162 protein-coding genes, 4 tRNA genes and 1 other RNA gene are annotated in these 193,100 nt (G+C 48.9%); 101 read left to right on the plus strand and 66 right to left on the minus strand.

Features of this window, described 5'->3' with window-relative positions; translation table 11 throughout:
- The first annotated feature begins 132 nt into the window (after window positions 1–132).
- Window positions 133–209 (plus strand) — tRNA-Arg (locus tag N3Z11_RS11335).
- An 850-nt stretch (window positions 210–1,059) separates the two neighbouring features.
- Entirely contained in the window at window positions 1,060–3,021 is a 1,962-nt protein-coding gene (locus tag N3Z11_RS11340; protein WP_260657293.1) for a methyl-accepting chemotaxis protein, read from the plus strand.
- A gap of 122 nt (window positions 3,022–3,143) precedes the next feature.
- On the opposite strand, the gene N3Z11_RS11345 is transcribed toward N3Z11_RS11340, so the two are convergent.
- A complete protein-coding gene (locus tag N3Z11_RS11345) occupies window positions 3,144–3,905 on the minus strand; it encodes a substrate-binding periplasmic protein (protein ID WP_260657294.1) in 762 nt (253 codons plus the stop codon).
- Window positions 3,906–4,155: 250 nt separating this feature from the next.
- Here N3Z11_RS11345 and N3Z11_RS11350 point away from each other — a divergent pair, with 250 nt between their 5' ends.
- The 3 genes from N3Z11_RS11350 to N3Z11_RS11360 are packed head-to-tail and all read left to right on the plus strand — an operon-like array spanning window position 4,156 to window position 7,966.
- A complete protein-coding gene (locus N3Z11_RS11350) occupies window positions 4,156–5,325 on the plus strand; it encodes a hypothetical protein (protein ID WP_260657295.1) in 1,170 nt (389 codons plus the stop codon).
- Window positions 5,319–5,849, plus strand: coding sequence for a polysaccharide biosynthesis/export family protein (locus N3Z11_RS11355; RefSeq protein ID WP_260657296.1), 531 nt, complete (start codon window positions 5,319–5,321; stop codon window positions 5,847–5,849). Before N3Z11_RS11350 ends, N3Z11_RS11355 begins: the two co-directional genes overlap by 7 nt.
- On the plus strand, window positions 5,849–7,966 hold the full coding sequence (locus N3Z11_RS11360; protein ID WP_260657297.1) for a GumC family protein: 2,118 nt from the start codon (window positions 5,849–5,851) through the stop codon (window positions 7,964–7,966). Before N3Z11_RS11355 ends, N3Z11_RS11360 begins: the two co-directional genes overlap by 1 nt.
- 117 nt (window positions 7,967–8,083) lie before the next feature.
- On the opposite strand, the gene luxS is transcribed toward N3Z11_RS11360, so the two are convergent.
- Window positions 8,084–8,596 (minus strand): S-ribosylhomocysteine lyase, encoded by a 513-nt coding sequence (luxS, locus tag N3Z11_RS11365; protein WP_260657298.1) that lies wholly within the window; start codon window positions 8,594–8,596, stop codon window positions 8,084–8,086.
- 245 nt (window positions 8,597–8,841) lie between these two features.
- On the opposite strand from luxS, the gene dnaK reads away from it, so the two are divergent.
- The 3 genes from dnaK to N3Z11_RS11380 all read left to right on the plus strand — a co-directional run bounded on the left by dnaK (window position 8,842) and on the right by N3Z11_RS11380 (window position 13,192).
- Window positions 8,842–10,743, plus strand: a complete 1,902-nt coding sequence (gene dnaK, locus N3Z11_RS11370; protein ID WP_260657299.1) for a molecular chaperone DnaK — start codon at window positions 8,842–8,844, stop codon at window positions 10,741–10,743.
- A gap of 238 nt (window positions 10,744–10,981) precedes the next feature.
- Complete coding sequence (dnaJ, locus tag N3Z11_RS11375; protein WP_260657300.1) at window positions 10,982–12,112, plus strand: molecular chaperone DnaJ; 1,131 nt, start codon at window positions 10,982–10,984, stop codon at window positions 12,110–12,112.
- A gap of 258 nt (window positions 12,113–12,370) precedes the next feature.
- Window positions 12,371–13,192 carry a M48 family metallopeptidase gene (locus tag N3Z11_RS11380; RefSeq protein ID WP_260657301.1) on the plus strand — a complete coding sequence of 274 codons (822 nt, stop codon included), beginning with the start codon at window positions 12,371–12,373 and terminating at the stop codon, window positions 13,190–13,192.
- A 75-nt stretch (window positions 13,193–13,267) separates the two neighbouring features.
- On the opposite strand, the gene N3Z11_RS11385 is transcribed toward N3Z11_RS11380, so the two are convergent.
- Window positions 13,268–14,599 carry a Na+/H+ antiporter NhaC family protein gene (locus N3Z11_RS11385; protein WP_260657302.1) on the minus strand — a complete coding sequence of 444 codons (1,332 nt, stop codon included), beginning with the start codon at window positions 14,597–14,599 and terminating at the stop codon, window positions 13,268–13,270.
- Window positions 14,600–14,889: 290 nt separating this feature from the next.
- On the opposite strand from N3Z11_RS11385, the gene N3Z11_RS11390 reads away from it, so the two are divergent.
- From N3Z11_RS11390 to N3Z11_RS11425, 8 genes are all read left to right on the plus strand, one after another.
- Entirely contained in the window at window positions 14,890–16,044 is a 1,155-nt protein-coding gene (locus N3Z11_RS11390; RefSeq protein WP_260657303.1) for an iron-containing alcohol dehydrogenase, read from the plus strand.
- 209 nt (window positions 16,045–16,253) lie between these two features.
- Window positions 16,254–17,162 carry an NDP-sugar synthase gene (locus N3Z11_RS11395; RefSeq protein WP_260657304.1) on the plus strand — a complete coding sequence of 303 codons (909 nt, stop codon included), beginning with the start codon at window positions 16,254–16,256 and terminating at the stop codon, window positions 17,160–17,162.
- Between the two features lie 24 nt (window positions 17,163–17,186).
- Window positions 17,187–18,320: a phosphotransferase enzyme family protein gene (locus N3Z11_RS11400; RefSeq protein ID WP_260657305.1), complete on the plus strand. Its 1,134-nt coding sequence runs from the start codon at window positions 17,187–17,189 to the stop codon at window positions 18,318–18,320.
- A gap of 62 nt (window positions 18,321–18,382) precedes the next feature.
- Window positions 18,383–19,192, plus strand: a complete 810-nt coding sequence (dapB, locus tag N3Z11_RS11405; RefSeq protein ID WP_260657306.1) for a 4-hydroxy-tetrahydrodipicolinate reductase — start codon at window positions 18,383–18,385, stop codon at window positions 19,190–19,192.
- 262 nt (window positions 19,193–19,454) lie between these two features.
- A complete protein-coding gene (gene carA, locus N3Z11_RS11410; RefSeq protein ID WP_260657307.1) occupies window positions 19,455–20,585 on the plus strand; it encodes a glutamine-hydrolyzing carbamoyl-phosphate synthase small subunit in 1,131 nt (376 codons plus the stop codon).
- A gap of 20 nt (window positions 20,586–20,605) precedes the next feature.
- Entirely contained in the window at window positions 20,606–23,827 is a 3,222-nt protein-coding gene (gene carB, locus N3Z11_RS11415; protein WP_260657308.1) for a carbamoyl-phosphate synthase large subunit, read from the plus strand.
- A complete protein-coding gene (gene greA, locus N3Z11_RS11420; RefSeq protein ID WP_260657309.1) occupies window positions 23,824–24,300 on the plus strand; it encodes a transcription elongation factor GreA in 477 nt (158 codons plus the stop codon). Before carB ends, greA begins: the two co-directional genes overlap by 4 nt.
- A gap of 286 nt (window positions 24,301–24,586) precedes the next feature.
- A complete protein-coding gene (locus tag N3Z11_RS11425; protein ID WP_260657310.1) occupies window positions 24,587–24,991 on the plus strand; it encodes a hypothetical protein in 405 nt (134 codons plus the stop codon).
- Here N3Z11_RS11425 and yhbY read toward each other — a convergent pair.
- Window positions 24,988–25,284, minus strand: coding sequence for a ribosome assembly RNA-binding protein YhbY (yhbY, locus tag N3Z11_RS11430; protein ID WP_260657311.1), 297 nt, complete (start codon window positions 25,282–25,284; stop codon window positions 24,988–24,990). The two genes, N3Z11_RS11425 and yhbY, sit on opposite strands and share 4 nt — an antisense overlap.
- Window positions 25,285–25,367: 83 nt before the next feature.
- Here yhbY and rlmE point away from each other — a divergent pair, with 83 nt between their 5' ends.
- The 17 genes from rlmE (at window position 25,368) to N3Z11_RS11515 (ending at window position 43,384) form a co-directional block, all read left to right on the plus strand.
- The gene (gene rlmE / locus N3Z11_RS11435) at window positions 25,368–25,997 is read left to right on the plus strand and encodes a 23S rRNA (uridine(2552)-2'-O)-methyltransferase RlmE (protein ID WP_260657312.1); all 630 of its coding nucleotides are present in this window, start codon (window positions 25,368–25,370) and stop codon (window positions 25,995–25,997) included.
- Between the two features lie 54 nt (window positions 25,998–26,051).
- Complete coding sequence (gene ftsH, locus N3Z11_RS11440; RefSeq protein WP_260657313.1) at window positions 26,052–27,971, plus strand: ATP-dependent zinc metalloprotease FtsH; 1,920 nt, start codon at window positions 26,052–26,054, stop codon at window positions 27,969–27,971.
- Between the two features lie 298 nt (window positions 27,972–28,269).
- Window positions 28,270–29,109: a dihydropteroate synthase gene (folP, locus tag N3Z11_RS11445; protein WP_260657314.1), complete on the plus strand. Its 840-nt coding sequence runs from the start codon at window positions 28,270–28,272 to the stop codon at window positions 29,107–29,109.
- A complete protein-coding gene (glmM, locus tag N3Z11_RS11450) occupies window positions 29,106–30,440 on the plus strand; it encodes a phosphoglucosamine mutase (protein ID WP_260657315.1) in 1,335 nt (444 codons plus the stop codon). Before folP ends, glmM begins: the two co-directional genes overlap by 4 nt.
- A 161-nt stretch (window positions 30,441–30,601) precedes the next feature.
- Entirely contained in the window at window positions 30,602–31,345 is a 744-nt protein-coding gene (tpiA, locus tag N3Z11_RS11455) for a triose-phosphate isomerase (RefSeq protein WP_260657316.1), read from the plus strand.
- Between the two features lie 2 nt (window positions 31,346–31,347).
- Window positions 31,348–31,686 carry a preprotein translocase subunit SecG gene (gene secG / locus N3Z11_RS11460; protein ID WP_260657317.1) on the plus strand — a complete coding sequence of 113 codons (339 nt, stop codon included), beginning with the start codon at window positions 31,348–31,350 and terminating at the stop codon, window positions 31,684–31,686.
- Between the two features lie 33 nt (window positions 31,687–31,719).
- Window positions 31,720–31,803, plus strand: a tRNA-Leu gene (locus N3Z11_RS11465).
- 138 nt (window positions 31,804–31,941) lie between these two features.
- Window positions 31,942–32,018: transfer RNA gene (locus N3Z11_RS11470), tRNA-Met, on the plus strand.
- 273 nt (window positions 32,019–32,291) lie between these two features.
- Window positions 32,292–32,747: a ribosome maturation factor RimP gene (gene rimP, locus N3Z11_RS11475; protein ID WP_260657318.1), complete on the plus strand. Its 456-nt coding sequence runs from the start codon at window positions 32,292–32,294 to the stop codon at window positions 32,745–32,747.
- A gap of 29 nt (window positions 32,748–32,776) precedes the next feature.
- Window positions 32,777–34,273, plus strand: coding sequence for a transcription termination factor NusA (nusA, locus tag N3Z11_RS11480; protein WP_260657319.1), 1,497 nt, complete (start codon window positions 32,777–32,779; stop codon window positions 34,271–34,273).
- A gap of 24 nt (window positions 34,274–34,297) precedes the next feature.
- Complete coding sequence (gene infB / locus N3Z11_RS11485; protein ID WP_260657320.1) at window positions 34,298–36,970, plus strand: translation initiation factor IF-2; 2,673 nt, start codon at window positions 34,298–34,300, stop codon at window positions 36,968–36,970.
- Window positions 36,971–37,051: 81 nt separating this feature from the next.
- Window positions 37,052–37,480 carry a 30S ribosome-binding factor RbfA gene (gene rbfA / locus N3Z11_RS11490; protein WP_260657321.1) on the plus strand — a complete coding sequence of 143 codons (429 nt, stop codon included), beginning with the start codon at window positions 37,052–37,054 and terminating at the stop codon, window positions 37,478–37,480.
- A 4-nt stretch (window positions 37,481–37,484) separates the two neighbouring features.
- Window positions 37,485–38,423: a tRNA pseudouridine(55) synthase TruB gene (truB, locus tag N3Z11_RS11495; protein ID WP_260657322.1), complete on the plus strand. Its 939-nt coding sequence runs from the start codon at window positions 37,485–37,487 to the stop codon at window positions 38,421–38,423.
- 108 nt (window positions 38,424–38,531) lie between these two features.
- On the plus strand, window positions 38,532–38,801 hold the full coding sequence (gene rpsO, locus N3Z11_RS11500; RefSeq protein ID WP_260657323.1) for a 30S ribosomal protein S15: 270 nt from the start codon (window positions 38,532–38,534) through the stop codon (window positions 38,799–38,801).
- Between the two features lie 306 nt (window positions 38,802–39,107).
- Window positions 39,108–41,237, plus strand: coding sequence for a polyribonucleotide nucleotidyltransferase (pnp, locus tag N3Z11_RS11505; protein ID WP_260657324.1), 2,130 nt, complete (start codon window positions 39,108–39,110; stop codon window positions 41,235–41,237).
- Window positions 41,218–42,192 (plus strand): lipoprotein NlpI, encoded by a 975-nt coding sequence (nlpI, locus tag N3Z11_RS11510; protein ID WP_260657325.1) that lies wholly within the window; start codon window positions 41,218–41,220, stop codon window positions 42,190–42,192. Before pnp ends, nlpI begins: the two co-directional genes overlap by 20 nt.
- 118 nt (window positions 42,193–42,310) lie before the next feature.
- Window positions 42,311–43,384, plus strand: coding sequence for a hypothetical protein (locus tag N3Z11_RS11515; RefSeq protein WP_260657326.1), 1,074 nt, complete (start codon window positions 42,311–42,313; stop codon window positions 43,382–43,384).
- Between the two features lie 167 nt (window positions 43,385–43,551).
- Here N3Z11_RS11515 and N3Z11_RS11520 read toward each other — a convergent pair whose 3' ends face one another.
- From N3Z11_RS11520 to leuS, 14 genes are all read right to left on the minus strand, one after another.
- Window positions 43,552–43,905: a PilZ domain-containing protein gene (locus N3Z11_RS11520; RefSeq protein WP_260657327.1), complete on the minus strand. Its 354-nt coding sequence runs from the start codon at window positions 43,903–43,905 to the stop codon at window positions 43,552–43,554.
- Window positions 43,906–43,986: 81 nt separating this feature from the next.
- Complete coding sequence (lipA, locus tag N3Z11_RS11525) at window positions 43,987–44,952, minus strand: lipoyl synthase (protein ID WP_260657451.1); 966 nt, start codon at window positions 44,950–44,952, stop codon at window positions 43,987–43,989.
- A gap of 1 nt (window position 44,953) precedes the next feature.
- Window positions 44,954–45,607, minus strand: coding sequence for a lipoyl(octanoyl) transferase LipB (gene lipB, locus N3Z11_RS11530; RefSeq protein ID WP_409566866.1), 654 nt, complete (start codon window positions 45,605–45,607; stop codon window positions 44,954–44,956).
- Window positions 45,608–45,679: 72 nt separating this feature from the next.
- A complete protein-coding gene (gene ybeD / locus N3Z11_RS11535) occupies window positions 45,680–45,961 on the minus strand; it encodes a DUF493 family protein YbeD (RefSeq protein ID WP_260657328.1) in 282 nt (93 codons plus the stop codon).
- Between the two features lie 130 nt (window positions 45,962–46,091).
- Complete coding sequence (locus tag N3Z11_RS11540) at window positions 46,092–47,273, minus strand: D-alanyl-D-alanine carboxypeptidase family protein (RefSeq protein WP_260657329.1); 1,182 nt, start codon at window positions 47,271–47,273, stop codon at window positions 46,092–46,094.
- 53 nt (window positions 47,274–47,326) lie between these two features.
- Window positions 47,327–48,373 carry a septal ring lytic transglycosylase RlpA family protein gene (locus tag N3Z11_RS18060; RefSeq protein WP_313771355.1) on the minus strand — a complete coding sequence of 349 codons (1,047 nt, stop codon included), beginning with the start codon at window positions 48,371–48,373 and terminating at the stop codon, window positions 47,327–47,329.
- Window positions 48,373–49,479: a rod shape-determining protein RodA gene (rodA, locus tag N3Z11_RS11555; RefSeq protein WP_260657330.1), complete on the minus strand. Its 1,107-nt coding sequence runs from the start codon at window positions 49,477–49,479 to the stop codon at window positions 48,373–48,375. The genes N3Z11_RS18060 and rodA overlap by 1 nt, the downstream gene beginning before the upstream one ends.
- Complete coding sequence (gene mrdA, locus N3Z11_RS11560; RefSeq protein ID WP_260657331.1) at window positions 49,472–51,715, minus strand: penicillin-binding protein 2; 2,244 nt, start codon at window positions 51,713–51,715, stop codon at window positions 49,472–49,474. The genes rodA and mrdA overlap by 8 nt, the downstream gene beginning before the upstream one ends.
- Before the next feature lie 2 nt (window positions 51,716–51,717).
- Window positions 51,718–52,188, minus strand: a complete 471-nt coding sequence (gene rlmH, locus N3Z11_RS11565; protein ID WP_260657332.1) for a 23S rRNA (pseudouridine(1915)-N(3))-methyltransferase RlmH — start codon at window positions 52,186–52,188, stop codon at window positions 51,718–51,720.
- A 4-nt stretch (window positions 52,189–52,192) separates the two neighbouring features.
- Window positions 52,193–52,513 carry a ribosome silencing factor gene (rsfS, locus tag N3Z11_RS11570; protein ID WP_260657333.1) on the minus strand — a complete coding sequence of 107 codons (321 nt, stop codon included), beginning with the start codon at window positions 52,511–52,513 and terminating at the stop codon, window positions 52,193–52,195.
- 60 nt (window positions 52,514–52,573) lie between these two features.
- On the minus strand, window positions 52,574–53,215 hold the full coding sequence (gene nadD / locus N3Z11_RS11575) for a nicotinate-nucleotide adenylyltransferase (protein WP_260657334.1): 642 nt from the start codon (window positions 53,213–53,215) through the stop codon (window positions 52,574–52,576).
- A 1-nt stretch (window position 53,216) separates the two neighbouring features.
- On the minus strand, window positions 53,217–54,263 hold the full coding sequence (gene holA / locus N3Z11_RS11580; RefSeq protein ID WP_260657335.1) for a DNA polymerase III subunit delta: 1,047 nt from the start codon (window positions 54,261–54,263) through the stop codon (window positions 53,217–53,219).
- A 3-nt stretch (window positions 54,264–54,266) separates the two neighbouring features.
- On the minus strand, window positions 54,267–54,749 hold the full coding sequence (gene lptE / locus N3Z11_RS11585) for an LPS assembly lipoprotein LptE (RefSeq protein ID WP_260657336.1): 483 nt from the start codon (window positions 54,747–54,749) through the stop codon (window positions 54,267–54,269).
- The gene (leuS, locus tag N3Z11_RS11590; RefSeq protein ID WP_260657337.1) at window positions 54,749–57,358 is read right to left on the minus strand and encodes a leucine--tRNA ligase; all 2,610 of its coding nucleotides are present in this window, start codon (window positions 57,356–57,358) and stop codon (window positions 54,749–54,751) included. The genes lptE and leuS overlap by 1 nt, the downstream gene beginning before the upstream one ends.
- Window positions 57,359–57,552: 194 nt before the next feature.
- Between leuS and N3Z11_RS11595 the strand changes: the two genes are divergently transcribed.
- The 5 genes from N3Z11_RS11595 to N3Z11_RS11615 all read left to right on the plus strand — a co-directional run bounded on the left by N3Z11_RS11595 (window position 57,553) and on the right by N3Z11_RS11615 (window position 62,409).
- Entirely contained in the window at window positions 57,553–58,005 is a 453-nt protein-coding gene (locus N3Z11_RS11595; protein ID WP_260657338.1) for a zinc ribbon-containing protein, read from the plus strand.
- 111 nt (window positions 58,006–58,116) lie between these two features.
- Window positions 58,117–60,537 (plus strand): Lon protease family protein, encoded by a 2,421-nt coding sequence (locus tag N3Z11_RS11600; RefSeq protein WP_260657339.1) that lies wholly within the window; start codon window positions 58,117–58,119, stop codon window positions 60,535–60,537.
- Between the two features lie 9 nt (window positions 60,538–60,546).
- A complete protein-coding gene (locus tag N3Z11_RS11605; RefSeq protein ID WP_260657340.1) occupies window positions 60,547–61,206 on the plus strand; it encodes a DUF2959 domain-containing protein in 660 nt (219 codons plus the stop codon).
- A 159-nt stretch (window positions 61,207–61,365) separates the two neighbouring features.
- Entirely contained in the window at window positions 61,366–61,692 is a 327-nt protein-coding gene (locus N3Z11_RS11610) for a hypothetical protein (RefSeq protein ID WP_260657341.1), read from the plus strand.
- Between the two features lie 174 nt (window positions 61,693–61,866).
- Complete coding sequence (locus tag N3Z11_RS11615) at window positions 61,867–62,409, plus strand: cytochrome b (protein WP_260657342.1); 543 nt, start codon at window positions 61,867–61,869, stop codon at window positions 62,407–62,409.
- Window positions 62,410–62,559: 150 nt separating this feature from the next.
- On the opposite strand, the gene N3Z11_RS11620 is transcribed toward N3Z11_RS11615, so the two are convergent.
- Window positions 62,560–63,111, minus strand: coding sequence for a glycine zipper 2TM domain-containing protein (locus N3Z11_RS11620; RefSeq protein ID WP_260657343.1), 552 nt, complete (start codon window positions 63,109–63,111; stop codon window positions 62,560–62,562).
- Between the two features lie 268 nt (window positions 63,112–63,379).
- Here N3Z11_RS11620 and N3Z11_RS11625 point away from each other — a divergent pair, with 268 nt between their 5' ends.
- Window positions 63,380–64,345 (plus strand): chemotaxis protein CheV, encoded by a 966-nt coding sequence (locus tag N3Z11_RS11625; protein ID WP_260657344.1) that lies wholly within the window; start codon window positions 63,380–63,382, stop codon window positions 64,343–64,345.
- A 126-nt stretch (window positions 64,346–64,471) separates the two neighbouring features.
- Here N3Z11_RS11625 and lnt read toward each other — a convergent pair whose 3' ends face one another.
- The 5 genes from lnt to miaB form a co-directional block, all read right to left on the minus strand.
- Window positions 64,472–66,052 (minus strand): apolipoprotein N-acyltransferase, encoded by a 1,581-nt coding sequence (lnt, locus tag N3Z11_RS11630; RefSeq protein ID WP_260657345.1) that lies wholly within the window; start codon window positions 66,050–66,052, stop codon window positions 64,472–64,474.
- Between the two features lie 128 nt (window positions 66,053–66,180).
- Window positions 66,181–67,047, minus strand: coding sequence for an HlyC/CorC family transporter (locus N3Z11_RS11635; RefSeq protein ID WP_260657346.1), 867 nt, complete (start codon window positions 67,045–67,047; stop codon window positions 66,181–66,183).
- Window positions 67,048–67,083: 36 nt separating this feature from the next.
- On the minus strand, window positions 67,084–67,542 hold the full coding sequence (ybeY, locus tag N3Z11_RS11640) for an rRNA maturation RNase YbeY (protein ID WP_260657347.1): 459 nt from the start codon (window positions 67,540–67,542) through the stop codon (window positions 67,084–67,086).
- On the minus strand, window positions 67,539–68,690 hold the full coding sequence (locus N3Z11_RS11645) for a PhoH family protein (protein WP_260657348.1): 1,152 nt from the start codon (window positions 68,688–68,690) through the stop codon (window positions 67,539–67,541). Before N3Z11_RS11645 ends, ybeY begins: the two co-directional genes overlap by 4 nt.
- Window positions 68,691–68,761: 71 nt before the next feature.
- The gene (gene miaB, locus N3Z11_RS11650) at window positions 68,762–70,186 is read right to left on the minus strand and encodes a tRNA (N6-isopentenyl adenosine(37)-C2)-methylthiotransferase MiaB (RefSeq protein WP_260657349.1); all 1,425 of its coding nucleotides are present in this window, start codon (window positions 70,184–70,186) and stop codon (window positions 68,762–68,764) included.
- Between miaB and N3Z11_RS11655 the strand changes: the two genes are divergently transcribed.
- From N3Z11_RS11655 to N3Z11_RS11675, 5 genes are read left to right on the plus strand one after another with little or no spacing between them, the layout of a single operon-like run.
- Window positions 70,169–70,666: a hypothetical protein gene (locus N3Z11_RS11655; RefSeq protein WP_260657350.1), complete on the plus strand. Its 498-nt coding sequence runs from the start codon at window positions 70,169–70,171 to the stop codon at window positions 70,664–70,666. The genes miaB and N3Z11_RS11655 overlap by 18 nt on opposite strands.
- Complete coding sequence (locus N3Z11_RS11660; protein WP_260657351.1) at window positions 70,653–71,930, plus strand: efflux RND transporter periplasmic adaptor subunit; 1,278 nt, start codon at window positions 70,653–70,655, stop codon at window positions 71,928–71,930. The genes N3Z11_RS11655 and N3Z11_RS11660 overlap by 14 nt, the downstream gene beginning before the upstream one ends.
- A gap of 28 nt (window positions 71,931–71,958) precedes the next feature.
- Complete coding sequence (locus tag N3Z11_RS11665; protein ID WP_260657352.1) at window positions 71,959–72,717, plus strand: ABC transporter ATP-binding protein; 759 nt, start codon at window positions 71,959–71,961, stop codon at window positions 72,715–72,717.
- 2 nt (window positions 72,718–72,719) lie between these two features.
- Window positions 72,720–74,030, plus strand: coding sequence for an ABC transporter permease (locus N3Z11_RS11670; protein WP_260657353.1), 1,311 nt, complete (start codon window positions 72,720–72,722; stop codon window positions 74,028–74,030).
- Between the two features lie 10 nt (window positions 74,031–74,040).
- Entirely contained in the window at window positions 74,041–75,255 is a 1,215-nt protein-coding gene (locus tag N3Z11_RS11675; RefSeq protein WP_260657354.1) for an ABC transporter permease, read from the plus strand.
- Window positions 75,256–75,332: 77 nt separating this feature from the next.
- Here the strand turns inward: N3Z11_RS11675 and N3Z11_RS11680 are convergent, their stop codons facing one another.
- From N3Z11_RS11680 to N3Z11_RS11715, 8 genes are all read right to left on the minus strand, one after another.
- Window positions 75,333–76,187 carry a DMT family transporter gene (locus tag N3Z11_RS11680; protein ID WP_260657355.1) on the minus strand — a complete coding sequence of 285 codons (855 nt, stop codon included), beginning with the start codon at window positions 76,185–76,187 and terminating at the stop codon, window positions 75,333–75,335.
- 201 nt (window positions 76,188–76,388) lie between these two features.
- The gene (locus N3Z11_RS11685) at window positions 76,389–80,882 is read right to left on the minus strand and encodes an EAL domain-containing protein (protein ID WP_260657356.1); all 4,494 of its coding nucleotides are present in this window, start codon (window positions 80,880–80,882) and stop codon (window positions 76,389–76,391) included.
- Between the two features lie 138 nt (window positions 80,883–81,020).
- The gene (locus N3Z11_RS11690; protein ID WP_260657357.1) at window positions 81,021–82,013 is read right to left on the minus strand and encodes a cobalamin biosynthesis protein; all 993 of its coding nucleotides are present in this window, start codon (window positions 82,011–82,013) and stop codon (window positions 81,021–81,023) included.
- A gap of 7 nt (window positions 82,014–82,020) precedes the next feature.
- Window positions 82,021–82,731, minus strand: a complete 711-nt coding sequence (gene mtnN, locus N3Z11_RS11695) for a 5'-methylthioadenosine/S-adenosylhomocysteine nucleosidase (RefSeq protein WP_260657358.1) — start codon at window positions 82,729–82,731, stop codon at window positions 82,021–82,023.
- A 62-nt stretch (window positions 82,732–82,793) separates the two neighbouring features.
- The gene (locus N3Z11_RS11700) at window positions 82,794–83,690 is read right to left on the minus strand and encodes a pirin family protein (RefSeq protein ID WP_260657359.1); all 897 of its coding nucleotides are present in this window, start codon (window positions 83,688–83,690) and stop codon (window positions 82,794–82,796) included.
- Window positions 83,691–83,795: 105 nt separating this feature from the next.
- Window positions 83,796–84,392, minus strand: coding sequence for a methylated-DNA--[protein]-cysteine S-methyltransferase (locus N3Z11_RS11705; protein ID WP_313771356.1), 597 nt, complete (start codon window positions 84,390–84,392; stop codon window positions 83,796–83,798).
- 36 nt (window positions 84,393–84,428) lie between these two features.
- A complete protein-coding gene (locus N3Z11_RS11710) occupies window positions 84,429–85,853 on the minus strand; it encodes an AlkA N-terminal domain-containing protein (RefSeq protein WP_260657360.1) in 1,425 nt (474 codons plus the stop codon).
- 87 nt (window positions 85,854–85,940) lie between these two features.
- Window positions 85,941–86,939: a hypothetical protein gene (locus tag N3Z11_RS11715; protein WP_260657362.1), complete on the minus strand. Its 999-nt coding sequence runs from the start codon at window positions 86,937–86,939 to the stop codon at window positions 85,941–85,943.
- Window positions 86,940–87,014: 75 nt separating this feature from the next.
- Here N3Z11_RS11715 and N3Z11_RS11720 point away from each other — a divergent pair, with 75 nt between their 5' ends.
- The gene (locus N3Z11_RS11720; RefSeq protein WP_260657363.1) at window positions 87,015–87,365 is read left to right on the plus strand and encodes a HopJ type III effector protein; all 351 of its coding nucleotides are present in this window, start codon (window positions 87,015–87,017) and stop codon (window positions 87,363–87,365) included.
- A gap of 21 nt (window positions 87,366–87,386) precedes the next feature.
- Here N3Z11_RS11720 and N3Z11_RS11725 read toward each other — a convergent pair whose 3' ends face one another.
- On the minus strand, window positions 87,387–87,776 hold the full coding sequence (locus tag N3Z11_RS11725) for a response regulator (protein ID WP_260657364.1): 390 nt from the start codon (window positions 87,774–87,776) through the stop codon (window positions 87,387–87,389).
- A 373-nt stretch (window positions 87,777–88,149) separates the two neighbouring features.
- Between N3Z11_RS11725 and N3Z11_RS11730 the strand changes: the two genes are divergently transcribed.
- The 7 genes from N3Z11_RS11730 to N3Z11_RS11760 all read left to right on the plus strand — a co-directional run bounded on the left by N3Z11_RS11730 (window position 88,150) and on the right by N3Z11_RS11760 (window position 94,287).
- Window positions 88,150–88,226 (plus strand) — tRNA-Trp (locus N3Z11_RS11730).
- A 12-nt stretch (window positions 88,227–88,238) separates the two neighbouring features.
- Complete coding sequence (locus tag N3Z11_RS11735) at window positions 88,239–88,691, plus strand: hypothetical protein (protein ID WP_260657365.1); 453 nt, start codon at window positions 88,239–88,241, stop codon at window positions 88,689–88,691.
- Window positions 88,684–89,139, plus strand: coding sequence for a ribosomal protein S18-alanine N-acetyltransferase (gene rimI, locus N3Z11_RS11740; protein WP_260657366.1), 456 nt, complete (start codon window positions 88,684–88,686; stop codon window positions 89,137–89,139). Before N3Z11_RS11735 ends, rimI begins: the two co-directional genes overlap by 8 nt.
- A 231-nt stretch (window positions 89,140–89,370) precedes the next feature.
- Complete coding sequence (gene prfC / locus N3Z11_RS11745) at window positions 89,371–90,978, plus strand: peptide chain release factor 3 (protein WP_260657367.1); 1,608 nt, start codon at window positions 89,371–89,373, stop codon at window positions 90,976–90,978.
- A gap of 3 nt (window positions 90,979–90,981) precedes the next feature.
- Window positions 90,982–92,721: an arginine--tRNA ligase gene (gene argS, locus N3Z11_RS11750; RefSeq protein WP_260657368.1), complete on the plus strand. Its 1,740-nt coding sequence runs from the start codon at window positions 90,982–90,984 to the stop codon at window positions 92,719–92,721.
- A gap of 104 nt (window positions 92,722–92,825) precedes the next feature.
- Window positions 92,826–93,464 carry a pyridoxamine 5'-phosphate oxidase gene (gene pdxH, locus N3Z11_RS11755; RefSeq protein WP_260657369.1) on the plus strand — a complete coding sequence of 213 codons (639 nt, stop codon included), beginning with the start codon at window positions 92,826–92,828 and terminating at the stop codon, window positions 93,462–93,464.
- A gap of 28 nt (window positions 93,465–93,492) precedes the next feature.
- Complete coding sequence (locus N3Z11_RS11760; RefSeq protein WP_260657370.1) at window positions 93,493–94,287, plus strand: TatD family hydrolase; 795 nt, start codon at window positions 93,493–93,495, stop codon at window positions 94,285–94,287.
- Between the two features lie 88 nt (window positions 94,288–94,375).
- On the opposite strand, the gene N3Z11_RS11765 is transcribed toward N3Z11_RS11760, so the two are convergent.
- Window positions 94,376–95,005, minus strand: coding sequence for a YtjB family periplasmic protein (locus N3Z11_RS11765; RefSeq protein WP_260657371.1), 630 nt, complete (start codon window positions 95,003–95,005; stop codon window positions 94,376–94,378).
- 80 nt (window positions 95,006–95,085) lie between these two features.
- On the opposite strand from N3Z11_RS11765, the gene serB reads away from it, so the two are divergent.
- Both serB and N3Z11_RS11775 read left to right on the plus strand, forming a co-directional pair.
- Window positions 95,086–96,126, plus strand: coding sequence for a phosphoserine phosphatase SerB (gene serB / locus N3Z11_RS11770; RefSeq protein WP_260657372.1), 1,041 nt, complete (start codon window positions 95,086–95,088; stop codon window positions 96,124–96,126).
- Window positions 96,123–97,019, plus strand: a complete 897-nt coding sequence (locus N3Z11_RS11775; RefSeq protein ID WP_260657373.1) for a lysophospholipase — start codon at window positions 96,123–96,125, stop codon at window positions 97,017–97,019. The genes serB and N3Z11_RS11775 overlap by 4 nt, the downstream gene beginning before the upstream one ends.
- A gap of 99 nt (window positions 97,020–97,118) precedes the next feature.
- Here the strand turns inward: N3Z11_RS11775 and N3Z11_RS11780 are convergent, their stop codons facing one another.
- Window positions 97,119–99,647, minus strand: coding sequence for a PilZ domain-containing protein (locus N3Z11_RS11780; protein ID WP_260657374.1), 2,529 nt, complete (start codon window positions 99,645–99,647; stop codon window positions 97,119–97,121).
- Window positions 99,648–99,742: 95 nt separating this feature from the next.
- Between N3Z11_RS11780 and radA the strand changes: the two genes are divergently transcribed.
- Window positions 99,743–101,110, plus strand: a complete 1,368-nt coding sequence (gene radA, locus N3Z11_RS11785; protein WP_260657375.1) for a DNA repair protein RadA — start codon at window positions 99,743–99,745, stop codon at window positions 101,108–101,110.
- Between the two features lie 176 nt (window positions 101,111–101,286).
- Here radA and N3Z11_RS11790 read toward each other — a convergent pair whose 3' ends face one another.
- On the minus strand, window positions 101,287–102,054 hold the full coding sequence (locus N3Z11_RS11790; protein ID WP_260657376.1) for an outer membrane protein assembly factor BamD: 768 nt from the start codon (window positions 102,052–102,054) through the stop codon (window positions 101,287–101,289).
- 125 nt (window positions 102,055–102,179) lie between these two features.
- Between N3Z11_RS11790 and rluD the strand changes: the two genes are divergently transcribed.
- From rluD to clpB, 3 genes are all read left to right on the plus strand, one after another.
- On the plus strand, window positions 102,180–103,154 hold the full coding sequence (rluD, locus tag N3Z11_RS11795; protein ID WP_260657377.1) for a 23S rRNA pseudouridine(1911/1915/1917) synthase RluD: 975 nt from the start codon (window positions 102,180–102,182) through the stop codon (window positions 103,152–103,154).
- Entirely contained in the window at window positions 103,154–103,897 is a 744-nt protein-coding gene (gene yfiH / locus N3Z11_RS11800; RefSeq protein ID WP_260657378.1) for a purine nucleoside phosphorylase YfiH, read from the plus strand. The genes rluD and yfiH overlap by 1 nt, the downstream gene beginning before the upstream one ends.
- Window positions 103,898–104,007: 110 nt before the next feature.
- Window positions 104,008–106,593, plus strand: a complete 2,586-nt coding sequence (gene clpB / locus N3Z11_RS11805) for an ATP-dependent chaperone ClpB (RefSeq protein ID WP_260657379.1) — start codon at window positions 104,008–104,010, stop codon at window positions 106,591–106,593.
- Between the two features lie 117 nt (window positions 106,594–106,710).
- On the opposite strand, the gene N3Z11_RS11810 is transcribed toward clpB, so the two are convergent.
- Both N3Z11_RS11810 and N3Z11_RS11815 read right to left on the minus strand, forming a co-directional pair.
- Window positions 106,711–107,106 (minus strand): DUF4124 domain-containing protein, encoded by a 396-nt coding sequence (locus N3Z11_RS11810; protein WP_260657380.1) that lies wholly within the window; start codon window positions 107,104–107,106, stop codon window positions 106,711–106,713.
- Window positions 107,107–107,218: 112 nt separating this feature from the next.
- Window positions 107,219–108,763, minus strand: a complete 1,545-nt coding sequence (locus N3Z11_RS11815; protein WP_260657381.1) for a methyl-accepting chemotaxis protein — start codon at window positions 108,761–108,763, stop codon at window positions 107,219–107,221.
- Between the two features lie 87 nt (window positions 108,764–108,850).
- Between N3Z11_RS11815 and N3Z11_RS11820 the strand changes: the two genes are divergently transcribed.
- Both N3Z11_RS11820 and gshA read left to right on the plus strand, forming a co-directional pair.
- Window positions 108,851–109,294, plus strand: a complete 444-nt coding sequence (locus N3Z11_RS11820) for a CBS domain-containing protein (RefSeq protein ID WP_260657382.1) — start codon at window positions 108,851–108,853, stop codon at window positions 109,292–109,294.
- An 82-nt stretch (window positions 109,295–109,376) separates the two neighbouring features.
- The gene (gene gshA / locus N3Z11_RS11825) at window positions 109,377–110,984 is read left to right on the plus strand and encodes a glutamate--cysteine ligase (RefSeq protein WP_260657383.1); all 1,608 of its coding nucleotides are present in this window, start codon (window positions 109,377–109,379) and stop codon (window positions 110,982–110,984) included.
- Window positions 110,985–111,402: 418 nt separating this feature from the next.
- On the opposite strand, the gene N3Z11_RS11830 is transcribed toward gshA, so the two are convergent.
- On the minus strand, window positions 111,403–112,674 hold the full coding sequence (locus N3Z11_RS11830; RefSeq protein WP_260657384.1) for an HlyC/CorC family transporter: 1,272 nt from the start codon (window positions 112,672–112,674) through the stop codon (window positions 111,403–111,405).
- A gap of 64 nt (window positions 112,675–112,738) precedes the next feature.
- The gene (locus N3Z11_RS11835; protein ID WP_260657385.1) at window positions 112,739–113,545 is read right to left on the minus strand and encodes an inner membrane protein YpjD; all 807 of its coding nucleotides are present in this window, start codon (window positions 113,543–113,545) and stop codon (window positions 112,739–112,741) included.
- A gap of 132 nt (window positions 113,546–113,677) precedes the next feature.
- Here N3Z11_RS11835 and ffh point away from each other — a divergent pair, with 132 nt between their 5' ends.
- The 10 genes from ffh to N3Z11_RS11885 all read left to right on the plus strand — a co-directional run bounded on the left by ffh (window position 113,678) and on the right by N3Z11_RS11885 (window position 123,012).
- Entirely contained in the window at window positions 113,678–115,045 is a 1,368-nt protein-coding gene (ffh, locus tag N3Z11_RS11840; protein ID WP_260657386.1) for a signal recognition particle protein, read from the plus strand.
- A 164-nt stretch (window positions 115,046–115,209) separates the two neighbouring features.
- Window positions 115,210–116,160: a GAF domain-containing protein gene (locus tag N3Z11_RS11845; protein WP_260657387.1), complete on the plus strand. Its 951-nt coding sequence runs from the start codon at window positions 115,210–115,212 to the stop codon at window positions 116,158–116,160.
- A gap of 280 nt (window positions 116,161–116,440) precedes the next feature.
- Window positions 116,441–118,009 (plus strand): hypothetical protein, encoded by a 1,569-nt coding sequence (locus tag N3Z11_RS11850; protein ID WP_260657388.1) that lies wholly within the window; start codon window positions 116,441–116,443, stop codon window positions 118,007–118,009.
- A gap of 72 nt (window positions 118,010–118,081) precedes the next feature.
- A complete protein-coding gene (locus tag N3Z11_RS11855) occupies window positions 118,082–118,804 on the plus strand; it encodes a hypothetical protein (RefSeq protein WP_260657389.1) in 723 nt (240 codons plus the stop codon).
- A gap of 131 nt (window positions 118,805–118,935) precedes the next feature.
- Window positions 118,936–119,430: an ACT domain-containing protein gene (locus tag N3Z11_RS11860; protein ID WP_260657390.1), complete on the plus strand. Its 495-nt coding sequence runs from the start codon at window positions 118,936–118,938 to the stop codon at window positions 119,428–119,430.
- A 144-nt stretch (window positions 119,431–119,574) separates the two neighbouring features.
- Window positions 119,575–119,826: a 30S ribosomal protein S16 gene (rpsP, locus tag N3Z11_RS11865; RefSeq protein WP_260657391.1), complete on the plus strand. Its 252-nt coding sequence runs from the start codon at window positions 119,575–119,577 to the stop codon at window positions 119,824–119,826.
- 26 nt (window positions 119,827–119,852) lie between these two features.
- Window positions 119,853–120,380 carry a ribosome maturation factor RimM gene (gene rimM, locus N3Z11_RS11870; RefSeq protein WP_260657392.1) on the plus strand — a complete coding sequence of 176 codons (528 nt, stop codon included), beginning with the start codon at window positions 119,853–119,855 and terminating at the stop codon, window positions 120,378–120,380.
- Window positions 120,381–120,397: 17 nt separating this feature from the next.
- A complete protein-coding gene (gene trmD / locus N3Z11_RS11875; protein ID WP_260657455.1) occupies window positions 120,398–121,150 on the plus strand; it encodes a tRNA (guanosine(37)-N1)-methyltransferase TrmD in 753 nt (250 codons plus the stop codon).
- A gap of 25 nt (window positions 121,151–121,175) precedes the next feature.
- Window positions 121,176–121,535, plus strand: coding sequence for a 50S ribosomal protein L19 (gene rplS, locus N3Z11_RS11880; protein WP_260657393.1), 360 nt, complete (start codon window positions 121,176–121,178; stop codon window positions 121,533–121,535).
- Window positions 121,536–121,785: 250 nt separating this feature from the next.
- Window positions 121,786–123,012, plus strand: coding sequence for a threonine/serine exporter ThrE family protein (locus tag N3Z11_RS11885; protein ID WP_260657394.1), 1,227 nt, complete (start codon window positions 121,786–121,788; stop codon window positions 123,010–123,012).
- 81 nt (window positions 123,013–123,093) lie between these two features.
- Here the strand turns inward: N3Z11_RS11885 and N3Z11_RS11890 are convergent, their stop codons facing one another.
- The gene (locus tag N3Z11_RS11890; RefSeq protein WP_260657395.1) at window positions 123,094–123,798 is read right to left on the minus strand and encodes a substrate-binding periplasmic protein; all 705 of its coding nucleotides are present in this window, start codon (window positions 123,796–123,798) and stop codon (window positions 123,094–123,096) included.
- Between the two features lie 432 nt (window positions 123,799–124,230).
- Between N3Z11_RS11890 and N3Z11_RS11895 the strand changes: the two genes are divergently transcribed.
- The 6 genes from N3Z11_RS11895 (at window position 124,231) to N3Z11_RS11920 (ending at window position 131,185) form a co-directional block, all read left to right on the plus strand.
- Window positions 124,231–125,289, plus strand: coding sequence for a 3-deoxy-7-phosphoheptulonate synthase (locus tag N3Z11_RS11895; RefSeq protein ID WP_260657396.1), 1,059 nt, complete (start codon window positions 124,231–124,233; stop codon window positions 125,287–125,289).
- 9 nt (window positions 125,290–125,298) lie between these two features.
- Window positions 125,299–126,444: a bifunctional chorismate mutase/prephenate dehydrogenase gene (gene tyrA, locus N3Z11_RS11900; protein ID WP_260657397.1), complete on the plus strand. Its 1,146-nt coding sequence runs from the start codon at window positions 125,299–125,301 to the stop codon at window positions 126,442–126,444.
- Window positions 126,445–126,608: 164 nt separating this feature from the next.
- A complete protein-coding gene (locus N3Z11_RS11905) occupies window positions 126,609–128,021 on the plus strand; it encodes an alpha-amylase family glycosyl hydrolase (protein ID WP_260657398.1) in 1,413 nt (470 codons plus the stop codon).
- Between the two features lie 144 nt (window positions 128,022–128,165).
- Window positions 128,166–128,870, plus strand: a complete 705-nt coding sequence (gene mtgA, locus N3Z11_RS11910) for a monofunctional biosynthetic peptidoglycan transglycosylase (RefSeq protein WP_260657399.1) — start codon at window positions 128,166–128,168, stop codon at window positions 128,868–128,870.
- A 214-nt stretch (window positions 128,871–129,084) separates the two neighbouring features.
- Entirely contained in the window at window positions 129,085–130,593 is a 1,509-nt protein-coding gene (locus N3Z11_RS11915) for an alanine/glycine:cation symporter family protein (RefSeq protein WP_409566867.1), read from the plus strand.
- Between the two features lie 82 nt (window positions 130,594–130,675).
- Window positions 130,676–131,185 carry a GNAT family N-acetyltransferase gene (locus tag N3Z11_RS11920; RefSeq protein WP_260657401.1) on the plus strand — a complete coding sequence of 170 codons (510 nt, stop codon included), beginning with the start codon at window positions 130,676–130,678 and terminating at the stop codon, window positions 131,183–131,185.
- Here the strand turns inward: N3Z11_RS11920 and N3Z11_RS11925 are convergent.
- On the minus strand, window positions 131,182–131,448 hold the full coding sequence (locus N3Z11_RS11925) for a hypothetical protein (protein ID WP_260657402.1): 267 nt from the start codon (window positions 131,446–131,448) through the stop codon (window positions 131,182–131,184). The two genes, N3Z11_RS11920 and N3Z11_RS11925, sit on opposite strands and share 4 nt — an antisense overlap.
- 176 nt (window positions 131,449–131,624) lie before the next feature.
- Here N3Z11_RS11925 and N3Z11_RS11930 point away from each other — a divergent pair, with 176 nt between their 5' ends.
- Both N3Z11_RS11930 and N3Z11_RS11935 read left to right on the plus strand, forming a co-directional pair.
- Window positions 131,625–132,620 carry a M14 family zinc carboxypeptidase gene (locus tag N3Z11_RS11930; RefSeq protein WP_260657403.1) on the plus strand — a complete coding sequence of 332 codons (996 nt, stop codon included), beginning with the start codon at window positions 131,625–131,627 and terminating at the stop codon, window positions 132,618–132,620.
- Window positions 132,602–133,459, plus strand: a complete 858-nt coding sequence (locus tag N3Z11_RS11935) for an alpha/beta fold hydrolase (protein WP_260657404.1) — start codon at window positions 132,602–132,604, stop codon at window positions 133,457–133,459. The genes N3Z11_RS11930 and N3Z11_RS11935 overlap by 19 nt, the downstream gene beginning before the upstream one ends.
- Here the strand turns inward: N3Z11_RS11935 and N3Z11_RS11940 are convergent, their stop codons facing one another.
- A complete protein-coding gene (locus N3Z11_RS11940; protein ID WP_260657405.1) occupies window positions 133,460–134,149 on the minus strand; it encodes a tRNA-uridine aminocarboxypropyltransferase in 690 nt (229 codons plus the stop codon). It abuts the gene before it with no gap.
- 94 nt (window positions 134,150–134,243) lie between these two features.
- On the opposite strand from N3Z11_RS11940, the gene N3Z11_RS11945 reads away from it, so the two are divergent.
- Window positions 134,244–135,035 carry an START domain-containing protein gene (locus tag N3Z11_RS11945; protein ID WP_260657406.1) on the plus strand — a complete coding sequence of 264 codons (792 nt, stop codon included), beginning with the start codon at window positions 134,244–134,246 and terminating at the stop codon, window positions 135,033–135,035.
- Window positions 135,036–135,082: 47 nt separating this feature from the next.
- On the opposite strand, the gene aceK is transcribed toward N3Z11_RS11945, so the two are convergent.
- Window positions 135,083–136,834, minus strand: a complete 1,752-nt coding sequence (gene aceK, locus N3Z11_RS11950) for a bifunctional isocitrate dehydrogenase kinase/phosphatase (RefSeq protein WP_260657407.1) — start codon at window positions 136,832–136,834, stop codon at window positions 135,083–135,085.
- A gap of 165 nt (window positions 136,835–136,999) precedes the next feature.
- Between aceK and N3Z11_RS11955 the strand changes: the two genes are divergently transcribed.
- Window positions 137,000–137,941 carry a glutaminase gene (locus N3Z11_RS11955; RefSeq protein WP_260657408.1) on the plus strand — a complete coding sequence of 314 codons (942 nt, stop codon included), beginning with the start codon at window positions 137,000–137,002 and terminating at the stop codon, window positions 137,939–137,941.
- Between the two features lie 75 nt (window positions 137,942–138,016).
- The gene (locus tag N3Z11_RS11960; protein ID WP_260657409.1) at window positions 138,017–138,322 is read left to right on the plus strand and encodes a DUF1840 domain-containing protein; all 306 of its coding nucleotides are present in this window, start codon (window positions 138,017–138,019) and stop codon (window positions 138,320–138,322) included.
- Between the two features lie 83 nt (window positions 138,323–138,405).
- Here the strand turns inward: N3Z11_RS11960 and N3Z11_RS11965 are convergent, their stop codons facing one another.
- The 5 genes from N3Z11_RS11965 to N3Z11_RS11985 form a co-directional block, all read right to left on the minus strand.
- Window positions 138,406–139,572 carry an alpha/beta hydrolase family protein gene (locus N3Z11_RS11965; RefSeq protein WP_260657410.1) on the minus strand — a complete coding sequence of 389 codons (1,167 nt, stop codon included), beginning with the start codon at window positions 139,570–139,572 and terminating at the stop codon, window positions 138,406–138,408.
- A 190-nt stretch (window positions 139,573–139,762) separates the two neighbouring features.
- Window positions 139,763–140,707, minus strand: coding sequence for an SMP-30/gluconolactonase/LRE family protein (locus N3Z11_RS11970; protein ID WP_260657411.1), 945 nt, complete (start codon window positions 140,705–140,707; stop codon window positions 139,763–139,765).
- A 92-nt stretch (window positions 140,708–140,799) separates the two neighbouring features.
- Window positions 140,800–142,314, minus strand: coding sequence for an FAD-binding oxidoreductase (locus N3Z11_RS11975; RefSeq protein ID WP_260657412.1), 1,515 nt, complete (start codon window positions 142,312–142,314; stop codon window positions 140,800–140,802).
- A gap of 80 nt (window positions 142,315–142,394) precedes the next feature.
- Window positions 142,395–143,999: a methyl-accepting chemotaxis protein gene (locus N3Z11_RS11980; RefSeq protein WP_260657413.1), complete on the minus strand. Its 1,605-nt coding sequence runs from the start codon at window positions 143,997–143,999 to the stop codon at window positions 142,395–142,397.
- Between the two features lie 355 nt (window positions 144,000–144,354).
- Window positions 144,355–145,881 carry an amidase family protein gene (locus N3Z11_RS11985; RefSeq protein ID WP_260657414.1) on the minus strand — a complete coding sequence of 509 codons (1,527 nt, stop codon included), beginning with the start codon at window positions 145,879–145,881 and terminating at the stop codon, window positions 144,355–144,357.
- 398 nt (window positions 145,882–146,279) lie between these two features.
- Between N3Z11_RS11985 and N3Z11_RS11990 the strand changes: the two genes are divergently transcribed.
- Window positions 146,280–147,362, plus strand: a complete 1,083-nt coding sequence (locus N3Z11_RS11990) for an alpha/beta hydrolase family protein (RefSeq protein WP_260657415.1) — start codon at window positions 146,280–146,282, stop codon at window positions 147,360–147,362.
- Between the two features lie 125 nt (window positions 147,363–147,487).
- Here the strand turns inward: N3Z11_RS11990 and N3Z11_RS11995 are convergent, their stop codons facing one another.
- The 7 genes from N3Z11_RS11995 to yfcC form a co-directional block, all read right to left on the minus strand.
- Window positions 147,488–147,934, minus strand: coding sequence for a glutaredoxin family protein (locus tag N3Z11_RS11995; RefSeq protein ID WP_260657416.1), 447 nt, complete (start codon window positions 147,932–147,934; stop codon window positions 147,488–147,490).
- 12 nt (window positions 147,935–147,946) lie between these two features.
- Window positions 147,947–148,159 (minus strand): hypothetical protein, encoded by a 213-nt coding sequence (locus N3Z11_RS12000; RefSeq protein ID WP_260657417.1) that lies wholly within the window; start codon window positions 148,157–148,159, stop codon window positions 147,947–147,949.
- Window positions 148,160–148,521: 362 nt separating this feature from the next.
- Window positions 148,522–149,934, minus strand: a complete 1,413-nt coding sequence (locus tag N3Z11_RS12005; RefSeq protein ID WP_260657418.1) for an FAD-dependent oxidoreductase — start codon at window positions 149,932–149,934, stop codon at window positions 148,522–148,524.
- A 16-nt stretch (window positions 149,935–149,950) separates the two neighbouring features.
- Window positions 149,951–154,417 (minus strand): glutamate synthase large subunit, encoded by a 4,467-nt coding sequence (gene gltB, locus N3Z11_RS12010; RefSeq protein ID WP_260657419.1) that lies wholly within the window; start codon window positions 154,415–154,417, stop codon window positions 149,951–149,953.
- 773 nt (window positions 154,418–155,190) lie between these two features.
- Window positions 155,191–156,117 (minus strand): GTP cyclohydrolase FolE2, encoded by a 927-nt coding sequence (gene folE2, locus N3Z11_RS12015; RefSeq protein ID WP_260657420.1) that lies wholly within the window; start codon window positions 156,115–156,117, stop codon window positions 155,191–155,193.
- Window positions 156,118–156,367: 250 nt separating this feature from the next.
- A complete protein-coding gene (gene iadA / locus N3Z11_RS12020) occupies window positions 156,368–157,558 on the minus strand; it encodes a beta-aspartyl-peptidase (RefSeq protein ID WP_260657421.1) in 1,191 nt (396 codons plus the stop codon).
- Between the two features lie 10 nt (window positions 157,559–157,568).
- On the minus strand, window positions 157,569–159,053 hold the full coding sequence (gene yfcC / locus N3Z11_RS12025) for a putative basic amino acid antiporter YfcC (RefSeq protein ID WP_260657422.1): 1,485 nt from the start codon (window positions 159,051–159,053) through the stop codon (window positions 157,569–157,571).
- Between the two features lie 430 nt (window positions 159,054–159,483).
- Here yfcC and N3Z11_RS12030 point away from each other — a divergent pair, with 430 nt between their 5' ends.
- Together N3Z11_RS12030 and N3Z11_RS12035 are read left to right on the plus strand one after the other, a co-directional pair.
- Window positions 159,484–161,322, plus strand: a complete 1,839-nt coding sequence (locus N3Z11_RS12030) for a cyanophycinase (RefSeq protein WP_260657423.1) — start codon at window positions 159,484–159,486, stop codon at window positions 161,320–161,322.
- Between the two features lie 27 nt (window positions 161,323–161,349).
- Window positions 161,350–163,650, plus strand: coding sequence for an ATP-binding protein (locus N3Z11_RS12035; protein WP_260657424.1), 2,301 nt, complete (start codon window positions 161,350–161,352; stop codon window positions 163,648–163,650).
- Window positions 163,651–163,839: 189 nt separating this feature from the next.
- Here N3Z11_RS12035 and arcA read toward each other — a convergent pair whose 3' ends face one another.
- Together arcA and N3Z11_RS12045 are read right to left on the minus strand one after the other, a co-directional pair.
- Window positions 163,840–164,547 (minus strand): two-component system response regulator ArcA, encoded by a 708-nt coding sequence (arcA, locus tag N3Z11_RS12040; RefSeq protein ID WP_260657425.1) that lies wholly within the window; start codon window positions 164,545–164,547, stop codon window positions 163,840–163,842.
- Window positions 164,548–164,726: 179 nt separating this feature from the next.
- On the minus strand, window positions 164,727–166,364 hold the full coding sequence (locus N3Z11_RS12045) for a sensor histidine kinase (RefSeq protein WP_260657426.1): 1,638 nt from the start codon (window positions 166,362–166,364) through the stop codon (window positions 164,727–164,729).
- A 205-nt stretch (window positions 166,365–166,569) separates the two neighbouring features.
- On the opposite strand from N3Z11_RS12045, the gene N3Z11_RS12050 reads away from it, so the two are divergent.
- Window positions 166,570–166,980, plus strand: a complete 411-nt coding sequence (locus N3Z11_RS12050) for a DUF3293 domain-containing protein (protein ID WP_260657427.1) — start codon at window positions 166,570–166,572, stop codon at window positions 166,978–166,980.
- A gap of 121 nt (window positions 166,981–167,101) precedes the next feature.
- Here N3Z11_RS12050 and N3Z11_RS12055 read toward each other — a convergent pair whose 3' ends face one another.
- Window positions 167,102–168,136 (minus strand): class I SAM-dependent methyltransferase, encoded by a 1,035-nt coding sequence (locus N3Z11_RS12055; RefSeq protein WP_260657428.1) that lies wholly within the window; start codon window positions 168,134–168,136, stop codon window positions 167,102–167,104.
- Complete coding sequence (gene trmB, locus N3Z11_RS12060) at window positions 168,136–168,876, minus strand: tRNA (guanosine(46)-N7)-methyltransferase TrmB (RefSeq protein ID WP_260657429.1); 741 nt, start codon at window positions 168,874–168,876, stop codon at window positions 168,136–168,138. Before trmB ends, N3Z11_RS12055 begins: the two co-directional genes overlap by 1 nt.
- Window positions 168,877–169,009: 133 nt before the next feature.
- Between trmB and mutY the strand changes: the two genes are divergently transcribed.
- The 6 genes from mutY (at window position 169,010) to rlmM (ending at window position 173,514) form a co-directional block, all read left to right on the plus strand.
- The gene (mutY, locus tag N3Z11_RS12065; RefSeq protein ID WP_260657430.1) at window positions 169,010–170,038 is read left to right on the plus strand and encodes an A/G-specific adenine glycosylase; all 1,029 of its coding nucleotides are present in this window, start codon (window positions 169,010–169,012) and stop codon (window positions 170,036–170,038) included.
- An 86-nt stretch (window positions 170,039–170,124) separates the two neighbouring features.
- Complete coding sequence (locus N3Z11_RS12070; RefSeq protein WP_260657431.1) at window positions 170,125–170,400, plus strand: oxidative damage protection protein; 276 nt, start codon at window positions 170,125–170,127, stop codon at window positions 170,398–170,400.
- A gap of 38 nt (window positions 170,401–170,438) precedes the next feature.
- Window positions 170,439–171,374, plus strand: coding sequence for a transcriptional regulator GcvA (locus tag N3Z11_RS12075; protein WP_260657432.1), 936 nt, complete (start codon window positions 170,439–170,441; stop codon window positions 171,372–171,374).
- Window positions 171,371–172,045 carry an alpha/beta family hydrolase gene (locus tag N3Z11_RS12080; protein WP_260657433.1) on the plus strand — a complete coding sequence of 225 codons (675 nt, stop codon included), beginning with the start codon at window positions 171,371–171,373 and terminating at the stop codon, window positions 172,043–172,045. The genes N3Z11_RS12075 and N3Z11_RS12080 overlap by 4 nt, the downstream gene beginning before the upstream one ends.
- The gene (locus N3Z11_RS12085) at window positions 172,023–172,442 is read left to right on the plus strand and encodes a hypothetical protein (RefSeq protein WP_260657434.1); all 420 of its coding nucleotides are present in this window, start codon (window positions 172,023–172,025) and stop codon (window positions 172,440–172,442) included. Before N3Z11_RS12080 ends, N3Z11_RS12085 begins: the two co-directional genes overlap by 23 nt.
- A gap of 1 nt (window position 172,443) precedes the next feature.
- Entirely contained in the window at window positions 172,444–173,514 is a 1,071-nt protein-coding gene (gene rlmM / locus N3Z11_RS12090; RefSeq protein ID WP_260657435.1) for a 23S rRNA (cytidine(2498)-2'-O)-methyltransferase RlmM, read from the plus strand.
- 129 nt (window positions 173,515–173,643) lie between these two features.
- Here rlmM and N3Z11_RS12095 read toward each other — a convergent pair whose 3' ends face one another.
- The 5 genes from N3Z11_RS12095 to N3Z11_RS12115 form a co-directional block, all read right to left on the minus strand.
- Window positions 173,644–175,350, minus strand: a complete 1,707-nt coding sequence (locus N3Z11_RS12095) for a M28 family metallopeptidase (RefSeq protein WP_260657436.1) — start codon at window positions 175,348–175,350, stop codon at window positions 173,644–173,646.
- Window positions 175,351–175,533: 183 nt separating this feature from the next.
- Entirely contained in the window at window positions 175,534–176,862 is a 1,329-nt protein-coding gene (locus N3Z11_RS12100) for a hemolysin family protein (RefSeq protein WP_260657437.1), read from the minus strand.
- A gap of 87 nt (window positions 176,863–176,949) precedes the next feature.
- Window positions 176,950–177,591: a 5-formyltetrahydrofolate cyclo-ligase gene (locus N3Z11_RS12105; RefSeq protein WP_260657438.1), complete on the minus strand. Its 642-nt coding sequence runs from the start codon at window positions 177,589–177,591 to the stop codon at window positions 176,950–176,952.
- A gap of 94 nt (window positions 177,592–177,685) precedes the next feature.
- A non-coding RNA gene (gene ssrS / locus N3Z11_RS12110) (6S RNA) lies at window positions 177,686–177,869 on the minus strand.
- Window positions 177,870–177,905: 36 nt separating this feature from the next.
- Complete coding sequence (locus tag N3Z11_RS12115; RefSeq protein ID WP_260657439.1) at window positions 177,906–178,169, minus strand: cell division protein ZapA; 264 nt, start codon at window positions 178,167–178,169, stop codon at window positions 177,906–177,908.
- Between the two features lie 121 nt (window positions 178,170–178,290).
- Between N3Z11_RS12115 and N3Z11_RS12120 the strand changes: the two genes are divergently transcribed.
- From N3Z11_RS12120 to gcvP, 7 genes are all read left to right on the plus strand, one after another.
- A complete protein-coding gene (locus N3Z11_RS12120) occupies window positions 178,291–178,872 on the plus strand; it encodes a UPF0149 family protein (protein WP_260657440.1) in 582 nt (193 codons plus the stop codon).
- 43 nt (window positions 178,873–178,915) lie between these two features.
- Entirely contained in the window at window positions 178,916–180,253 is a 1,338-nt protein-coding gene (gene pepP / locus N3Z11_RS12125; protein ID WP_260657441.1) for a Xaa-Pro aminopeptidase, read from the plus strand.
- 47 nt (window positions 180,254–180,300) lie between these two features.
- Window positions 180,301–181,692: a 2-octaprenyl-6-methoxyphenyl hydroxylase gene (gene ubiH / locus N3Z11_RS12130; RefSeq protein WP_260657442.1), complete on the plus strand. Its 1,392-nt coding sequence runs from the start codon at window positions 180,301–180,303 to the stop codon at window positions 181,690–181,692.
- Window positions 181,679–182,902, plus strand: coding sequence for an FAD-dependent monooxygenase (locus tag N3Z11_RS12135; RefSeq protein ID WP_260657443.1), 1,224 nt, complete (start codon window positions 181,679–181,681; stop codon window positions 182,900–182,902). The genes ubiH and N3Z11_RS12135 overlap by 14 nt, the downstream gene beginning before the upstream one ends.
- A gap of 268 nt (window positions 182,903–183,170) precedes the next feature.
- A complete protein-coding gene (gcvT, locus tag N3Z11_RS12140; protein ID WP_260657444.1) occupies window positions 183,171–184,250 on the plus strand; it encodes a glycine cleavage system aminomethyltransferase GcvT in 1,080 nt (359 codons plus the stop codon).
- A 90-nt stretch (window positions 184,251–184,340) separates the two neighbouring features.
- Complete coding sequence (gene gcvH, locus N3Z11_RS12145; RefSeq protein ID WP_260657445.1) at window positions 184,341–184,727, plus strand: glycine cleavage system protein GcvH; 387 nt, start codon at window positions 184,341–184,343, stop codon at window positions 184,725–184,727.
- A gap of 307 nt (window positions 184,728–185,034) precedes the next feature.
- Window positions 185,035–187,923: an aminomethyl-transferring glycine dehydrogenase gene (gene gcvP, locus N3Z11_RS12150; RefSeq protein ID WP_260657446.1), complete on the plus strand. Its 2,889-nt coding sequence runs from the start codon at window positions 185,035–185,037 to the stop codon at window positions 187,921–187,923.
- Window positions 187,924–188,115: 192 nt separating this feature from the next.
- Here the strand turns inward: gcvP and N3Z11_RS12155 are convergent, their stop codons facing one another.
- Complete coding sequence (locus N3Z11_RS12155; protein ID WP_260657447.1) at window positions 188,116–188,607, minus strand: hypothetical protein; 492 nt, start codon at window positions 188,605–188,607, stop codon at window positions 188,116–188,118.
- A gap of 705 nt (window positions 188,608–189,312) precedes the next feature.
- Here N3Z11_RS12155 and N3Z11_RS12160 point away from each other — a divergent pair.
- The 3 genes from N3Z11_RS12160 to N3Z11_RS12170 are packed head-to-tail and all read left to right on the plus strand — an operon-like array spanning window position 189,313 to window position 192,778.
- The gene (locus tag N3Z11_RS12160) at window positions 189,313–190,482 is read left to right on the plus strand and encodes a DUF4297 domain-containing protein (RefSeq protein WP_260657448.1); all 1,170 of its coding nucleotides are present in this window, start codon (window positions 189,313–189,315) and stop codon (window positions 190,480–190,482) included.
- Entirely contained in the window at window positions 190,479–190,997 is a 519-nt protein-coding gene (locus tag N3Z11_RS12165) for a hypothetical protein (RefSeq protein WP_260657449.1), read from the plus strand. The genes N3Z11_RS12160 and N3Z11_RS12165 overlap by 4 nt, the downstream gene beginning before the upstream one ends.
- Window positions 190,994–192,778 carry an AAA family ATPase gene (locus tag N3Z11_RS12170; RefSeq protein WP_260657450.1) on the plus strand — a complete coding sequence of 595 codons (1,785 nt, stop codon included), beginning with the start codon at window positions 190,994–190,996 and terminating at the stop codon, window positions 192,776–192,778. Before N3Z11_RS12165 ends, N3Z11_RS12170 begins: the two co-directional genes overlap by 4 nt.
- Window positions 192,779–193,100 lie beyond the last annotated feature (322 nt).

Consider the following 193,100-nt stretch of genomic DNA (forward strand, 5'->3'; position numbering starts at 1 on the left):
GACGCATAGCTCAGCTGGATAGAGTACTCGGCTACGAACCGAGCGGTCGGAGGTTCGAATCCTCCTGCGTCCGCCATCTAAATCAACATAAGAAGTTACATTGCTGGGTGAAGTAAGAAAAAGTTGTACTACGGACGCATAGCTCAGCTGGATAGAGTACTCGGCTACGAACCGAGCGGTCGGAGGTTCGAATCCTCCTGCGTCCGCCATTAAACCTGCCTCGAGCAGGTTTTTTTGCTTTCTGCGTCCCCCGGCCTTTTGCAGAGCAAAAGGCGTGAAAACGGCGCAAGCCAAATTGTTGGCTTGCTTAGATCCGTTTTCACCCATTAAACCTGCCTCGAGCAGGTTTTTTGTTTTTCACATCCATGTGAAAAATCCCTGCGGGACCAGCTTCGCTGTCCAACAAGGTTCCAGACCTTGTTGTGTTTTCTGCATCCCTGTAGAAAATCCTTTGTGGACCAGCTTCGCTGTCCACAAAACGGCAGGATAGCCGTTTTGCACAACGAAGTTGCCGAAGGCGAGCTACATGGATGTGGCGAGTGTAAAACGCTCCGGGCGTTTTTGTGTTTCTGCGTCCCCCGGCTTCTCGCAGAGCTCGTCGTGTTCATTCTGCAAGACGCAAAACTGTTTGCCTCTTGAGAGCCCGAATTCTCCCCTGTAGAAAATTCTTTCAGAACCAGCTTCACAGTCCGCAAAAAGGCAGAATAGCCGTTTTGCATATGCCGGTTACCCTGCGACCTATCTTAAAAACTATGGCCATGGCTCAGTGCCGGACACCGCCGCTATTGGTCTGACCTTTTTGTGACTTTGTCGCCATTTTAGCGGAGGGCCGTTTAAAGTTTTATACGGCTGTTGTGACAGGAGGGCGGCAGGGCGCGCTCCAAATCAAAACTGCTTATTTTTTCTCCAGCGACTACAACCTTTGCCTATCTGGATTTCTTCAGAGCCTTGTGTTCTGATGAGGCGCTACTTTTTGGGGGTTGTATGTTGTACACAAAAATAAAATCAATAAAACAAAAGATCTTACTGACAGTTGGCGGCTCAACCGCTGTGCTTTTTGTGCTGACTGCTATTTTTGTGGTCAGCCACCTGGCCAGTCTGACCCGGCAGCAGGTGGAGTCGGATGTCGATGCGCTGATGCAAAAAGAGGCGGTGTCGGTCGGTAAATTTTTTGCAGGTTATGCCCAGGTGGCACGCACTTTTTTGCATGCACCACAGTTTCAGCAGTGGTTTGTCAGTTATCCGGGCCGTGGCACCGAACTGAATGGTTTGGCTGGTTATGAACAGATTAACCAGACCTTTAAAACGGTTAGCGGCAGTGATGAAGCCATTTTGTCGGCATTTTTTGCGTTAACCCGCTCTGATGAATATTTCCGTGAAGATTCGCGCACCGGTGTAGATAAAGAAGGCCCCAATGCCGGTGATGTCACTAAAGGTTATTTTGCCAGTCAGCGTCCCTGGTATCAGGAAACGATGAAACACAACGCCTTTTTTTTAGGCTCGCCTTCGGCCGACTTTACCACCGGCATAGTGTCGGCTGTGGTGGAAGGGCCGGTTTATCTGCCTGATGGTACGCTGCTCGGTGTTGGTGGTGTGGATCTTCACATTAATAAAGTCGGCGAGCAGGTTGATACCATTCGTTACCATGGCCAGGGTTTACCATTTTTACTGGATGACAAAGGCCAGATAGTGCATTTCCCGACCCAGCAGGGTATCGAGATTAAAACCAATGATGCCATTGCTGGTTTTGATCAGAAAATCACTGAAACCTCAGGTTTTACCGCAATTGCCGATGCCGCCAAAGCCGGTAAAGCCGGTTTTTTCCCGGTACGTTTTCAGGGAGAGCAATATTATGTCGCGCTGCAGCCGGTCAAACTCGATTTCCCGAAAATGGCCTGGTTAGTGGGCATGTTAGTGCCGGCAGAGCTGATTGATGGGCCTATTCAGAGGTCCATCAGCTGGGCTTTATTCGCCACGCTGCTGATGCTTGGCATTATTACCCTGATGATTTTATTAAGTACCGGTCTGATTACCAAACCTCTGACTGATTTAACTGCCGCGATGCGCGACATTGCCAGTGGTGATGGCGACCTCACCCGCACTATCAATATTGCCCAGCAGGATGAAGTAGGGGCTTTAGCAACACACTTTAATACCTTTGTTGGCAAGTTACGTCAGTCGCTGCAAATGACCCGGCAGCAGGCTCATCAGGTACAAAGCTCCAGCCAGCATTTAAATCAGGTAGCCGGTTTAACCAATCAGGAAATTCAGCAAAGCAAACAGCAGATTGATTCAGTATCGGCTGCTGTCACTGAAATGGCCGCCACTGTGCAGGAGATCAGTTTAAATGCTCAGTCCACCAGCGATGCTGCAGCCTATGCCCAGCAGCAAGGGCAGGACGGTTTTAAACTGTCTGAACTGGCAGTGCAGGATATGAACGAGCTTGACAGCAGCATGCTCGAAGCGGTGCAGGTGGTGATGGGGCTTGCAAAAGAATCTGAAAATATCGGTACTGTGGTGGATGTAATTAAAGGTATTGCCGAACAAACCAACTTACTGGCTCTGAACGCCGCTATTGAAGCTGCCCGTGCCGGCGAGCAGGGCCGGGGTTTTGCTGTGGTAGCCGATGAAGTACGGTCCCTGGCAGGGCGCACCCGTGACAGCACAGACGATATCCGCCGTATGGTGGAAAAACTGCAGCAAATAGCCAAGCAGGCCGAAACTGTGATGCAGCGTGGGCGCAGCCAGACCGAAGTCAGCACAGAGCGGGCGCAGGCTATGCAGCAGGCGTTGTCGGCTATCAGTCAGGCTATTGTGGTGGTGCAGCAGCAAAGTACCCAAATTGCCGTTGCCACTGAACAACAAACCATAGTGGCGGATGATATTAACCGTAATCTGCATTCTATCACTGCTTTGGTGGATAACACTGCAGGCCATGCTACTGAACTGACCGCAGAAGCGGCGGCTCTGAATGGCTCGTCCAGTGAACTGCGTCAGGTAGTGGCACAATTTAAAATCTAACTTGATGCGCTGAGCTCAGGGGCCAGCTATTGCTGTGTGCCCTGAGGTTCAGCGCAAAATCTGCAGCACGTTCTTATCCGATGGCCAGCCTTTGGCGCGGCTATGGATTATGGTAAAACCGCTTAGCGCTGTTGAATATAAAACATCAGTTTTTTATTGATGTTGTTTTGCTGGTGCTGGCGCGCCAGATATTGATTAAAACCACTGAGATAAGGCTGCCAGCTGGGGTGAAACGCTACCCGCAGTGCCACTTCGCCAAAATGTTCAGGTGACTGATATAGTGCTGTATCGGCAAACTGGTGTTGTTGCAGCCAGCGCGCCACGTGCTCATTAATATAAGCGTAATCACAACGACCACTTTGTAACATTTTCATTTGCGCCAGTTCGCTGGAGGCATCCACCCTGGTGGTGTTGTGCTGAGAGAAAAAGGGTTCAAGTGCCTCATAAACGTAATATTGCCGGGTGCAGACGGTTTTTCCTGCCAGCCAGTCTTTGATGCTGCTGCCATTGGCAAAAGGTTTTAACGCAAATAAATAATCGCGGTGTTGTAACACGAGATCGGAAAAAATCAGCTGCTGTGGTTTTTTAGTCCATTCAGGCGCAAGCAGCATGGCATCCACATCACCACTGTATAACCTGTGCTCTGCGCCGCGTCTGTTATCAAGAACAAATTCCAGTTTTACTTTTTGCCCGGCAAAATGCTCTTCCAATAATTCAGGAACCAGACCAACCACTTTGTTGGTCTGCTGATCCACATACATATATGGTGGCACCTGCGGGTAATACAGCACAAAACGCAATTTGTCGGCTGCCAAAGTGCAGAAACTGATATGAAAACTCAGGCAACAGAGCACAGCTGTAGCTTGCCGGTGAAATCTGACCATAGCGCTACTCCCTGTCACAGTGAACTGCGGCCCCTTCATTCTGCTTGATTATTCGCCGTTGTTGGCATAACAACAAGTCTATTTTTTTGCTGATATTTTCAGCGTTTTTTGCTCTGGCCGCCGCTGAATAAAAGTTAAAAAAATGAAAAATGTTAAAGTCTTTAATTTTTCACAGTTCTCCGTTACTATCGTAGTAATGGAAAAATAAAAACAAAATAAGGATGTTTTACTTTTTTCAAGAGTCATTCCAATGTTTAGGCAGTATCTTTTTGTATTTTCGACGCTTTTTTTAAGTGTGAACACCAGGGCCGCAACCAGTGACTGGGAGCAGGCTAAAAATGAACTGCGCACTGCGCTGCAATTTGTTCACAACTCTAATCTTTATTTTCAGCAATCCCCTGTTGTCAGCGACCAAAAAGTGGCGGCTTCTGTGCAATACCATTGGCTTGGCTTGTTTGAAGGATATGCCTTAGCCCTGCCTGCCAGCATCACCTCCGGCCGTTATGCTGAGGAGTCGGCACTCAACAGCACTGATCACCAGATTGCGCCTGCGCTCAAGCTGTTTTTATCTGAAGCCGCCGATTTTACGGTGCAAACCAGCTGGCAACGTGAGTTGTTACGTGCAGGTTTTGGCAAAGCAGAGTTTCTGCAACCGGGGGCCCAAAGCCTGACTGATGATCACAAGTTATTGCAGTTTGCATTACAGCTCGGGCGCTCGCCGGACAAACAACAGCTGACGCTGAGCGCCGGTCGTGACTTACGCCAGCAAACAATTCAGCAACAGCAAAATTCGCCGTTGTTATTCACTGAACAGGACACCGAGCTATTTACCAGGCAGCAGGCTAACTTTGTCAGTGCCAATTACGGTCACAAGCTGAGTGAAAATACCAGTCTGTTGCTGCAGAGCGAAATGCGCCATGAACAGCAAGGGACTATCCCGTCAAAGTTGTATCAGTTGGGCGCCGGCTGGTCGAGCCATTATGCCGGTAGTCAGCAGTTTCAGCTCGTCGCAGGTCAGTTCAGACGTGACACTGCAGGTCAACAAAGTAGCGGCAGTTATTGGCAGGCCAACAATCTGTGGCAGATCTCCAGACAATGGCAGCTGGTGCTGTCCAGCAGCCGCAATTCAGTATTGTCTTATGCCACCGGCAGTGTCAGTCAGCTCGAAACCCGTTCTGCGCTGACTTTGGGCTATCAGTGGAACGACGCTCATGTTACATCACTAACGGCATCTCACGGCAAAGCGCGGCTGGACGAGCAGCAGATTCAAAAAACCAGACAAGAGCTGGCGTTGAACTGGCAATGGCAGCCAGGCAGCAACTGGCAACAGCAACTGCAGTTGCAACAGGCACGCATAGATCAGAGCGGGCAGGATAAAACAGCCACCGAATTGTTCTGGCAAGTGAGCTGGTTATGGTAAAGCTGCTGGCTCTGCTGCTGTTATTTGTAATCTATAGCCCGGTACTGCTGGCAGAGGCTGCGTTATCTTTGCAGGGGTATCAGTTTGGGCCTGGTGATACCATTAAAATTAGTGTGTATCAGGAACCGGACTTATCGGTCTCAGCCCAAATCAGCCAGCAGGGTTTTATTGATATGCCGCTGCTCGGCAGCGTAAAAATGACCGGACTGACCCAGCAACAGGCCAAAGAAAAGCTTGAAGCACTGCTGCGGGACGGTTATCTGGTGTCGCCCAGTGTGTCTATTACCGTCGACAGTTACCGGCCATTTTTTATTTACGGTGAAGTGCGAAACCCTGGTTCTTATCCCTATCAGCCGGACATCACGCTGGAGCAGGCTATTGCTTTGTCCGGTGGCTTACAGGACAGAGCCTCCCGTAAAGCCTGGCATATTCAGCGTGGTGTTGACAAAACCACCTTTGTTGCCAGCTCAGACACCATCATTCTGCCGGGTGATGTGATCAAAATAGACAAGAGTTTCTTTTAATGGGCCAACAGCAGCCACAACGACAAGGTCAAAATAATGACGTGATTGAACTCAGCGTCATTCTGGCTATTTTGTCGGCGCGGCGCTGGTTGATCATACTCATCACAGTATTGGTATTTGGTGTTGTGACGACGCTGGTGGCGCAGTTGCCTTCGATGTTCCGGGCCTCCACCACATTAATGGTCAAAGGTGTACTGGCGTCCAATCCACTGCAATCGTTATTACCTGGAGTGGGCAGCGACAATGATGGCCTGGACACCCAGATCAAACTTTTGACTTCAGCCCAGTTTGCCCGGGATGTGGTCAGTCAGTTGCCTGATGATTTGCAGCTGGGTTTGCCTGATGATTTACGCCGTGATGATGCTCAGGCGCTGTTGGCTGGTTTAACGGTAATTTCAGTGCCTAAAACCACCTTGCTGGAAATTTCCTTTGTGCATTACAACCCTTATATTGCCAGCGAAGTGGTGAACCTGGTGGCCAGCCGTTTTATGGCGTATCAGACAGGGTTGATGCAACAACACAGCCATCAGGCCAGCGATTTACTGCGCCAGCAACTGGAGCAGGCCAAAATACAGCTGGCTCAGTCCGAAGAGCGGCTGGCCAAGTTCCGGCAGCAACATCATATTATTGATATTAATAGTGATGTGGAGCTGGCCAGACAGGAAATCGTGCAGCTGGCATTGGAAAAACGTGAACTGAACCGTCAGTTGCGTGAGCTTGATGTACTGTTACAAAAAGTCAGTCAGGCGCAGGATTATCTGCAGCTGAGCAGTGTGCCGGAGCTGCGTTCTGTGCCTTCAATTGCCGGATTACAACAGCAGTTATCGATGTTACAGGCCGAGTTTGCCCAGCTTAAACTCAGTTATCTGGCCAAACATCCAAGATATATTGCCGCCGAGAAAAAAATTGAAGTGGCCACAGGCCAGTTAACAGCAGAAGTGGACAAACTGACCGGTAACTTCAGCACCCGTCATAGTGAATTGCAACAGTTACTTCAACAAACCGAACAGCGCGCTATTGTTGCCAACCAGAAACTCGAATCTCTGGTGGATGTGGCACAACATCATAAAAAGCATGAAGCCGATATTCAGGCCAGTCTGGCGCTGTTAACTACCCTGAGTGATAAACTCAAAGAAAGTCAGTTACTTAAAGATATTAATAAAAGCTCCAGCATTATTGTGGTGGATCCGGCCAACGTACCTAGTCAGCCGATAGGCCCAAAGCGGCTGTTGTTGTCGGTGGCGGCATTTTTAATCGGATTTATCGGCGCGGTTTTTCTGGTGTTATGTTTGCACTTTTTTGCCGATGTCACCGCCAAATACCGCCAGATTGCCGCCCGTTTTGGTTTTAAGCTGATTGGCGTTGTGCCGCAAATCCGGGTGAAGGGTATTGATAAAAACCTGCCGGTGGTGCAGCAGTCGGGCAAACAATACACGTTGTATCAGGAATATATCCGCTCTATCCGCACCAATATTTTGCTGGATAAAAAGTTGTGTCAGCAAAAGCTGCTGGCTTTTACGTCAATTGCACCCAATGAAGGAAAATCCAGCATCTGTCTGCAGCTGGCCAAATCTTTTTCTGAGCTGGAGCGGGTGATAGTGATTGATGCCGATTTACGTTTTCCGGCGCTGGCTGAGGCGCTTGGCGAAAACCCTCACAGGCCCGGGCTTACCAACTTACTGGCAAAAACTCATAGTTTTGAGCAATGTGTGTTTTACAGCAAAGAACTCAATGCCGACGTATTACCCTCTGGCATCAGACCAATGAATCCGTTGTTGTTTTTATCGATGCCAAGATTTGACGCCATTCTCAAAGTGCTGGCAAAAAAATACGATAGGGTCATTATTGAATGCCCGCCAATTTTATCGGTCAGCGACGCTATGGTGGTGGCTAAGAGTGTCGGACAGCTGGAGCTGGTGGTGGATGTGAAAAAAACACCGCTGGTGGATTTTGCCCGTAAGCTGGAGCTACTGGAGCAATCCGGTGTGGCGCTGGGCGGTATTATTTTAAACAGGGTCAAAAACGACACGTCCAATTATTATGCGACGGCCGCTACCCGCGCCAAACAACCCTCGGCGCTGCAACTGATGCTGCAAAATAATCTAAAAAGAGCATAACAGGCGCATCATCAGCCTTTTTAGTAATGCCGAAGCAAAACCAATAAAAAAGCCCATCTGTTGATGGGCTTTTGCCAGAACACTTAATCTTGTGTGCCGGTGAATTCTAAACCTGCATTAATGACCTTGTTTTAATAAATCAGCTGACAAAGTTAACTCTTCGTTTTTATTGACGCCAACACCACGGTCAATCACGTTTTTAGCAATTTGTTTCGCCTCATCCAGCGAATGCATTTGATAAGTACCACACTGGTACACGTTTAATTCCGGAATTTCAGATTGTTGCTGTACTTTTAATACATCAGCCATCGCCGCTTTCCAGCTGTCTGCTACCCGCTGTTCGTCCGGCGTGCCAATCAGGCTCATGTAAAAACCGGTGCGACAACCCATAGGGGAAATATCGATAATTTCCACACCATTGCCGTTTAAGTGATCACGCATAAAACCGGCAAATAAATGCTCCAGGGTATGAATGCCTTTTTCTGACAGAATTTCCTGATTTGGCACACAAAAGCGCAAATCAAAAACAGTGATGGCGTCGCCTTTTGGCGTGGTCATGGTTTTGGCAACCCGCACGGCAGGCGCTTTCATAATGGTATGGTCAACGGTAAAACTATCGAGTAATGGCATCTTGGTCGTCCGGAAAAAATAAAAAAACAGATAACAGGATTATACCCAGCTACGTGATGGCAAGCGAACTGGATTTATTGATTTTCTGTTGGCGCAGGTTTTTGTGACCGGGTAACGCTGAAAAAATCCGCTTTTATGTCAATTTCTGAAAAAATTTAGCTGAATAACCTTGAATCGATCAGGGATTAACCCCATTAACCGGTCAACACAATTTTAATTGTTCGAATTTAAGAGCGGAGTACATCATGGGTAGAATTATTGGTATTGACTTAGGTACAACAAACAGCTGTGTTGCCATTTTAGATGGTGACCAACCTCGCGTCATTGAAAACGCTGAGGGTACCAGAACTACACCTTCTATCATTGCTTATGCTGAAGACGGTGAAGTGTTAGTGGGCCAGCCTGCTAAACGTCAGGCGGTGACCAACCCAAAAAATACTTTATTTGCTATCAAACGTTTAATCGGTCGTCGTTTTGAAGACGCTGAAGTACAACGTGACATCAAAATCATGCCATACCAGATTGTCAAAGCAGACAATGGGGACGCCTGGGTTGAAGTCAAAGGCAAAAAATTAGCTGCACCACAAATTTCAGCTGAAGTGCTGAAAAAAATGAAAAAAACCGCTGAAGATTATCTGGGTGAACCAGTGACTGAAGCAGTTATCACAGTACCGGCTTACTTTAACGATGCACAGCGTCAGGCCACTAAAGACGCCGGCCGTATTGCTGGTTTAGAAGTAAAACGTATTATCAACGAGCCAACAGCTGCAGCATTAGCCTACGGCATGGACAAGAAAAAAGGCGACACCAAAGTTGCGGTTTATGACTTGGGTGGTGGTACTTTTGATATCTCGATCATCGAAATTGACGACGTTGACGGCGAACAAACTTTTGAAGTGTTATCGACCAACGGTGACACTCACTTAGGTGGTGAAGACTTCGACTCACGTGTCATTAATTATTTAGTTGACGAGTTCAAAAAAGAGCAGGGCATTGACCTGCGTAACGACCCACTGGCGATGCAACGTTTAAAAGAAGCCGGAGAAAAAGCCAAAATTGAACTGTCATCAGCGTCACAAACTGAAGTAAACCTGCCATACATCACAGCTGATGCGACAGGTCCAAAACACTTAAACATCAAAGTGACCCGCGCCAAGCTGGAATCTCTGGTGGAAGATTTAATTCAGCGCACTATTGAACCGCTGAAACAAGCGTTAAAAGACGCTGGTTTATCGGTAAGCGACATCAACGACATCATCCTGGTGGGCGGTCAGACGCGGATGCCAAAAGTACAGGAAGCAGTAACAGCTTTCTTTGGCAAAGAGCCACGTAAAGACGTGAACCCGGACGAAGCTGTAGCTGTTGGTGCTGCTATTCAGGGTGCTGTACTGTCAGGTGACGTCAAAGACGTTCTGCTGCTGGACGTAACGCCATTGTCTTTAGGTATCGAGACTATGGGTAGCGTGATGACAGCACTGATTGAGAAAAACACCACTATTCCGACTAAAAAGTCGCAAACTTTCTCAACAGCAGATGACAACCAGTCAGCGGTAACTATTCACGTACTGCAGGGTGAGCGTAAACAGGCTTCTGCCAACAAGTCACTGGGTCAGTTTAACTTAGAAGGTATTCGCCCGGCCCGCCGTGGTGAACCACAAATTGAAGTGACTTTTGACTTAGACGCCGACGGTATTTTGCATGTGTCTGCCAAAGACAAAGACACCGGCAAAGAGCAAAAAATCACCATCAAAGCTTCTTCAGGCTTAACGGATGAAGAAGTGGAACGTATGGTACGTGATGCTGAACTGAACGCTGAAGAAGACAAAAAGTTCGAAGAATTGGTGCAAACCCGCAACCAGGCTGACGCTTTAGTGCATGCAACCCGCAAGCAGATTGAAGAAGCCGGTGCCAACTTAGCCACCAATGACAAACAGGAAATTGAAGCCGCCATCAGCGCGCTGGAAGGCGTGATCAAAGGCAGCGACAAAGCTGAAATTGAAGCCAAAACTCAGGCGTTACTGCAGGCAGCACAAAAACTGCAAGCCGCAGCAGGGCAAGGTCAGGCCAATGCGGGTTCGGCAGACAATGCCAAAAACGCCGGCGACGACGTGGTCGACGCTGAGTTTGAAGAAGTTAAAGACAAATAATATTTGTCTGGTGAAGACCGCTGCTTTAAGCTGCGGTTTCTACTGGTTTGACACTAGAGCGACCGCCCAGGCGGTCGTTTGTCTATCCCCTAAATCATTGAAGTTGTAGCGCGGCGACAATATGAGCGAGTCCCCGGGAGCATAGTGAGCTACGTGACCGGGGCGAGTGAATGCAGTCAACAAAGCTACAATTTCAAGGATAACGGGATATCCGCTCACACAACCTTGAAGCAGCATTATGTCAAAGCGTGATTATTATGAAGTCCTGGGCGTTGCCAAAGGCGCCGACGACAAAGAAATCAAAAAGGCTTATAAGCGCCTCGCGATGAAATATCACCCTGATCGCACTCAGGGTGATAAAGCGATGGAAGAGAAGTTTAAAGAAGTACAGGAAGCCTACGAAGTTCTGTCGGATGAGCAGAAAAAGGCGGCCTACGACCAGTATGGTCATGCCGGTGTGGATCCAAACCGCGGTGGTTTTGGCGGTGGCGGAGCTGATTTTGGCGACATTTTTGGCGACGTCTTTGGAGACATTTTTGGTGGTGGCCGTCGTGGTGGTCAGTCACGCGCTCAGCGTGGCTCCGACTTACGCTACAACCTGGAAATGAGCCTGGAAGACGCGGTACGCGGCAAATCGGTTGATATTAAAGTTCCGACCTGGGTGAGCTGTGACAGTTGTGAAGGTTCAGGTGCGAAAAAAGGCACTCAGGCAAAGTCTTGTCCAACCTGTCATGGCGCAGGTCAGGTGACGATGCGTCAGGGCTTTTTTGCCGTGCAGCAAACCTGTCCAACCTGTAGCGGTCGCGGCAAAATTATCCCGGATCCATGTACTAAGTGTCATGGTGAAGGCCGGGTGGAAAAAACCAAAACTCTGGCCGTTAAAATTCCGGCCGGCGTGGACACAGGCGACCGCATCCGCTTAAGCGGTGAAGGGGAGGCCGGTATGCACGGCGCGCCTTCAGGCGATTTGTATGTACAGGTGCACGTCAAAGATCACCCGATTTTTGTCCGTGATGGCAATAACCTGTCCTGTGAAGTGCCAATCAGTTTTAGCATTGCCGCTTTAGGTGGTGAAATTGATGTGCCAACACTGGATGGTCGTGTGAAGCTGAAAATCCCTGCTGAAACCCAAACTGATAAAATGTTCCGTTTGCGTGGCAAAGGGGTGCAGTCGGTGCGCGGTGGTGGTGTTGGCGATTTAGTCTGTAAAGTGGTGGTGGAAACGCCGGTGAACTTATCAGACAAACAAAAAGACTTGCTGCGTCAGCTGGATGAAAGCTGGGCCGGTGAGAGTGAAGCGCGACACAGGCCTAAATCCAAAGGCTTTTTTGATGGTGTGAAAAAGTTTTTTGATGATTTAACAGGGTAAGTTATGTATCACCGCCAGCTTCTGCTGGCGGTGTTGTTTTAAACTATTGTTTATAAATGTTGTTTTCGGAATTTGCTAACAACAGTTTCAGTTGCCGTTCATCGGGCAAGAGTTAAAAACAGCCTTGAATCCGGCGCAGTTGGCATGACACTGAACTCGGCAGCATCGCAGCAGTTTTTTCCTGCTTTATATTCAATACTCTGATCATCACCGGATCTATATTTTTAACCCGAATCATAGAACACAGAAGGGAGGCCCATGTTCACATTGCCCAAATTAAGCTTAAAACAACTGTCTGTCAGCGCTCTGGCGGTGATGCTGCTGGGCTCTTGTGCCGAGTCGCCAACAGGCCGGCCGCAGCTGATGTTGTTTGACAACAGCCAGGTCAGCAAACTTGGTATTCAGACTTTTGAAGAGTTAAAAACCAAAACTGCGATTAATAAAGATAAAAAAACCAATCAGTATGTGCAGTGTGTGGCGCAGGCGGTGCTCAAAGTGACCCCACAAAAATACCAGGCCAACCCCTGGGAAATTGTGGTGTTCGAAAGTGATCAGGTCAACGCCTTTGCCCTGCCTGGCGGCAAAATTGGTGTCTACACAGGTTTATTGCTGGTGGCAGAAAACCAGCATCAGCTGGCTGCGGTGATAGGCCACGAAATCGCCCACGTGATGGCCGGCCATTCGAATGAGCGGTTGTCCAGCAATCAGGCGGTACAAGCTACTTTAGGTGTGGCCGACGTAGCGCTCAGTGCCATGAACACCCGTTATAAAGCTGAGCTGTCCAGTGCCTTTGGTTTAGGCGCTCAGGTGGGCATAGTGCTGCCATTTAGCCGGGTCCATGAAACTGAAGCCGATGTCATCGGCCTGGATTTGATGGCCAAAGCCGGTTTCCAACCGGAAGAGTCAGTGAAGCTGTGGCAAAATATGGCCAAACAGGGCAGTGGTGGCACACCACAAATTTTATCCAGCCACCCGGTGCCGGAAAACCGCATTAAAAAATTGCAGAAGGACATGCCAGCTGCGTTAAGCGCTTATCAAAGCAGGCAGGCGCAGGGCAACCTGCCACGTTGTAATAAATAACAACAGCCACATCTGTTTGGCGTCACCATAAAAAAACCGGCAATGCCGGTTTTTTTATGGGTTCGATAGCGTGTTCTAGCTGGTGGCTGTGACCGCTTTGGCCTGATGTTTACTGAAGGCAATTGCAATCAGGGCGGTAGCGGCCAGGATCAAACAATAATAACTCTGAGTGACCACTTCCCAGGGCGACAGCGAAAAGCTGGCGCCTAATAACAAAGCCTGGGCACCATAAGGCACCAAACCCTGACTGATGCAGGAGAATATATCCAGCAAGCTGGCGCTGCGTTTTGGGCTGATATTATTGTGTTCGGCCAGGTCTTTACTGACATCGGCTGCAATAACAATGGCCACAGTGTTATTGGCAATACACAAGTTGCTGATAAACACCAAAGCGGCAATCGCCAGCTGCTGTGCTTTATTGCCGGCCAGCGCCAGCTTACCGGCCAGATAGGCGATATGGCCTGCTATCCAGGAAAGGCCACCTTGCTGCTTCACAAATTCTCCCAGCGCGCCGACAAACATCGATAACAGGAAAATCTCCTGCATATTGGCAAAACCTTTAAAAATATCTTTGCCAAGGTTAGCCAGCTGATAATCGGCAAAAAACGCGCCCTGTAAGGCTGCTAACACAATGCCCAGCAGCAGTACCACAAATACATTCACGCCGGCAATGGCAAGTACCAGAATGGCGGCATAAGGCAAAACGCCAGTCCAGTTAAATTCTTTCACTGTCACAGCGCTTTCAGAGCTTGTCAGGCCTGCAAACAGCAGCAGTGTTATTAGTGCTGCCGGCATGGCAATTTTAAAGTTTTCGCGGAATTTATCTTTCATTTCAGCACCCTGAGTGCGGGTTGCTGCAATGGTGGTGTCGGAAATAATTGACAGATTGTCACCAAACATAGCGCCGCTTAATAAAGCGCCGGCCACCAACGCCGGTTCTAATCCGGCTTGTTGTGATAAACCCAGGGCAATAGGGGCTAATGCACCGATAGTGCCCATTGAAGTGCCCATGGCAGTAGCCACAATAGCCGAAATCACAAATAAACCGGGTAACAATAAAGTGGCAGGAACAAGGCTTAAACCTGCATTTACTACTGCGTCTACACCGCCACTGGCCTGAGCCACAGCAGCAAAAGCACCGGCCAGCAGGTAGATAATACACATGGTAATAATGTTGTTATTGCCGGCACCTTTAACCAGCACATCAATGCCCTGGGCTATCGGCGCGCGGTTTAGCCATACGGCCAGCACCAAAGCCGGAATAATAGCAACAGGCCCGGGTAACTGATAAAACGCATAAGCAACACCCTGACTCTGCAGGTACAGGCCTGTGCCTAAAAATAAAAATACAAACAACAGCAAAGGCAATAACGACAATTTTGCCTGCTGTCGGCTGGCTGCATTCATGAGGGTCTCCATCAAAATCTGGCATACGTCTTGTAATCGCTAAAACAGCGATTATCCGAATTGCATATAACGCTGCGGAATATAAAGACGTCCAGAAGGCCTGTCAAATAACTTTATGTTATGACTTAAAGTATCTTTAATTTAGTTATTTCTGAATAAAGGCAATAAACAGGTTGAATTTACCCAATAAGCCGCCATATCCAGAATCCAGCTGCTACTTTTCTGCGTATACAAAGCAGTTTTTCATAAGCCTGAAGGCTTTTACCTGTTGCTTAGCACACGGAGTTTTTATGTTTAATTTTTCTTATCAAAACCCAACCCGGATAGTGTTTGGCGAAGGCCAAATTAGTCAGCTTGCTACTTTAGTGCCCAAAGGCAGCAAAATCTTGCTGACGTACGGTGGGGGTTCAATTAAACACAATGGCGTGTATCAGCAAGTGATGCAAGCATTAGATGGTTTTGAAGTTGTTGAATTTTCAGGCATTGAACCTAATCCGTCTTTTGAAACTTTATTAAAGGCTGTGGATATCGTTAAAACCCAGGGCATCAATTATTTATTGCCTGTGGGTGGCGGCAGTGTTATCGACGGCACCAAGTTTATTGCCGCTGCAGCGCTGTTCCAGGGAGACCCATGGGATATCCTTGCCAAGCGGGCGCCAATCAGTGCAGCTTTGCCACTTGGCTGTGTGCTTACTTTGCCGGCAACAGGTACAGAGAGTAACGGCAACTCTGTGGTCACCCGTTACAGCACCCAGCAAAAGTTGTCTTTTGCCAGTCCGCTGGTGTATCCGAAGTTTGCGGTGCTGGACCCAACAGTTACTTACAGTTTGCCGCCAAAACAAGTGGCAAATGGTGTGGTGGATGCTTTTGTGCATGTGATGGAACAATACATGACCTATCCGGTCAATGCCGCTGTGCAGGACAGATTTGCCGAAGGTTTATTATTGACCTTATTGGAGCAGGGGCCTTTGGCACTAAAAGACCCGCACAATTACGACGTGCGCGCCAATGTAATGTGGGCAGCCACTATGGCACTCAATGGACTGATAGGTCAGGGCGTGCCACAAGACTGGGCCACCCATATGATTGGCCATGAGTTGACCGCTTTATATGGGCTGGATCACGCTCAGACATTGGCGATTGTGTTGCCAGCGTTGTTACAGCAGCAGCGCAGCCAAAAACGCGAAAAACTAATTCAGTACGGTAAGCGGGTATTTAATCTGCAACACACAGACGAAGAACGTCTGATTGATGAAACCATAGCGCACACCAGGGCCTTTTTTGAACAAATGGGTGTGCCAACCCGGCTGGCGGACTATGGTGTGACTGCCGACGCTGTGGACGCTGTGATTGCCAAACTGGAGCATCATAAAATGCTGAAGCTGGGTGAACATGGCGATATTACTCTTGAGGTGTCCCGCAAAATCTTAACTGCGGCTTTGTAAGTACAGCCTGCTGCGGTTTTGAGATAAACAACGCAGTGAATAGCAAACCAGACAAAGGGCAGCGCAGCTGCCCTTTGTTTTTTCTCTGTTTTTTGACTGTGGCCACCATAGGCACAACAGATTCAGCGCATTTTGCTTTTTGGCTGGTCAGGCGGGGAGTTCAGACGTTATGATAACGCCCTTGTTTCAGAAGGCCGGACATCCTGTTAATGACTTTAGCTGCAGTGCCCTGTTTAGTTGTGCTTGCCGCCGGTATGGGCAGCCGTTTTGGTGGTGATAAACAACTGGCGCAACTTGGCAGCACAGGCCGCACTTTATTGCATTTTAGTGTGATGGACGCTTACAACGCCGGAGTGCGGCATGTGATACTGGTGATCCGCGCTGAGCTGACTTCAGCCCTAGAGCATCAGGTGTTACCGCATTTTCCCGCTGATTTAACAGTGCAGCTGGTACTGCAGCAAGGCGATGATCTGCCCGCTGCAGTGCTGGTGCCACCACGGGACAAACCCTGGGGCACAGCCCATGCGCTTTGGTGTGCCCGCGATGCAGTGCAAAATTCGCCGATGATAGTGATCAATGCCGATGATTATTATGGCAGTGATGCCATGCAGCTGTTGGTACAACATTTTAGCGCAGAAAAACATACATCTGCCGGCTCATCTGATGCTGAACTCAATGGCGAATGGGCGATGGTGGCCTTTGAACTCTCGCACACTTTGTCAGCGCATGGTGGTGTGAACAGAGGTCTTTGTGTGGTTCAGCAGCACTATCTGCAGTCGGTCACTGAATGTTGTGATATCAGGCAACAAGGTGCACAGCTTTGTGGCCAGGATGCTGCCGGCCAGTTGTTGCCACTGGATGCGGCTCAGGCGGTATCAATGAATATCTGGGGCTTCAGTGCCGCTATCATGCCCAAACTGGAGCAGGCGCTGACTGAGTTTTTTCAGCAGATGCCACAGCCAAAAGCAGAATGTTATTTGCCCGCCGTAGTGAATAATGCCTTGCAACAAGGGCAAAAATTAAAAGTGTATCTGTCGCATCAGCGTTGGTTTGGTGTTACTTATCCTGCTGATTTGGCAGAAATTGTAGATTATTTTCAGACAAAAAATACGGCGTAATGCCGCTGCTGTGGAACTTATTGCATGACATCCAGTGTTGTATCGCAAACAAAAGCCGCCGGGGCACAGCCCGCTGTAAAGTCACATCCGCTGGTCACAGCTGAGGTGCTGGCTGCTTATCAGCTGTCGGCAACAACTGACATTGTGCCTTTTGGCAATGGCCATATTAATCAGACTTTTTTATTAAAAGATGGCGATAAGAAACTGATATTACAAAAAATTAATACCGCTATTTTTCCGTCAGCCCGGGATCTGGTGCAAAACGCGCTGAAAATTGAACAACATTTGCTGGCAAAAAAACAACAAGGTTTGTATCAGCTTGAAGTGCTGCGCCAGCAGGCAAGGGCTGATGGCAGTTATCTGGCAGGCGCAGCACAGGATTTACGTGCTTTGCAGTTTATTGACAATGGCAGCAGCATCGAAGTGGTGGACAATCCGGCTCAGGCATATGCCGCAGCCCTGACATTTGGCCAGTTTGCTGCTGCGCTGGCCGATTTTGATGCGTCGCAGTTGGTCACAGTGATCCCGGATTTTCATAACCTTGGTATGCGCTTTTTGCAGCTCAAAGATGCCATTGATAACAACAAAGCCGGCCGGTTAAGCCAGTGCCAGGCGCTGGTGGATTATTGCCTGTCGCAACAAGCGTTGGTGACTGAACTTACCCAGGTCTGTGCAGCTTTACCGCTGCGGGTTTGTCATAACGACACCAAAATCAATAACATGCTGTATTCAGCCCAATTGCAGCGTGGCATTGCCGCGATAGATTTGGATACCTGCATGCCGGGTTATTGGTTATTTGATTTTGGCGATATGGTGCGCACCTGCTGCTCGCCTGAGCCGGAAGATTCATTAAATACCGAAGCGGTCAGAGTGCGGCCGGAGATTTTTAAGGCTTTGGCCGAAGGTTATTTAACTGGCCTTGCCGGTGTGATCAGCGAAGCAGAAAAACAAAGTTTATTACTGGGCGCCAAAGTGATGTGTTTGATGATTGGCATCCGCTTTTTGGCCGATCACCTCAATGGTGACAGTTATTTTGCCATTAAAAGGCCAAATCATAATTTACAAAGGGCGCAGAACCAAATCCGTTTATATCAGGATTTATTGCAGCAACAACCAACACTGGCCGCCTGTTTTAGCGAACAGCAACCGGTTTTTTAATGATCCAGCGGTGATGCCAGCTGAAAAATCAATGACAGTCAGCACAATAGATAGGTAAGTTCATGACAACAATAGGTATTTTTGGTGCCAATGGCCGGATGGGGCGAGCTCTGGTGTCAGTGGCTGCTGAGCAAAAACTCAAGCTGACTCAGGCGACAGTGCGTCAGGGGTCAGCTCTGGTTGGCGTAGACGCAGGCGAGTTGGCCGGTTGTGGCAAACTAGGCTTGATGCTGAGCGAAACCTGTTTGAATTCAGTGCAACAAGCCGATGTTTGGGTCGATTTCACTATGCCAGAAGCCATGCTGGCGCAACTTGAATTGGCAGTGCAGGCCAAAAAAGCCATGGTGATTGGGGTGACGGGGTTGTCCGATGAACAATACGCCAAAGTAAAAGCCGCCAGTGAGCTGATTCCTGTGGTGTGGGCGCCCAATATGAGTGTGGGTGTGAATTTGCTGCTGCATCTGGTACAAACTGCCGCCAAAGTGATGGGGCAAAGTGCCGATATTGAAATTATTGAAGCCCATCATCGCTTTAAAAAAGACGCGCCCAGCGGTACGGCGTTAGCTATTGGTAATAGCATTGCCAAGGCCTTAGGTCGTGATTTAAGCCAGTGTGCTGTGTATGGCCGTGAAGGTATTACCGGTGAGCGCGACCAGCAAACCATAGGTTTTGCTACAGTGCGGGGGGGCGACATTATTGGCGACCATACTGCACTTTTTGCCGACCTGGGCGAAAGGTTAGAAATTACCCATAAAGCATCCAGTCGCAGCACTTTTGCCCAAGGTGCGCTGCGTGCCGCGCTTTGGTTGCAAAATAAACAGCCCGGACTTTATTCTATGCAGCAAGTGCTGGGTTTGGCCGACTTAGCTTAGGTTTTTGAGCTATTCTTCGCAAAATTGCTACAAAACCGTTATTTTTATAATTTTTCAAAAAAGGATTAGACCAAATCCAGCAAATAGCCTAAAATACTGCGGTTTGCCTGAAGGGTCTGTTAGCCGCTGTTGATTGGTGAATACATTCATCAATAAGCAGAATACAACAGCCAAAGCGCAATAAAGAGTACACAATTTTGGGTCAGAACGGGTTGTAAAACATTGTCAGTTTTCGCCCGTTTTTTGCTGTTTGGAGGTTACCTTGACTAAGTCCGCCCTGCTCGTACTGGAAGACGGCACCGTATTTCGCGGTACAGCCATTGGCGCTGAAGGTGTTTCTGTTGGTGAAGTAGTGTTTAACACTTCGATGACAGGATATCAGGAAATTTTGACCGATCCTTCGTATGCTGAGCAAATGGTCACGCTGACCTATCCCCACATTGGTAATACCGGCACCAATGATGAAGATGAAGAATCCGGTAAAGTTTGGGCCAAGGGCCTGATTATTCGTGACCTTCCTCTTCTTGCCAGCAATTTCCGCAATCAACGTTCTCTTAGTCAATATCTTCAAGACCACAACATTCTCGGCATCGCCGACATCGACACCCGTAAGTTAACCCGCATCCTGCGTGAAAAAGGCGCTCAAAACGGCTGTTTAATGGCGGGCGACATCGACGAAGCCAAAGCTTTAGAGCTGGCTCGCAGCTTCCCTGGCCTGTCGGGTATGGATTTAGCCAAAGAAGTCACAGTAAAAGAAGCTTACCAGTGGACTGAAGGCAGCTGGAAATTAGGCCTTGGTCATCAAAAAGCACCTGAGTCTAAGTTTCACGTCGTTGCGTATGATTTTGGGGTGAAACGCAATATTTTACGTATGTTGGTAGACCGCGGTTGTAAATTAACTGTAGTTCCGGCCAAAACCACAGCGGCCGAAGTGCTGGCGATGAACCCGGATGGCATCTTTTTATCGAACGGCCCTGGCGACCCGGCACCTTGTGATTACGCTATCAAGGCTATCGAAGAATTCCTGAAAACTGACATTCCGGTATTTGGTATTTGTTTAGGCCACCAGTTATTAGCGCTGGCGAGCGGTGCCAAAACCTTAAAAATGAAATTTGGCCACCATGGTGGTAACCACCCGGTGCAGAATCTGGATAGCAAAAAGGTGCTTATCACAGCGCAAAACCACGGTTTTGCTGTAGATGAAGCCACTTTGCCAGCCAATCTGCGTGCCACCCATAAATCTTTGTTTGACGGTTCGCTGCAGGGCATTCACCGCACTGACAAACCGGCGTTCAGCTTCCAGGGCCACCCTGAAGCCAGCCCGGGGCCGCATGAAGCCTCTGAACTGTTTGACCACTTTATTGATTTAATGACCCAAGCCAAAGCCAAATAAGCCAGGAAAAGAGACGAGACATGCCAAAACGTACCGACCTTAAAAGTATTCTGATCCTCGGCGCTGGTCCTATTGTTATCGGCCAGGCCTGTGAATTTGACTATTCAGGCGCTCAGGCCTGTAAAGCCCTTCGTGAAGAAGGCTACCGCGTGATTCTGGTGAACTCGAACCCGGCCACCATTATGACCGACCCTGAGATGGCGGATGCCACCTATATCGAGCCAATTCACTGGCAGGTGGTGGAGAAAATTATTGAAAAAGAGCGTCCATGTGCAGTGTTGCCAACCATGGGCGGTCAGACAGCATTAAACTGTGCGCTGGATTTAGAGCGCCACGGTGTGCTGGCGAAATACAATGTGGAAATGATTGGTGCCACAGCTGACGCCATCGACAAAGCTGAAGATCGCAGCCGTTTTGACAAAGCCATGCGCTCTATTGGTCTGGCTTGTCCACGCGCAGGTCTGGCTCATTCGATGGAAGAAGCATACGAAGTGCTGGAAAAAATCGGTTTCCCATGCATTATCCGTCCTTCTTTTACCATGGGCGGTTCAGGCGGTGGTATTGCTTATAACCGCGAAGAATTTGAAGAAATTTGTACCCGTGGCCTGGATTTATCGCCCACCAAAGAGCTGTTAATCGATGAATCGCTGATTGGCTGGAAAGAGTACGAGATGGAAGTGGTGCGGGATAAAAACGACAACTGCATCATCGTTTGTTCTATCGAAAACTTCGACCCTATGGGCGTGCACACCGGTGACTCTATTACAGTAGCGCCGGCGCAAACCCTGACCGACAAAGAATACCAAATTATGCGCAACGCCTCTTTGGCTGTTTTGCGTGAAATTGGTGTGGAAACCGGCGGTTCAAACGTGCAGTTTGGTATCAACCCTGTGGATGGCCGTATGGTAATCATTGAGATGAACCCGCGGGTATCGCGCTCATCGGCCTTAGCATCTAAAGCAACGGGTTTCCCTATTGCCAAAGTGGCAGCCAAACTGGCGGTCGGTTATACCCTGGACGAACTGGCCAATGACATCACCGGTGGCCGCACGCCGGCTTCTTTTGAGCCGAGCATCGACTATGTAGTCACCAAGGTGCCACGTTTTAACTTCGAAAAATTTGTTGGTGCTAATGATCGTTTAACCACCCAGATGAAATCTGTCGGTGAAGTGATGGCGATTGGCCGTAATCAGCAGGAATCTTTGCAAAAAGCGCTGCGTGGTCTTGAAATTGGTGTTTGTGGTCTGGATCCGATCATTGACATTCATGCCCCTGAAGCCAAAGAAAAAATCACCCGCGAACTGCGTGAGCCAGGCTCTCACCGTATTTGGTACATCGCCGATGCCTTCCGTTTTGGCATGAGCATGGACGAAATCTTTAAGCTGACCAATATTGATCCCTGGTTCCTGGTGCAGATTGAAGATCTGATCAAAGAAGAAGCTGCGGTTAAAGCCGGCGGTTTTGCCGGTTTGGACCAGGCGCGTTTAACCGTATTAAAACGCAAAGGTTTTGCTGACAAACGTATTGCCGACATCTTAGGTGTGGCTGAAGCTGAAGTACGCAAAAAACGTCATGGTTTTGGCTTGCACCCGGTTTACAAGCGGGTGGATACCTGTGCTGCTGAATTTGCATCAGACACAGCTTATATGTACAGCACTTACGATGAAGAGTGTGAAGCCACACCAAGCAACCGCGATAAAATTATGATTATCGGTGGTGGCCCGAACCGTATCGGTCAGGGTATCGAGTTTGACTACTGCTGTGTACATGCCGCTTTAGCGCTGCGTGAAGACGGTTATGAAACCATTATGGTGAACTGTAACCCTGAAACAGTTTCAACCGACTACGACACCTCAGATCGTTTGTACTTTGAACCTATTACGCTGGAAGACGTGCTGGAAATTGTGCGCAAAGAACAGCCTAAAGGGGTGATAGTGCAATATGGTGGTCAGACCCCACTGAAATTAGCCCGTGCTTTAGAAGCGAATGGAGTGCCAATTATCGGCACTTCACCGGACGCTATTGACCGTGCGGAAGACCGGGAGCGTTTCCAGCAAGCCGTAGAGCGTTTAGGCCTGAAACAGCCAAAAAATGCCACTGTCACAAGCCTTGAAGAAGCCATTAACAAAGCGCCGGAGATCGGTTATCCGATGGTGGTCCGTCCTTCTTATGTACTGGGCGGCCGCGCCATGGAAATTGTGTACGACGACAATGACCTGCGCCGTTATATGACTGAAGCCGTGAGCGTTTCGAATGACTCACCGGTGTTGTTAGACCGTTTCCTTGATGATGCAATTGAAGTGGACATCGACGCCATTTGTGATGGCTCCGATGTGATTATCGGCGGCATCATGGAACACATTGAACAAGCCGGTGTGCACTCTGGCGACTCAGCCTGTTCCTTGCCACCACACAGCCTGAGCCAGGATATTCAGGATGTAATGCGCGAGCAGGTGAAAAAGCTGGCGTTGGAGCTGGGTGTGGTTGGTTTAATGAACACTCAGTTTGCGGTGAAAGACAACGAAGTGTACCTGATTGAAGTGAACCCGCGTGCTGCCCGTACTGTGCCTTTTGTCTCTAAAGCAACTGGTGTTGCAGTTGCTAAAGTAGGCGCCCGTTGTATGGCTGGCCGTTCGCTGAAAGAGCAGGGCGTCACCAAAGAAATTATCCCACCTTATTTCTCAGTGAAAGAAGTGGTGATCCCATTTAACAAATTCCCTGGTGTTGACCCGCTGTTAGGCCCTGAAATGCGCTCAACAGGTGAAGTCATGGGCGTAGGTGAAACCTTTGCCGAAGCTTTTGCCAAAGGCGAGTTAGGTGCAGGTACGCTGATCCCAACAGGGGGCCGTGCTTTACTTTCGGTGCGTGATAGCGATAAAGTGCGCGTGGTCGAGCTGGCAAGAACCATGGTTGCGCTTGGTTTTGAACTGGATGCAACTGGTGGTACCCATGCAGCCCTGGCTGCAGCCGGTATTCCATGCCGCGCCGTAAACAAAGTGTTTGAAGGCCGCCCGCACATTCTGGATCGGATCAAAAACGGTGAGTACAGTTACATCGTCAACACCACCGAAGGCCGTCAGGCCATTGAAGACTCCAAAGTGTTACGCCGTGGCGCGCTGCAGCACAAAGCAAATTACACCACGACACTGAACGCAGCTTTTGCAACCTGTAAAGCAAATGCAGCCAATGCTTTTGCCACGGTCAATTCAGTGCAGGAGTTACACAAGAGAGTAAACGGATGAGTCAAATCCCGATGACAGTGGAAGGCGCGCAGGCTCTGCGCGACGAACTGCATGAGTTAAAAAGTGTGAAGCGCCCGGCTATTATCGAAGCGATAGCCGAAGCGCGTGAGCACGGCGATCTGAAAGAAAACGCTGAGTATCACGCTGCGCGTGAAGCCCAGGGTTTTTGTGAAGGCCGTATCCAGGACATTGAGGCCAAGTTGTCCAATGCCCAGATCATCGATGTCACTAAACTGCCAAACACCGGCAAGGTTATTTTTGGTACCACAGTCACTATTCTGAATCTGGAAACCGACGAAGAAGTGACCTACCGCATTGTCGGTGACGACGAAGCGGATATCAAAAACAACCGTATTTCAGTCAATTCACCGATAGCGCGTGGCCTGATTGGCAAAGAGCTGGATGATGTGGTCAATATCAACACCCCAAATGGTATGGTTGAGTTTGAAATCACTAATGTTGAATATCGTTGATATTTCAATAAATTAAAAAAGCGGCTTCGGCCGCTTTTTTGTTATCTATCCAAATCACTTTTTTCGCTTCTGGCCTTACAGCATTTTTAATTGATGTAGCCATTTGCAATCAGATTGCGGTGTAATGCGGTTTTTTTGCTCTGATTGCGACCAAGGTTGCATTGACAATCACTTGAATGGCTGGTGTAACATGATGGTGCCAAACATTTTTAACAAAACGCCAGACTGTCGATAGCACGGGCTGACAAAGCAAAGGCTCGTATTGTGGGTGAGGCGGTTGGATTTAATGAAACAAACAAAAGCTTATCAGTTACAGGTGCAACAACGAACCTTGTGGGTGCGCGCCAATGGCGTATCCACTTTGTTGGTGGCAGCTGATTATCAAAAAGACTTTAAAGCCGCCGCAAAAGCTTTATTAGGCGATGATTGGGCTGTAGTGGTTGATATGAGGTTGTGGCAAGTGAGCCCGCAGCAAGTATTTGATTTATTTAAAGCTGTGGTGAGCTGGAGTTATGCCAACGGCTTAAAGCAAGTGGAAGTGATTAAACCTGCCGATCCTTTATTGCTGTGGCAATATTTAAAAGCGACTGATGTACAGCAGCCTGGGGATGTGGTGCGGAATTTTGTCGATGATGAAGTAACTGCCCGCCTGCATTTACAGGCGGCCGGTTATCTGACAGAAAAAACTTAACCGCGTGGCAGTACTAATTTTTTCTCTTTGGCTGCGCGGTATAAAACCAGAATGTGACCAATCACCTGCACTTTTTCAGCTTTGGATTCGCGGACAATAGCGTCCATCACTGCAACTTTTTCGTCACGGTCAATACTTGGCACTTTGACTTTGATCAGCTCGTGGTGTTCAAGCGCCAGATCAATTTCAGCCATCACACCTTCGGTCAGACCGTTGCCGCCAAGCAGAATAATTGGCTTTAATTCGTGCGCTTTGGCTTTTAAAAACTGTTTTTGTTTGTTTGATAAACTCATAAGTAGACTTTTTCCATTGGGAAAGCTTGAAATTACGCTATTGTACCGCCATCTTGCAGGGAAGACCAATTAAGAGTAGTTCCATGACCAAGAAAAAGCGTTCTGCCAGCTCATCCAGATGGCTGCAGGAACATGTATCAGACCCTTTTGTGCATAAAGCGCAAAAATTAGGCTTACGTTCACGGGCTTCATTTAAGCTCGAAGAGATTCAGCAAAAAGACAAACTGATTAAACCCGGCAACACTGTGGTGGATCTGGGTTCAGCCCCAGGCAGCTGGTCGCAATTAGCGGCTGAGCTGGTAGGGCCTTCAGGCTGTGTCATTGCCTGTGACATTTTGCCGATGGATCCATTGGCCGGAGTTGCTTTTTTGCAGGGCGATTTTCGTGAAGATGCAGTGCTCAATGCGCTGCTTGACCGTATTGGTGGCCGTAATGTTGATGTAGTGTTGTCCGATATGGCACCCAATATGAGCGGTAATGCCACAGTTGATCAGAGCCGCAGTATGTATCTGGTAGAACTGGCGCTGGATATGTGCAGTAAAGTACTGAAACAGAACGGCAGTTTTGTGGTCAAAGTATTTCATGGTGATGGTTTTGAACAATATGTGCAGAACATCCGTAATGTATTTGGCACTGTACGGATCCGAAAGCCCGATTCGTCGCGTTCACGTTCGAGCGAGACTTATATCGTGGCGACAGGCTTCAAACTCTAGTAAAGTAGCAACAGAAGCATTTTCTGGTAACAAGAGGTTATAACCTTGAGCGATATGGCAAAGAATTTAATGGTATGGCTGGTGATCGCCGTCATTTTAATGACGATGTTCAACAGTTTCAGTCCAACCGACCGTAGCGAGCGGCAAACCAGTTACACCCAGTTTATTAACGACGTGAAACAAGGCCAGGTCCGTGAAGTGAAAGTGGACCGCACTGGTGTAGTCACAGGTGTGAAGCGGGATGGTCAGCGTTTTGAAACCGTGATCCCTGGCGGTTATGACGATGGTTTGCTCAAAGACCTGATTGAAAACGGTGTAGATGGTACTGGTGTGCAGCCGGAAGAAGGCAGTCTGCTCGGTCAGATTTTCATTTCCTGGTTCCCAATGTTACTGCTGATTGGCGTCTGGATTTTCTTTATGCGCCAGATGCAGGGCGGAGGTGGTAAAGGTGCCATGTCTTTTGGTAAAAGCCGTGCCCGTTTAATGGGCGAAGACCAAATCAAAACTACTTTTGCTGATGTTGCAGGTTGTGACGAAGCCAAAGAAGAAGTATCTGAGCTGGTGGATTACTTAAAAGACCCATCACGTTTCCAGAAACTGGGTGGTCGTATTCCAAAAGGCGTTTTAATGGTTGGCCCACCAGGCACAGGTAAAACGTTATTGGCTAAAGCTATTGCCGGCGAAGCCAAAGTACCGTTTTTTACCATTTCAGGCTCTGACTTTGTTGAAATGTTTGTTGGTGTGGGCGCGTCCCGTGTACGCGACATGTTCGAACAAGCGAAAAAAGCCGCACCTTGCATTATTTTTATCGATGAAATTGATGCTGTCGGTCGTCAGCGTGGTGCCGGTTTAGGTGGTGGTCATGACGAACGTGAACAAACCTTAAACCAGATGCTGGTTGAGATGGATGGTTTTGATGGTAATGAAGGTATTATCGTGATTGCTGCCACCAACAGACCAGATGTATTAGACCCTGCATTATTACGTCCGGGCCGTTTTGACCGTCAGGTTACTGTTGGTTTACCTGATGTACGTGGCCGTGAACAAATTCTGAAAGTGCATATGCGTAAAGTACCATTAGGCGATGGTGTGGATGCATCATTAATTGCCCGTGGTACTCCAGGTTTTTCAGGTGCTGATTTAGCAAACTTAGTGAATGAAGCCGCACTTTTTGCAGCCCGTAATAACCGTCGTGTGGTGTCGATGGATGAGTTTGAAAAAGCCAAAGACAAAATCCTGATGGGTACTGAGCGTCGTTCTATGGTGATGACGGAAAAAGAAAAAGAAATGACGGCTTATCACGAAGCAGGGCATGCTATTGTCGGTCGTCTGGTGCCTGAACATGATCCGGTTTACAAAGTCAGTATTATTCCTCGTGGCCGGGCCCTGGGTGTGACTATGTATTTACCTGAGCGCGACAGAGTCAGTCATTCCAAACGTTATCTGGAAAGTATGATCAGCTCGTTGTTTGGTGGCCGTATTGCCGAGCAAATCATTTATGGTGATGAAGCTGTCAGCACTGGTGCATCCAATGACATTGAACGCGCCACCAACCTGGCACGCAAAATGGTTACTCAATGGGGCTTCTCCGAAAAATTAGGCCCATTGTTGTATGCAGAAGAAGAGGGTGAAGTGTTTTTAGGCCGTACTGTGACTAAAAACAAGAGTATGTCTGAAGACACAGTGAAGCTGATTGATGCAGAGATCCGCGACTTTATCGACCGTAACTATGCGCGCTCGAAAAAGCTGATTGAAGAAAATATGGATATTCTGCACGCGATGAAAGATTGTCTGATGCAATACGAAACCATCGATGCAAAACAAATTGATGATTTGATGGCGCGTCGTGAAGTGCGTCCACCAGAGCACTGGGAGCCAAAAGACAAAAAGCCTGATCAAACATCAGGTGGTGACAGTGCTGCTGTAGCAGACGTCAAAGTTGACGACAAACCAGCAGAGAACCCATTGCACTAAAAGGGTTCACCAAGAGCAAAGCTAAAGCTTAGACCGAGCCGGTGCTGTCGTACGTTAAAGTAATTGAAAACCCCGACTTGTTCGGGGTTTGTATTTTTCAGCTGGATAAAAAGTGGTGGGCTTGGGCGGTAACTGCAATTCGCAAACACAAGCCCTAACCAGACTGCTTTCACTTGCGAAGTTACTCCAAAGCCAGTGGTTTGCCGGGCGCATTTTAGTAAAGGCGCAGCAAACTTCTTATTACGCCTGTAAGGCCGAACTTATGTTTTGCCGTGAAATTGTATCAACGAGGTGTTTGATGTTGTTGAGGTTACCCCGTAATCGACAATTGTTGTTAGATAAATGCAAACTGATGGCCATTTTAAATGTCACGCCGGATTCATTTTCAGATGGTGGCAAATTTGTCGGCCATGATGCTGCGTTGCGTCAGGTTGAACAAATGCTTAAAGACGGCGCTGACATTATAGATATTGGCGGTGAGTCCACCCGTCCTGGTGCCGCAGAAGTGTCTATCAGTGAAGAGCTGGATAGAGTTATTCCTGTGATCGAACTTGTCCGTCGTGAATTTGATACTGTCATTTCTATTGATACCTATAAAACTGCAGTGATGAAAGCGGCGATAGCTGCCGGTGCTGACATTATTAATGACGTGCGGGCGTTACAGGACGAAGGTGCGGTAGAAGTTGCTGTTCAGACTCAGGTGCCGGTTTGTCTGATGCATATGCGTGGTATGCCGGGTTCTATGCAACAACTGACAGACTATCAGCAGGTTACTGACGAAGTGCTGACTTTTTTAACAGAAAGAGCAAGTTTTTGTATAAAAGCCGGTATAGCACCGGGTCAAATCATTCTGGATCCCGGTTTTGGATTTGCCAAAACGCTGGCGCAAAATTACCAGCTGCTGTCTGGGCTGAGTAAGTTTCAGCAGTCTGGTTTTGCCGTTCTGGCTGGTATGTCGCGTAAATCGATGATAGGCCAATTACTGAACAGGCCGGTATCAGAACGTTTGGCAGGCAGTATTGCCTGTGCCACAATAGCCGTCATGCATGGCGCGCGCATTATCCGCACGCATGACGTCAGAGAAACAGCCGATGCAATAGCCGTGGCTGAAGCGACAATGTCTGGAGAATTAGAATGAGCAGGAAGTATTTTGGTACCGATGGGGTGCGTGGCCGGGTGGGTGAGTTTCCTATTACCCCTGAATTTGCCATGAAATTAGGCTGGGCCGCTGGCCGTGTGTTATCACAACGTGGTACCCGTAAGGTGTTGATTGGTAAAGATACCCGTATTTCCGGTTATTTACTGGAAACCGCGTTGGAAGCAGGCCTCATTGCTGCCGGTATCGATGTTCGGTTATTAGGCCCTATGCCAACGCCTGCAGTGTCTTATCTGACTCATACTTTCCGTGCCGAAGCAGGTATTGTCATTAGTGCTTCACACAATCCTTATTATGATAACGGCATTAAATTTTTCTCGGCCGATGGCTCGAAGTTAGACGATGACATTGAGCTGGCAATCGAAGCTGAACTCGAGCAGCCGATGGTGTGTGAGCCATCAGAAAAACTCGGTAAAGCGCAACGTATTGACGATGCTTCAGGTCGTTATATCGAATTTTGCAAAAGCCACTTGCCTAAACATATGTCGTTAAGTGGCTTTACCATAGTGCTGGATTGTGCCAATGGAGCTACTTATCACATTGCTCCTAATGTGTTTAAAGAGCTTGGCGCAGAAGTGCATACCATCGCCTGCAGCCCCAATGGTTTAAATATCAACGAAAAATGTGGTGCAACTCATACCGAAGCGCTGCAACAGGCTGTGGTTGACTTAAAGGCTGATCTGGGTATTGCCTATGACGGTGATGGTGACCGCGTGATGATGGTGGATCACACAGGCCGCCAGATTGATGGTGACGAAATTATTTATATGATTGCCCGTTCTGCCAAAGAGCGTGGTCGGTTACAGGGTGGTGTGGTTGGCACTTTAATGAGCAACATGGGCCTGGAGTTGGCACTTGCTGAGCTGGACATTCCCTTTGCCCGCAGCAAGGTAGGCGACCGTTATGTGATGGAGCTGCTGCAGGAAAAAGGCTGGCGTATTGGCGGCGAAAACTCAGGCCATGTGCTGAACCTTGATCACACAGGCACCGGTGACGGTATTATTGCATCGTTGCAGGTATTGGCTTCAATGATCGATACCAAATTATCACTGGCAGAACTCAGCCAGGGCATGACCAAGTTGCCTCAGGTGCTGGTGAATGTGAAGTTTGAAAAAGGTACTGCGCCTTTAGAGAATTTACATGTCAAAGAAGTGATTGCGCAAGTAGAGCAAGAGTTATCCGGTCAGGGGCGTGTACTTATTCGTAAATCGGGTACAGAGCCGCTGATCCGTGTAATGGTTGAAGGAAGAGAACAACAGCAGGTACGGGAATATGCCGAAAAAATTGCTGCTGCTGTGAAAATCGCGAGTTAGATAAAGACTTTTGCTAAGCTGATACTGCGGCTGATTTTGCAGTTTCAGTCTGACAACACAGCAGATAAAAAAAGCGCCAATGGCGCTTTTTTTATAAAGCATAGCTTGTGCCTCAGTGCCATGTTCGTTAATATCTCGCGCGCTAAAACACCGGAGCTCTCATGACACAACGCAGACCATTAATTGCCGCTAATTGGAAGATGAATGGCAGTGTTGAACTGGTGGAACAAGCCAGTGCAAGCCTTAATAGTTTGGCGGTTTCAGCCGCTGAAATTCTGATCTGTCCGCCTGTAATATTTCTAAGTCAATTTCCGAAAAGCGACAAATATAAGCTGGGTGGTCAAAATGTCAGCAGTGAGCGCAGTGGAGCCTTCACAGGGGAGATCAGTGCTGATATGCTTCGCGCCGCTGGTGCTGAGTATGTGATTATTGGTCACTCTGAACGCCGTGCGCTTTTTGCAGAAACTGACGCTGTAGTTTTAGCAAAAACCAAGCAGGCAATTTCGGCGAAATTAACGCCAATTGTTTGTTTTGGCGAAACTTTAATCGAAAGACAGCAAGAAAAAACTATGCAGGTTCTTGCACAGCATTTGGATGCAGTGTATGCTGCGCACCCTGAATTGCTGAGGCATTCAGTCATCGCTTATGAGCCGGTTTGGGCCATAGGAACAGGTGAGACGGCGACGCCGGAACAGGCTCAGCAAGTGCATGCTTTTATCCGGTCTCACTTGAGCCAGTATGATAAAGAAGCGGCACTACAAGTAAGAATTATTTACGGTGGTAGCGTCAACGCAGAAAATTGCGCTGCCCTGTTCGCACAGCCTGATATAGACGGTGGTCTGGTCGGTGGTGCAAGTTTAAAACCTGCAGAATTTGCTGCAATTTGCCTAAGTGCACAGGATTAACCATGTACGAAATTGTAATTGTATTATACGTAATAGTTTCGCTGGCAATTATCGGTCTGGTGTTGATCCAGCACGGTAAAGGTGCAGATATGGGCGCTTCTTTTGGTGCCGGTGCGTCTGCAACTATTTTCGGTTCTTCAGGCACAGGTAACTTTTTGACAAAATCAACGTCAATTCTTGCGGTAGTGTTTTTTGCGTTGAGTCTGGTATTAGGTAATTACAATACCAGCCATATCGAGAAAAATTCTGAATTTGAAAATCTTACAGCTCCTGTTGTTGAAAAAGCACCGACTGCCGAAGAAAAGAAAGACACAACTAAAGATATTCCGGTTGGTAACTAAGTTAGCAACCACTGCAACGCAGCAACGTTTTTAGCCGAGATGGTGAAATTGGTATACACGCTACCTTGAGGTGGTAGTGCCCTAGGCATGCGGGTTCGAGTCCCGCTCTCGGCACCATTCTTTCAACTGTTCCTTTGTATTTAGTCATTCGCAGCGAGTTAAAACACCGCTGCAAAAAGCAAACTAAGTCAGTGACAGTTAAAACAAATCTTGCGATACAGTGCTCAGCACTATATAATGCACGCCAGTTACGGACGCGGGATGGAGCAGCCTGGTAGCTCGTCGGGCTCATAACCCGAAGGTCGTCGGTTCAAATCCGGCTCCCGCAACCAACTTTTGAAAATCCTGTTTTGATGTGCTTAAGGCACAAGATAATTACAAAACAGCTTTGCGGCACTCAACTAAGAGTTAGTGCAAGATGTTTATCACATGACCGCAATCAATGGCGGAACTTCGATAAACAGACCAGATTTATAAACAAGATTGGCGATATCTTGTTTTTTCAGATTTAACTTCGCCCCGTTCTTCGGGGCGTTTTTATATCTGAAGTATTGATGTACTAAAATTCTGGGCTATATGCCCTTTTTTTATTTCTGGAGGTCTCTTTGACTAAACAAGAACAGCGCTTAACCGAGCTGTTAGGTCCAACAGTAGAAGCTGCGGGCTTTGAGTTGTTGGGCTGCGAGTTCGTGCCTGCTGGGCGTCATTCCACTCTGCGGCTTTTTATTGATCATCCGGACGGAGTGACAGTTGATCACTGTGCGCTGGTCAGTCGTGAAGTGGGCGCCATCCTTGATGTTGAAGACCCAATCCCTAACGAATACAACCTCGAAGTTTCTTCTCCTGGTCTGGACCGTCCGTTATTTACACCTGCTCATTTTGCCAAAGTTGTTGGTCAGAAAGTGGAAGTAAAGCTGGCGATCCCACAGGACGGCCGCCGTCGTTTTAAAGGGCAGCTGCTGGAAATTGTCGATGACATGCTGGTAATTGAAGTGGATGGCAAACCTTATCGTTTGCTTATGGATAACGTAGATAAAGCAAACGTAGTTCCGGTTTTTTAAGTTAACCGGCTCTTAGTGAGGCAGAAAACATGGCAAAAGAAATTTTATTAGTAGTTGATGCGGTCTCGAACGAAAAGTCAGTGCCGCGTGAAAAGATTTTCCAGGCATTAGAATATGCACTGGCCGCCGCTACCAAAAAGAAAAATGAAAGCGACATCGAAGTTCGTGTTTCTATCGACCGTAAAACCGGTGCTTATGAGACTTTCCGGCGCTGGCTGGTGGTTGCTGATGACCATGTGATGGAGCATCCAACCCGCGAAATGACTTTGTCAGCAGCACAATATGACGAGCCAGGTCTGCAAATCGGCGATTATGTTGAAGAGCAAATTGAATCTGTAGTATTTGACCGTATTACCACTCAGATGGCCAAGCAGGTCATTGTGCAAAAAGTTCGTGAAGCTGAACGTTCACAAGTGGTTGAAGCTTATATCGATCAGGTTGGTGAGCTGGTAACAGGTGTGGTGAAAAAAGTAAACCGTGACAGCGTTATTGTGGATCTAGGCAACAATGCTGAAGCCATGCTGGCCCGTGAAGAGATGATCCCACGCGAAACTTTCCGTCCGGGTGACCGTATCCGCGCTTTATTATATGCAGTCAATCCGGAAGCACGTGGTGCTCAACTGTTTTTAAGCCGCACCCGTCCTGAGATGCTGATTGAGTTGTTCCGCATTGAAGTGCCGGAAATCGGCGAAGAAATGATTGAAATTCGTGGTGCTGCCCGCGACCCGGGTTCACGTGCCAAAATTGCCGTGAAGACCAACGACCGTCGTATCGACCCGGTTGGTGCCTGTGTGGGTATGCGTGGTTCAAGGGTACAGGCCGTTTCCGGTGAATTAGGTGGCGAGCGTGTAGATATTGTGCTGTACGACGACAATCCGGCTCAGTTTGTGATTAATGCGATGGCTCCGGCTGAAGTGGCTTCTATCATCGTAGATGAAGAACGTCATGCGATGGATATCGCCGTTGAAGATGCCAACTTGCCAATGGCGATTGGCCGTGCCGGTCAGAACGTGCGTTTAGCCAGCCAGTTAACGGCGTGGGAGCTGAACGTGATGTCAGTGTCTGATATGAAGAAAAAACACCAGGAAGAAAATTCCAAAGTGCTTGAGCTCTTTATGTCGTCACTGGAAATCGATGAAGATTTTGCCGGTATTCTGGTTGATGAAGGTTTCTCGTCGCTGGAAGAAATCGCTTATGTACCTGTCAGTGAATTACTGGCAATTGACGGTCTGGACGAAGACACAGTTGAAGAGCTGCGTAAACGTGCCAAGGCTGTATTGACCACTCGTGCGCTGGCCAGTGAAGAATCACTGGAAGGTGCAACACCGAGTGAAGCGCTGTTGAACCTGCCTGGTTTAGAAACGCACACCGCCTACGTGCTGGCAAGCAAAGGTGTGGTGACGCTCGACGATCTGGCTGAATTAGGTGTCGATGATTTGCTCGAAATTGAAAAAATGAACGAAGAAAAAGCTGCCGCGCTGATTATGGCTGCACGCAATATTGTTTGGTTTAGCGAAGAAAACTGATAGGTCAACGGAGGTAACATTGACATGGCAGAAGTAACGATTGAAAAACTAGCCAGTGATGTGGGAACGACTGTTGATCGGTTAGTCCAACAATTTGCTGATGCAGGCATCTCGAAAAAAGCCGGTCAGGTGGTTTCAGAAGAAGAGAAAAAGTCTTTACTGGAACATCTGAGTAAACAACATGGTGGTGCCAGCACTGAACCATCGCGTTTAACTTTAAAACGCAAAGAAACTACAACCCTGAGTGTCAGCGGTGGCGCAGGCCGTAACCGTGAAATTCAGGTGCAGGTATTAAAGCAAAAAACTTACGTTAAACGTCCTCTGGTGGATGACGCTGCGGCGCAGGCAGCTGAAGAAGCCCGCTTAGCTGAAGAAGCTAAAAAAGCGGAAGAAGCACGTCAGGCTGCGGAAAAAGCGGCTGCAGAACGTAAAGCCAAAGAAGAAGCCGATAAAAAGGCTGAAGCTGAACGTAAAGCATTAGAAGCGAAAAAACAGGCGGAAGCCCGTGCTCAATTGCTCAAAGATGATCCGGAAGAAGCGGCCCGTCGCCAGGCTAAAGAAGATGCCAAACGTGAGGCGGACCGCATTATTGCTCAGCAAGATGCTGAACGTCTGCGTAAGCTGGAATTAGAAGCACAACGTCAGGCAGAAGAAGCCCGTAAACTGGCTGAAGAAAACGCTGAACGTTGGGCGAAAGAAGAAAAATCACCGGTTGAAATTGGTGATTACCACCTGACGTCTAACGTTTATGCCAAACAGGCAGAAGACGAAGTTGACGCGCGCGATGAGCGTGGCGGCCGCCGTCATGGCAAAAAAGCCCCTGTTGGCAAAGCCAAGAAAAAAGATGATGACGATAAAGACGCATTTAACCGCGCCAATCGCCATAAGAAAAAGAAAACGCCAACCAGCATGCAGCACGGTTTTAATAAACCAGCCCAGCCTGTTGAACGTGAAGTAAAAATTGGTGAAACCATCACTGTGGCTGAACTCGCCGCTAAAATGGCAGTAAAAGCATCAGAAGTGATTAAAGTGATGATGAAGATGGGCGCTATGGCGACTATCAACCAGGTGATTGATCAGGAAACTGCGGCCATTGTCTGTGAAGAAATGGGCCACAAATTTACCCTGACCAAAGAAAACGAGCTGGAAGAAGCAGTGATGTCTGACCGTGAAGGTCAGGGTGAACTGGAGCCGCGTGCACCAGTTGTGACTGTGATGGGCCACGTTGACCATGGTAAAACTTCAACACTGGATTATATCCGTAAAGCCAAAGTTGCGGCCGGCGAAGCCGGTGGTATTACCCAGCATATCGGTGCTTACCACGTTGAAACTGAACGCGGTATGGTTACTTTCCTCGACACCCCAGGTCACGCCGCCTTTACCTCAATGCGTGCCCGTGGTGCTAAGGCCACAGATATCGTTGTGCTGGTGGTTGCTGCTGACGATGGTGTGATGCCACAAACCAAAGAAGCCATTCAGCACGCAAAAGCGGCTGGTGTACCTTTAGTGGTTGCAGTGAACAAAATGGATAAACCGGATGCAGATCCGGATCGTGTTCGTAACGAATTATCCCAGTACGATGTTATTTCGGAAGAATGGGGTGGTGACACTCAATTTGTGCCAATTTCTGCCAAAACCGGTATGGGTATCGACGATTTACTCGAAGCCATTCTGAACCAGGCTGAACTGCTTGAATTAAAAGCAGTGAAAAAAGGTCTGGCTCGTGGTGTTGTAATCGAATCCCGTCTGGACAAAGGCCGTGGTCCTGTTGCTTCTATCCTGGTGCAGGAAGGTACTCTGCAACAAGGCGAAATTGTGCTTTGTGGTTTTGAATACGGCCGTGTTCGTGCAATGCGCGATGAAAACGGTAAAGAAGTAAAATCAGCCGGTCCTTCTATTCCGGTAGAGATTTTAGGTTTATCTGGTGTGCCACAAGCTGGTGATGAAGTCACAGTGGTGAAAGACGAGCGTAAAGCCCGTGAAGTTGCCCTGTATCGTCAAGGCAAGTTCCGTGATGTGAAACTGGCCCGTCAGCAAAAAGCCAACCTGGAAAACATGTTTGCCAACATGACAGACGGTGATGTGTCTGAACTGAACATCGTCCTGAAAGCTGACGTACAGGGTTCAGTGGAAGCCATCAGCGAGTCACTGCAGAAACTGTCGACCGACGAAGTGAAAGTGAAGATTGTAGGCAGTGGTGTTGGTGGTATTACCGAAACCGACGTGACACTGGCAGCAGCTTCATCCGCTATCGTCATCGGCTTTAACGTTCGTGCCGATGCTTCTGCCCGCAAACTGGTGGAAGAAGAAGGTCTGGACTTACGTTATTACAGCATCATTTATGAGCTGATTGACGAAGTAAAAGCGGCGATGACAGGTATGCTGGCACCAGAGTTTAAACAGCAGATCATCGGTCTGGCTCAGGTTCGTGATGTGTTCCGCTCACCGAAGTTCGGCGCTGTTGCCGGCTGTATGGTTACCGAAGGTGTGGTTAAACGTAATGCGCCAATCCGCGTACTGCGTGACAACGTGGTGATCTACGAAGGTGAACTGGAATCACTGCGTCGCTTCAAAGACGACGTATCTGAAGTCCGTAACGGTTTCGAGTGTGGTATCGGTGTGAAGAACTACAACGACGTCCGTGAAGGCGACCAGATTGAAGTGTTTGAAGTGATTCAGGTTGTGCGTACACTGTAACGCAAGTGCCTGATTAAACACTGTAAATATTAAAGCAGGGGCCGGGTGCCCCTGTTTGTTTCTATTGAAGCAGGACATTTTATGGCTAAAGAGTTCAGCCGGGTTGACCGGTTATCCCAACAGATGCAGCAGGAAATTGCCGTGATACTGCAGCGCGAAATTAAAGACCCGCGCCTGCACAGCATGATCACAGTGTCAGCGGTGGACGTATCGCGCGATTTATCTCACTGCAAAATTCATGTGACTTTTTTAGGCCTGGCGCCGGAAAAAGTTCAGGAAAACCTGAATATTTTAAATGACGCTTCGGGTTTTATCCGCAGTTTAATCGCCAAGCGTATTCAGGCGCGTATTGTGCCGACCATCCGTTTTTATTTTGATAAGTCGCTGGATGAAGGCATCCGCATGGCAAATCTGGTAGAAACTGTGCGCAAGTCGGACGAGAAAAAACGTCTTGATGCAGGTCAGGAATTAGACACGCCAGCGGCCAAACACGCAGACGAAGAAGAATAAGCCAATGGCACGTCGTCCCGTGAATGGCATTTTGTTACTGGATAAGCCATTAGAAGTGTCCAGTAACGGTATTTTGCAGCGCATCCGCTGGTTGTATCAGGCGGAAAAAGCCGGCCACACCGGCGCGCTGGATCCGTTAGCTTCAGGTTTATTGCCGATTTGTTTTGGTGAGGCCACCAAGTTTTGTCAGTTTTTATTGGATACCGACAAAACCTACGAAGTAACAGCCAGATTTGGCGTTCGTACCGACACCAGCGATGCGGCCGGCGAAGTGATCAGCCAAAAGCCAATTGCTTTTAGCCAGAGCGAACTTGAGGCGGCTGTAGTGCGGGCGCGCGGGCCACAACTTCAGGTGCCCACCATGTATTCGGCGCTGAAGTATCAGGGCCAGCCGCTGTATAAATACGCCCGTCAGGGTATTACTGTGCCGCGTGAAGCCAGACCAATAGAGATTTTTAAATTTGATTTATTGTCTTTTGATGGTCAGGACGCCCGTTTTGTCGTGCATTGCAGTAAAGGCACTTATATCCGCACTCTGATCGACGATTTAGGTGAAACTTTAGGTTGTGGTGCTTATGTCACGGCGCTGCGCCGTATTCACGTCGGGCCTTTTAACGCCAGCCAGATGCGTACTGAAGCTGATTTAGTGCCGCTGAATGAGCGTCAGGACTGGGCTGGTCTTGACGCTTTGTTATTGCCGATGGACCAGGCCCTGCTTGGCCTGCCAGAGCTTATCATCACGCCCATACAGCATCAGCGACTGGTTCATGGCCAGACAGTTGTGCTGAGCGATACTGAATTTGATAGCCTGCAAGCTGCGGCTACCCTTGATGCGGTAAAACTTTACACCCAAACCGGTCAGTTTATTGGTATTGGCGCTGTGGCAGAGCAGGTGTTATCTGTGCGCAGGCTGCTGAACACCAGTCAGTTTCAGCTCAGCTGAAATATAGGTTGTAATCAATGGCGGGCATGCTAGAATGCGCGCTGTTTTTTGGCTGTATGCTGGATTAGTGCCTGGCTGCAGCAACATTCAATAATCCTGGAGGATTTTATGTCACTAACTACTGCTGAAAAAGCAAAAATTCTGGCCGATTTCGGCGTTGTTGCTAACGACACTGGCTCACCAGAAGTACAGGTAGCTCTGTTAACTGCTTCTATCAACAAACTGCAACCACACTTCGCTGATCACAAGCATGACTTCCACTCACGTCGTGGTCTGCTGCGTATGGTTTCTCAGCGTCGTAAGCTGCTGGACTATTTAAAGCGTAAAGACCAGGCTCGTTACGCTACTCTGATCGAGCGTTTAGGTCTGCGTCGTTAATCGACCGCTAAACCCGGTAAGAACAATAAAGGAGCTTCGGCTCCTTTTTTGTTGACCAAAATTCAGCATTGCAGCACAAAAGACCGTTGATTTTTGTCCGGATTTCTCTTTAAAAGTCTTGTCTGGTAATCATTGGCAAATAGCCTATCGCAAAGTGCTGATTTTTCTTAAGTGCCATGCTTTGGTGGCTATCTTTTGTCGGTGCTTACAAGCTATACTGTCGGGCGAAAAATCGACCCCAAATATAGCGCGTTTAAGGCTCAGCAGAGCCCCGGTCCACGCGCACATCAGAAAGGAAATTACCACGTGAATCCCATTGTAAAATCATTCCAGTTTGGTCAACACACTGTTACTTTAGAAACCGGCGTTATTGCCCGTCAGGCAGACGGTGCCGTGTTGGCCAGCATGGGCGACACTTCAGTTTTAGTGACAGTTGTTGGTAAAAGAGCACCAAAACCGGGCCAGGACTTTTTCCCGTTAACAGTGAACTATCAGGAAAAAATGTATGCTGCCGGCCGTATCCCAGGTGGTTTTTTTAAACGTGAAGGTCGCCCTTCAGAAGGCGAAACATTAATCTCCCGTCTGATCGACCGTCCAATCCGCCCTTTATTCCCTGAAGGTTTCACCAACGAAGTTCAGGTGATTGCCACTGTCGTTTCAGTACAACCTGAAATTCAGCCTGATATCGTAGCAATTCTGGGTACTTCTGCCGCTTTAGCTATTTCAGGAATCCCGTTCAGCGGTCCATTAGGTGCAGCCCGTGTGGGTTATATTGACGGTCAGTACGTATTAAACCCATCAGAAACCGAATTAAAAACCAGTAAGTTAGATTTAGTGGTTGCCGGTACTGCTAACGCGGTATTGATGGTTGAATCAGAAGCTGGCGTATTGTCAGAAGAAGTGATGTTAGGTGCTGTGGTATATGGCCACGACCAGATGCAAACGGCCATTAAAGCCATTGCTGAATTTGCCGCTGAAGGTGGCAAACCTGCCTGGGAATGGGTTGCTCCTGCCAAGAACGAGCCACTGATCGCAAAAATTGAAGCCTTATCTACCGCAGCCTTAGGCGAAGCTTACCGTATCACAGAAAAAGCCAAACGTTACGAGCGTATCGGTGCCATCAAAGCTGAAGTATTTGCCCAAATTAAAGCTGAATTGGCTGAAGGCGAAAGCTTTAACGAAACTGAAGCCGGTGAAATTTTCCATAACCTGGAATCAAAAATTGTTCGTAGCCGTATCATCAAAGGCGAACCGCGTATTGATGGCCGTGACAACGAAATGATCCGCGCTCTGTCAGTGATGACCGGCCTGCTGCCACGTACCCACGGTTCTGCTTTATTCACCCGAGGTGAAACTCAGGCGCTGGTGACCTGTACTTTAGGTACAGCCCGTGATGCACAAACTGTGGATGATCTGCTGTCAGACAAAACTGACCATTTCCTGTTCCACTACAACTTCCCTCCGTTCTCAGTAGGCGAGACCGGCATGGTAGGTTCACCAAAACGCCGCGAAATCGGCCATGGTCGTTTAGCTAAACGTGGTGTTGCTGCTGTAATGCCAGATTTTGAAACTTTCCCGTACACAGTTCGGATGGTGTCTGAAATCACTGAATCAAACGGTTCAAGCTCAATGGCTTCTGTTTGTGGTTCTTCATTAGCTCTGATGGACGCTGGTGTACCAATCAAAGCTTCTGTTGCCGGTATCGCTATGGGTCTGGTAAAAGAAGGCGACGACTTTGTTGTACTGTCTGACATCCTGGGTGACGAAGACCATTTAGGTGATATGGATTTTAAAGTGGCGGGTACCACAGCCGGTATCACTGCACTGCAGATGGATATCAAAATTGAAGGTATCACCAAAGAAATCATGCAGATCGCGCTGAAACAAGCCAAAGCGGCACGTATCCACATTCTGAATGTGATGGATCAGGCAATCAGCACCCACCGTTCAGAACTGTCTGAGCACGCGCCACGCATTTACACCTTAAAAATCAACCCGGAAAAAATCCGTGATGTGATTGGTAAAGGTGGTGCTGTAATTCGTCAAATCACTGAAGAATCAGGCACAACCATCGAGATCGAAGATGACGGTACGGTAAAAATTGCCGCCACCAACTCTCAGGCTGCTGCTATTGCCATCGCAAAAATTGAAGCTATCACCGCTGAAATTGAAGTGGGCGCAGTGTATTCAGGTGAAGTTGTTCGTATCGTTGATTTTGGTGCCTTTGTAAACGTGTTACCAGGTAAAGATGGTCTGGTACATATTTCACAAATCTCTGACGAGCGCGTCAGCAATGTTGCTGATCACTTATCTGTTGGCCAGAAAGTACAGGTAAAAGTACTGGAAGTTGACAAGCAAGGCCGTGTCCGTCTGAGCATCAAAGAAGCGGGTGAAAAATCATCTGCTGAAGCTGCTCATGCTGAAGCAACAAACTAAGGTTAACACCTTCAGGCAAAGCAGGCTGGTACTTGCCGGTCTGCTGTCACTGCTGCTTGGCAGTGGCATTGCCGGTTGTGCCGCCACTGCGCCAGCACCTGCTGGTGTGTTGGTGGAACAACCCTTAACCCCCGAGCCGATGGTGGTGCCTTACCGCACTGAAATTGCGATAGCCCGTCTGAACGAAATTCTGCAATCTGCCGAACTAACCGAACCACAACGAGCCCGTTTGTACTATGACCGTGGTGTCATGTACGACAGCGTCGGTTTGGCGGCTTTAGCCCGTTTTGATTTTATGCGTGCGCTCAGGCTTAAACCTGATATGGCAGATGCCTACAATTTTATCGGCATTCACCATACCTTAAACGGTGATTTTGACTCTGCTTATGAAGCATTTGACTCGGCACTGGAGTTGGAGCCGGACTATCAGTACGTCTATCTGAACCGGGCTATTGCTCTGCAGTATGACGACAAGCTGGAACTGGCACTGCGTGACTTTAAACAGTTCCAGAGTATTCAGCCTTCCGATCCATACCGCGCTTTATGGTTGTATCTGGCGCAGGTAGAGCAGTCAGAGCAAGCTGCACAGGCTGAGCTCAGAGCCCAGTTTGTTAAGCTGGATAAAAAACAGTGGGCCAGCCAGATAGCCGCTTTTTATCTGGGTGATATCAGCGAGCAACAACTGCTGAATATTGCCAGCAGCAATGCGCTGGAGCCCAAACAGCTGGCAGAGCAACTTTGTGAGGTGTATTTTTATCTGGCGAAGTGGCATGCCCTGCAGAAGAACCCAACACAAGCCATTGAATACTACAAAAAAACTCTGGCAACCAATGTGTATGAGTTTGTTGAGCATCGTTATGCCAGGCTGGAAATGGCCAGATTACGCCAGCTGGTTGTGGCCGAAGGTGCTGCGGCTGAGGATGCGGCAGCTGAAGATGAAGAGCATGCGCATTAACCCTTTAATCAGAATGAAAAGAAGCCGGCTTGCTGGCTTTTTTTTATGCTTGCTGCTCACTGGCTGCAGTCCGGCAGAGTCTGAACAGAGTGCGTTGCAGCATGCAGCACAAAGGGTCATGCAGCAGGCAGAAAAAGCCGAACAACAAAGGTTAATCAGTCAGGCCTTGCCCTTATACCAGCAGGCTGCAGCTTTAGGTCATACCGCAGCTGTGGCCGCGGTATTCCGGTTACAACAGCACAGCAGCAAAGTGCTGCTGGGGCAGTGGCTGGCTGAGCTTCCTGCTGACGCCAGTGCACTGGCGCCATATTGGGCTGAACTGGGCCATTGGCAAAGACTAACACCAGATCAGCAACAGCAATTTCAACGGCCTTTTGCCGCTATTACTCTGCAGACAGAGGCCTGCCGCTTGTCGGTACTGCCGGTAGTGACTGGCCTGGCCGAGGCCAGGCAGTGGCAATTGTTATTGCACAATTGGCAGCAGGATCCGCAACTGGGCTCGTTACCCATATGCTGGTTGCCGCCGCGCTTTATCGACAGCATGCTGCTGCAATGTTCAGAGCAGCCAACACAAAGAATTCAATGTGATTTACCGGCACTGCAACAGCAGATGCGCGATGTGGATTTCCATCAGTTGCTGGTATTGGCCGGGCGGGGTGGCGCCAGTTATAACAATGGTGTGCTACAACTGCCGGAACAAAGCGACCTGGCGTTATTGCGCCATGAATTCAGTCATGCCTTTGGTTTTCTTGACGAATATGCCTTGATGCCAAAAGTTGCCAAAGATGAATGCAAACCCGGACGGCTGACAGCGAATCTGCTGTTCCATAAAGCGGATTTAGCCGCTTATCAGCAGCACTGGCAACTTGATGCCAATGAACTTGAATTAACGCCGGTAGCAAGCTGCCATCACGCCGGACTGCAGGCGTACCGGCTGGTGGCGGCAGATACCCATATGCAACATTATGAACTTGCCATGCCGGCGCTCTACCTGAAATTGCTGCACAAGCAGCTGGCAAGGCCTGAGCAGCTGATGCCGGCTGCTTATTATTTTGCTTATCTTGCCAGACAGCAACAGGACTGGCCGGCATGGCAGCACTGGATGCAACAAGCAGCAAAGCTTGGATACAGGCCTGCACAGCAGGCATTAGTGATACAAAATGCCGGGCAACAGGCTGCTGTGGCGCCTTAAGCCAGCTGGTTCATCTATTGACGGAGTTTTGAGCTGACTGGCTACAAAGACAGTTTTAGATGCTTGTGATGCCCTGGAGTCATTGCCGGCGACTTTTGATGCTGTGATGCAAATAAAAAAACGGCTTGGGTAAGCCGTTGTTCGTGGTAAGGAAAACAGGACAGCCTTTAGTTGGAGAGTTCGCTCAGTTCGCGGCTTAATAAATCGGCGTCACCAATATTCAGTTCCAGCAGACGGCGCAAATGGCCGGCGCTTTCAATATCAATCCGCTCACAATATAAACCTAAAGTATCCTGATGGCTGTGCGCCACCCGGGTTTCCATTTCCAGCACCAGCTCAGAGTCATTCAGCTGAAACTGCAGCATCAGTTCAGCGCCGTCTGTCAGATCCCAGTCTTTCGGTTTTTTCACCAAGGCACCGCGTAATGATAAATCCAACACCTCGGTGGCAAACTCTCTGCCGGCACAAATTAACTTGGCGTTGCTACTAAACAGAATGCGGCTAAAACGTCTGTGATCCATATCGACTCCTGCGTAAGTGATTACAGCATAGCGTTTTTTTACTAAAAAAACAGGCTGCAATTGCAGCCTGATTTGCCGTTTTTAGCTGATATCTTCACCAGCAGCCTGACGATCGGCATGATAACTGGAACGCACAAAGGGGCCTGAGGCAACATGTTTAAAACCCAGTTCGTAACCAATACGTTTGATTTCATCAAATTCGCTTGGTGACACATAACGTTTCACCGGTAAATGGTGTTTGCTTGGCTGTAAATACTGACCCACAGTCAGCATATCCACGTTGTGAGCACGCAAGTCGCGCATGACTTCAATAATTTCTTCGGTCGTTTCACCTAAACCCACCATCAGGCCAGATTTGGTGGAAACTTCAGGATGCGCTTCTTTATAACGGCGCAGCAATTCCAGCGACCATTTATAGTCGGCGCCCGGCCGGGCCAGCTTGTACAGGCGTGGTGCTGTTTCCAGATTGTGGTTAAACACATCAGGAGGTGTTTGCGTCAGAATATTCAGTGCAGTGTCCATGCGGCCACGAAAATCCGGCACCAATACTTCAATTTTAATGGCTGGGGTTTCGCGGCGGATAGCACTGATGCAGTCGGCAAAATGCTGAGCACCACCGTCGCGTAAGTCGTCGCGGTCAACGGAGGTGATCACCACATACTTCAGCTTCATGTCTTTAATGGTTAACGCCAGTTTTTCCGGCTCTTCAGCGCTCGGTGGTAATGGCCGGCCATGAGCCACGTCACAGAATGGACAGCGGCGGGTACAAATAGCGCCCAAAATCATAAAAGTGGCGGTGCCGTGATTAAAACACTCGGTCAGGTTAGGGCAGGACGCTTCTTCACAAACCGAATGCAGACCGTGTTTACGTAATGCACCTTTAATTTCATCAATGCGCTCAGAGCTTTTTGGCAGTTTGATCTTCAGCCATTCTGGCTTACGCAACATTTCAGCTGGTTCTGTTGGCAGAACTTTTACCGGGATCAGTGCCATTTTTTCGGCGTCACGTAACTTGACTCCAGGCTCCATCCGGGCTGTTTTTGGCATATTAGTCATAAAACCCTGTCTTTGTTGTAAGCTCTGTCACTGCCAGCTGGCTGACAAACTGACGGCTGATTTGTGCTTTGGCCACTGCCATGGTCAGAGGGCCACCTAAATCTTTGCTTTGCACCATTTGCATACCGGCATAACCACAAGGATTAATGCGGCCAAAAGGTGATAAATCCATATCGACATTCAGTGCCAGGCCGTGAAAAGTGCAGCCTTTACGCACTCTTAAACCCAAAGAGGCCACTTTTTTCTCATCCACATAAACACCTGGTGCGTCGCTTTTGGCATAAGCCTGCACGCCATTTTCTGCCAGGGTTTGAATAATGACCTGTTCAATCAGTGTGACCAAGGCCCGTACACCAATATTGCGTCTTTTGATATTCAACAGCACATAAGCCACCAGCTGGCCCGGGCCGTGGTAAGTCACCTGGCCACCGCGGTCTACCTGCACCACAGGAATATCCCCCGGCATTAATAAATGCTCGGCTTTGCCGGCCTGGCCCTGGGTAAATACCGGCGGATGCTCCAGCAGCCAGATTTCATCGGGCGTGTTGTTGTCACGGTTATCGGTAAATTGTTGCATCCGTTGCCAGGTGTCGGTGTAATCCACCAGGCCTAAATCCCGGATCACTAAAGCATCAGCGACAGGCACTACAATGGCTCCTGCGTAAAAAATGGCTGCATTATAAAGGGCAGGGCTGAAAAATCGAGCTTTTGCAGCCAGTTACATAACATAACGGACCAGTTCAAGTTTACCCAGTTCAGTGTATAAAAGTTCAATATGCGCTTTGCTGGTGACTGTCACCACCACAGTCACTGAATGATATGTGCCTTTGCTGCTCGGTTTTACGCTTGGTGAGTAGTCGTTTGCCTCTGCATGGCGCTGCAAAGTGGCAATCACCTGTGGCACTAAATCATCATGGGCTAAGCCCACAACTTTAAAGTTAAAAGCGCAGGGAAATTCAAGAAATTCATCAAATCTGGTGTCTTTTACTTCAACGGCCATCGGATCCTCACTTACCACATTGGATACTGTTGACTGGGTTGTGCCTGTGCACAAATTGGCGGCTATTCTAACAAAAAGTCCCGGCCTGTGCCGGGACTTCTTCAACATCTTTTAGAGGTAATGCGGCTTGTTACTGTAACTGCATTTTGACGTAATCAACCAACCGGCTGAAAATGCCGCCTTCAGCAATATCTTCTAAAGCCACCAGCGGGAATTCGGCAATATCTTCTTCATTGAGTTTCAGATACACAGTGCCAACCACCTGGCCTTTAGCAATAGGCGCTACCAGCTGCTGTGACAGTTTAAAATCGGCTTTGAGGTGTTTACGCTGGCCACGCTGCAGCGTAATAGGGGTTTCACTCATCACACCCAGGCTGATATTTTCTTTATCACCTTGCCAGACGCGCTGTTCAGCAAATACTTCGCCGGCTTTATAAGGTGAAAAAGTTTCGAAAAAACGAAATCCATAAGTCAGTAATTTTTTGTTTTCCGCTTCACGGATCTTGGCGCTGTCGGTGCCCATCACCACTGAAATTAACCGCATGCCATCTTTGGTGGCAGAAGTGATCAGGCTGTAACCTGCTTCTGAGGTGTGACCGGTTTTAATACCGTCCACATTTAAGCTTTTATCCCACAGCAGGCCGTTGCGGTTGTATTGTTTGATGCCGTTAAAGACGTATTCTTTTTCCGAATAAATTTTATATTCTTCCGGCACATCACGGATCAGCGCAACCGACAACTTGGCCATATCGCGTGCTGTGGTGCGCTGCTGTTCAGCCGGTAAACCGTGGCTGTTGACATAAGTAGTGCTGGTCATGCCCAAACGTTTGGCATGGGCATTCATCAGCTCGGCAAAGGCACTTTCGGTGCCGGCAATGTGCTCAGCTAAAGCCACACAAGCATCGTTACCTGACTGGATAATGATGCCGCGGTTCAGCTCTTCCACTGAAATGGTTGCGCCTACTTCAATAAACATTTTCGACGAATCGCTGTATTGTTTGGCCCAGGCGTTTTCGCTGATGGTGACCTGATCGCTTGGCTTGATATTGCCATTTTTAATTTCAGTGCCCACCACATAACTGGTCATCATTTTGGTCAGACTGGCTGGTGCCAATAACTCGTCAGCATTGCCTTCGGCCAGCACCTTGCCGGTATGGTAATCAATCAGAATATAACCTTTGGCATTTACTTCAGGTGCTTGCGGCGTCAGCTGCATATCGGCAGCGGTCTGGCTTTGTGCAAAAAAACTCAGGCAGCTAAAACTGGTGGCTAAAAAAATGCGACGGTATTGATTTTTCAGGCGGTAATTCATGAGACTCTTTCTTATTAGTGAACAGCAACAGCACGGTTAACAAAACAAACAGGTTAACCACATAATTTTTTATTGGTGACATAAGCGTCCGGATAATTACCTGAACGCAGCTTGTCCAGCCAGTCGGCGGCCACTGCGGCCCCCTGTAACGGGCCTGCCAGCAGCTTATAAATGCCATTGGCATTTTCAATGGTTGTGGGTACAGACCATTGTTGTTGTAATTCGTTCCCAAGTCGTTGCACTTTTGCCGGATCACTGCTTGCAATCAGCTGAATAAAACAGCCGTTTTGTCCTGCCGGTTGACTTGCGCTGACCACCGGACTTGTAGCTGTAGTGGCGTTTGGGTTGTTATTCGTGGCCAACCTGTCAGTTTCCTGAAACTGCACCGGCTGACTGACCCTGTTTTGCGAAGACGGCCGCTGTACTGGCGTGACCGGCTCATAAGGGATAGTCGGTTCCTCCGCTATCGGGGTTGCAAAGCTGTTTTGGTTTTCCATGGCGGGGGAGGCTATCAGCTCTACTTTCACCCGACCTGTGCCGGTTTGGAAAATCCCGAGTTTATAAGCGGCGGAGTAAGATAAATCAATGACACGACCATCGTGGAAAGGACCACGGTCGTTCACCCGCACTATAGCGCTACGGTAATTGTCGAGGTTGGTCACGCGCACATAAGAGGGCAGAGGCAGAGTTTTATGCGCTGCTGTCATTGAAAATACATCGTAGGTTTCGCCATTAGAGGTTAAATGGCCATGAAACTTGCTGCCATACCAGGACGCAGTACCGGTTTCGCTGTGTTCGGTGATGGTGGTTTTTGGAAAATAATCCACACCGTAAATATTATAAGGTTTATTGCCGCCGCGGCTTAATGGCTCGACCACAGGTTCAGGGTCAATCATTTCTTCCTGGGTTGGAAAACGCAGTGGAATACTGTCTTTAGACTGGGAATAACGGCCGGCATTTGGATCCGGATAGCCAGCTGCAGTGGTGCCGCTTGATGAAGAGTCCGGCGCACTGGAACAGGCGGCCAGTACCACAACAGAAAAAGAACACAACAACAACGTCTGGCGCAGAGGCCGCAAAGCACGGGGACAAGTTTTCATTATTGTTTCGCTAACATCCGTTTGTGAGTGCTGACCGACATCAGAATGCCAAAACCGGCCAGTAAAGTCACGAAAGAAGTTCCGCCAAAACTGACCAGTGGCAGCGGAACACCAACGACCGGCAGAATACCAGATACCATGCCGATGTTCACAAAAACATAGACAAAAAATGTCAGAGTGATACTACCGGCGAGAAAACGACTGTAGTTATCCTGAGCACGGCTGGCAATCACCAGGCCACGGCCAATAATAAACAGATAAAGCAGAAACAAACCACAGACGCCCATCAAGCCCATTTCTTCGGCAAACACAGCAAAAATAAAGTCGGTATGGCGCTCCGGCAAAAACTCCAGTTGCGACTGAGTGCCCTGCATCCAGCCTTTGCCTTCAATACCGCCTGAACCAATGGCTATCATCGACTGAATAGTTTGATAACCAGCGCCTAACGGATCCCGCTCCGGGTCAAACAAGGTCAGCACCCGGCGTTTTTGATAGTCATACATCAGAAAGTGCCACAGAATAGGTAAAAATGCCGCCAGCAGCGCAGCGACAAAACCGATAATACGCCAGCTCATGCCACTGAAAAACAACACAAAAACACCAGACATCGCGATAAGGATAGAGGTACCGAGATCGGGTTGTTTGGCTATCAGTAAGGTAGGGGCAGCACAAATTAAAAAGCCGGCCAGCACGTCACGGGTGCGTGGTGGCATCGGATGTTTTGCCATATACCAGGCAACGGCCATCGGCACCGCCAGTTTCATCATTTCAGAGGGCTGAAACTTGGTAAAACCTAAATCAATCCAGCGGGTTGAGCCTTTGGCTGTGTAGCCAAAAAACTCCACTATCAGCAGAAAAAACAAACCACTGATATACATAGGTAAAGACCAGCGCCGGTAACTTTGTGGATTAATCTGCGCCAGCATCGTCATAATGCCCATGGCAAAGGTAACTTTCAGTGCCTGGCCTTCCACCTTGGCTAAATCATGGCCGTCGGCGCTGTATAAGGTAAATAAACCTATCACAATCAGCAGCAACAAGGCTCCGAATAGCGGGCCGTCAATATGCCAGCGCATCAGGCGGGATTGGTTTTCCTGCTCAGTCATCGATGGGGTTATCCTCAGTTGGAGCCTGGCTGACAGCGCTATTGGTGTTAGGGGATCCTTCGGCGGGCGCCGCAGCGTCAGGCTGTTGTGCCGTGCCTGCTTCAGTGCCGGAACCAGTGCCATTGGCTTGCGGTTGCGGCCGGTTTTGCGTTATTGGCGGCTGTTCTGCTGTCGTGACCGGAGCGGTAGCAGGTTCAATTGTGGCCGGAACTGCGCCGCCCGGCACGGCTGATGGTTCATGCTGTTGCTGCTGACGTTTGAGTTTGCGCGCTTCCTCGGCAGCTTTTTCTTCGGCATAACGTTGTTCGCGCGCCAGCATCTGTGCTGCTCTTTGTTCCTGCATCAGTGCTATTTCCGCCAGAGTTGGCAGTGCCGGTTTTTCGGCGGCCGGCGTAAAATAATGATCCATCATAACGCGGGCAACAGGGGCTGCATTACTGCCGCCGCCGCCGGCGTTTTCCACCACCACAGCCACCACCACTTCCGGATTATGATGGGGGGCGTAACCGACAAACATGGCGTTGTCACGGTGGCGCTCGTTAATGGCTTTGGCATTGTATTTTTGCCCGGCGGCGATGTTGATCACCTGTTGGGTTCCGGTTTTACCGGCCGGGTCGTAAGTTGCGCCCAAAAAGGCGCCGCGTGCTGTGCCACCTTCCTGTTGGGCGGTACGGCGCATGGCTTCACGTGAAATAGCCCAGTTATTTGGGTCGACGACGGTAATGGCCTGCTCGGGTGCCAATAATAAACTTTGATCTTGTTGTTGATTATGAAAATTACGCGCCAGTCTTGGTGTAATGCGGGCGCCGGTATTAATTAAGGTGGCTGTGGTGAGCGCCATTTGTAGCGGAGTGGCCTGCCAGTAACCCTGGCCTATGCCGATATTAATGGTATCCCCCGGACCCCAGTTTTGTTTATGTTTGATTTTTTTCCATTCACGGGTGGGCATATTGCCTTCATTTTCTTCGTGAATATCAATACCGCTGGGGCGGCCAAAACCTGCTTTGGTCATAAAGTCGGCAATTTTGTCGATGCCCATTTTATAAGCCAGGTCGTAAAAGTAGGTATCACAACTTTTGATAATGCCGGTATAAATATCAACATAACCATGGCCGTATTTTGAGTGATCACGCCATGGCCGGCTGACGTTGGGCAAACGATACAAACCAGGGTCCGGAATACGGGTTTGTTCAGTGACAGTGCCATTTTCCAGACCCGCTACGCCGAGCAAAGGTTTAATAGTGGAGGCGGGCGGGAATAACCCCTGTGTAATACGGTTCACCAGTGGTCTGTCCGGCGAATTTAATAACATACGGTAGTTTTTACCGCTGATACCATGCACAAATAAGTTCGGGTTGTAACTTGGGTTGCTGTAAAACGCCAGTACGGCACCATCTCTTGGATCCAGCATCACTACTGAACCGCGGTTTTCGCCCAGTGCTTCCTGAGCTTTAAGTTGCAAGCCTAAATCCAGTGACAGGTATAAATCATCACCTGAGATGGCAGGTTGTTCGCGCAGGGTGCGGATGACCCGGCCGCGGCTGTTCACTTCAACTTCCTGATAACCCACAGTGCCGTGCAGCTGCCTTTCGTAAAACTTTTCCAGGCCCACTTTACCAATATCTCGGCTGGCGGCGTAATTGGCGCTTTGCTGGCTTTCTTCCAGTTGTTTGTATTCTTTTTCGTTAATTTTGCCGATGTAACCCAGCGCATGGGTAAATAAATCGCCATAAGGATAATTGCGGGTCAGGCGGGCTTCGAGCGTGACCCCACTAAACTGGTGCAGATGCACCGCCAGAATAGCCACTTCCTGTTCGGTCAGATGTTCTTTCAGCGCAATACTTTTAAAGCGGCGCTGTTGTTTCACTTCTTTAAAAAAGGCCTGTTGCTGTTCTTCGTCGATAGCGATGAGTTTGGCAAGGGCCTGAACGGTTTGGGTTAAATCTTTGACTTGCTCCGGCACCAGCTCCAGCGAATGCACAGGGCGGTTTTCTGCCAGCAATACACCATTACGGTCATAAATCATGCCGCGGTTGGGAGAAAGTGGCACCAGTTTAATGCGGTTACCGTCAGCTCTGGTGGAATACTCTTCGTACTTCACTACCTGTAGCTGGTATAAATTCAGCAGCAAGACGCCAAATAACAGTACCACCATGACAAAAGCCACCAGCAGCCTTCTGTTAAACAGCAGAGCTTCGGCAACATGATCGGCAATGGCGATACGGCTTTTGCGCATAACTACTCGCGATGATAAGGATGGTTAGTACTGATACTCCAGGCGCGGTACAGGCTTTCAGCGAGCACCACCCGCACCAGCGGATGGGGCATGGTGAGTGCAGACAAAGACCATTTGGCTTCGCTGGCGGCGATACAGGCAGGTGCTAAACCCTCAGGGCCGCCTACCAGTAAACAAACATCACGGCCGTCCATTTGCCATTGTTCCAGCTTCTGTGCCAGTTGTGGGCTGCTCCAGTTGGCACCTTCCACTTCCAGCGTGACAATGCGGCTGCCTTTAGGTACTGCAGCCAGCATTTTTTCGCCTTCCTGCTCCAGAATACGTTTAATGTCGGCGTTTTTGCCCCTTTTACCGGCCGGAATTTCAACAAGTTCCAGTGGTAAATCCCGCGGGAAACGCCTGGCGTATTCTTCGTAGGCCGTGGTGACCCAGGCTGGCATTTTTTGCCCAACGGCAATCAGCATTAACTTCATGAACTCAGGCGGCCCAGAGTTTTTCCAACTGATAAAAACCACGGCTTTCATCAAGCATCACGTGAACCACCACTTCGCCTAAATCAACCAGTACCCAGTCACCGGATTTTTCGCCTTCCACACCCAGAATATGTAAACCGGCTTTTTTGGCTTCCTGAATCAGGTATGCCGCCACCGAACGAGTGTGACGGTTGGAAGTGCCTGAACACACCACCATACATTCGGTTTCGGTTGATTTGCCTTTGACGTCGAGCTGAACAATATCTTTGGCTTTCATGTCGTCGATTTTATCAACCACAAAAGCAATTAATTCCTGAGTCTGCACTTGGTATACCCCATAGCTGTGCGCTGTAAACGCGGCATTTTAACAGCTTTTTATGCGCAGTTATACCTGATACAGCCCATGCTGTTGGATATAAGCCATTACCGCAGGAATTTGTAGCGCAGGTGAGGGACCTTGTTGTGGTTCGTTTTGCTGCAGGCCAGCACGGATTTGACTTGCCGAGATATCAAACAAAGGGTTTTGCAGCAGCAGAATTTTACCGGCACGGTGGTTTTGAAGTTCATTGATACTCTGTGCGCCATAATTTTGCAGCAGCATAGTTGCTTCGGCATTTTCTGCATAACCCGGGCGCTGGCACACCAATAAATGACAAAGGCTTAAGATGTCCTGGTATCGATGCCAGCGGGTGAAAGCACAAAGAGAATCCATGCCAATGACAAAACACAAAGTGTCGTTTGGGTATTGCCGGCGCAGGATTTCCAGCGTTTCAACTGTATAAGAAGGACTGTGTTTGCCAAGCTCCAGCTTGTTCAGTTGAAGCGCCGGGTATGGCGCAATGGCCAGCTCCACCATGGCCGCTCTGTGTTCGCTGCTCACCCCAGGATGTGCTCTGTGCGGCGGCAAGTGGCAAGGCAGCAGCTGCAGTTGTTCAAGCTGACAATGTTGCCGGACATAAAGTGCCAGCCGTAAATGACCCTGATGAATAGGGTCAAAGGTGCCCCCATAAAAACCCAACATGGCCATGTTAATCAGCCAGCTGCTGTTGCAGCGAAAATAATTTGGGCACAGGGTTGATAAACAAGGTCACCAGATGGGCCAGCGCCACTTCAGGGTGGCTCAGTTGACCCGATTTAAGCGCCCGGTCAAAACAGGCCAGTTCCTGCAGCAGATGTTGCAGCCAGTTGCCGGATAACCTGAGCAATGCCTGTTGATACAAAGGCTGACGTTTAGGCCAGATACTGAATTTTTTAAAATAGTCCTGGGCCAGAACCCCTTGTTGCTCCAAAGTTTTTAACTGTAACAACAGCAACGCTTCTTTTTGTAATTGCCAGGCGATCATCACAGGTTCCTGATCTTGCGCTAATAACCGGTCGAGCCGGTGCAGCGCTTCTTCCCCCTGACCTGCGAGCACAGAATCAACCAGCTGAAACACACTAAAGTGGGACTGGTCCGCCAGATATTGCTGCAAAAATGCCGCATCCAGCCACTGGCCATGCTGGGTTAACGCCAGTTTTTCCAACTCCTGTTTGGCGGCCAGTAAGTTGCCGGCGGCGTGGTGTTGTAGTAGCTGCAGCGCGTCGGTCTGCAATTTGACACCAAGGCTGGCGGCACGCTCTTTTAGCCAGCGCATAAACTGATAATCGTCCAGCGGATAAAACTGTACCTGCACGCCAATCTCAGCCAGTGCTTTAAACCAGCTTTGTTTGGCAAATTCGGTGGCGTTTTTGGCGGCATGCAGCACTAAAATCAGGTCAGGGTGTAACAGAGCAGGGATTTTTTTCAGAGCATCCTGCGCCGCCGGGCTTAATTTGGCAGTGCCTAAATCCAGCTCCAGCAGCTGACGGGGGTTAAACAGCGACATGCTGTTCATTTCATTAAAAAAATCGGCCCAGTCAAACTGGGCTTCATTGATAAAACTTTGTCTGTCGTCAAAACCTGCGGATTTGGCGGCGCTGCGAATATCGTCCAGCGCTTCCATTTTTTGCAAAGGTTCTTCGCCAAACACCAGATAAACCGGCGCCAGGCCTTTTTTCAGCTGAGCCAGTAACTGGTTGCTGAACAGTTTCAGCATAACTCAGAGCCGGCCGAGCTGACGGATGATACGTGACACCGCCTGGGTGCGCAGTTCATCCAATAACAAATCCAGTTCCCGCGCTTTGGCCAGTGCCCTTGATGGGTCGTCCTGATAGTCCCGGGTTAATTCAATTTTGTGGCTGGTTGCTTCAGAGCCCGGCATCAGCAGCTGATATTCCACTGTGTAAATCAGCTCATATTCTGCCACCTGACCGTTAGGAAACAACGACAGGGTGCGCCGCTGCAGACCATCGGTCTGCAGCTGAATATGGGGCAGTTTGGCATCTGCGCCCGGCAGCAGTTTTACATTATTGCGTTGCAGCTGCTCCGACAGTTTGGCTAAAAGCTCCGAGTGGCGATCCCCTTCGAGGTAAATCGCCGGATATTTGGCCAGCGGCAGCTCACCACGCAACTGAAAACCACAGCCGCTCAGGAGCAAAGCGCCAAGCAGCAGACAGAGCCAGTGGCGTGACAACTTCAGCATTAGCCCACCACCAGACTTAATAACTTGCCAGGCACGTAAATCACTTTACGCACTTCCACACCTTCGAGGTATTTTTTCACGTTCTCTTCGGCAGTGGCCAGTGCCATCACTTGTTCCTGAGTGGCGTCAATAGCGACAGTCACTTTGCTGCGCACTTTACCGTTAATTTGTACCACCACCAGTTTTTCATCTTCTACCAGTGCACTCTGATCAACAGCGGGCCATGGTGTTTGTTCAAGCTCAGTGGTATGGCCAAGTTCAGCCCACAGATGTTGTGACAAATGAGGGGTAATTGGGTTTAACAGCATCACCACGGCCTGAATACCTTCGTTTAATACCGCTAAATCTTGTGCCGTGTCAGTGGCAGCTTTTTGCAACCTGTTCATCAGCTCCATAATGGCGGCAACGGCGGTGTTAAAGGTGTAACGACGACCGACGTCATCGGTCACCTTGGCAATGGTTTTATGAATTTCACGGCGCAGCGTTTTTTGCTCGCTGTTCAGGGCATTCAGATCCAGCGCCGGCACAGCACCTTTTTGTTTAAAGTCGTTGACCAAAGTCCAGACGCGGCGCAGGAAGCGGTTGGCACCCTCTACGGCGGAATCCTGCCATTCCAAAGTTTGCTCTGGTGGCGCTGTGAACATCATAAATAAACGCACTGTGTCGGCACCGTATAAGTCGATCACCGTTTGTGGGTCTATACCGTTGTTTTTTGATTTCGACATTTTGCTCATACCGGCAGACAGCACCGGCTGGCCGTCGCTGGTTAAAATAGCGCGGCTGATGCGGCCTTTGTCGTCACGTTCTACAGTCACGTCTTGTGGCGAATACCAGGTTTTGCTGCCACCTTCGTGTTCACGGTAGAAAGTTTCCGCCAATACCATGCCCTGACATAACAAACGTTTAAACGGCTCGTCAGATTGCACTAAACCCACATCACGCAGCAATTTATGGAAAAAGCGTGAATACAATAAGTGCAAAATGGCGTGTTCAATACCACCTATGTACTGATCCACCGGCAGCCAGTAGTTGGCTTTGGCCGGGTCCAGCATGGCAGTGTCATGCTGCGGGCTGCAATAACGGGCGTAGTACCAGCTGGACTCCATAAAGGTGTCGAAAGTATCGGTTTCGTGGAAAGCGGCCTGGCCCTGGTAACTGGTTTTTGCCCAGTTTGGGTCGGCTTTAATAGGGGAAGTCACACCGTCCATCACCACATCTTCCGGCAGACGCACCGGCAGCATGTCTTCCGGCACAGGTACCTGAGAGCCATCTTCCAGCGTCAGCATTGGAATGGGTGAACCCCAATAACGCTGACGGGATACACCCCAGTCGCGCAGGCGGTAATTCACTTTCACCTGACCCAGGCCCATGGCGGAAAGTTTGTCGGCAATACCTTTAAAAGCAGCGGCAAAATCCAGGCCGTCAAATTCCGCTGAGTTCACCAACACACCTTTATCGGTAAAAGCGGCTTTGCTTAAATCGATGCTGTCTTCAGCGCCGGCTACAGGCGCGATGACCTGTTTAATCGGCAGGCCGTACTTAGTGGCAAATTCATAATCGCGCTGATCGTGCGCCGGTACTGCCATTACAGCACCTGAGCCGTAATCCATCAGTACAAAGTTGGCAACCCAGATTGGCACTTGCTGACCAGTTAACGGATGCACAGCAAAAAAGCCGGTTGGTGCGCCTTTTTTCTCCATAGTGGCCATATCGGCTTCAGCGATTTTGCCGCCTTTACACTCGTCGATAAATTGCGCCAGTTTGTCATCCATTTTGGCGGCTTTTTGCGCCAGCGGGTGTTGCGGTGCAATAGCAACATAAGTTACACCGTAGAAAGTGTCAGGTCTGGTGGTGTAAACGCTGAAATCGTAGCTGGAGCCTGCCACGCTGAACTTAATTTCCACCCCTTCAGAGCGGCCAATCCAGTTGCGCTGCATGGTTTTCACCTGCTCTGGCCATTCGTCCAGTTGGTCTAAATCCTGCAACAGCTCTTCGGCGTAATCGGTAATTTTAATAAACCACTGCGCCAGTTCACGTTGTTCTACCAAAGCGCCTGAGCGCCAGCCGCGACCGTCAATGACCTGCTCGTTGGCCAGCACACACTGATCCACCGGATCCCAGTTCACAGTGGCCATTTTTTTATAAACCAGACCTTTTTCAAACAGCTTGGTGAAGAACCACTGTTCCCACTTGTAATATTCAGGTTTACAGGTAGCCAGTTCACGGTCCCAGTCATAACCAAAACCAAGGCGTTTCAGCTGGTTTTTCATGTAATCAATATTGGCGTAAGTCCATTTAGCCGGCGCTGTTTTATTGGCAATAGCAGCGTTTTCGGCCGGTAAACCAAAAGCATCCCAACCCATTGGCTGCATCACGTTTTTGCCCTGCATGCGCTGGAAACGGCTGATCACATCCCCAATGGTGTAGTTACGCACATGACCCATATGCAAACGGCCGCTTGGGTAAGGGAACATCGACAGACAGTAGAATTTTTCTTTGCTGTTATCTTCCACCACTTTAAAGGCTTTGCTTTGTTCCCAGTGCTGCTGCATCCGGGTTTCAATGGCTTTTGGATCATAAGTCTGGTTGAGGTTTTGAGTGTCTGACATCGAAAATTCCAACTGTTCAATCAAAGGCGGCCGGCCATCCGGCAAAAGTGCCCGTAGCATACCGCAAGCGGGGGGGCGACAACAACTGCAAAGCGCTGGCGGGCGCTGTCAGCTATGTCTGACTTCGCTGAAAAGTTCACCTTGTGCCGGACTGGCTATACTCAAGCTACTAAAGGTTCTTCGGGAGTCTGTAAATGCAGGACTTTACCCATAAGTATCAGCAATGGTTAAACCAACTGTCGGATGCGGTGCGACAAGCCAAAGAGCAGCAGGTCAGCCAGTTATTTAAGCTTGGCGAAACCATCAAAGCCTATCTGAAAGCGGGTTCTGATTTAACCGCTTATGAGACCACACTGTTTCTGGAAACCTTCAAACGGCAGTCGGCTGAAGAGGATTTGCCGTCGTTATGGCCTGAAGCTTTATGGTATGAATTGTCGCAGGTGACCGACAAAACCCAGCTGGAGTGGCAGGAGCTCAGCAGCGATTTTGCCCATCAGGGGCATTACCAGGCTGGCGAAGAAGTGGGCATGGGCTTGTATTGTTGTGACGCCTGCAGCGCAACTTTGCCTTATTATCACCCCGCTGAGCTGGTGGTTTGCCCTGATTGTGGCGGCCATTTATTTCACCGTCGTGGCTTACCGGTCTGAAATTCGGCTGATGGTTCTGATATTTAGCTTGCTTTGGTGCACTTTAGCCACTTTCGCCCACAGTAGTTTTTGTTACTATAGGCATTCGTTTTTTATCCGGGAATTTTCTGCATGACGCATCCGGCAGTACATAAAGCCGCTCTATCTCATTTGCAAAGCATGGCTTTGCCCGTTTCTCAACTTGGCCCGCAGCTTGACGACAAGCTGATTGCAGAGGCACTGGATGTGGCCGGTTTTAGCAGCACTTTTATCGGGCAGGAGCGTGCCAAAGCGGCGCTTTCATTTGCCATTGGCATGGACATGCCGGGCTACAACCTTTATGTGATGGGTGAACCTGCACTTGGTCGTTACACTCTGGTGCAGGATATTCTGCAAAGTGCCGCCAGTGAAAAAGAAACACCGGACGACTGGTGTTATATCAATAATTTTGAAGACGAGCGGGTGCCACAAACTTTAAGGCTGCTGCCTGGCGAAGGCCGGGTGCTGGTGAAAAAGATTGAAGCCTTAATTGACGAGCTGCTCGACACCTTCCCGGCCGCTTTTGATAACCCGGGTTATCAGCGCAAGAAAAAAGCCATTCACGCCACTTTTGATAATAAATACGAAGCGGCCATCGCCCTTGTTGAGCGTAAAGCGCTGGAAAAACAAGTGGTTTTGTATGAAGACAATGGCGCTGTCAGTTTTTCGCCTGTGATCGACGGTAAACCGCTGGATGATGCCGAGTTTGCCAATTTACCCGACGATAAACGGCAGTTTTTTTATGGGTTGGTGACTGAACTTGAAACCATTTTAAACGAGCAGTTGCTGGAATTGCCGCAGTGGAAACGCGAGCTGTCGGAAAACCTGCGTACTTTACGCCGCGAAACCATTGAAGTTGCGCTCAAACCTTTGCACAAAGCACTGGAGCATGACTATTCCAATGAATTGGGTGTATTGCGTTATTTGCGCGAAATGCGCCCTGAGCTGGTAAAAGCCGTGCTGGAGCTGCTGCCGGAAGAGCTGGAAAGCGACAAACTGGAAGAGCTGGATATCCGCAGTTTGTTTGTTGGTGATTTTGTGCCTAACGTATTGGTTCATCACGAATTAATGTCGGGCGCCCCTATTGTATTCGAAGCCAACCCAAGTTATGGCAACTTATTCGGCCGGGTGGAATACAGCTCAGATCAGGGCGCTTTATATACCAATTACCGGATGATCCGTGCCGGCGCTTTGCATAAAGCCAACGGTGGTTATCTGATTCTGGATGCCGACCGTTTATTGTCACAACCTGCGGTGTGGGATGCGCTCAAGCTGGCGCTAAAAAGCGGCGAAATTAATATCGACACTTTGTCAGACCATGCTGTCACCAACTCCACCATTATTACGCCCAAAGCGATACCGCTGAATGTGAAGATTGTGCTGCTCGGTTCGCGTGATTTGTATTATCTGGTGCAGGACGTAGATGATGAATTTAATGAACTGTTCCGGGTGCTGGCCGATTTTGAACATTACCTGCCGTTTAATCCGCTGACAGTCAAATATATGTCGCTGCAGCTGCAGGACCAAATTCAGGCGCTGGACGCCGGGCCTTTAACAGCCTGTGGTTTAAAGCAGTTGTTAACTTTCAGTTTCCGTCAGGCCGAACATCAGCGTAAGTTGTCAGCCCGTTTTGCTGATGTGCTGGAGCTGGTACGCGAAGCCTGTTATTACGCCAACCAGGCCGGTGATACTGAACTCAGCGCTTTGCATATTCAGCAGGCGTTGCAGGGTAAACAATACCGCACCGGCCGCATCAGCGAGTCTTTCCTGGAAGATATTCAGGAAGGACAAATTTTGATTGATACCGATGGGGTGGCCGTCGGCAAAGTGAATGGTCTGACAGTGCTGGAAATTGGCGATACCGCCTTTGGTACACCGGCCCGTATCAGTGCTACTGTGTATCCTGGCTCCAATGGTGTTATTGATATTGAACGCGAAGTAGAGCTTGGCAAAGCCATTCACTCCAAAGGGGTGATGCTGCTGACCGGTTACCTCGGTGCTAAATATGCCCAGAACTTCCCGCTAACCTTATCCGCCAATATCGCCATGGAGCAGTCTTATGGCCTGGTGGACGGTGACAGTGCGTCACTGGCCGAAGTCTGTGCGCTGATTTCCGCTATAACCAATGTGCCTATCCGCCAGGATTTAGCGGTGACAGGCTCCATCAACCAGCATGGTCAGGTGCAGGCCATTGGTGGTGTCAACGAAAAAATTGAAGGGTATTTCCGCTTATGTCAGTCCCGTGGTTTAACCGGCGCTCAGGGCGTGGTGATCCCGGCCAGCAATCAGCTGAATCTGGTGCTCAATGACGAAGTGGTGAATGCGGTGGCCTCGGGCCAGTTCCATATTTATGTGGTAAAAACCGTCGATGAAGCGCTGGAAATGCTGACCGGTTGTGAGGCTGGCGTTAAAACCGCCAAAGGCCAGTACCCGAAAAAATCACTGAATGCACTGACCATGACACGCCTGGCCGCTATTGCCGAGCTGGTGAATGGCTCATCAGACGACGAATAAGGATAAAAGATGTTATTTAAAATCAAACATATATTGCAGTTTGTTGCGCTGTCTGGCGCCTTGCTCGCTGGGGGGTGCAGCACAGCTTATTACGCCGCCATGGAAAAAGTCGGGGTGCATAAACGCGATATTCTGATTGATCGTGTGGAAGAAGCGCGGGATGCTCAGGCAGTCAGTCAGCAGGAGTTTAAAGACGCGCTGGATCAACTCAGTCAGCTGATTAACTTTCACGGTGGCAATTTGCAGGACAGATACGAAGCCTTGCAGGCGCAGTATGACGACAGCAAAAAAGCTGCTGAGGAAGTGACGGCCCGTATTAACAAAGTGGAATTGGTGGCTTTTGACTTATTTGATGAATGGGAAGCTGAGCTGTCGCAGTATCAGAATAAAAAACTTAAAGCCGACAGCAAAAAGAAACTGCTGGACACCAAACGCCAGTTTGATGCTTTGGTGAAAGTGATGCGCCGTGCCGAGAGTAAAATGCCCCCAGTGCTTAGGGTATTAAACGACAACGTGCTGTATTTAAAACACAATCTAAATGCCAAAGCGGTAGGCGCTATTCAGGGGGAGTTTGGTGTGCTACAGCAGGATGTCAACAATCTGCTGGCGGAAATGAACAGAGCCATTGCCGATTCCAACCAGTTTATTGCCACTATGAATCAAAACTAAAGTTGTTAAAGGCTGCGCCCCGTCATCACGAGGGCGCGGCTTGTGTTCCTTCAACGTCTTTTCAGCCTTCAAACAACCGCTCTGATAAATCTGTTTTCTGTTCACGGTAGCTTCTGCTAAGGTAACTCTCTGAAGCTAAAGCCGAAAGCCGGAAAACCTATGAACAGTAACAAGCCTGTGTTAGAAGTGATTTATCGGGTAGAACCCGGTTGCCTCGGCCCACAGGGCAAAGATTATATTGAAGATTTTTGCAATTTTTCCCAGCCACTGGTGACGGCCCATACTGCAGGTTTTATGCGCTGGATTTTAGTGCCACGTTTTGACAAGTCGCTACCCGAAATGCAGTGCACACTGTCAGGCCGCACTTTAACGGCTGAGCAGGCCAAAAGGTATTTTGCCTTGTTTCAGGCCGATGCTGATGAGCTTGAGGCTGAACTGAACGAGCAGCTGACTTTACTGATTGATCAATATTTTGGCCGCTGGTAGCAGCCTGTTTAGCCAGTGGTAGATCTGTTGTTTATGTCAGACAGACCTCTGTGATTTTGCGGCAACAACCCAACTTTAAGCAGTTTTATTGCGCTGGATCCGGTTTGGTTATTTCAGTTTGTCTTAAGCTCGTCCTATTAGTCTTGGCTGAGTCGCTATGAGAAGGAAAAGATGATGTCACAGGATCAGAATAATGTTCGTTTCAGTCAACTGACGGTGCTGCTGCACTGGTTGATTGTGCTGCTGTTTATTGGCGTGTATTGCAGTATGGAGTTTCGCGATATTTTTGAGCGCGGCACCGAGGGCCGGGAGCTGATGAAAACGGCTCATTATTGGTTTGGCTTGAGTATTCTGTTGTTGTTATTGCCGCGTGTGCTGGCCCGTTTTAGTCAGCACACACCACCAATTACACCACCACAACCCCATTGGCAACATAAGCTGGCAATAGCTGTACATCTGGCATTTTATGCCCTGATGCTTGTGATGCCGCTTATGGGGTGGTTACTGATGTCGGCAGAGGGCAAAGAACTCAGTTATTTTGGCCTGCAATTACCCGCTTTGATGGGGCCGGATGAAGTCTGGGCTGAGCGGTTGGAAGAGCTGCACGAAATTGGCTCTAAACTCGGTTATGCGCTGATTTTAATTCATGTGGGTGCAGCGCTGTTTCACCATTATCTGTTAAAAGACAATACGATAAAACGTATGATGTTCAAATAAAAGGAAAAAGCCGGGAATTCCCGGCTTTTTATTCAGTGGCACTGCTTAGTTAAAAGCAAACTCAGGCACAGGGCATCATTTTAAGTAAGTTGGGCCACTGTGCCACACTGGGAGGCTACAACCAGTGCTAAGGAGCTACTGCGTCAGACCTTAGTTGCCTGTGGTCTGAGGGGCAACACCAGCCAACACCTGTCCATCCTGGATCAGGATTTTTTCGCCCGGTGCCTGGTCCATCCGCACCGTTTTTAATTCACCATTGAGTAAATAACGCACGTCATAACCCACAACTTTTTCCTGGGATTTTTGCACGGTTTTACACACGCGTTGGGTGTAACTTTCTACATCTTTATTTTGCATATCCTGCTGCACTTGTTTACCGGCATAACCACCGGCAGCTGCAGCGGCAACTGTGGCCACTTTTTTACCTGAACCACCGCCAATCTGGTTACCCAAAACACCACCCACCACAGCACCAATCACAGTGCCGGCAATCTGATTTTCGTCTTTGACGGCTTTTTTCTGTTGCACGACCACGTCTTTGCACTGCTCAACAGGTTCGCTAAAACGTTCAATCACAGCTTTACTGCTTACCACTTCAGCATATTGCGGGCCTTTGTCCAGGTAGCTGTAGCCGGCTACTGAACCTAAAGCGGTCACGGCGATAGCGCCAACAATTGAACCAATCAGCATTGAGTTATTCATTTGGATGTCCTTGTGTAGGTCGAATTTTTATAAAGTGGACTATACAAAGCTGTTGCTGTATTTAAGCTGAATGAAATATACAAAAACGCTGATGTTTATTGTGCTTGATGTTAACCTTGCGGATAGCGGCACATTAAGACTTGGATCTTATTGCTAAGACTCAGTTTTTTCGCAAAATGACAGGGCACAGCAGCAGTTTTACGCCTATCTTTTTAAGACTAATTTGTGTCTGCCATACAGTGGTATTGCGTGTTTTTCCGGGGGCATCATGAGCAGCTTACTTTCCAATATCGACCAAAAAACTAACATAGTCGGGCAAAACCGGCTGGAGTTGTTGTTGTTCCGGCTGAACAGCATGCAACCTTTTGGCATTAATGTGTTTAAAGTGCGTGAAGTGTTACAGTGCCCTGAGCTCAGTGCCTTACCAGGAGCGCATCCGAATGTGCGTGGTATTGCCCATCTGCGGGGGGAGCCTGTCACTGTCATTGATTTAAGTATGGCGACAGGCGGTCAGCCTATCACCGATCTGAGCACAGCTTATGTGCTGGTCACAGAGTACAACCGTCACACTCAGGGATTTCTGGTAGCAGGTGTGGACCGTATTATCAGCAGTAACTGGGAACAAATTATGCCGGCGCCACAGGGCGCGGGCAAAGCCCATTATGTAACAGCTGTGACCAAGGTGGATAATAAGCTGGTGCAAATTCTGGATGTCGAAAAAGTATTTTCAGAAATTTCACCTGTGGATGAAACGGTCAGCGAGTCGGTCAAAGAAAAAAGCAAAACACTGGATTTTAAAAATCTGGTAGTGCTGGTGGCTGATGACTCCGCTGTTGCCCGCAATCAGGTAAAAAGAGCGCTTGGTGCCATTGGCGTGGAAATTCAGACGGTGAACGACGGCCGGTTGGCGCTGGATTGGCTTCTGGCCAAAGCCGCCGAAATAGGCGGTGATGTATCGTCGCAGGTACCTTTGCTGATTTCTGACATCGAAATGCCGGAAATGGATGGGTATACCTTAACGGCAGAAATTAAAGCCCATGAGCAGCTAAAAAATATTCATGTGATATTGCATTCATCGTTAAGCGGTGTGTTTAACAATGCCATGGTGAGCAAAGTTGGGGCCGATCAGTTTATTGCCAAGTTTCACCCGGATGAGCTGGTGTCAGCAGTGCAGCAATGGATGCACAGCGCTGCGGCGCAACAGAGCGAGCAAGCGCCAGCTGATCAGCACTAAAAATACGCAAAACATAAAAAAAGCAGCTCAGGCTGCTTTTTTTATGCTTTGCTGGTTCCCGGTTCCCGGCTGCCTGCTGCGGATTATTATCCTCCGGCACCCATTGATGTTTTAACAACTTTGCTGTTAACGAGCTGTAGGGCGGCTAGCGCTGCTGGCAAAAAAACGTGTCCAACCCAGTCTGAAAAAAATCACAAAAGCCACAAACCACAGCAGCAGGCTATCTCCGGTGCGGCTGTATAAAGTGCGGCCCTCTGCCAGTTGCACATCTGCCGTTAACACCCCATCCTCAAATTGTGGCAACAGTGCCTGTAAAGTGCCGTCCGGACGCGCTATACCTGTGACACCATTATTGGTGGCGCGTAACAGCGGCCTGCCAAATTCCAGCGCGCGCATCTGGGCGATTTGCATATGCTGCAGCGGGCCAATAGATGCGCCAAACCAGGCATCATTGCTCACTGTTAATAAAAAGTCGGTGTCATTGGTAAAGTTGGCCTGAATTTGCCTTGGAAAGGCAATTTCAAAACAAAGGGCGGCGAGCAGCTGATAACCATTGGCGTTCAGGTTAGGCTGCAGCCAGTCACCACGGGCAAAAGAGCTGTTGGGTAAATCAAAAAAGGGCGCAACGTCTCTGAGCCAGCGTTCAAAAGGTACAAATTCACCAATGGGCAATAAATGGTGTTTCTGATAACGGTTTTTGCTTTCGTACAGATAGTCACCGGCTGTGGTTTTACTACCAGATTTGCCCAGCACAATAATGCCGTTGTAGGCATCTCCATTGTTTTTGTAATCAAGAATGCCGGTGATCACTGCACTTTGCTGCTCAGCAGCCTGCATATCCAGATTTAATAAATAAGCCTGGGCCAAAGGTTCCAGTTGTGGAATAGCCGCTTCTGGCCACACCACAATTTGCTGCTGTAAATGGGGTTTACTCAGCTGCATATACTTTTTCATGGTCGGCAGCTCCTGATCCGGGTCCCAGCGCAGCTCCTGTTTAATATTGCCCTGCACCAACGCCACCGACACTTTTTCATCCGTCAGTTGCCAACCTTTGAGCGGCTGTAACAAAGGGCTTATCAGCAACAACAAAGCGGCCACAGCCAGCGGAATAAAACGTTGTTGCTGTTTAACTGATGTGCTGAGTGCCGGCAGCAGGGCAGCTGCGGCAAACACCAGTAAAAAAGTAATGCCGGTTTCGCCCACCAGCGGTGCCCAGGGGGCCAGCCAGCCTTCAGTCTGGCTGTAACCTAATGACAACCATGGAAAGCCGGTAAAAAGCCAGGAACGCAGGTTTTCACTCAGCACCCAGCAACTGGCAAACAGCAGCGGAAATAAAAGCAGATTGTCTTTGTTAATGCGATACACCGCATAACTGGCAAGTGCCGGGAACAAACTTAAATAAGCCACCAGTAAAGCCATAATGCCAAGACTGGCAGCCAGTGGCATACCGCCAAAAGTAGCAATGCTGACATGTACCCAACTGACACCAAGGCCAAACCAACCCAGGCCATAGGCAAAACCAAAAAGGGCGGCCTGCGTTGCCGATTTAGCAATACCAAGCGCAAGCGCAAGCAGCGCCAAAGTGAATAAAGGTAAAAAATGCAGCTGATAAGGAGCAAAAGCCAGGGTATTGGCGATACCTGCCAACCCTAACAACAGGCTTAACAACAAAGGTTGCTGACGGAAAAATACCAATAGATTGGACACGGTTTGTTTACCACTTTAACAGGAACTGATAACCAACAAGCCAGCATGTTTTTGCCTGAAAGCGGCAGCAACAAGCGGATCATCGCCGGGTTGTTGGATTTTGTACTCTTTGTTTTGCAGAACGACGCTTATTCAGCATCGTTCTGTTCAGTTTTGGGTGTAATAACCTGCAGCTGAACTAAACGCCGGCTGTTGGCTTTGTGCACTTTAAAGGTCAGGCCGCCAAGTTCTATCACTTCACCTTTGGTTGGCATATGACCAAAAGCATGCAGTACGATGCCGCCTATGGTGCCTGCTTCTTCTTCATCAAAACTGCTGGCAAAACTTTCGTTAAATTCATCCAGTGGCGTCAGGGCGCTGACCAGATACACATGGCTGCCCAGTTGACGGATATCGGAGCCTTCTTCGTTGTCGTGTTCATCTTCGATGTCCCCAACAATCTGCTCCAGAATATCTTCAATGGTAATCAGGCCCGACACCCCACCATATTCATCGACCACTATCGCCATATGGTAACGTTTTTGCCGGAACTCTTTGAGCAGCGCATCCACTCTTTTGCTTTCCGGAATAATAACGGCAGGGCGCAATAAATCTTTTAAATGCCACTCCACATCAGGCGTCAGAGCGTACTGCAGAATATCTTTAACAATCAAAATACCTTCGATATGGTCTTTGTCTTCATTGACCACAGGGTAACGGCTGTGATTGTTTTCCAGCAGAATAGGCAGGAATTCACTGAGTGGCTGATCAATGTCGATGGTTGCCATCTGTGAGCGTGGCACCATAATGTCGCGGGCGCGCATTTTGGATACGTCCAGCACCCCTTGCAGCATACCTTTGGTATCGGTGTCGATCAGATTGCGGGTATTGGCTTCGGCAATCACTTCTTCTAAATCAGACAGGTCCTGAGGTTCTGCGGTAAAAATGGCGGCGATACGCTCAAGCCATGACTTCGCGGCAGAACCGCTTCTCGAGTGTGGATTGTCGTCACTCATAATGTAAAAACCAGCTCCGTGTTAGGTTGAACTCTGTTATTCAGGAATCACATAAGGATCGGCAAAACCAAGTTCTGCCAGGATCTGAATTTCTTCTGCTTCCATTTCGGTCGCATCTTCTTCATTTATATGGTCAAAGCCAAGTAAATGCAAGCTGCCATGCACCACCATATGGGCCCAATGTGCAGTTAAAGTTTTGTGTTGTTCAGCCGCTTCTCTGGCCACCACCTGTGCACAAATCACTAAATCACCCAGGAGCGGCAGTTCCACACCGGGTGGGCACTGAAACGGAAAACTCAGTACATTGGTTGGTTTATTTTTTTCCCGATAATCAAAATTCAGCTGCTGACTTTCCGCTTCATCGACAATCCGCACCGTCACTTCAGCTTCAGCCTGAAAAGGTAAAATGGCCGCTTCCAGCCATTGCTGAATTTGCTGTTCGCCGGGCAGATTGTCGGCTGTGCTGGCCAGTTGTAAATCTAAAATAATACTCATGATGCTGTTGTGTCCGATTTGGGCGTTGCTTTTTTCGTCCTGCTGCGCGTTTTGGCTGCTGGCGGCTCAGCTGCTATTGCTGGTGTTGCAACAGGGGCTGTGATGGCACTGGCAGCAAGCCTTGCGGCCTGTTCAGCTTCACGCTCAGCCTGTTTTTTCGCGGCAGCTTCAGCCTCAAAAGCTTCATAAGCCAGCACAATTTTTTGTACCACAGGGTGGCGCACCACATCTTTGGCAACAAAATAGTTAAAGCTCAGTGCATCCACTTTGGACAGCACGTCAATAGCGTGTTTTAAGCCTGAATAAGTGCCGCGCGGTAGATCGACTTGCGTCACGTCACCTGTGATCACTGCCTTGGAATTAAAACCAATGCGGGTTAAGAACATTTTCATCTGTTCAACTGTAGTGTTCTGGCTTTCATCGAGAATAATAAAAGCATCACTTAAAGTACGGCCACGCATATAAGCCAGAGGTGCAATTTCGATGGTGCCACGTTCCAGGTACTTTTCTACTTTTTCAAAACCCAGCATATCAAATAGCGCGTCGTACAATGGCCGCAGATAAGGGTCAACTTTTTGCGCTAAATCACCGGGTAAAAAACCCAGTTTTTCACCGGCTTCTACCGCAGGGCGGGTGAGCACAATGCGGCGCACCTGATTTTTTTCCAGAGCGTCTACCGCACAAGCCACAGCTAAATAAGTTTTACCTGTGCCTGCCGGGCCAATGCCAAAGGTGACATCGTGGCGCAAAATATTGGCGACATAACGGCTTTGGTTTGGATTACGGCCTTTGATCAGACCTTTTTTGGTTTTGATGCTGACTTCCTGCGCCTGCTCATCCACCTGCACTAAAGTGGCCGGATGTTCTACACCGCTGATGGCCAGGTGCACCTGCTCAGCTGTTAAAGGCACCAGCTTACCGCTGTCATTGATGGTTTCCTGATACAGGTTTTGCAGCAGCTGCTGCACTAACGGCAGTTGGGCCGTTAAACCAAGTAAACGGAATTTGTCGTCACGTAAACTGAGCTGAACCCGAAAATGGCGTTCAATCTGGCGGATATGGTCATCAAAGGGGCCGCATAATAACGACAAACGCTGATGATCGGTGGGTTCTAGGGTAAATTCGATACTGCTGACTGGATTATCCAAAGGTCCTGTTCTCTGTGGTTAACGAGGCCGCGGCTTAAGCCTGGTGCGGCCTCTGTAAAACTTTACTCGACTCAGGGTTGATAAGTCTGCACCCCAAGTGGATCTGCTTTTGGCTGACGCGCCAGAATTTGTTGTGGTGACACGTCGCGGCGTAAACCCATTTCTTTTTCAGTGCGAACCACCACACCTTTTAAAGAATTGGTAAATACATCGGTAATTTTTACATCAACAAAACCACCGATCATATCCGGGGTGCCTTCGAAGTTGACGACCCTGTTGTTTTCGGTGCGGCCGGTCAGTTCCATCAAATCTTTTTTCGACGGACCTTCCACCAGAATACGTTGTTCCGTGCCTAACATGCCACGGGCGATCTGCAATGATTGCTGGTTAATGCGATCCTGCAGAATGTATAAACGTTGTTTTTTCTCTTCTTCACTGACGTCGTCCGGTAAATCGGCCGCTGGTGTGCCTGGACGGGCGCTGTAAATAAAGCTGAAGCTCATATCAAAACCGATACTGGCAATTAAGTCCATGGTTTGGGCAAAATCTTCTGCCGTTTCACCAGGGAAACCAATAATAAAGTCGGATGACATGCTTAAATTTGGCCTGATTTTTTTCAAAGCACGAATTTTGGCTTTGTATTCAAGCGCTGTGTGGTTACGTTTCATCAGCGTCAGAATACGGTCAGAACCCGATTGCACCGGCAAATGCAAATGATCAACCAGCTCTGGCACGTCGCGGTACACTTCAATAATATCGTCTGTAAATTCAACAGGATGCGATGTGGTGTAACGAATACGGTCAATGCCGTCAATGGCGGCAACTAAACGTAATAACTCAGAAAAGTGGCAAATTTTACCATCATGGGTTTCACCACGGTAAGCGTTGACGTTCTGACCCAATAAATTCACTTCACGCACACCTTGTTCGGCCAGCTGGGCAATTTCCAGCAGCACGTCATCGAGCGGGCGGCTTACTTCCTCACCACGGGTATAAGGCACCACGCAGAAAGTACAATATTTAGAGCAGCCTTCCATAATGGACACAAAGGCGGTTGGGCCTTCAGCTTTTGGCTCTGGCAGACGGTCGAATTTTTCAATTTCAGGGAAAGATACATCAACAACAGGCGAACGGTCGCCTTTGACTGAGTTGATCATTTCCGGCAGACGGTGCAGCGTTTGTGGCCCAAAAATAATATCAACATAAGGGGCACGCTCACGGATAGATGCACCTTCCTGTGAGGCCACACAACCACCCACACCAATAATTAAATTTGGGTTTTTCTTTTTCAGCGGGCGCCAGCGGCCCAGTTGATGAAACACTTTTTCCTGTGCTTTTTCGCGGATAGAACAAGTGTTCAGCAGAATAACATCGGCTTCTTCCGCCTCTTCAGTCAGCGTATAGCCATGAGTGGCATCCAACAAGTCGGCCATTTTCGATGAATCGTATTCGTTCATCTGGCAGCCCCAGGTTTTAATGTGCAGCTTTTTGCTCATGGTAAATTCTTGCCTGTAAAAGTCGTCAACTACAAAAGGGCAGGCATTTTACCCGAGCCGGCTGCTGAGTGCCAGCATCTGCTGTGTTTAATCACAATGGCAACCACAGGCTTTTTTCTGTTGAACGTCGATTTGCCGCAGCAGGGTTATTTTGTTGCGCTACACTGGAAATGTTGGTTATCTAAACCCGGACTTCAGCGCCGTTTGAACGTCGCCCATCTTCCCAATCCCCGGTCCTGCAGTATGGTGGCTGGGGATTTTTTATCTCTGCAACCTTTTCTTGCCTTCTTAGTTACCTCGTTATTTTTTCTTCATTTTTTCGCTTTTGCAGCCCTGCTGAAGCCGGAATTGAGACAGGCATTTTTAGCAGTTACAAAAATTATTTCAGCTTTTACTAAACCATTTTTGTGCCCGGCACGACTCTGTTTACAACAGCTGTCAGTGAGAAAGACACAAAGGAGTTTAAATGAAAATAGCTGAACCCAGTGGCCAGGATGAGATCCGAAGCCAGCGTAAAAAAATAACACCAGCTCTGGGCTGGAGCCTCGCTGCTGTTGCCTTGCTGCTATTGCTGGGCTGGCAACTAAGCCCGGCGCTGGCCCGCTGGCAGGATTCTGAGATGTCGGTATCTATGGCCAGGGTTCGGCTGGACGCGGTAAAAACCGCAGCTTTTATCCGTGATGTGTCGGTGCAGGGCAAAGTGGTGGCGGCGGTCAGCCCCAAACTTTATGCACCGGCCGATGGCACAGTCAGCTTTTTTGCCGAAGCCGGCACCACGGTTAAAAAAGGTGACGTGATAGCCGCCATTGACAGCCCTGAGCTTGATAGCAAGCTCAAACAAGAGCAGGCCAGTCTGAATAGTCTGGCTACGGGCCTGGAGCGGCAAAAAATTCAGTCGCGCAAACAGCAGTTGCTGGACCAAAAAGCAGTGGATTTAGCCAAAGTGGCGCTCACCACAGCCGAGCGGGAAAAACGCCGTGCTGACCAGGGTTACAGCGTCAAAGCCATTAGTCAGATTGATTATGAAAAAGCCGGCGATGAGTTAAATAACGCCCGGCTGCAGTTTGAGCATGCAGTGCGCGACGCCAGACTGAATAAAGAAAGTCTGGATTTTGAATCCACAGCATTGTCGCAGGAGCTGGAACGCCAGACTTTGTTAGTGGCCAATTTACAGCGTCAGGTGTCGGCTTTGCAGGTACAGTCGCCGGTGGATGGCATTATTGGCAACCTCGCCACCGACAATAAAACCTACTTAAGCAAAAACCAGTTGTTGTTGTCTGTGGTGGATTTAAGCCAGTTTGAAGTGGAAATTGCCATTCCGGAGAGTTATGCCGACGACTTAAGCCTCGGCATGCCGGTGGAAGTGACGCTGGATCAGCAGCTGTATCAGGCGCAGCTGGTCAGTATCTCCCCTGAAATTGTTGATAACCAGGTGACAGGCCGGGTGCGTTTTAAAGACAAAACGCCACCAGGACTTCGGCAAAACCAACGCCTGGCCAGCCGTATTTTACTGGAGCAGCGTGACGCTGTTTTGCAGGTGGCGCGTGGCCAATTTTTAGAAAGTTCCAATGGCCAATTTGCCTATAAGGTGCAAAACGGCGTTGCGGTAAAAACCCCCATTACGCTTGGCGCGCGCAGCCTGGCTGCAGTTGAGGTGCTCAGCGGCCTGAATGAAGGCGATCAAATTATTATTTCCGGCACCGATATGTTCCAGGGCGCCAATCAAGTTCAGCTGAATCAATAACAGGCTCTGGGAGCCCTGAGGTTTATTTATGTTAAAAATGAAACAGTTAGGCAAGGTTTTTCATACAGGTGAAGTGTCCACCCATGCGCTGCGTGAAGTGGATTTACAGGTCAATGAAGGAGATTTTGTCAGTGTGACAGGGCCATCCGGCTCGGGCAAAACCACCTTTTTAAATATTGCCGGTTTGCTGGAAGTGGCAACATCAGGTGAGTTTTTACTCGATGGTGACAATGTAAATTTATTGTCTGACTCAAAGCGCTCTAAAATGCGAAACCAGAAAATTGGTTTTATTTTTCAGGGCTTTAATTTAATTCCTGAGCTGAATTTATTCGACAATGTCGATGTGCCTTTGCGTTATCGCGGTTTTGATGCCAAAGAGCGCAAACGCCGTATTGAGCAGCAGCTGGAGCTGGTGGGACTGGCCTCCAGAATGAAACATTTGCCCAGTCAGTTATCCGGCGGCCAGCAGCAAAGGGTGGCCATCGCCCGTGCCCTTGCCACCAGTCCAAGGTTTTTGCTGGCGGACGAACCCACAGGGAACCTCGACAGCCAGATGGCGCAAAGTGTCATGGCGCTACTCGAAGACATTAACCGCCAGGGCACCACCATTATTATGGTGACGCATGACCATGGCCTGGCGCAGCGGGCCAAACGGCAAATTTTTATTAAAGACGGCCGGGTGTCAGAGCTGACCGCTGTGGAAGGCCTGCACAGTGCCGGTCTGGAAAGGGTGACGCCGTTGCACGCGCACACCGTGACTGATGCTGCCCGTCAGCTTGGAGTCTGATCATGCTGGCTTATTATTTACGTCTTGCGCTGATCAGCATCCGGCAAAGTCCGGGGTTAAGTTTACTGATGGTGTTGGCCATAGGCCTGGGCATTGGCGCTGCCATGACCACTGTTACAGTCAATTATCTGATGTCGGCCAATCCTATTCCGCATAAAAGTGATCAGCTGTTTTATGTGCAACTTGACAGCTGGGACCCACATCAGGCTGCTAATGAAAACGGCGATCCGCCTGATCAGCTAACGTACCGCGATGCCACTGCGCTGTTGGCAGCCAAAAAAGCCTATCGTCAGGTGATCCAGGCACAAATTGGCACTGTGGTAGAGCCTGAAGGCAAAGACAGCCTGCCATTTCAGGTGTCAGGCCGCGCCAATTCGGCGGATTTTTTTGCCATGTTTGATGTGCCTTTTTTATATGGTGGTGCCTGGAGTGAGGCTGCAGATACCGAGCAGCAGCATGTGGTGGTGCTGAGCCAAAGCCTGAATGAACGTTTATTTGGCGGCAAAGATTCGGTTGGGCAAAAAGTAAAAATGGCTGGTGATTATTACCAGGTGGTGGGTGTGATGGCCAACTGGCAACCCAGACCGCGTTTTTATGACGTGACCACTGGTGCTTTTAACGAAGTGGAAGAGCTGTTTGTGCCTTATAGCTTGCTGGCTGAACCAAAGATCAGCCGAAATGGCAACACCAATTGCTGGAAACCCAGTGGTGAAGGTTATCCGGCCTTTTTAAATTCAGAATGTGTCTGGACCCAGATGTGGGTAGAGCTTAGAAACGACAACGAAAAGCAGCAATATCTTGATTTTTTAAATGCTTATGCCAGTGAGCAGAAAAAGCTTGGCCGTTTTTCAAGGCCACTCAATAACAGACTCAGTGATGTGATGCAGTGGCTGGAAAACCAGCAGGTGGTAACCGAGGACGCCAACCTGATGATGGTGATGTCGCTGATGTTTTTATTGGTGTGTTTATTGAACACCATAGGTTTATTGCTGGCCAAGTTTTTAAGTAAAGCGCCCCAAATTGGCTTGCGTCAGGCGCTTGGTGCCAGCCGGCAGCATTTGTTTGCCCAGTATCTGACCGAAGCCGGCTGCATTGGTCTGGCCGGTGGTTTGCTTGGCTTGCTGCTGGCCTGGCTTGGCTTGCAGGGGGTGACTTTGTTGTATGGCGATAACATGAAAGGTCTGGCAGAGCTGGACTGGGTGATGGTGCTGCTTGCGATGGGGCTGGCGCTGCTGTCGAGTTTAGTGGCTGGTTTGTATCCCACCTGGCGTGCCTGCACAGTGCAGCCGTCGCAGCAGTTAAAAAGCCAATAAGGAGGCTGTGATGTTTGAACTTGGACCCATTTTTCGGGCGCTGTTACGGCAAAAAGTAGGCGCAGTGCTAATCGCACTACAAATAGCGTTAACGCTGAGCATTATGGTAAACGCCATTTTTATGATGCAAAACCGCAGCACGCTGATGGCGCGCCCAAGCGGTCTGGATGAAGCCAATTTGTTTTATTTAAGCAATACCGTTTTTGCGCAAAACTATCCGCATCAGGCGGCGCTGCAAGATGACTTGCGGCTCATCCGCTCTATCCCGGGGGTGCTGGATGCAACTCAGATCAATGCCATACCGCTCAGTGGCGGTGGCTGGTCGATGAGCCTGCAGAAAAAGGCCGGTGAAGGTGAAGATGGCACCGGCGTGGCGGTTTATATGGTGGATGAGCACGGCATTAATACACTAGGGGTGGAGCTGATTCAGGGTGAAAACTTCCAGAACACCGACATCAGATGGCGTGCAGCCTCCGCGGTTGACTGGCCGGAACGCACCATTATCAGTCAGGCGATGGCCGAAGCTTTATTCCCCGGCAACTGGCAATCGGCGCTTGGCCAGACTGTCTATATCAATAACAATGAGCCGATGCAAATTACCGGCATTATCAAAACCTTACAGGCACCTTGGAACGGTTGGGATGGAGTTGAACGCAGTATGCTGGTGCCTTATCAGCTGGAAGGGCGCAACAGCAGATATATGATCCGCACCGAGCCTGGCCGGCGTGATGAGCTGATGCCGATAGTGGAAAAAGCGCTGGCGGAATCGGATAAAAACCGCATTATCCGCGGTGTGCAAAGCCTGGAACAAACCCGTGCTGACAGTTACCGCAGCCACAATGCGCTCAACCGCATTCTGCTCTTGGTGATTGTGGTGCTCACGCTGATCACGGCTTTTGGTATTGTGGGTTTGGCCATGTTCAGTATCAACAGACGCAAACGTCAGATTGGTACCCGCCGTGCCCTGGGCGCGACACAGCTGCAGGTGATGCGTTATTTTATGCTGGAAAATTTGTTGATCACCAGCTTAGGTGTGCTGATAGGGGTGGCTGCCGCTATTGGGCTCAATATCTGGCTGGTCAGTCAGTTTGAACTGAAACCACTGGAGCCTGCACTGTTGTTGACCGGCGTGATTGCCCTTTATCTGGTAGGGCAACTGGCGGTGTTATATCCGGCGCGTAAAGCGGCGTCTATTGCGCCAGCCACGGCCACCCGCAGTGTCTGATAGACTGAGTTTGTTTTAGCTTGCGTTCGCCGATACCGGCGACCGCATGTTTTACCTGAATGCTGCTCAATCTGCGACTAAATCAGCCGCTGTCTGGTACTGATATAACCAGCATAAAAAATCACCAGCACGCCGGCAAACCAGCCCATAGTGACAGGCTCCTGCCAGAACATATAACCAAATAAACCAGCAAATACCACGCTGCTGTAGGTCCACATGCCAATATCACTGGCTGGCGCCAGGGCATAAGCTTTGGTCATGGCCATTTGACCGGCTGCGGCCAGCACCCCCATGCCGGCAAAAGCCCACCAGGCAATTTCGGGCAAAGGATGCCAGGCAAAAGGCACCGGAATAAATGAAATAACAGCAGTGAGTAGGGAAAAATAAAACACTATCCGGGCGGCGGGTTCAGTGTCGGACATATAACGGATGGTGGTTTTGGTGATCGCTACCAGCACCGCAGATAACAATCCCAGCATTAAAATCAGTGTATTACCGGCTTCTCCCTGCAGTGGAATGGCCAGAAAAACCCCGACAAAACCTAAGGCTATCGCAAAGAGTGTTAAGCGGCTAGGCCGCTCTTTCAGCCAGATGCGGGCTATTAATGGCACCACAAAAGGCGACAATAACAACACCAGCATGGCCTGCGCCAAAGGCAGCTGGCTGATCACATAAAAAAAAGAATACATGGAAATAATGCCGGTGGTGGCGCGGCTGGCGTGCAAATACCAGCGTTTGGTGTACAGAATTTGACGACCCTGACTGACAATCCAGGGCAACATCACCAACAGCGCAAAAAAGTTGCGGAAAAACACCACCTGTGCCTGACTGGCGCTGTCGCTGGTGAGTTTCACCAAAGCGCCAATGCCGGCAAAACAGGCTTCGGCCAGTAATAACAACAAGGCGGCAAGATACAAAGGTTTCAGCGGCACACCCGACTCCGGACTTGGTGGCTGTTGCGGATGCGCGAGTGTAGCAGAAGGCGGCTTTTGTGTCTGAAGTGAAGCTGTAGTCTTTGGTCTAACCGGCATTTATTAGCTTAGTTTTTTGCAAAAACTCAGGTCACTGCGACCAAGTCGGTTCAATCAAAGGGGCAGCGGGGCAGTCAGCAAGCCGGTGTAGCCGCTGATAGGCTAACCCAGCTGATGTTCCAGCTTAAGCCGCTCCAGCAGTTCTGCCGCCGGCATAGGTTTGGCAAATAAATAACCCTGAATAAAATAACACTGGCGCTGGGTAAAAAATGCCAGTTGTTGCTCGGTTTCCACCCCTTCGGCAATACAGTACATACCAAGGCTGTTTGCCATACTGAGCATGGCGTCGATAATGGTTTCGTCGTTGCTGTCGATGCCAATATCTTTGACAAAACTGCGGTCAATTTTAATGGCGTCTATCGGCAGTTCTTTTAAATACTTCAGCGACGAATAACCTGTGCCAAAGTCATCCAGCGCCAGCACTATGCCTTGTTCGCTGAGCGCCAGCATAGTGGCGATGGCAATTTCATGATCCTGCATCAGCGCACTTTCGGTCACTTCAAAACGCAGGCAACGGGCCGGGATCTGGTACTTTTTCAGCAGCAACGACGTTTGCCGGCTTAAATCTTCCTGCGCCAGGTGGTGGGTGGATAAATTCACCGACAGATACACCGGGAAACCGGCCTGGTGCCAGCGCTGTAAATCACTCAGTGCCCGCTCCAGTAAATCCAGTGTCATTGGCACTATTAAACGTAAATCTTCAGCCAGCGGAATAAATTCCGATGGCGGCACCAGACCATTGGCTGATTGCCAGCGCATCAGCACTTCCACCCCAACCATCTGCTGACTGCGGCTGTCGTAGATAGGCTGGTAATAATTAATAAATTCACTTTGTTGATAAGCACTGCGCAACATGGTTTCTTTCGCCAGCTGCATATAGGCTTTTTCGTTCATCTCATTGATAAAAAACTGGAAGTTATTACGGCCGCTGTCTTTGGCGTGATACATGGCCACGTCGGCATGTTTGAGCAGCTCTTTGGCATCACTGGCGTCTTCCGGATAAACCGCAATACCGATGCTTGGCGAAATACTGACGGTATGGGCGCCCAGCTGCATCGGCTCGCCTATGGTTTTAATCATTTTGCGCGCGACATGGCTGATATTGTCATCGTTTTTATAACCTTCCAGCAGCACCACAAATTCATCACCCCCCAGTCGCGCCACTGAGTCGGATTCGCGTAGTGTATCTGTGAGTCTTTTCGCCACTTTTTTCAGCAGCAAGTCGCCGATATCGTGACCCAGGCTGTCGTTAATTTGTTTAAATTTATCCAGGTCAATAAAACACAAAGCCAGCGAGCGGCGCTGCCGTTTGGCCGCTTCAATGCCGTGATAAATGCGGTCCATCAGCAGGGCGCGGTTCGGTAAGCCGGTCAGAATGTCGTAGCTTGCCAGATACCGGAGCTCTTCTTCAGCCTGTTTTTGCGCCGTGATATCGGTAAACACCAACACAAAAAACTCCACCTGCAAATCATCACCCACAGCTGTGATGTTAATCAGGGTAGGGCGCTCTGTGCCGTCCGGGCATAACACTGTTTCTTCACCTTGCCAGTGCTGGTTGACCGTCATGCCGGATAACAACCGGGTGTAAAAACGGCGCCGGTTTAAGCTGATGCCCAAATCATGGGTGCGCGGGTTATGCAGATATTCGTCCATATTGCCAAATACATCGGTAAAAGACTGGTTGGCTGCAATCACCCTTTGTTCTAAATCCAGCAACACCACCCAGTCACGGGTTTGCTGAAAGGCTTCGCCAAAAAGCCGGGCTTTTTCTTTGCTGACCCGGGTTTCGGTAATGTTGCTGTAAGTGCCTATCACCCGTTCGATTTTATTTTGTGCTGATAATTCAGTGACTTTGCCAATATCTCTAAACCATATCCAGCGGCCGGATTTGTGCTGCATCCGGTAGCTATGGTCAAAAATTTTATCCGGTGCGCTGACAAATCTTTGCCAGGCCTGCTGATAAGCTTCACGGTCGTCCGGGTGGATCAACGACAAATGCTGTGGCATCGTCAGCGGATTTAAATCTTCGTTGTAACCGAGCATCTGATGAATACGCTGGGCATAAATACTGTTTTTATGGGCATGCCATTCCCAGGCACCACTATCGACAGCTTCGAGTGCCTGCTTCAGCCGTTGTTCACTGGCCCGCAGTTTTTGGTGGGCATTGGCCAGCAATCGCCGCTGTTTACGTCTGGCCTGCCACCACAGCAGCAGTAACACCAAAAGCGCCGACGCATAAGCAGTGATGGCAGTTTCAGAGCGCCAGGGCGCTGCAGCTATGGTCAGCGAAATATGAGCCGGGGCACTTTGCATACCGGTCATCGGTGAAATGGCCACCACGCTAAAACGATAATTGCCGGGTTTAAGCTGCGGAAAAACCACTGCCGGCACAGCTTGTTCCGGATACAGTAGTTTTTGCTCGCCATCGAGCCAGAATTTGTAGCTGATTTTGCCACTGTCGCGAAAATTCAGCGCCGAAAACTGCACTTCAATACCCAATGCATCATGGTCAAAATGAAAAGTCTGGCCGCTTAAATCACCGAGGCTGTTGTTGATCTGATGATTCATCGCCTGAATGGAGGTGATGACCACTTCCGGTGGCATCGGCGCTTCCATCAGCCGGCGTGGGTCAAATAAGGTAATACCGCGACTGGTGCCATAAACCAGGTCGCCGTTTTTCAGTCGGGTGCTGGCGGCAAATACAAAAGCGTGACTGGCTAAACCGTCTTTTTTACTGAAATGTTCCATCCGCAAGGTTTTGGTATCGAGTCTGGATAAGCCATAACTACCGGCAAACCACAGATTGCCGGCTTCATCCAGTTCGTTGGAATACACAGTGTTGCTCAGCAGCTGATTATCGGCATGAAAATGATGTTTCAGTGTCAGGCTACCAAGGTCAAAACCCAATAAACCTATGCCCTGAAAGGTCACCCACAACACATTCTGCGGATCAACACTAAATTTGTCGGCAAAACGGTCACGGCCTGGCTGGTAATCATTAGCCTGATAGATTTTTTGCAGTTTGGCGTCGTGTTGGCTGTAGAGCCACAGCTGATCGGCGGCACTGAGCAGAATTTTATCGCTCTGGCCTGGTAATAAGCCTAAAAACCGCCCGGCATAACGCGGCGGAATCTGCTCTTTAATACCCGGCAGTTCCGTCAGCTCACCGGTTTGCGGCTGATAACGGTAATAACCATCTTTGTTATAAAACCAAAAACTGCCATCTTCACCCCGCCAGTGGCCCAGTGAGTTGTTCTGCAATAAAGTTTGTTGTGATTCTTGTTGTAACTTTGGCGGCAAAAATGTGCGTTGTTGTGGGTCATAATAACGCAGGCCGTCGCCGGTTCTAAGCCAGAGTTTGCCATCCGGCTCAGGGTAAATGCGCCTGACCTGCATGGCAAAGTTGGCCGATAACCCATCCGGATAAGGCAGCAGTTGTTGCCTGCCATTTTGCAGGTTTAGCTGATACAAACCCTGTTCATTCGCTATCCACAGCTGCTGCTCCTGGCCTTGAGCCAGCGCAAAAGCACCGCGGATGGCGCTATTGTTGTCCGGTGCTGAAAGGTTTTCTGCTTTGAGTTCAATATTTTTAAAACTGGTGCTGCGCGGGTGCCAGTAAAAGGCGCCATCGTCGCGGCTGGCAAGCCATAAACCGCCGTCGCTGCTGGCCACTAAATCGACAATAGCATCGTTACCAATCTGATGGCTGCTGTCGCGAAAACGCCAGAGCAGGCGTGCGTCGCGGCGGCGTTCATCAAATTCAAACAACCCTTCATTGCTGGCCAGTAACAATCTGTTCTGATGCGCCAGCATGCGCATCACCATCCGATCCGATAACAGGGTTTGAAGGCTGGCGTTGTTGTTGTGAAGTGCCGTCAGCGGCATGGCCAATAAGTTGTTGCTGCTGGCAATGTAAAGTTGCTGCTGATAAGCATAGATATGGCGGATCATGGCGCCCCGGCCATTGGCGTCAGGCAATAATAACGCTTTGCTGGTTAAACTTTGGGTGTCGAGCTGAAACAGCCCTCTGTTGCTGGCGATGAGCAACTGTTGCTGGTGTAACCACAGCTGGCGAATTCTGTTGATGCCTTCGCCACCGGGCATAGTAAATATGCGTTGTAATGTGCCCTTGCCCGGCTGATAACGATACACAGCATCATTGATGGCCAGCAATAACTGTTCGGTCGATTCTTCTACGACATCGCTCAGCACCGGCATTTCCAGCTGCTCCTGAGCGGCTAAATCCAGTTTTAGTTCAATACGCCCGCTGGTTTTATCCAGTAAAAATAAACCAACATCGGCCGAGGCAGCCCAAAGCCGCTCTTTGCTGTCTTCCAGCAGTTGCACAAAATTCAGATCGGTCAGGTTTTGTTGTTCAGACTGCACCAGCACATTGCGGGTGGCATCAAAGCGGTTTAAACCGTTGCTGGTGGCTATCCATAAAAAGCCTTCACGGTCGAGATACAGACGTTGCACTGTGCCACGCGACAAACCCTGATCGACGGTCAGCGGCAATAACAGCGGTTTGACACTTTGTGCATAAAGCGGGGTGCTTAAGAGCCAACAGCAGGCCAGCAGGAGCAAAATACTACGCATCAGAGCTCTGTGACTGAAGAAACATATGAGTATTGTCTGTTGTCGGGATGTCAATAAAATTGAAAATATCGCAATTGACTGGCCAAAGTCCAGAAGATCCCGCTGTTTTTGCGTTATATCACCACTTTTATCGATAAGCTAAAGTGGGGACAAGGCCACCATCAGCAGTAACCAGCCACTGGCAATTAATAACACCACGGCATGCTGAAATTGCCGGCTGATTTGCACAAAACGTTGAATATCATAGGCATTGGGTTCTGCCGGAGGGCCAAATCGAATACGGCGTTGTTTGGTGGCACTGTAATAACGCGGGCCTGCTAAATTGCGCTGTAAAGCAGCGCTGCTGGCGGCCAGTAACCAGCGCTGCGGCAATGCATAATCACCATCTTGAGCCAGCTTGCGGTAATAATGACTGCCGCGCCAGTTTTGTAGCAGTGCCAGCAGCAGCGCGCTCAGCCACTGCGGCAACCAGGCCAGTAAGCCGAATAACCGGCTGACCGGCTGACCAAAGTCAGCAAAATCGGGTTGTTTGGGATTCCAGCATTGTTGTAATTCCAGCAAAAGCCGGTAGCCAAAAGCGGCCAGGCCACCACCGGCTAAAAACCAGAACAACACGCCAAACCATTGTTTGGCCAGGCGCAATGTCAGGCTTTCAATACTGGCTTTACAAAGTCCAACCTGGGATAACTGCTGACTCTGGCGCAGCACCAGAGGTTTGATCAGATCGCGCGCCAGACTGAGTTGTTGTTTTTCAACGGCTGCCGCCACCTGCAATGCCTGCTGTCTGGGTTGTTGCCAGTCAAGACAACAATACAGCAGCAGGGCGTGCCAGAATTCCGGCCACTCTGACAAACTGGCAAAAGCTGCCGCTAAAGCGAGCAGTGGCAAAACCAATACCAGCATGGCCAGTGAACCTGAAATAAAGAGTTGTTGTTTGCCATAACCTGGTTTATTCACCCTGGTGGCAAGACCTATGGCGGCCTGGCGCACCACCTGTAATGGCTGATAACTGGATGGCAGCGGAAAGATGGCACTCAGTGCAATCATCAACAGTGCCAGCAAAGGCTGCTGCAACAACGGCTGTTGCAGCACAGTTAAAAATTCAGGCAGTTGCAGTGCAGGCCAGTCCACAATGCACTCAGATGCTCAGGGCTTGAAGTTTAGGTAATAATGCCATCACCATAGCGCTGCTGTTGCGTGATGCTACTTCCAGATAAGCATCAAAAGAGGTTGGCGATTCTTTGCCGGCGATATCGCTTAAGCTACGGATCACCACAAAAGGGGTGTTCAGCTGAAAACAGGCCTGGGCAATAGCCGCGCCTTCCATTTCTACCGCCAGCATGGCCGGAAAAGTAGCGCGGGTTTTGGCAATCCGCTCAGGATCGCACATAAACACATCACCAGTGGTGATGAGGCCCTTTTTGGTTTTGCAAAAACCAAGAGAAGCAATACATTGTTCTGCGGCGTCAATCAGCGCCGGATGAGCTGTAAAAGCAGCAGGTAAACGTGGCACCTGACCTGGTTCATAACCAAAAGCAGTCACATCCACATCGTGGTGGCGCAGTTCGGTTGAAATCACAATATCACCCACGTTCAGTTCAGGGTCAAAACCACCGGCTGAGCCAGTGTTGATCACTGCGTCCGGCTTAAACTGGCTGATCAGTAAAGTGGTAGCCACAGCTGCCGTAACTTTACCAATGCCCGATTGTACCAGCACCACATCTACGCCATTGAGCTTGCCCTGATGGAAGGCAAAACCGGCAATCTGCACTGTGTTGGCATGGGTCAGTTGTTGTTTAAGCAGGGCGATTTCCTGCTCCATGGCTCCGATAATTCCGACAAGCTGCATAAGGTTCTCACTAAGTAAAAAGCCACATTATACGAACTGTGGCTTTGGCTTGCCGAACTTTTTCAAACCGCTGCAACCTTGATAGTGCCGGCGGCACCTTTGGTCAGTTTGCCTGCCTGGTAGTCGCGAATGGCCTGTTCTATTTCCGCGGCACTGTTCATCACAAAGGGGCCATATTGCACCACAGGCTCGCCTATAGGTTTGGCTGCCAGAACCAGAAGCCGCACCGCAGTTTTGGCCACAAGGTGCAGCGTATCACCTTTACCCAGCACGGCCGCATGATGGGTTTTCACCAGACTGTGGCTGCCATCGGCACTGATATGCACCTCACCTTCAAAAGGATATACCAGCGCATTATGTTCAGACGGCAGCGCTACGTGCAGCTCGCTGCCGGCCGGTAAGCTCAGATCGTAATACTGTGGATCTGTGCTTAAGCCCTGTATCGGCCCTGGCGTTTGCTGGCTTTCAGTACTGATTTTAAGTAGACCGGCAATTACCACGGCAGTGCCGCCATCGGTTAAAGTGCGGCGACCAAGCTGCGCTGGTTTTAAATCGACATAAGCCGGATCTTTCATTTTTTCGGCGGCTGGCAAATTTAACCACAGCTGAAAACCACGCATCAGGCCGGATTCCTGTTGTGGCATTTCCGAGTGAATAATGCCACTGCCGGCGGTCATCCACTGCACACCACCCGACATTAAATGGCCTTCATTGCCCAAATGGTCCTGATGCAACATATGGCCATCCAGCATATAAGTGACAGTTTCAAAACCCCGGTGCGGGTGGGGCGGGAAACCGGCGATATAGTCTGATGCCTGGTCTGAGCCAAAACAGTCCAGCATTAAAAAAGGATCGAGCCGGAGCTGTTGTTGTAAACCCAGGCTGCGGCGGATTTTTACGCCAGCTCCGTCCGACACCATTTGCGCTGGGATCAGCTGTTGAATATGACGTTCGCTCATTTAAGTTACCTGTTGTGTTTAACTTTGCATGAGCTAAGTAAACGCCATTTTAGTTAGATAGAAAAGCGCATATAAACGCGCTTTATGTCCTAAAAATTAGAATTATTAGGCGCTGGTTGTTGCCATTTGCCGCTCATGCTGCAACAGCCAGACTTTGCGGCCTAAACCGCCGGCATAACCGGTCAGGCTGCCGTTGTTACCAATCACTCTGTGGCAAGGCACCACTATCGCCAGTGGATTACGGCCATTGGCCGCACCGACAGCCCGCACTGCTTTGGGATTCTGAATAAAATCAGCAATGGCGCCATAACTGCAGCTTTGGCCATAAGGAATATGCAGCAACGCCTGCCACACTTGCTGCTGAAAGGCTGTGCCTGTAGCTGCAAGTGGCAGACTAAAACAGGTTCTTTGCCCGGCAAAATACTCTTTAAGCTGCTTAAGCGCCTGCTGAAGATGCTGTTGAGCTTGTTCAGTTGGATAAAGAGCCTTTTGTGCCTGTATTGCTAAAGTTTGGCTGGAAGCCTGCGCAGTTAAATTACCGCTTCGCACCGGCGCCAGTGTTGTTGCTTTTACTGCGGCAAGTTCAGCTGTGAGTTCATCGGTAAAAACAATAGCCTTGATACCATGCTCATTGGCTTGGATCTCAAGTTGGCCAATGGGGGTTGCCATAACGGCTGAAAGATTTGTCTGTGCCTGGTTCATCCTGCTGTCCTTTGATGCTGGTATTTTGGGGCAATATCAGTTGTTGCTGCTGTTTGCTGTCTTTTTGGCGGGCAGGCCAAACCATAGCTGTAAAGTGGCATAACTGCGCCATGGGCTCAGGCTGGCCGGACTGAGCGGGTTGTCCCGTGCGGCCAGCGCTTTTTGAATGCCTAAATCGCCTGCTAACCAGATATCACTATCAGACAGACCACGCATTTTGCTGTACGCCACTGTCCATGGCCCTATGCCTTTAACATTAAGCCAGCTATCGGGGTCGGCCAACGGATCTGCGACCACAGCTTTAGCCAGTCCCCACAGCGTGTCACGTCTGGCCTGCGGCACTTTAATCATCGATAAATCCGAATGAATAATTTGTAGGGGCGTTGGGAATAATTTTTTACCGTTTTGCCCGGGCAAATCGCTGCCAAGAGCGCTAACCAGCCGGTTAAGCTGAGTGCGGGCGCCGGCCACACTGACTTGCTGGCCAAGCACTGCGCGAACTGCGGCTTCCCAGGCTGACCAGACACCGGGAATACGGATGCCCGGTTGCAGTTTATCGCCAAAAAAAGGCAGCAGCTGCTGCTCTATGGTCATCATATCGGCATCTAAATCCAGCAAACGGCGAATATGCGCTATCACAGTGTTCAGGCTGTCCGGGTAAGGCCAGTACAGGGTCAGTTGCAGATGATTGTCTGATGCCGGTGTTACTTCAAACCAGCCGCTGCGGCTTTGGCTCTGTGCAGTTGCCTCTTGCGCAGGCAAGGAAAAAGTGCGGCCATAACTTTGCAGCCCAAGCCACTCCAGGCCATCCAGGCTGCGCGCTTGCCAGAACTGTATTAATAAATCCCAGTTGAGCGGTGGACGGTACGGTAGTTTTAAGGTCAGCATCGGGGTACTCGTTAAGTCTGGTTTACGGCGGATTTGGCTTGGTGTTAGTTGCAGTTGTTTATTAAAAGCATCGTTAAAACGGCGCACACTGTGAAAACCAGCCTGCAGGGCAATATCGGCAACCGGCAAAGTGGTTTGATGTAACAAAGTTTTGGCAAACAGCAGCTGTTGATACAAGGCATATTGTTTTGGTGATACACCAAGTTCACGTTGAAACAGTTTGCGTAAATAACGCTCACTAATGCCAAGACGGCTGACAAGCAGGTTCAGATCACCGTCAATCAGCGCACCTTCGGCAATTAAACGCAGTGCCCGTTGCAGTGTACTATTGCTACCTTGCCAGGCCGGTGAGCCGGGCGCACTGTCGGGGCGGCAACGCAAACAGGGCCGGTAACCTGCAGCAGCTGCTGCTGTGGCGGTTGGGTAATAACAAACGCCACTTTCAGCGGGCAGCCGCGCCGGGCACACCGGTCGGCAGTAAATGCCGGTGCTTTGCACCGCAATATAAAACAGGCCATCAAACCTTTTATCGCGGCTTAAGCGGGCTTGCTGACATTGTTGTGCACTGAGCATAAGCTGTGTTCCACCTTCAAAACTGTGCTCAGTGTACCTTGTCACGGCTGCCGGATCAGCCAGATCCGGTACTCAATCAAAAAATTGTCAGATGTTTAAATCCACCTGCTGGACGAGTCCGGCTGTGCCTTGTTGCGACAGAAAAATACCACTGCGGGCAATACGCCCAAGCAGCGCCTGGCCATCATATAAACCAAAGGAGGTGGCCACAGAGCTGGTGGAGATTGCCGCTATGCCAAAGTCAGCCAGAGGTTTTTGCCTGGAGACACCATCCCACAGCTGAAGCTGTTGCCAGCTTTTATCCTGAGCGTCAATAAAGCCGTTTTGGTCGTTATCAAGTTGCGCAAGCTCGGTAAAACCCTGATTACTGGCCGGGCCAAATAATTCCAGGCCTGAATCGGCTTTACCGTTCTGGTTTTTATCATGCACCAGATAATACTGGCCACTGCCAAGACCCGGCAGCAGGCCTTCAGAACCTTGACCGCTAAAGTCAAAGCTGCTGCCTGTTGTTTGCAGCTGCACCGGACTGCCATTGAGGCTCAGCACTAAGGGATCTTTCAGCGCGGCCTGCTGATAACTTTGAAATGACACATATTCTTCCTGCATTTCAAACGCAAAAGACCAGCTGATATTGCTGCCATCGGCCAAAGTGGCTTCGCCACTAAAGCTTGCACTCAACTCCTGATAACGATAATTAAATTCCAAAATGGTGCTGCCGTTGTCGGCCTGGGGCGTTTCATTGTTGCCAGTCTGCGTATTTTGTTGCTGCTGAGCGGCAATTTTTTGCGCTGAACTACCTTCAATCCAGGACAATAATTTGCCGGATGTCAGTTGTTCCAGAATACGTTTCACCACGCCTATGCTTTGTAAGGCATTAAAAGGTAACGCATCTTCATTTTGTTCTTCAGATGCCTTAGACTCGGTGCTGATTTTTTCAGCGACCGCAGGCTCCGGCATTGGTTTGTCGATAACTGGGACCACCGGACGCTGCGCTTGGGTAGGGCGGTTCGGAATTTGCAAACGGCTTTGCTGAAAAATCGCTTGTTCCTGTACGGCAAATTGTTGTGTAGCTGTGACGATATTCATCATAAGCTCCGTATTTTAACAATGATGCAATAGGGCTATCGGCAGCTGTTGGTTAAACTTTAAGCAGGTGAGGTTATGTTAGAAGCTTTTTTTCGTCAGCTAAGCACTGAACCCGAAACTATTACTTTCCAGCAGAGCATCGCGCTGATTGATGCTTTATATCAGTTTACGCCGACTGCTTTTCAAAACGGTGCACTTTGGAATGCGGCCGGGGAGAATAACGGTTCATGTAAAATTTTGTCTTTTGCCGCTATGCACAAGTTGTCTGAACCCCAGACGTTACAATTGTTTGGTGATTATTACCGGCTGGAAGTATTGCCTGACTTAAAAGGTGACAATCATGCCAATATCCGCAACTTTATGCGTACCGGCTGGGATGGGGTAGAGTTTAGTGGTCAGGCGCTCAGGGCCAAAGCGTCCACTTAGCGCCCTTTGAAAATGCCGGCTTTAACAGCGTTCAGCCTGCAACCTGTTGCATTTAGCCAGCACTGATTCAATTTTTTTCGCGGAAAAGGGTTTGGCAATAAAACCGCAGGCGCCCGCCAGAATACTTTGCTGCACGTTTTCTACAGTGCTGTGGGCAGTCATAATCACGACGTTGGCGTCAGGATTAATTTCTTTCAGTTGTTTTAACAAAGTTTTGCCGTCGCAATCGGGCAATTCAATGTCTAAAAACACCACATCCTGTTTCATTTTGCTGTAGCTGCTGATGCCGTGGCTGCCATCAGAAGCTTCGCTGACATGGCTGATGCCAAGCAGCATCAGAGTCTGGCGCAGATATTCCCGCACTGAAGTGACATCGTCGATAATCAGCACTGAACAATCGGAGACTTTCATCATTCTTCCTTAAATGTCTGAGATCCATCTTTTGTTAAGTTGTAGCTGGCGCTGGCCGGACTGGCAAGCTGAGTAAATTCAGTTCTTTGTGATTGCTGGTACTTTAATAGGTACTTTGCAAAAATTTGTAACTGTAATTTTCCACATGCTAGCAAATTTTGTGGTGTCTGGTACAGCAGCCGTTGTTTTTTTGTCGGAGCAGCAATAAAGCCGCCTTTTGCCAAGCGCGCTTTACGCTGTGATGATGCTGAGTTATGGTGAAGTCTTAAGCAAATACAGCAGCAAATGGACGTTTTGTGTGCAGTTGATTGATTACAGCGAGATTTTCGCTTTACCTTTGACTTTCCTTTTGTATAATGGCCGCTCCAACGCTAGGGGCATAGTTCCAATTGGTAGAACAGCGGTCTCCAAAACCGATGGTTGGGGGTTCGAATCCCTCTGCCCCTGCCACTTCTTCTGAAGATGAAATTGAATACACATCAGCAGCAACTGCTGCAAATTCTCCGAATTAAACCACTGAATCTGCATGCAGATTTTTTGTCGTTTTCAGAGCATTCAGCTGCGAAAAACAAAGATAATACCCATCAGCATCAGGTGGCAGCTCAATTGCCGGCTTCAACTGAGCAGGTGGATGCAGAGTTCTCAGCATTGATGGGCACCGACACAGAAACTGCAGCGCAATCTTGTGCTGAAATCGAATGGCCACTGCTCCAGCTACAGCAGGATATTCAGTTGCTGCTGCAGCAAAAATCGCGACAGTTGTCGACCAAATTAAGCTGGCAAACCAAAGCTGAACTCACAGACAGTTATCTCGATGGTCAGTTACTCTGCACCCCAGATCTTCAAAACCTCACGAATGCCCAAAGCAAACGCCAGTTATGGCAACTATTCAATAACGGATGGTCTGATGTCTGATGTGCTGATCCGCCCTGCGCTGGAAACGGATATCGAGGCTATGCTGGCGATAGAACAAAGCGCCACCAGCCATCCCTGGAGCAAAGCCACTTTCACCGGTTGTTTTGGCGAACGTTATTTTAATTTTGTGTTGCAGCAAGGTGATGAAATACTTGGTTTTTATATTGGTAACTTTGTTGCCGGTGAAGCCAGTTTGTTTGATATTTGTGTAGCGCCCAAAGCGCAGGGGCAGGGCTTTGGCCGTTTATTGCTGGAGCATTTTATCGCTGAATCTGAAGCAAAACAGGCCTTTGATTGCTGGCTGGAAGTACGCGAGAGCAACCACAGTGCCATCGAGCTTTATCAGAGTGCCGGTTTTCACCAAAATGGCAAAAGAGTCAATTATTACCCAACAGCCACTGGTCACGAAGATGCCATTTTAATGGGCTTGCCACTGCGTTTTGGCTAAGCCTTCCGGGTCATCCCTGTAATTGACGTCCAGGCTCAGTTCATTTTTGCATAGCCGTTCAGGCTGCAGAGTATGACAGCTAAAAATCCCATCAGACAGATGCTGCTATGGCTGTGCCTGCGCTTTGCATCCTGCTATAATCGCCGCCATTTTGCACAAAGCTCGGCAGCCGCCGCTGATGTTCAGCCGGTGAGTCTTGTTGACTGAATTGATATTGGAACCTACGCACGCATGGCCTCTGCACAATTTCTTGAAGAAGTGAATAAACGTCGCACCTTTGCGATTATTTCTCACCCCGACGCCGGTAAAACCACCATCACTGAAAAAGTGTTGTTGTTTGGTCAGCTGATTCAAAAAGCCGGTACAGTGAAAGGGAAAAAATCCGGCCAATACGCCACCTCTGACTGGATGGAAATGGAAAAAGAGCGTGGTATTTCTGTGACCACTTCTGTGATGCAGTTTCCTTATGCCGATTGCCTGGTGAACCTGCTGGACACGCCGGGTCACGAAGACTTCTCTGAAGATACTTACCGCACCTTAACGGCGGTGGATTCCTGTTTAATGGTGATCGACGGCGCCAAAGGTGTTGAAGACCGCACCATTAAGCTGATGGAAGTCACACGCTTACGTGACACGCCTATTATCACTTTTATGAACAAAATGGACCGCGATATTCGCGATCCTATTGATTTACTTGATGAAGTTGAAAGTGTATTAAAAATCGCCTGTGCCCCTATTACCTGGCCTATTGCGTCCGGTAAAGAGTTCAAAGGGGTGTATCACATTCTCAGAGATGAAGTGGTGTTTTATAAGTCGGGTCAGGGTCACACTATTCAGGAAGTGGACACCATAAAGGGCATTAACAACCCTGAGCTGGATGCCCGTATTGGTTATTACGCCCAGCAGCTGCGGGATGAAATGGAGCTGGTAAAAGGCGCCAGCCATGAATTTGATTTAGAACTGTTTTTAAAAGGTGAACTGACACCGGTATTTTTTGGTACCGCTTTAGGTAACTTTGGTGTCGACCATATGCTGGACGGTTTAACCGACTGGGCGCCGGCACCACAACACCGAGCTACCACAGACCGGGTGGTTGAACCTACTGAAGAAAGCTTCTCCGGTTTTGTGTTTAAAATTCAGGCCAATATGGACCCGAAACACCGTGACCGTGTGGCCTTTTTACGCATTTGCTCGGGTAAATATGAAAAAGGCATGAAAATGCACCATGTGCGCATCGGCAAAGACATGCTGGTACCACAGGCTTTAACCTTCCTTGCTGGCGATCGTGAGCATGTGGAAGAAGCTTATCCTGGCGATATTATTGGTTTACATAACCATGGCACCATCCAGATTGGTGACACTTTTACTGCAGGTGAAAAATACTCTTTTACCGGTATTCCCAACTTTGCGCCTGAACTGTTCCGCCGCATCCGGCTGCGCGACCCATTAAAACAAAAGCAGCTGCTCAAAGGTTTAGTGCAGTTGTCGGAAGAGGGCGCTGTGCAGGTCTTCAGGCCACTGGATAATAACGATTTAATTGTTGGCGCCGTGGGGGTGCTGCAGTTTGACGTGGTGGTGCACCGCTTAAAGTCGGAATACAACGTAGATGCAATTTATGAAAGTGTGAACGTGACCACAGCGCGCTGGGTCTATTCAGATGATGGCAAGGCGCTGGATGAATTTAAAAATAAAGCCAGTAGCAACCTGGCGCTGGATGGCGGCGACAATTTAAGTTACCTGGCGCCTACTATGGTGAATTTAAACCTGGCGATGGAACGTTATCCAAAAATGAAATTCCATAAAACCCGCGAACAAACTTTCGCGAGTAAGGCAAAATAATTCATGAATATTAAACAGTTATTATCAGATAAAACCCAGGCGGCCATGATTGCCGTGGGTTTACCGGCAGATACCAACACAGCCGTTACTCAAAGCACTAAAGCAGGTTTTGGTGATTATCAAATCAACGGTGCTATGGCAGCAGCCAAGCTTCTGAAAACCAATCCACGTGATTTAGCCCAGCAGCTGCTGGAAAAGCTGGATTTGGCGGACATGGCTGAAAAAGTTGAAGTGGCAGGCCCTGGTTTTATTAACGTGACACTGAAAAACGACTGGGTGGCGGCACAATTACAACCGGCCTTGCTGGACGCACGTTTAGGTGTGAGCCCAAACCCTAAACCACAAAAAGTGGTAGTGGATTATTCGGCGCCTAACCTTGCCAAAGAAATGCATGTGGGCCATTTACGCTCCACCATTATTGGTGACGCTGTAGTACGCGCGTTGGAATTCTGGGGTGATGACGTTGTTCGCCAGAACCATATGGGCGACTGGGGTACACAATTTGGCATGCTGATCGCGCATCTGGAAGATAAACTGGCGGCCGGTGTTGACCTTGAAACCGTGGCCCTTGCCGATTTAGAAGATTTTTACCGCGAAGCGAAAAAACGTTTTGATGACGAAGCAGGTTTTGCCGATAAATCACGTGATTATGTGGTGAAACTGCAAAGTGGCGATGCACATTGCCAGAAGTTATGGCAGCTGTTTATCGACACCTCGATTAAACACAGTGAAGAAGTGTACCGTGCGTTAAACGTGACTTTGGGCCATGAACATATCAAGCCTGAGTCGGCTTATAACCCAATGTTGCAGTCTATTGTCGACAACTTAAAAGCCACCGGCATTGCGGTGGAAGATCAGGGCGCTTTAGTGGTATTCCTGCATGAGCTGGCCGACAAAGAAGGCAACCCATCGCCTTTTATTATCCAGAAAACCGGCGGTGGTTTTTTATATGCCACTACCGACTTAGCGGCCTGTAAATACCGCAGCCACGAACTTGGTGTTGATCGTATTATTATTTTCACCGACGCCCGTCAGGCGCTGCACTTTAAACAAGTGGAGCTGGTAGCGCGTAAAGCCGGTTTGCTCAGAACTTTAACGTCTTACGAGCATTGCCCTTTTGGCACCATGATGGGCGAAGATGGCAAACCATTTAAAACCCGTACCGGTGGCACGGTAAAACTGGCAGAACTGCTGGAAGAAGCGGTAGTGCGTGCTAAAGCCGTGGTGGAACAAAAATCCACTGAGTTAAGCGAAGGCGAAATTGCCGAAGTGGCGCGTAAAGTGGGTATCGGTGCAGTAAAATTTGCCGATTTATCCAAAAACCGCACTTCCGATTACATCTTCAGCTGGGATTCGATGCTGAGTTTTGAAGGCGCAACAGCCCCTTATCTGCAGTACGCTTATACCAGGGTGCGGAGTATTTTACGCCGCGCTGAAGTGGCCGAAAACTTTAACGCGCCGCTGCAACTGGTTGAATCTCATGAAAAACAACTGGCATTAAAAACGCTGCAGTTTGAAGAAACACTGCAGCAGGTGATGAAAGACGCCCAGCCAAACCTGCTGTGTAATTACCTGTATGAACTGGCCAGTTTATATATGAGTTTTTACGAAGCCTGCCCTATTTTAAAAGAAGGGGTTGAACCGGCGCTGCGTGACAGCCGTTTAATGCTGAGCATTGGCGTATCGCGCTTATTGGCCAAAGGCTTAGACCTTCTGGGCATTGAAGTGATGGAACGGATGTAACAACTAAAAAAAGCGCTTCGGCGCTTTTTTGTTATCTGGCATGAAGTAACGGAATTAAGCATGAAGGAATTCATTGTTACGCATTGGGTGGGAAGGAATAAAAAATGAAAATTGACGATATTCGCCGCAGCTATGTCAAAGATAAGCTGGATTTAGACAAATTAAACGCCGACCCTTTTGTGCAGTTTGAGCTCTGGCTCAAAGATGCTATTGCCGCTGAATTACCGGACCCAACGGCAATGTGTGTGGCCACAGTGGATGAAAACGGCCAGCCATCACAACGGCTGGTGCTGCTCAAAGATGTCAATCCGGAGGGTTTTGTGTTTTACACCAACCTTGGTAGCCGCAAAGCAAAAGAGCTTGCTGGTAATCCGAAGGTTTGTCTGCATTTTCCCTGGCATCCGCTGGAGCGGCAGGTCATTGTCTATGGCACAGCGACAGAGTTGCCGGTCAGAAATGTGATTAAATATTTTTTATCCAGACCCAAAGAAAGTCAGCTGGCGGCCTGGGCCTCAGAGCAAAGCCGGCCTGTGTCGACCCGTCAGGCGCTGATGCAAAAATTTGCTGAAATTAAACATAAGTTTGAACACGGCGAAGTGCCGGTGCCGTCATTCTGGGGTGGTTTTCAAATCAAACCCCATGCCATTGAATTCTGGCAGGGCGGGGAGCACAGATTGCACGACCGTTTTATGTACCAGTTACAGGCCGATGGTAGCTGGGCTATTGAACGCTTGTGCCCATAACAGCTTCCATAACAGCTGAGGTAGCATTGTGAATACAGCTCTGTTGCCGGCGCTTTTTGACAGTCATTGCCATCTGGATTTACCTGAATTATGGCAAGACTGGCCTTTGCACTGGCAACAGGCCAAAGCGGTGGGCGTACGCTCTTGTTTAATTCCGGCGGTGCAGCAGTCGTCCTGGTTGCAGTTGCTGGCTTTTAAGCAGCAACAACGAGAATTTCAGATTGCACTCGGTATACATCCCTGGTGGGCCAAAGCACATTCATTGCAAGCTCTGACTGAGCTTGAACATTTGCTGGCGCAGCACTCAGAGCAAATTTGTGCTGTCGGTGAAATAGGGCTGGATTTTGCGATTGCACCAGACACTTTTGCGATGCAGCAACAGCTGTTTGCTGCGCAGCTGGCACTTGCAGTTCAACATCAAAAACCAGTGATTTTGCATCACCGTAAATCTATGGTGCAGCTACTGGCTGAGATAAAACGGCAAAAATTTAAAGAAGGTGGCATTTTACATGCCTTTTCCGGCAGCCCGGAGCAAGGGCAGGCTTTTCTCGATTTGGGTTTTAAACTGGGTATTGGCGGCACTATCAGTTACGAGCGCAGCCAGAAAACGCAAAATGCGGTGCGTCGTTTGCCATTGACCAGTTTTGTGCTGGAAACCGACGCACCGGCCATGCCGCTTGCTGGTTTTCAGGGGCAAAACAATACGCCCAAACAATTGGCGCTGGTGTTTCAGCATTTTTGCAGTTTAAGGCCGGAAACTCCGGAAGAAATTGCCGACATCTTATGGCAGAACACCATGCAGTCGCTGCAATTAAAAGCCTGAGGTAACAGGTCCGGATAAGGCTGTTTGAGCCAAAGCACCTGCACTGACCAATACTTGTGCTGGCGGACTTAGCGCAGTGGAATTGTTGTTAACTTTTTATATGTTCGTGACTATCTAAAGCGGCGTGATGCAACTCTTGATTGCTGGCCAGCTTGTGCGACAGCAGCAATAAACTGGAGCGCGCCATTAATGCCACCAGGGCCGCCAGTGCCAGCATCCACAATACCTGTTCCATCATGGCGTGCCAGGCGCTCGACACAGCGCTAAAGCCGGTATCTTGTTTTAAGCTGATTTTGATATAACCCAACAGCTGAGAGCCCTGATAAATTTCCTGCACCATCGGCTGCAACTCCACCTTGTGTTGAGGTGCATATAACAACCGCGCAGGCTCACTACCGCTGGATTCACTTAACCGCACGCCGTTGGCGTCGTACACCACCACATCGTGTAAATAAGGGCTGGACGCCAGCTGCTGGGTCAGTGCCGTCAGACCGTCGAGCTGGTCGTTTTCAATCAGATAAGCGGCGGTTTGTGCCAAAGCTTTTAAGGTTTCACGCATCAGTACCGAACTTTGCTCGGCAAACAGCCGCTGTCCCTGATTACTGCTGTCATGCCACCACTGTAATAAAACAATCAGGCCGGTGATAGCGAGCAGCAGTTGCACTGAACGGAATAGTTTTGCTGATTTTTTTCGCGTTTTTGTCGCTGAATTTGTCATTTTCACTACACCATAGACTGACAGGGGCTGAAAAATGTCGGTAGAATGCCACGGCATCAGGTTGAAGTATAGGGATCAGTGTGGGCTTTTTTCTGAACTGGACACGGCAGCAGCCGGTAGAAATCGACTTTTTTTCGTTATTACAACAGCATTCTTTATTGCAGCAGACATCAGCTCCAGATGGCTTTTTACTGTCGGCCCCGGAGCCGGTCAGTGCGTCAAAAATGCACCAGAGCATTCAGGCCAGAATTTGTTGTTTTGGTGCAAGTGTTGGCGCCGAACAGTTCGCGAAGCTGGTTGAGTTGTTACAACCTGAGCACAGTACAATGCTACTGACTGCGGGCTCGCCGCACCCGGAATTAGCCGCAGCTTTATATCTTGGACTGAATCAGCCCTTGTCTGAGTCTTTGCAGATGAAACTGAAAGACTTTGGCAGCAGTATAGCCGCTGAGCTTGTCTATCTGGAAGGTAATCTAAGGTTAAGCCAACCTGGCGTGCTGGTAATGGATATGGACAGCACCGCCATTCAGATTGAATGTATTGATGAAATTGCGGTGCTTGCCGGCGTGGGTGAGCAAGTGGCAGCGGTGACAGCAAGGGCGATGAATGGCGAGCTGGATTTTGCCCAGAGCCTGACGCAAAGGGTGGCGGCGCTTGCCGGTGCACCACAGACTGTGCTGGCTGAGGTGCTGCAACAGCTGCCTTTGATGCCGGGTTTAACTTCGCTGGTCTCGCATCTGCAGGCCCATCAATGGCAGGTGGTAATAGCCTCTGGTGGTTTTACCTATTTTACTGATGCCCTCAAAGCGCAGCTTGGCCTCACCGCCACATATGCCAATGTGCTGGAGATAGCCGATGGCAAACTGACCGGCAAGGTGCTGGGCGCTATTGTGGATGCACAGCGTAAAGCTGAAGTGGTGGCCGAAGTGGCGACTGCATATCAGCTCCCACAGAGCCAGACTGTGGCTATCGGCGATGGTGCCAATGACCTGCCGATGTTGGCAAAAGCCGCGCTTGGCGTGGCTTTTCATGCCAAACCCAAAGTACAGGCCCAGGCCAAAGCCGCTATCCGGCAGGGTTCTTTGTTGCAGTTGCTGTATTTGTTAGAACCGGCCTTATGAAACATCAGCAAAGTTCGGAATATCTGGATCTGCAGCAGTACCAGCTGCATTTACGCAAGCTGACCCCTTTACACGTCAGTCAGGCGCCCGTGCTGATGTTGCATGGTGCTATTGAAAATGGCCGGATTTTTTATAGTCAGAACGGCAAAGGGCTCGGCTGTTATCTGGCCAATCAGGGTTTTACCGTGTACTGCGCCGATTTTGCCGGCCGGGGTTTATCCAAACCTGCAGTGGGGCCGGATTTTAATCACAGTCAGCATCAGCTGATTTGTCAGGATATTCCGGCGCTTATCGAACATTTATATCAGCGCCATCAGCAAAAAATTCATCTGATTTGTCATTCATGGGGCGGGGTGGTGTTGGCTGCCAGTCTGGCACGTTTTCCACTACTGCTGGATAAAGTGCAGAACAATGTGTTTTTTGGCACAAAAAGGCGTATTTCGGTAAAAAGCGCCGCTAAAACCCTGCAAATTGACCTGCTGTGGAATAAGGTCTCGCCCTGGCTTTGCCAACGTTATGGTTATTTGCCGGCCAAAAGCTGGCGTTTTGGCGCGGACAATGAACCGGCGCAGTTTCTGCTTGATACTGTGCATTGGATCAATACCCCGCATTTTGTTGATCCGACGGATCAGTTTGATTACGCCAAAGCAGCAGCGCAACTGCAGTGGCCGCCCAGCTGGTTTTTTGCTGCAGTAAACGACAAAATTCTCGGTCATCCGGATGATGTACGCTTATTTATGGCCGAGACTAATCTCTCGGATGCCCGTTTTAGCTTGCTGGGCAAAGCGCAGGGCGACGCGCTGGATTATGACCATATCTCAATGTTGACCCATCCACAGGCGGTACAAGGGCATTTTCAGACGTTGTCGGACTGGTTAAAACAACAAAACTGAGGTTCAGGTGTAGCACTTAGAGTACCAGCTCTGGGTGCAGTCACAGCTTTCTGCCATCTGGCCTGCAGCGTGCTGTAGAGCCAAAACCAGCGCTGTGGCTCAGGCCTGCTGCAAAGCGGCAATAAACTGGCGGCGTTTTTGCAGTTGCGTGGCGATTTGAGCCGCACTGATGCCATAACGCAGCAGCACTTCGTCGCTGATATCTATCACATCACCGACCCCCACCACACTCCATAACTCTTCTTCCAGCACCTTGGCTTTGTGAATGGCATACAGGCTGACATAACCCAACTCTTTGGCGATGTAATCTGTGTCGGGCCGGCCGGTGCGGGACAAAAATACTTTAAAACAAAACAATAAATCCTGGTTGATGGCGTCCTGTACAAAACTTTGTCTGGCCTGACTGGTTTTTAATTCAAAATCAAATTCAGTGACAAAACTGGCTTCACTGCGTGCTGTGGCTGGCTGATAACGGATAAAGACTTCATACAGCTTAGGCGCATCCTGACGTTTCATTGCTTTCAGCTGATTGGCAAAATTCAGGTTAGTGGCATTGTTTTTCAGCAGCGGCTGCAAGTTTATTTTGCTGTTTTTGCCGCCGGCCAACCCCAGAATATAATGCAGGTTATTCGGTTCAGCACCGCGGCCTACCACATTCAGGTCATAACGAATGCCATGGCGGTGCATATAAAACGGCAGACTGTTTAACGCTTTAACGTACATATTGCGCAGCACGGTGCCAAGGCCGGCATACTTGGGCGTTTCTTCGGCCGGGGTCAGTTTGTCTTTGTTGCTTTTAATCAGCTGCTCAAAAAACAACCTTCCCTGATGTGGCTCTTCCTGCTCAAAAACTTTTAAGTTCATAATGAGCTGGCTTTTACTGACCGCCATCACTTCATAATCCAGTTGTTGCAGGTCAAATTTACTGGAAATTTTTTGCATATCGGGCAAGGCCAGCCGGATATGTTCACCTTTTTGAAAACTAACCGGCAGCGCTGTTTCCACTTGCAGACCTTTACTGGAAAAGTCGCGGGTGTGGGCTTCGAGCTGTTGGTCACCAAGTTGCAGCAGCACTTTGGTTTTATACAGATAGCGGGTTTCACCACGTAAATTGACGTACTGCAACGCCACGGCTTCCAGGGGGGGCAGTTGGTCGACTTTGGCATGGCCGAAAATTTTCAGTTGTGACAGCAAATTTTCGTCGTAGCGGATTTGCTGATACAAAGCGATATTTTCTTCAGTGGTGATGTCGGTCAGGCTGACAATATAACGAAAATCACGGATCAGATTCTGCACCAGTTGGGATGGCGGCTGATTCAGTTTGCTGACGTCCTGATCGGCGGTATTAGGCAGCGACAATAACTGATGGGCGTGCTCCGGATGGGTGCGGTGCACCACCAGATGAAAAACACGGAAACTGGGTTTACGGGCGGCAAAACCAAAAAAAACTTTCTGTAGTTCAGGGAGTTGCTGCAGCTCGTCTGAAGTGGCGCTATAAAAAAACAGTTTGCCTTTGGCAGCATGGGTAAAACAATACAAAATGCAGGAGCGTTCTGCCGGCGCTTTTTGCAAACAGGCTTTTAATCTTTTGCCTGACAGCAGCTGCATCAGCACAGAACGTTGTTGTTCATCCTGAAAATACTGCACATGCTGGCGGTTATTCTCGGTGGTCATAGCGCAAACCGGCACAGGTAAGCCGTCACGCACCGCCAGAAACACCGGTAAAGAGCTGATCCTGGGCAGGTAAAACTGCTCATACCCTTTGACCACAACCGCATCGAGTGTGTTGTCGAGGTTTACTTTATAACGTCTTTTATTGCCCTGAATAAACTGGCGTAAAAACTCGCTGAAACCATGCTCGTCGGCCATTGGCAACCTTTTGACTCTGGCATACACAGCACGATCAACCACCTCAGTGTCAATCACCTGATAAGGCACACCCTGACTGAGGCCTAAGGCAAATTCTTGCTCCAGACCTTTGAATGTAATGGCAATTTTTTGCCCTGCTGACAGCGATCTGCTACCAGGGATCTTCAGCTTGCTGCCGGAAACTGACAAATCGACTGTACTTGCCGGAAACAATTCACCGTTTTCCAGTGCAATTTCGATGTCGATGGTGAAGTTCATCCGCTCTTCACCACGGCTGCAATAGCTGGCAAATTGCACCAGGGCAGGGCCGGTTTTGACTTGCTCAGGCTCCTGAGTTTCTACTACGGCTTGCGGCGGTGTTTCACCGGCAATAACCGCCTGTAATCTTTGTTCTGTTTCCTGTTTGTGCCTTACTCTGTAGTTATTGTCGGTGTTCATCACCTCTTCAAACAAACCCATGGTAAAACGACCGTAACGTTTCAGGCCGCGTTCAAAGGCTTTAATGGCGGTATCGTCCATATAATGGGTGCGGCCACCATGCTCATAAGGCCGCACTTCACCGTCTACTTTGCCCCGTAAATCGATGTAATAGCTGCAGGGCTGTCCCAAACGTTTCAGTTCCATTTTCAGCAGGAACTGTTTGGGTTTGGGCAGCTCTGAAGTCAGAATGCCAAACACCTCGTTAAACTCAGATGTGTTTATCAAGGGGATTAAGCGTTCGATCACGCCGATGTAAGGCAGTAAATCGGGTGTCGTCATAAGGTGAGTGTCTGAGTCATAAAGACTTATTGTTGTGATACCATGTCTTACATTAAAAGCAAAAATTATGCCTTTCAATTGTTTCGGTGAAAATTATGGCCAAAGTAAAGACCGCTTACGTCTGTAACGATTGTGGTGCAGACTTTGTACGCTGGCAGGGACAGTGTACTGAATGTGGTGCCTGGAACACCATCAGCGAAGTGCGGATGCCTGCCATCAGCGCCAAAAGCAGCCGTAGTTTAGGGGGCGGTTATGCCGGCGCCACTGTCGCCAAAGTGATGCGGCTTGATCAGGTGGATTTACAGGATGTACCGCGGTTTAGCTCTGGTTTTGCCGAATTTGACCGGGTGTTAGGCGGCGGTATAGTGCCAGGTTCTGCCATTTTAATTGGCGGGAGCCCGGGCGCTGGTAAAAGTACCCTATTGCTGCAAATTATGTGTTATCTGGCGGCGCAGGGGCCGGCGCTTTATGTCACAGGCGAAGAATCTTTGCAGCAGGTGGCGCTTCGGGCGCACCGGCTGGGATTGCCCACCAATCAGCTGAATATGCTGGCAGAAACTCAGGTGGAAACCATTTGTCAGCTGGCGCAGCAGGAAAAACCCCGCATTATGGTCATCGACTCTATTCAGGTGATGCAGATGATGGACATTCAATCTGCACCAGGCAGCGTGTCACAAGTGCGTGAAAGTGCTGCTTTTTTGACGCGGTTTGCCAAGCAGCAGAATGTGGCTGTGATTATGGTCGGTCATGTCACCAAAGACGGCTCTTTAGCAGGCCCCAAGGTGCTGGAACACTGTATTGACTGTTCTGTGATGCTTGAGGGCGATGGTGATAACAGATACCGCACTTTGCGCGGTACTAAAAACCGGTTTGGCGCCGTCAACGAACTGGGTGTGTTTGCCATGACAGGCCAGGGCATGAAAGAAGTAAAAAATCCTTCGGCTATTTTTTTAAACCGGGGCAAAGATGAAGCGGCCGGTAGTTTAGTGATGGTGTTGTGGGAAGGCACCCGGCCATTATTAGTGGAAATTCAGGGGCTGGTGGATTATTCGCCACTGAATAACCCACGCCGTGTCACTGTGGGGATGGAACAAAACCGCTTGTCGATGTTACTGGCGGTGATGCACCGCCATGCCGGTATTCAGATGTCGGATCAGGATGTGTTTGTCAATGTCGTTGGGGGCGTCAAGGTCAATGAAACAGGCGCCGATCTGGCCACCTTACTGGCGCTGGTGTCGAGTTTTCGCAATAAACCGCTGCCGGTTGATCTGGTGGTCTTTGGTGAGGTGGGTTTATCAGGTGAAATCCGCCCTGTGCCGAGCGGTCAGGAGAGGCTGCGTGAAGCGGCAAAACATGGTTTTAAACGCGCAATAGTGCCACTTGCCAATGTGCCAAAGGAGCCTATTGCCGGTATGACGGTGATTGGCGTACAAAAATTGCCGGAGGCGCTGGACGCTTTATAGGCCGGATTTTGTCGGCTGTGCAAGCGCGGCGATGTAAAAAACGCAGCAATATAAAAAACGCAGCAATATAAAAAACGCAGCAATAAAAAAAACGCAGCAATAAAAAAGGCCGTATCACGGCCTTTTTTGTCACTAATGCTTTATAGACGCAAAGCTGCTTTGTGAACCAAGCTTCGTTAGTTGGTGTTTTGTTCCGGCATCTCAGCCTGCGGGAAGTTCAGCGCTAACACTGCTTTGGCGTCGTCACGCAGTTTGGTTAAACCCAGCGCGTCGTAGCTTGTGATCATCAGTTGTAAAGCTTCAGGCACTTTTGATGAATCACGATAAAATTCAACGATATATTTAGCGCGGTTCGCGGCAGCTAAGTGAGCGCCACGACGGCTGTAATAATCGGCCACCAGCATCTCATGACGCGCCATTTTTTCTTTAATAAAGACCATCCGCGCCTGACCATCGGCAGCGTATTTGCTGTTTGGATAGGTGCTTGTCAGAATTTTAAAGTCTTCAAATGCCTGTTTGGTGCTGGCCATATCGCGGTCTGCACGGTCAATGCCAAAAAACTCCTGAAATGCATTTTCATCGGCTTTCTGGTTAGTTAAACCACGCATGTAATAGACATAATCCAGATCCGGGTGATTTGGATTTAACCGGATAAAGCGGTCTATACTGGCCAGACATTGTTTAACGTCACCTGACGCATGGTAAGCATAAATTAAATCGAGCTGAACCTGGCGTGCGATAGGACCAAAGGGAAAACGGCTTTCCATGGCTTTTAACAATTCGATGGCTCTGCTGTATAAACCAGAGTCGAGAATTTCTTTAGCGTCGTTATAAGCAGCTTGCGCTGACTGGTTAGTATTGACCAGCACTTCTTCTGATTTGTTGCCAGCACAGGCGGTCAGGGCGGCAGAAACACACAAAACTACGAAAAATTTAGCTTTCATTGAAAAATCCACTACTACTTCAGCCGATTGGCTGTCTAGTCGTTCATAAAATCGTTAAAATAGACGCAATACACCGATTCTAACCCAGACTGTTCGGGTATGCACACAGGATAACTGGTTCCGACATGACAAAACAGATAAAACTTGCAGAAATTGTACCTGACCATCTTTACGGCAAACGCTTAGATCAGGTGCTGGCAGAAATGTTCCCTGATTATTCACGTTCAAGAATAAAAGAATGGATTTTGGCTGGCTGGGTGCTGGTTAACGGCCGTGTCTGCGACGTGCCACGCGAAAAATTATTAGGTGGCGAAAATATTGAAATTAATGCGGAGCTGCCGGAAGACGAGCGTTTTGACGCAGAACCTATCGAGCTGAATATTGTTTATGAAGATGAACATATTCTGGTGATCAACAAGCCGGCAGGTTTGGTGGTGCATCCTGGCGCTGGTAATCACGACGGCACCTTATTAAATGCGCTGCTGCATCATTGCCCGGGCATTGCCGAAGTGCCGCGCGCCGGTATTATTCACCGTCTTGATAAAGACACCACAGGTTTAATGGTGGTTGCCAAAACCATTCCGGCGCAAACCCATCTGGTTGAGATGATGCAGCACCGTGAAATTACCCGTGAATACGAAGCTATTGCTCATGGCTGTATGACAGCAGGTGGCATGGTGGATGAGCCTATTGGTCGTCACCCAACGAAAAGAACCCATATGGCTGTGACATCCAGTGGCAAACCAGCCGTGACTCACTACCGGGTGATGGAAAAATTCCGTAACCACACCAGGCTGCGGTTAAGGCTGGAAACCGGCCGTACCCACCAGATCCGGGTGCATATGACCTACATTAACTACCCGCTGGTTGGTGACCCTGTGTATGCAGGCCGGCCGCGTCCTCCGCGTAAAGCCGATGAAAAACTGCTGGCTGTATTGCGCAACTTTAAACGTCAGGCACTGCATGCCGCTATGTTGCGTTTAGCGCACCCAATCACAGGCGAGCTGCTGGAATGGCATGCGCCAATTCCGCAGGATATGGTTGAGCTGACGTTGGCGCTGCGTGAAGACACCGCCATTCACGGTATGGACAATCAATAATGTATGAACTTGGGTTTATTTATCCGGACTGGCCGGCACCTGCCAATGTAAAAGCCTTGTGCACCAGCCGTTTGGGTGGCGTGTCACAGGGCGCTTATGCCAGTCTGAATCTTGCAACCCATGTTGGGGATGACATTGCTGCAGTGATGCAAAACCGCTTGTTGTTAACACAGCAGGCGGATTTACCTGAGGAGCCGGTCTGGCTGAATCAGGTGCATGGCACTGAGGTGCTGGTGCTGGAGAACTGGCTGGGCGGCGTCACAGACGCTGACGCATCTTTTGCTCAGACTGCCGGTAAAGTTTGTGTGGTGGTGACAGCCGATTGTTTGCCTGTGCTGTTTTGTGATCAACAAGGGCGACAGGTTGCGGCTGCTCATGCCGGCTGGCGTGGCTTGTGTAACGGCGTGCTCGAACAGACGTTACAGCATTTTGCCAAACCATCTGAGGTGATGGTTTGGCTTGGGCCTGCTATAGGTCCGGCTGCCTTTGAAGTGGGGGCTGAGGTGCGGCAGGCGTTTCTCCAGCAAGATGCAGCTGCTAACCGAGCTTTTGTGCCCACCGGCCATGGCAAGTATTTGGCAGATATTTATTTATTGGCACGGCAGCGTTTAACAGCGGCCGGCGTCACACAAATTTATGGTGGCAATGATTGTACTGTCAGTGCACCACAGCAGTTTTTTTCCTACCGCCGTGACGGTCAAACCGGCCGTATGGCCAGTCTGATTTGGCTTAGCCAGAACTGAACTTCAGCGTTTTTTTGACGGAAGTCAAATTTTTGACGTTTGCTGCTTGAAAATGCAGCAAACGCCCTCCATCTTAACTGCAACCTAGCTTGTTACTATGGAGTAACCTCATGCGCTTAGAACGTTTTACCAGTAAATTTCAGGAAGCCATTGCCACAGCGCAATCTTTAGCGCTGGGCCGTGATCATCAATTTATCGAACCTGTGCACCTGATGCATGCCTTGCTGAATCAGGATGGCGGCAGTGTGCGCGACTTACTGAACAAAATTGGCACCAACCTGCACGAGCTGCGCTCAAAAGTGTCGCAGGCCATAGAGCGCCTGCCCAAGGTGGAAGGCAGCGAAGGCAATTTACAGCTGTCAAACGGCACCATTAACCTTTTGAACCTGTGTGATAAACTGGCGCAAAAACGCAAAGATCAGTTTATTTCCAGCGAGTTGTTTGTGCTGGCCGCTTGTGAAGACAAAGGTGAGCTCGGTGCTTTATTAAAACAACTCGCAGTCACGAAAGAGGGCGTTGAGGCAGCTATTGAACAGCTGCGGGGCGGCCAGAAAGTGGATGACGCCAATGCCGAAGACACCCGCCAGGCGCTGACTAAATACACCATAGATTTAACCGCCCGGGCCGAAGCCGGCAAACTCGACCCTGTGATAGGTCGCGACGAAGAAATTCGCCGTTGTGTGCAGGTATTGCAGCGCCGCACCAAAAATAACCCGGTATTAATTGGTGAGCCTGGTGTAGGTAAAACGGCCATTGTGGAAGGTCTGGCACTGCGGATTGTCAATAAAGAAGTGCCTGAAGGGCTTAAAGACAAAAGGGTATTGTCGCTTGATTTAGGCGCGCTGCTGGCCGGTGCCAAATACCGCGGCGAGTTTGAAGAGCGTTTAAAAGCGGTGCTATCGGAGCTTGCCAAAGAAGAAGGCCAGGTCATTTTATTTATTGACGAAATTCATACCATGGTAGGCGCAGGCAAAGCCGATGGTGCCATGGATGCCGGCAATATGCTCAAACCTGCACTGGCGCGCGGTGAACTGCACTGTTTAGGCGCTACCACTTTAGATGAATACCGCAAATATATTGAAAAAGACGCGGCGCTGGAGCGGCGTTTTCAAAAAGTGCTGGTGGAAGAACCTTCAGTGGAAGACACCATCGCCATTTTGCGCGGCTTAAAAGAGCGCTACGAGTTACACCATGGTGTGGATATTACCGATCCGGCCATAGTGGCAGCGGCAACTTTGTCACACCGTTATGTCAGCGACCGGCAGTTACCAGATAAAGCCATTGATTTAATTGACGAAGCAGCGTCCAGCATCCGGATGCAAATGGACTCTAAGCCGGAGGAACTCGACCGCCTCGAGCGGCGTATTATTCAGTTAAAACTGGAAGACAACGCCCTTGCCAAAGAAACCGACGACGCCAGTAAAAAACGCCGTGATTTTATTCTGGAACAGATTGCTGAACTTGACAGTAAATACAACGAGTTAGACGAAGTCTGGAGCTCCGAAAAAGCAGCGCTACAGGGCACTCAGAGCATTAAAGCCGATTTAGAGCAAGCAAGACTGGATATGGAAGTGGCGCGCCGTGCCGGTGATTTAAATCGCATGTCACAACTCAAATACGAGCGTATTCCGGAGCTGGAAAAACGGCTGGATTTAGCCGCTCAGGCTGAAATGCATGAAATGACTTTATTACGCAATAAAGTCACTGAGACCGAAATTGCTGAGGTGTTGTCCAAGGCAACCGGCATTCCGGTCAGCAAAATGCTGGAAGGTGAGCGCGATAAACTGCTGAAAATGGAGCAGTCGCTGGCGCAACGAGTGATAGGTCAAACCGAAGCAGTGCTTGCTGTGTCAAACGCCATTCGCCGCTCCCGTGCCGGCCTTGCCGATCCAAACAAACCTATAGGCTCATTTTTATTTTTAGGCCCGACAGGTGTAGGTAAAACAGAACTGACCAAAGCGCTGGCGCATTTCCTGTTTGACAGTGAAGATGCGATGGTGCGCATTGATATGTCTGAGTTTATGGAAAAACATGCGGTGTCACGTTTAGTTGGTGCGCCTCCTGGATATGTTGGTTATGAAGAAGGTGGTTATTTAACCGAAGCGGTGCGTCGTCGCCCTTATTCAGTGATTTTGCTCGATGAGGTAGAAAAAGCGCATCCGGATGTGTTTAACATTTTGCTGCAGGTGCTGGATGATGGCCGTTTAACCGATGGTCAGGGCCGCACAGTAGATTTTAAAAATACTGTGATCATTATGACGTCCAACCTGGGCTCTGATTTAATTCAGGAGCATTACCACCAGCAAAGTTATGATGAGATGAAAGCGATGCTGATGGGCGTATTGAGCCAGCAGTTCAGACCTGAGTTTTTAAACCGGGTGGATGAAACTGTAGTGTTCCATCCGCTGGATCATGCACAGATCAAAAACATCGCTGGTATTCAGCTCAAACGTCTGGCACAGCGCCTGGCAGACCGGCAGATGACTTTGGAAGTGTCGGAAGCCGCACTGGAGAAAATTGCTGCTGTTGGGTTCGACCCGGTATTTGGTGCCCGTCCGCTGAAAAGAGCCATTCAGCAGTATGTGGAGAATACGCTGGCGCAGTCGCTGCTCAGAGGTGACATTCTGCCAAACTCTGTGGTCAGAGTGGACGTGAACGATGACCGCTTTGTGGTCAGTAGCAGAGCACAGGCGTAAACTGGTCGCCACCGGTGAAAAACCAGTGCCCCAGGTGCTGGTTCTCAGATAAAAAAGAGCTGCAATGCAGCTCTTTTTTTGTGATTTAAATTGAGAGGGCTCAGGGGCAGGTTTTGCTTAACGGCTTGCCGGATCGTCACAGAATAAATTAATTTGTTGTTCGGCCAGGGTACGCTGTGCATCCATTTGCGCATCGGTCAGCTGCTGTTTGCTGCCATCTTCCATATCAATAAATACCGGTAAATCCTGTTGCAGAATTTTCAGATTTTTGCGGGCTTTTTCGCAGCTGGCCGCTCTTGCCTGCTGCTCTTCGGTGGTTTTTTTCTGTGGTTTTATGGCCGCTGTTTGCTGTGCCGGGCCTATCACGACGGTTTCGTATTCCACACCTTGGGGTGGTAACTGACTGACATGCAAAGTGTTGTTTTTATCACGCCACTGGTACATCACTTGTTCTGCCGCCCAAAGATCACAGCAAAACCAAAACGACATCAAAAGCAAAAACATTGTTTTCATAAAGGCCTCTGTCGGATTGCAGCAGACTGAATTTCAAGTGTAACGAACATTGGCAAAATTGCCTCTGCCCCAGCAAAATTCAGTCTGCGCATAAGCCTTTGTGTTTTAGGCTTTAACTGAAAGTTTTGGCCAGGCTGGTCAGTTCTGCTGCTTTGTCGTGCAGCACATGGCTGTTTTCGGCCACCACCGCCATGTTGTTGCTGTTGGTGTCAGCAATCATAGTGATATCCTGCACGTGGCTGGCAACCCGATGCGCCACTACATCCTGTTGCATAGTGGCTGTAGCAATTTGTGCCGAGGCCGATGCAATCTGATCCACCATCACGGCAATATCATTGACCTGCTGCGCACTGAGCTGGCTTTGTTCCACACAATGTTCTGCCTGCTGACGGCTTTGAACCATCACGCTGCCCCAGCTTAATAAGGTTTGCTGGATTTCTCGAATCGACAGCTGAATTTGTTCAGTCGCATTGTGGGTGCGTGACGATAATGCCCGCACTTCATCGGCCACTACAGCAAAACCGCGGCCATGTTCGCCTGCCCGGGCCGCTTCAATAGCGGCATTTAATGCCAGTAAATTGGTTTGGTCGGCAATGCCCTGAATTTCAGCCATCACAGCGCCAATACGTTGTGCTTCAACGGCCAGACTGTCGGCCGTGCTGGCGGCACCATCCACTTCTTTGGCCAGTTGTTGCACTGTGTTGGTGGTCAGTTGCATCGCTTGTTGTGCCTGCTGACAAATCTGATGTGTGCTTTGCACCTGAGTGGTGGTGTGGGCGGTGCGGGACGATATTTCGGCCACTGTTTGCGTCAGTTCCTGACTGGCCTGGTCAATCAGTTGTAGCTGTTGCTGCTGTTTCGAAATACCACCTTTGGTCTGGTCCACAGCTTCTGCCAGAGTGTCAGCAATGTTGCGCAGTTGTGAGGTGCTATCGCCGGTGCGGCCCAGCACTGTGGCTAATTTTGCCTGCAAAATTTTGATTTGAAAATCAGCCACACCAAAAGGACCAAAGCCGCTGTAAACAAAACGACTGACCGAGTCCCCCTGTCGTTGCAGCTCGTTTAAATGTTTTGGTGTCACGTGTAGCTCATCGTAAAAACAGCTGTGCTCAATCAGCGGCAGTAACAGCGCCAGTGCAAACCAGGGCGACAGCCAATAACAACCGGCAGCCACAACAGAAAGCATCAGGCCGGATGCAATAAGTTGCCGCCGCGACAGATTAAAACGCCAGCCGGCTAATGCTTGCCCGGCACGGACTTTTTGGTAAGTGAGTTCAGCACGGCGAATCAGTTCAGGGGTTGGGCAACGTCTGACCGACTGAAAACCCACCAGTTTATGCTGTTCAAAAATAGGGGTGACAAAAGCATCCACCCAATAATAGCGGCCGTCTTTGCAGCGGTTTTTGACCATGCCACGCCAGGACTGATTTTTTTTCAGAGAGTCCCAAAGGTCAGCAAATGCCTCTTTTGGCATATCCGGATGGCGCACAATATTGTGATTTTTACCTACTAATTCGTCCACGCTGTAGCCGGCAACCTGACAAAATGCCGGGTTGGCATAAGTGATTACCCCTCTGGTGTCCGTGGTAGATACCAGCTCCACATCAGGGCTAAAAGTGACAGCTTCGTTGATCAGTTGTTGATTTCTTCGGTTCATATCAGTGACTTGGACTTTAATTAGTGCGGTGATACAGTAGTTTACTACAAAGTTTTATTTAAGCATTAAAGAAAATAGGAACGCCAAATGGCTATCGCCGACATCATGACAAAAAAGGTAAGGGTGACGACTGAAGATGCACCATTAGCCAGCTTGCGTGCTTTGTTTGTCGACGCCAAGTTTCAGCATGTACCTGTTATTGATAATCTCCACCGTCTTATTGGCATAGTGTCGGTGAAGGATTATTACAAAACCTTAAGCCCGGTGATGGATGCTGCGTCGGAACAAACCACAGAACTTTTTTTGCAAAGTCGCAAAGTGCGGCATGTGATGACCACCCCTGTCATCAGTGTTTCACAGGACTGTGCTGTGCTGGCGGCAGCGAAGTTATTACTGGATCGCAATATCAGTTGTTTGCCTGTGGTGGATGAACAGCAAAGGCTGATCGGTATTGTGTCCTGGAAAGATATTTTGCGCCTGGTGGTGCAGTCGCAACAAAAACGGCAGCGTCGTTCAGAGGAAGAAGAGTAAGCTTGTTTTCGTTTTTGTGACCCTTGTTTTTTGGTAGGGGACGCCCAATCATTGGCAGACAGCATCCTTATAAGGAATACACTTGAGTCAGTTTTTATCAGCACAAATGGCAAAGTTACAGGCCGCGCCCTGGAAAAATACCCTCAAAGGTATCCGTCGGGGTATTGAACGTGAAACCTTACGTATCAAGCCGGATGGCCGCTTAGCACAAACCGATCATCCGCCGGCGCTGGGCTCTGCATTAACCCATCCTTTAATCACCACGGACTTTTCCGAGTCTTTGCTTGAGTTTATTACGCCGGCGCAGCAGGACATCGAAACCACTATTGCACAGCTGACTGATATTCATCGTTTTGCTATCCGTCAGCTCGCCGAAGAGCGCTTAGGTTCTGGTAGCATGCCGTGTTTTATTGAACATCAGGATGAGATCAGGCTGGCTTATTACGGTAGCTCTAATGTGGGCCGGATGAAAACTTTGTACCGTAAAGGTCTGAAAAACCGTTACGGCAGTATGATGCAGGCTATCAGTGGTGTGCATTTTAATTTTTCGCTGCCGGAAGAATTCTGGCAGGGTTATCAGCAAAGCCTTGGCAACACTGAGCCACTGCAGGAGTTTATTTCGGCGCAGTATCTGGGTCTAATCCGCAATTACAAAAGATATGTCTGGCTGATTGTTTATCTGTTTGGTGCTTCGCCGGCCATGTGTAAATCATTTTTGCAGGGCAGGGATAGCAAATATCCATTCCAGAAACTGGGTAAAGGCAGTTTGTATTTGCCATACGCCACCAGTTTGCGGATGAGTGACTTAGGTTATACCAACAGTGCGCAGTCGGCGCTCAATGTCAGTTACAACAGCTTGCCCGAATATATTCAGGGTTTGCAGCAAGCGATCAGCACACCATCAGATGAATATCAGAATATTGGCGTGAAGGTTGAAGGTGAATATCAGCAGCTCAATGCCAATATTTTGCAGATAGAGAACGAGTTTTATTCCACTATCAGACCCAAACGCACCACCCAAAGTGGCGAGCGCCCAACCTGTGCTCTGGCTAAACGTGGTGTTGAGTATATTGAAGTACGGGCTTTGGACGTGAACCCTTTTAGTGCTGTGGGCATCACCGCTGAGCAGATGCGTTTCCTTGATTTGTTCCTGCTCTACTGCTTATTGGAACAAAGTCCTGCCATGTCAGCTGAAGAACAACTGCGGGTTGATAATAACCTGCGTAAGGTGGTCACCGATGGTCGCAGATTAAATCTGGAACTGCTGGATGGCGACACCCCAAGATTAATGCAGGATTGGGCCGAAGAAATATTTGCCGCTTTAATGCCGCTGGCACAGCTTTTTGACGAGGTTCAGGGCGGCGAGCGTTACCAGGCGGTGTTAAAACAGTTTTATTTAAGCCTGCTCGATCCGGCACAAACCTTCTCCGGTAAAGTGCTGAATCAGCTTGTTGCGGCACAGCATGACAATAGTGTGATAAGTCTGCAGTTGTCAGAGCAATACCGGCAGCAGTTATTAAGCGGTGACTATCAGTTTTATCAGGAAGCCGATTTTGTGAAGATGGCCGCTCTGTCTTTAGCGCAGCAACAGCAGATAGAACAACAGGATAAAATAAGTTTTGACGATTATCTGCAGCAGTATTTTATTGAAGATCCCGCGCAGCTTTGTCAGGGCAACAGCCAAAGTTAATACAACTTTAAAGCACCGTTTGATAGCAGATAGCAGGGTTCTCACCCTGCTATTTTTTTGTCTGCAATATCGAAGTTTAAAACCTTTGCTTTATGTCGCAGCCAGAAGCTGTGCATCCATCAGCATGAAGCTACATCATCACAAGATAGCTGCAGGGTTCTAGGTTCACTATAAAAAGCAGGCAAAAAAAACGGCCACTGAAGTGGCCGTAAAACTAAGGATAGGAGAATCCAGGGATGAAAACAAAAACTTGGTTGAATCCATTCGCTAAGTTAGAAGCTGAGTCGTGATGAAAGTTCAGCAAGTTTAAAATATTTTCTGTTTTTTTTAGTTTTACGCGCTGATTTTAACCTATCTATTTGTTTTGTATGTGAAATTATTTTTTCTTGAACAGGGCTAAGCCATGCTGCTCCGGCATTTAGCTGCCTTTTTTCAGATGAGGGAAGATTCGCACCGATTTAATCATATTGTCCTGCACTTCCACTATTTCTAGTGGATAGCCCAGCAGCTTCAGACTCAGGTTGGCTTGCGGGATTTCTTCCAGGTATTCCAGTACAAGTCCATTCAATGTTTTCGGACCATCGGTTGGCAGATTTAACTGCATTTCCCGATTCAGATCGCGCAGGTTAATACCGCCGTCGACCAGAAATGAACCATCGGGCTGTGGCTGAATTTCTTCACTGTTTTGCTCGGCAATGTGGGTGGTAAATTCGCCAACCACTTCTTCCAGAATATCTTCCAGTGTCACCAAACCCTGAATATCACCGTATTCGTCGACCACCAAACCAATACGCTCTTTAGAATTCTGAAACTTCACCAGTTGGGTATTGAGCGGTGTGCCTTCAGGAATAAAATAAATGTCATTGACTGAGCGTAATAAAGTGGCTTTGGTAAGCTGATCTTTAAGCACCAGGCGCATTACGTCGCGGGTATGCAAAAAGCCGATAGCATCATCAATACTGTCACGATACAACAAAATACGGCTGTGCTGGGTGTTGGCCAGCTGGCGGATAATGTCTTTCCATTCGTCATTAATGTCGATGCCGGCCAGTTCATTACGTGGGATCATAATGTCTTCGACAGTGGCATTTTCAAGATCCAGCACACCCACCAGCATGTTCTGATGCTGTTCCGGCAACAAGGCGCCAGCCTCGTGCACTACGGTGCGCAGCTCTTCACTGCTTAAACTGTGACCATGATGATGTTCAGCACTGATGCCAAAAATTTTCAGGAAGTTATTGCAAACCCAGTTCAGTAACCAGACCAGAGGGTAGAGCAGTTTCATCAATGGGTTTAACAGTAGTGAACTTGGGAAGGCAACTCGTTCCGGATGCAAAGCAGCCAGCGTTTTGGGGGTAACTTCGCCAAAAATCAGGATCACCAGAGTTAAAAATACTGTGGCTATGGCAATACCTAAATCACCATAAAGACGCATACCAAGAATGGTGGCAATAGCTGAAGCGGCAATATTTACCAGATTATTGCCCACCAGAATCAAACCTATCAAGCGGTCGCGTCTGGCCAGCAAGGCCGCAGTACGTTTAGCTCCGGGATGATTTTCATTAGCCAAATGCTTTAGCCGGTAGGGATTTACCGACATCATGCTTGTTTCAGTGGCAGAAAAATATGCAGAACAAAACACCAGAACACCAAGGATGATAAACAAGGTGCTGGTTGATATGTCGTCCAAGAGAGATAACCTATATAACCGCTAAGGCCTATTTAATATGCCAAAGCGGCTTTTGAGTCAAGATTTACAAACGTTGCAGCAGGATTTCACGCACAAAACGGCTGCCAAAATAGGCCAGGGTTAACAATAAGCTGGCGCTGATGGTTAAAGCGTTAGCCACTCTGCCGCGCCAGCCAAGCCGGGCATGACCAATTAACAACAGCGAAAACAACGCAAATGCGAGCAGACTCAGCATATTTTTGTGGATATTGTGTTTTGCAAACCAGTCGGCGGTAAAAATAGCGCCGCTGAGCAGCGTGAGCCCCAGCAATACAGTACCGGCCAGCAACAGCCGGAATAACAGCTGTTCGGCCTGCATCAAAGGAGGGAACACAGCGCCGGTTTGCAGTGGTGTTTTTTGCTTTAAACGCTGACTGATATAACTGACCTGCAGCGAATATAAAGTGGCCATAATCAGCATCACATACGCAATAAAAGCCACTATCACATGCAGCAGCAGCCAGGTGTTTTGTTCAAAATGTTGTACCTGAGCACCAGCTGGCAGAATGGCCACCGCCAGCTGAACCAGCGCGGCAAAACCAAAAACAATAGGTAATAACAAGGCGATCGGAGTGCGAAGTGCGGTGACAGTAAAAGATAAGGTAATGAGCCAGCACACCAGAGAACTGACATTCAGTAAGCTGAAATTCTGGCCATCGCTGCCAAACATCGCCTCACTTAAGCCCAGCATATGCAGCACTATGCCCGTTATAGCTGCAGAAAAAACCAGCTTTAAGTTGGGGCCTTGCGGGTGATACAAACGCTGTGCAACAGCCACAGTTGCAATCAGGTAACAGAAAAAAGCCAGCAGAGGTAACAGCGCGAGCGACATGCGAATAATTCCGGTTTAAAGCGCAAAAACCTATTGTATTGCAAGCTTTGCAATAATGACAGAGCCGACGGCTGACGGCGCGCTGTTCCTCGGTTATAATCACCGCCATTTTGACATTCGTGGTAAAAAAACATGTTTGAAAACCTGTCCGATCGTTTAACCCGCACGCTGAAAAATATCAGTGGCCGCGGTCGCCTGACCGAAGACAATATCAAAGAAACCCTGCGTGAAGTGCGGATGGCGCTGCTCGAAGCCGACGTTGCTTTGCCTGTGGTGCGGGATTTTGTCAATCAGGTGAAAGAACGTTCGGTTGGCCTTGAGGTCAGCAAAAGTTTAACGCCCGGACAGGAGTTTTTAAAAATTGTCCGCAAGGCGTTGGAAGAAGCCATGGGCGATGCCAACGAAGAACTGGCGTTAAACAGCCAGCCGCCGGCCGTGGTGCTGATGGCGGGTTTGCAAGGTGCAGGTAAAACCACCTCTGTGGGCAAACTGGCTAAGTTTTTAAAAGAACGTAAAAAGAAAAAAGTGATGGTGGTGTCGGCCGACGTGTATCGTCCTGCCGCTATTAAACAGCTGGAAACTTTGGCCAAAGATGTTGGCGTGGAATTTTTCCCAAGTGATATCAGCCAGAAGCCGGTAGCTATCGTCAGCGCCGCTATTGCTCAGGCTAAACTGGGTTTTTACGATGTTTTATTGGTAGATACCGCCGGCCGTTTGCACGTTGATGGTGAAATGATGGATGAAATCAAAGCATTACATGCGGCGATTAATCCAATTGAAACCCTGTTTGTAGTGGACGCCATGACAGGCCAGGACGCTGCTAATACCGCTAAAGCCTTTAATGAAGCGCTGCCACTGACCGGTGTAATTTTAACCAAAGCGGACGGTGACGCCCGCGGTGGTGCAGCCCTGTCTATCCGTCATATTACCGGTAAACCAATTAAGTTTATTGGTATGGGCGAAAAAACTGACGCCTTAGAGCCATTCCATCCAGACCGTATTGCGTCTCGTATTCTGGGTATGGGCGATGTGCTCAGCCTGATTGAAGAGCTGGAGCAAAAAGTTGACCGCGAGCAGGCGGCCAAGGTTGCAGCTAAGGTGATGAAAGGCCAGGGTTTTAGCCTGGAAGATTTTCGAGATCAACTGGTGCAGATGCGCAATATGGGCGGCATGATGTCGATGCTGGACAAACTGCCTGGTATGAAAAACCTTCCAGCCGGTGCCAAAGACCAGATGAACAACAAACAGTTTGTCAAAATGGAAGCCATCATTAATTCGATGACACCCAAAGAGCGCCAGTTCCCGGATTTAATTAAAGGCTCTCGCAAAAAGCGTATTGCATCAGGTTCAGGCACTCAGGTGCAGGATGTTAATCAGCTGCTGAAACAGTTCACCCAGATGCAAAAAATGATGAAACAAATGAGTGGTAAAGGCGGCTTAATGAAAATGATGCGTGGCCTTGGCGGTAAGTTACCCCCGGGCATGCTGCCGCCGCGTTAACTGATTGTTTTATAGGAAAAACCGGCTCAATACAGCCGGTTTTTTATTGCCTGCTGCTGTTTGCAGCTGTCAGCAATATCTCACAACAATTAGCGTTACTGCGGCTTTGCTAACCCATTCTTGCGGCGTATGCTGCCGGGGCACTCTTAAGGATGAGGTGAACCATGGCAACTCCACTGGCGTTTCTAAGCGAAATTGGCCGTCGTATTGACCCGCTAACCGATATTGTTGGTATTTGTCAGCAAGTCAGCAGCCTGATAGTGCAGGCTTTGCAATTGCCCGACAATGTCATTTACCTGCAAAACCCGGAACAACGGCTACAACAGGTGGCTGCTGCCGGTGCTAAGTTTTGCCAGACACAAGGTGTGCTTGAACCACTGCAGCTTGAGCTTGGTCAGGGAGTGGTGGGCACAGCGGCATTAAAACAAAGCAGTTTGTGTATCGCCGATACCGCAAGCTTTGGCCATTATGTGGTAGATGATGCGCCCAGGTTATCTGAGTTGTCCGTGCCCTTAACCTATCAGGGTGAATTGCTGGGGGTGATTGATGCTGAACATCCCCAGGCGGGTTTTTTTAGCAGTGAGCATCAGTATTTTGTGGAAGTTGTCGCTGCCATGCTGGCACCGAGGCTGGCTGATTTATCTGCCAAAGCCAAAATGCAGTGGCGTTTTATGCCGCGCAGCGCCAAAGTGAATCATAGCCAAAGCCTGAACACGGGCTGGTGCAGCCAGTCGCAGTTTATGGAACTGGTGCAGCAGCTGCTAAAACACTTTTATCAGCCAGCGAACTGGCAGAGTAGCTTACTGCAGAGCAGCGCCTTGTTTCAGCAGCACCGCTGTGCTCGGCATCAGAACTTCACGGCTTTGCAGACCGTTCAGGCTGAAAACATCCGTCAGCAGCTTTCACACTTGCTGACGCAGATGCAGCAAAAAGAAGCCACTGCACTTTGGGCCGCCATTATCAGCGACAGGTATATTGACAAACGTCAGGGGCAATTGCAGCTTGCCGATAAATATCATATGGGATTTAGTACTTTCCGCCGTTACCAGGCGCAGGCTGTCGCTTATCTTGGTGAGCAGCTTTGGCAGCTGGAGCTCCAGGCAAGACATCATTAAAACAAATCAACAATAAGGCTGGCTTGATGCCGGCCTTATTTTTTCTATACCGGCTACAAAGCTTTTGAGCCAAGCCAGCTCTCATTTTATATCATCAGAACCCATCTATAAGAAAAATAAGTATATTTCATCGGTCTCCCGCTGCTGAACCAGCATACGCCCATGTGCAATTTGTAAAAACCGAGCAGTTTCAGAGCACTTTCTGAGCAGTTTTGCTTTGGTGGAATTTATATCCTGACTGCGAGTTGTGAACATCACTAAATGCAACAAGGAGGCAAGCATGAAACTACTCACTCTGGCTCTGACCCTGACGGCCATCAGCGCTCAACTGCAAGCTGCAACTTATGATCTGCCATTTAAAGGACAAAACTTTGGTGATCATGAAAAAGTGCATACTTTTGACCACGCCCAGAACACGTCACAAAAACATGGTTTTGATATGGGGGCACGGCGTTATGATTTTGACAATAGCCGCTGGACTTCAGTCAATACGACGCTGGCGGATTACAACGCAGCGCCAACCAATGACAAATTTACCATTTACAACAAATCCATTTATGCGATGCGGGCCGGTAAAGTGGTGGGCTGCTGGCGTAACGCACCACAAAACCCAAGGCCAAAACTGTCCGGTGATTCAGAAACTACCAAACCCTGGCTACACAGCAATCTGAAAAACGGCCTGATGCCAGGTGGTGGCAATATGTTGTGGATTGAACACGACGACGGCACCCGGATGTTATATGCCCATATGATCCCTGGCACTATCAGCTCTGCGTTGTGCCCCCATGACGACGTGGCTTATCCGGCGCCAATTGGCAATAACAGCGAGATGAAGTATGTGGCTGTGCCAGAAGCTCAGCAAGCAGTGATTAGTAAAGGCCAGTACCTGGGCCGTGTTGGTAACAGCGGTAATTCCACCGGGCCACATTTGCATGTGCATTTGCAGGACAGTAGCGGCGTGGGCCAGCTCATCACCTTTAACCGCGGTATGGCTGCGGTGCCGGATGACAGCAAACCTTATCCGGTCTGGACCCGTTTTGCCGGCAGCACTATTCCTGGCGGTTCACAGTTGATTTGGGCCCCCCGCACTGTAGGTAGCCAGTATGTGCGCCATGGCATGGCGTCTGTTGCCATGCAGGGCTGGTTTAGCCATCTGGCAGACTCAGGCTTTAAGCCGGCCTGGTTTGATGGTTATACCGTGAACGGCAGCACCTTTTATAACATGGTGTGGAAACCCGCCAATCTGGCATGGCGCGGCTATTTTGGTCAGTCTGGAGCCTCTTATCAAACAGTGTTTAATGACGCTATGGATGATGGATATGTGCCTGTACAGGTCGATTCTCATCAAACCGGTAGTGGCACCCGCTACAGCGTGATTTTTGAGAAAAAGGCCATGGCGTTTTTGGCAAGACACGGCCTGACCTACCAACAACATCTGGATGTGATGGAACAGGCCAAAACCTTAAATATGCGTCCGGTGAACATTTCTGTGGTGTCTTCTGGTGGGGAGCGTCGTTACACCACTTTATATAATCAGCAGAATGTGGGTGGCTGGACTGTCAGTTCACAACTCAGTGCCGCGGCTTATCAGGCTAAAGTCACCAGTGAATGGGATGCAGGACGCCGGCCGATTTACCTGAATGCTTATGTGCATGGCGGTAACGTGAATTACACCGCAGTTTTTGCCCAGGCGCCGGTAAATAGCTGGGTGGCGCGTCACGGTCAAACTTCAGCACAGTTCCAGACTTCTTTTAATGACTTTAGTGGTCAGGGTTATCTGACAGACGTGGTGGCCGGTATTGATGGTGAAGGTGTACATCGTTTTGCCGGACTCTGGAGTAAAAACTAACAAGGTCATTGGACAGGCGAAGTGCAGACTTCGCCTGTTTTTTCAGATTTTTTAGCACTCAGGGAAGAGAAAATGAAAAACTTTGTACTTATTGCCACTTTATTATTCGCTTTTGCCAGCGGTTATTTAATTGCCAGCCAACTGGCCGCATCCTCGCCCAGAGTTCTGGAAGTTGCAGCACAAAACACTCAACCTGCTTGTGAAAATAACAGTACGGCAGATATAACAAGTGCCGAACCTGCGATGCAGCGCAGCCTGCAGTTCCGCCCGCAGCCGGCCTCACAAAACAAAGTTCAGCAGGCAGAGCAATACAGCATTGTGGAAAGATCCCAACCTGAAATATCGCTCAGTGCCTATAGCAGTCAGGTGGCCAGTGAGTTACCTGCAGTAACAGAACTGATCCTTCAGCTTGAACAAAGCGAATTTTCGCAGCTGTTGGAAAATCATCAACAACACCAGGGCGGGGAGATGGCCGCCATGGATTATCAGCAGCAACTGGCGGATTTTTTCGCGGCACAACCCGCACTGAGCCTGCAACAACTCGATTGTAGGGCTGATTTGTGTCTGCTGCAGCTTGAGTTGCAGGATGAGAGCAAATGGCCGCAGATTTTTGGCGAGTTGAGCAGCCAGCCCTGGTGGCAGTCTGTCAGTTATCAGGCTCCGAGTGCAGATTCTGCAGATGGTTACAGAGCGGCAACACGGTCGCGTCAATTGATCCTGCAACAACAACAGATGGGCGTCCTGCAGGACTTTAACCAGACACAAATGCTGGCCGATGATGGTGCCAGCCAATAAAACTGGCCGCTGTTACAAAACCCGGACACAGTGTCATTGTTATCGGGTTTTGGCGGTCGTTTGCACCTTAGCCTTGCGTTCAATTCAGCGATTGAGTTTAAATTTGTCTTAAGCCGCCCCAGTGGCGGCTTATGCCATGGCTGCTGCGGCAGCTCCTTGCATTGGTCAGTAATTTCTCCGCAGCAGATACCGAGCAGCCGGATAAGGACATCGAAGTGATCCCACAAACTACAGAAAGTGTGATTCGTGACAGCGATTTTTTTGTTGAACCTGAGATTTTTTATTATGTAAATGCGCTCGAGGTGAAAACGCCGGCTATGCATCGGTTGGTTTGCCATGATGACAAAGAAATTACTGTGGTGACGACAGCGGCCGGTCTTGCTGATTTAACCATTAAACAGCAGAACCAGGACCAATGGCGTCTTTTGGTGATTAATTGTGCCAATCCGTTTTATTGTGTTGGTTTTTTGCAGAAGATCAGTAGCGCCATGACAGCGGTTGGCCTTGATATTTTACTGGTGTCGGCTTTTAGCCGCGATTATGTTTTTGTGCAACAGCAGCATCTGGAACAGGCTGTTGCCATTTTACAAAACATCGGATTTGTAAAGCGAGAGCGCCACAACTAACGGCTTTTGCTCAGGGCGAAATCTGGGCAAAGCCGTGAAATACCTTGCATTCATGCTAAAAATCCGTACAATTCGGCGTCCCTGTGGTTTGACTGCAGGGATTTTTATTTCAATAAAACCTGAACGATTGATTTAGAGGACGGTATGGTAACTATTCGTTTACAACGTGGTGGCGCGAAAAAGCGTCCATTTTACCAAGTTGTGGTCGCAGACAGCCGTTTTGCTCGTGATGGCCGCTTTATTGAGCGCGTGGGTTTCTTTAACCCAATCGCCAGCGGTACTGAAGAGAAAGCGCGTATCGACCTGGACCGCGTAGACCACTGGGTAGCACAAGGTGCTGCTTTAAGTGATCGCGTGGCTTCACTGGTAAAAGCAGCTAAAAAAGCTTCTGCTTAATTAGCAAACTGGTTGGAGTTTAAACCTTGAACGGTAAAGATTTAGTTGTCTTAGGTAAGTTTGGTGCTGTTTACGGTATCAACGGGTGGCTAAAAGTAAACTCCTACACAGATATCCCGGAAGGGATTTTTGATTACACACCCTGGCAAATTCAATTACAGGGTAACTGGCGACCAGTGCAGATCAGCAGTTGGAAGCGTCACAGCAACGGCTTAATTGCCAAGCTGGAAGGCGTGAATGACCGTGATCAGGCGCAACTCTATGTTAATGCTGACATAGCAGTGACGCCCGCTGCATTACCAAAGCTTGAAGACGGTGATTATTACTGGAAAGACCTGATGGGGATGAAAGTAATAACCGAAGCCGGCTACGACTTGGGTGAAGTAGTGGACATGATGGAAACAGGCTCAAACGACGTTATTGTGGTGAAGGCCAACCGGAATGATGCATTTGGTCAGAAAGAGCGTTTGTTACCGTTTTTAACTGACTCTGTCATTAAAGCGGTGGACACAGCGCAAAGTCGGATCATTGTTGACTGGGATCCTGAATTTTAATGGCCGAACAGCCAAAATTGTGGTTTGGGGTGATTACCTTATTTCCGCAGATGTTCGATGCTGTGACAAAGTTCGGTGTGACCAGCCGGGCAGTCAAAAACGGGTTGATCGACGTACAGTGCTGGAATCCAAGGGATTTTACCTCGGATAAACATAACACTGTAGACGACAGACCTTTTGGCGGCGGCCCTGGTATGTTGATGATGGTGCAGCCTTTAACCGACGCGATTCGCGCCGCTAAAGCTGCTGCAGGTGGAGACGTTCATACCATTTACCTTTCGCCGCAAGGCCGGAAGTTAGATCAGGCAGGCGTAGCCAAACTTGCGACTTATTCGAAGCTGCTGTTAGTAGCTGGCCGTTACGAAGGAATTGATGAACGCGTAATAGAGTCGGAAATTGACGAAGAATGGTCAATCGGCGATTACGTGCTGAGTGGGGGCGAATTGCCTGCGATGACGCTGATTGATGCGGTATCGCGACTGGTACCAGGTGTACTGGGGCATGATTTATCCGCAGTTGAGGACTCGTTTGCCTCCGGATTGCTGGATTGTCCGCACTATACCAGACCAGAAGTGTTAGACGGCAAACAGGTTCCTGCTGTATTACTCAGCGGACACCATGAAAACATCAGACGCTGGCGTCTGAAGCAGTCTCTTGGGAGAACCTGGCTTCGGCGACCAGAATTGTTAAATGTCCTGGCTCTGACTAAGGAGCAACGCAAACTTCTGGAAGAGTTCCAACAGGAACACCAGGCGTTGCAGCAACGATAGTTTATCCAGGTAAAGTGAGATTGTTATGAGCAAAGTTAGCCAAAACATCATCAAAGAACTTGAAAACGAACAGCTGAAAACCGACGTTCCAGCTTTCGGCCCAGGTGATACTGTGGTAGTTCAGGTTAAAGTTAAAGAAGGCGATAAAACTCGTCTGCAGGCTTACGAAGGCGTTGTTATCGCCAAGCGTAACCGTGGTTTACACTCTTCTTTCACAGTTCGTAAAATTTCGAACGGTGAAGGTGTTGAGCGTGTATTCCAAACGCACAGCCCAATGATTGACAGCATCACGCTGAAACGTCGTGGTGCCGTACGCCGTGCCAAGCTTTACTACTTACGCGATCGTTCAGGTAAATCAGCGCGTATCCGCGAAAAGCTTAACTAAGCACTTAAAGGCTGCCTTATGGCAGCCTTTTTTTTGCCTGCGACTCGAACCCTTGTTCATGGCGCAAGTCCGAATGCCATGCTGAATAGGGCAGTGATCGCCTTTTTATGATTGCCCCAATCCAATAGCTTTTGGCATAAACTCAAAAATTCCCCAATTTCTACAATAACTTAATCTTTTTCATCAGATCTTTTTTCTGCCGCAAAGCCGAACTACAATTGCCACAGTTTCCCGCCAAAAGGATGTTGTTGTGCACTCAGCCAGTTTTATTGAAAAACGCCGTTTTATTGTCAAGCTTGGCAAAATGTTGCATAAGTTCGGCACGCCGGCTTACCGGCTGGAAGTGCATTTGTTAAATGTCGCAGAGTTTCTGGGTATAGGTGCGGCTTTTGCCATTACGCCTACGGTACTTACTTTTGTCATTTGGCAGCCAGGCGAAGAAAACGAATACACTCATGTGGCGCGGGTGATGCCGGGTGAGCTTGATCTTGGCTCTTTATCGCGTACCGATGAAATTGTGGATGCGGTATCCAATGGCAGCCTCACCCTGGAGCAGGCCACAGCCAGGCTCAATGAAATTGCTGCTATGCCGAACCCTTATTCCCGTATTTTTACTTTTTTAGCTTTTGGTGCCGCCGGTGGTGCTTTTGCCATGCTGATGAAAGCCAGCTGGCATGATGTGTTTTGGGCAACCTTGCTGAGTTTTCTGGTGTATCTCTTTGTGCTCTGGGCGGAAAAAAGCCGGCGGGTCACCAATATGCTTGAGCCGCTGGTGGCTATGGTATCGGCTTTTGCGGCCACAGCTATTGCCGCTTACCTTGATGCCAGCATTCAGGTGCCGCTGGTGGTGTTGTCGGCCATTATTGTGTTTATTCCGGGCCTTGCGCTGACGCTTGGTCTGGCTGAGCTTGCGGCACGCCATCTGGTGTCGGGCACTGCCCGTATTATGGATGCAGTGATGCTGCTGTTTAAGCTGTATTTTGGCGCTTTTTTGGGCATGGCGTTAGGGCGTTTGTGTTTTGGTGAGGTGGCTTATCAGCCAATCACTGCAGTGCCAGACTGGACGGCCTGGCTGGCCATAGCGACCTTGTGCGGCAGTCTGGTGGTGGTATTTCGGGCACGGAAAAAACATGCACTCTGGGGTATCGCATCCGGCTTTATTGCTTTTGGTGCCAGTTTGATTGGCGGTGTTTATTTAGGCCTGGCGCTCGGCGCTTTTGTGGGGGCTTTTGCGGTTGGGGTGTATGGCAATATTTTTACCCGGTTAATGAACGCACCCGCCAGTATTGTCGCTTTGCAGGGCATGATAGTGCTGGTACCTGGCAGTAAAACTTATATCGGCCTGAATTCTTTTATTTCAGGGGAACAAATGGCGCCGGTGGAGCAGTTGGGGCAACAAACCTTCCTGATTTTTATGTCGCTGGTGGCCGGCTTTATTTTTGCCAATGTGGCATTGCCACCGAAGAAAAGTTTGTAGTGTTGTGGTGTTGCCGGTCAGCCTTAGTGTGCCGACTGGCAGCTGCAGTGAAAAGAGGGCGGCAATCAAGGGCTGGTGACGCTATTCAAAACGCTCCGACCAGCCTTTGACGATGCCGGCAAATTCGCCATTGTTTTTCAGTTGCTGCAGGCTCAGTTTCAGTCTGCTCACCAATACCGGATCGGTTTTCAGGCTACAGGCGAGGTGAAAATCGAGCGGTAGCTCAGGTAAATCCAGTTGTTTTTTCAGGCTATCAATTTCAATGCCAGACTCTTGTGCCCGGTATTTTAAGATGGTGTCATTAATCACCACTAAATCAATATCCTGCCTTCCTTGCAGCACATTCAGCATCATTGTTACATTTTCCAGTAAATACAGTTCCTTACCTTCGGTAAAACCATTCTTCACCAGATAATGATGGGTAATGTCATCGCGGGTGACGGCTGTGACATATTTTTTGGCATCTTGTAGTGTCGCCAGCTTGATATCAGTGCGGCTTTTTAGTGAATAAATGGACGTGTGGTTATAAGAAATGGCGCCTATCCAATGAAACAACGGCGTGCGTTCAGCGCTTTTTGAGATGGAATAAATACACAGGTTAGGCTGGCGCAACGCCAGCTGATAAGCGCGACTCCAGCTTTGTACTTCAATTTCATAAGGGATGCCTGCGCCGGCAAATGTTTTGCGTACCACCTCAGTGGCAAAACCGCTGACATCAGTGCCGTTTGCTATCTGATAAGGGGGTAAATGTTCGGTCAGGATACGAATGGGTTGATTGGCCGCCATGACCATCCAGGGAGCTGCCAATACCAGAGACTGAATTATTTTTATAATTTTGCCTGCCAAAATGCACTGCACTCCCAAAGTCAGACTGAATTTACTCTACCCATCTTCAGCAATGGCTGCAAACTTTGTTGGCATTCTTTTTGTTTTCCTGTCGATATTTCTTTATCTCTCAATCATATAGACATTTATACGTCCATTGGTTTGCTGTGAGGTTTTTATGTGTTCATTTAATTGTACGGTTTGCATTGGTTGTTGTGATGGTGACTATTCAGTTTTTATAGGTCTTTTAAAGGTTGACAGTGAAGTGGTGAATTTTTAATATGCAAAACCGTAATTAATGAATTACACAATGTATTAAAAAGTTTACGTTCATTTCTGCCTCATCCTCCTGGCTGGAATAACAACTGAAACGACACTGCTGGAGCCAAACCGATGAGCAAAATTGTTGATGATTTACGTATTACCGCGGAAAAACCCTTAAGTCCGCCGCTGGTGCTGAAAAAAGTGCTGCCGTTAACGGAAAAAGGCGCTTTGTTTGTACAACAAGCCCGCCGTGATATCGCCAATATCATTCAGGGCACAGACCCACGCCTGCTGGTGGTGGTGGGGCCTTGTTCCATTCATGATCCTGTTGCGGCTATCGACTATGCCAGGCGTTTAAAAGTGCTGCAGCAGCAATACCAGGACAGTTTGTATATTGTGATGCGGGTGTATTTTGAAAAACCACGTACCACAGTGGGCTGGAAAGGTTTTATCAACGATCCACACCTGGATGACTCTTTTGATCTGGAAACCGGTTTAACCCGGGGTCGTGACTTGTTATTACAACTGGTGGAAATGGAGTTGCCGGCGGCAACAGAAGCGCTCGACCCCATCAGCCCACAATACCTGTCAGATTTAATTGCCTGGGCTGCAGTGGGTGCCCGTACAGTGGAGTCGCAAACCCACAGAGAAATGGCCAGTGGTTTGTCGATGCCGGTTGGATTTAAAAATGGCACGGACGGCAATTTAAATATTGCTTTAAACGCACTGCAATCGGCGGCCAGCCCACACACTTTTATTGGTATTAACCAAAAAGGCGAAGTGGCGCTGGTGCAAACGGCCGGTAACCCGGATGGTCATATTATTTTACGCGGTGGCGCCAAACCCAACTATGACGCGGCCAGTATTAACGACGCAGTTGCAGCTTTGAATAAACTCAATCTGCCCAAGGCCATAGTGGTGGACTGCAGTCATGGTAATTCGAATAAAGATCACAACAGGCAAGCGCAGGTGGCCGAAGCTGTGGTGGCGCAGCGCCAGCTGGGTAACAAGGCTATTATTGGTTTGATGCTTGAATCTAATATTCACGCCGGACGGCAGGATATTATCAACGGTAAAGCTGAGTTGTACGGCGTGTCGGTGACAGATGCCTGTATTGACTGGCCAACTACAGCACAATTACTGGCGGCTATACATCTGCAAATGCAGCCTGTGGTGCAGGCGGCTTAAGAGGTGGGCATGAACAACAATGACACTGGCTCTGATCCGATGGCGGCGCTGGCGCCTTTACGCGCGCAAATTGACGAGCTGGATCGTCAGCTGGTGCAGCTTTTGGCCGCACGCGCCAAAGTGACAGCTGAAGTAGGGCGGGTGAAACAACAACATGCACTGCCGCTTTATGTACCACAGCGTGAACTGGCCTTGCTAAAAGCCAGAAGAGCAGAAGCAGAACAAGCCGGAGTGTCGCCCGAGCTGGTCGAAGATGTACTACGCCGGGTGATGCGTGAGTCTTATCAAACGCAGGAAGCCGGTTTTGTCTGTTGCCGGCCACAAGGCGGCAAAGTGGTGGTGGTTGGTGGCGCCGGTGCGTTGGGTGCACGTTTTGTCAGTTTGTTTCAGCGCTCGGGTTATGAAGTTGTGGTGCTGGAGCATAACGACTGGGAACGAGCAGCAGACCTGGTGCAAAACGCCTGCTTGGTGCTGCTGGCAGTGCCTATCCATGTCACAGCTCAGGTGATTGGCCAGTTACCGCCGCTGCCCAAAGATTGTGTGCTGGCGGATTTAACCAGTATTAAAGCCGAACCTTTAGCAGCGATGCTGGCGCATCATCAGGGCCCTGTGCTTGGCTTACATCCGATGTTTGGCCCAGATATCAGCAATATTGTGAAACAGGTGGTGGTGGTGTGTCATGGCCGTGCGCCGGAGCAGTATCAGTGGTTATTAAAACAATTTAACGTCTGGGGTGCTGTGCTGACTGAAAAAGAAGCCCGGCAGCATGATGAACTGATGCAGATGATCCAGGCCATGCGCCACTTTTCGTCTTTGGTCTATGGTGTGCATCTGGCTGAAGAGCAGGCGGATTTACAGCAGCTGCTGGAACTCAGCTCGCCGATTTACCGGCTGGAGCTGGCGATGGTAGGGCGCTTGTTTGCCCAAAATGCTGAACTTTATGCCGATATTATGTTGTCTTCTGTGGCAGTTACCGGGTTATTACAGCGTTATCAACACAGATTTAATCAGTTGTCGCATTTGCTGGCCGCTCGCGACAAAGCGGGTTTAATGGCTGAGTTTGCCAAAGGCCAGCAATTTTTTGGCGAGCTGGCGCCGCAGTTTTTACAGGAAAGCCGGCGTTTATTACAAAAAGCCTCAGATGAGCGCAGTTAACCACTGCGCTTTTCTGTTGCTGTAACCCCCTTGTTCCTTCTGCATTATCACTGCATACGTATGGCAGCATTCATTGCTTGTGATCGGCCGGCAAAATATTAAATACTCATGGTTAAATTTTGAGCTGCTCCGGTTGGCTGCTCAGGGCTGATACTGAGGGTATGATGAAAACAACGTTACATTTCAAATGGTTATTATTACTCACGTCCTTGTGCACTGGTTATGCTATGGCCAGCAGCAAAACGCCTGCAACAGCGCCCAGCACCAGCACAATATCACTTGCCGCACGTCCTTATGTGCAGTTAAAACATCCGGACTGGGCTAAAGATGCGGTGATTTATCAAATTAATACCCGACAGTTCAGCCAGGAAGGCACTTTTAACGCCGCCGCCAAACAACTGCCCAGACTGAAAAAACTGGGGGTGGACATTTTGTGGTTAATGCCGGTGCAGCCTATTGGCGAAAAAAACCGTAAGGGTAGTTTGGGCAGCCCTTATTCGGTGAAAGATTATCTGGCGGTGAACCCGGAGTTTGGCACCAAAGAAGATTTAAAGGCCTTTATTGCCAGGGCGCACCAGCTGGGTATGTATGTCATTCTTGATTGGGTCGCCAACCATACGGCTTGGGACAATCATCTAGTGACGTCGCATCCACAGTGGTACGCCCGCGACTGGAAAGGCGATTTTCGTCCAACGCCCTGGTGGGACTGGCACGACATTATTGAGCTGGATTACAGCCAGCCTGAACTGCGCCGTTATATGATTGACGCGATGAAGTATTGGGTCAAAGACATAGGTTTTGATGGTTTCAGAGCTGATGTCGCCGGTTTTGTGCCGCTGGATTTTTGGGAACAATTACGCCCTGAGCTGGACGCCATTAAACCTGTGTTTATGCTGGCCGAATGGGAAACCCGCGATTTACATGCCAAAGCTTTTGATGCTACTTACGGCTGGAGCTGGTATGAAGCGGCGCACCAGATAGCGCAGGGTCATGCCGATGTAAATAAACTTTATGTGTATTACTCCTGGAACGAGCGGCACTACCCACAGGATATTTTCCGTATGCTGGGCGTCAGTAACCATGATGTGAATGCCTGGGAGCAAACCGAATTTAAAGCCTTTGGCGCTGCGCTGCACGCTTTTATGGCGTTATCTGTGGTGGGGGAAGGCATTCCGATGATTTATAACGGTCAGGAAGCGGGTAATCAAAAACAACTGGCGTTTTTTGAACGGGATCCTATTGAGTGGCGTGAGCATGAAAACGGCGCTTTGTATCAAAAACTCTTTGCACTGAAAAAAGCCAACAGTGCGCTATGGAATGCTGCCTGGGGCGCCCGGATGATACCGGTGTTTAATAGTGCGCCCAATCAGGTGCTGAGTTTTGTCCGGCAAAATGACAACAACAAAGTGTTTGCGGTGTTTAATTTGTCAAAACAGCCACAACAGGTCAGCTTTAAAGAAAAACTGCACCATGGCAGCTATCAGGATTTTCACAGTGGCAATCAAATCAACATTAAAGCGGATACCAGCCTTGAGCTTGCGCCCTGGTCTTATCGAATTATGACTGTGCAACTTTAACACTGACGCTGATACCAGCGCAGGCGCTAACTCTGGCGTCAGCTGTCACTGAAGGCCCTTGCTGCAGTTCAGGCGGCAGCAGACTGGGTTTTGTCGACAGATGTCTTTATACTCGCAGCACCCAGACTTAAGTGGTTATCGGCAGTGCTGTTGATTTTTCATAAGTTTTTGTCCTTTATTGCGGTTTTGCTGCGTTATGGCAGTGCCGGCTTATTATTGCTGGTGCTGCTGTTTGCCTGGCTGCCTGTGCCTTATACCGCTGTGATGCTGGAGCGGCAAATCAGCGCCTGGCTGTCTGATAACAGGCACTATCAGCCGCGCCACCAATGGCGCTCTATCGACACTATCTCACCGCATTTATTGCAGGCTGTGGTGGCAGCTGAAGATCAGAAGTTTTTGCAGCATCATGGTTTTGATATGCAGGCCATTGAAAAAGCACTGGTTTATAACAAAAAAGGCAAAAAAGTACGGGGCGCCTCCACTATCAGCCAACAAACGGCCAAAAATGTATTTTTATGGAGCGACCGCAGCTGGCTGAGAAAAGGGCTGGAGTCTGGCATTACAGTGCTGATAGAAGGCGCCTGGGGCAAAGAGCGTATTTTAGAAGTCTATCTGAACAGTATTGAATTTGGTGCCGGTGTTTATGGTGTGGAAGCAGCGGCACAGCATTTTTTTGGCACTTCAGCAGCCAGAGTAAACCGGCAGCAGGCGGCTTTGCTGGCGGCAGTGTTACCCAATCCACATCGCTTTTTAGTGAAGCGGCCATCCCCTTATGTGCAAAGACGTCAGCAATGGATTTTAAAACAAATGCGCCAGCTGACACCGGTACAAAAACAACTCAGTCGTTAATGTGAAGCCCTTACAGCTCTTACCAGATGCACAATTGGCGGAAAAAACCGCAATTTCGCCGAACATTAGCGAAATAATACTGTGCCTGAGAGCCCGACTTGGTTATCTTATTGCGCTTGTCTGCGCTGGTTTCAGGGAACCTTACACATTGTCACAGCACAGCTCAGTCCGGTACCTGCCGCGGCTGCCATAACTATAAAGATTGAGGAATGAGTTGATGAATGAAATTGTAAACAGCATAAATAATGTGATCTGGAGCCCGGCTCTGATTTATTTATGCTTAGGCGCCGGCCTTTTTTATTCGCTGATGACCCGCTTTGCCCAGGTTCGCCATTTTAAAGAAATGTGCAAACTGATGCTGAACAATAACGAGTCCGACAAAGGCATTTCATCCTTTCAGGCCCTCGCGGTGTCGTTATCCGGCCGGGTTGGTGTGGGTAATATTGCCGGTGTTGCTGCAGCCATTGGCTTTGGTGGCCCAGGCGCCATTTTCTGGATGTGGGTGGTGGCCTTTTTAGGCGCCAGTACCGCTTATGCTGAATCAACTTTAGGTCAGATTTACAAAGTAGAAGAAGATGGTCAGTACCGTGGTGGCCCGGCCTATTATTTTGAACGTTGTCTGGGCTGGCGTCCGCTCGGCATTATTTTTGCCATTTCTGCCATTATTGGTTGTGGTATTTTCCTGCCTGGGGTGCAAGCCAATGCCGTTGGTAATGCAGTAACCCAGATTTTTGGTGATGGCAACATGGTCGTTACCAGCTTTGGTGAAGTGGGCACTTATAAACTGATTTCGCTGGCCGTGATCCTGATCATCCTGGCCTTTATTATTTTTGGTGGCATTAAACGTATTGCTCAGTTTACCCAGGTGATTGTGCCTTTTATGGCGCTGGGTTATATCGTGATGGCGCTGATTGTGGTGTTTTTAAACCTGGACAAACTGCCAGGTATTTTTATGTTGATCATCAACGACGCTTTTACCGCCCAGGCAGGTTTTGGTGCAGCTATCGGCTGGGGGGTCAAACGGGGCATTTATTCCAATGAAGCAGGTCAGGGAACCGGCCCTCATGCGGCGTCAGCAGCTGAAGTAGAGCATCCGGCGCAGCAGGGGTTAGTGCAGGCTTTTTCGGTTTATGTCGACACCTTATTGGTTTGTACAGCCACAGCGCTGATGATATTAATTACCCAACAATACAACGTTGTGGGTACTTTAACCGACGGCAGCTTTATTGTGCAGAACGTAGCCGCCAACACTGAAATTGGCTCAGCTGCTTTTACCCAGCTGGCGCTGCTGCAGGTTTTTGGTGACTTTGGGCAGATATTCGTTGGCTTGGCACTGTTTTTCTTCGCTTTTACCACTATTCTGGCTTATTACTACATCACTGAAACCAACGTGGCTTATTTAAACCGGGTGTTTAATAACAAGTTACCTGTGGTGTTTTTTAAATTGCTGCTGATGTTTATGGTGGCATACGGCACAGTTAACAGTGCAGGTTACATCTGGACTATCGGTGATATTGGTGTAGGTCTGATGGCCTGGGTGAACGTGTTAGGTATTTTGCTGATTTTCTTTTTGCACAAACCAACCATCACTTGCCTGCGCGATTACGAGCGGCAGAAAAAAGCCGGCGGTCCTATCAGCTTCGATCCGGTGAAGCTGGGTATTAAAAACGCAACTTTCTGGGAAAAACGCCTGGAAAAACAGCGGCAACAACAAGCTGAATAATTAAAAAGTGAAGCCCGGTTCTGATACCGGGCTTTTTATTAAAGCGACAGTGAAGATCCATAACCACAGTGGAGATGTGAAGGTGCTATTTTCCAGTCCCCGTTTGTTGTTTCATTTACTGACACAAGCCGATGCGGCGCTGATGCTCAGATTGTTAAACGAACCTACTTTTATTGCCAATATTGCCGATAGGGGTGTGCGTACTCTGGAGCAGGCAGAAAAATATCTGAATGAAGGTCCGCTTGCCATGTATCGCCAGCATGGTTTTGGTATGTACCGGGTCACAAGGAAGGAAGACGGGCTGGATATTGGTCTTTGTGGTTTGGTGTACCGCGATTATCTGGGCAAACCCGATATTGGTTATGCGTTTTTTCCGGAGTTTGCCGGCCAGGGTTATGCATCTGAAGCGGCGGCCGCTGTATTTTCTTATGGCAAAAATGTATTGCAACTACCTGAAATAGTTGGGATTGTCGCCCCACATAATATTGCGTCACAAAAGGTGCTGCAAAAGCTCGGGCTGCAGAAACAAGGCCAGCTGCAAGTGCCGGGTGAAGATAAAAAAGTAGATTATTACGCGCTGCCAAAAGTTTAACGCTGTGACTGGTTTTTGGCGGCACTACGTTCGCGTACAAAGTCCTGATAACTGCGTTTGGCAACATCTGTTAAGCAGTTGCTGGCTAAAGGCTCAGGCAACTGGCTGCATTGAGCCCTTTGTTCCATTTGTAATTTATTAAACCAATATTCTTCACTGCCTCTGGGTGGCGAGCCGCTGCAGGCACTCAGGGCAAGTACGGTGATGAACCCAAGTGTCAGCCGAAGCACAGATAGGGTGGGTTGAACTTTGCGGTGTTGCAAAAGAAACTCCTGCCAGAGGGCGGTATCCTCTTACTATGCCATAGTTTGCCGCAGTTGCTGTGGCTAAAAAGGCTGCCGGTTAAAAATATCAGGTAAATTTTCATCAAAACGCCATCTGACTGACACCTGTTATAGCTAGGGTGTTGTTTTCTCTTGTAAAAACACTGGCGGTTGTTTTGTTTGCCGAACTTAATCAACTGGAACTAATGTTGCAGCAAGCGCCAAAGCTGGTGCAGTCACAGCAGCTTGGCAAGGTGCAGCTTAAAACGCAGCAATTGCCGGTTTATGCCATTGAAATTGGCAAGCGTGCAAAAGACAAACCTGTGTTATTGCTAACCGGCGGTGTGCATGGGCTGGAGCGCATCGGCACTCAGGTATTGCTCGCTTATCTTGAGTCTTTATGCGCCCGCTTACAATGGGATCAACACTTTGCTGCACTCTTTGACAAAGTTCAGCTTTGTATGGTGCCGCTGCTAAACCCCGGCGGTATGGCACTTGGCTGGCGCTCTAATCCACAGCATATTGATTTAATGCGTAATGCGCCGACAGAAGCAGTGGAAAAAGCCGCTTTTTTATTGGGTGGTCACAGAGTCAGCCGGTTTTTACCCTGGTATAGGGGCGAACCCGGCGAGCTGGCACAGGAAAATCAGTGGCTAATTGCTTATGTGCGGAAGTTTTTCCAGGCACCTTTTATGCTGGCGCTGGATTGCCATTCCGGTTTTGGCCGCACCGACAGGTTATGGTTTCCCTATGCCAAAACGGCAAAACAGCCTATTGCTCATCTGGCGCAGATGTACCGGCTACAGCAGCTGTTGTTTCAGAGTTTCCCGCAGCAAAATTATATTTTTGAGCCACAAAGCCGGCATTATTTGTGTCATGGCGATTTATGGGATCATCTGTATGACGAGTCACAGCAATATCACCAGATTTTTTTGCCATTAACACTGGAAATGGGATCGTGGAACTGGGTGCGGAAGAACCCCTTTCAGCTGCTCAAAAGCCATGGTTTGTTTCATCCGGTCAAACCACACAGAGTAAAAAGAGTGCTGCGTTCCCATCTGATTTTACTCGACTTTTTATTGCATGCCACAGCGGCAGCGCCGGATTGGCTTGGCACTGTTGGCAGCGCGCAACAACAGGCTGCGGAGGCATTATGGTACAGCAAAGCATAAATAACGCTGATACAGGCAGCCAAATCACGGACAAAGAGGTTCAGACTCAAGCCGAAGTGAAAACAAAGGCCCAAGCTGAGCTGGTAAGGGCACAATTTGGCTCGGCACCGGTGATTTTATTGCGTGGCCTGGCGCGCGAGCAGCAACACTGGGGGCAATTTCCCCAGCTATTACAACAGCACGTCAGTCAGCCGGTGTATTGTGTGGATTTGCCCGGCATGGGGCAGCATTATATGCAGCGCTCGCCTGCCAGCTTGTGCGGTATTCTGACTCTGGTGCGCCGTCAGCTGCGTCAGATTGAGGGCCCTTATCATCTGCTGGCCATGTCGCTGGGCGCTATGCTGGCGATGCGTTTTGCCGAACTTTATCCGGCTGAGGTGTTGTCTTTGCTACTAATTAACAGCAGTGCCGGCGATCTAACGCCCTTTTATCAAAGACTGAAATGGCAAAGTTATCCTGCTGTGCTGGCGGCCTTGTGTGGTTCAATAGCCCACAGAGAACAGCTGATTTTACAGCTTACCAGCAATAAAGCGCAGGTGAGGGAGGCTTGTTATCCGCATTTTGTTGCATTGGCGCGGCAAAGGCCGGTGAGTCGCAGCAATGCACTGCGCCAACTATGGGCGGCCAGTCACTTTGTGTTGCCGGATAAACCAGGCTGCAAAGTGCTGCTTTTGGGGAGCCGCAACGACAGATTAGTGGATATCAGTGCCAGTCAGCAGATTGCACAGCGCTGGCAGGTGCCTTTGTTGCTACATCAAAGCGCCGGCCATGATCTGGCGCTGGACGACCCGGACTGGTTATTAGCTCAGGCGGTGCGTTTTTATGCAGCACCAGAGTGATTAATTATCCGTTTCGATAAAATTCAGATGAGGTTTACCGGCCATATAATGTTTGCGAAAAGTGGCAAAATAGCTTGCAAGCGCAGTGGCCGCTTTGTTGTCATTGTCGATTTTTAACACTTCAATCATCACTTCAGCGGTACAGAGCTGATGTAAGTGCGCTGCTTCGCGCAATTGGTAGTTAGATGCCTGCTCCGGCTGAATACCCAGCACCGGAAACTTATCGAGGTATGGGCTTTTGCTAAACATTTTTTTCGCTTCACGCCAGGTACCATCCAGCAAAATAAACAAGGTTTTTTTACCAGGCTCTGGTGTTGGTTTTTTAATGCAACGTTCAGGCGCCGCATATTGGGTGGGGAAAATTACCACCGGCTGATAACGCTCGTCCTGTAATAATGCCAATAAGGCCGGATCCGGTTCTGTTCTGTCCCAGACAAACGCATGATTATCCAGTGCCACATCGGCGATTAAACGGCCGGTATTAGTCGGTTTAAAACACTCGCCTGTGTACATCAAAAATAAAAAAGCACTGTTGGCACAAGGCTCTGGTTTGGCAAAACAGATACAATCGGCTTTGGGTAATAAACAATGATCACAGCGGATCACCCGGCTGCCTCTGGCGTTAAAAGGTTTGGTGGTGCGTTGCAGTTCCTGCAGACGCAGTGCCAGCACTGAATTAATATGGGTCACCAACAGCTCCGGGTAAAACAAGACCAAATTTTGCGGCGGCCATTGTAGCCGAAAAAAGGCTTGGGCAGTGATTTGGATAAGCTGCCTTGTCTGCGTGAGCGCAGCAACTGATGAGAAGGACAACAACATAGTGTTTAGTCGCACTGCAGCAACAAAAAGTTTATTCCGGCCGGGTTATCAGCGCCTGAAGCTGCTGTTATGGCTGTTATGTGCTGGTTTATCGATGGGCTTTGCTCAGGCCAGTGAAGAGCCCTGGCGTTTATATAAAAAATCCGAACAAGTTAGTTTGCAACAGCGGCATATCAGTCAGCGTGGCAAAAAACTGCTGCAGGTGCAGGTGCAGCTCGATTATCAGGGGTCAATGTCGGCTTTTTTGCAGGTTCTGGCCGATACCAACAACGCAGCTTTGTGGTTACACAATGTGGCGCAGGTAACAGTGCTTGCCAAACCCTCGCTGTATGAAGATTTGGTTTATACCCGTTTTAACGCACCCTGGCCGTTAACAGAGCGGGAGTTAGTCAGCTGCTCCGAGTGGCGGCAACAAGCGGATTTAACTTTTCATATGCAGGTGTGGGACTGCGCCGAGTTACATCCGGATAATCCGGGTAAACTGCGGCTGCGGGGCTTTTCCGCACACTGGCAGTTAAAACCTTTGCCAGATAACAGAGTCAGGCTGACTTATATTGGCATTGCTGATGCTGGTGGCAAGGTGCCACGTTTTTTAAGCGATCCGGTGGCGTTATCATCCAGCTGGAAAAGTTTTTTGGCGTTGCAGCAGCAACTGCAATTGGCAAAATATCAGCAACCTCATCCGGGAATTTGTGAAACGCTGCAGTCGGTAACTGAGGCCTGTCAGAGGTTAAAGGCTGCAGAAGAAAAACGCTGAGCGTCGTTTTTACGCCGCTGAAGGCTCTTTATTCTGCTGAAGGCTCTTTATTCCGCTGAGGCTTCATTGGCATAACGCCGGCTAAAACGCTGGCTGATTGGGTAGGGGAAAATATCCTCTACAAATCCCGCCTTGATTTTCTGTTGTTTATCACACCAGAAATCGGCGTCCAAAAGCTGCGGATGGGCCTGAAACAACAGTTCACGAAGTCTCGGCTGCGGCGTCACAAAAGTCGCAATTTGCTCCGGAAACACATCACCCGGGCTTACGCTATACCAGGGTTCTGAACTTAGCATGTCATCGTAGTTATCGGTTTTAGGAATTTTACGAAAATTCACATCCAGCAAATATTGCACTTCATCGTAATCATAAAACACCACGCGGCCGTGGCGGGTGACGCCAAAATTTTTTAACAGCATGTCCCCCGGGAAAATATTGGCGGCAATCATGTCTTTCAGTGCCTGACCATAATCGGCCATCAGCCTGGCTTTTTCTGCATCACTGGCAGTTTCCAGCGCAATATTGAGTGGGATCATCCGCCTTTCAATATACAAATGTGAGATCACCAGATTGTCGTCTTCAAAACTTAATGAGCCAGGAATAGCTTCCATCAGTTCGGCTAAGAGTTCAGGCGAAAAGCGGTTTTTTGGCAGCGCCACGTAGGAGTATTCCATGCTGTCGGCCATCCGGCCCACTCTGTCGTGTTTTTTTACCAGTAAATAACGGGCTTTGACGGTGTCGCGGCCAAAGTTTTTGGTGTCGGAAAATTTATCGCGAATGACTTTAAATACATAAGGAAAAGATGGCAGCGTAAACACCATCATCACCATGCCACGAATGCCGGGCGCCGCGACAAAACTGTCGCTGGATTTGGTTAAATGCTGCAGCAGCTCGCGGTAAAACTCGGTTTTGCCCTGTTTATGCAAGCCCACCGATGAATAAAGTTCGGCCAGGGTTTTATGCGGCAGCAGCTCTTTTAAAAAGTGCACCAGGGCTGATGGCACCGGCAAGTCCACCATAAAATAAGCCCTTGAAAAGCCAAAGATAATACTCATTTGCTGCGCATCGGTAATCAGGGTGTCCAAATACAGCTGGCGTGGCTGGGTTTTACTTTGCAAAATCGGAATAATAAAAGGTTGCTGGCCGTCGGGGCTCACTACACGGCCAACAATGTAAGCGGCTTTATTACGGTAAAACACCGATTTGAGCATATCAAAGCGGATCTGATGCACCGGATGGCGGCCATGGCCGGATTCGGCACGAAAAGTCTGGATCACATAGCGGATATCGCGCTCTACATCGGCAAACGGCAGTGAAAATGCGTAACTTGCCACAATTTTTCGGATACAGTTGCGCAGGCCATCCTGCACCGGAAAATAACTGTCATAGACCGAAGCCACAGGGGCCGGCAGTTTTTGTTTGCTTAAGGTCGACTCAACAAAAATATTCTGATTATGAAAATATTTGCGGGCAAACAAGCGGCAAAACACAGAGTTATAAAAAGTTTCGGCAAGCTCGGCCTGAGGGTGAAAAGTTAAAAAATCCAGATAATGTTGTTTCACCTGCTGCCATAAAGATTCATCCAGACAATGTTGTGGCAGTTCCAGCACCAGCCGGTCTATCGCTTCCTGCACCCTTAAATCATAAAAGCTGATGCGGTTGGCGTTGTCCTGCTGTAACCCGGGCCAGTCGGCATGGGCAAAACGTTGTTTGGCCTGCTGGGTCATTTGCGAAAACAAACTAAAGTGGCGGCGAAAGCCTTTTAAAATCACTTCGGCAATATGGCGGGGCTGACTCATAAGGCTCCCTGGCCCGCCCACAGGCGATGGCACTAAATTGAGCTGATACTCTAATCTCTATTGATACCCAAAGGCGGGCGAAAAAGCAAACCTGTCAGCAGCTTGCGCCTTTACTTTTAACTGTGCTCTGATAGCGTTTTTTAAAATTCCAGCAAGGAGTGCCTGATGCAACAGGCGGACTTTTGCCCCATTGTGGATTTAAACCAGGCTTTGGCCGACTTACTGACGCAGGCGCGCCAGATGCCCATCAGCGGCAAGGTGGCCGATTATATTCCGGCTTTGTCTCAGGTTGCGCCTAACCGGCTTGGTATAGCCGTGGCCACTTTAGATGGTAAAGTGGCATCAGCCGGTGATGCGGCTGTGCCTTTTTCCATTCAGAGCCTGTCAAAAACCTATGCGCTGACCATGGCAATGCAGCTGCAGGGCGATGAGCTGTGGCATAGAGTGCGGATGGAGCCTTCAGGCCAGCCTTTTAATTCGATAGTGCAGCTGGAGTGGGAGCAGGGCATACCCCGTAATCCGGTGATAAACGCGGGCGCTCTGGTCATTGCCGATGTGCTGGCCAGCCATTATTCGGCCAGTATCAACAGCTTTTTAATGTTTATCAGGCGCCTGACCGACTGCCAGTCTATTTATATCGACCCTAAAGTGTATGCTTCAGAGCAGCAGCACGGCAGCCGTAATGCGGCCCTGGCTTATCTGATGAAAAGTTTTGGCAATATTCAGAGTGAAGTGCCGCTGGTGCTGGAGCAATATTTTCATCAATGTTCGGTGGCAATGAGCTGTGAGCAGCTGGCGCGCAGTTTTTTGTATCTGGCTAACAGAGGGCAGGATCCGGTGAGCGGTGAGCAGATTTGCAGTCGCAAGGACGCCCATAGAGTGAATGCTATTCTGACCACCAGCGGTATGTATGATCAGTCCGGCGAGTTTGCTTTTACCGTGGGGTTACCGGCCAAAAGTGGCGTGGGCGGCGGTATAGTGGCGGTAGTGCCCAATTATGGGGTAATAGCCGCCTGGAGCCCGCCACTAAACAGCTTTGGTAATTCGCAGCTGGCGATGCATTTGATCCGCGCTTTGGCCGAGCAACTGGGTTTATCTGTGTATTAAAGCTGTGTGGCCGTTGCACAGGGGTTATAGTTGAAGTGAACCCGCAAGCTTGCAACTATCAGCAAAGGAAGATGTATGTTAGTCACATTTCATAGCAAAGATTATTACCCCATTACCATGTTTGGTGATATTGCACTGCAACTAATAGAAAAAATGGGCGTCACCCCCAAAGTGCCGGGCGCCATTTTTGCCGAAGACGTGCCCCAGGCTTTATGGCAGCTGCAACAGGCACTGGAAGATGGGGCAGAGCCAGAGCTGCCCAACTCCAACACCAATGCCGATGAGCAGGACGCGCCGGTTAGTTTACGTAAAAGAGCACTGCCGCTTCTGGAAATGCTCAAAGGCGCCGCTAAGGCTGGCCATAATCTGAGCTGGGACTAACAGGCTGTCCTAAGCCGCTTCAGTAACAGATTTGATAGTCGCTGTTGCTGTGCTTTTTTATCGCTGCCAGCGCAGCACATGTTTCAGTTGTTGCCGTTTGTGGATGCAATTGTTGCCGTGCTGCTCAGCAACACCAGTAGCTGCGCTGTTAATTGTTGCTGTACGTGGCTTCTGTTTACCCCTGCTTTATCAAAGCAGATAGGCACACCCAAAGCCCGGTGTGGCAGGGTGCAACTATCCAGATACACAAAATGTCCTTCGCCTTGATTAAAGGTCACTTGTTGTGCCTGTGGAATCTGGCTGGCATAAAAACCGGCGTGCTGTGCAAAAGGTAAAAAGTCGTTTTGCACTGAACCTGCCACCAGGGTCGGTAGTTTGATTTGCTGCAGGCTTTTTGCATCGACCAGATGACCCAGTGCCGGGTCAAGTAACATCAGTTTTTTGACTCTGGCATCATACCAGTCTTGGTCTGATGGCAAAGTGGGCAAGTCTGTGGCGGCTTTATGCACTGTTGGCTGCCCCGCTGCGGCTTTGGGTAAATAAGCACAGCTGCGATCGGCTTTGGCGGCGTCGGTTTTGCAGTAACTGGTCACTTTGGCAAAATCAAAACCGGCACCGGCCAGCGCAGCCACGCTGGCACCGCCTGATGAATGGCCAACGGCCACAGTGCTGCGCCAGTTGATCGACTGATTAAACAACTTTTGGCCTTCATATTGATTGGCTTCTAACTGATCCAGCACAAAACCTAAATCGAGTGGCCGCTGCCAGAACTCCAGTACAGCGGCAGCTTTGATATGCCCGGCACCATAAACCCAGGATTCACCATAATGATTGACGCCAACAGTCACCCAACCACGGCCGGCCATACTTTTGCCAAGCCATTGATAATTAAGCGCCGCTCCCATGGCGCCATGTGACAACAACAAGGCCTGACTGCGCACTGTGTTATCGGCCAGACAGATCTGCGCCTTGCAGGCTTTACCTTCGGGGTACCAGAGGGTAATTTTTACCGGTCTTTGCCTGGTTGCATCGAATAAATCCAGCTGCTGCATTTTCACGTTAAATCCGGCCTGCACAAGCTTGGGCTCAGCTTTGCTCTTTTCTTGCTGCGCTCTGTTATCGCTGTTGCTGATAGCGCTGCAGCCCAGAAGCAGACTGACAGTAAATAAAGGCAGCAATAATTTTCGGCCAATAAACAGGCCGCTCAAAGCCCGGATAGGGGAGGAAACTCTGTGATGATGTTGTTGCATGCATTTGTCCTTTTGCGCTGCCTGAGGAATCTATTCAGCCTTATTGCTGATATAGGCAGTCTGAGGCAAAAGGTTGGTGTTGTGTTGTGCCGGAAGTCACGATCTGGCCTTAACCTGAGCAAAAGCCTGGTTAGCGATGTAAAAGCGCTTGATACAGCGCTTTTTGCTGAGACTCTCTGTGATTGTGCAGTTATTGCAGTTTTAGCCGCTCTACCGCGCCATCTTTTTGCATTGTGATATATAAAAATTTGAAATCACTGGAAAAAGTGACGTTTGTTGGAAACTTGCCATGCAGCTGGTATTCGCGCAGCAGTTTGCCTTGTGGGCTTATTTTGGCAATAGTGCCTTTGCCATAACGGGCGATATATAAATTGCCGTTGTTATCACAGCGCATACCGTCCAGGCCGTGATCGGGAAATTCAATCAGCAGGGTTTTATTGCTGATATTGAGCTTTTTATCCAGCTGATAACGCCACACTTTGCGCTGGCGGCTTTCGTTGACATACAAAAAACGCTGATTTGGGCTTACTTCAATGCCATTGGTGGTGCCCATGTTTTTTTCCAGCAAGCTGCTGCTGCCGGCTTTGTTAATACGCCAGATTTGACCGCTGTTGTTTTTCCAATCCGGGTCGCTTGCGAATAACACGCCCTGTTGGCTGATCGCCAGATCATTGGGCTGAAACATCAAAGGTTGATGCAGGTACAAACTTAAACTGCTGCCGTGATAACGCCAGATGTTATGGCCGGTATAGTCAGCAATATACATCCGTCCCTGCTGGTCAAACCGGATACCATTGCCAACACTGGCTTTGGGCAGCTGTAAAAAATGTGAGGCTTCACCCTTTGCCGTTATTTTACCGATGCTGCCTTTGGCTGCTGCACTGTTACCACCAAAATTCACCGCATATAGATTGCCTTCTGCATCCACTGCCGGGCCTTCTATTTCCGGATGAAATACGCCGGCAGCCACAAAAATTTCGCTGTCGGGTGATGGTTGTGTTGGCGTTGGCGTGTCTGCCCAAAGCGGGGCAGTGGGCAGCAGAGATAAAAGCAGGGCGCTGATGGCATGTTTGCAGCAACGGATTTTTAATAACAAGGTGCTTTTCCCCATATTTTTAATCTTAAAGCGCTGCATCCATGCAGCACATTACCAGGCCGGTACTAAGCCGGTACTAGGCCGGTACTAGGCCGGTACTAAGCCAGTTCTCGGCCAGTTCTCGGCCAGTTCTAAACCGGAGCTATACCCTGGGCAACACGGAATAGCTGAGCTTTATCATAACGCGCTTTGATCTGCTGTAATCTGCCATAGTGATCGCCGTAATAAGCCTGTTGCCAGTTTTTCAGCAGCGCATCGGTGTAATTGAGATAAGCACCGCCACTGCTCCAGGTTTTCATTAAATGGCGCATCCGGTTTACCCAGGCTGCCCCTTCTTTTAATAAAGATTCCGGGCTGCCCACAGGGCCGCTCATTAAATATTGCGCACTTAACAGCGCATGACGGTGGGCAAAAGCGGTGTCGTCGTGTTTGAGATTTGTAATAGCGCCACCCATAGCGGTTAACATCACGCCGCCTCTGTGGCCGCTTTGGTGGCGTTTGTTAATTTCGCGCAGCAGGGTATTGAGTGCAGCGCTATGCAGGTAACGGTCAAAAATATCGGAGCTGCCGGCCATGGCCACCCGTTTGAGCACACCCTCTTCATGTTGATTAGGCAATTTGCATTGAGGCATTTCAAGGCCGGCACAGTCGCTTAACATAAAATCCAGGTACTGATGGTCCTGCATATCAACATCAGACCAAATGCCAATCAGCCGCTGCTCCAGCAATTGCCAGTGGCGGGTTAATAGCAAAGGCTCGCCGATAGCACAGGCGCGGATTTGAATTTCAGGTTCATTTTGCTGGCCATTAAACCAGATGGTGGCTTGTGACCAGACCTCATCAGGCAGCTCTGACAGCCATTGCTGCCAGTTTTGCAGCACCTGCAGACCGTGTTTCAGCGGATAACGGCCAATATAATTGCGGATGGGGGCAGTTGGAAAAGTCTGAAACGTTAACCTGGTGACAATACCAAACTGACCACCGCCGCCACCGCGCAGCGCCCAGAATAAGTCGGGATGCTCAGTGGCGCTGCAATGGCGCAGCTGACCATCAGCTGTCACTATGTCGGCACTTTGCAGTGCATCACAGGTTAAACCATAACGCCGGTCGGCAATGCCCAGGCCGCCGCCCTGCACTAAACCGGCAATGCCCACGCTGGCACAGCTGCCGGCTGGTATTGAACGTGCTTTGGCACCAAGCTGTGCATACACATCCCCCAGCTTGGCGCCGCTGCCAATAGTGGCAATGTTATCTTCCAGTGTGACTTGCTGCATCAGGCCCAAATCAATCAGCACGCCATTGGTGCTGGACAGGCCGGTATAACTATGACCGCCGCTACGCACGGCAAAAGGTAAGGCAAAATCACGGACAAAATTCACCGCCAGTTGCACATCGGCGGCATTAACGCAGCGCATAATCACCGCCGGCACCAGTTGGTCATAACGGGCATTGGCCGCTTTTCGCAGCCGGTCAAAATGTTCGGCTTGCGGCAACAGTAATTCACCGGAAAAACGGCTTGCCAATGCCTGCCAGTCGTGAGGTTCAGGCGGTGCTTTCTGGCCTTGAGGTAGCTCGGGCATATTGCTGCAACCGCTGAGGCTGGCGATGCTGAGCAGGGTAAAACCTAAAAATGTTCGGCGTTGCAAAAGAAAACTCCGGCATTAAAACCGCTGCAACCTTAGCATAAAGTGCGTCTGGGATCACAGTGCAGCAGCCCATGCAGTTGTTAGTGCGCCTTGCTAAAACCGACGCGAAAACCACCCCAGTGTTTGCCGCGAACCAGAATAGGCACCGACAAATCATGCAAAATTTCGCCTGTGTCTCTTTTATAGGTTTGTAGCAACATGCTTTCTGTGTTGCTGCCACAGCGACTACCTGTTCTGTCATTAAAGATACGTTTGCTGCGGTTGTTGATTAAATCCTGTTGATAGTTGCCGGTCAGCGGCTGGCTGAATTTACGGTTGTGGGTTGGGAAATAACCCTGACTATCCACAGCGCCGGCGTACAACACCTGTGGATTTCGCGCCAGTATCGCTTCCTGAATGGCCGGGAAATGCAGGTCAGTAAAACTGTCGTAGGCGGTGTGGTATTTCTGCGGATTGGTATTGGCAATAGGCTGATAACTTTTGGCAAAAAGCGCCTGCTCCGTCAGCTCTCCGCGCGCAATCGCCTGTTCAAATAATTGGGCAATAGCAGTGGCGGCTTGCTGTGCTTCCTGTTGCAGCACACTGAAAAAATGCTGGTTGCTGACCAGACTGAGTTCACGGTAGATACTTTCGGTTTCAACCGACAGCTCAATGGCCTGAGTGGCGACAGAATCACTTTTTTGCTCCACTGCAGCCAGGCCCTGATGAATATTGTTGATAGCATCACCAATTTGCCGGCTGGCCTGCTCAAGCTGATGGCCGCTCTGATCCAGCTCACTCAGTGCGCCAGACGCCTGATTAATTTCGGTATTGATGCCACCCACGCCGCTCGCCACCGCCTGCAGCTGTTGTTGCACGTCGCTGCTAAGTGCCACCAGTTTGCTCATCAGATTGCCGGTTTGCGCACTTTGACTGCGGATAGTGCTGAGCATTTGCGCGATATCGCCGGTGGCACCGGCAGTTTTACCGGCCAAAGCCCTGACTTCATCAGCCACCACGGCAAAACCGCGGCCGGCGTCACCGGCGCGGGCTGCTTCGATGGCGGCATTAAGCGCCAGTAAGTTGGTTTGGTCGGCGACACTTCGGATCACTTCGGTAATATGCTGGATTTGATCGGCGCTTTGTTGCAGTTGTTTAAGCTCTGCTGCGGCGTGGTCTACCGCGCTGCCAAGCTCTCCCACCTGCCTGACGCCAGAGCCTAACAGGGCCGCAGTATCGCTGCTGGCAGTGGCAGTATGCTGCACACTTTGGCTGATGGTTTGCAGGTTGTGACTCAGTTGGGTGCTGGTTTGGGTCAGCTGGCTGGCCACTTCGCTGATTTGTTCGCTGTCATGGCTGATTTGGCGGATATCTTTGGTCAGGCCGTCCATATAAAACGATACTTCGGCTGCGCCTATCGCCATATTGGAGGTAGCGCCACTGATCACGGCTGCGCTTTTTTGCAGACCGCTTTGCGCGCCAGCTGCACTTTGAGCGGCATCTGGTTTTTGTGCAGCTGTGCTGAGTTGGCGGTAAAGCCGATAAAGCGCCAGCAGTTGCAGCAAGCTACAGCCAATCAGCACAGGGTAAAAATACTGACTTTGCGCAGTAAAAAACAATAACAAAAACGACAATGGGATCAGTAGCATCAGTAGCAATAGTGGCAGCATCGGCTGGTACGTCCCGGCAAACAGCTTATTATCCATCAGGCCTCCTGCAAGTTGTGCCGCCCAGTGTTTGGTATACGGCGCATTGTGTCAAACATTGATACAGCAAACTCGACTAAAGTGGTAGACCAGTTTGGCTGTTGATGCCAGGGCACGACTGATGCCAGAGCACGACTGATGCAAGAGCAGAAGGTGTGCCGGATAAAATAGTGATACGGGCTCTGGTTAAAACAAAGCCCCGGTGAAGCGGGGCGGTATTTCGCTGAAGCTGGTGAGAATAAGCTCAGTGACTAAAACGCTGAGGTTCGTTTGCGCCTGAGTTTGAGTCAGCCCGGCGCACAAAGCCCGCACTGAGCACATAGCCAGCCCGGATCAAATAGCCCGCCGGTAAAGATCAGGGCTTAAGCGCCGGAATTGTCCGTTTTGGCAATGTCTGCTCCAGTAGCGCCGCAAGTCCAAGCAGTTTTCTCTCACTCCAGGGCAGCCCCACCAGACTGAGCCCAAGCGGCAGCTCGCCATCCATGCCGGCCGGAATAGTGACAGCAGGATAACCAGACACAGCGGCGGCGGTAGAAGTGCCAAAACTAAACTGATCACCTTTGACATGATCTATAGGCCAGGCCGGGCCATAAGCGGGCATTAAAATAGCGTCAAATTTTGAGAGATAAGTATCCAGTTGTGCTTTTGCCAGTTGTTTGCTGTTTTTCAGCGCCTGCAGATAAGCGGCTTTGTCTTTTTCCAAATCAATAGCGGCGGCTTGTTGCAAATATTCCTGACCATAAAAGGCCAGCGCTGCTTTGCCTTTTTTCTGGTTAAAAGCAACAATTTTGTCGATGCTGCCAATAGCGGCCGGCACCTGATATTCTTTCAGCCAGTTGGTTAAATCACGTTTAAATTCATAGATTAACACTGTCAGTTCGTCTTTGCTCAGTTGCTCCGGTAATTGCCATTGCTCCAGCATCTCAACTTCAATACCTTGTTGCTGCAGCTGTTGCGCAACCTTGTCCTGCATTTGTTTAATGGCGGCAAATTGTCCGTCAAAAGCACGCACCAGCAGCACTTTGTTCACCCGCATTTCGTTAATAGCAGTGGTTAAATCGCCATAACGGGTTTTGGCTTTATCTGTTGCTAATACCTGCAGTAATAAAGCGGCATCCGCCACAGTGCGCGTCATGGGGCCGGCGATATCCTGTGAAGCAGCGATGGGAATAATACCGGCGCCGGACACAGCACCATGGGTGGGTTTAATGCCCACTATGCCGTTGACTGAAGCAGGGCAGGTGATAGAGCCATCTGTTTCTGTGCCCACTGCCAGTAAGGTCATATCAGCGGCTACGGCAACAGCCGAGCCAGAGCTGGAGCCGCAGGGGGACTTGCTCAGGTTATGCGGGTTTTTGGTTTGACCACCCAGTGCCGACCAGCCGCTGGCCGAGTTTTCGCCCCTGAAATTAGCCCATTCTGATAAATTGCTTTTGGCAATAATCACAGCGCCTGCGGCGTTAAGCTGGCTGACTAACTCAGCATCTTTTTTTGCCAGAAAACCTTTTAGTGCCAGTGCGCCAGCCGTGGTGGGCATGCCGTCTTTGGTGGCGATATTGGCTTTTAATACCACAGGCAAACCATGCAGCGGGCCACGGATTTTGCCGGCATTACGTTCTTTGTCCAGCCTTGTCGCGAGCTTAATGGCATCGCGGTTGATATCGGTAATGGCTCTTAAATCAGCGCCTTTTTGATTGTTTTTTTCAATTTGTTGCAGGTAATAAGTCACCAGTTCTACTGAACTGAGTTTTTGTTGTTCCATTAAAAACAGCGCTTGTTGTGCTGTGATGTTGTTCAGTTCAGTGGCTGTGGCCGGCAGGCTGCACAACAGGGCTAAAGTACTGAATGCAAAAGTCTGAAGACTTTGTTGAAAGCGGCGCATGAAATCGTCCTTGTCATTATTATTTGTTAGACCAGTGCAAACGATTTTGGCTTTTGCTGCAAGAGGCTTGCGGTTAAAAATGACTAAAATCCGACCAGCCTCATGTAAAGAACCACAGACCGCATCCGCCTTGACGGCATCAACAGGGGCTGGAATAGTCAAAACAAACCACATTCCGGCTGAGCTATGGGCTCTGTTACATCGTATAGATTGCTGTATTCAGAAGTATTTTGTGCCAATACATCGGCTGTGTTAGTGCAACACAACATAACAATTTTTAATAAGACCTTTGTCATAGCCGGTATCACAATTTTTATCACGGTTCGCAGGTATTTCTGTGACTAAGTGCAGGTTCAGCCAGAGACTCTGAAGCTGCGCTGCAGACAGGAGTGGGTAAGATGGCGGGATTTAAGCAAAAACGATTTTTTTTCTGGTGGGCTTTAGTTGCTCTGCTCAGTCTTTCGGCCTGTAAACAAAGTCCGGAGCCGTTACAGCTCACGCAGCAGCAATGGGCAGAGCACCTGCAGTTGCCTTCGGTACAACAGGCCAGTGAGCTTAGTTTAAGTTGGTCTGACAAAGTCACTCAGCACGAATTACAGTGGCAGGACAGCGCCCGGGGCCGTGAAGTGCCGGCCTTGTTATATCTGCCCGCTGGTGTTTCTGCGGCAAAGTTGCCGCTGATAGTGTTTTCGCATGGCCTTGGCGGCTCCCGCGACCGTTATGCTTATCTTGGTCTGTACTGGGCCAGTCAGGGTTTTGCCAGTTTACACTTGCAACATATTGGCAGCGATCGGCAGATCTGGCGTGGCAGCCGGTTGACCTTGCCGTTTCGGCTGATGAGTGCGGCCGGTGAGGAAGAAGCTCTGGCGCGGGTGGCGGATGTGCGTTTTGGTCTGGATAAGCTATTGCAGTCTGAATTTGCTGCGCTGATAGACCAAAACAAGCTGATTATGGCTGGTCATTCATATGGTGCTAACACCACTATGCTGGTTCTTGGCGCTAAAGCTGAGCCACACCAGGCTGATTTACGTGATGCCAGATTCAGTGCCGGTATGCTGATTTCAGCCCCGCCTTTTTATAATGACAAACCGCTGTCGCAAGTGCTGGCCGGTATTGCGGTTCCAACCTTACATATCACCAATACCATGGACGAAATAGAGGTGCCGGGTTACCACTCCAGACCGGAAGAGCGTATTGATATTTATCAGGCCATGCCAGGGCCGGAAAAAGTGCTGGCGGTGTTTTATGGTGGCAATCACAATATTTTTTCCGGCAGAAGGCAAAAACCAGAGCTGGCACTGCAGGACAAAGTTCTGAAAGCTGCAACTCAAAGTTTGTCGGCAGCTTTTGTGCGGCAAATCACCGGAGAGGGCCCAAGAGCGGTCGCGCAGTGGCGACAACAGCATCAACCTTTGCTGGCACAGTTTGAACAATATGCAACACTGAGCACTGCTGGAACAGCACGTCAGGCACTGAATTAAGCTGTTTTGTGTTTTGTGTTTTGTGTTAAAAATGGAAAGGGTTTTGGTAGGGCGGCCCTGCGCTATATACAGGTTAAAAAAGTGAGTAAAAAACAGGTATAAATAATGGCTTGCTGCAGCGTTGGCTACAGCAATTGCCGTTTTTTCAGTTCATCTTCCAGTGCTGCTAAATCGGCACCACGGATCACCTTATTGCCAATCAGGATCTGTGGAATACCTTCTGCGCCCAGCGTTTGAAATAGTTGCTGAACCTTGGGATCTGCTGACTCTATGTCTCTGTTTTCAAACACCAGCTGATGTTGATTCAGGTAGTTTTTTACTTTATCGCAGTATTGGCACCAGGACGCTGAATACAAAATCAACCTTTTGTCGGTGGCGGCAAAATGGGCGCTGGTGTCCATTTCAATCACAGTGGGCGGCTGATTGGCATATTGCCAGCCGTACAAGGCCGCAATGCCGATAGCAAAACCCAGAACGACTGTCATCACAGAGCTCAGTAACGATTTGAATGCTTGTCGATTGATCATCATCTTCTCTAAAGCTAAAGGCACTTTCAGTGACGAAAGTGCCATGTTCTGGCCTTGTTATTGTGGTGTACCACAACCCCATTTACACAATTGCAGATGTGAACTACAGGTGGTTGAAGGGCCGCCGCCAGCCAGACAAATTCTGGATTTCTGATGGCAATCAAGAATGCATTGCTCGTAGGGTGACAGATCGTCCGAAGCAAAGCTGAAAAATGCCACAGCCAGACCGGCACCAAAGGCCAGTGATTTTATTAATTTACTAATTTTCATGAATATTCCTTATTGTGTCAGATTAGGTACTGCATAGCTGAGATATCACAAGGTGAGCTTTCAGGCAGGGCAGGTAACAGAGTGACAATCCCATCACTGCATGTTCAACAACGGCATGCTGTCAGTTGAAGCCCGGTGCTGCAGTTTTAACCTTGTGCTCTGATAGTTGTTAGATTCCAGCCGGGTACGCGTGAGGGAATGCAGATAAATTGCTGATAAAAGTTTGATAATGGTCGGCGGAGCACTTTGTGCTGTTGCCATGCAAGGGCATAAAAAAGTTGGAGTGAAAAAAGCCGGGTTAATTCACCGGCTTTGCTGCAGAGTTGGTTAGCTGCTATCTGATGGCACTATTCAGGCGGCAATTACACCGCCAAAAAGTCCAGCATACCTTCAGCCGCTTTGCGGCCCTGGGCTATGGCGGTTACCACTAAATCGGATCCGCGCACCATATCCCCACCGGCAAAAATCTTTTGCTGGTTGGTTTGCAGTGGGAACAGGCTGTTTTCACTGGCAATCACCCGGCCTTTGCTGTCGAGTTCAATGCCTTTGTCCTGTAACCATTTTGGCGGGCTTGGCTGAAAACCAAAAGCAATCACCACAGCATCAGCAGCCAGCACCTGCTCAGAGCCTGGCACCACTTCGGCAGAGCGGCGGCCTTTTGCATCCGGCGCACCAAGGGCGGTAGACACCACTTTTACGCCACAGGCACGGCCTTCATTATTTATTTCAATGCCCAAAGGCTGCAGGTTAAACATAAATTCAACCCCTTCTTCGCGGGCGTTTTGCACTTCTTTGCGTGAACCCGGCATATTGGCTTCGTCACGACGGTAAGCACAAATCACTTTGCTGGCGCCCTGACGAATGGCAGTACGTACACAGTCCATCGCAGTGTCACCACCACCCAGCACCACCACGTTTTTGCCTTTCAGATCAACAAATTGATGTTCGGTTTGCCAGCCCATTAAGTTATTGATATTGCCAATTAAATAAGGCAGAGCTTCATAAACGCCAGGCACCTGTTCATTGACTAAACCGCCAGCCATTGGCGTGTAAGTGCCAAGAGCTAAAAACACGGCATCGTATTCTTCCAGCAGGCTGTCAAAACTCACATCCACACCCACTGTGGTGTTTAAGCGAAACTCGATGCCCATAGCGCTGAAAATTTCACGGCGTAGCTGCATCACACCTTTTTCCAGTTTAAAAGGTGGAATACCAAAGGTCAGCAAACCGCCGATTTCCGGATACTTATCAAACACAACAGGGGTCACGCCATTACGCACCAGCACGTCAGCACACGCCAAACCTGCCGGGCCTGCGCCTATCACCGCTACTTTTTTATCGGTTTTAACGACTGCCGATAAGTCCGGCCGCCAACCCATCTCAAAGGCTTTGTCGGTGATGTATTTTTCAATAGAACCAATAGTGACAGCACCAAAACCTTCGTTTAGGGTACAGGCGCCTTCACAAAGCCGGTCTTGCGGGCAAACCCGGCCACAGACTTCAGGTAAGCTATTGGTTTTATGTGATAATTCTGCAGCTTCAATAATTTTGCCGTCGTTGGCAAGTTTTAGCCACTGCGGAATATAGTTATGCACCGGGCATTTCCATTCGCAGTAGGGGTTACCACAATCGAGGCAACGATCGGCTTGACCTGCCGCCTGGGTGTCGGTCATTGGCTGATAAATTTCGACAAACTTAATGGTGCGATCTTCATGCGACTTTTTCGGCGGATCGACCCTTTTTACATCAATAAACTGATAAACATTCTGTGCCATGGTTAATTCTCCACCCTTACATCGCCTGAACCCGCAGCTCTGCTGAGGAGCGTGCGCGGTGACCTAATAACGTATTGACGTCACTGGTTTTTGGTTTAATCAACTTAAACTGGCTTAAGCAGCTTTGGAACGACGACAAAATTTTGTGCGCGCGCTCTGAACCCGTTGCTTCAAAATGCTGATGAATCAGGCTACGCAAATGCTCCTGTAAGATTGGCGTGCTGACATCTAAACATTCCACCAGTTCAGGGTTGACCCTAAGGGCTAAATCCTGATGTTCATCAAATAAATAGGCAAAACCACCTGTCATACCGGCACCAAAATTCACACCGGTTTGCCCAAGCACTACCACCACACCGCCTGTCATATATTCACAGCAGTTATCGCCTGTGCCTTCAATCACCGCTATAGCGCCTGAGTTACGCACGGCAAAACGTTCACCAGCTCGACCTGCTGCATAAAAACGCCCGCCGGTAGCGCCATATAAACAGGTGTTACCCACAATAGTTGCGTTGTCGCGGGCAAAACTGACGCCTTTGGGCGGATAAATAGCCAGTTGTCCGCCTGTCATGCCTTTGCCGACATAATCGTTGGCATCACCTTGCAACGACAGATGCAAACCACCGGCATTCCAGACACCAAAACTCTGACCGGCAGTGCCGGTAAACTGCACTTCAATTGGCTCAGTTGCCATGCCCTGATTACCGTGATGACGGGCAATTAACCCTGACAAAGCTGCACCCACTGAGCGGTCGGTATTGCGGATAGGCAAACTTAACCGGCCGCCGGTTTTAAATTTCACCATATCAACACATTTGCTGACCATCAGCTGGTTCAGCGGGCCAGAATCAAAGGGATCGTTGTTTTGCATGCAGTGCAGCGGTTTGTCGGACTTCACCCCACAAGCCTGCAAAATAGGAGATAAATCCAGTTTTACCTGCCGTGCGGTCTGGCCTTCACGCTGCACCAGTAAATCGGTGCGGCCAATCAGGTCAGTGATTTCTTTTACCCCTAATTCAGCCATCAGCTGCCGTACTTCCAGCGCTAAAAACTTAAAGTAATTCATCACCATTTCCGGCAAACCGTTAAAGTGGTCGCGCCGAAGGGTGGCGTCCTGAGTGGCCACACCGGTAGCGCAGTTATTTAAGTGGCAAATCCGCAGGAATTTACAACCTAAAGCCACCATAGGGCCTGTGCCAAAACCAAAACTTTCAGCGCCTAAAATGGCCGCTTTCACTACGTCCAGGCCGGTTTTTAAACCGCCATCCACTTGCAGGCGCACCCGGTCGCGCAGGCCGTTTTCCACTAACGCCTGATGCACTTCGGCAAGGCCAAGCTCCCATGGCGAGCCGGCGTATTTGACCGATGTTAAAGGGCTTGCGCCTGTGCCACCGTCATAACCAGAAATGGTAATCAGGTCGGCATAAGCTTTGGCCACACCTGTTGCAATAGTGCCAACACCAGGCTCAGACACTAATTTCACGGAAATCAGCGCCTGTGGATTCACCTGCTTTAAGTCAAAAATCAGCTGCGATAAATCTTCAATCGAATAAATATCATGATGTGGTGGTGGCGAAATGAGGGTCACGCCTGGCACTGAATAACGCAGCCGCGCTATTTCGGCCGTGACTTTTTCACCCGGTAGCTGACCGCCTTCACCCGGCTTGGCGCCTTGTGCCACTTTAATCTGAATGACTTCAGCATTGACCAAATAATGTGGTGTCACGCCAAAACGGCCGGACGCCACCTGTTTGATTTTGCTGTTTTTTTCGGTGCCAAAACGGCGTGGATCTTCACCACCTTCACCTGAGTTAGAACGGCCGCCCAAACGGTTCATGGCAATGGCCAAAGCTTCGTGCGCTTCCGGGCTTAAAGCGCCAATCGACATAGCGGCGCTGTCAAACCTTGGGTAGAGCTGCTCGGCAGGTGCCACTTCGTCCAGAGTAATAGGGGACACATGGTCGCTTTTTATAGTTAATAAATCGCGGATATGGGCCACAGGGCGTTGATTGACAAAGTCGGAATAGACTTTGTAATCCTCGTACAGACCGCTTTTCACCGCTTTTTGCAGGCTTTGTACTACGTCCGGGTTGTACGCGTGGTATTCGCCGTCGTGTACATATTTGAGTAAACCACCATGATCCAATGGCTTACGTTTGAGCCAGGCCATATTGGCGCGCTGCTGCACGTCCTGCTGGAAATCTTCAAAGTCGGCGCCGCCCAAACGTGAAGGCACGTCCGGGAAACACAGCTGCATCACGTTTTTGTTGACACCCACTGCTTCAAATAAGTTAGAGCAGCGGTAACTGGCCACAGTGGAAATGCCCATTTTCGACATTATTTTATAAAGGCCTTTATTAATGCCTTTACGGTAGTTTGTTACAGCTTCACGGGCTGTGATATTTAACGAGCCTTTTTCGCACAGCTGTTCCACAGTTTCATAAGCCAAAAACGGATAAATACCGGTGGCGCCAAGACCAACCAACACCGCAAAGTGATGTGGGTCGCGTGCAGTTGCGGTTTCTATCACTATATTGGAATCACAGCGCAGCTGGGCGTCCACTAAGGCGTGATGCACAGCACCCACCGCCATCGCAGCCGGAATAGGAATCAGCTCTGGCGCAATACGGCGGTCGGTTAAAATAACCAGCACCACTTTGTGTTCGCGCACCGACACAATGGCTTCCTGCGCCACACGACGTACTGCCTGCTCCAGTGTTTCTTCAGTTGGGTTGTAATTCAGGCTGAAAATCTGATGTTTGTAGTATTTTTCATCGGCAGTTTTTAACTGTTTTAAATCCGAATACATCATTACCGGCGATTCAAACTGAATACGGCGGGCATAACCTGCGGTTTCCGAAAACACGTTGTGCTCGCGGCCAATACTGGTGGCCAGCGACATCACATGCGCTTCACGCAGTGGGTCAATTGGTGGGTTGGTGACCTGGGCAAACTGCTGGCGGAAATAATCGTAAAAGGTGCGGGGTTTACGCGACAACACCGCCATCGGCGTGTCATCACCCATAGAGCCCACAGCTTCCTGACCGTCTTTGGCCAGCACGGTAATAACCTGATCAATTTCTTCATAGCTGTAATTAAACAGCTTGTGATACACCATCATTTCATCGTCGCTGAACACCCTTTTACCAATCAAATCCACTTCGAATTTTTCATAAGGCACTAAACGTTGTACGTTTTGGGTCAGCCACTGGCGGTACGGGTGACGGGCACGTAAGTCTTCGTCAATTTCGTTGGAGCGCCAGATTTTTCCTGTTTGTGTATCAACTGCCAGCATCTCGCCCGGCCCCACGCGGCCTTTTTCCTGTACTTCATCAGGTGTGTAGTCCCAAATGCCAACTTCAGAAGCCAGCGTAATTAATTTATCTTTGGTAATGACAAAACGGGCAGGGCGCAGGCCGTTGCGGTCCAGATTACAGGCCACATGCTGGCCGTTAGTCAGCACAATACCGGCCGGACCATCCCATGGCTCCATATGCATGGAGTTAAATTCATAAAAGGCTTTGAGGTCATCATCCATCACTTTGTTGCCTTGCCATGCCGGCGGCACCAGCAAACGCATAGCGCGGAACAAATCCATACCACCTGCTAAAAACAACTCAAGCATGTTGTCGAGCGAGCTGGAATCTGAGCCCTTTTGACCCACAAAAGGTGCGGCATTTTGCATATCCGGCAGCAGCGGGGAGGCAAATTTGTACTGACGGGCCCGCGCCCATTGGCGGTTGCCTGTGATGGTATTAATTTCACCATTGTGCGCCAGGAAACGGAACGGCTGCGCCAAAGCCCAGCGGGGCATGGTGTTGGTGGAAAAACGCTGGTGGAATACACAAATTGCCGTTTCCATGCGGATATCGGCTAGATCCAGATAATAACCCGGCAAATCGGCCGGCATCATCAGGCCTTTAAATACAGTGACTAAACCGGAAAAACTCGGAATATAAAAGTCATCGTCGTTGACAATTTGTTTTTCAATACGACGGCGCACCATATACAAACGGCGCTCTAAATCGTGGTCGCCCCAGCCCGGCTGAGCGCTGACAAACACCTGCACCACTTTAGGCATAGAAGAGAGCGCAATAGGACCAAGCACTGAAGGGTCTACCGGCACATCACGCCAGCCTACAAGAGTTAAGGTTTCGCGGGCTATTTCGGTTTCGGCAATATGTTTGGCAAATTCGGCTTTGACCGGATCCTGGCTTAAAAAGAAAATACCAACACCGTATTTTTTACCTAAGGTCCAGCCATTTTCTTCGGCAATAGCCCGAAAAAAGCTGTCAGGTTTTTGCATCAGCAAACCACAACCATCACCGGTTTTACCGTCGGCTGAAATCCCACCCCTATGCTGCATCCGGTCCAGACCGCTGATAGCGGTACGAACAATACGATGGCTGGCAGTGCCCTCTAAATGTGCAATCAAACCAAAGCCACAGTTTTCTCTGGCCTGACTGTGGTGATACAACCCCATGATATAAACCCTCCAACCTGTCCTGCATGCAAAAATACCCGTCGTCATTGCGGATGCAGGGGTGTTGGCGCCTTCACTCATGCCAATCACATAGTTCACTATGCTTATGGCAATTCGTTCAGTTGCCGCCTACCTGCATCCACAATGACCCGGACAAAATGTTGTGGTCATTATGGATGCAGAGGGTGGTTGCCACCTTCGCTGATGCCTATCGCATAGTTCTGTACGCTGATGGCATGTCGTTCAGTTGTCGAAGTATCCACCCGGGCCAATCTTTATTCACCACAACCTGGGGAGCAACCCCTTGTCATCGAGAATAAGGGTATTTTGCCCTTATGTTCTGCCTGCATCTATCGCTAATGATTTCAGTATAAATATGTTTAATTAATGAATTATTATTCTAATTTTTAGTTTTTTTACGTGTGAAAGAAAATAACGGCGTTATTTTCAAGGGTCAAGGGTTGTTAGTGTTTTTACTCTAGTGCGGTCTGCGCGTCGTTTAGACGTCTATACATAAAGACCTTGCTTTAGATATACCGATTTTTACCAGCAATTGCAAGCTGACTTTTAGCGAATAGTGGTGGTTTTGTCTTGTGGTGTTTAAAGTGGGAGTTGTGTAATAAAATTACATTTTTGCACTAAAAATTGCTGTTTCTAGCAATTTAAGCCAACAAAAAAGCTGCCGAAGCAGCTTTTTAAGGTGAATTTACCACAAATCTTATGCGGTAATTATGCGGTGAAGCGGCAGTGGAAATTTTGCCTGTTTTACCAGATCAGGCGCGATAACCGCCTTCCAATCCTTTGACTGTCACTGCCACTGCATCATGAGCATGCAAAGATTCATAGTGATTGACCCGCAACCAGAAATCGTCAAATTCAGATAACTGATTCAGCGCGTGTTTTAAACGACGGGCAGCGTCTTCACAGAACATCAGGTTCTGACCGTTTAAGCGGGCAAACTCTTGTTCGTCAGCGCGTTTCACTGCAGCTTGCACCGGTGTTTTTAACGCATCTTCAATAGCGTCGATCAGTGCAACAATAGGAAACTCTGTCACTTTGTGATTCAGTTTCACTTTAATTTCAGCAACAGAACGCTGGCTGTGAGGCGTGGCCACTATGCCCTGGGTTGTGCCCAGCCAATCCACTACCAATTCACTGCTGATTTGTTGCTGACCGGCAAACTTTTTCACAAAAGCTTCCTGAATAAGCTGACGCGCCAGTGCTGCTGAACAAGGGCAGGTTGATGAATAAGGCACTTTCACCGCTAACTCTACTGAAAGCTCTTTATCAACCACCTGGCCTGTCACTGTCACCGGATAGGCTTTCCAACCTTGTTTTTCGGTGATCAAGGCTTTACGGCGCAGGTGCAGGTCAAAGTCAAACTTTACAAAAGCCTGATTACTCAAATCTTCATGGCTGGTAATAAAACCATCCAGCAGATCACACAGACTGGCATGACTTAAGGTGGACTCGCGTGATAAATCGTCCAGCAGCAGATATAACCTGGACATATGAATGCCTTTGGCTTTTGGATCTTTTAAATTCACAAAAGCTTCGACATGGGCACTGACCTGACGCGGTGCTTCACCGGCAATAGCCAGCATCAGTGGCACTTCAATATTGCTCATTCCAACCCAGTCCAGTACCCCTTCGGTGGTGGCACAAGAGTGATTGGCTACATCTGGCATCGCTGTCGGCATGAATTCTCCAAGATCCGTCGATTGCATAAAAGGCGTTAGCTGGGGTTGTTGCTACTGCGTTTGTGCACAGGCAAAAACCGTTGGATGGCTAAAAAGGGCTGCATTTTACCCCAGTTCACAAATTTGTCTTATGAAAAATTTGCAATAAGGTCATCCATTTTTTCGAGCTATGGTGTCAAAAACCAGAATACCCGATTAAATCAGTCGGGTATTCTACTCCTTCCATTTACGCACTGACAAGCAAAGTGGATCAGCGTGGCGGATTTTCAAAGGTGCCAAACACCAGCGCCTTTTGTTGTTGCACCATGGTGCGGCCTTTGGCGTACACACTGTGAATTTGCAGATCGTCTTTGTGAATAAGCACTAAATCGGCCGCTTTGCCTACCGCCAGCTCACCTTTGTGCTTCAGGCCAAGCACAGCAGCGGGGGAGGCGCTGATAGCGGCAATGGCATTGCTTAAACTCACCTGATAATCCAGAACTGCAGTTCTGGCGCTTTGGTACAAACTGCTGACTTTACCTACTTCCAGACCCAATAATTCTCCCTGGGGGTTAAACAGCGGTAAGCTGGCATTACCATCCGAGCTCAGTGTTAAGTTGGCAATTGGAATTTGCTGCTCCAGTGCCAGCGCAAGCGCTTGTGCTGCTGCCACTTCACCATGCTTTAAATCGTAAGCTGTGGTGCTGGTGGTAAAATCAATAACACCACCTGCTTTGGCAAAACGGATACCGGCGGCAAACACATCCTGATTGCGGTTGATATGGGTGGGGTAAAATTGCCGCAGTGATAACTCAGTGCCATTTACCGCCTGATGCAGCGGGTCCAGTAACGAAGCGCCCGAACCCACATGCACACTGACAATACCTGCTTTGCCGGCCAGCATACCGCCAACCCTGGCTTCGGCAGCCACTTTTCGCAGTTCAGTTAAAGTGGGCTGGGATGAACGGTGGTCGCTGATGGCAATTTCACCCACACCAATAAACTTGTCGACAAGGATTAAATCATCGGTGACAGAGCCCATTAAAGTGCGGCAGGGGACTTGATAAGAGCCGGTGTGGCAATAAGTTGAAATACCTTCAGTTTCAAGCGCATGGGCCTTGGCCAGCAGATTGGTTAAGGTGCGGGTGGTGGCATCTGTACCCAGCACACCTATGGCCGTTGTCACGCCGCCTAAAGTGGCGTCTGTCAGCTGCATTTCCGGAGTGCGGCTGGCAAAACCACCTTCACCACCACCACCGATAAAGTGCACCAGCGAATCCACAAAACCCGGTGTTAAATAACAGTCACTGGCGTCAATTACTTCAATCGGCAAATTGTGCTGACCGATCAGCAAATCCTTGCCAATAGCGGCGATTTGGCCGCCGGCTATTAATAAATCCTGTTGACCCAGATCCATAGGCGCCAGCAGATGGGCATTTTTAAATAGTTTAATTGGGCTCATCATCTGCTCCTTATTGATAACCGATAGCTACAGCCACGAACACCGACAGACTTGCCAGCACAAAGAGCCACAGCTGTAGTTTCCAGGCAAATTTTGCCCAGACCATCCAGTCGACCCGAACAACCCCCAGACAGCCAATAAGTGAGGCCGAGGTTGGCACTATGCAGTTGGTTAAACCATCACCCAGCTGAAAAGCCAGTACCGCAATTTGCCGGGATACACCGACTAAATCAGATAAAGGCGCTACCAGCGGCATGGTTAAAGCGGCCTGACCTGAGCCCGAGGTCACAAAAAAGTTAAACACCGATTGGAAAATCAGCATCAGCCAGGCGGCTATATAAGAAGACACACCGCTGAAACTCTCGCCAGCCAGGTGCAACAGGGTGTTAAGCACCGAAGGCTGAGTCGGGTCGTCGCCACCAAGCAGCAGTACTATGCCTTTGGCCATACCCACAATCATGGCGGCCGGCAAAAGTTCAGCGGCCCCTTGTTTAAAGGCGTCGGCTGCGCCGTTGATGGTCATTCTTTTGCCCAGAATGGCAATAATGGCGGTGGCAATACCCAGGGCAAAAAACTGGGTAGCAATTTCAGGAATATAATAACCGCGCGCCACCACACCCCAGATCACCCAGCCGATACCAGCTACAAATACCGTTAAAATGGCGGCGTCCAGAGCACCAAAAGCAGATTGCTGTTGTTGTAGTTGTTGGCTTCTTAACTTTTCATCTGTGGCAAAACTCAGTGAAAGCTTTGGTTGTTGTTTGATTCTGGCGGCATAACGCATGGTGAAAATAATGCCAAACAGCGTAAATACCAGCCACAGCAGCATACGATAAGAAGCGCCGGACATCAGCGGCACACCGGCAATGCCCTGGGCTATGGCCACACTAAAAGGATTCATCCAGCTGGTGGCAAAACCTATCTGGGTGGCGATATAAGTTACCAGCACTGTGGTTATGGCGTCATAACCTAAAGCCAGCATTAATGGCAGCAGCACGATACAAAAGGCGATGGCTTCTTCACCCATACCAAAGACGGCACCGCCGAGTGAAAACAGAGTAAACATCAGCGGAATAAATAAAAATTGCATGTTTTGTGTGCGTTTTATCAGCGCCAGAATACCGTTGTTCACAGCGCCTGACTGCATAATGATGCCAAAAGCGCCGCCGGTTAGCAGAATAAAGGCAATAACACCAATGGCCGCCCCCATTTTGTCGCCTGACACCATGCCTTCAAAGGCGTAATTCAGAAAACCAGTTTCACCTTGTTCGGCAAAAAGCACCACACCCTGGTTGTTATCCTGGCTATAGCTGAAACTTTGTGGATCTATCCGTGCTTTTTGTAATTCACTCTGGGCATTGGTTTGGGCGGGCAATAACTTAAAACTACCGGCTGGGATCAGATGGGAGGCCAGTGCGGCCAGCACCATGACAAAAAACAAAATTACAAAAGCATCAGGCATGCTGAGCGCTTTTGGCGGGGTATTGTGTTGCATAACAAAAATCTCTTTTCCAAAGTGTTGGACAGGCCAGATGTTCAGGCGCTGTGCTTGCTGATTCAAGCCTTTTGCTTGTTCAGGTGCATGACTTGAGTAAAAAGCTGCAGACAGATTGTTAACAAGTGTGGGCTACACATTGATGTGTACACAAAGTGCAGTGGACAAATGTAAAACAACAAGATGCCGCAGTCAGAATGACCGGGCAGGATCTACTCGTTAAACCACTCCGATAAGTAGTACGGCGAGTAATGATAGCTTGGCAATAACACGGCGTTTTTTAACATTGAACGACCAAATAACCAGCATGAAGGTTAGAAAAAGACTGTTTAGGATTATCTGTAATTGGCAAAGATGTCAATACCAGTTAATCTAACAGCCTTATTTTCATTCGTTTAGCGCGTTTAACTCATTAAAACAAGAAGAGACTATGAAATTAGCCCACTGTTGCTGGCCAGTTCTGGCATCAATGTTACCGCTGTTATCGGTCCAGGCCGCAGATATAAAATCCGGCTCATCAACCAGCAAAGCGATGCCATCTTATTCGATGATGTTGATAGGTGGCGGCGCTTCGGTTTGTTCTTCAACAGAAAAATCACAATGTGATGCAACAGCAAGTTTCAGCGAGAATGCAAAGACCGGTGCGCTTTTTAGTGTGCAGGCAAAATACATCGACAATATTGTCAACAACGAATTCTGGCCAGCTGCACGTAAAACAACAGCACAGCAGGTTGGTGCTTTGTTAAAACATTTACAGAACAAGCTGGCTGGCAGTGAAGTGACTTCGCGTGAACTTAGCAGGTTGTGGCGCTCAAGCGAAGCTGAACATAACGGCAGCTGGGTGTCGGGACGTGAGCTTTATAGCAGCCTGAGTGAAGCGGAACGCAATTTTGTGTTTGACCAACTCGAAGTTGAAGTCAGTGAAAGAACTTCAGCGGCAAATCGCAAAAAAGAACAGGTATTGCCGCAAAACAGCAAAGACACTATTTCACTGGGGCTATACCAGCAATTTGTCAGTCTTGCCACCGAAGTCAGTGGAAAAAGAGCGCCGAGAATTCTGGTCGTGACAGCTTCAGGACGCGACCCTTTTGCGGCCGTTGATTATTACGTAGATTTGTTTAAAAAACTGGGCGCAGATGCCAGCTGGTTACCGGTGAATGCCGCTTATCAGGCCGCACAGAGAGATAGTGCAGGTCGTGCTGTTGGTTGTCAGAATTATCTGCAACATTTAGTGCAGGAGCAGGGCAGTTTTCAGCGTGGGCGGGTTTATCCTGACTTGCTGGCTGAGCAAAAAGATTTTTGTAACAAGGGGTCAGATCAGGCGTTGGAGATGATTCGCCGTGCTGATGCCATTTTCTTTAATGGTGGTGATCAAAGCCTGACCTATAAAGCCTTTAAACAACCCGATGGCTCAGACAGCAAAGAGCTGGCGCAAATCCGCACTATGCTCGGTAAAGGTGAGCTGGTACTGGCCGGCACCAGTGCAGGCACTGCTGTAATGTCCGGTGGCAGTTATTTAGGTGCTGATACTGTAATGATCAGCAACGGCCAGAGCCCACAAGCTATTTATCAGGGCGCTTTTGCCGCCAAAGCCCCGTCACCTGGTTGTGAAAACAACAACAGCTGTGGCACAGGTATGGACGAAAATAGCCTGACTTATCAGGCAAATGGTGGCCTGGGTTTATTCCCCTGGGGTGTGCTGGATACACATTTTTCCGAGCGTGGTCGTCAGGGCCGGCTGTTAACTTTGGTCGCACAAAGCAAAAACACTTTTGGTTTTGGTGTGGACGAAGCTACAGCGCTGCTGGTGGGTTTTGATAAGAAAAACCCTGAGTTTATCCGGTTTTCTGTTAGTGGTGCTGAAGGTGTGTATGTGGCACAACGTGTTGCAGAAACCACTGTAGAGCCGTCGCTTATTATGGCGATGCAAAGCCATTATTTTACCAATGGCGACAGCTTTAGTTTGCAGCAGGGTCAATTGTTGGCCAGTTTTGCCGACTGGAAATATGCGCCAAGCACCACCAGCAGTCCCTTGTTAACGTCCGGCAATTTGTTTAGCGGTGATAACTTCCGTCAGCTCGCTAACTTAATGTGTAATAACCAGAGTCGCACTGCGGATGGCAGTTTTAGTGTAGCGGGCAAAGAGTTTAAATTGCAGCTGCGCCGTGATGCCCAGTCGGCAGCCAGATCGGGTCAGTACCATGTGGGCAGTATCAATAAAAACTACTGCTCCTATCGTAATATACAGGTGTCGGTCGCTGGCAATTAATGTTCACCTAACCCAGAGGTGCAGAGCTTGAGTCAATATCCGGTCAAATCCTGGGTAAGACGTCTGGCCGCAGTGTTAAAACTGTGGGGGTGGCTGCAGCTTGCCAGCCTCACAGTGTTATTTATTCTGGTCAGCAGCGCTTTGCTGGCGCTGGCGGTCAGTTTAATTCTGCACAATCAGGTGCGCTGGGACATGGTCGCCGGCGCCTTGTTATTCGCTTTTGTCGCAGCGCCGGTTTTTGTCAGCCTGCTGCTGTATCTGGTACGTCATCTTGACGCCGCGTTATTTTATTTAAAAGACTCCGCCCGCCAGGAAACCCTGCTCAATGAAAACCTGCAGGAAAATATCCGCCAGCTGAACTTTGAAATTGAAGAGCGCAAAAAAGCTTTCCAGGCCAAACGCCGGGCCATTGATGAGCTGCGTAAAGAAATTTCCGAACGGAAAAAAACTCAGCTGGAACTGGAAGAGCAAAGTTTGTTGATGCGCTCTATCGTCGACAGTTCGCCCGATTTATTTTATTACCGCGATGAAACCGGCCGTTTTGCCAGCTGCAATAAAATGTTTGAGCAGCTGATTGGTAAAAGTGCCAGTGAACTGATTGGCCATTATCCGCTGGAAATTTATTCATCAGATATGGCGCCAGCCGCCATTCTGACCGACCACGAAGTGTCGGTAAATCAGGCGGAACTGACGCTTGATGTGGAATACACCACACCACAAGGCCAGGTGATGTGGTTTGAAATGCGTAAAGTACCGTTTTTTGACCGCCAGGGCCGTTATATTGGTTTACTCGGTTTTGGCCGTGACATTACCAGCCGTAAACTGGCCGAGCAGGCGCTGGAGCGGGCTTATCAGGACAAAGGTAAATTTATTGCCACTTTAAGCCATGAGCTACGCACGCCACTGAACGGTATTGTCGGTTTAACCCGGCGTTTGCTGGAAACCGAACTGGCGCCAGAGCAACGCAGCTGGGCCAATACCATTTTCAGCAGCGCTGAAACTTTGGGTAATATTTTTAACGATATTATCGATTTAGATAAAATTGACCGGCAAGATCTCGATATTGTTTATCAAAGTGTGAAGCTTGATCAGTTTATCGGTGATATTGCCAACTTCGCCGAGCTGATTTGCCAGCAAAAAGGCCTGAAGTTTAGCGTGCAGCGGGTGGGCGAGCTTAGCTGTTTTGTCAAACTGGACCCAACCCGGGTGCGCCAGGTGTTGTGGAATTTAATTAATAACGCTGTGAAATTTACCGCCAAAGGTGAAGTCCGGCTTTATTGTGAATTTAGTCAGGCTTCGGGCGCCAATGAGCTGATTTTTATTGTCAGCGACACCGGCATTGGCATAGCGCCACAAGAACAGCAGCGCATTTTTGATATGTATTACAAATCAAGCGATGGCCGCCGTTTAAGTATTGTTGGCTCCGGCATTGGTTTGTCGGTGTCCAAAGCGCTGTCAGAAGCCATGGGCGGTCGAATCAGTTTGCAAAGCCAGCTCAATCAGGGCAGCAGTTTTACCGTACATCTGCCCACCGAAGTGCTGGCCGAGCCTGAGTTGTTAGCGGCAGTACGTTGCCCCAGCCTGACAGTTCTTTTGGTGGAGGATGTGCCACTCAATGCTGAAATAGCGATAAATCTGCTGGAGCAGCGCGGCCATACCGTGGTGCATGCCGAAACAGGCGAAGATGCGTTAGCTTTGCTGGAAACTGAAGACGACATTGATTTAGTGCTGCTGGATATGCAATTGCCGGATATGACCGGCGATCAGATAGCCAGAGCCATGAAACTGGACCCAAGACTTTCGCAAATTCCAATTGTGGTATTAAGCGCCAATGTGCGTAAAGCCGAGCAGCAGCTCGAAGGCATTCAGATAGACGGCGCTCTGGCTAAACCTATTAATACCGCCAATCTGGACCAGCTGTTGGCGCAATTATTTTCACCAAGTTCAGTGCGAAGTTCGACACTTGCGCAACCGGAAAAACAGCAGGACACAGTGCTGGATTTAGGCACATTGCAGGATTATCTGCAGTCGCTTGGTAAAAAGTCGGTGAACCGCAGTATTCAGCTATTTGAGCAGCTGCTGCCGGGTTATATCAACAAAATGCTGGAAGCGGCCACGCAGCGTGAGCTGGAAGAATTTCATGAAGCTGCGCATAAACTTAAAGGCGCTGCGGCTTCGGTTGGCTTGTTATGGGTGCAGCAGCAGGCCAAGTTGTTAGAGCAGGAAGAAACACCCAACTGGCAGACGATGGAGCGGCAGTTAATAGAGTATCACTTAACAATAGAGCGGCATCTGGCTGCGCTGCATGAGTTTGTGGAGCAGTATTAAGCCGGGCAAACTTTGTTTTTTTTGCGCTGTTGCTGTTGTTGTGTCTCACTACGCTTTTTACAAAATAGTACTGGTTACAAAAAAGCACTGGTTACAAAAACACTGATTACAAAAGCCGTTTCAGACAAAAAACGCGCAAAAAAAAGCGCCTGTTAAACAGGCGCTTTTCACAACAAGCATTTGTACTGCTTATTTTTCCAGTTTACCGACAAAACGGTAACCTTCACCGTGAATGGTGCTGATCAGCTCAGGGCTGTCCACATCAGATTCAAAGTGTTTACGGATACGACGGATGGTGACATCCACAGTACGGTCATTCGGACGTAAATCACGGCCTGTCATATGACGGATCAGCTGCTCACGGGTGAAAATTTTACCCGGTGTGTCCAGCATTAAACGCAGCGCGCGGTATTCGCCTTTTGGTAAACGGCGTGACACACCTTTAGGGGAGGTCAGGTTGCGGCTGTTTTCATCCAAAGTCCAACCGTTAAATTTCACAATACTCTTATGCTCTTCAACCACAGGCTGAGACACAGTACGGCTTAACAGGTTGCGGGCACGGATGGTCAGTTCACGCGGGTTAAAAGGTTTTGTCAGGTAATCATCAGCACCGATTTCCAGACCCAGAATACGATCGACTTCACTGTCACGACCGGTCAGGAAAATCAGACCGATGTTTTCTTTCTGGCGTAATTCCCGCGCCAGAATCAAGCCGTTTTTCCCTGGCAGGTTAATGTCCATCACAATCAGATTCACGCTGTTTTCAGTCAGCTTCTGATGCATTTCTTCGCCATTAACAGCTTCCAGCACGTCATAACCTTCACCCTGAAACAGGCTGACCAGGTTTAAACGTGTTACTTCCTCGTCTTCTACGATCAAAATCACAGGCGTCTGCATGAGATGAACCTTATGTAAAGTTTGTTGGATTTTTAAACAAGTCGAGATGGAACCGGTGACATTCAGTTGTCATTTTTTCCGCAATTATAGCTTTGGGTCCAAATGTTAACAAGTGATTTTGTTAACAATTAGATTTGTCTAATGTAATAGGTTCTGTTGTTGGCGGGCTTACAAAGGCGTTACAGTGTTTGTGCAGCCGAGGCTTTTACCACAACGGGGAAGTCAAACAGGATATGTACACCTTCACCCAGGCTGCTTTCCAGGCTGATTTTGCCGTTCAGCGCCTGAGTCACCAGGTTATACACCAGATGCATACCTAAACCACTGCCACCTTCACCTCTTTTGGTGGTGACAAAGGGGTCAAAAATACGTTTTTTGATGTTTTCCGGCACACCGGCGCCATTGTCACTGTAATGAATAAAACAGCGGCTTTGCTCAACCTTGACCTGAATTTTAATAGTGCCTTGTTCTATATGTTCAAAGGCGTGGATCAGGCTGTTCATAATGAGGTTAATTAAGATCTGGTTGATTGGACCTGGTTTACTGTCAATTTCAAGGCCAGGGTCACACTCCAGCAGTACCTGATGCTGGGTCTTTTTCAAATTAGGCCGCAGTGAAAGCAGCACTTCATTCATCAGCTGCAACATATTAAAAGTACGGCGGTTTTCGTTGGACTGATCAACCGCAACCTGTTTAAAACTGCGAATAAGGCTGGCTGCTCTTTCCAGATTACGGTAGATAATGCCAAGGTTTTCGGCGCTTTCACTTAAGAATTTTGCCAGTTGATTTGAGGTAAGTTTTTTCTCGTCAAAGGCTTTTTGAATATCGGCCAGTTTATCCTGCATTAAGGTTGAGGCCGTAACACCAAGGCCAATTGGGGTGTTAACCTCATGCGCCACACCAGCCACCATCTGCCCGAGACTGGCCATTTTTTCCGTTTCAACAATTTGATTCTGATACTGATGCAGGGTTTCAAGGGTATTGAGTAAGTCCTGATTGGAGCTTTTTAATGCCAGGGTTCTTTCATTAATTTTTTGCTCCAGCCCCTGGTTTAACTGGCGTATTTCCTGTTCAGCCTGCTGCACTTTATTAAATTGTTGTTCTATGCGGTCCAGCATATTGTTGATGGCGCGGCCCAGCATATGCAGCTCTTCAATTTCAGCGGCAGGAGCACGCACTGAATAACTTTTTTCTTTGGTAACTTTTTGTACTATCGCCAATAGGGCTTCAATAGGTTTGGTAAAACGTCGTTGCAGGCGCACGCTGACAAAAAACGCACAGAGTAAAGCGATAATAGCGATCAGTAAGTCAAACAAAATGCGGTTCTGCATGTATTTGTTCAGTTCGGTCAGACTGGCACGCAGATAGATATAACCTATTTTTTTACCTTCAAAATCAACAGCTTTAGTTAGTTCTATTACATCACCGTCAAAGTGCGGTTCCAACAGCTCGTCAACTTTGTCAAATTGGGTGGGGTGGGGGCCAACGTCTCTTCTGTTATAACTGGAAAAAAACGTCAGCTGGTTTGTTTCAGGTGTTAATTTATAAATGTGAATGTTGTGCAAAATATCAACAGCAGCAAAAGATTTTAACCTGCCATCTTCCATCTCAGCGTCGTCATATAAAATGCTGGCTTTGGAGTTAAAAGCCACAATATTGGCGTAAGCGTGCAGCTGATCCACCAGTTTGCGCTTCTGAAAACTAATGTCCTGCAGTGAAGAAATGGTCAGTGAAGCCAGCAAGGTCACACTACAAATCAGCATGACAACCCAGCTCAGAGCCCCTTTAATTGACGTGGTGCGTAATAAAGGCTTCATTGATAAAGTCACTAAACCTTAAGCAAGCTCAAATAGTTATAACTTTGATGTTATGCATTTTCAGGAAATTAAGCAAACCGGCCTGACAAAATTATCAAGGCCGTTTATAGTGTCTGGCGTTACAGTGTGAGCCGGTTTTTTGCAGTCGTTATTGCACTGTGTTATGCGATGAATGACATTGTTAGCAAGCTGACAGGAGCCTGTGATGGATCTTTGGGAAAGCTACAAAACCAGTGTGTTTTTATGTCATCAGCCACTGGGCGATCAAATCGATTTTGCCATTATCAGTGCACAAAACCCCGCCGGACACCTGCACCACCCGCAACATAATTTAACCCTCGACCGTGAATTTGAAACTGAGCTGGATGAAGCTCATATCCCTTACCGCACTTTAATTGGTGCTTCACCGGATTTATCGTTTCAGGAAAAAAGCTGGGCTGTACTTTGTGACAAACACAAAGCGCTTAGTCTGGCACTGAAATTCCGCCAGAATGCTATTTATTGGGTGGAGTCTGGTCAGTTATATCTGGTAGCGGCTTTGATGGAACAGCAGGGCTACCCGGCAGAAGAACATCTGGGACCCTATCTGGCGCGGCAAATTGTATTGCAGGGCTAGCCTGCACTGGTGCTATCAGATGGTGCTATCAGATGGTGTTACAAAAAAGGCAGAAACTTGCTGGTTTCTGCCTATTTTATTGCCGGTTTAACAGCAGCTCCGATGGAATGTGTTTTTAGTATCAGTTTTTGCGGCTGTGGTACACCACAAAACCATTGCGTCTTGCCAGCTCTTTGACATTGCCAAAAGTGCTTTTCAGCCATTCGGCATAAGGCAGGTGGGCATTGGCTACCAGGGTTAAAGTGCCGCCAGAGATGAGTTTTTGCTGACTGTCGCGGATAAACTTTTCCGCCACGCTGTAATCAGTTTTTAAGCCGGTATGAAACGGTGGGTTACTGACAATATGGTTAAACAGCGGCGTACCGTCCGGCATCCCATCAGCCGCTATCACCTGGGCTTGCTGCTGGTTCAGCGCAAAAGTAGCTTTGCTGCTGGCAACGGCCAAAGCACTAACGTCTGAGCAATAAAGTTTAATGCCAGGCGCTTGTTGCAACAAAAAAGTGCCAATCACGCTGGCACCACAGGCGAAGTCCAGCACATTACCTTGCTGAATAAAACCAAGTTGTTCCAGCAAAATGGCGCTGCCCACATCCAGCTTGCCGTGATTAAACACGCCGGGCAAAGAGCAGAATTGCAGCGTTTTTCCGGCAACTTCAGCTTTGAATTGCGCCATCGGCTGGGCTTGCTGCGGTTTATCGGCAAGGCCGGTTAAAGCAAACCATAAACAGTGTTTGGCGTTATCGAGTTTATGTGCGTGCAAACCCAGTTTTTCGGCGTGCGCCACTAAACTTTTGATGCCACCTTTGTTATCGCCCACCAGATAAAGCTGCGTGTTGTTGTCGATAACAGGGGTTAACTGCGCCAGACTAAAGGCCAGCTGCTCTTTGCTTTTGGGGTAAAACAGCACCACAGTGTCGAATTTTTTGCCTGGAGCCAAATGCTTAGCATCAAGCTCAGCGGCAAAATAACAAGGCGCCTGGCTTTGCTGTTGCCAGTTGTTGGCGACTGTTTTATCTGTGGTGTAACAACAAAGCTGAAGGTCTGATTCGCGTGACAGCTCGCGCGCCAGGTCGTCGGCCATAGGTTCAACCAACAACACAGCACCTGATAAATCGCCGATATTGCGCAGCAGCAGCTGACTTTGTGGTGTTAACATCAGCTCACCCGCTTAAACATTAAATCCCAAACGCCGTGACCTAATTTCACACCGCGGTTTTCAAATTTGGTTAAAGGTCTGTTGTCAGGGCGCGGCACATATTGCTTGTCTTCAGCCAGATTCTGATAACCTTCGGCAGCGCTCATCACTTCCAGCATATGCTCGGCGTAATTTTCCCAGTCGGTGGCCATATGAAACACACCACCAATTTTTAATTTGCGGCGTAGCAACTGCACAAAATCAGGCTGCACAATACGACGTTTATGGTGGCGGGTTTTATGCCATGGATCCGGGAAAAACAGTTGCACTGTGGTTAAAGAGCCATCCGCCACAGAGTCATTCAGAATTTCCACTGCGTCATGTTCAAATAAACGCAGGTTCTTCACGCCTTCAGTTTCGGCTTCACCCAGGCAGGCACCAACACCTGGTTTGTGCACTTCGATACCAATAAAATCAAGCTCTGGCGCAGCTTTGGCCATAGCCACCAAAGATTTACCCATGCCAAAACCAATTTCCAGCACCAGGTCGGCTTTGCGGCCAAATACCTGTTCAAAATCATAAGGCTCAGGCTGATGTTCCAGGCCCATGCTCGGCCAGAACAAATCCAGACTACGTTGTTGGCCCTTGGTCAGACGGCCTTCACGCAACACAAAACTGCGGATCCGGCGCAGATATTTTGGCTGTTCGGTGTCGCTTGAGGCTGCATCTGGCAGCACAACTTCAGTCTCAGTGTTGTTCATCTTTTGCTCCGGGCGGGAATTTTTGCGGCGCACATTATGCGTTGTTACGGCCTTGCACTCAACCGACTTTGCATTGGCAGTAACTTGTGTAGCGGTTAGACTGCACGGCAACTTAACAGCGGAATTTGTTATCGTGTTGCAGTCAGAAGTTAAAACATTTCAAAATCAGGTGGTTAGCTGGCAAAAAACACATGGTCGTCATATGTTACCCTGGCAGCTGGCGGCTACACCTTATGCGGTTCTGGTGTCGGAATTAATGTTGCAACAAACCCAGGTTGCTACTGTGATTCCGTATTTTCAGCGTTGGATGGCCTCTTTTCCGACGATAGAAGCTTTGGCGCAGGCAAGCACTGATGAAGTGATGGCGCATTGGCAGGGCCTTGGTTATTACGCCCGCGCCCGTAATTTACATAAAGCTGCGGTTTATATCAGTGAGCTGGGCGCTTTTCCCAAAACTTTAGCGGCGCTTTTGGCTGTGCCCGGGGTAGGGCGTTACACCGCAGGCGCCATAATGTCTTTTGCCTATGACAGTTACGGTCCTATTGTCGATGGCAACGTCAGGCGTTTGTATGCCCGTTATTTTGCCATTGATGGGGTCACCTCAAGCTCAGCGGTGGATAAAAAGCTCTGGGCTTTGGCTGAAGCTCTGACGCCAACTGACAACTGCCGCAGTTTTGCCCAGGGTTTATTGGATCTAGGTGCCACTATCTGTAAACCGCGTCAGCCACTTTGTGAACAATGCCCGCTATCCGGCAGCTGTCAGGCGCTGTTGCAAAACCGGGTTGATGAACTGCCCACAGCTAAACCGAAAAAGCTGGTTCCGGTTAAACCAGGGCATTTTTTATGGCTTGCGCAGCAGGATAAAATTCTGCTGCAAAAAAGGCCGGACAAGGGCATTTGGGCGTCACTCTGGTCGCTGCCCCAGGTCGAAGCACAATCGCCCTGGCTTGAAGATGCAAAGCTGCACGGTGTTTTTGTACACCAGTTTACCCACTATAAACTGGATGCTTCGGTCTGGACGGTAAACACCGGCGCATCGCAGGTGCAGGAAGAAGTTGCCGGCAGCTGGTATCACAAAGATGAACTTAACAAAGTGGGCTTGCCGGCTCCTATCCGCAGTTTTATCGAGCAGCAGTTTGGCTTAGCAACTGACAAAACATAACAAAGCAGGGCAAAAGGCGGCAAAAATAGATTACAATGCGCGCAATTCCCTACGCCCTATGGCAAAGAGCAAAGCCGAGGTAGATTATGGCACGTGAAGTATTTTGTCTTTATCTGAAAAAACAGGCACCTGGGCTGGATTTCCAGTTGTATCCGGGTGAACTTGGCAAAAAGATTTTCGATAACATCAGTAAAGAAGCATTTTCGTTATGGCAGGCCAAACAAACCATGCTGATCAACGAGAAAAAACTCAATATGATGAATCTGGAGCACCGCAAATTGCTGGAAGAACAAATGCAGCAGTTTTTATTTGAAGGTGCCGAAGTGGCCATTGAAGGTTATGTGCCACCGGCCAAAAGCTGAGTTTTTGTTTTCAGATTGCAGCATCAGCAGGAATTGATATGGCGCGCCGTTTACCACCGCTTAATGCTTTAAAAGCCTTTGAAACGGCCGCCCGCCATCTTAGTTTTACCAAAGCGGCGGAAGAGATGTATGTCACTCAGGCCGCTATCAGTCATCAGATCAAAGCGCTGGAAGATCATTTAGGTCTGAAGCTGTTTATGCGCAAAAACCGCTCTTTGCTTTTGACAGAAGAAGGCCAGAGTTATTTTCTCGATATCAAAGATATTTTCCTGCAACTGCATGAATCTACTGAAAAACTGCTGGCACGGGGTGCCAAAGGTGCCTTAACCGTTAGTTTGCAGCCAAGTTTTGCCATTCAGTGGCTGGTGCCAAGATTAAGTTTATTCAGTGAGTTACATTCAGATATCGACGTTCGTATCCGAGCTGTGGACTCCGAAGAAGGCTCGCTGACTGACGATGTGGATGTGGCGATTTATTACGGCCGTGGTAACTGGCGTAATTTGCATGCTGACAAGCTGCACACCGAATATCTGGTGCCTGTGTGTTCGCCAATGTTGCTAAACCGCGCCAAACCCTTAAATGAAGCTGCAGATTTACGTTTTCATACGCTGTTGCACGACACCACAAGAGACGCCTGGAAAGCCTGGTTTACCAGTCAGGGTTTTAAACATTTTAATGTCAATCAAGGGCCTATTTTTAGTCACAGCGCCATGGTGCTGCAGGCCGCCGTACATGGTCAGGGGGTGGCGCTGGCGCATAATGTGCTGGCTCAACCCGACATTAACTCAGGCCGTTTAATAGTGCCTTTTAACCATGTGCTGCAAAGTAAAGATGCGCATTATCTGGTGTGCCGCGACAATCAGACTGAACTTGGCAAAATTGCCGCTTTCCGCCAGTGGATGATTGCCCTGGTTGAGCGCGAGCAGGAAGATTTTAAAGAGCAGCAATTTAATATTGCAGCGGTAAACGATTGAATTCAGATATTTTTCTAATAACACCAGCAGATAAGCCTGTTGCCCGTATGCTGTTATTGCATGGCGCTGGTGCAGCTGTGCAGTCGCAGTTTTTATCTTTATTAGCACAAGAGCTGGCGCTACAGGGGATTGAAGTGTGGCGGGTGAATTTTGCTTATATGCAAAAATCACTACAAGGCCAGAAACAACCGCCGTCTAAGGTTGCAGTACTTCAGCAAGAATTGGTCGCTTTTATTGGGCAACTGCCAAACGATTTGCCACTGCTGGTCGGCGGCAAGTCGATGGGGGGACGGGTTGCGACTTTACTGGCGGCGGCAGAAGATGAGCCTTCGCTGGTAGCCACGGCAAAACTTAGGGCTATTTGTTGTTTTGGGTATCCTTTTTGTCCGCCTGCCAAAAAAACGCAGGGCATCGGCGCCAGAACTGAGCATTTTCCGATGCTGAAGCTGCCGGTTTTGATAGTGCAGGGGGAACGGGACGAATTTGGTGGTAAAGCGCAGCTCTCAGATGCCCCTGTTGAAAGCTGGCCACAACTGAATATGCACTGGCTGCCTTTTGGCGACCATGATTTAGCAAGCTTAAAAAAACATCCGCTGTCGCAGCAGCAACTTATTATGCTGGCGGCAACTGCCTGCAGAGACTTTATCAATGCAAAAATTCTGGCAAATTAGTTTAACTTTAACGGCAATTTATGGTGCTGTGGTGGTGGGCATGTCTGCCGCTATTTCGCATCTGTTTTTGCATAGTCTGGATGGCAAAGCACTGAGCTCACTACTGAGCAGCACTGCGCTGTTAGCGTTTCAGACCCTGGCTTTATTAGCTCTTAGTTTGTGGCAGCTTGCTATAGCGCAACAACAAACAGCTCAGACTGAAACTGCAGGCTCTTTAAAAATACTGCCGGCTTTGGTGGCTGCAGGTTTTCATCTGGGGCTTTGGCTTTTTGTGTATACGGTGTGGGCCGGTTTATTAAACCTGCCGCTACATTTTTCCCAGCTGGCGCCTTTAGGCGGCCAGTTATTGCTTTTGTGCTGGCTGTTGCTGGCCGCTACTGCCTGGATCAGGAAATAACATGAAACAACTAATACTCTACTGCCGCGCCGGATTTGAAAAAGAATGTGCGGCGGAAATTCAGGACAAAGCCGGTCAGCATGGTGTGTTTGGTTATTGCAAACTGAAAGACAACAGCGCCTTTGTGATTTTTGAAGCTTATGACAGCAACCTGCTGGCGGCTTTTTACCGTGATTTCCCTTTTGAGCAGCTGGTGTTTATCCGCCAGTGGGCGCTGTTAATTGGTGATTTAATTGAACTGCCAGCCGGCGACAGGGTGAGTGCTGTAGTGCAGCAGGCAGTTGCGGCTGAAATTACCACCTGTGGTGATATCAGGGTGGAATATCCGGATACCAATGAAGGCAAAGAGTTATCCACCCTGGCGCGCAAATTAACAGTGCCGCTGCGTCAAAGTCTGCGTCAGGCCGGTGTGATGTTGCCAAAACAACAATCGCGGGCGCCTGTGCTGCATTTGTTTATGTTGTCGGGTAAAGAAGCTTATCTGGCATTGTCGTACCCGGAAAACAGCAGTGAGCTGGAAAACGGTATTCGCCGCCTGAAGTTCCCGCACGACGCGCCAAGCCGCAGCACCTTAAAACTTGAAGAAGCCTTTTTGCAGTTTATTCCGCGTGATGAATGGGAAAGCCGTTTAGCCTCCGGCATGAATGCGGTGGATTTAGGCGCTTGCCCTGGTGGCTGGACTTATCAGCTGGTGATCCGCTCCATGATGGTGGTGGCGATAGATAACGGCATGATGGATCAGAAGTTAATGGACACAGGCCAGGTTAAACATTATCAGGTGGATGGTTTTAAATATCAGCCGGAAAAACGTAATGTGTACTGGCTGGTGTGTGACATGATTGAAAAACCACAAAGAGTAGGGCAACTGATTTGCGATTGGCTGATCAAAGGCTGGTGTCAGGAAAGTATTTTTAACTTAAAACTGCCGATGAAAAAACGCTACGAAACTTTGCAGGAAGTCCTGGGCCAGATGCAAAGCCGTTTTGATGAGGCTGGTTTAAAAGTGCGTTTCCAGGCTAAACATCTGTACCACGACCGCGAAGAAGTGACTGTGCATTTGTGTAAGGTTTAAGTTGGATAAAGTCTGGTTTGGGTAAAGCTGAAACTTTGTTTTAGTCTGAAACAGTATAAAAAAGGCCAGCATCAGCTGGCCTTATTTTTTGTCTAACCCACTGTCTGCACAGGGGTTAACAGCGCCATGTTACTTTTGCATATTGTAACTTTGGCCAAAAGTATTACCAAAAAACGACTGTTTTAACCATTGTGGCCTTTGTGCGCTGTTGGCAATTTCTTCGCCAATGGCGTAGTTAATGTCGGCAAATAAAGCGCCGGCATCATAACGGATAGGACCAAAGTCTTTGGTCAGGCCGGCAATATCATCAGATGGCTTGTGATAATGTTTGGCAAAAAACTTACCCCAAATCTCACCGCCTTTTTGCGCTGGATCTTTAGAGGTAAAACCTGTCATTAAAAACACTGAAGGTACACCTTTTTTCACTAGCGTGTAGTGGTCTGAACGGGTGAAAATGGCCTGCTCCGGCATAGGATCAGCGCTTAACTTAATGCCGTGTTTGGCAGTGGCACGGTCTACTACAGCACCTAAAGTGGAGTGATTGGCACCAAAAGCAATCATATCGGCAAATGGATACAACAACACCGGCATATCCAGGTTAACGTTAGCCACCAGCGACTGCATTGGTTTGAGCGGATGATGGGCAAAATAATCAGCACCCAATAAACCTTTTTCTTCACCTGTTACAGCCACAAACAAAATAGAACGTTTTGGTTTAACCGGTGCCTGGCTATATAACCGGGCAGTTTCCAGCAAAATGGCTACACCGGCGGCGTTGTCCATTAAACCATTGTTAATTTTGTCTTTAGAGCGTAAGTCGTTGCCAATACCAATATGGTCGGAGTGGGCTGTCACCACCACATATTCGTTTTTCAGCGTTGGATCAGAACCTTCCAGCACTGCAGCCACGTTCTGGCTCTGAATGTCCGTGTGGCTTGATTCGCGGCTGAAACTCATTTTGGCATCAAGCGCAAAACCTGTTGGAACTTGTTTTTTCTCCAGTTTGGCAAAAATGCTGTCCAGGCTTTCTTTGGCGCCGTCGAACAAAGGTTTAGCCGCTTCCATATGCAAATAAGCACCGGCTTTTAACTGCGGATAATCACCTTCTGATACACCTTTGTCATTCACCCAGCGTACCCGGGCCGAGTTTAAATACATCAGGCTGTTGGCATAAGGGCGGGTTTTCTCTTCTTGTGGTGTGTGCAGTGTGATGATACCAATGGCACCATGCTCAGCGGCCAGACGCTGTTTCAGCGAGCCTAAATGGGCAGCTTCTTCGCTTGGCAGTTTGCTTGGGCGACCAGGCAGCATCACTACTACTTTGCCTTTTACATCCAGGCCGGCGTAGTCATCCAAACCAAATTCTTTTGACACCATGCCATAACCGACAAACACCAGCTCAGCGTCTTTTACTTCCACTTTGCCTTCGTGGCTGCTTGGGCCGGTGAAAAAATGTTTTGGATAAGGCACGACCACATTTTTGCCGTTGATGTTAAAGCTCAGGCTGGCACTGTTGTTTACCAGTTTGCTTTGTTTTAATGGCACTTTCTGGAAAAAACCGCCGTTATCACCGGCCGGCTGTAAACCCAGTTGCTGAAAATTGGTAGCGATATAGTTGCTGGCAATTAAATGGCCTTTACTGCCGGTATCCCGGCCTTCCAGTGCGTCGTCTGCCAAAAATTGCATATGAGCGGCGATACGGTTGGCATCAGCGCCCTGGCTGGTGGCAGCAACTGCTGTTGCCGGTACCGGTGGTGCTTCAGCACTTGGTGAAGTTGCGCTGCAGGCGCTTAATAACAGAATGGATGACAGCGTCATCAGGGTTTTGGTTTGCATCTTGTGTTCCTGAAAAAGAGAGCAGTTAAAGCACCTGTAGTTATTATTCTGAGCTGACAGGACCCGGGCTTAAAGGCCGCAGCAGCCTAACATGAAACAATAAAGACCGCCGGAGTGGCGGTCTTTATTGTGCGACGAAAAGTAGAATTTCAGCGTCGGGCTTAAAAAAGTGGTAAGCAAATGTTAACCGGATCTATCGCTGTCGCTGTTTAAATCATCAGCGTCGATATAATCGGGCTTTTTTATCGCCAGCACTTTATCAATACGTTTGCCGTCCATATCAATAATTTCCAGCGTCCAGTTACCCACTTCCACTTTGTCAGCGGTTTGTGGCATTTTGCCAAGCAACAACATAATCATGCCGTTCAACGTTTGGTATCTGTTGCTGTCTTCTTCTGGTAATTTATTGATATTCAAGCAGTCTTTTAAGTCGATAACAGGCAATAAACCATCTAACAATAAAGAGCCGTCGTCGCGGGTGATCACCATTAAGTCTTCACCGTCATCCGGATTAAATTCACCGGTTAAGGCTTCCATTAAATCCAGCAAAGTGACTAAACCTTTTAAATCACCATATTCGTCAACTACAAACACCATCTGACTGCCAGTGGTTCTGAAGTGTTCCAAAAGCTCCATGCCGGTCAGGCTGTCCGGAACAAAGTTACAAGGTTGTGCCAGCGCTGCTAAATCGGTCAGACTACCGGATACCGATTGCACCAGCAGCTGTTTGGTTGATACCACACCAATTAAATCATCGGCATGACCACGGCACACCGGAAAACGCGAATGTGGCGACTGGGTGAGCAGCTTTAAGTTATCTTCAATCGAATTTTCAATATCCAGAAATACGATGTCTGAGCGCGGCACCATTAATGAAGAAATACTGCGCTCGTCCAGCCGGAATACGTTTTTCACCATAGTGTGTTCGTTGTGCTCAATCACACCTGAGCTTGAACCTTCCTGCAGCATGGCATGAATATCTTCGTGGGTGACATTGGATTCCTGATTTTGGGAAAAACCAAATAACCGCATTAAGGCATGGGTAGAACCTGACAATAACCAGACAAAAGGTTTGGTTAACAGAGCCAGCAATAACATAGGCTTAGCCATAATGCAGGCGATGGTTTCAGCGCTGATTTGGCCAATACGTTTGGGCACCAGTTCACCCACAACAATAGAAATGTAGGTCACCACAATAACCACCAGCACTGTGGCAAACACACTGCTAAAGGCCACCGGCATGCCGAGTTCCTGCAACCAGATGGCAAAAGGCCCGGCCAGAATAGCTTCACCAAAGATACCGTTTAAGATACCAATAGAAGTGATACCAATCTGCACAGTGGATAAAAACTGGGTGGGATCTTCGGCCAGTTTCAGCGCTATGGCGGCGGAGGATTTTCCGTTATGTGCCAGAGCTGTGAGCCGTGATTTACGGGCTGTGACAATAGCAATTTCAGACATGGCAAAAATGCCGTTTAACAGAATTAAACTAACGAGGATCAGGATTTCCATACAAACCGTAAAGTTGCTGCGAAGCGGCGAGTATAACAAAAAGTTGCGGCAGCACCAGTGTCAGTTATTGGCATTTAAACGACTGTTTTAACTTTGCCTGAAGATCTGACCCGGTGTTGCAATGATTGGCAGCGGAATATCCCAGGCTTCAACCGGTATATTGGCAACCTGCTGACACTGATGGGCAAGGCCTATCAGCACAGGTGTTGCCGCAGTTAATCCGTGGCTGTTACCGGGGGTTGTTGTTTCTAGCTGAGCTAAAGTCCGGTCGTAAAAACCGCCGCCCATGCCCAGGCGATTGCCCTGTGCATCAAATGCCACCAATGGTGTGCAAATCACATCAAGTGCTGCCACAGGAATGATATCAACACAATTGAGCACAGGCTCAGGGATTTGAAACCTGTTCAGTTTCATTGGGGTATCTTGCTGATAACGCTGAAAAATAAGATAGCCAGGCACAAAAGGATGCAACACAGGCAAGTAGATTTGTTTGCCTGCTTGCCACAAGGCCTGAATAAGCGGACTGGTATCAAGCTCGGCGTCGTTGCTTAAATACAAGGCAATAGCAGTGGCATTCTTCACTTGTGGCAGTTGCAACATCTGGCCAACCAGCAGCTGTGCCGCTTGTTGCTGCTGCTCAGCGCTTAAGGCGTTTCGAAGTTTTCGTACTTGCTGGCGAATGGCCTGACGTTGGCTGTTAATGTCGGCAGGCGTTGTTAAATCTGTCATCAAAAATTACATTAAAAGTGCTGAACTAAAACGAGTTTTACACAGAAGCAGCAAGGAATACAGCGGTTTTAAAAGGGCTTAAAAGAGAAAGGAAGTGTTCTCCGAATTGCCGTGTCAAACGTTAGCCTCGAACCATAGGTTCAAGGCGGAAGTCAGATCAGCACCGCAGGCTTCCCGGTACGGGCCGGGCTTGCACAATAGTGCTGGAAAAGAATTCCTATGTTAAAACAAGTATCGGCTCGGGGACATCAGTCTAATCACAAACAACCCAGAGAACCCAGACAGTATATCAGCTGCAAACCAGGCCGTAAGCCCTAATCTGCGTTCTTTTTCAGTTCCAGCAACTCATTGCACAAATTTAACGCAATCATCAGCAATACATCTTCAGCGCCATGCACACCAGGCTGATATTTGGTTTTGCTGACCCGCTGTTCCAGCTCCAGCATGGCATTTTGCAGTTTTTCTTCCTGACCGGCCGGGCAGGCAATTTTCATATGGCGACCCAGCACTGTGACCGTCAGTTGTTTTGGTTTAGGCTTAGTGTTGCTTGCTTCTGCTGTTGGCTTTTTTGGGTACATATCAACCTATCTTTCCATCTTGGATGCTGGCTATCTGAAGGCGGCCGACAGGCACTGACTTGGCGCTGCCTGGCGGCGGTGATAGCATAGTGTCAATTATCATAGTGAATACCGGATTAATATGACTTCTCAACTGCTGCTTAACTACGATCACTGGACCAGTCAACTTGATCAACATTCGGTGATGGCGTCAGCTGCCGAGGTGCAGGGATTGATTGCCGGTATGCTCAGTGCCGGTATTCCGGCGGATGCAGGCACAATTTTACCAGTTCTGTACGACTTCTTAAACGACGGACAGGCGCTGAATGCACATTTAAAAGACTTAATTGAACAATTAATTGCCGAAACCGCAAAACAGCTGGCGGAAGAAGACTACAGCCTGCAGTTATTGTTACCCAGCGACGACGACGCTATGCCGGAACGGCTCGAAGCCATGATTGAATGGGCGCAGGCGTTTTTAGTGGGTTTTGCCATTCAGCAAACAGATTTGTCTCTGGTGTCGCCAGATGTGCGTGAAGCTATTGATCAGCTGACCGAAGTCACCCGTATTGATATTTATACCGAAGATGACGCCAGCGACGCCGAAAACGAAGAGTCTTATTTCCTGGTGCTCGAGCATATGCGTTTGCTGGTGCTGACTTGTTTTAATGAAGTAGGGCAAAAATTTACCATCAGCGAAGTGGCAGCCAAAACGCTGCACTAATCAGAACCCTGCATTCACAGTGTTATCCGGAGACTCAGTACTGATGGCATCCATTATCAAAGCGCCGGTATTTGATACCGCAGTTTATGCCGGCCGCCGCGCCCGCCTGATGGCAAAATTACCCGAAAATTCAGTGTTGTTGGTAAGCTCAGCCACCGAAATTACCCGAAGCCGCGATACCGAATTTGCCTTTCGTCAGGACAGCGATTTTAACTATCTGACCGGTTTTCCTGAGCCAGATGCTTTATTAATTCTGCAAAAATCAGCCAGTGGCGAAATAACAGAACTACTGCTGTGCCGGCCCAAAGACGAGCTGGCGGAAATCTGGCAAGGCCGTCGTTTTGGCCCTGAGCAAGCGGCACAACAGTTTGCTTTGCCGGCGGTTAGTAACGAGCAGCTGACACAAGAAGTGCAAAACGCGCTGAATCAAAAAACCACTTTGGTCTATAGCCAGGGTTTGTATTCAAAGCTTGATGATTTAGTCAGCAGCACTTTGGCTACCTTACGCAACTACCCGAAAAAAGGTTATCTGGCGCCAAGCCAACAGCTGGATTTAAGGCCCATTATTGCCGAACTGCGACTTTTTAAAGACGAAGCCGAAATCGGCCTGCTGCAACAAGCCTGTAAAATCAGTGCTGATGCGCACAAACAAGCCATGCGCCAGTGCAAAGCTGGTATGTGGGAATTTCAGCTCGAAGCCATTATCCGCCATCATTTTGCCATGCAGGGGGCTCGCGAGCCTGGCTACAACACTATTGTCGGTGGCGGTGAAAACGGCTGTATTTTGCATTACACCGACAATAACGCAGAGCTTCAGCACGGCGATTTAGTGCTGATTGACGCTGGTGGTGAACTGGCCGGTTATACCGCCGACATTACCCGTACTTTCCCGGTCAGTGGCAAATTCAGCCCCGAACAAGCCGCGTTGTATCAGGTGGTGCTGAACGCCCAATACGCCGCCTGCGCTGCGGTAAAACCGGGCAACAGTACTAAAGACACAGTGGCTGCCGCCATTTTTGAGCTGACCAAAGGGCTGCTGGAGCTGGGTATTTTGCAGGGTGAGCTTGAAGCGCTTATTAAAGAGCAGGCCTGTAAAAAGTATTTTATCCATGGCCTTGGTCACTGGCTGGGCCTGGATGTACACGACGTTGGCGCTTACAAAGTGAATGACGTAGAACGCCCCTTTGAGCCTGGTATGGTGCTGACCATAGAGCCTGGCCTTTATATTCCAAAAGGTTCTGCCTGTGAGCAAAAGTGGTGGGGGCTGGCGGTACGGATTGAAGATGATTTGCTGGTGATCAAAGATGGTCATTTAAATCTGACCGATACTGCGCCCAAAGAAATTGCCGCTATTGAAGCATTAATGGCCGGCCTGCAATAAACCCTGCTGGCTGCTGGGGTCAGGGCCGTTGGATACAAGGAACTCAGTTGCATACTGACACATTTGATGTAGTGATTGCCGGTGGGGGCATGACAGGCGCCATGCTCGCTTATGTGCTGCTTAGCCAAAACCAGGCGCTAAAACTGGCTATTGTTGAGCAGCAGGCTGCGCCAGAGCCCCAGCAAGGCGCTTCGTCGCACCAGCAAGGCCAGGCCGCAACCGCGCCCCAGGTCAGTTTTGATAGCCGCAGCATTGCGCTGGCCGCAGCCAGTGTGGAGCTGTTGGCTGCATGGGGGCTTTGGAGTCAGCTGGCGCCATCAGCCTGCGCCATTGAACATATTCAGGTGTCGGATCGTGGTCATTTTGGCAAAGTGTATTTGTCTGCCAGCGAATTTAACCGCCAAAGCCTGGGGCAGGTGATTGAAATTGAATATATAGGCGCGCTGCTGTATCAAAAGCTGCAGCAGTTTAGTCAGCAGGGCACACTTTGCTGGTTCAGACCCGATCAAATTCAGCAGCTGCACAAAACCCAAAGTTGCCATCAGTTACTGCTGGCCAGTGGCCAACAACTCAGCACAAAACTTTTGCTGCTGTGTGAAGGCGGCGATTCACCGAGCCGCCAGCTTGCCGGTATCAGCCAGCAACAACAGCCTTATGGCCAATCTGCGGTCATTGCCAATATCGGTATTCAAAGTCCCCATCAGCAACGTGCTTTTGAACGATTTACGCCACAAGGGCCACTGGCGTTATTGCCATTAAGCCGTCAGCGTTATTCGCTGGTGTGGACGGTCACACCGGACGAAGCAGCGCGGTTAATGAAGCTCAAAGATGCAGATTTTCTGTCTGAGCTGCAAAACGCCTTTGGATACAGAGCCGGGCTGTTTCAGAGCGTCGGCAGCAGAGTCTGTTATCCGCTGACGCTTAAATACAGCACTGACGCCAGCAGCCATCGTTTAATGCTCTGTGGCAACAGCCTGCACAATTTACATCCTATTGCCGGTCAGGGTTTTAACCTGGCGCTGCGGGATATAGCGGCTGTGGCGGCTTTAATTAAAGATCAGCCAGACCCGGGCTGTTATGCCGTCACTTCGGCTTATCAGCAGCTGCGTAGCGCCGATATGCAAAAAGTGATTAGTCTCACCGACGGTTTAGTGCGGCTTTTTTCCAACAGCTCACGGTTGTTGGCTTTAGGCCGCAGCCTGGGTTTAACCGCCTTAATGCAATGCAGCGAATTAAAACAGGCCTTTGCCAGCCAAACCATGGGCTTTACGTCGCTTCAAGCACAGCAGCAAAAAACGCAGCAGCTAAACACGCAGCTGGTAAAAACGCAGCGGCTGGTAAAAGCACAGCAACTGGCCGCTGAAAAGTCATTCTCTTGTTCTCAATCTTCTGAGCTTAATAAACAAGGCCCCGGAGGCCAGTCTGATGCAAACATCTGATGTGCTCATCGCAGGCGGCGGCAGCGCCGGTTTAACCCTGGCGCTGTTATTGGCAAGCGGCGACTATAGCCAAAAATTAAAAATTACCCTGTTGGAGCAAGGCCCGGCGCCAGAGCCTGCGCCCGCCACTTTATTAAGGGTCAGTGCGCTTAATCTGGCGTCACAGCGGTTATTAACAGCGCTGGGCGTCTGGCAGGGGCTTACGGCAAACCCGGCTTATCAGCAGATGGAAGTATGGGAAGCCGACAGTTTTGCCCGTATTGAATTTGATGCACAAACTGAAAACCAACAGGCTTTGGGCTGGATAGTCGACAATCAGCAGCTGTGTCAGCAGTTATATCTGAAGCTGCAACAATATCCGCAGGTACAGTGTTTATTTGGCCGGGCTATCAGCCAAATCAGCACAGGGGATGAACAAAGTTTAGTTACATTAAGCGATGGCTCTGTGCACTTGGCCAAATTGCTGGTGGGCGCCGATGGCGCTGAATCCAAGGTACGGCAAAGCCTGCAGTTGCCACTGACATTCTGGGATTACGACCAGCATGCGCTGGTGGCTGTGGTTAAAACACAGCAGCCGCATGGGCAATGCGCCCGTCAGGTGTTTTTGCCAACCGGGCCTTTGGCGCTGTTGCCGCTGAGCGACCCAAATTTATGCTCAATTGTCTGGAGCACCAGCCCGGCACAGGCCGCTGATTTAATGGCAAAAGAGGACGCTGAGTTTAACCAGGCGCTCAGCGCAGCAACTCAGTCGGTACTGGGTGTGCTTTCAGTGCAAAGCCCAAGGCATAAATTTCCACTGAAAATGCGTTATGCCACTCAGTGGCAACAACAGCAGGTGGTGCTGGTGGCAGATGCTGCCCACACCATACATCCGCTGGCCGGCCAGGGGATGAATTTAGGGCTGATGGACGTTGCCGCATTAGCAGAACTAATCAATCAGCAGATGGCAAAAAATTTACCCTGGGCCAGTCAAAAGATGCTGCGCCAGTATGAACGCTGGCGAAAAGCCGAGGCACAACAGATGATTGCTGCCATGGAGCTGTTTAAACGTGGTTTTTTACTGCAGGATCCACTCGCGAAACTGGTACGAGCTGTTGGTATGAAAACCACCAATCAGTTGCCATTTCTGAAGCGAAAAATTATGGCTGCTGCGCTCGGTAATAGTGGTGATTTACCGCAGCTGGCAAGGCCTGTACCTGTAGCGCTGTAACTTTGCGTTGAAGGTATAAGGTATACAATCCTGGCTTCGCATTATTAAATCTAATTAATAAGGGGCTGTTGAGCGCTTGACCCATCGGCTATAATCCGGCGCAACTTTTAGCGATACCCGTAATGATGCTGTGGATATCAGCAAAATTGCCGGGCGCTGGCCAACGCCTTTATCGGCATTTGGCATAGTGCCAGACAAGCTGTACGCTGCAGAACCATTATTACCTTACACAACAGCCAGAGCATAACTGGCAGAGAGGATGGTACAGATGGCTCAACAAACTGTGTTAATTGGCAAACATCTCGAAGCTGGCGCAAAAGTCGTCGATTTCCACGGCTGGGATATGCCGCTGCATTACGGCTCTCAAATTGAAGAACATCACACTGTGCGCACCGACGCTGGTATGTTCGACGTTTCTCACATGACCATTGTTGATTTAAATGGCGAGCGCACCCGCGAATTTTTACGCTTCTTATTGGCCAACGACGTTGCCAAATTAACAGTGCCAGGCAAAGCGCTGTACACCGGTATGCTGAACGAAGCCGGCGGTGTGATTGACGATTTAATTGTGTATTTCCTGTCTGAAGATTATTTCCGTTTAGTGGTGAACTCTGCCACCCGCGAAAAAGACCTGGCCTGGATCAACGCTCAAGCTAAAGCTTTTGACGTAAAAGTTACCGAACGTCCTGAATTTGCGATGATTGCGGTACAAGGCCCGAATGCCAAAGCCAAAGTTGCCACTTTATTAAATGACAGCCAAAAAGCCGCTGTTGCCGGTATGAAACCATTTTTTGGTGTACAGGCAGGTGACTTATTTATTGCCACCACTGGTTACACAGGTGAAGACGGTTACGAAATTGCCCTGCCAAACGAAATGGCTGCTGACTTCTGGCAAAAACTGCTGGACGCTGGTGTAAAACCAGCAGGTTTAGGCGCCCGCGACACTTTACGTTTAGAAGCAGGCATGAATCTGTATGGTCAGGATATGGACGAAACCGTATCGCCACTGGCTGCCAATATGGGCTGGACCATTGCATGGGAGCCAAGCGATCGTAACTTTATCGGCCGCGCAGCCCTTGAGAAACAACGTGCTGAAGGCACCTTTAAACTGGTTGGTTTAGTGATGGAGCAAAAAGGTGTGCTGCGTCATGGCCAGAAAGTTGTGGTTGAAGGTGGTGAAGGCGAAATTACTTCTGGTACCTTTTCACCTACTTTAGGTTATTCCATTGCGATGGCCCGCGTGCCAGCAACTGTTGGTGAAACGGCCGAAGTGGATATCCGTGGTAAATTAGTACCGGTAAAAGTGGTAAAACCTTCTTTTGTCCGTATGGGTAAAAAAGTCATCTAAACTAGCTGTTGCCTTGGCAGGGCGCGCGTAGATACCGTTTCCTGCCAATAAACATAATATTAAATCGCGAATTAAGTCCGAGGAATTAACATGAGCTCTATCCCACAAGAATTAAAATATGCAGCGTCACACGAATGGGTTCGCAGTGAAGGCAACGGCGTTTACACCGTAGGTATCACAGAACACGCACAAGACCTGCTGGGTGACATGGTGTTTGTTGAATTACCAGAAGTGGGTGACTCTGTTGCTCAGGGCGACGACGTTGCTGTTGCTGAATCTGTAAAAGCGGCTTCTGATATTTATGCGCCAATCTCTGGTGAAATTGTGGCAATCAACGAAGCCCTGGGCGATTCACCGGAAACAGTGAACAGCGCACCATACACCGACGGCTGGATGTTTAAAATTAAAGCATCTGACGAAGCCGAAGTTGCTGCTTTGTTAGATGCTGCAGGTTACGCTGCTGCTATCGCCGAATAAGGCCCGCAAGGGCAACACAAGCCCCGCCGAATAAGCGGGGTTTTGTTTTCCTCCGTCATCATTGACGACGCAGGGTTGTTGGCCGCCTTCGCTCACTCCAATCGCATAGTTCACTATGCTCATGGAGATTCGCTTAGTTGCCGCCTACCTGCTTCATCAATGATTTAGGAGGCACCTTACCCGAAAGGGTAAAAGTTTTTAGCAGTTAAATCAGTAACGGCAAGGCCAAACAGAAATTTAACCCGTAAGGGTAAAGTCTGCAGCGCCAAACCGTTGCCCCAGTTAAGCTTTTTAGGAAATTCCAGGCATGACCACTTCTGTGAAAACCCTGTCGCAACTTGCGAATCAACAAGAATTTATCGCCCGCCATATCGGCCCGAACGCAGCTGAAACAGCAGCGATGCTCAAAGAGCTGGGTGTTAGCAGCATTGAAGAGCTGATTGCTCAGACAGTGCCAGCCGACATTCGCTTAACAACGCCGCTGGCAACGGGTGAAGCGACCACAGAAGCGGACGCGCTGGCTTATTTAAAAGCTGCTGCCAGCAAAAACAAAATGTATAAGTCATACATTGGTATGGGTTACCACCCAACCCACACACCCAACGTTATTTTACGTAACGTGCTGGAAAACCCGGGCTGGTACACTGCTTACACCCCATACCAGCCGGAAATTGCCCAGGGCCGTTTAGAAGCGCTGCTGAATTTCCAACAAGTGTCATTAGATTTAACAGGTATGGAGCTGGCATCTGCTTCATTACTGGACGAAGCCACTGCCGCTGCTGAAGCTATGGCGCTGGCTAAACGTGTGACTAAAAACAAATCAAACACTTATTTTATTGCCGATGACGTGCACCCACAAACCATCGACGTAGTACGCACCCGTGCCGAAATGTTTGGTTTTGACATCATCGTTGGTAAAGCAACTGAAGCCACCAGTCACGATGTATTTGGTGCCTTAATTCAGTACCCGTCAACCACTGGTGAAGTACGCAACGACGCGCAGTTAATCGCTGATTTACAAGCGAAAAAAGCCATTGTTGCTGTAGCAACAGACCCAATGGCGCTGCTGCTGTTAAAATCACCAGGCGAATTGGGTGCTGACGTAGTATTAGGTTCAGCCCAACGTTTTGGTGTGCCTATGGCCTTTGGTGGCCCACACTCAGCGTTTTTTGCCACCCGTGACGATTACAAACGTTCTATGCCAGGCCGTATTATCGGTGTGTCTAAAGACCGCCGTGGCAATCAGGCCCTGCGGATGGCCATGCAAACGCGCGAGCAGCATATCCGCCGCGAAAAAGCCAACTCGAACATCTGTACTGCTCAGGTGTTACTGGCCAATATGGCGTCTTTCTACTGTGTGTACCACGGCCCGCAAGGCCTGAAAAACATTGCAGAACGTATTCACCGTTCAGCCGATGTATTTGCCGCTGGTTTAACTGCCAAGGGCGTAAAACTTTTGCACAACAGCTGGTTTGACACTGTAACTTTTGCAGTTGCCAACCGCAGCGAAGTTGTAGCCCGTGCTTTAAAGGCCGGCGTGAACCTGCGCACTGATTTAGCCGACACTTTAAGCGTCAGCTTCCACGAACAAACTTCAGTAGCTGATATTGCCGAGCTGTTTGATGTGGTATTTGGCGCTGGTCACGGTTTAGATGTTGCCGCTTTGGATGCAAGCATTGTTGCCAATGGTTCTAACTCTATTCCTGCTGATTTAGTGCGTACTTCTGCTTATTTAACGCACCCGGTATTTAACCAGTACCACAGCGAAACTGAGATGCTGCGTTATATCAAAAAGCTGGAAAACAAAGACTTAGCATTAAACCACGCGATGATTTCATTGGGCTCTTGCACCATGAAGCTCAACGCAACTGCTGAGATGATCCCGGTGACCTGGCCTGAATTTGCCTCTTTGCACCCGTTCGTGCCTAAAGATCAGGCGGAAGGTTATTACCAGATGATTGGTGAACTGGCCGACTGGCTGGTGAACATCACAGGTTACGACCAGATGTCGATGCAGCCAAACTCAGGTGCGCAGGGCGAATACGCCGGTATGATTGCTATACGCAAATACCATGAAAGCCGTGGTGAGTCGCACCGTAACATCTGTTTAATTCCGGTATCTGCCCACGGTACTAACCCGGCAACAGCGGCTATGGCCAGCTTTGAAGTAGTGCTGGTAGATTGTGACAAGAGCGGCAATATCGACATGGCTGATTTAAAAGCCAAAGCCGAAGCTGTTTCTGACCGTTTAGCCGCCATTATGGTGACTTACCCTTCAACCCATGGTGTGTTTGAAGAGTCGATTCGTGAGCTGTGTGACATTATTCACGCCCACGGCGGCCAGGTGTATATGGACGGCGCCAATATGAATGCTCAGGTGGGTGTAACCTCACCAGGCTTTATCGGCGCAGACGTATCTCACTTAAACCTGCACAAAACTTTCTGTATTCCACACGGCGGTGGCGGCCCAGGCATGGGTCCAATAGGTGTGAAAAAACAACTGGCTCCGTTCCTGCCTAACCACGCTGTGGTAAAAATCGAAGACACAGGCGCGAACAACGGTGCAGTTTCTGCCGCTCCATTTGGCAGCGCCGGCATTCTGCCAATCAGCTGGATGTACATTAAGATGATGGGCGGCGACGGTTTACGTCAGGCTACTGAATACGCCATTTTAAATGCCAACTATATGGCCGCTAAACTCGACCCTATGTTCCCTGTGCTGTACAAAGGCAAAAACGGCCGTGTAGCGCACGAATGTATTATCGATATGCGTCCGTTAAAAGAAGCCACTGGCGTAACCGAGATGGACATTGCCAAACGTTTAATGGACTACGGTTTCCACGCGCCGACTATGTCATTCCCTGTGGCCGGCACTTTAATGATTGAGCCAACAGAGTCTGAATCTAAAGTGGAACTGGACAAGTTTATTGAAGCCATGACTTCTATCCGCGCCGAAATTGCCAAGGTAGAAGCAGGTGAGTGGACAGCAGACAACAGCCCGCTGCACTTTGCCCCACACACCATGGCCGATATTTTCGACGCCAACTGGAACCGCGTATACGACCGTCAATACGCCGCCTTCCCGGCGCAATACGTAGCCGACAACAAGTTCTGGCCAACAGTAACGCGGATTGATGACGTGTATGGCGACCGGAATTTAATGTGTGCTTGCCCTAGCCCGGAAGATTATCGGTAATTGAAAAGGAGTTGGGATCATTTAATTAAGTTGGTTAACGTTTTAATTAAGTTGGTTATTTTAATTAAGATGGTTAATTAGATACAAAAGACGAGCCTAGAGCTCGTCTTTTTCATTTTAAGCCGGATATTTGGCTAATTTTATTTAAAACGAGGCGAGCTTAGGTTCGCCTCTGCTTTTTTTTGGTCTAATTCACGCCCGGTCGTTCAGTAAAAAGCTCATCGCAAATTCAATAGTTGAGTCAAAGTGATCCGGGTCGTTGTCGTATTCATGCTGTGCATAAGCAGTACAGGCCTGAATCCAGAACTCCTCTTTCAAGCCATCCGGAAAATCAAAGCCCTCTGCTTTACGCACCCACTCAATGACAGCGTCAGAGCTATGCTCTAAGATAGAAAAGCTCAGTCGCAGGTAATACAGAGCGACATCGTCACTTAATACGCTGCCGTGCTTTGAAAAATAGCGGGAACAGTAGAGACCGAACCTTAAAGATGCAGTGAAGCAGTCATAGCTGGCGAGCATCTGTGCCCCAGCCTGAAGTATGTTGACCGAAGTCCTGTCAGTATCAAGTTCACGTATCCACATAAACCAGAGTAAGCCCCGGCAGCAATTCTGGTAGGTCGAAGCTATGTTCTCAATATCAGTAGTAGCTTGTGATGGCAGCATATTGGTCAAATCGAGATGCATTTTGTGCTCCAATTGCAGCTCAGGAAAGCGCAAAGTCTGCGGCTATCTTGATGCGTGAAGCCAATACCGATTTGCTTCTAGCATCTCTGTTTAGATGAAAAAATAGCCTTTCACAAATGGCTGTGCTATGGTTGATGGTGAAGATAACTTATTGTTTAATAATTAATTTATATGAAATTAAATTGATTTTCGAGTCTTTAAAAAAGTTAAATATGCCTATTTTAAGTCGCCTTGGCGCAAGGCACGAGCATAAACTATCAAGTTGAAATCGGCAGCAAAAATGAAATCCCCCTTCCTGCTGACCTTTGTCAGGAACCTCACTTTGCAGTAGGCGATATTTTGTTTTGTAGAAAATTAGACGACACGACGGCAATTGTGCTGAGCAAGCATATTAACCAATCGCTCACTGATGCTGAAATTGACTCTGCGAGGAATTTGACACGTGTTATTCAAATTCGCACTGGTGGCGACAGTTATGAGTGAAGCTCAATTATTTTACTGCAATTTTGGACTATTTTGTGCCAAACCTGACAAGGTTATCGTTGAGTAGATACATAGAATTGAGTCTGGCTGTACGACAGCCATTACTAATAATATGAGATGTAAAAAATCTTGAAATATTTGCAAAAATTCATGACTATGTTCCCTAAATGAAAAACATTGCTTGCAATGGAATTGAGTGAATTTTCAGGATGAATAAAAATAATGGTACTTGAAACTGTTCAGCCTCGAGAACAATCTGGTAGAGATTCATTTGCGCGCTACAAAGCTCAGGTTCGGTCAGCAGCTATTGCTGCTTTACAAATCTTGTCTGGTACTGATGTAGACCGAGTCTATTGTGACTTGCATGATGATGTCGTTGTCCGTAAGAAAGATGGGGCCGGTCTTACATATATTTTTTATCAGGTAAAAACACGCGCTAAGCAGAACAAAAACTGGACACTTGCAGAGGTATTTGGGATAAAACCCACACAAAAAACTCAGTGCAAAGTGGCTATCAGAAACAGCTTCGTCGGAAAAATGCTACTACACACAGTGGTATTTGATGACCACTGTAACGCAGTTGTTTTCCAGACCAACATCCACAATGATGATCAGATCGACGAGTTGCTGTCAGATATTGAAGAAGGAACCTTCGCCAATAAATTCACTCAGGAATTACTTGCTCGCTTTAACGAACTTTACCCTGACGAAATTAATAACCCACTGACGGAAAGTGAAATCAAAGCTCGTTTATCCAAACTCGTGTTTGAAAATGACGTGCATTACCTTAAAGAAGACCCAAGTCATTTTGGACCAGCTGTTAGAGAAACAATTTATGAATACAGCGAAATTGACTTACAGCATCACGAATCGACTGACATAATCATTAAACTTTTGGATCTCATATCAAACAAATCCGCTGGTGTGATCATTCCTTTTACAGTTGACTCTATTGAGAAAAGCGCAGCTGTTTCTATCGACGATCTCTTGCCATTGCTGAGCATCTCTAAAGAAGCCTATGAGCAAATCTTACAAGGTGGGGACCCAAAGGCGATAAAGTCGACTTCGATAATTCAACGGACATTGCTAGCTGCCGGAGCATCTTTAGAAGATGTGACATTTTGTTCAAAATGCAAAACTGAATGGGATGTCTGGTATCGTAACAACAGGCATCCATTACGCGAGATGGATCTCAGGGTAATAATCGGCAAGGTAAGAGAGGTACTAAAAAATGCAAAGTCAGGTACTGGAAATTCACTTCATATAATCCATCTACAAAAACCCTTAGAAAAGTTAATAGATGACCTCGCAGCTGAATCATTAGCTTTTGATCTTACAAAAGAACTACTACTTGGCGCTCTATTTTCAGAACTTGTGAAAGGAAGCATATGAATTTCGAGACATTTTTTGACAGGGTTAAGACTAAACAAATTGTTGTGAACATGCCACAAAAAGTATCAAGTGAGCAAGAAACCCTGCCGAATCAAGACATGTGCAAGCAACCAGTAGGGTTACTCGACAATGAAGCACTTTTTCAACTTCCCTTGATCTGTATAATTATTTTGGTCATGGCGAAAGATAGGCGCAAACCTAAAGTTGCAGAGTTAGGGCAGTTGGTCGGTGAATGTATTGAGTCAAGCTTTGTAGGCTTTAAAGGATCTGCTCAGCATATCGGTTGGTCTGCCAATCTTAGAATTAGAACAGTAACGGCACTAGGTTTTCTGGAGTCTACAGGCCTGATTATTGTTAATAATCGGAAAGATAGGTTGCAAATAACTGAACTGGGAAAAAAAGTTGTAGAACGCGCCATGAATTGGAACGAGCTCCTTGAATACAATATAGCGTTCATTTCAAGATCATATCGTAATATATGCGTATCGCGTCAGTTAGATCTGGAGTTGGAATGAAATTACTAAAATTACAAATTTTTCCTAAAGGTCGAGACGGCTGGGCTTCTGAAGAATTATTGTTTGCAGACCACATTACACAAATATATGGCCCGAATGGTTCCGGCAAAACACCTATAGTTCAATCAATTTCGTTTTGTCTTGGCTACCCAAATGAATTTAGAAATGACATCTATGAACGATGCAATTATGCCGTATTGAGTATTAGTACAGCAGCAGATGGCATCTATCAATTCAAACGCTACTATACCAAAGAATTTCATATAGAGATCCGTGAGCCAAATGGGTTTGTGCAGACTTTTTTTGATGAAGCAACTCACAGTGCTTACATGTTCGAACTGATGGGCTTCGAAACCAGCGAATTAGTTGATGTGAGAAGCCAAGCAACTTTACCGTATATGTCATCATTGTTACCCATTTTCTACCTCGATCAAGACTACGGTTATGGCTCTCTCTATGCTGCGCCGAGCAATTTTGTAAAAGATCAGTTTTCTGAAATGGTTCGGATGATTTTCAGGTTATCTCCTAAAAACTCTGTAGACGAAAAGAGACAACGCCGGATCGCCAAGGAAAATCTAGACATTCTTGATAGACGAATTCAGACGTTTAACAAGCAATTAGATGCTGCAAAATCCAAATCCTCACATATTACCGCTACGCCTGAGGCGCTTAGGACTGAAATAGAATCATTAGAGAAAGAACTAGAACAGTTTAAAACCTCTGGCACTTATCATGATGAAACACTGAGCGTTTATGATCGGCTTATCGCTAAGCAGCGTGCTGAAATTCGCCACATTGATGAACAAATAAATGAGATCCGTAAACGGGAAAGCGGTATCACGAAGATCATTGAAGACATTAACGTAGAAATTGAAACAGTGAGTTTGAATGAGGGAGCACGGCGTGTTTTCATGTCTTTTGATGAAATTTGTGGATCCGCTAACTGTCAGTTGTTCTCACATAGCTCCGGTTCTTACAGTAAAAATCTGCTTTATTTGAAGGATCAACTAAAGGATTTAGAGCGGAATCGTATTTCTGATTCCGCATCATTAACGAACTTGGAGCAGCTTAAAACTAACTTTGAAGCTGGCATTCAGTCGATTCTCGAAGAACGAAACGCTTCTTCGAAGAAACCAGAAATATCTGCATTGGTTGATGCCATATCTCGCATCAAAAACCAAGTGTTTGAGTTACAGTCGCAGCTTAGTGAACTGGACCATATTAGTGTCTTAGAGGAAAAAGTATTTTCTAACGCTGTTGAGCGAAACAAGGCCTATGAAAAGCTACAGAGCCTTTCAAATAGTAAATCTACATCTCCAGAATTAATAAAGCTCAAGCATGAACTCAAAGACCTATTCATTAAGTGGTTAGACGCTATTCACACCACAAATATTAGCAAAAACATAACGTTCGTTGACGACTTCGTTCCTGTTCTTGGGGTTGAAACAATTAAACAACTTAAAGGAAGCACTAAGATAAGGGCTGTTCTTGCTTTCCATGCTGCGCTTATCGAATTGCTAGTGTCTAAGCCCTATAAGAATTTCAGGTTTATCATACTTGATACGCCGAAACAGCAAGATACAGAGAATTTAGATTTAGACGGCTACATCAAGACTCTTAAAACACTGTCTACTATAACTGGGGTTCAAGTTGTTTTCTCAACAACAGGCTATCACTACGAAGGTGACAATGCGGATATCGAGTGGCTCCCCAAATTCCCCGGTGATGACCATCTGATGTATCTAAAGCGGAATGACAGCATCGATATCATTAACTTGTGATATTTGATTTTATTTAAAAATATCCGGTAATTCGCAGTATTATCAGGTGTTAACTTCTGCAATGACATTCAGGCTTGCTGTCGTAAAACACCCTATTTTTTTCGTGGGTGTTAAAATCGATCATGAGTAAGCATCAGAGTGTCATTTGGTAAAACCAGAGAAAGCGTGTCAGCACAATATACAACTGTTAGGCAACCAATTAACTTTCTCGGAAACTAGAGAGATCGCAGTGAGCGGAACAAATCTGACCTTTCCCCGGAATTAATACCAATCCCGTGATGAGATTTTCCAGCTTATGCGGCCTGCTTTGCATACTCAACAG

Source organism: Rheinheimera sp. 4Y26 (assembly GCF_025245835.1).
GTDB lineage: Bacteria > Pseudomonadota > Gammaproteobacteria > Enterobacterales > Alteromonadaceae > Pararheinheimera.

Excerpts from the sequence above, each read along its gene's own strand:
- N3Z11_RS11345 (WP_260657294.1), bottom strand. The coding sequence starts at position 3,905 with ATGGTCAGATTTCACCGGCAAGCTACAGCTGTGCTCTGTTGCCTGAGT.
- N3Z11_RS11350 (WP_260657295.1), top strand. The coding sequence starts at position 4,156 with ATGTTTAGGCAGTATCTTTTTGTATTTTCGACGCTTTTTTTAAGTGTG.
- N3Z11_RS11355 (WP_260657296.1), top strand. The coding sequence starts at position 5,319 with ATGGTAAAGCTGCTGGCTCTGCTGCTGTTATTTGTAATCTATAGCCCG.
- N3Z11_RS11360 (WP_260657297.1), top strand. The coding sequence starts at position 5,849 with ATGGGCCAACAGCAGCCACAACGACAAGGTCAAAATAATGACGTGATT.
- luxS (WP_260657298.1), bottom strand. The coding sequence starts at position 8,596 with ATGCCATTACTCGATAGTTTTACCGTTGACCATACCATTATGAAAGCG.
- dnaK (WP_260657299.1), top strand. The coding sequence starts at position 8,842 with ATGGGTAGAATTATTGGTATTGACTTAGGTACAACAAACAGCTGTGTT.
- dnaJ (WP_260657300.1), top strand. The coding sequence starts at position 10,982 with ATGTCAAAGCGTGATTATTATGAAGTCCTGGGCGTTGCCAAAGGCGCC.
- N3Z11_RS11380 (WP_260657301.1), top strand. The coding sequence starts at position 12,371 with ATGTTCACATTGCCCAAATTAAGCTTAAAACAACTGTCTGTCAGCGCT.
- N3Z11_RS11385 (WP_260657302.1), bottom strand. The coding sequence starts at position 14,599 with ATGAATGCAGCCAGCCGACAGCAGGCAAAATTGTCGTTATTGCCTTTG.
- N3Z11_RS11390 (WP_260657303.1), top strand. The coding sequence starts at position 14,890 with ATGTTTAATTTTTCTTATCAAAACCCAACCCGGATAGTGTTTGGCGAA.
- N3Z11_RS11395 (WP_260657304.1), top strand. The coding sequence starts at position 16,254 with ATGACTTTAGCTGCAGTGCCCTGTTTAGTTGTGCTTGCCGCCGGTATG.
- N3Z11_RS11400 (WP_260657305.1), top strand. The coding sequence starts at position 17,187 with ATGACATCCAGTGTTGTATCGCAAACAAAAGCCGCCGGGGCACAGCCC.
- dapB (WP_260657306.1), top strand. The coding sequence starts at position 18,383 with ATGACAACAATAGGTATTTTTGGTGCCAATGGCCGGATGGGGCGAGCT.
- carB (WP_260657308.1), top strand. The coding sequence starts at position 20,606 with ATGCCAAAACGTACCGACCTTAAAAGTATTCTGATCCTCGGCGCTGGT.
- greA (WP_260657309.1), top strand. The coding sequence starts at position 23,824 with ATGAGTCAAATCCCGATGACAGTGGAAGGCGCGCAGGCTCTGCGCGAC.
- N3Z11_RS11425 (WP_260657310.1), top strand. The coding sequence starts at position 24,587 with ATGAAACAAACAAAAGCTTATCAGTTACAGGTGCAACAACGAACCTTG.
- yhbY (WP_260657311.1), bottom strand. The coding sequence starts at position 25,284 with ATGAGTTTATCAAACAAACAAAAACAGTTTTTAAAAGCCAAAGCGCAC.
- rlmE (WP_260657312.1), top strand. The coding sequence starts at position 25,368 with ATGACCAAGAAAAAGCGTTCTGCCAGCTCATCCAGATGGCTGCAGGAA.
- ftsH (WP_260657313.1), top strand. The coding sequence starts at position 26,052 with ATGGCAAAGAATTTAATGGTATGGCTGGTGATCGCCGTCATTTTAATG.
- folP (WP_260657314.1), top strand. The coding sequence starts at position 28,270 with ATGTTGTTGAGGTTACCCCGTAATCGACAATTGTTGTTAGATAAATGC.
- glmM (WP_260657315.1), top strand. The coding sequence starts at position 29,106 with ATGAGCAGGAAGTATTTTGGTACCGATGGGGTGCGTGGCCGGGTGGGT.
- tpiA (WP_260657316.1), top strand. The coding sequence starts at position 30,602 with ATGACACAACGCAGACCATTAATTGCCGCTAATTGGAAGATGAATGGC.
- secG (WP_260657317.1), top strand. The coding sequence starts at position 31,348 with ATGTACGAAATTGTAATTGTATTATACGTAATAGTTTCGCTGGCAATT.
- nusA (WP_260657319.1), top strand. The coding sequence starts at position 32,777 with ATGGCAAAAGAAATTTTATTAGTAGTTGATGCGGTCTCGAACGAAAAG.
- infB (WP_260657320.1), top strand. The coding sequence starts at position 34,298 with ATGGCAGAAGTAACGATTGAAAAACTAGCCAGTGATGTGGGAACGACT.
- rbfA (WP_260657321.1), top strand. The coding sequence starts at position 37,052 with ATGGCTAAAGAGTTCAGCCGGGTTGACCGGTTATCCCAACAGATGCAG.
- truB (WP_260657322.1), top strand. The coding sequence starts at position 37,485 with ATGGCACGTCGTCCCGTGAATGGCATTTTGTTACTGGATAAGCCATTA.
- rpsO (WP_260657323.1), top strand. The coding sequence starts at position 38,532 with ATGTCACTAACTACTGCTGAAAAAGCAAAAATTCTGGCCGATTTCGGC.
- nlpI (WP_260657325.1), top strand. The coding sequence starts at position 41,218 with ATGCTGAAGCAACAAACTAAGGTTAACACCTTCAGGCAAAGCAGGCTG.
- N3Z11_RS11515 (WP_260657326.1), top strand. The coding sequence starts at position 42,311 with ATGCAGCAGGCAGAAAAAGCCGAACAACAAAGGTTAATCAGTCAGGCC.
- N3Z11_RS11520 (WP_260657327.1), bottom strand. The coding sequence starts at position 43,905 with ATGGATCACAGACGTTTTAGCCGCATTCTGTTTAGTAGCAACGCCAAG.
- lipA (WP_260657451.1), bottom strand. The coding sequence starts at position 44,952 with ATGCCAAAAACAGCCCGGATGGAGCCTGGAGTCAAGTTACGTGACGCC.
- ybeD (WP_260657328.1), bottom strand. The coding sequence starts at position 45,961 with ATGGCCGTTGAAGTAAAAGACACCAGATTTGATGAATTTCTTGAATTT.
- N3Z11_RS11540 (WP_260657329.1), bottom strand. The coding sequence starts at position 47,273 with ATGAATTACCGCCTGAAAAATCAATACCGTCGCATTTTTTTAGCCACC.
- N3Z11_RS18060 (WP_313771355.1), bottom strand. The coding sequence starts at position 48,373 with ATGAAAACTTGTCCCCGTGCTTTGCGGCCTCTGCGCCAGACGTTGTTG.
- rodA (WP_260657330.1), bottom strand. The coding sequence starts at position 49,479 with ATGACTGAGCAGGAAAACCAATCCCGCCTGATGCGCTGGCATATTGAC.
- mrdA (WP_260657331.1), bottom strand. The coding sequence starts at position 51,715 with ATGCGCAAAAGCCGTATCGCCATTGCCGATCATGTTGCCGAAGCTCTG.
- rlmH (WP_260657332.1), bottom strand. The coding sequence starts at position 52,188 with ATGAAGTTAATGCTGATTGCCGTTGGGCAAAAAATGCCAGCCTGGGTC.
- nadD (WP_260657334.1), bottom strand. The coding sequence starts at position 53,215 with ATGGCCATGTTGGGTTTTTATGGGGGCACCTTTGACCCTATTCATCAG.
- holA (WP_260657335.1), bottom strand. The coding sequence starts at position 54,263 with ATGCTGAAACTGTTCAGCAACCAGTTACTGGCTCAGCTGAAAAAAGGC.
- lptE (WP_260657336.1), bottom strand. The coding sequence starts at position 54,749 with ATGCTGAAGTTGTCACGCCACTGGCTCTGTCTGCTGCTTGGCGCTTTG.
- leuS (WP_260657337.1), bottom strand. The coding sequence starts at position 57,358 with ATGTCAGACACTCAAAACCTCAACCAGACTTATGATCCAAAAGCCATT.
- N3Z11_RS11595 (WP_260657338.1), top strand. The coding sequence starts at position 57,553 with ATGCAGGACTTTACCCATAAGTATCAGCAATGGTTAAACCAACTGTCG.
- N3Z11_RS11600 (WP_260657339.1), top strand. The coding sequence starts at position 58,117 with ATGACGCATCCGGCAGTACATAAAGCCGCTCTATCTCATTTGCAAAGC.
- N3Z11_RS11605 (WP_260657340.1), top strand. The coding sequence starts at position 60,547 with ATGTTATTTAAAATCAAACATATATTGCAGTTTGTTGCGCTGTCTGGC.
- N3Z11_RS11610 (WP_260657341.1), top strand. The coding sequence starts at position 61,366 with ATGAACAGTAACAAGCCTGTGTTAGAAGTGATTTATCGGGTAGAACCC.
- N3Z11_RS11615 (WP_260657342.1), top strand. The coding sequence starts at position 61,867 with ATGTCACAGGATCAGAATAATGTTCGTTTCAGTCAACTGACGGTGCTG.
- N3Z11_RS11620 (WP_260657343.1), bottom strand. The coding sequence starts at position 63,111 with ATGAATAACTCAATGCTGATTGGTTCAATTGTTGGCGCTATCGCCGTG.
- N3Z11_RS11625 (WP_260657344.1), top strand. The coding sequence starts at position 63,380 with ATGAGCAGCTTACTTTCCAATATCGACCAAAAAACTAACATAGTCGGG.
- N3Z11_RS11635 (WP_260657346.1), bottom strand. The coding sequence starts at position 67,047 with ATGAGTGACGACAATCCACACTCGAGAAGCGGTTCTGCCGCGAAGTCA.
- ybeY (WP_260657347.1), bottom strand. The coding sequence starts at position 67,542 with ATGAGTATTATTTTAGATTTACAACTGGCCAGCACAGCCGACAATCTG.
- miaB (WP_260657349.1), bottom strand. The coding sequence starts at position 70,186 with ATGAGCAAAAAGCTGCACATTAAAACCTGGGGCTGCCAGATGAACGAA.
- N3Z11_RS11660 (WP_260657351.1), top strand. The coding sequence starts at position 70,653 with ATGAAAATAGCTGAACCCAGTGGCCAGGATGAGATCCGAAGCCAGCGT.
- N3Z11_RS11665 (WP_260657352.1), top strand. The coding sequence starts at position 71,959 with ATGTTAAAAATGAAACAGTTAGGCAAGGTTTTTCATACAGGTGAAGTG.
- N3Z11_RS11670 (WP_260657353.1), top strand. The coding sequence starts at position 72,720 with ATGCTGGCTTATTATTTACGTCTTGCGCTGATCAGCATCCGGCAAAGT.
- N3Z11_RS11675 (WP_260657354.1), top strand. The coding sequence starts at position 74,041 with ATGTTTGAACTTGGACCCATTTTTCGGGCGCTGTTACGGCAAAAAGTA.
- N3Z11_RS11685 (WP_260657356.1), bottom strand. The coding sequence starts at position 80,882 with ATGCGTAGTATTTTGCTCCTGCTGGCCTGCTGTTGGCTCTTAAGCACC.
- mtnN (WP_260657358.1), bottom strand. The coding sequence starts at position 82,731 with ATGCAGCTTGTCGGAATTATCGGAGCCATGGAGCAGGAAATCGCCCTG.
- N3Z11_RS11700 (WP_260657359.1), bottom strand. The coding sequence starts at position 83,690 with ATGAGCGAACGTCATATTCAACAGCTGATCCCAGCGCAAATGGTGTCG.
- N3Z11_RS11705 (WP_313771356.1), bottom strand. The coding sequence starts at position 84,392 with ATGAACCAGGCACAGACAAATCTTTCAGCCGTTATGGCAACCCCCATT.
- N3Z11_RS11710 (WP_260657360.1), bottom strand. The coding sequence starts at position 85,853 with ATGCTCAGTGCACAACAATGTCAGCAAGCCCGCTTAAGCCGCGATAAA.
- N3Z11_RS11715 (WP_260657362.1), bottom strand. The coding sequence starts at position 86,939 with ATGAATATCGTCACAGCTACACAACAATTTGCCGTACAGGAACAAGCG.
- N3Z11_RS11720 (WP_260657363.1), top strand. The coding sequence starts at position 87,015 with ATGTTAGAAGCTTTTTTTCGTCAGCTAAGCACTGAACCCGAAACTATT.
- N3Z11_RS11725 (WP_260657364.1), bottom strand. The coding sequence starts at position 87,776 with ATGAAAGTCTCCGATTGTTCAGTGCTGATTATCGACGATGTCACTTCA.
- N3Z11_RS11735 (WP_260657365.1), top strand. The coding sequence starts at position 88,239 with ATGAAATTGAATACACATCAGCAGCAACTGCTGCAAATTCTCCGAATT.
- rimI (WP_260657366.1), top strand. The coding sequence starts at position 88,684 with ATGTCTGATGTGCTGATCCGCCCTGCGCTGGAAACGGATATCGAGGCT.
- prfC (WP_260657367.1), top strand. The coding sequence starts at position 89,371 with ATGGCCTCTGCACAATTTCTTGAAGAAGTGAATAAACGTCGCACCTTT.
- argS (WP_260657368.1), top strand. The coding sequence starts at position 90,982 with ATGAATATTAAACAGTTATTATCAGATAAAACCCAGGCGGCCATGATT.
- pdxH (WP_260657369.1), top strand. The coding sequence starts at position 92,826 with ATGAAAATTGACGATATTCGCCGCAGCTATGTCAAAGATAAGCTGGAT.
- N3Z11_RS11765 (WP_260657371.1), bottom strand. The coding sequence starts at position 95,005 with ATGACAAATTCAGCGACAAAAACGCGAAAAAAATCAGCAAAACTATTC.
- N3Z11_RS11775 (WP_260657373.1), top strand. The coding sequence starts at position 96,123 with ATGAAACATCAGCAAAGTTCGGAATATCTGGATCTGCAGCAGTACCAG.
- N3Z11_RS11780 (WP_260657374.1), bottom strand. The coding sequence starts at position 99,647 with ATGACGACACCCGATTTACTGCCTTACATCGGCGTGATCGAACGCTTA.
- radA (WP_260657375.1), top strand. The coding sequence starts at position 99,743 with ATGGCCAAAGTAAAGACCGCTTACGTCTGTAACGATTGTGGTGCAGAC.
- N3Z11_RS11790 (WP_260657376.1), bottom strand. The coding sequence starts at position 102,054 with ATGAAAGCTAAATTTTTCGTAGTTTTGTGTGTTTCTGCCGCCCTGACC.
- rluD (WP_260657377.1), top strand. The coding sequence starts at position 102,180 with ATGACAAAACAGATAAAACTTGCAGAAATTGTACCTGACCATCTTTAC.
- yfiH (WP_260657378.1), top strand. The coding sequence starts at position 103,154 with ATGTATGAACTTGGGTTTATTTATCCGGACTGGCCGGCACCTGCCAAT.
- clpB (WP_260657379.1), top strand. The coding sequence starts at position 104,008 with ATGCGCTTAGAACGTTTTACCAGTAAATTTCAGGAAGCCATTGCCACA.
- N3Z11_RS11810 (WP_260657380.1), bottom strand. The coding sequence starts at position 107,106 with ATGAAAACAATGTTTTTGCTTTTGATGTCGTTTTGGTTTTGCTGTGAT.
- N3Z11_RS11815 (WP_260657381.1), bottom strand. The coding sequence starts at position 108,763 with ATGAACCGAAGAAATCAACAACTGATCAACGAAGCTGTCACTTTTAGC.
- N3Z11_RS11820 (WP_260657382.1), top strand. The coding sequence starts at position 108,851 with ATGGCTATCGCCGACATCATGACAAAAAAGGTAAGGGTGACGACTGAA.
- N3Z11_RS11835 (WP_260657385.1), bottom strand. The coding sequence starts at position 113,545 with ATGTCGCTCGCGCTGTTACCTCTGCTGGCTTTTTTCTGTTACCTGATT.
- ffh (WP_260657386.1), top strand. The coding sequence starts at position 113,678 with ATGTTTGAAAACCTGTCCGATCGTTTAACCCGCACGCTGAAAAATATC.
- N3Z11_RS11845 (WP_260657387.1), top strand. The coding sequence starts at position 115,210 with ATGGCAACTCCACTGGCGTTTCTAAGCGAAATTGGCCGTCGTATTGAC.
- N3Z11_RS11850 (WP_260657388.1), top strand. The coding sequence starts at position 116,441 with ATGAAACTACTCACTCTGGCTCTGACCCTGACGGCCATCAGCGCTCAA.
- N3Z11_RS11855 (WP_260657389.1), top strand. The coding sequence starts at position 118,082 with ATGAAAAACTTTGTACTTATTGCCACTTTATTATTCGCTTTTGCCAGC.
- N3Z11_RS11860 (WP_260657390.1), top strand. The coding sequence starts at position 118,936 with ATGCCATGGCTGCTGCGGCAGCTCCTTGCATTGGTCAGTAATTTCTCC.
- rpsP (WP_260657391.1), top strand. The coding sequence starts at position 119,575 with ATGGTAACTATTCGTTTACAACGTGGTGGCGCGAAAAAGCGTCCATTT.
- rplS (WP_260657393.1), top strand. The coding sequence starts at position 121,176 with ATGAGCAAAGTTAGCCAAAACATCATCAAAGAACTTGAAAACGAACAG.
- N3Z11_RS11890 (WP_260657395.1), bottom strand. The coding sequence starts at position 123,798 with ATGGCGGCCAATCAACCCATTCGTATCCTGACCGAACATTTACCCCCT.
- N3Z11_RS11895 (WP_260657396.1), top strand. The coding sequence starts at position 124,231 with ATGAGCAAAATTGTTGATGATTTACGTATTACCGCGGAAAAACCCTTA.
- tyrA (WP_260657397.1), top strand. The coding sequence starts at position 125,299 with ATGAACAACAATGACACTGGCTCTGATCCGATGGCGGCGCTGGCGCCT.
- N3Z11_RS11905 (WP_260657398.1), top strand. The coding sequence starts at position 126,609 with ATGAAAACAACGTTACATTTCAAATGGTTATTATTACTCACGTCCTTG.
- N3Z11_RS11935 (WP_260657404.1), top strand. The coding sequence starts at position 132,602 with ATGGTACAGCAAAGCATAAATAACGCTGATACAGGCAGCCAAATCACG.
- aceK (WP_260657407.1), bottom strand. The coding sequence starts at position 136,834 with ATGAGTCAGCCCCGCCATATTGCCGAAGTGATTTTAAAAGGCTTTCGC.
- N3Z11_RS11955 (WP_260657408.1), top strand. The coding sequence starts at position 137,000 with ATGCAACAGGCGGACTTTTGCCCCATTGTGGATTTAAACCAGGCTTTG.
- N3Z11_RS11960 (WP_260657409.1), top strand. The coding sequence starts at position 138,017 with ATGTTAGTCACATTTCATAGCAAAGATTATTACCCCATTACCATGTTT.
- N3Z11_RS11965 (WP_260657410.1), bottom strand. The coding sequence starts at position 139,572 with ATGCAACAACATCATCACAGAGTTTCCTCCCCTATCCGGGCTTTGAGC.
- N3Z11_RS11970 (WP_260657411.1), bottom strand. The coding sequence starts at position 140,707 with ATGCAGCGCTTTAAGATTAAAAATATGGGGAAAAGCACCTTGTTATTA.
- N3Z11_RS11980 (WP_260657413.1), bottom strand. The coding sequence starts at position 143,999 with ATGGATAATAAGCTGTTTGCCGGGACGTACCAGCCGATGCTGCCACTA.
- N3Z11_RS11985 (WP_260657414.1), bottom strand. The coding sequence starts at position 145,881 with ATGCGCCGCTTTCAACAAAGTCTTCAGACTTTTGCATTCAGTACTTTA.
- N3Z11_RS11990 (WP_260657415.1), top strand. The coding sequence starts at position 146,280 with ATGGCGGGATTTAAGCAAAAACGATTTTTTTTCTGGTGGGCTTTAGTT.
- N3Z11_RS11995 (WP_260657416.1), bottom strand. The coding sequence starts at position 147,934 with ATGGCACTTTCGTCACTGAAAGTGCCTTTAGCTTTAGAGAAGATGATG.
- N3Z11_RS12000 (WP_260657417.1), bottom strand. The coding sequence starts at position 148,159 with ATGAAAATTAGTAAATTAATAAAATCACTGGCCTTTGGTGCCGGTCTG.
- N3Z11_RS12005 (WP_260657418.1), bottom strand. The coding sequence starts at position 149,934 with ATGGCACAGAATGTTTATCAGTTTATTGATGTAAAAAGGGTCGATCCG.
- gltB (WP_260657419.1), bottom strand. The coding sequence starts at position 154,417 with ATGGGGTTGTATCACCACAGTCAGGCCAGAGAAAACTGTGGCTTTGGT.
- folE2 (WP_260657420.1), bottom strand. The coding sequence starts at position 156,117 with ATGCCGACAGCGATGCCAGATGTAGCCAATCACTCTTGTGCCACCACC.
- iadA (WP_260657421.1), bottom strand. The coding sequence starts at position 157,558 with ATGAGCCCAATTAAACTATTTAAAAATGCCCATCTGCTGGCGCCTATG.
- yfcC (WP_260657422.1), bottom strand. The coding sequence starts at position 159,053 with ATGCAACACAATACCCCGCCAAAAGCGCTCAGCATGCCTGATGCTTTT.
- N3Z11_RS12030 (WP_260657423.1), top strand. The coding sequence starts at position 159,484 with ATGAAATTAGCCCACTGTTGCTGGCCAGTTCTGGCATCAATGTTACCG.
- arcA (WP_260657425.1), bottom strand. The coding sequence starts at position 164,547 with ATGCAGACGCCTGTGATTTTGATCGTAGAAGACGAGGAAGTAACACGT.
- N3Z11_RS12045 (WP_260657426.1), bottom strand. The coding sequence starts at position 166,364 with ATGAAGCCTTTATTACGCACCACGTCAATTAAAGGGGCTCTGAGCTGG.
- N3Z11_RS12050 (WP_260657427.1), top strand. The coding sequence starts at position 166,570 with ATGGATCTTTGGGAAAGCTACAAAACCAGTGTGTTTTTATGTCATCAG.
- N3Z11_RS12055 (WP_260657428.1), bottom strand. The coding sequence starts at position 168,136 with ATGTTAACACCACAAAGTCAGCTGCTGCTGCGCAATATCGGCGATTTA.
- trmB (WP_260657429.1), bottom strand. The coding sequence starts at position 168,876 with ATGAACAACACTGAGACTGAAGTTGTGCTGCCAGATGCAGCCTCAAGC.
- N3Z11_RS12070 (WP_260657431.1), top strand. The coding sequence starts at position 170,125 with ATGGCACGTGAAGTATTTTGTCTTTATCTGAAAAAACAGGCACCTGGG.
- N3Z11_RS12075 (WP_260657432.1), top strand. The coding sequence starts at position 170,439 with ATGGCGCGCCGTTTACCACCGCTTAATGCTTTAAAAGCCTTTGAAACG.
- N3Z11_RS12085 (WP_260657434.1), top strand. The coding sequence starts at position 172,023 with ATGCAAAAATTCTGGCAAATTAGTTTAACTTTAACGGCAATTTATGGT.
- rlmM (WP_260657435.1), top strand. The coding sequence starts at position 172,444 with ATGAAACAACTAATACTCTACTGCCGCGCCGGATTTGAAAAAGAATGT.
- N3Z11_RS12095 (WP_260657436.1), bottom strand. The coding sequence starts at position 175,350 with ATGCAAACCAAAACCCTGATGACGCTGTCATCCATTCTGTTATTAAGC.
- N3Z11_RS12100 (WP_260657437.1), bottom strand. The coding sequence starts at position 176,862 with ATGGAAATCCTGATCCTCGTTAGTTTAATTCTGTTAAACGGCATTTTT.
- N3Z11_RS12105 (WP_260657438.1), bottom strand. The coding sequence starts at position 177,591 with ATGACAGATTTAACAACGCCTGCCGACATTAACAGCCAACGTCAGGCC.
- N3Z11_RS12115 (WP_260657439.1), bottom strand. The coding sequence starts at position 178,169 with ATGTACCCAAAAAAGCCAACAGCAGAAGCAAGCAACACTAAGCCTAAA.
- N3Z11_RS12120 (WP_260657440.1), top strand. The coding sequence starts at position 178,291 with ATGACTTCTCAACTGCTGCTTAACTACGATCACTGGACCAGTCAACTT.
- pepP (WP_260657441.1), top strand. The coding sequence starts at position 178,916 with ATGGCATCCATTATCAAAGCGCCGGTATTTGATACCGCAGTTTATGCC.
- N3Z11_RS12135 (WP_260657443.1), top strand. The coding sequence starts at position 181,679 with ATGCAAACATCTGATGTGCTCATCGCAGGCGGCGGCAGCGCCGGTTTA.
- gcvT (WP_260657444.1), top strand. The coding sequence starts at position 183,171 with ATGGCTCAACAAACTGTGTTAATTGGCAAACATCTCGAAGCTGGCGCA.
- gcvH (WP_260657445.1), top strand. The coding sequence starts at position 184,341 with ATGAGCTCTATCCCACAAGAATTAAAATATGCAGCGTCACACGAATGG.
- gcvP (WP_260657446.1), top strand. The coding sequence starts at position 185,035 with ATGACCACTTCTGTGAAAACCCTGTCGCAACTTGCGAATCAACAAGAA.
- N3Z11_RS12155 (WP_260657447.1), bottom strand. The coding sequence starts at position 188,607 with ATGCATCTCGATTTGACCAATATGCTGCCATCACAAGCTACTACTGAT.
- N3Z11_RS12160 (WP_260657448.1), top strand. The coding sequence starts at position 189,313 with ATGGTACTTGAAACTGTTCAGCCTCGAGAACAATCTGGTAGAGATTCA.
- N3Z11_RS12165 (WP_260657449.1), top strand. The coding sequence starts at position 190,479 with ATGAATTTCGAGACATTTTTTGACAGGGTTAAGACTAAACAAATTGTT.
- N3Z11_RS12170 (WP_260657450.1), top strand. The coding sequence starts at position 190,994 with ATGAAATTACTAAAATTACAAATTTTTCCTAAAGGTCGAGACGGCTGG.